The sequence below is a fragment of the Streptomyces sp. NBC_00637 genome, from assembly GCF_045161545.1.
GTDB lineage: Bacteria > Actinomycetota > Actinomycetes > Streptomycetales > Streptomycetaceae > Streptomyces.
The window spans coordinates 3,617,237-3,845,939 of sequence record NZ_CP109046.1 but is presented as its reverse complement, the minus strand read 5'-3'; the positions used below and the strand labels follow the sequence as shown (position 1 = coordinate 3,845,939).

Annotated in this window: 200 protein-coding genes, 2 tRNA genes, 3 rRNA genes and 6 pseudogenes (2 of these 211 cut by a window edge); 123 read left to right on the top strand and 88 right to left on the bottom strand. The window is 70.9% G+C overall.

Annotated elements, in window-relative coordinates; translation table 11 throughout:
- From OG440_RS16730 to OG440_RS16710, 5 genes are all read left to right on the top strand, one after another.
- Positions 1-64: the end of a hypothetical protein gene (locus tag OG440_RS16730; RefSeq protein WP_406007617.1), read on the top strand. Its footprint begins 299 nt before the window's first position; the window shows 64 of its 363 coding nt (coding positions 300-363); the start codon falls outside the window, past its left edge; the stop codon is at positions 62-64.
- Between the two features lie 88 nt (positions 65-152).
- Complete coding sequence (locus OG440_RS16725) at positions 153-881, top strand: DNA methylase (protein WP_406007616.1); 729 nt, start codon at positions 153-155, stop codon at positions 879-881.
- On the top strand, positions 878-1,795 hold the full coding sequence (locus tag OG440_RS16720; protein ID WP_406007615.1) for a bifunctional DNA primase/polymerase: 918 nt from the start codon (positions 878-880) through the stop codon (positions 1,793-1,795). Before OG440_RS16725 ends, OG440_RS16720 begins: the two co-directional genes overlap by 4 nt.
- Before the next feature lie 424 nt (positions 1,796-2,219).
- Positions 2,220-3,467 (top strand): DUF3631 domain-containing protein, encoded by a 1,248-nt coding sequence (locus tag OG440_RS16715; protein ID WP_406007614.1) that lies wholly within the window; start codon positions 2,220-2,222, stop codon positions 3,465-3,467.
- Positions 3,468-4,041: 574 nt separating this feature from the next.
- Positions 4,042-5,547: a tyrosine-type recombinase/integrase gene (locus OG440_RS16710; RefSeq protein WP_406007613.1), complete on the top strand. Its 1,506-nt coding sequence runs from the start codon at positions 4,042-4,044 to the stop codon at positions 5,545-5,547.
- A 122-nt stretch (positions 5,548-5,669) separates the two neighbouring features.
- Here the strand turns inward: OG440_RS16710 and OG440_RS16705 are convergent.
- The 3 genes from OG440_RS16705 to OG440_RS16695 all read right to left on the bottom strand — a co-directional run bounded on the left by OG440_RS16705 (position 5,670) and on the right by OG440_RS16695 (position 7,766).
- Positions 5,670-5,743 (bottom strand) — tRNA-Pro (locus tag OG440_RS16705).
- Between the two features lie 42 nt (positions 5,744-5,785).
- Positions 5,786-6,571, bottom strand: coding sequence for a Pr6Pr family membrane protein (locus tag OG440_RS16700; protein WP_406007612.1), 786 nt, complete (start codon positions 6,569-6,571; stop codon positions 5,786-5,788).
- Positions 6,572-6,839: 268 nt separating this feature from the next.
- Positions 6,840-7,766, bottom strand: coding sequence for a metallophosphoesterase (locus tag OG440_RS16695; RefSeq protein WP_406007611.1), 927 nt, complete (start codon positions 7,764-7,766; stop codon positions 6,840-6,842).
- Between the two features lie 94 nt (positions 7,767-7,860).
- Between OG440_RS16695 and OG440_RS16690 the strand changes: the two genes are divergently transcribed.
- Positions 7,861-8,325: a GatB/YqeY domain-containing protein gene (locus OG440_RS16690; RefSeq protein WP_406007610.1), complete on the top strand. Its 465-nt coding sequence runs from the start codon at positions 7,861-7,863 to the stop codon at positions 8,323-8,325.
- Positions 8,326-8,511: 186 nt separating this feature from the next.
- Here OG440_RS16690 and OG440_RS16685 read toward each other — a convergent pair whose 3' ends face one another.
- Complete coding sequence (locus tag OG440_RS16685) at positions 8,512-10,788, bottom strand: transglycosylase domain-containing protein (RefSeq protein WP_406007609.1); 2,277 nt, start codon at positions 10,786-10,788, stop codon at positions 8,512-8,514.
- A 405-nt stretch (positions 10,789-11,193) separates the two neighbouring features.
- Between OG440_RS16685 and wblA the strand changes: the two genes are divergently transcribed.
- A complete protein-coding gene (gene wblA / locus OG440_RS16680; RefSeq protein WP_406011376.1) occupies positions 11,194-11,532 on the top strand; it encodes a transcriptional regulator WblA in 339 nt (112 codons plus the stop codon).
- A 14-nt stretch (positions 11,533-11,546) separates the two neighbouring features.
- On the opposite strand, the gene OG440_RS16675 is transcribed toward wblA, so the two are convergent.
- Together OG440_RS16675 and OG440_RS16670 are read right to left on the bottom strand one after the other, a co-directional pair.
- The gene (locus OG440_RS16675) at positions 11,547-12,971 is read right to left on the bottom strand and encodes an ArsA family ATPase (protein WP_406007608.1); all 1,425 of its coding nucleotides are present in this window, start codon (positions 12,969-12,971) and stop codon (positions 11,547-11,549) included.
- Positions 12,968-13,945, bottom strand: a complete 978-nt coding sequence (locus OG440_RS16670; RefSeq protein ID WP_406007607.1) for an ArsA-related P-loop ATPase — start codon at positions 13,943-13,945, stop codon at positions 12,968-12,970. The genes OG440_RS16675 and OG440_RS16670 overlap by 4 nt, the downstream gene beginning before the upstream one ends.
- 120 nt (positions 13,946-14,065) lie before the next feature.
- Here OG440_RS16670 and OG440_RS16665 point away from each other — a divergent pair, with 120 nt between their 5' ends.
- The 4 genes from OG440_RS16665 (at position 14,066) to OG440_RS16650 (ending at position 16,774) form a co-directional block, all read left to right on the top strand.
- Positions 14,066-14,224 carry a DUF4177 domain-containing protein gene (locus OG440_RS16665; protein ID WP_020129281.1) on the top strand — a complete coding sequence of 53 codons (159 nt, stop codon included), beginning with the start codon at positions 14,066-14,068 and terminating at the stop codon, positions 14,222-14,224.
- Entirely contained in the window at positions 14,221-14,685 is a 465-nt protein-coding gene (locus OG440_RS16660; protein WP_406007606.1) for a RidA family protein, read from the top strand. Before OG440_RS16665 ends, OG440_RS16660 begins: the two co-directional genes overlap by 4 nt.
- A 183-nt stretch (positions 14,686-14,868) precedes the next feature.
- The gene (locus OG440_RS16655) at positions 14,869-15,765 is read left to right on the top strand and encodes an NUDIX hydrolase (protein ID WP_406007605.1); all 897 of its coding nucleotides are present in this window, start codon (positions 14,869-14,871) and stop codon (positions 15,763-15,765) included.
- A gap of 166 nt (positions 15,766-15,931) precedes the next feature.
- On the top strand, positions 15,932-16,774 hold the full coding sequence (locus OG440_RS16650) for an MBL fold metallo-hydrolase (protein WP_406007604.1): 843 nt from the start codon (positions 15,932-15,934) through the stop codon (positions 16,772-16,774).
- 65 nt (positions 16,775-16,839) lie between these two features.
- Here the strand turns inward: OG440_RS16650 and OG440_RS16645 are convergent, their stop codons facing one another.
- Both OG440_RS16645 and OG440_RS16640 read right to left on the bottom strand, forming a co-directional pair.
- Positions 16,840-17,670, bottom strand: a complete 831-nt coding sequence (locus OG440_RS16645) for a nucleotidyltransferase domain-containing protein (protein ID WP_406007603.1) — start codon at positions 17,668-17,670, stop codon at positions 16,840-16,842.
- 230 nt (positions 17,671-17,900) lie between these two features.
- Positions 17,901-18,575, bottom strand: a complete 675-nt coding sequence (locus OG440_RS16640) for a Crp/Fnr family transcriptional regulator (protein WP_020129286.1) — start codon at positions 18,573-18,575, stop codon at positions 17,901-17,903.
- 329 nt (positions 18,576-18,904) lie between these two features.
- Here OG440_RS16640 and nth point away from each other — a divergent pair, with 329 nt between their 5' ends.
- The 3 genes from nth (at position 18,905) to OG440_RS16625 (ending at position 22,049) form a co-directional block, all read left to right on the top strand.
- Positions 18,905-19,831 carry an endonuclease III gene (gene nth / locus OG440_RS16635; RefSeq protein ID WP_406007602.1) on the top strand — a complete coding sequence of 309 codons (927 nt, stop codon included), beginning with the start codon at positions 18,905-18,907 and terminating at the stop codon, positions 19,829-19,831.
- A gap of 202 nt (positions 19,832-20,033) precedes the next feature.
- On the top strand, positions 20,034-20,729 hold the full coding sequence (locus tag OG440_RS16630; RefSeq protein WP_406007601.1) for an NUDIX hydrolase: 696 nt from the start codon (positions 20,034-20,036) through the stop codon (positions 20,727-20,729).
- Between the two features lie 120 nt (positions 20,730-20,849).
- Positions 20,850-22,049 (top strand): MarP family serine protease, encoded by a 1,200-nt coding sequence (locus OG440_RS16625; RefSeq protein WP_406007600.1) that lies wholly within the window; start codon positions 20,850-20,852, stop codon positions 22,047-22,049.
- Between the two features lie 61 nt (positions 22,050-22,110).
- Here OG440_RS16625 and OG440_RS16620 read toward each other — a convergent pair whose 3' ends face one another.
- The 6 genes from OG440_RS16620 to OG440_RS16595 all read right to left on the bottom strand — a co-directional run bounded on the left by OG440_RS16620 (position 22,111) and on the right by OG440_RS16595 (position 30,595).
- The gene (locus tag OG440_RS16620) at positions 22,111-22,293 is read right to left on the bottom strand and encodes a hypothetical protein (RefSeq protein WP_406007599.1); all 183 of its coding nucleotides are present in this window, start codon (positions 22,291-22,293) and stop codon (positions 22,111-22,113) included.
- A gap of 127 nt (positions 22,294-22,420) precedes the next feature.
- Entirely contained in the window at positions 22,421-23,371 is a 951-nt protein-coding gene (locus tag OG440_RS16615) for an alpha/beta fold hydrolase (protein WP_406007598.1), read from the bottom strand.
- Positions 23,368-23,856: a phage holin family protein gene (locus OG440_RS16610; RefSeq protein WP_406007597.1), complete on the bottom strand. Its 489-nt coding sequence runs from the start codon at positions 23,854-23,856 to the stop codon at positions 23,368-23,370. The genes OG440_RS16615 and OG440_RS16610 overlap by 4 nt, the downstream gene beginning before the upstream one ends.
- Before the next feature lie 98 nt (positions 23,857-23,954).
- Positions 23,955-25,424, bottom strand: a complete 1,470-nt coding sequence (nhaA, locus tag OG440_RS16605; protein ID WP_406007596.1) for a Na+/H+ antiporter NhaA — start codon at positions 25,422-25,424, stop codon at positions 23,955-23,957.
- A 171-nt stretch (positions 25,425-25,595) separates the two neighbouring features.
- Entirely contained in the window at positions 25,596-27,554 is a 1,959-nt protein-coding gene (acs, locus tag OG440_RS16600) for an acetate--CoA ligase (protein ID WP_406007595.1), read from the bottom strand.
- A 275-nt stretch (positions 27,555-27,829) separates the two neighbouring features.
- Positions 27,830-30,595, bottom strand: coding sequence for a SulP family inorganic anion transporter (locus OG440_RS16595; protein ID WP_406007594.1), 2,766 nt, complete (start codon positions 30,593-30,595; stop codon positions 27,830-27,832).
- A gap of 336 nt (positions 30,596-30,931) precedes the next feature.
- Here OG440_RS16595 and OG440_RS16590 point away from each other — a divergent pair, with 336 nt between their 5' ends.
- On the top strand, positions 30,932-32,212 hold the full coding sequence (locus OG440_RS16590; RefSeq protein WP_406007593.1) for a hypothetical protein: 1,281 nt from the start codon (positions 30,932-30,934) through the stop codon (positions 32,210-32,212).
- A 21-nt stretch (positions 32,213-32,233) separates the two neighbouring features.
- Here the strand turns inward: OG440_RS16590 and OG440_RS16585 are convergent, their stop codons facing one another.
- Positions 32,234-33,214 (bottom strand): ATP-binding protein, encoded by a 981-nt coding sequence (locus tag OG440_RS16585; protein ID WP_406007592.1) that lies wholly within the window; start codon positions 33,212-33,214, stop codon positions 32,234-32,236.
- A gap of 101 nt (positions 33,215-33,315) precedes the next feature.
- Between OG440_RS16585 and OG440_RS16580 the strand changes: the two genes are divergently transcribed.
- Positions 33,316-34,140: an oxidoreductase gene (locus tag OG440_RS16580; RefSeq protein WP_406007591.1), complete on the top strand. Its 825-nt coding sequence runs from the start codon at positions 33,316-33,318 to the stop codon at positions 34,138-34,140.
- 489 nt (positions 34,141-34,629) lie between these two features.
- Here OG440_RS16580 and OG440_RS16575 read toward each other — a convergent pair whose 3' ends face one another.
- Positions 34,630-35,463, bottom strand: a complete 834-nt coding sequence (locus OG440_RS16575) for an HAD family hydrolase (RefSeq protein ID WP_406007590.1) — start codon at positions 35,461-35,463, stop codon at positions 34,630-34,632.
- Positions 35,464-36,038: 575 nt separating this feature from the next.
- Between OG440_RS16575 and ssd the strand changes: the two genes are divergently transcribed.
- The 7 genes and pseudogenes from ssd to OG440_RS16540 all read left to right on the top strand — a co-directional run.
- Positions 36,039-37,151: a septum site-determining protein Ssd gene (ssd, locus tag OG440_RS16570; protein ID WP_406007589.1), complete on the top strand. Its 1,113-nt coding sequence runs from the start codon at positions 36,039-36,041 to the stop codon at positions 37,149-37,151.
- Entirely contained in the window at positions 37,148-38,356 is a 1,209-nt protein-coding gene (locus OG440_RS16565; RefSeq protein ID WP_406007588.1) for a TadA family conjugal transfer-associated ATPase, read from the top strand. Before ssd ends, OG440_RS16565 begins: the two co-directional genes overlap by 4 nt.
- Positions 38,349-39,209, top strand: a complete 861-nt coding sequence (locus OG440_RS16560; protein WP_406007587.1) for a type II secretion system F family protein — start codon at positions 38,349-38,351, stop codon at positions 39,207-39,209. Before OG440_RS16565 ends, OG440_RS16560 begins: the two co-directional genes overlap by 8 nt.
- A gap of 39 nt (positions 39,210-39,248) precedes the next feature.
- Positions 39,249-40,034: a type II secretion system F family protein gene (locus tag OG440_RS16555; protein WP_406007586.1), complete on the top strand. Its 786-nt coding sequence runs from the start codon at positions 39,249-39,251 to the stop codon at positions 40,032-40,034.
- A gap of 193 nt (positions 40,035-40,227) precedes the next feature.
- Positions 40,228-40,437, top strand: coding sequence for a DUF4244 domain-containing protein (locus OG440_RS16550; protein ID WP_406007585.1), 210 nt, complete (start codon positions 40,228-40,230; stop codon positions 40,435-40,437).
- Between the two features lie 34 nt (positions 40,438-40,471).
- Positions 40,472-40,804: pseudogene (locus OG440_RS16545) on the top strand (TadE family type IV pilus minor pilin); the annotation flags it as partial.
- A gap of 263 nt (positions 40,805-41,067) precedes the next feature.
- Positions 41,068-41,436: pseudogene (locus OG440_RS16540) on the top strand (Rv3654c family TadE-like protein); the annotation flags it as partial.
- Positions 41,437-41,456: 20 nt separating this feature from the next.
- Here OG440_RS16540 and OG440_RS16535 read toward each other — a convergent pair.
- The gene (locus OG440_RS16535) at positions 41,457-44,234 is read right to left on the bottom strand and encodes a DEAD/DEAH box helicase (protein ID WP_406007584.1); all 2,778 of its coding nucleotides are present in this window, start codon (positions 44,232-44,234) and stop codon (positions 41,457-41,459) included.
- 81 nt (positions 44,235-44,315) lie between these two features.
- Between OG440_RS16535 and bldG the strand changes: the two genes are divergently transcribed.
- From bldG to OG440_RS16480, 11 genes are all read left to right on the top strand, one after another.
- Positions 44,316-44,657 (top strand): anti-sigma factor antagonist BldG, encoded by a 342-nt coding sequence (bldG, locus tag OG440_RS16530; RefSeq protein ID WP_009189842.1) that lies wholly within the window; start codon positions 44,316-44,318, stop codon positions 44,655-44,657.
- A 110-nt stretch (positions 44,658-44,767) separates the two neighbouring features.
- On the top strand, positions 44,768-45,196 hold the full coding sequence (locus OG440_RS16525) for an ATP-binding protein (protein ID WP_406007583.1): 429 nt from the start codon (positions 44,768-44,770) through the stop codon (positions 45,194-45,196).
- Positions 45,197-45,516: 320 nt separating this feature from the next.
- Positions 45,517-47,922, top strand: coding sequence for a sodium-translocating pyrophosphatase (locus OG440_RS16520; RefSeq protein WP_406007582.1), 2,406 nt, complete (start codon positions 45,517-45,519; stop codon positions 47,920-47,922).
- A 194-nt stretch (positions 47,923-48,116) separates the two neighbouring features.
- Positions 48,117-48,719, top strand: a complete 603-nt coding sequence (locus OG440_RS16515) for a small secreted protein (RefSeq protein ID WP_406007581.1) — start codon at positions 48,117-48,119, stop codon at positions 48,717-48,719.
- A gap of 56 nt (positions 48,720-48,775) precedes the next feature.
- Complete coding sequence (locus OG440_RS16510; protein ID WP_406007580.1) at positions 48,776-50,317, top strand: methyltransferase; 1,542 nt, start codon at positions 48,776-48,778, stop codon at positions 50,315-50,317.
- Between the two features lie 372 nt (positions 50,318-50,689).
- Positions 50,690-50,887, top strand: a complete 198-nt coding sequence (locus OG440_RS16505; RefSeq protein WP_406007579.1) for a hypothetical protein — start codon at positions 50,690-50,692, stop codon at positions 50,885-50,887.
- A gap of 329 nt (positions 50,888-51,216) precedes the next feature.
- Positions 51,217-54,048, top strand: coding sequence for a type I DNA topoisomerase (gene topA / locus OG440_RS16500; RefSeq protein WP_406007578.1), 2,832 nt, complete (start codon positions 51,217-51,219; stop codon positions 54,046-54,048).
- Positions 54,049-54,285: 237 nt separating this feature from the next.
- On the top strand, positions 54,286-57,534 hold the full coding sequence (tmk, locus tag OG440_RS16495; RefSeq protein WP_406007577.1) for a dTMP kinase: 3,249 nt from the start codon (positions 54,286-54,288) through the stop codon (positions 57,532-57,534).
- 132 nt (positions 57,535-57,666) lie between these two features.
- Entirely contained in the window at positions 57,667-58,872 is a 1,206-nt protein-coding gene (locus OG440_RS16490; protein ID WP_406007576.1) for a DNA polymerase III subunit delta', read from the top strand.
- A gap of 153 nt (positions 58,873-59,025) precedes the next feature.
- Entirely contained in the window at positions 59,026-60,603 is a 1,578-nt protein-coding gene (locus OG440_RS16485; RefSeq protein ID WP_406007575.1) for an alpha/beta hydrolase, read from the top strand.
- A 106-nt stretch (positions 60,604-60,709) separates the two neighbouring features.
- Positions 60,710-60,783, top strand: a tRNA-Thr gene (locus tag OG440_RS16480).
- 47 nt (positions 60,784-60,830) lie between these two features.
- Here the strand turns inward: OG440_RS16480 and OG440_RS16475 are convergent.
- From OG440_RS16475 to OG440_RS16420, 12 genes and pseudogenes are all read right to left on the bottom strand, one after another.
- Positions 60,831-62,215, bottom strand: a pseudogene (locus OG440_RS16475) (tyrosine-type recombinase/integrase).
- Positions 62,216-62,277: 62 nt separating this feature from the next.
- The gene (locus OG440_RS16470; RefSeq protein WP_328538074.1) at positions 62,278-62,481 is read right to left on the bottom strand and encodes a helix-turn-helix domain-containing protein; all 204 of its coding nucleotides are present in this window, start codon (positions 62,479-62,481) and stop codon (positions 62,278-62,280) included.
- A 468-nt stretch (positions 62,482-62,949) separates the two neighbouring features.
- Entirely contained in the window at positions 62,950-64,431 is a 1,482-nt protein-coding gene (locus OG440_RS16465; protein WP_406007574.1) for an ATP-binding protein, read from the bottom strand.
- Positions 64,424-65,281 carry a bifunctional DNA primase/polymerase gene (locus OG440_RS16460; protein WP_406007573.1) on the bottom strand — a complete coding sequence of 286 codons (858 nt, stop codon included), beginning with the start codon at positions 65,279-65,281 and terminating at the stop codon, positions 64,424-64,426. Before OG440_RS16460 ends, OG440_RS16465 begins: the two co-directional genes overlap by 8 nt.
- Positions 65,278-66,024 (bottom strand): DNA methylase, encoded by a 747-nt coding sequence (locus tag OG440_RS16455; RefSeq protein WP_406007572.1) that lies wholly within the window; start codon positions 66,022-66,024, stop codon positions 65,278-65,280. The genes OG440_RS16460 and OG440_RS16455 overlap by 4 nt, the downstream gene beginning before the upstream one ends.
- An 89-nt stretch (positions 66,025-66,113) precedes the next feature.
- Positions 66,114-66,578 (bottom strand): hypothetical protein, encoded by a 465-nt coding sequence (locus OG440_RS16450; RefSeq protein WP_406007571.1) that lies wholly within the window; start codon positions 66,576-66,578, stop codon positions 66,114-66,116.
- 204 nt (positions 66,579-66,782) lie between these two features.
- Positions 66,783-68,879, bottom strand: coding sequence for an FtsK/SpoIIIE domain-containing protein (locus tag OG440_RS16445; protein ID WP_406007570.1), 2,097 nt, complete (start codon positions 68,877-68,879; stop codon positions 66,783-66,785).
- A gap of 86 nt (positions 68,880-68,965) precedes the next feature.
- Positions 68,966-69,151 (bottom strand): hypothetical protein, encoded by a 186-nt coding sequence (locus tag OG440_RS16440; RefSeq protein WP_354728812.1) that lies wholly within the window; start codon positions 69,149-69,151, stop codon positions 68,966-68,968.
- A gap of 2 nt (positions 69,152-69,153) precedes the next feature.
- Positions 69,154-69,471: a hypothetical protein gene (locus tag OG440_RS16435; RefSeq protein WP_354728811.1), complete on the bottom strand. Its 318-nt coding sequence runs from the start codon at positions 69,469-69,471 to the stop codon at positions 69,154-69,156.
- A gap of 1 nt (position 69,472) precedes the next feature.
- Positions 69,473-69,865: an RRQRL motif-containing zinc-binding protein gene (locus OG440_RS16430; RefSeq protein ID WP_406007569.1), complete on the bottom strand. Its 393-nt coding sequence runs from the start codon at positions 69,863-69,865 to the stop codon at positions 69,473-69,475.
- Positions 69,865-70,755, bottom strand: coding sequence for a DUF2637 domain-containing protein (locus OG440_RS16425; protein ID WP_406007568.1), 891 nt, complete (start codon positions 70,753-70,755; stop codon positions 69,865-69,867). Before OG440_RS16425 ends, OG440_RS16430 begins: the two co-directional genes overlap by 1 nt.
- Positions 70,752-71,021: a DUF6284 family protein gene (locus tag OG440_RS16420; RefSeq protein ID WP_406007567.1), complete on the bottom strand. Its 270-nt coding sequence runs from the start codon at positions 71,019-71,021 to the stop codon at positions 70,752-70,754. Before OG440_RS16420 ends, OG440_RS16425 begins: the two co-directional genes overlap by 4 nt.
- Before the next feature lie 357 nt (positions 71,022-71,378).
- Here OG440_RS16420 and OG440_RS16415 point away from each other — a divergent pair, with 357 nt between their 5' ends.
- The 3 genes from OG440_RS16415 (at position 71,379) to OG440_RS16405 (ending at position 73,695) form a co-directional block, all read left to right on the top strand.
- Positions 71,379-72,137, top strand: a complete 759-nt coding sequence (locus tag OG440_RS16415) for a GntR family transcriptional regulator (RefSeq protein WP_406007566.1) — start codon at positions 71,379-71,381, stop codon at positions 72,135-72,137.
- Between the two features lie 5 nt (positions 72,138-72,142).
- Positions 72,143-72,805 (top strand): AAA family ATPase, encoded by a 663-nt coding sequence (locus tag OG440_RS16410; protein WP_406007565.1) that lies wholly within the window; start codon positions 72,143-72,145, stop codon positions 72,803-72,805.
- Positions 72,806-73,116: 311 nt separating this feature from the next.
- Positions 73,117-73,695 (top strand): hypothetical protein, encoded by a 579-nt coding sequence (locus OG440_RS16405; protein ID WP_406007564.1) that lies wholly within the window; start codon positions 73,117-73,119, stop codon positions 73,693-73,695.
- Positions 73,696-73,778: 83 nt separating this feature from the next.
- Here the strand turns inward: OG440_RS16405 and OG440_RS16400 are convergent, their stop codons facing one another.
- On the bottom strand, positions 73,779-74,132 hold the full coding sequence (locus OG440_RS16400; protein ID WP_406007563.1) for a hypothetical protein: 354 nt from the start codon (positions 74,130-74,132) through the stop codon (positions 73,779-73,781).
- 265 nt (positions 74,133-74,397) lie between these two features.
- The gene (locus tag OG440_RS16395; protein WP_406007562.1) at positions 74,398-74,958 is read right to left on the bottom strand and encodes a hypothetical protein; all 561 of its coding nucleotides are present in this window, start codon (positions 74,956-74,958) and stop codon (positions 74,398-74,400) included.
- Positions 74,959-75,461: 503 nt separating this feature from the next.
- Here OG440_RS16395 and OG440_RS16390 point away from each other — a divergent pair.
- Entirely contained in the window at positions 75,462-76,367 is a 906-nt protein-coding gene (locus tag OG440_RS16390; protein ID WP_406007561.1) for a transaldolase family protein, read from the top strand.
- 22 nt (positions 76,368-76,389) lie between these two features.
- Here the strand turns inward: OG440_RS16390 and pabB are convergent, their stop codons facing one another.
- Positions 76,390-78,762 carry an aminodeoxychorismate synthase component I gene (gene pabB, locus OG440_RS16385; protein WP_406007560.1) on the bottom strand — a complete coding sequence of 791 codons (2,373 nt, stop codon included), beginning with the start codon at positions 78,760-78,762 and terminating at the stop codon, positions 76,390-76,392.
- A gap of 34 nt (positions 78,763-78,796) precedes the next feature.
- On the bottom strand, positions 78,797-79,597 hold the full coding sequence (locus OG440_RS16380; RefSeq protein WP_406007559.1) for a methyltransferase domain-containing protein: 801 nt from the start codon (positions 79,595-79,597) through the stop codon (positions 78,797-78,799).
- 187 nt (positions 79,598-79,784) lie between these two features.
- Between OG440_RS16380 and OG440_RS16375 the strand changes: the two genes are divergently transcribed.
- Positions 79,785-81,788, top strand: a complete 2,004-nt coding sequence (locus OG440_RS16375; protein ID WP_406007558.1) for a helix-turn-helix domain-containing protein — start codon at positions 79,785-79,787, stop codon at positions 81,786-81,788.
- Here the strand turns inward: OG440_RS16375 and OG440_RS16370 are convergent.
- Positions 81,749-82,960, bottom strand: coding sequence for an IS701 family transposase (locus OG440_RS16370; protein ID WP_406007557.1), 1,212 nt, complete (start codon positions 82,958-82,960; stop codon positions 81,749-81,751). The genes OG440_RS16375 and OG440_RS16370 overlap by 40 nt on opposite strands.
- 381 nt (positions 82,961-83,341) lie before the next feature.
- On the opposite strand from OG440_RS16370, the gene OG440_RS16365 reads away from it, so the two are divergent.
- From OG440_RS16365 to OG440_RS16325, 9 genes are all read left to right on the top strand, one after another.
- A complete protein-coding gene (locus OG440_RS16365) occupies positions 83,342-84,817 on the top strand; it encodes an AMP-binding protein (RefSeq protein ID WP_406007556.1) in 1,476 nt (491 codons plus the stop codon).
- Positions 84,814-85,080 carry an acyl carrier protein gene (locus tag OG440_RS16360; protein WP_406007555.1) on the top strand — a complete coding sequence of 89 codons (267 nt, stop codon included), beginning with the start codon at positions 84,814-84,816 and terminating at the stop codon, positions 85,078-85,080. Before OG440_RS16365 ends, OG440_RS16360 begins: the two co-directional genes overlap by 4 nt.
- 93 nt (positions 85,081-85,173) lie before the next feature.
- The gene (locus tag OG440_RS16355) at positions 85,174-85,548 is read left to right on the top strand and encodes an ectoine synthase (protein ID WP_406007554.1); all 375 of its coding nucleotides are present in this window, start codon (positions 85,174-85,176) and stop codon (positions 85,546-85,548) included.
- 86 nt (positions 85,549-85,634) lie between these two features.
- Complete coding sequence (locus tag OG440_RS16350; protein WP_406011375.1) at positions 85,635-86,729, top strand: acyl-CoA dehydrogenase family protein; 1,095 nt, start codon at positions 85,635-85,637, stop codon at positions 86,727-86,729.
- A 15-nt stretch (positions 86,730-86,744) separates the two neighbouring features.
- Complete coding sequence (locus OG440_RS16345; protein ID WP_406007553.1) at positions 86,745-87,428, top strand: transglutaminase family protein; 684 nt, start codon at positions 86,745-86,747, stop codon at positions 87,426-87,428.
- 10 nt (positions 87,429-87,438) lie between these two features.
- Positions 87,439-88,407, top strand: a complete 969-nt coding sequence (locus OG440_RS16340; RefSeq protein ID WP_406007552.1) for a pseudouridine-5'-phosphate glycosidase — start codon at positions 87,439-87,441, stop codon at positions 88,405-88,407.
- The gene (locus OG440_RS16335; RefSeq protein ID WP_406007551.1) at positions 88,404-89,135 is read left to right on the top strand and encodes an HAD family hydrolase; all 732 of its coding nucleotides are present in this window, start codon (positions 88,404-88,406) and stop codon (positions 89,133-89,135) included. Before OG440_RS16340 ends, OG440_RS16335 begins: the two co-directional genes overlap by 4 nt.
- Positions 89,136-89,250: 115 nt before the next feature.
- Complete coding sequence (locus OG440_RS16330) at positions 89,251-90,741, top strand: MFS transporter (RefSeq protein WP_406007550.1); 1,491 nt, start codon at positions 89,251-89,253, stop codon at positions 90,739-90,741.
- On the top strand, positions 90,738-91,547 hold the full coding sequence (locus OG440_RS16325) for a hypothetical protein (RefSeq protein ID WP_406007549.1): 810 nt from the start codon (positions 90,738-90,740) through the stop codon (positions 91,545-91,547). The genes OG440_RS16330 and OG440_RS16325 overlap by 4 nt, the downstream gene beginning before the upstream one ends.
- 165 nt (positions 91,548-91,712) lie before the next feature.
- Here the strand turns inward: OG440_RS16325 and OG440_RS16320 are convergent, their stop codons facing one another.
- Positions 91,713-91,922 (bottom strand): DUF397 domain-containing protein, encoded by a 210-nt coding sequence (locus tag OG440_RS16320; RefSeq protein WP_406007548.1) that lies wholly within the window; start codon positions 91,920-91,922, stop codon positions 91,713-91,715.
- Positions 91,922-92,773, bottom strand: coding sequence for a helix-turn-helix domain-containing protein (locus OG440_RS16315; protein WP_406007547.1), 852 nt, complete (start codon positions 92,771-92,773; stop codon positions 91,922-91,924). Before OG440_RS16315 ends, OG440_RS16320 begins: the two co-directional genes overlap by 1 nt.
- Positions 92,774-92,978: 205 nt before the next feature.
- On the opposite strand from OG440_RS16315, the gene OG440_RS16310 reads away from it, so the two are divergent.
- On the top strand, positions 92,979-93,398 hold the full coding sequence (locus OG440_RS16310; protein ID WP_406007546.1) for an ATP-binding protein: 420 nt from the start codon (positions 92,979-92,981) through the stop codon (positions 93,396-93,398).
- Between the two features lie 8 nt (positions 93,399-93,406).
- On the opposite strand, the gene OG440_RS16305 is transcribed toward OG440_RS16310, so the two are convergent.
- Positions 93,407-94,366: a D-2-hydroxyacid dehydrogenase family protein gene (locus tag OG440_RS16305; protein WP_406007545.1), complete on the bottom strand. Its 960-nt coding sequence runs from the start codon at positions 94,364-94,366 to the stop codon at positions 93,407-93,409.
- Positions 94,367-94,717: 351 nt separating this feature from the next.
- On the opposite strand from OG440_RS16305, the gene OG440_RS16300 reads away from it, so the two are divergent.
- Both OG440_RS16300 and OG440_RS16295 read left to right on the top strand, forming a co-directional pair.
- On the top strand, positions 94,718-95,611 hold the full coding sequence (locus tag OG440_RS16300; protein ID WP_406011374.1) for a glycosyltransferase family 2 protein: 894 nt from the start codon (positions 94,718-94,720) through the stop codon (positions 95,609-95,611).
- 538 nt (positions 95,612-96,149) lie between these two features.
- A complete protein-coding gene (locus tag OG440_RS16295; RefSeq protein ID WP_406011373.1) occupies positions 96,150-98,042 on the top strand; it encodes a BTAD domain-containing putative transcriptional regulator in 1,893 nt (630 codons plus the stop codon).
- On the opposite strand, the gene OG440_RS16290 is transcribed toward OG440_RS16295, so the two are convergent.
- Positions 98,024-99,817 (bottom strand): bifunctional 3'-5' exonuclease/DNA polymerase, encoded by a 1,794-nt coding sequence (locus tag OG440_RS16290; protein ID WP_406007544.1) that lies wholly within the window; start codon positions 99,815-99,817, stop codon positions 98,024-98,026. The genes OG440_RS16295 and OG440_RS16290 overlap by 19 nt on opposite strands.
- 55 nt (positions 99,818-99,872) lie before the next feature.
- Complete coding sequence (locus OG440_RS16285) at positions 99,873-100,622, bottom strand: Clp protease N-terminal domain-containing protein (RefSeq protein ID WP_406007543.1); 750 nt, start codon at positions 100,620-100,622, stop codon at positions 99,873-99,875.
- 91 nt (positions 100,623-100,713) lie between these two features.
- On the opposite strand from OG440_RS16285, the gene OG440_RS16280 reads away from it, so the two are divergent.
- Complete coding sequence (locus tag OG440_RS16280) at positions 100,714-101,964, top strand: DUF2786 domain-containing protein (RefSeq protein WP_406007542.1); 1,251 nt, start codon at positions 100,714-100,716, stop codon at positions 101,962-101,964.
- A gap of 120 nt (positions 101,965-102,084) precedes the next feature.
- On the opposite strand, the gene OG440_RS16275 is transcribed toward OG440_RS16280, so the two are convergent.
- The 4 genes from OG440_RS16275 to rpmB form a co-directional block, all read right to left on the bottom strand.
- Complete coding sequence (locus OG440_RS16275; protein ID WP_406007541.1) at positions 102,085-102,630, bottom strand: DUF4232 domain-containing protein; 546 nt, start codon at positions 102,628-102,630, stop codon at positions 102,085-102,087.
- A 155-nt stretch (positions 102,631-102,785) separates the two neighbouring features.
- The gene (locus OG440_RS16270) at positions 102,786-103,313 is read right to left on the bottom strand and encodes a hypothetical protein (protein ID WP_406007540.1); all 528 of its coding nucleotides are present in this window, start codon (positions 103,311-103,313) and stop codon (positions 102,786-102,788) included.
- 174 nt (positions 103,314-103,487) lie between these two features.
- Positions 103,488-103,793 (bottom strand): 30S ribosomal protein S14, encoded by a 306-nt coding sequence (gene rpsN / locus OG440_RS16265; RefSeq protein ID WP_406007539.1) that lies wholly within the window; start codon positions 103,791-103,793, stop codon positions 103,488-103,490.
- Positions 103,793-104,029, bottom strand: a complete 237-nt coding sequence (gene rpmB, locus OG440_RS16260) for a 50S ribosomal protein L28 (protein WP_142265528.1) — start codon at positions 104,027-104,029, stop codon at positions 103,793-103,795. The genes rpsN and rpmB overlap by 1 nt, the downstream gene beginning before the upstream one ends.
- A gap of 74 nt (positions 104,030-104,103) precedes the next feature.
- On the opposite strand from rpmB, the gene rpmG reads away from it, so the two are divergent.
- From rpmG to OG440_RS16235, 5 genes and pseudogenes are all read left to right on the top strand, one after another.
- Positions 104,104-104,268 carry a 50S ribosomal protein L33 gene (rpmG, locus tag OG440_RS16255; protein ID WP_062651223.1) on the top strand — a complete coding sequence of 55 codons (165 nt, stop codon included), beginning with the start codon at positions 104,104-104,106 and terminating at the stop codon, positions 104,266-104,268.
- Between the two features lie 9 nt (positions 104,269-104,277).
- Positions 104,278-104,541 carry a type B 50S ribosomal protein L31 gene (locus OG440_RS16250; protein ID WP_406007538.1) on the top strand — a complete coding sequence of 88 codons (264 nt, stop codon included), beginning with the start codon at positions 104,278-104,280 and terminating at the stop codon, positions 104,539-104,541.
- Entirely contained in the window at positions 104,538-105,686 is a 1,149-nt protein-coding gene (locus OG440_RS16245; protein WP_406007537.1) for a CobW family GTP-binding protein, read from the top strand. Before OG440_RS16250 ends, OG440_RS16245 begins: the two co-directional genes overlap by 4 nt.
- A gap of 3 nt (positions 105,687-105,689) precedes the next feature.
- Positions 105,690-105,925, top strand: a pseudogene (gene rpsR / locus OG440_RS16240) (30S ribosomal protein S18).
- 969 nt (positions 105,926-106,894) lie between these two features.
- A complete protein-coding gene (locus OG440_RS16235; RefSeq protein ID WP_052183895.1) occupies positions 106,895-107,113 on the top strand; it encodes a DUF397 domain-containing protein in 219 nt (72 codons plus the stop codon).
- 174 nt (positions 107,114-107,287) lie between these two features.
- On the opposite strand, the gene OG440_RS16230 is transcribed toward OG440_RS16235, so the two are convergent.
- Positions 107,288-107,773, bottom strand: a complete 486-nt coding sequence (locus OG440_RS16230) for an ATP-binding protein (RefSeq protein ID WP_406007536.1) — start codon at positions 107,771-107,773, stop codon at positions 107,288-107,290.
- A gap of 374 nt (positions 107,774-108,147) precedes the next feature.
- Here OG440_RS16230 and OG440_RS16225 point away from each other — a divergent pair, with 374 nt between their 5' ends.
- The 5 genes from OG440_RS16225 (at position 108,148) to OG440_RS16205 (ending at position 113,133) form a co-directional block, all read left to right on the top strand.
- Positions 108,148-108,972: a helix-turn-helix domain-containing protein gene (locus tag OG440_RS16225; protein ID WP_406011372.1), complete on the top strand. Its 825-nt coding sequence runs from the start codon at positions 108,148-108,150 to the stop codon at positions 108,970-108,972.
- A 134-nt stretch (positions 108,973-109,106) separates the two neighbouring features.
- Entirely contained in the window at positions 109,107-110,567 is a 1,461-nt protein-coding gene (locus OG440_RS16220; protein ID WP_406007535.1) for an aldehyde dehydrogenase family protein, read from the top strand.
- Positions 110,568-110,665: 98 nt separating this feature from the next.
- Entirely contained in the window at positions 110,666-111,307 is a 642-nt protein-coding gene (locus OG440_RS16215; RefSeq protein WP_406007534.1) for a PadR family transcriptional regulator, read from the top strand.
- Positions 111,308-111,403: 96 nt separating this feature from the next.
- The gene (locus OG440_RS16210; RefSeq protein ID WP_406007533.1) at positions 111,404-112,375 is read left to right on the top strand and encodes an ATP-binding cassette domain-containing protein; all 972 of its coding nucleotides are present in this window, start codon (positions 111,404-111,406) and stop codon (positions 112,373-112,375) included.
- Positions 112,372-113,133 (top strand): ABC transporter permease, encoded by a 762-nt coding sequence (locus OG440_RS16205; RefSeq protein WP_406007532.1) that lies wholly within the window; start codon positions 112,372-112,374, stop codon positions 113,131-113,133. The genes OG440_RS16210 and OG440_RS16205 overlap by 4 nt, the downstream gene beginning before the upstream one ends.
- Before the next feature lie 75 nt (positions 113,134-113,208).
- Here the strand turns inward: OG440_RS16205 and OG440_RS16200 are convergent, their stop codons facing one another.
- Entirely contained in the window at positions 113,209-114,615 is a 1,407-nt protein-coding gene (locus tag OG440_RS16200; RefSeq protein WP_406007531.1) for a glutamate decarboxylase, read from the bottom strand.
- A gap of 29 nt (positions 114,616-114,644) precedes the next feature.
- The gene (locus OG440_RS16195) at positions 114,645-115,928 is read right to left on the bottom strand and encodes an ion channel protein (protein WP_406007530.1); all 1,284 of its coding nucleotides are present in this window, start codon (positions 115,926-115,928) and stop codon (positions 114,645-114,647) included.
- A gap of 126 nt (positions 115,929-116,054) precedes the next feature.
- Between OG440_RS16195 and OG440_RS16190 the strand changes: the two genes are divergently transcribed.
- On the top strand, positions 116,055-116,816 hold the full coding sequence (locus OG440_RS16190; protein WP_406007529.1) for a MerR family transcriptional regulator: 762 nt from the start codon (positions 116,055-116,057) through the stop codon (positions 116,814-116,816).
- A gap of 26 nt (positions 116,817-116,842) precedes the next feature.
- Here OG440_RS16190 and OG440_RS16185 read toward each other — a convergent pair whose 3' ends face one another.
- Entirely contained in the window at positions 116,843-117,208 is a 366-nt protein-coding gene (locus OG440_RS16185) for a YbjQ family protein (RefSeq protein ID WP_406007528.1), read from the bottom strand.
- Between the two features lie 141 nt (positions 117,209-117,349).
- On the opposite strand from OG440_RS16185, the gene OG440_RS16180 reads away from it, so the two are divergent.
- Positions 117,350-118,378: a DedA family protein gene (locus OG440_RS16180; RefSeq protein ID WP_406007527.1), complete on the top strand. Its 1,029-nt coding sequence runs from the start codon at positions 117,350-117,352 to the stop codon at positions 118,376-118,378.
- 19 nt (positions 118,379-118,397) lie between these two features.
- Here OG440_RS16180 and OG440_RS16175 read toward each other — a convergent pair whose 3' ends face one another.
- A complete protein-coding gene (locus OG440_RS16175) occupies positions 118,398-120,059 on the bottom strand; it encodes a threonine/serine exporter ThrE family protein (RefSeq protein WP_406007526.1) in 1,662 nt (553 codons plus the stop codon).
- Between the two features lie 114 nt (positions 120,060-120,173).
- Complete coding sequence (locus OG440_RS16170) at positions 120,174-120,665, bottom strand: inorganic diphosphatase (protein WP_398328463.1); 492 nt, start codon at positions 120,663-120,665, stop codon at positions 120,174-120,176.
- Between the two features lie 223 nt (positions 120,666-120,888).
- Here OG440_RS16170 and dacB point away from each other — a divergent pair, with 223 nt between their 5' ends.
- The 6 genes from dacB (at position 120,889) to folE (ending at position 128,490) form a co-directional block, all read left to right on the top strand.
- On the top strand, positions 120,889-122,406 hold the full coding sequence (gene dacB / locus OG440_RS16165; protein ID WP_406007525.1) for a D-alanyl-D-alanine carboxypeptidase/D-alanyl-D-alanine-endopeptidase: 1,518 nt from the start codon (positions 120,889-120,891) through the stop codon (positions 122,404-122,406).
- A 110-nt stretch (positions 122,407-122,516) separates the two neighbouring features.
- On the top strand, positions 122,517-123,650 hold the full coding sequence (locus OG440_RS16160) for a zinc-dependent metalloprotease (RefSeq protein WP_406007524.1): 1,134 nt from the start codon (positions 122,517-122,519) through the stop codon (positions 123,648-123,650).
- A 194-nt stretch (positions 123,651-123,844) separates the two neighbouring features.
- The gene (gene tilS / locus OG440_RS16155) at positions 123,845-124,876 is read left to right on the top strand and encodes a tRNA lysidine(34) synthetase TilS (RefSeq protein WP_406007523.1); all 1,032 of its coding nucleotides are present in this window, start codon (positions 123,845-123,847) and stop codon (positions 124,874-124,876) included.
- A gap of 73 nt (positions 124,877-124,949) precedes the next feature.
- Positions 124,950-125,510 carry a hypoxanthine phosphoribosyltransferase gene (gene hpt / locus OG440_RS16150; protein ID WP_057601282.1) on the top strand — a complete coding sequence of 187 codons (561 nt, stop codon included), beginning with the start codon at positions 124,950-124,952 and terminating at the stop codon, positions 125,508-125,510.
- A gap of 186 nt (positions 125,511-125,696) precedes the next feature.
- On the top strand, positions 125,697-127,736 hold the full coding sequence (gene ftsH / locus OG440_RS16145; protein WP_362275838.1) for an ATP-dependent zinc metalloprotease FtsH: 2,040 nt from the start codon (positions 125,697-125,699) through the stop codon (positions 127,734-127,736).
- 148 nt (positions 127,737-127,884) lie between these two features.
- Complete coding sequence (folE, locus tag OG440_RS16140) at positions 127,885-128,490, top strand: GTP cyclohydrolase I FolE (RefSeq protein ID WP_406007522.1); 606 nt, start codon at positions 127,885-127,887, stop codon at positions 128,488-128,490.
- Between the two features lie 35 nt (positions 128,491-128,525).
- Here folE and OG440_RS16135 read toward each other — a convergent pair whose 3' ends face one another.
- From OG440_RS16135 to OG440_RS16110, 6 genes are all read right to left on the bottom strand, one after another.
- Positions 128,526-129,011, bottom strand: a complete 486-nt coding sequence (locus OG440_RS16135; protein WP_406007521.1) for a DUF3180 domain-containing protein — start codon at positions 129,009-129,011, stop codon at positions 128,526-128,528.
- Positions 129,012-129,083: 72 nt separating this feature from the next.
- On the bottom strand, positions 129,084-129,695 hold the full coding sequence (folK, locus tag OG440_RS16130) for a 2-amino-4-hydroxy-6-hydroxymethyldihydropteridine diphosphokinase (RefSeq protein WP_406007520.1): 612 nt from the start codon (positions 129,693-129,695) through the stop codon (positions 129,084-129,086).
- Positions 129,692-130,051 carry a dihydroneopterin aldolase gene (gene folB / locus OG440_RS16125; protein WP_406007519.1) on the bottom strand — a complete coding sequence of 120 codons (360 nt, stop codon included), beginning with the start codon at positions 130,049-130,051 and terminating at the stop codon, positions 129,692-129,694. The genes folK and folB overlap by 4 nt, the downstream gene beginning before the upstream one ends.
- Before the next feature lie 280 nt (positions 130,052-130,331).
- A complete protein-coding gene (locus OG440_RS16120; protein WP_406007518.1) occupies positions 130,332-130,853 on the bottom strand; it encodes a nuclear transport factor 2 family protein in 522 nt (173 codons plus the stop codon).
- Positions 130,850-131,830, bottom strand: a complete 981-nt coding sequence (gene folP, locus OG440_RS16115) for a dihydropteroate synthase (protein ID WP_406007517.1) — start codon at positions 131,828-131,830, stop codon at positions 130,850-130,852. Before folP ends, OG440_RS16120 begins: the two co-directional genes overlap by 4 nt.
- A gap of 141 nt (positions 131,831-131,971) precedes the next feature.
- Positions 131,972-133,783 (bottom strand): phosphatidylglycerol lysyltransferase domain-containing protein, encoded by a 1,812-nt coding sequence (locus tag OG440_RS16110; RefSeq protein ID WP_406007516.1) that lies wholly within the window; start codon positions 133,781-133,783, stop codon positions 131,972-131,974.
- 235 nt (positions 133,784-134,018) lie between these two features.
- Here OG440_RS16110 and OG440_RS16105 point away from each other — a divergent pair, with 235 nt between their 5' ends.
- Both OG440_RS16105 and OG440_RS16100 read left to right on the top strand, forming a co-directional pair.
- Positions 134,019-135,146 (top strand): alpha/beta hydrolase, encoded by a 1,128-nt coding sequence (locus OG440_RS16105; protein ID WP_406007515.1) that lies wholly within the window; start codon positions 134,019-134,021, stop codon positions 135,144-135,146.
- A 295-nt stretch (positions 135,147-135,441) separates the two neighbouring features.
- Positions 135,442-137,121 carry a hypothetical protein gene (locus OG440_RS16100; RefSeq protein ID WP_406007514.1) on the top strand — a complete coding sequence of 560 codons (1,680 nt, stop codon included), beginning with the start codon at positions 135,442-135,444 and terminating at the stop codon, positions 137,119-137,121.
- A 29-nt stretch (positions 137,122-137,150) separates the two neighbouring features.
- Here the strand turns inward: OG440_RS16100 and OG440_RS16095 are convergent, their stop codons facing one another.
- Both OG440_RS16095 and OG440_RS16090 read right to left on the bottom strand, forming a co-directional pair.
- Positions 137,151-138,440, bottom strand: a complete 1,290-nt coding sequence (locus OG440_RS16095; protein ID WP_406011371.1) for a PH domain-containing protein — start codon at positions 138,438-138,440, stop codon at positions 137,151-137,153.
- 116 nt (positions 138,441-138,556) lie between these two features.
- On the bottom strand, positions 138,557-139,060 hold the full coding sequence (locus tag OG440_RS16090; RefSeq protein ID WP_406007513.1) for a PH domain-containing protein: 504 nt from the start codon (positions 139,058-139,060) through the stop codon (positions 138,557-138,559).
- A gap of 43 nt (positions 139,061-139,103) precedes the next feature.
- Between OG440_RS16090 and OG440_RS16085 the strand changes: the two genes are divergently transcribed.
- The gene (locus tag OG440_RS16085) at positions 139,104-140,255 is read left to right on the top strand and encodes an NADH-quinone oxidoreductase subunit D (protein WP_406007512.1); all 1,152 of its coding nucleotides are present in this window, start codon (positions 139,104-139,106) and stop codon (positions 140,253-140,255) included.
- Between the two features lie 84 nt (positions 140,256-140,339).
- On the opposite strand, the gene OG440_RS16080 is transcribed toward OG440_RS16085, so the two are convergent.
- Positions 140,340-141,407, bottom strand: a complete 1,068-nt coding sequence (locus tag OG440_RS16080) for an SAM-dependent methyltransferase (RefSeq protein ID WP_406007511.1) — start codon at positions 141,405-141,407, stop codon at positions 140,340-140,342.
- 118 nt (positions 141,408-141,525) lie between these two features.
- Here OG440_RS16080 and OG440_RS16075 point away from each other — a divergent pair, with 118 nt between their 5' ends.
- Together OG440_RS16075 and OG440_RS16070 are read left to right on the top strand one after the other, a co-directional pair.
- The gene (locus OG440_RS16075) at positions 141,526-142,728 is read left to right on the top strand and encodes a sensor histidine kinase (RefSeq protein WP_406007510.1); all 1,203 of its coding nucleotides are present in this window, start codon (positions 141,526-141,528) and stop codon (positions 142,726-142,728) included.
- 156 nt (positions 142,729-142,884) lie between these two features.
- Positions 142,885-143,556, top strand: a complete 672-nt coding sequence (locus OG440_RS16070; RefSeq protein ID WP_406007509.1) for a response regulator — start codon at positions 142,885-142,887, stop codon at positions 143,554-143,556.
- A 49-nt stretch (positions 143,557-143,605) separates the two neighbouring features.
- On the opposite strand, the gene OG440_RS16065 is transcribed toward OG440_RS16070, so the two are convergent.
- Both OG440_RS16065 and OG440_RS16060 read right to left on the bottom strand, forming a co-directional pair.
- Entirely contained in the window at positions 143,606-144,712 is a 1,107-nt protein-coding gene (locus tag OG440_RS16065) for a DUF5937 family protein (RefSeq protein WP_406007508.1), read from the bottom strand.
- Between the two features lie 141 nt (positions 144,713-144,853).
- Complete coding sequence (locus OG440_RS16060; RefSeq protein WP_406007507.1) at positions 144,854-146,032, bottom strand: threonine aldolase family protein; 1,179 nt, start codon at positions 146,030-146,032, stop codon at positions 144,854-144,856.
- A 198-nt stretch (positions 146,033-146,230) separates the two neighbouring features.
- On the opposite strand from OG440_RS16060, the gene OG440_RS16055 reads away from it, so the two are divergent.
- The 10 genes from OG440_RS16055 to OG440_RS16010 all read left to right on the top strand — a co-directional run bounded on the left by OG440_RS16055 (position 146,231) and on the right by OG440_RS16010 (position 154,613).
- On the top strand, positions 146,231-147,196 hold the full coding sequence (locus OG440_RS16055) for a Rossmann-like and DUF2520 domain-containing protein (RefSeq protein WP_406007506.1): 966 nt from the start codon (positions 146,231-146,233) through the stop codon (positions 147,194-147,196).
- Positions 147,193-148,194: a pantoate--beta-alanine ligase gene (panC, locus tag OG440_RS16050; protein ID WP_406007505.1), complete on the top strand. Its 1,002-nt coding sequence runs from the start codon at positions 147,193-147,195 to the stop codon at positions 148,192-148,194. Before OG440_RS16055 ends, panC begins: the two co-directional genes overlap by 4 nt.
- Positions 148,191-149,906 carry an L-aspartate oxidase gene (locus OG440_RS16045; RefSeq protein ID WP_406007504.1) on the top strand — a complete coding sequence of 572 codons (1,716 nt, stop codon included), beginning with the start codon at positions 148,191-148,193 and terminating at the stop codon, positions 149,904-149,906. The genes panC and OG440_RS16045 overlap by 4 nt, the downstream gene beginning before the upstream one ends.
- Positions 149,907-149,911: 5 nt before the next feature.
- Positions 149,912-150,913: a carboxylating nicotinate-nucleotide diphosphorylase gene (nadC, locus tag OG440_RS16040; protein WP_406007503.1), complete on the top strand. Its 1,002-nt coding sequence runs from the start codon at positions 149,912-149,914 to the stop codon at positions 150,911-150,913.
- 16 nt (positions 150,914-150,929) lie between these two features.
- On the top strand, positions 150,930-151,727 hold the full coding sequence (locus OG440_RS16035; RefSeq protein ID WP_406007502.1) for a type III pantothenate kinase: 798 nt from the start codon (positions 150,930-150,932) through the stop codon (positions 151,725-151,727).
- A 267-nt stretch (positions 151,728-151,994) separates the two neighbouring features.
- On the top strand, positions 151,995-152,684 hold the full coding sequence (locus tag OG440_RS16030; RefSeq protein WP_406011370.1) for a hypothetical protein: 690 nt from the start codon (positions 151,995-151,997) through the stop codon (positions 152,682-152,684).
- Positions 152,685-152,735: 51 nt separating this feature from the next.
- Positions 152,736-152,906, top strand: a complete 171-nt coding sequence (locus tag OG440_RS16025; RefSeq protein WP_406007501.1) for a hypothetical protein — start codon at positions 152,736-152,738, stop codon at positions 152,904-152,906.
- Between the two features lie 145 nt (positions 152,907-153,051).
- Positions 153,052-153,492 (top strand): BlaI/MecI/CopY family transcriptional regulator, encoded by a 441-nt coding sequence (locus OG440_RS16020; protein ID WP_406007500.1) that lies wholly within the window; start codon positions 153,052-153,054, stop codon positions 153,490-153,492.
- Between the two features lie 9 nt (positions 153,493-153,501).
- Positions 153,502-154,050: an amino-acid N-acetyltransferase gene (locus OG440_RS16015; protein WP_406007499.1), complete on the top strand. Its 549-nt coding sequence runs from the start codon at positions 153,502-153,504 to the stop codon at positions 154,048-154,050.
- 227 nt (positions 154,051-154,277) lie between these two features.
- Entirely contained in the window at positions 154,278-154,613 is a 336-nt protein-coding gene (locus OG440_RS16010; RefSeq protein ID WP_351764850.1) for an Lsr2 family protein, read from the top strand.
- On the opposite strand, the gene OG440_RS16005 is transcribed toward OG440_RS16010, so the two are convergent.
- A complete protein-coding gene (locus OG440_RS16005) occupies positions 154,592-155,278 on the bottom strand; it encodes an SCO3374 family protein (RefSeq protein WP_406007498.1) in 687 nt (228 codons plus the stop codon). The genes OG440_RS16010 and OG440_RS16005 overlap by 22 nt on opposite strands.
- Before the next feature lie 430 nt (positions 155,279-155,708).
- Here OG440_RS16005 and OG440_RS16000 point away from each other — a divergent pair, with 430 nt between their 5' ends.
- On the top strand, positions 155,709-158,237 hold the full coding sequence (locus OG440_RS16000) for an ATP-dependent Clp protease ATP-binding subunit (RefSeq protein WP_406007497.1): 2,529 nt from the start codon (positions 155,709-155,711) through the stop codon (positions 158,235-158,237).
- A gap of 115 nt (positions 158,238-158,352) precedes the next feature.
- On the opposite strand, the gene OG440_RS15995 is transcribed toward OG440_RS16000, so the two are convergent.
- Entirely contained in the window at positions 158,353-158,988 is a 636-nt protein-coding gene (locus OG440_RS15995; protein ID WP_406007496.1) for an HAD family acid phosphatase, read from the bottom strand.
- Positions 158,989-159,504: 516 nt separating this feature from the next.
- Between OG440_RS15995 and OG440_RS15990 the strand changes: the two genes are divergently transcribed.
- A complete protein-coding gene (locus tag OG440_RS15990; RefSeq protein WP_406007495.1) occupies positions 159,505-160,089 on the top strand; it encodes a M23 family metallopeptidase in 585 nt (194 codons plus the stop codon).
- A 10-nt stretch (positions 160,090-160,099) separates the two neighbouring features.
- On the opposite strand, the gene OG440_RS15985 is transcribed toward OG440_RS15990, so the two are convergent.
- Positions 160,100-160,687, bottom strand: a complete 588-nt coding sequence (locus OG440_RS15985; RefSeq protein ID WP_406007494.1) for a TetR/AcrR family transcriptional regulator — start codon at positions 160,685-160,687, stop codon at positions 160,100-160,102.
- A gap of 166 nt (positions 160,688-160,853) precedes the next feature.
- Here OG440_RS15985 and OG440_RS15980 point away from each other — a divergent pair, with 166 nt between their 5' ends.
- Positions 160,854-162,437, top strand: coding sequence for an MDR family MFS transporter (locus OG440_RS15980; protein WP_406007493.1), 1,584 nt, complete (start codon positions 160,854-160,856; stop codon positions 162,435-162,437).
- A gap of 406 nt (positions 162,438-162,843) precedes the next feature.
- On the opposite strand, the gene cseC is transcribed toward OG440_RS15980, so the two are convergent.
- The 5 genes from cseC to OG440_RS15955 form a co-directional block, all read right to left on the bottom strand.
- Entirely contained in the window at positions 162,844-164,187 is a 1,344-nt protein-coding gene (gene cseC / locus OG440_RS15975; protein WP_406007492.1) for a two-component system sensor histidine kinase CseC, read from the bottom strand.
- A 25-nt stretch (positions 164,188-164,212) separates the two neighbouring features.
- The gene (cseB, locus tag OG440_RS15970; RefSeq protein WP_406007491.1) at positions 164,213-164,914 is read right to left on the bottom strand and encodes a two-component system response regulator CseB; all 702 of its coding nucleotides are present in this window, start codon (positions 164,912-164,914) and stop codon (positions 164,213-164,215) included.
- Positions 164,915-165,238: 324 nt separating this feature from the next.
- Positions 165,239-165,898: a hypothetical protein gene (locus tag OG440_RS15965; RefSeq protein WP_406007490.1), complete on the bottom strand. Its 660-nt coding sequence runs from the start codon at positions 165,896-165,898 to the stop codon at positions 165,239-165,241.
- Positions 165,883-166,425, bottom strand: coding sequence for a SigE family RNA polymerase sigma factor (locus tag OG440_RS15960; protein WP_020132466.1), 543 nt, complete (start codon positions 166,423-166,425; stop codon positions 165,883-165,885). Before OG440_RS15960 ends, OG440_RS15965 begins: the two co-directional genes overlap by 16 nt.
- Positions 166,426-166,725: 300 nt before the next feature.
- Positions 166,726-167,670 carry an A/G-specific adenine glycosylase gene (locus OG440_RS15955; protein WP_406007489.1) on the bottom strand — a complete coding sequence of 315 codons (945 nt, stop codon included), beginning with the start codon at positions 167,668-167,670 and terminating at the stop codon, positions 166,726-166,728.
- A 261-nt stretch (positions 167,671-167,931) separates the two neighbouring features.
- Between OG440_RS15955 and OG440_RS15950 the strand changes: the two genes are divergently transcribed.
- Positions 167,932-168,783 carry a hypothetical protein gene (locus OG440_RS15950; RefSeq protein WP_406007488.1) on the top strand — a complete coding sequence of 284 codons (852 nt, stop codon included), beginning with the start codon at positions 167,932-167,934 and terminating at the stop codon, positions 168,781-168,783.
- 67 nt (positions 168,784-168,850) lie between these two features.
- Here the strand turns inward: OG440_RS15950 and disA are convergent, their stop codons facing one another.
- Both disA and radA read right to left on the bottom strand, forming a co-directional pair.
- Positions 168,851-169,975, bottom strand: a complete 1,125-nt coding sequence (disA, locus tag OG440_RS15945) for a DNA integrity scanning diadenylate cyclase DisA (RefSeq protein WP_054241725.1) — start codon at positions 169,973-169,975, stop codon at positions 168,851-168,853.
- Between the two features lie 80 nt (positions 169,976-170,055).
- Positions 170,056-171,465: a DNA repair protein RadA gene (gene radA, locus OG440_RS15940; protein WP_406007487.1), complete on the bottom strand. Its 1,410-nt coding sequence runs from the start codon at positions 171,463-171,465 to the stop codon at positions 170,056-170,058.
- A 287-nt stretch (positions 171,466-171,752) separates the two neighbouring features.
- Between radA and OG440_RS15935 the strand changes: the two genes are divergently transcribed.
- Positions 171,753-173,564: a BACON domain-containing protein gene (locus OG440_RS15935; RefSeq protein ID WP_406007486.1), complete on the top strand. Its 1,812-nt coding sequence runs from the start codon at positions 171,753-171,755 to the stop codon at positions 173,562-173,564.
- Positions 173,565-173,664: 100 nt separating this feature from the next.
- On the opposite strand, the gene OG440_RS15930 is transcribed toward OG440_RS15935, so the two are convergent.
- Positions 173,665-174,588 carry a hypothetical protein gene (locus OG440_RS15930; protein WP_406007485.1) on the bottom strand — a complete coding sequence of 308 codons (924 nt, stop codon included), beginning with the start codon at positions 174,586-174,588 and terminating at the stop codon, positions 173,665-173,667.
- A 143-nt stretch (positions 174,589-174,731) separates the two neighbouring features.
- Here OG440_RS15930 and OG440_RS15925 point away from each other — a divergent pair, with 143 nt between their 5' ends.
- The 4 genes from OG440_RS15925 (at position 174,732) to ilvD (ending at position 179,236) form a co-directional block, all read left to right on the top strand.
- The gene (locus tag OG440_RS15925; RefSeq protein ID WP_406007484.1) at positions 174,732-175,664 is read left to right on the top strand and encodes a Ppx/GppA family phosphatase; all 933 of its coding nucleotides are present in this window, start codon (positions 174,732-174,734) and stop codon (positions 175,662-175,664) included.
- A gap of 148 nt (positions 175,665-175,812) precedes the next feature.
- Positions 175,813-176,670, top strand: coding sequence for a sugar phosphate isomerase/epimerase family protein (locus OG440_RS15920; protein ID WP_406007483.1), 858 nt, complete (start codon positions 175,813-175,815; stop codon positions 176,668-176,670).
- Positions 176,667-177,272, top strand: coding sequence for a TetR family transcriptional regulator (locus OG440_RS15915; protein ID WP_406007482.1), 606 nt, complete (start codon positions 176,667-176,669; stop codon positions 177,270-177,272). Before OG440_RS15920 ends, OG440_RS15915 begins: the two co-directional genes overlap by 4 nt.
- 110 nt (positions 177,273-177,382) lie before the next feature.
- A complete protein-coding gene (gene ilvD, locus OG440_RS15910) occupies positions 177,383-179,236 on the top strand; it encodes a dihydroxy-acid dehydratase (RefSeq protein ID WP_406007481.1) in 1,854 nt (617 codons plus the stop codon).
- A 295-nt stretch (positions 179,237-179,531) separates the two neighbouring features.
- On the opposite strand, the gene OG440_RS15905 is transcribed toward ilvD, so the two are convergent.
- A complete protein-coding gene (locus OG440_RS15905; protein ID WP_406007480.1) occupies positions 179,532-181,751 on the bottom strand; it encodes a serine/threonine-protein kinase in 2,220 nt (739 codons plus the stop codon).
- A gap of 181 nt (positions 181,752-181,932) precedes the next feature.
- Between OG440_RS15905 and OG440_RS15900 the strand changes: the two genes are divergently transcribed.
- From OG440_RS15900 to proC, 6 genes are all read left to right on the top strand, one after another.
- Positions 181,933-182,256 carry an SH3 domain-containing protein gene (locus OG440_RS15900; protein ID WP_406007479.1) on the top strand — a complete coding sequence of 108 codons (324 nt, stop codon included), beginning with the start codon at positions 181,933-181,935 and terminating at the stop codon, positions 182,254-182,256.
- A 285-nt stretch (positions 182,257-182,541) separates the two neighbouring features.
- Positions 182,542-183,138 carry an EamA/RhaT family transporter gene (locus tag OG440_RS15895; RefSeq protein ID WP_406007478.1) on the top strand — a complete coding sequence of 199 codons (597 nt, stop codon included), beginning with the start codon at positions 182,542-182,544 and terminating at the stop codon, positions 183,136-183,138.
- A gap of 131 nt (positions 183,139-183,269) precedes the next feature.
- Complete coding sequence (locus OG440_RS15890) at positions 183,270-184,046, top strand: class I SAM-dependent methyltransferase (RefSeq protein ID WP_406007477.1); 777 nt, start codon at positions 183,270-183,272, stop codon at positions 184,044-184,046.
- A gap of 552 nt (positions 184,047-184,598) precedes the next feature.
- Positions 184,599-185,465: an ABC transporter ATP-binding protein gene (locus tag OG440_RS15885; RefSeq protein ID WP_406007476.1), complete on the top strand. Its 867-nt coding sequence runs from the start codon at positions 184,599-184,601 to the stop codon at positions 185,463-185,465.
- On the top strand, positions 185,462-186,283 hold the full coding sequence (locus OG440_RS15880) for an ABC transporter permease (RefSeq protein ID WP_406007475.1): 822 nt from the start codon (positions 185,462-185,464) through the stop codon (positions 186,281-186,283). The genes OG440_RS15885 and OG440_RS15880 overlap by 4 nt, the downstream gene beginning before the upstream one ends.
- Before the next feature lie 217 nt (positions 186,284-186,500).
- Positions 186,501-187,313 (top strand): pyrroline-5-carboxylate reductase, encoded by an 813-nt coding sequence (gene proC, locus OG440_RS15875; protein ID WP_406007474.1) that lies wholly within the window; start codon positions 186,501-186,503, stop codon positions 187,311-187,313.
- 29 nt (positions 187,314-187,342) lie between these two features.
- On the opposite strand, the gene OG440_RS15870 is transcribed toward proC, so the two are convergent.
- The gene (locus OG440_RS15870) at positions 187,343-187,930 is read right to left on the bottom strand and encodes a cysteine hydrolase family protein (protein ID WP_406007473.1); all 588 of its coding nucleotides are present in this window, start codon (positions 187,928-187,930) and stop codon (positions 187,343-187,345) included.
- Between the two features lie 74 nt (positions 187,931-188,004).
- Here OG440_RS15870 and OG440_RS15865 point away from each other — a divergent pair, with 74 nt between their 5' ends.
- Positions 188,005-189,012, top strand: coding sequence for a GlxA family transcriptional regulator (locus OG440_RS15865; protein WP_406007472.1), 1,008 nt, complete (start codon positions 188,005-188,007; stop codon positions 189,010-189,012).
- Here OG440_RS15865 and trpS read toward each other — a convergent pair.
- Entirely contained in the window at positions 188,940-189,977 is a 1,038-nt protein-coding gene (gene trpS / locus OG440_RS15860; protein ID WP_406007471.1) for a tryptophan--tRNA ligase, read from the bottom strand. The two genes, OG440_RS15865 and trpS, sit on opposite strands and share 73 nt — an antisense overlap.
- A gap of 853 nt (positions 189,978-190,830) precedes the next feature.
- Between trpS and OG440_RS15855 the strand changes: the two genes are divergently transcribed.
- The 12 genes from OG440_RS15855 to OG440_RS15800 all read left to right on the top strand — a co-directional run bounded on the left by OG440_RS15855 (position 190,831) and on the right by OG440_RS15800 (position 204,241).
- Positions 190,831-192,356 (top strand): 16S ribosomal RNA (locus OG440_RS15855).
- A 315-nt stretch (positions 192,357-192,671) separates the two neighbouring features.
- Positions 192,672-195,794 (top strand): 23S ribosomal RNA (locus OG440_RS15850).
- 91 nt (positions 195,795-195,885) lie between these two features.
- A 5S ribosomal RNA gene (gene rrf, locus OG440_RS15845) occupies positions 195,886-196,002 on the top strand.
- The 16S, 23S and 5S rRNA genes sit together here, the layout of an rRNA operon.
- 72 nt (positions 196,003-196,074) lie before the next feature.
- Positions 196,075-196,719: an HAD family hydrolase gene (locus OG440_RS15840; RefSeq protein ID WP_406007470.1), complete on the top strand. Its 645-nt coding sequence runs from the start codon at positions 196,075-196,077 to the stop codon at positions 196,717-196,719.
- Between the two features lie 92 nt (positions 196,720-196,811).
- The gene (locus OG440_RS15835) at positions 196,812-197,522 is read left to right on the top strand and encodes a VC0807 family protein (protein ID WP_406007469.1); all 711 of its coding nucleotides are present in this window, start codon (positions 196,812-196,814) and stop codon (positions 197,520-197,522) included.
- A 76-nt stretch (positions 197,523-197,598) separates the two neighbouring features.
- Entirely contained in the window at positions 197,599-198,852 is a 1,254-nt protein-coding gene (locus OG440_RS15830; RefSeq protein WP_406007468.1) for an MFS transporter, read from the top strand.
- A complete protein-coding gene (locus OG440_RS15825) occupies positions 198,803-199,975 on the top strand; it encodes an acetoin utilization protein AcuC (RefSeq protein WP_406007467.1) in 1,173 nt (390 codons plus the stop codon). Before OG440_RS15830 ends, OG440_RS15825 begins: the two co-directional genes overlap by 50 nt.
- A 366-nt stretch (positions 199,976-200,341) precedes the next feature.
- Positions 200,342-201,157 (top strand): phosphatase, encoded by an 816-nt coding sequence (locus OG440_RS15820; protein ID WP_406011369.1) that lies wholly within the window; start codon positions 200,342-200,344, stop codon positions 201,155-201,157.
- Between the two features lie 134 nt (positions 201,158-201,291).
- On the top strand, positions 201,292-201,504 hold the full coding sequence (locus tag OG440_RS15815) for a helix-turn-helix domain-containing protein (RefSeq protein WP_406007466.1): 213 nt from the start codon (positions 201,292-201,294) through the stop codon (positions 201,502-201,504).
- 177 nt (positions 201,505-201,681) lie between these two features.
- Positions 201,682-201,780 (top strand): 30S ribosomal protein bS22, encoded by a 99-nt coding sequence (locus tag OG440_RS15810; RefSeq protein ID WP_003948845.1) that lies wholly within the window; start codon positions 201,682-201,684, stop codon positions 201,778-201,780.
- 302 nt (positions 201,781-202,082) lie between these two features.
- On the top strand, positions 202,083-203,156 hold the full coding sequence (locus OG440_RS15805) for an NAD-dependent epimerase/dehydratase family protein (RefSeq protein WP_406007465.1): 1,074 nt from the start codon (positions 202,083-202,085) through the stop codon (positions 203,154-203,156).
- 14 nt (positions 203,157-203,170) lie between these two features.
- Entirely contained in the window at positions 203,171-204,241 is a 1,071-nt protein-coding gene (locus tag OG440_RS15800; RefSeq protein WP_406007464.1) for a lysophospholipid acyltransferase family protein, read from the top strand.
- 161 nt (positions 204,242-204,402) lie between these two features.
- Here the strand turns inward: OG440_RS15800 and OG440_RS15795 are convergent, their stop codons facing one another.
- From OG440_RS15795 to OG440_RS15785, 3 genes are all read right to left on the bottom strand, one after another.
- On the bottom strand, positions 204,403-205,647 hold the full coding sequence (locus OG440_RS15795; RefSeq protein WP_406007463.1) for a DUF5667 domain-containing protein: 1,245 nt from the start codon (positions 205,645-205,647) through the stop codon (positions 204,403-204,405).
- Between the two features lie 255 nt (positions 205,648-205,902).
- The gene (locus tag OG440_RS15790) at positions 205,903-206,682 is read right to left on the bottom strand and encodes an ECF subfamily RNA polymerase sigma factor, BldN family (protein ID WP_406007462.1); all 780 of its coding nucleotides are present in this window, start codon (positions 206,680-206,682) and stop codon (positions 205,903-205,905) included.
- Between the two features lie 441 nt (positions 206,683-207,123).
- On the bottom strand, positions 207,124-208,071 hold the full coding sequence (locus tag OG440_RS15785; RefSeq protein ID WP_406007461.1) for an HAD family hydrolase: 948 nt from the start codon (positions 208,069-208,071) through the stop codon (positions 207,124-207,126).
- A gap of 102 nt (positions 208,072-208,173) precedes the next feature.
- On the opposite strand from OG440_RS15785, the gene OG440_RS15780 reads away from it, so the two are divergent.
- The 5 genes from OG440_RS15780 (at position 208,174) to OG440_RS15760 (ending at position 213,845) form a co-directional block, all read left to right on the top strand.
- Entirely contained in the window at positions 208,174-208,446 is a 273-nt protein-coding gene (locus tag OG440_RS15780; RefSeq protein WP_406007460.1) for a glutaredoxin family protein, read from the top strand.
- A gap of 251 nt (positions 208,447-208,697) precedes the next feature.
- Entirely contained in the window at positions 208,698-209,462 is a 765-nt protein-coding gene (locus tag OG440_RS15775) for a redox-sensing transcriptional repressor Rex (protein ID WP_406007459.1), read from the top strand.
- Positions 209,459-211,177: a glutamyl-tRNA reductase gene (locus OG440_RS15770; protein ID WP_406007458.1), complete on the top strand. Its 1,719-nt coding sequence runs from the start codon at positions 209,459-209,461 to the stop codon at positions 211,175-211,177. The genes OG440_RS15775 and OG440_RS15770 overlap by 4 nt, the downstream gene beginning before the upstream one ends.
- A 5-nt stretch (positions 211,178-211,182) precedes the next feature.
- Entirely contained in the window at positions 211,183-212,142 is a 960-nt protein-coding gene (gene hemC / locus OG440_RS15765) for a hydroxymethylbilane synthase (RefSeq protein ID WP_406007457.1), read from the top strand.
- Positions 212,139-213,845 carry a uroporphyrinogen-III synthase gene (locus OG440_RS15760; protein ID WP_406007456.1) on the top strand — a complete coding sequence of 569 codons (1,707 nt, stop codon included), beginning with the start codon at positions 212,139-212,141 and terminating at the stop codon, positions 213,843-213,845. The genes hemC and OG440_RS15760 overlap by 4 nt, the downstream gene beginning before the upstream one ends.
- Before the next feature lie 76 nt (positions 213,846-213,921).
- On the opposite strand, the pseudogene OG440_RS15755 reads toward OG440_RS15760, so the two are convergent.
- The 3 genes and pseudogenes from OG440_RS15755 to OG440_RS15745 all read right to left on the bottom strand — a co-directional run.
- Positions 213,922-214,026 (bottom strand): annotated as a pseudogene (locus tag OG440_RS15755) (BBE domain-containing protein); the annotation flags it as partial.
- A gap of 83 nt (positions 214,027-214,109) precedes the next feature.
- Complete coding sequence (locus OG440_RS15750) at positions 214,110-214,553, bottom strand: hypothetical protein (RefSeq protein ID WP_406011573.1); 444 nt, start codon at positions 214,551-214,553, stop codon at positions 214,110-214,112.
- Positions 214,554-214,599: 46 nt separating this feature from the next.
- Positions 214,600-214,827 (bottom strand): annotated as a pseudogene (locus OG440_RS15745) (FAD-binding protein); the annotation flags it as partial.
- Between the two features lie 188 nt (positions 214,828-215,015).
- Between OG440_RS15745 and hemB the strand changes: the two are divergent.
- Positions 215,016-216,008, top strand: coding sequence for a porphobilinogen synthase (hemB, locus tag OG440_RS15740; RefSeq protein WP_406007455.1), 993 nt, complete (start codon positions 215,016-215,018; stop codon positions 216,006-216,008).
- Positions 216,009-216,031: 23 nt separating this feature from the next.
- Here the strand turns inward: hemB and OG440_RS15735 are convergent, their stop codons facing one another.
- The gene (locus OG440_RS15735; protein ID WP_406007454.1) at positions 216,032-216,772 is read right to left on the bottom strand and encodes a DUF4232 domain-containing protein; all 741 of its coding nucleotides are present in this window, start codon (positions 216,770-216,772) and stop codon (positions 216,032-216,034) included.
- A 188-nt stretch (positions 216,773-216,960) separates the two neighbouring features.
- Here OG440_RS15735 and OG440_RS15730 point away from each other — a divergent pair, with 188 nt between their 5' ends.
- The gene (locus OG440_RS15730) at positions 216,961-218,274 is read left to right on the top strand and encodes a helix-turn-helix domain-containing protein (protein WP_406007453.1); all 1,314 of its coding nucleotides are present in this window, start codon (positions 216,961-216,963) and stop codon (positions 218,272-218,274) included.
- On the opposite strand, the gene OG440_RS15725 is transcribed toward OG440_RS15730, so the two are convergent.
- Positions 218,214-218,480, bottom strand: a complete 267-nt coding sequence (locus OG440_RS15725) for a hypothetical protein (protein WP_406007452.1) — start codon at positions 218,478-218,480, stop codon at positions 218,214-218,216. The genes OG440_RS15730 and OG440_RS15725 overlap by 61 nt on opposite strands.
- A 307-nt stretch (positions 218,481-218,787) precedes the next feature.
- Here OG440_RS15725 and OG440_RS15720 point away from each other — a divergent pair, with 307 nt between their 5' ends.
- On the top strand, positions 218,788-220,077 hold the full coding sequence (locus OG440_RS15720; RefSeq protein ID WP_406007451.1) for a PLP-dependent aminotransferase family protein: 1,290 nt from the start codon (positions 218,788-218,790) through the stop codon (positions 220,075-220,077).
- Positions 220,078-220,083: 6 nt separating this feature from the next.
- Here OG440_RS15720 and OG440_RS15715 read toward each other — a convergent pair whose 3' ends face one another.
- The 4 genes from OG440_RS15715 to OG440_RS15700 all read right to left on the bottom strand — a co-directional run bounded on the left by OG440_RS15715 (position 220,084) and on the right by OG440_RS15700 (position 222,957).
- Positions 220,084-220,869, bottom strand: a complete 786-nt coding sequence (locus OG440_RS15715; RefSeq protein ID WP_406007450.1) for a DUF4253 domain-containing protein — start codon at positions 220,867-220,869, stop codon at positions 220,084-220,086.
- A gap of 70 nt (positions 220,870-220,939) precedes the next feature.
- Positions 220,940-221,104, bottom strand: coding sequence for a hypothetical protein (locus tag OG440_RS15710; protein ID WP_406007449.1), 165 nt, complete (start codon positions 221,102-221,104; stop codon positions 220,940-220,942).
- Positions 221,105-221,200: 96 nt separating this feature from the next.
- Positions 221,201-222,067: a helix-turn-helix domain-containing protein gene (locus tag OG440_RS15705; protein WP_406007448.1), complete on the bottom strand. Its 867-nt coding sequence runs from the start codon at positions 222,065-222,067 to the stop codon at positions 221,201-221,203.
- Positions 222,064-222,957, bottom strand: coding sequence for a peptidoglycan-binding protein (locus tag OG440_RS15700; protein ID WP_406007447.1), 894 nt, complete (start codon positions 222,955-222,957; stop codon positions 222,064-222,066). The genes OG440_RS15705 and OG440_RS15700 overlap by 4 nt, the downstream gene beginning before the upstream one ends.
- A 235-nt stretch (positions 222,958-223,192) precedes the next feature.
- Here OG440_RS15700 and OG440_RS15695 point away from each other — a divergent pair, with 235 nt between their 5' ends.
- The gene (locus tag OG440_RS15695) at positions 223,193-223,636 is read left to right on the top strand and encodes a peptidoglycan-binding protein (RefSeq protein ID WP_406007446.1); all 444 of its coding nucleotides are present in this window, start codon (positions 223,193-223,195) and stop codon (positions 223,634-223,636) included.
- A gap of 93 nt (positions 223,637-223,729) precedes the next feature.
- Here the strand turns inward: OG440_RS15695 and argS are convergent, their stop codons facing one another.
- Positions 223,730-225,499 carry an arginine--tRNA ligase gene (gene argS, locus OG440_RS15690; protein WP_406007445.1) on the bottom strand — a complete coding sequence of 590 codons (1,770 nt, stop codon included), beginning with the start codon at positions 225,497-225,499 and terminating at the stop codon, positions 223,730-223,732.
- A 140-nt stretch (positions 225,500-225,639) separates the two neighbouring features.
- Here argS and lysS point away from each other — a divergent pair, with 140 nt between their 5' ends.
- A complete protein-coding gene (lysS, locus tag OG440_RS15685) occupies positions 225,640-227,382 on the top strand; it encodes a lysine--tRNA ligase (protein ID WP_406007444.1) in 1,743 nt (580 codons plus the stop codon).
- Positions 227,383-227,466: 84 nt separating this feature from the next.
- Here lysS and OG440_RS15680 read toward each other — a convergent pair whose 3' ends face one another.
- A protein-coding gene (locus tag OG440_RS15680) for a DUF2637 domain-containing protein (protein WP_406007443.1) crosses the window boundary here: on the bottom strand, positions 227,467-228,703 show its 3' portion. 59 nt of this gene lie beyond the right edge of the window; the window shows 1,237 of its 1,296 coding nt (coding positions 60-1,296); its start codon lies beyond the right edge, outside the window — the gene reads right to left on this strand; the stop codon is at positions 227,467-227,469.

Below are 228,703 nucleotides of genomic sequence, written 5' to 3'. Positions count from 1 at the left end.
CAGCGACGCCGACCCGCGCGGCTACGTCCGCCGCGAGTACGCCCGCTGGACCACGCACCACTAGCTGCGCCAAGGGCGGCCCCCGTCTCGGCAAAAGTCCGGGGCCGCCCTTGCCAACCAGCATCCATCTACGGAACTGGAGACAACCCAGCATGACGCAACCGACCGACATCCGGCGAGAGCGCGGCTTACGGCCGCTGGCTCTGGATCTGTTCTCGTGCGCTGGCGGCGCCGGGAAGGGTCTCGAAGACGCGGGGTTCGACGTGGACGGCTGTGACACGGCCGACCGCCCGAACTACCCGTTCCCGTACTACCGTGGCGACGCGCTCGAATACCTCGCCCACCTCATCGACGCAGGCGAGATCCGCCGGTACTCCTACGCGCACGCCTCCCCGCCCTGCCAGGACAAGTGCACGCTGACCGTTGGCACCAACCGCTCCCAAGGGTGGGGCGGAACCCACGTCGACCTGGTGGCCCCGACCCGGGCCCTGCTCGAACAGGCAGGGCTGCCGTACTCGATCGAGCAGCCCAACGGGCGCGCGGAGATCCGCAAAGACCTCTCCCTGTGCGGGGAGATGTTCGGGCTCGGAGTGATCCGGCACCGCAACTTCGAGTTGGGCGGCTGGCGCATCGAGCAGCCGGCGCACGTCCCGCACCGGGGACGGGTCCGCGGCTGGCGCCACGGCGCGTACTTCGACGGCCCCTATGTAGCCGCGTACGGCAACGGCGGGGGTAAGCCGTCCATCCCGGAGCTGCAAGCCGCGATGGGGATCACGTGGACGGACGTCCGCGAGGAACTGACCGAAGCCATCCCGCCCGCCTACACCGAGTTCATCGGCCGCGCCTTCCTCGCACAGGCCGTGCTGGGGGTGGCAGCGTGAACGGCACCCCCGGCACGGACCGCACGCGGCTCGCTCTGCTCGCCTGCGCCAGGCAGGCTGCACAGCGCGACTGGCACGTCATCCCGCTCCGCCCCGGTGACAAGCGCCCGGCCGGTCACGCGGAGCAGTACTGCCCCGCCACCGGCCGGTGCGCCAACGGGCACAAGACACCCGAGCAGCGCGCGACCACCGACGTCGAACTGCTCGTCGCCGCGTGGGCACGGGCGCCGTACAACGTCGGTGTGGCCACCGGCCCTTCCGGGCTGCTGGTCATCGACCTGGACATGCTCAAGCCCACAGACCCGAAAGGAACGCCTGACGGCGCGACTTCTTTTGCAGCGCTCTGCGAGCGCGCCGGGCAGTCCGCACCCGGCACCTACCGGGTGCGGACCGCCCGCGGTGGAGAGCACCTGTACTTCACCCAACCCCCGGGAATCCGGCTGCACTCCACCGCCGGACGACTCGCGAAAAAGATCGACACCCGGGGGTGGGGCGGGTACGTCGTCGCCCCCGGCAGCACCACCTCGGACGGCACCTACGTGGTGTTGGACGACCGTGAGCCTGTCCCGCTGCCGGAATGGCTGCGCAAGACCCTGACAGCTGCTCCCGCGGCTGTGGCGGGCCCTCTGAGGTTGCCGGTGGTGACGGGCAGTCTCGCAGCGCAGGCTGCCCTGGAAGCCGAGTGCGCCGCGGTGGCCGGGGCTGCGGACGGCACCCGGAACACCGTGCTCAACCGCAGCGCCTTCAAGGTGGGGCGGTTCGTCGCGTGGGGCGACCTTCCGCGGCACGTGGTGGAGGAGGCCTTCCAGGCGGCGGGGGAGTCGGCCGGCCTCGCCGCTGCCGAGTGCCGCACCACGATCCGCAGCGCCCTGGACGGCTCCATCCGCACCGCCCGCCCGCGGGAAGCCGCATGACCGCGGCCAACTCCCCCCACCTGGAAGGCCTACCCCGACCAGCAGACGGCCCGCACCCCGCCCGACCGGCCGGACCCCGGGCGCCCGTAGGCGAACCGAGGATCGTCGCCCGTCAGGGCGTCCCTTCAGCCCTTCGCTCTGAGAAGTTCCGCAGCGATCAGGCCCGCCACAGCACGCCCGCCCCGACCCCCGAGCAGCCCGGCATCCGCATCTACGCCCCACCGGTCTACCGGGATCACTGGGACGGGGCCCGCTGGTCCAAGCGCCCCGGCGACACCCCGAACGCCGCCTACGCCTGCGCCTGCGGGCAGACCAGCACCGCCACCGGCGCGCCGAAGGTGGCCGCGCTCGCGGCCGACTATGCAGCTCACAAGTCCGTCTGCGCGGGAGTTCCCGCGACTGTGCCTGAAAGGAGGGCCGCCGCATGACTGAGATCATCGACGGGGCCGCGCTGCTGGACGAGGTGGAAGCCTTCCACCGTCGTTTCAACGTCTTCCCCACCGAGCACGCCTACGTCGCCGTAGCGCTGTGGGACGCCCACGCGCACCTGATGGACGCCCTCGACGGCACCGCCCGCATCGCGTTCCTCAGCCCCGAACCGGGCTCCGGGAAGTCGCGTGCGTTGGAGATCATCGAGACGCTCACGCCGCGCGCGGCGACGACCGTCAACGCCTCCGCGAACGCGCTGTTCCGGCTGGTCTCCGCAGATGAGGGCACGCCCACGCTCCTTTTCGACGAGATCGACACCGTCTTCGGGCCCAAGGCGGGCGGGAACGAGGAAGTGCGTGGGTTCCTCAACTCCGGTTACCGGCGGGGTGCGAAGTCCCTGCGCTGCGTCGGGGACGGATCCGACCAGAAGGCAGGCTTCTTCCCCTCATTCTGTGCGGTCGCCATGGCCGGACTCGGCACGCTGCCGGACACGATCCTGACCAGGTCGGTCATCATCCGCATGAGGAAGAAGGCACCGAACGAGAAGTGCGAGCCCTACCGGCGGCGCGTCCACGAGAAGCAGGGGCACGTGCTGCGGGACCGGCTCGCGGACTGGACCGCCACCCTGCACGACCAGGTCGCGGAGGCGTGGCCCGAGATGCCCGAGGGCGTCACGGACCGGCCGGCGGACGTGTGGGAACCGCTGCTCGCGGTCGCGGACGCGGCTGGCGGGCACTGGCCGGCGCGGGCCCGCGCGGCGTGCATCGAACTCATCAAGTCAGCGAGCAGCAACGACGAAGCCTCGCTCGGCGTGCGGTTGTTGACCGATCTGCGCGACAAGGTGTTCTGCGGCGTGGACAAGATGCCCACCGCGGCCATCCTCGAAGTCCTCCTCTCCCTCGACGACGCCCCGTGGGCCGATATGAGCGAGGACGGGCAGGCCGTCAAGCCGCTCACCGCCCGGCGGCTGTCCAAGCTCCTGAGCCAGTATGTGCGCCCCGACAACACCCCGATCAAGCCCAAGGGGATCCGGGTCGGCAGCACCACCCCCAAGGGCTACTACGCCGAAGACCTCTCCGACGCGTGGAACCGCTACTGCCGCTCCGACCCCCAGAAATCCGCAACATCCGCAACAGCCGCAACACCGCAGGTCAACAGGGGTGAATCTGTGGCGGCAGACCCTTCCGAGACCCGCCACATGTTCGCGGAATCCGACACACGCGCCCTGCGCAGCGTCGGCTGACGCCGCCCGACCGATAGGTCCCGCCGCACCCTCGTGCGGCGGGACCTATCCGCAACAGAAACGGCATCCGCCACAGATTCAAGCCGCTGACCAGCAATGTTGCGGCGTGGCGGATGTTGCGGATCCCCCAGACGGGTCTCAAGCCACCGCCTGCCGAGGAGGCATAGCCCACATGAGCACTGCTCCGCGACTGGAACCCCCGGCCCTTCCCGCTGTCTACCTGCCGAGCGACATCGCCAAGGCCCTTCACTGCTCCGAGTGGTGGGTGAAGGAGCAAGCTCGCAAAGGACGCATCCCCTTCACCAAGCCCGCAGGGAGCTACCGGTTCACAGCCGAGCACTTCGCCGAGATCATGCGCATCTTTGAGAGCCGCCCCGCCGAATGGCATGACGCTCCCGCGCCTACAAAACGAGCACCACGGCGCACGGCGACCACAACGGCGGCGCCCGTCACCTCCCTGAAGGCAAGGACGCCACGCAGGGCGCAACGCAGCCAACCACAGTCCAGCGCAGCCTGATTCCGTGTGCCGCTCGGTTTTCCAGCCGGGCGGCACGCCCGTTCATAGGAGAACAAGGTGGGTTATGCCGAGAGTCTCGGCAGCTACTGGCGCGGCCGGTACAAGCTCGCGCCGGGCAAGTACGCCACTGTCCGCGATGCCGACGGCGATGCCATCCGCTTCCGGACCAAGGCTGCGGCAAAGAAGGCGGCTGACGCCGAAGAAGCGAAACTGCTGGCCGGAACGAAGAAGGCACCTCGCGAGCGGATCACCTTCGGTGCCTACGTCAACCGCTGGTATGCCGCACAGGACTTGGCGGCATCCACCATGCAGAACTACCGGCGGCACATCGAAGAGCATCTGCTCCCCGCATTCGAGGATTTCGCCGTTGCCGACATCCTGAGCACTGACATTGCCGCTTGGGAGAAGCACGAACGCGCGGTGCCTTATGCGGCATCCAGCGTCAAGACGTGGCGGGCGACACTGCACCTGATCCTTGCCGACGCCGTTGACGAGGGGCTGCGCGACTCCAACCCGGCAACCAAGCGCCGCGGACGAGGAAAGCGTGCTGGCCGCTCACGTAACCGTGGCCCGGAGAAGGCAGTCACGACCGCACTCGGCATCCTGCTGCTCGCCGAGAGAATGGCGCTGCTGTCCGGCCGCGACGACGAGTTTGTTGCCGGCATCGTCAAGGGCTACACCGGCATGCGCTGGGGCGAGATCGTTGGCCTCGAGCCCGAGTTCGTCCGACCGAAGAGCATCCGAGTGGAGTGGCAGCTCTACGAACTCGACACGGGCGAACTGCACCGCTGTCCGCCCAAGGACGACTCCTACCGCGACATCGACACTCCGGACTTCCTCGCCTCACTGCTGGCCGGACACGTCGCTCGGACGAGACCGAAGCCGTGCGAGTGCCACGGACTGGCCTACGTCTTCCGCGGCCATGGAACCGCCAACGGGTCCGTAAGCCGCCCCGGGGCGAAGCTAGTCGACGTGGCGCGCCGCTCTGGCGTATCGACCGGCACCGTCTCCAACGTCCTCAACCGCCCGGATGCTGTGGCGGAGCCGACCCGCCTGAAGGTGCTGGAAGCCATCAGTGATCTCGGGTACATCCGCAACGCTGCGTCGGGGGAGCTGGCTGCTCACTGGCGGCGCTCCGGTTTCGCCACGTGGCTCTTTCGACCGGCCGCGACAGGTCGGTATCCCGGGCGAGGCAGTCAGGAAGAGCGGCCAGTACCTGTCCTTGCTGAGCCGTGGCCCGGCATCCCCGCACGCGGGCGAGGAGCCTCCAAGCGCGCTGAGACGTGCTGGGTGCCGATCGCCCCGGGGCTCACTCCGCACGGCTTGCGCCACACCCACAAGACCCTGATGAGGGAAGTGGGGACCCCGCCAAAGCTCATGGACGAACGCATGGGCCACGAGGACGGCTCCGTCCAGTCGCGCTATGACCACATCACGCCAGGGATGCGGCAGGCGCTCATGACTGCGCTCACCGCGATGTGGGAGGAAGCGTTGGACGCACGCCGAATGATGAGCCCCAGCTCGCCCGTGTCCGCTCTGGATGCGCTGCTGAAAGCTCGCTAGCAGCGCGCTGATCTGGAGGCAGATTCCAAGATCTTCTCCAGGATTTCTCCAGAGAGCTCCTGGAGAACGAGGCAGGCCCGGTGCTGATTTCTCAGCACCGGGCCTGACCTGGTGTTTCACTGTCGGGGTGGCGGGATTTGAACCCACGACCTCTTCGTCCCGAACGAAGCGCGCTGCCAAGCTGCGCTACACCCCGATGTCGCTGCTTGTCCTGCTTGTCGCGGCGACGTCGTTTACTTTAGCCCACCGGTGGCCCGAGACGAAATCCGGTTTTGCCGCGGTGGCTGATCGGGTTCGGGCGGGCGTGGTCGAGGGCCACGAGGAGGACCGCGAGGGCGTAGAAGGAGAGGCCGAGGAGGAGGGCGTTGGCGAGGGAGTGTCGGTAGCCGTGGGCCTCGACGTCGAAGAAGGGGTAGAGGTAGCGGCCCGGCGTGCCGGCGGGGATCAGCTGGGCGCGGGTCAGGGAGAAGGCCAGGTAGGCCACGGGGTAGATCATCCAGGTGGCGGCCCGGCGCAGGCGCAGCCGGCCCGGGGGTGTCAGCAGGAGCCAGTCCAGGACGGCCGCCGTCGGAGTCACCGTGTGGACGAGAAGCGCGGCGACCAGGTGCCGGCCCGTGGGGTCGGCCTTCGTGCCGGTCACCGAGAAGGGGACGGCCGCGTCCGCCAGGAGCAGGTGGTAGACCAGGCCGGTGATCGTGATGTAGAGCAGCGCCGCGCCCGTCAAAGCGGCGGGGAGGGGGCGGCGGGCCGTCCACGCGCGGCGGGCGGACAGCAGCGTGACCAGGGCCAGCAGGATGTTGCTCTGGATCGCGAAGTGGCTCAGGACCCGCATGGGGCTGCCGAGCAGGAGGGCGAGCGTCACGCCCGCGGCCGCCGTACCGGCCAGCAGCAGGCGCAGGACGGCGGCCAGTGGGCGGCGTACGGGGGCCACCACCGCCGAGGCGGGGACGGAGGAGAGCAGTAGCGCGTGGGTCCGCGGGATCGCGGGCAGATCCGGGATGTCCCTGGGTATCGGCGCGGTCATACCCTCAAGTTAGGCAAACATGACAAAAGGGGCGATACGGGTGGGCCGTTCGGGGGAATCTCCGTCGTCGCCCCGTCGCCCCGTCGCCCCGCCCGCAGGTGGTCCTCCGACAGGCCGCCCTCGCCGGTGGCCGTTCCCCGTTCCCTTGCCCTACCGTTCCTTTGCCCGCCGCCGCCCGCCTGCGCCTCGACCCGTGCCGCCGACCCGCCCGCCGCGCCTCGGCCCCGTGCCGCCCCGCTCGCCAGCGCCCGCCGGCGCCTCCCGCGACCTACTCCTTCTCGACCAGCGTCAGCAGCGTCACCTCGGGCGGGCACGCGAATCGCACCGGCGTGTAGCGGTTCGTTCCGCATCCCGCCGAGACGTGCAGGTAGGACGTACGCCCCTCCGCCGTGTGCGTCGACAGGCCCTTCACGCGTTCCGTGTCCAGGTCGCAGTTGGTGACGAGGGCGCCGTAGAAGGGGATGCAGAGCTGGCCGCCGTGGGTGTGGCCGGCCAGGATCAGGGGGTAGTCGTCCGCCGTGTAGGAGTCCAGGACCCGCAGGTACGGCGCGTGCACCACGCCCATCGAGAAGTCGGCCGAAGCCGAGGGGCCGCCGGCCACCCGGGCGTAGCGGTCGCGCTTGATGTGCGGGTCGTCGAGCCCCGTGAGCTCGATCGCCACGCCCTCGACCTTCAGCACGCCGCGGGTGTTGGTCAGGTTCAGCCAGCCCGCCGCGTCGAAACCGTCGCGCAGGTCCTCCCACGGGTTGTGGACGACGTCGACGGCGGGGGCGTTGCCGTTCAGGCCGTGGCGTCCCTGGGTCTTCTCGAAGAGATAGCGCGCGGGATTGCGCAGCTTCGGGCCGTAGTAGTCGTTCGAGCCGAAGACGTACGCGCCCGGGAACTCCATCAGCGGGCCGAGGGAGTCCAGGACCTCGGGCACACCCTCCGGGTCGGACAGGTTGTCACCGGTGTTGATCACGAAGTCGGGGCGCAGGCCGGCCAGGGAACGCAGCCAGCGCTGCTTCTTGCGCTGGCCGCCGACCATGTGGATGTCGGAGACCTGCAACACGCGCAGGGGGCGCATTCCGGCGGGGAGGACGGGGACCGTCACCCGTCGCAGGCGGAAGGAGCGGGCTTCGAAGCCCGCCGCGTACACCAGGCCGGCGGCGCCGGCCGCCGCAAGGGACAGAGGTACTCCGTATCGCGCGCGCATACCTCCATCGTGTCAGACGCCGTCAACGGCCCTTGCCCTGCCGCCCCTTAAATCGGCGGGCGGGCGGCCACCGACACCTGCGACAATCAAACCCATGACCACGCTCAAGTCGAAGCTGCACGAAGACCTCAACGCCGCGATCAAGGCGCGCGACGAGCTCCGCTCCTCGACGCTCCGGCTCACGCTCACCGCGATCACCAAGGAGGAGGTCGCGGGCAAGGAGAAGCGCGAGCTCTCCGACGACGAGGTCCTCAAGGTGATCACCAAGGAGGCGAAGAAGCGCCGCGAGGCCGCCGACGCCTTCGCCCAGGGTGGCCGGGTCGAGTCGGCCGAGCGGGAGAAGGCGGAGGGCGAACTGCTCGCCACCTACCTGCCCAGGCAGCTCGGCGACGAGGAGCTGAACGACATCGTCGCCCAGGCCGTCGCGGAGGCGAAGGCCGCCGGTGCCGAGGGGCCGCGGGCGATGGGCGCCGTCATGAAGATCGTGAACCCGAAGGTGGCCGGCCTGGCCGAGGGCGGCCGCGTCGCCGCGGTCGTCAAGAAGCTGCTCGCGGGCTGACCCCGGCCACGCGACGGCCGCCGCCGACCGGCGCCGGCCCCGGACGACCACCGGCCCCGCACGACGAACGGCCCGGCACGACGAACGGCCCCTGCCTCTCCCTAAGAGATGTATTCCCTTAGGAGAAGCAGGGGCCGTTCGTCGTGTCCCCGGGCCTGCCGTCAGCCGATCGGCGTCGGGCCGGTCTCAGCCGCGTCCGCCGCCGTTGCCGTTCCCGTTGCTCTGGCCCTGGAAGAACGTGCCGCCGTCGTTGCCGTTCGTCGAGGTGCCGCCGTTCGTCGTGCCATTGGTGAGCAGACCGGTGAGGAAACCGTCGTCGTCACCTCCGGTGTCGCCGTTGTCGTCACCGTTGTCGTTGTCGTCGTTGTCGTTGCCGCCGTCCTTGGAGGGCGGGTTCGGGATGTTGACGAGGTTGAAGGACGGGGCTTCCTTGTCCTTGAGCGCGCCGGTCATGGCGTCGCGCCAGATCGGGCCCGGGGTGTCGCCGCCGTAGACCTGGGAGTGGTAGACGCCGCCGATGGTGATGTTGGTCATCTCGACCTTCTGGGTGGCGCTGCCGACCCAGACGGCACCAGCGAGGTTCGGGGTGTAGCCGACGAACCAGGCGTTCTTGCGGGAGTCCGTCGTACCCGTCTTACCGGCGTTGGCGCGGCCGGACAGACCGGCCTGCTGACCGGTACCGGAGTCGGTCACGCCGCTCAGCAGTGTGTTGACGGTGTCCGCGGTCTTCTCGCTCATGGCACGCGAGCAGGTCGACTTCGGCACCTCCAGGGACTTCTTCGCGCCGCCCACGGTCTGGGTGATCGACTCGATCGCGACCGGGGTGCAGTACATGCCCCGGCTGGCGAAGGCCGCGTAGGCGGTCGCCATCGTCAGGGGGGAGAGGCCGGTGGAGCCGAGGGTCATCGACGAGGGCACCTCGGGGACCTTGTCGCCGTTGCCCTGGACCACGCCCAGCTTGTCGGTCATCTTCACCACGGGGCACATGCCGATGTCGGCGAGCATCTGCACGAAGTAGGTGTTGACCGACAGCTCCATGGCCTTCTTCAGCTGGTACGGGCCCTTCTCGGACTCGCTCTCGTTCTCCAGCTTGTCGTTGCCCTCGTTGGTCCACGGCTTGCTGCTGCACGTCTGGACCGTCGAGGGGTACGGCATCTCGTACGGCGCCGGGTAGCTCTGGTTCGCCGGCCGGCCCTCCTCCAGCGCGGCGGCGGCCACGAACGGCTTGAAGGTCGAGCCGGTCGGGAAGCCGTAGTTCGAGCCGCCCATGGAGGCGTTGACGGAGTAGTTGTACTCGGTCTCGTTCTTGCCGTAGCCGTACGGCTTCGACTGGCCCATGCCGAGGATCTTGCCGGTGCCGGGCTCGACGAGCGTGGCGGCCGCGGCGACCTTGTCCGACTTATAGACGTGGTCCTTGAGCGACTTCTGGACGGACTTCTGGGACTGCGGTTCGAGCGTCGTGCGGATCGTCAGGCCGCCCTGGTTCCAGACCTTCGCCCGCTCCTCCTTGGTCTTGCCGAAGACCGGGTCGCTGAGGAAGACGCGCTCCACGTACTTGCAGAAGAAGCTGGCGCCCTGGACGGCGGTGATGCAGCCGTTCTTCGGCTGCTTGACCTTCAGGCCCAGCGGGGCCTTCTGCGCCGCGGCGGCCTCGGCTTCGGAGATGTCGCCCACCTCGGCCATGCGCTTCAGCACGACGTTGCGGCGGTTGGTGGCCGTGACGTCGTCCTTGACCGGGTCGTAGTAGGTCGGGGACTGGACGATGCCGGCGAGCAGCGCCGCCTGGGGAAGGGTGAGGTCCTTGGCGTGCGTGGAGAAGTAGCGCTGGGAGGCCGCTTCGACGCCGTAGGCCTGCTGGCCGAAGAACGTGATGTTCAGGTAGTTCTCGAGGATCTTCTTCTTGCCGAGCTCCTCCTCCACCTGGATCGCGTACTTCAGCTCCTTGATCTTGCGGCCGATGGTCTGCTGGGTGGCCTGGGCGACCTTCGTCGGGTCGTCGCCGGCCTCCTCGACGAAGACGTTCTTCACGTACTGCTGGGTGAGCGTCGAGCCGCCCTGGGCGACCCCGCTGTTCTGCACGTTCTGGTTGAGCGCGCGCAGCATGCCCTTGAGGTCGACCGCGCCGTGCTCGTAGAAGCGCGAGTCCTCGATGGCGATGAGCGCCTTCTGCATGTACGGCGAGATGTTCTTGAGGTCGACCACCGTGCGGTCACGGGAGTAGACCGTGGCGATCTGGCCGCCTTCGGCGTCGAGGATCGTGGTGCGCTGGCTCAGCGGCGGCGTCTTGAGATTGGCCGGGAGTTCGTCGAACGACTCCACCGACCCCTTGGCGGCGAGGCCCAGCGCGCCGAACGCGGGCAGGGCGATACCGGCCAGCACGGCTCCCGAGAGCACACTGACACCGAGGAACTTGGCGGCCTGCTGCGTTGGCGACAGACCACCGCCCGAGCGCTTCTTTGGCATGGGGGCAGCCTACGTTCTCATTCGCCGGACACGCGTCAATGCCTTGGCCTAAGCTGCTCTCAACTGTCACAGCAGCACGGCTACGTATCAATACGTCCGGCGACCCCGAATCGTTCCGGAGGTTCCCCAGTTTCTGGTGGGGGCGTGTCCGAATCCGCCTTGTGTGTCACCCGGCGTCCGTTGTGACTCAACTGAACTGTCCCGGTTGCCGGGAAAGTCGCATATGTCGCGGGCTCACTCCCCCGGGTGATCTGCCGCTTACGCATAGTCCGTTCGGGCCATTCAAGATTGGGCCCGAAGGGGGTGTTGCGCTGTGCCCACCTTCCGTAACGTCCTCAACTGGCGGCGGTGAATATGCCGCTGCCGCCGTGGGGGAGCCTCGATTCGGGAGAGGACGGCGCCGGTATGGGCTGGGTAACCGACTGGAGTGCGCAGGCCGCCTGCCGCACTACCGATCCGGATGAACTGTTTGTTCAGGGAGCAGCGCAGAACAGGGCCAAGGCGGTGTGCACCGGATGTCCGGTACGCACCGAATGCCTGGCCGACGCGCTCGACAACCGCGTCGAGTTCGGTGTGTGGGGAGGCATGACCGAGCGCGAGCGCCGCGCACTGCTGCGCAGGCGTCCGACTGTGACCTCCTGGCGCCGCCTCCTGGAGACGGCGCGTTCGGAGTACGAGCGTGGGGCCGGCATCCTGCCGCTCGACGACGACGAGATGTACGAGAACTACGCGGCGGTGGGCTGAGGCGAACCCTCGGCTCAGGCGTCGGCAGCCTCGGGCTCGGGCAGCTCCGGCCGGTTGGCCGCGAGTCGGTTCCCGATGTCCCGGAGTCCCGTGAGGTCATGCACATCGCCGGGCAGCGCTGCCACTTCGGACACCGCCACCTCGGGGTGCAGCGCGGTGAAGCGGTCACGCGTGCGCTGCTCGCGGGAGAGCAGGTGCATGCGTTCCGCGTGCAGCCTCAGCAGGCCTGCGGTGAGGTTGTCCACGGTCCGGTCCGCGTCGGCGCCGCTGTTCGCGTCGGCGCTCGCCGTCCGGTCCGTGTCGGTGGCCGTGGGCCGGTTCGCGCCGGTGGGGGCGTCGCGCTCCGGATCGGTTGCGGGAGATTCTGAACTGCCGTACGTGTCGGGAGAGTTACGAAGACCAGCTTTCCCGCCGTCCTGATCCACAATGCGGGTCTCTTCAAGATTTTCCGCCGCGCGGGTGTGGACGAGGTCGAGGTTCTCCGCAGCGGCGAGCGCCCGCTCGGCGGACAGCTGGGCGGCGCCGCTGCCGTGCACGCGGTTCAGGACCAGGCCGGCCAGCGGCATGTCCTCGGCGGCCAGGCGCTCCACGAAGTACGCGGCCTCCCGCAGCGCGTCCCGCTCGGGAGCCGCCACCACCAGGAACGCCGTGCCGGGCGCCTGGAGCAGCTTGTACGTGGCGTCCGCGCGCGTGCGAAAGCCGCCGAACATCGAGTCCATCGCCGCGACGAACGTCTGTACGTCCTTCAGCAGCTGCCCGCCGAGCAGCTTGCCGAGCGCGCCGGTCATCATCGACATCCCGACGTTCAGGAACTTCATCCCCGCGCGGCCGCCGACCTTGGCCGGTGCGAGCAGGACGCGGATCAGCTTGCCGTCCAGGAACGACCCGAGCCGCTTCGGCGCGTCCAGGAAATCCAGCGCCGAACGGGACGGCGGTGTGTCGACCACGATCAGGTCCCACTCGTCCCGCGCGCGCAGCTGCCCCAGCTTCTCCATCGCCATGTACTCCTGCGTGCCCGCGAAGCCCGCCGAGAGCGACTGGTAGAACGGGTTGCCCAGGATCGCGGCGGCCCGGTCGCCGTCCGCGTGCGCCTCGACGATCTCGTCGAAGGTGCGCTTCATGTCGAGCATCATGGCGTGCAGTTCGCCGTCCCCCTCGACGCCCTTGACGCGTCGCGGGGTGTTGTCCAGCGAGTCGATCCCCATGGACTGGGCGAGCCGGCGGGCCGGGTCGATGGTGAGGACCACCACCTTGCGGCCCCGCTCGGCCGCCCTCAGCCCCAGCGCCGCCGCCGTGGTCGTCTTCCCGACGCCGCCCGAGCCGCAGCACACCACGATGCGGGTCGCCGGGTCGTCCAGCAGCGGATCGAGGTCCAGCACGGGCGCGGGGGAGAGACGACGCCGGGTGCTTCCCTGGTCGTGAGTCTGGTCCGGACTCATGCGATCCCCTGCTTCCGCAGTTCGTTGGCGAGCTGGTACAGGCCCGCGAGGTCCATGCCCTCGGCGAGCAACGGCAGTTCGTGCAGCGGCAGATCGAGCTCGCCGAGGACCGCGCGCTGCTCGTGCTCCAGCGCGTACCGCTCGGCGTACTCCTCGGCCTGCAGCAGGAGCGGATCCACCAGCCGCTCGGCGTGCCCCCCGCGCCGCGCCCCGCCGAGTCCCGCGGCGGACAACGACCGGGCAACAGAAGAACGCGTCACGGTCCGGACGAGTTCCAGTCCGTCCTCGTCCAGTACCTCGGGCCGCACCATGTTGACGATGACCCGTCCCACCGGCAGCTTCGCCGCCCGCAGCTCGGCGATACCGTCGGCGGTCTCCTGGACGGGCATCTCCTCGAGCAGCGTCACCAGGTGCACGGCCGTCTCCGACGACTTCAGCACCCGCATCACGGCCTGCGCCTGATTGTGTATCGGGCCGATCCTGGCCAGCCCGGCGACCTCGTCGTTGACGTTCAGGAAGCGGGTGACGCGTCCCGTGGGCGGGGCGTCCATGACGACGTAGTCGTACACGAACCGCCCGCTCTTGTCCTTGCGCCGCACGGCCTCGCACGCCTTGCCGGTGAGGAGGACGTCCCTCAGGCCCGGCGCGATGGTGGTGGCGAAGTCGATGGCGCCGAGCTTCTTCAGGGCCCGTCCGGCGCCTCCGAGTTTGTAGAACATCTGGAGGTAGTCCAGAAGGGCCAGTTCGGGATCGATGGCCAATGCGTACACCTCACCGCCCCCCGAGGCGACGGCGATCTTGCGTTCCTCATAGGGCAACGCCTGTGTCTCGAAGAGCTGTGCGATGCCCTGCCGGCCCTCCACCTCGACGAGAAGCGTCCGCTTCCCTGCCGTGGCGAGGGCCAGCGCGAGGGCCGCGGCGACCGTCGTCTTGCCGGTCCCGCCCTTACCGCTGACGACCTGGAGCCTGCTCACGTCTTCGAGCGTAACCATTCGGCGCCCGAGGCAATCGGCAGGCTGTGGACAAGAGGGGTCGATATCGGCCACATGGCCTGTGGAACGGGCCCTCGGGCGACAGCGGATACAGTCGCCCCCATGACCAAGTGGGAATACGCAACCGTGCCGCTGCTCGTCCACGCGACGAAGCAGATTCTGGACACCTGGGGCGAGGACGGCTGGGAGCTCGTCCAGGTCGTGCCCGGGCCGAACAACCCGGAGCAGCTCGTCGCCTACCTGAAGCGGGCCAAGGCGTGAGTGCGGTCGAGGCCAGGCTCGCCGAGCTGGGGCTGACCCTGCCTGCGGTCGTGCCGCCTCTCGCGGCCTACCAGCCGGCCGTGCAGTCCGGCCCGTACGTGTACACGGCCGGCCAGCTGCCCATGGTGGACGGCAAGCTGCCGATCACCGGCAAGGTCGGCGGCGAGGTCACCCCCGAGGAGGCCAAGGAGCTGGCCCGCACCTGTGCGCTGAACGCCCTGGCCGCCGTCAAGTCGGTCGCTGGCGACCTGGACCGCATCGCGCGCGTGGTGAAGGTCGTCGGCTTCGTGGCGTCCGCCTCGGACTTCACCGGCCAGCCCGCCGTCCTCAACGGCGCGAGCGAGCTGCTGGGCGAGGTCCTCGGCGACAAGGGTGTGCACGCCCGCAGTGCGGTGGGCGTCGCGGTGCTGCCGCTGGACGCGCCCGTGGAGGTCGAGATCCAGGTGGAGCTCGTCCCGTAGCCGCTTCCGTCCCGTAGGCGCCCTCGGCCCCGTGGGCGCCTTCCGGACGCCTCTCCCGGGTGCCCGCAGGCCTCCCCGAGGCGTCCCCGCGGGCTCCCCGAGGTGGCCTCGCAGGGAGCGTGGACGCGCTCTGACCTCGGGTGCCCCTCGAACATTCGCGCACCACGGGATAGCCTCGCGCCCATGGCGAATGGGCAGTGGTTTCCCCAGGACTGGCCGGAACGCATCCGCGCGCTCGCGGACGGCACGCTCGTCCCGGTCGTCCCGAAGCGCGCGGCCACCGTCATGCTCCTGAAGGACACCGACGGCGGCCCTGTCGTCCACATGCTGCGCAGACGCGCCTCCATGGCCTTCGCCGCAGGCGCGTACGCCTATCCCGGCGGTGGCGTCGACCCGCGCGACGACGACCTTCACGTCCGCTGGGCGGGCCCCACACGCGCGTGGTGGGCCGAGCGGCTCGGCGTCGACGAGACGGCGGCCCAGGCGATCGTCTGCGCGGCCGTACGCGAGACCTACGAGGAGGCCGGCGTGCTCCTCGCGGGGCCGACGTCCGACTCCGTCGTCGGGGACACCACCGGAGCCGACTGGGAGGCCGACCGGGCGGCGGTGGCCGCCCGCGAACTGTCCTTCGCCGAGTTCCTCGACCGCCGCGGCCTGGTCCTGCGCTCCGACCTCCTCGGAGCCTGGACGCGCTGGATCACGCCGGAGTTCGAGTCCCGGCGCTACGACACCTGGTTCTTCGTGGCCGCCCTCCCCGAGGGCCAGCGCACCCGCAACGCCTCCACCGAGGCCGACCGCACGGTGTGGATCCGTCCGGCGGACGCGGCGGCCTCGTACGACAAGGGCGAGCTGCTGATGATGCCGCCCACCATCGCGACCCTGCGCAGGCTCGTTCCGTACGCGACGGCCGCCGAGGCGCTGGCCGCGGCCCCCGACCGCGACCTGACGCCCGTCCTGGCGCAGGCCCGTCTGGAGGACGGCGAGGTCGTGCTGTCGTGGCCGGGGCACGACGAGTTCACCAAACACATCCCGACCGAGGCGGCCGGCGCGACCGAGGCGACGCGCGGGGGCCCCGCATGACGGACGTCCGTGGGCGAGCGGACGCCGACGGCCTTCGAGGCCGCCCGGCCGGCGGAGGGCGGGCCCCTGGGGGAGCTCTCGCGCCGCCTGGAGCCCCTCGACGCGCCGCGCCGGCCGTCGGCCGCCGAAGTGACGTTCCGCCCAGCCCTATGGAAGGCCCCTTCGCATGACCGACGCAGCCGCACTCCCCGGCCAGCCGCGAGGCGGAGTCCTCTCCGGCCCGGCCACCCCGCGCGCGGTCAACGTCCTCGCGCCGAACGCGTCCGCGATGACCCTGGACGGCACGAACACCTGGATCGTCTCCGAGCCCGACTCCGACCTTGCGGTCGTGATCGACCCGGGCCCGCTGGACGACGGCCATCTGCGCGCGGTCGTCGACACCGCCGAGCGGGCGGGCAAGCGCGTCGCCCTGACCCTGCTGACGCACGGCCACCCCGACCACGCGGAGGGCGCCGTCCGTTTCGCCGGACTGACCGGCACGAAGGTGCGGGCTCTGGACCCGGCGCTAAGGCTCGGCGAGGAGGGCCTGGCCGCCGGGAACGTGATCACGGTGGGCGGCCTGGAGCTGCGGGTCGTCCCGACGCCCGGCCACACCGCCGACTCTCTCTGCTTCCACCTCCCGGCCGACCGGGCCGTGCTGACCGGCGACACGATCCTCGGCCGCGGCACGACCGTCGTCGCGCATCCCGACGGCCGCCTGGGCGACTACCTGGACTCCCTGCGCCGGCTCAGGTCCCTCACGGTCGACGACGGCGTCCACACCGTCCTGCCGGGCCACGGGCCGGTCCTGGAGGACGCACAGGGCGTCGTGGAGTTCTACCTCGCCCACCGCGCCCACCGCCTCGCCCAGGTCGAGACGGCCGTCGAGAACGGCTACCGCAGCCCTGCCGAGGTCGTCGCCCATGTGTACGCCGACGTCGACCGCTCCCTGTGGCCGGCGGCGGAGCTGTCCGTGCGGGCCCAGCTGGAGTACCTCAGGGAGCACGGACTCATCCCCGGCCCGGCCTAGACCAAGAGCGCGAAGTGCCCACCCGGGCTCCTGACGCCCGGCAGGCGCTCCTTGCGGGGAACGACCTAGTGCTCCTCCGGCCTGTCGGCCTTCACGCCGTGCACGCGCGCGTACTCCTCGGCGAGCCAGGGGCCGAGGTCGTCGACGTAGGACGCGAGGACGGCGCGGTCACCGCTCGGCTCGTACCCGAGGACGGCCGCCCTCCGTAGCTGCTCCGCGCGCTGCGGGTAGTAGGCCCCGAAGGCCTCCGCCATCTCGTGCAGGTCGCTCGTCCAGCCGTTCCAGCGGGGCATGACGAGCGTGAACGCGGTGCGCACCAGGTGGCGGGACATGAACCGGACGAGAGGGCGCCTGGCCTCCGCGGAGTCGTCCGCCGAGGCGATGCGATCGCGCCAGCGCTGCAGGAACAGAGCGAGGTCGCCGTTGGTCTCACGCGCGAGCAGGGAGTCCGGGCGGTAGCGCGGAAGGTACGCGGCGAGGTCCTCGCCGAGCAGCGGCGTGCACAGACACGCCAGGAACCACCCCAGGTCGTGCCTCTCCAGGTCGCTCAGCACGCGCGCGTGGCCGACGAGCAGGGTCCCGCCGCCGTCGATCTGCGGGAACTCCTTGTCGAGGGCTTCGTCGAGCGCGCGGCCGTCGGCCCGGTCCGCGGCGGTGGGCTCCTCGCGCAGGACCACCAGAAGGTCCAGATCGCTGCGGCCCTCACGCGCGGTCCCGCGCGGAATCGACCCGTAGAGGTACGCACTGTGCAGCCGGGTCCCGAAGGTGTCCGGGATCCGGTCCCGCGCCGCGACGACGACCGGCCGGAAAACGTCCGCCACGCGCGCGAGGGAGGAGCCTTCGCGGGCGATGTGTCCTCGGGAGTCGAGACCTCGGGAGTGAAGCGTCTGTGCCATGGGACCACTGTGCTGCCCCGAGAGCGGCCTGGCAGCCCGTTTTCGGGTGTGTGGGCGGCCGTCGGGTGACGGGGGACGCGGGCCGGCCAAGACCGGCAGCGAAGAGCCAGGGGCGGCTGGGAGCGCCTTGGAGCTGCTGGGGGCTGGGCGCCCCCAGCGACGGTCACATCGTGAGCAGAGACCGCTGACGAACGCTCATACGGTCACTCCCGCCGGGCCGGGGTCGGCGGCTAGCGCGACCGCTTGGCCAGTCGCTCCACGTCCAGCAGGATGACGGCCCGCGCCTCCAGGCGCAGCCACCCGCGCTGGGCGAAGTCCGCCAGCGCCTTGTTCACGGTCTCGCGCGACGCGCCGACGAGCTGGGCCAGCTCCTCCTGCGTCAGGTCGTGGACGACGTGGATGCCCTCCTCGGACTGCACGCCGAAGCGGCGCGAGAGGTCCAGCAGGGCGCGGGCCACGCGGCCGGGGACGTCCGAGAAGACCAGGTCGGACATGGCGTCGTTGGTCTTGCGCAGGCGCCGGGCGACGGCGCGCAGCAGGGCGGTGGCCACCTCGGGCCGGGCGTTCAGCCAGGGCTGGAGGTCACCGTGGCCGAGGCCGAGAAGCTTGACCTCGGTGAGGGCGGTGGCGGTCGCCGTGCGCGGACCCGGGTCGAAGAGCGACAGCTCGCCGATGAGCTCGCTGGGGCCCACGACGGCGAGCATGTTCTCCCGGCCGTCCGGGGAGGTGCGGTGGAGCTTGACCTTGCCCTCGGTGACGACATAGAGCCGGTCGCCCGGGTCGCCCTCGTGGAAGAGGGAGTCGCCACGGGCCAGGGTCACCTCGCTCATGGAGGCGCGCAGTTCCGCGGCCTGCTCGTCGTCGAGTGCCGCGAAGAGCGGGTTGCGCCGCAGAACGTCGTCCACGAGTTCTCTCCTATTCGACCTGCTCAGGGGATCTTGCTCCCCCGCTTACCAGGGGACCGTGTTCCCCGTTTTGCTGGACGGTCCAAACAGTGTGATCTGTCACAAGGATGCCGCACACGTGTCCCGAGGTAAGCGGCAGGGGTCCAATTGGGGGCCGATCTTCAGGGTCCGGGGCGGATGTCGGTGCCGGGCTTTAGGCTGGCCGAGTGTCCAAATCGCCGGTGAGAGCACAGGCCAAGGGGGCTGGGCGGGTGGTTGTACGTCGAGTTTCCGCTGTGGGCGAACAGGGCCCCGGCGGTGGTAGGAAGACGGCAAAGGTGACGAACGAGATGCCTGCGAAGAATGCGCCCGACAGCGGGAAAGCGGCCGCCGGGAAGGTCGCGGCCGGACGCGGTGCGGGCAAGGCCCCCGCGGACAAGGACGCCGTCGGCAAGAGCGCGGTCGGAAAGAGTGCCGTCGGCAAGGGTGCCCGTGTCAGGAAGCCCGAGTCCCCGACCGCTCTCGTCCGCCGTGCCCGCCGCATCAACCGCGAGCTCGCCGAGGTCTACCCCTACGCCCACCCCGAGTTGGACTTCGAGAACCCCTTCCAGCTGGTGGTCGCCACGGTTCTGTCCGCCCAGACCACCGACCTCCGGGTGAACCAGACGACCCCCGCCCTCTTCGCCAAGTACCCCACCCCCGAGGATCTGGCCGCCGCCGATCCGGAGGAGGTCGAGGAGATCCTCCGCCCCACCGGCTTCTTCCGGGCCAAGACCAAGTCCGTGATGGGCCTGTCCAAGGCCCTGGTGGAGGAGTTCGACGGGGAGGTGCCCGGCCGGCTGGAGGATCTGGTGAAGCTGCCCGGCGTCGGCCGCAAGACCGCCTTCGTGGTGCTGGGGAACGCGTTCGGCCGGCCCGGGATCACCGTGGACACGCACTTCCAGCGGCTCGTACGGCGCTGGCAATGGACCGAGGCGACCGAGCCCGACAAGATCGAGGCGGCCGTCGGCGCGCTCTTCCCCAAGAGCGACTGGACGATGCTCTCGCACCATGTGATCTTCCACGGCCGCCGTATCTGCCACGCCCGCAAGCCGGCCTGCGGCGCCTGCCCCATCGCCCCGCTCTGCCCGGCGTACGGCGAGGGGGAGACGGACCCGGAGAAGGCCAAGAAGCTCCTGAAGTACGAGAAGGGCGGCTTCCCCGGCCAGCGGCTGAACCCGCCCCAGTCCTACCTGGACGCGGGTGGCCGGCCGGCCCCGCCGCTGGGGGCCGGATGACGGCAGGGCTGACCGCGACCCGACCCGAACGGGCTGCCCGGGCTGAACGGGCTGAACGGGCTCCGGCGGTAAGAACGTGGACGGCACGCACGACATGCACGGCGCGTACGGCACGCACGACACACTCGATCGGGGGACGGCGCGCGGAACGATCTGTCGGCTCCCGGGCGTTGGACAGGGCAGAACGGGGGGTGGTGTGGCGATGGCACGCGCGAGCGACACGCAGGGTGGTGCGGTGACGCTGAGCAAGGAGGGCCTGCCCGCCTGGCTGGATCCGGTGGCGCATGCCGTGGAGACGGTCCAGCCGCTCCAGCTCAGCCGCTTCCTGCCGCCGGAGAACGGCGCGGGGCGCCAGTCGGCCGTCCTGATCCTGTTCGGCGAGGGCGAGCGCGGACCCGAGCTGCTCCTCATGGAGCGCGCCAGCTCCCTGCGCTCCCACGCGGGTCAGCCCTCCTTCCCGGGCGGCGCCCTCGACCCGGAGGACGGCGACCCGCACGGGGAGGGGCCGCTGCGGGCCGCTCTGCGCGAGGCCGAGGAGGAGACCGGGCTCGATCCGGCCGGCGTCCAGCTCTTCGGTGTGCTGCCCAAGCTGTACATCCCGGTCAGCGGCTTCGTCGTCACCCCCGTCCTGGGCTGGTGGCGCGAGCCGAGCCCGGTCGGTGTCGTCGACCCCGCGGAGACGGCCCGTGTCTTCACCGTCCCCGTGGCGGATCTCACGGACGCGGAGAACCGCGCCGTGGCCGTGCATCCCAGCGGTCACCGAGGCCCGGCATTTCTGGTCGAATCCGCTCTTGTGTGGGGTTTCACGGCCGGTGTGATCGACCGGTTGCTGCACTTCGCGGGCTGGGAGCGCCCCTGGGACCGCGAGAAGCAGGTCCCGCTCGACTGGCGGTCATGACAGGGTGTCCACCGTGCTGTGTCTGTCCGGGGGAAGCTGTGCCCCATCGCCGCTTCGCGGCGGGTCGGACCCCCGGCCGACCTGTGGTGACCGCGAATTGACGAGGCGAGGCGCGAAGCGGTGAACGTGCTGGACATCCTGTTGTTGGTCGCGGCCCTGTGGTTCGCGGTCGTCGGCTACCGCCAGGGCTTCGTCGTCGGCATCCTGTCGGTGATCGGTTTCCTCGGCGGCGGCCTCGTCGCCGTCTACCTGTTGCCCGTGATCTGGGACGCGTTGACCGACAACTCCGAGGTGAGCACCACGGCCGCCGTGGTCGCGGTCATCGTCGTGATCGTCTGCGCCTCGATCGGCCAGGCTCTCACCACGCACCTCGGCAACAAGCTTCGCCGGTACATCACCTGGTCCCCGGCCCGCGCGCTGGACGCGACGGGCGGCGCGCTCGTCAACGTCGTGGCGATGCTGCTGGTGGCGTGGCTGATCGGATCCGCCCTGGCCGGCACCACGCTGCCCACGCTGGGCAAGGAGGTCCGCAGCTCCAAGGTGCTGCACGGGGTGTCCGACGCGCTGCCCGACCAGGCCGACACCTGGTTCGCGGACTTCTCCTCCGTCCTCGCGCAGAACGGCTTCCCGCAGGTCTTCAGCCCGTTCTCCAACGAGCCGATCACCGACGTGCAGCCGCCGGACCCGGCCCTGGCCAACAGCGCCGTGGCCAAGCGCGCTCAGCGTTCCATCGTCAAGGTCATGGGTACGGCGGAGAGTTGCGGCAAGGTGCTGGAAGGCACCGGCTTCGTCTTCGGTGAACGTCGCGTCATGACCAACGCGCACGTCGTGGGCGGCGTCGACGAACCCACCGTCCAGATAGGCGGCGAGGGCCGCAAGTACGACGCCACGGTCGTCCTGTACGACTGGAAGCGCGACATCGCCGTCCTGGACGTACCGGATCTCGACGCGCCCGCCCTGGAGTTCACCACGAAGGACGCGGTGAGCAGCGACGACGCGATCGTCGCCGGCTTCCCCGAGAACGGGTCGTACGACGTCCGCGCCGCGCGGGTGCGTGGCCGTATCACGGCCAACGGCCCGGACATCTACCACCGCACCACCGTGCGCCGTGACGTGTACTCACTGTTCACGACCGTCCGTCAGGGCAACTCCGGAGGCCCGCTGCTCACCACCGACGGCAAGGTGTACGGCGTGGTCTTCGCGAAGTCCCTCGACGACGCCGACACCGGCTACGCCCTCACCGCGGACGAGATCCAGCAGGACATCACGCAGGGGCGCACCGCGGGCCAGCAGGTGGACAGCGACAGCTGCGCCCTGTGAGAAGTCCTGAGGGGTCCTGCGGAGGGGCCCCGTACAGGGCCCCTCTGGATCCTTCGCCGGGTCAGCCTCGAGGGTGACGCAGGCGGACCGAGACCCAGCGGGCCCGGCGGCGCAGGATGCGGGGAATGCCCACGCGGAGGTCGGTACCCGGCAGTTGCGGGTCGGCACCTCGTCGGTGGGGGCTCAGGCCACTGGCCGAGCGGCGGTTGCGTGCTGCATCACTGTAGTCGTGCGTCCAGCCCATACACCGACGTCTGCCCCTGCCCCAAGGTCGATAACCGCGCTCGGAGCGGCCAATTGGCCTATGCGCCGGGCATTTGGCTGTTCGTCGTACAGACGTTCAGAACCGGGTACCGGACGCGAGGGCGCGGTCACCGATCGGGCTCGGGATCCTTCAGCCAATTGACCAGTTCGGTGGAGAAAGCGACCGGGTCCTCCTCGTGCGGGAAGTGGCCGAGACCGTCGAACAGCCGCCAGCGGTACGGCGCTTCGACGTACTCACCGGAACCGGCCGCGCTGCGCGTGCGCATCACCGGATCGAGAGACCCGTGCAGATGCAGGGTGGGCACGCGCACGGGACGCTTCATACGCCGGTAGAACTGGACGCCGTCCGGCCGGGCCATCGAGCGCACCAGCCACCGGTACGGCTCGACGGCGCAGTGCGCGGTGGACGGGATGCACATGGCGCGCCGGTAGGTCTCCACCGCGTCGTCCTCCGGCAGCCGCGGCCCGGACCAGTCCCGGATCAGCCGGCCCACCAGTTCGCCGTCGTCGGCGGTGAGCTGACGTTCGGGGATCCACGGCCGCTGGAATCCCCAGATGTGGGAGCTGGCACTCGTCTGCCGGACGTCGGCGAGCATCGCCGAACGCCAGCGCCGGGGGTGCGGCATCGAGGAGACGGCGAGCCTCCGCACGAGCTTGGGGCGCATCACGGCCGCCGTCCACGCCAGGTAGCCGCCCAGGTCGTGGCCGACCAGGGCGGCGTCCGGCTCGCCCAGGGAGCGGATCACGCCGGTGATGTCGAGGGCGAGGTTGGCCGGGTCGTAGCCGCGCGGCGTACGGTCGCTGCCGCCCACGCCCCGCAGGTCCATCGCGACGGCCCGGAAGCCCGCGTCCGCCAGCGCGACCAGCTGGTGCCGCCACGTCCACCAGAACTGCGGGAAGCCGTGGACGAGCATGACCAGCGGACCGTCGCCGAGCTCGGCGATGTGGAAGCGGGCACCGTTCGCGGCGACCTCGCGGTGGGTGACCTTGACGCCGCAGACGGCGTCCGGCCGTACGACCGAAGCGGGCTGGGCCGGAGGGGTGGCGGGGTCCGTCATGACGACGAGCGTGCCACAGCCTCGATGGCCTCCGGGACCCGGTCCTGCGGCAGCTCGGGCCGCGGGTGCGGCTTGGCGTTCTGCAGGACGCCCGCCGACGCCTTCATCGACGCGGCGACCTTCTGCGGGCCCTTGCTCTTCTGCGCCTTCTTCGCGAAGACGACGCCGATCAGGACTAGGACGAGCGCGACGAGCACGTTCGCCGCGAAGGAGAGCAGGAAGCAGATCGCGAGATTCCAGTCGCTCCAGGTCCGAATGCCGTACGCCAGGGCGAAGTTGAGCATCGGAAGGGAGAACAGCAGGACCGCGCCGGCCACCGAGAACGCCCCACCGCTCGTCGCTCCCCGTTTGACGTCCTGCTTCAGCTGCGCCTTCGCCAGCGCGATCTCGTCGTGCACCAGCGCCGACATTTCGGTCGTCGCCGAGGCGAACAGCTGGCCGATGCTGCGTTCGGCACCGACCGGGCTGCCGTCGGGTGCGCTCATCGCGTTCTCCCTCTCCTGCTGCTGTGCTGCTTCTGGCTTCTTTTGTACCGTCCCGTCAGATCATGCCGGACGGCCGCCCTTCTCGCCTGCCCCGCCCGTCACTTCGGCAGGCCCGTGGCGCGTGTCGGACCCTCCCCGGCCTCTCCCCGGGCTTCCTCCCGAGCGTCGTCCCGTGCCTCCGCGCGGCCGCTCTCGCGGGCGATCTGCTCGGCTCGGCGGCGGTGTTCGGCGGCCTTTCCGTCGTAGATATCCGCCATCCGCAGGTGGTAGGCCGGGTCGTCCTCCTCGTACACGTCCGGGATGCCGTCGAGGTCCTCGTCGCGCTCTTCGGCCTCGCACATCCGGCGGTACTCGGCGTTGCGCAGCTTCAGCAGCACCGTCGCGAGGGTGGCCGCGATCAGCGAGCCCACCAGGACGGCGGCCTTGACCTCGTCGGTCAGGAGCGCGTCGCCCTCGAAGGCGAGCTCTCCGATCAGCAGCGACACGGTGAAGCCGATACCGGCGAGGGACGCGACGGCGAAGACGTCCGCCCAGGCGAGGTCCTCGCTCAGCGAGGCTCGGGTGAAGCGGGCGGTCAGCCAGGTCCCGCCGAAGATGCCGATGGCCTTGCCGACGACGAGACCGAGGACGACGCCCAGGGTCTCCGGCTTGCCGAACACATCCCCGAGCGCGTTGCCCGAGATCGCCACACCGGCGCTGAACAGGGCGAACAGCGGCACTGCCAGGCCTGCGGACAGGGGCCGGACGCGGTGCTCGATCCGCTCGCCGGGCGAGTGCTTTTCGCCCTCGCGGGTCGTGCAGCGCAGCATCAGGCCCATCGCGACCCCGGCGATCGTCGCGTGTACGCCGCTGTTGTACATCAGCGCCCAGATGACGAGGGCGAGGGGGATGTAGATGTACCAGCCCGCCACGCCCTTACGCAGCAGCAGCCAGAACACGAGGAGGCCGACGGCCGCGCCGCCCAGCGCGACGAAGTCGATGGTGCTCGTGAAGAAGACCGCGATGATCAGGATCGCGAACAGGTCGTCGACGACCGCGAGGGTGAGCAGGAAGGCGCGCAGCGCGCTCGGCAGCGAGGTGCCGATGACGGCGAGCACGGCCAGAGCGAACGCGATGTCGGTGGCCGTGGGCACCGCCCAGCCGCCCAGCGAGCCACCGCCGGCGAGGGCGGTGAGGGTGTAGACGAGCGCGGGCACGGCCATCCCGCACAGCGCTGCCGCCACGGGGAGCGCGGCGGCCCGGGGGTCCTTGAGGTCGCCCGCGACGAGTTCTCGCTTGAGTTCGATTCCGGCGACGAAGAAGAAGATCGCGAGCAGGCCGTCGGCCGCCCAGTGCTCGACGGAGAGGTTCAGTCCGAGGGCTTCGGGGCCGAGGTGGTAGTGGCTGACGCTCTCGTAGCTGTGGTGCAGCCCGGGTACGTTCGCCCAGACCAGCGCGGCGACGGCCGCGACGAGCAGCAGTACACCGCCGACGGTCTCGGTGCGCAGCGCCTCCGCGACGAAGTTTCGCTCGGGCAGGGACAGACGTCCGAAGACCTTGCGGGGGGCGGTGTTGCGGGGCGCGGACACGGTGAGGGCCTCCGGTCGGTGGGCAGCACTGAACACATGCCGACCAGACTTCCCGGCGCACCTTTTTGTTTACCCTACCTAAAGTCCGCAAGGAGAAATCCGGCGATCCCCACGTTAGGTGCGAAAAGGGCACCCGGCGCGGCTGGCGCCGAGTGCCCCTGTCTGGCCTGCTCAGTCCTCGCTGGGCGCGGTCGGGAGCTTCGCCTGGATGAGGTCCATGACCGAGGAGTCGGTCAGGGTGGTGACGTCTCCGAGTTCACGCTTCTCGGCGATGTCCCGCAGCAGACGGCGCATGATCTTGCCGGAGCGGGTCTTGGGCAGCTCCGTGACCGGGTGGATCTCCTTGGGCTTGGCGATCGGGCCGAGCGTGGTGCCGACGTGGTTGCGCAGGTCGGCGACGAGGTGCTCGTCCTCGGCGTTCGCCGTGCCGCGCAGGATGACGAAGGCGACGATGGCCTGCCCGGTGGTCTCGTCCGCCGCGCCGACGACGGCCGCTTCGGCGACGGCCGGGTGGGACACGAGCGCCGACTCGACCTCGGTGGTGGAGATGTTGTGGCCGGAGACGAGCATCACGTCGTCCACGCGGCCGAGCAGCCAGATGTCGCCGTCGTCGTCCTTCTTCGCCCCGTCGCCGGCGAAGTAACGGCCCTCGAAGCGCGACCAGTAGGTGTCGAGGAAGCGCTGGTCGTCGCCCCAGATGGTGCGCAGCATCGACGGCCACGGCTCGGTCAGTACCAGGTAGCCGCCGCCGCCGTCGGGCACCTCGTTGGCCTCGTCGTCGACGACGGTGGCGGAGATGCCGGGCAGCGGGGTCTGCGCGGAGCCGGGCTTGGTCTGGGTGACGCCCGGCAGCGGCGAGATCATCATCGCGCCGGTCTCGGTCTGCCACCAGGTGTCGACGATGGGCGTCCGGTCGGCGCCGATGTGCTTGCGGTACCAGATCCAGGCCTCGGGGTTGATCGGCTCGCCGACCGAGCCCAGGACCCGCAGGGACGACAGGTCGAACTTCGCGGGGATGTCGTCGCCCCACTTCATGAACGTACGGATCGCCGTCGGTGCCGTGTAGAGGATCGTCACCCCGTACTTCTGCACGATCTCCCAGAACCGGCCCTGGTGCGGGGTGTCCGGCGTGCCCTCGTACATGACCTGCGTCGCGCCGTTCGCCAGCGGCCCGTAGACGATGTAGGAGTGCCCGGTGACCCAGCCGACGTCGGCCGTGCACCAGTAGACGTCCGTTTCCGGCTTGAGGTCGAAGACCGCGTGGTGCGTGTACGCGGTCTGCGTGAGGTAGCCGCCCGACGTGTGCAGGATGCCCTTGGGCTTACCCGTGGTGCCGGAGGTGTAGAGGATGAACAGCGGCTGCTCGGCCCCGAACGCCTCGGGCGTGTGCTCGGCCGACTGGCGCTCGACGATCTCGTGCCACCACACGTCCCGCTCGCCGTTCCAGGCGACGTCCTGGCCCGTCCGCCGCACGACGAGCACATGCTCGACGTTGCCGGCGCGGTCGGCCGCGTCGTCGACGGCCGGCTTCAGCGCGGAGGGCTTGCCGCGCCGGTATCCGCCGTCGGACGTGATGACGACCTTGGCGTCGGCGTCCTGGATGCGGGTGGCCAGCGCGTCCGCCGAGAAGCCGCCGAAGACGACGGAGTGCGCGGCGCCGATCCGGGCGCAGGCCAGCATCGCGATCGCCGTCTCGGGGATCATCGGCATGTAGACGGCGACCCGGTCGCCCTTCTCGACGCCCAGTTCCAGCAGGGCGTTGGCGGCTTTCGACACCTCGTCCTTGAGCTCGGCGTAGGTGATGGCGCGGCTGTCGCCGGGCTCGCCCTCGAAGTGGATGGCGACGCGGTCGCCGTGTCCCGCCTCGACGTGCCGGTCGACGCAGTTGTAGGCGACGTTGAGTTCGCCGTCCTTGAACCACTTGGCGAACGGCGGGTTCGACCAGTCCAGCGTCTCGGTCGGCTCCTTGGCCCAGGTCAGCCGTCGGGCCTGCTCGGCCCAGAAGCCGAGCCTGTCAGCCTTGGCCTGTTCGTACGCCTCCGCCGTGACGTTGGCGTGCGCGGCCAGGTCGGCGGGGGGCGCGAACCTGCGCTCCTCGCGCAACAGGTTGGCCAAGGATTCGTTGCTCACGACATCTCCCTTTCGAAGGGTGTCCGTGTCCGTTGTGTCCCAGGCCACAGCTCATCAGACCCAGGGGTCCGGTGACAAGGCCCGACCGAAAATTGGTTTAGACCTGTAGGTCGCCACTTCTCGACCCTGTTTCCGGTGGCCAGGGGGTCTTCCCCGGACCGACCCAGGGGTCATCCGTACCCACGGACACGGAGCGGACGGAGTTCAGCCGGTGTAACGCCTTTCACATCTCCGTGCCGCTCCGCGCCGCCGGACATCGGGAGCCGCAGTGCCGGTCAGGCCGACATGTCCACCTCTCCCACGTGACCGAACAGCTCGCCGTCGTCCGTGGCCGCCTCGGACAGCAGGTACGTCTGCGCCTCACCCACGTGGAAGTACAGCCCGTGCAGCTCCAGCGCTCCGTCCCGCAAGGCCCGTGTCACGGACTCGTGGGCCCGAAGATGCTCCAACTGCTGGACCACGTTGGTCAGGCAGAGCTGCTCGACCGCGTCCACCGGCGCGCGACCGGCCAGTCGAGCGTGCGGGCGGCCGTCGTCGGCCATCCGCTTCAAGCTCGGCACACCGTGCCGCAGCCACCGCTGCAACGGGGTCCGCGCGGCGCCCGGCTCGGAGTGGAGCAGGGCCTGCATGGCCCCGCACCCGGAGTGCCCGCACACCGTGATGGACCGCACCTTCAGCACGTCCACCGCGTACTCGATCGCGGCCGCCACCGAGTCGTCCCCGCTCTCCTCGCCGGGCGACGGTACGAGGTTGCCGACGTTGCGCACCACGAACAGGTCGCCCGGACCACTGGAGGTGATCATGGAGGTGACCAGCCGGGAGTCGGCGCAGGTGAGGAAGAGCTGGGTGGGCCGCTGTCCTTCCCGGGCCAGCCGCGCCAGCTCGCCCCGCACCAGCGGTGCGGTGTTGCGCTGGAACGCGCTGATACCGCGCACCAGTCGCCGCCCACTCGGCTCGACGGACGGTCCCGGCTGTTCCGGCTCCGACTGCCGCTCCGGTCCCGGCCGAGTCGGTCGCTCCGGCCGTCTGGACTTCGACTGCGTGGCCGACTCCGTGGCCGACCTCGGGGACTCTGTCGTCTCCCTCCTCCGGGCCGTCTCGGGCGACCCTGCCGCTTGTGCTGTGTCTGCTGCGGTGGGTGCTTCTGCCGGCTGTGCTGTCAGTGCTGTCAGCGCTGTCGGTGCCGGTGTCTCTGCCGGGGTCGTTGTCTGGGGTGTGTGTGCTGGCTGCGACACCTGCGACGCCTCTGGTGTCTCTGGTGTTTCCCGGGGGACTTCGCACTGGTGGTTGCGCCACGGCGTCCAGGGGCGGCAGCGGCAGTCGGCGATCGGGACCTCGCCGGCGCGAGCGGGGTCGAGAGCCGGGGGAGTGGCCGAGGCGCCTTCTCCGACGTCGATGCCGAAGTGGAAGCCCGTACCGGCGCTCGTGCGGGAGCCGACGCCTGCCTCGGTGTCCGCCTCGAGGTCGGTTCCGGTGTTGAGCCCCGTCCCGGCGGAGCGGCGGCCGGTCAGCTCGACGGAGCCACCTCGGGCGGTGTGGGTCTTCTGCCAGTCCTGCAAGGCCTCGTACGCCGCGTGGTCCATGAAGGAGCCGTCCAACTCGACGACGACGTGGGTGGCTTGGGGGACGAGATGCAGGATGCGGCTGAGCCGCGGCACTGCGAGAAACGTCAACTGGCCTCGTACGTGTACGTGATGGACTCCTTCCTTCTCGTGGTGCGTGATGCGGGTGCGGGCGAGCCGGTGCAGGGCGACGGCCACGGCCACGGCGATGCCGAGCGTCACGCCTTCCAGGACCCCGAGGATCACCACGCCGAGGGTCGTGACGGCGTACACCAGCACCTCACGGTGGCGGGTCACCGTGCGAATGTGGTGCAGGGACACCATCTGGATGCCGACGGCCATCACCAGGGCGGCGAGTGAGGCGAGCGGGATCAGATCCAGGATCGGGACCATCAGCAGCGCGGCGACTACTACGAGAACGCCGTGCAGCATCGTGGAGTTCCGGCTCACCGCACCGGCGTGGACATTCGCCGAACTGCGCACGGCCACGCCCGCCACCGGAAGCCCGCCGAGGGCTCCGGAGACGATGTTGGCCGCGCCTTGGCCCAGCAGCTCACGGTCCAGATCGGAGCGGCCGACACGGGCTGAGCGGGCGCTGAGCAGGTCCGGCCGCGAAGAGATCAGTTTGTCCACGGCGACCGCGCCGAGCAGCGACTGCACGCTGCACACCAAAGTCGTGGTGAGGACGGCGGCCACGAGCCCGAGCACCGGCCCCTCGGGCAGCCCGGCCAGCGCGTGACTGCTCCACGACGGCAGGTCCACCTTGGGCAGGGTGAGCCCCGCGAGCGAGGCGGTGGCGGTGGCGCCGGTGACGGCGACGAGCGCGGCGGGCACTTTCCGTGCCAGGCGGCCGACGCGGCCGGGGATGCGCGGCCAGAGCAGCAGCAGGGTCAGGGTCAGCGCGCTCACGGCCAAGGCCGCGGGTTGCAGTCCGGCCAACTGGGCGGGCAGGGCGCGGAGATTGTCGAGGACCGAACTCTGCGGGGTGCCGCCGAGCACGACGTGCAGTTGGGCGACGGCGATGGTGACGCCGATGCCGGCGAGCATGCCGTGCACGATGGCGGGACTGACGGCGAGTGCGGTGCGCGCCACACGCAGGCAGCCGAGGCCCAGCTGGGTGAGTCCGGCGAGGACGGTGATGGCGCAGGTCGTCCGCCAGCCGTAGCGCTGGATGAGGTCGGCGGTGACCACGGTCAGGCCGGCTGCGGGGCCGCTGACCTGGAGGGGCGCGCCGGCGATCCATCCGGCGACGATTCCGCCCACGGCGGCGGCGACGAGGCCTGCCTGGAGGGGCGCGCCGGTGGCGAGGGCGATGCCGAGGGACAGGGGCAGGGCGATCAGGAAGACCGCGATCGAGGCGGACACGTCGGCGCCCGCGATGCGGAAGCGGCGGTGCGGGGCCGGTGGGGGGCTGTGGGCCGGGTGGTTGCGCTCGGGGCGCGTCGAGTGGGTGGTGCGGGTGGGGGCGCAGGCGGACATGGTTCCCGTCTCCTCCGGGGCAGCGCGGTCGCGGAACAGGTGGTCCCCCGGTTGGGGCGGGGGTGGTCGCGGCCGTGGGTCACGGCGTGCAGCGGCGGGATGAAAATCAACGCTCGGTAAACAGATCGTAATGCAGAGTAAAGCTCAAGTCTGGATATTTGGGGCAAATGGTGCAGGTATTCACTCCCTGGAGTGAAGTGAGCTTTTTATCGGCTTGTCGTATTAATTCCTTCTCGACTCCATGCGACCTTGACGGCGCTGCCGGCTCGTCCCGGCACGTCACCAGAGAACGCCCTCGTCGGCGTTGGCCGAGAGAAGGAAGAAGGTGGGCGGAAGATGGCCGCCACCCAGAGGATCGCCGCGGGCGCAGTGGTCGCCGCTGCTGTCGCCGCATCGCTCGCCGGTTGCGCAACGGGAACCGGCGGTTCCCACGGCTCCGGGGAGGGAGTGCCGGGCCCGCTGAAAGCCAAGCCGGTTCCGGCCCCCAAGAGTGTCGTCCGCCTGATCGGCGACGGCTCCACCGCGTACACCGGAGCGCAGCCCCACCTCCCCCGCCCCGAACGGCTGAAGCCGGGCCAGAAGCCGCCGCAGTTCGTGGTCTTCTCCTGGGACGGCGCCGGCGAGGACAGCCAGAGGCTGTTCTCCCACTTCCGTCAGGTGTCCAAGGCCAACCACGCGACGATGACGTACTTCCTCAGCGGCGTGTACATGCTGCCGGAGGAGAAGGCCGACCAGTACCGGCCGCCGCAGCACTCGCCGGGCCGTTCCGACATCGGCTTCAACGACGAGCAGGGCATCGCCGACACCGTGAAGCAGCTGCGCCTGGCGTGGCTGGAGGGCAACGAGATCGGCACCCACTTCAACGGTCACTTCTGTGGCAAGAACGGCGGCGTCGGCGAGTGGTCCGTCGAGGAGTGGAAGGACGAGATCGGCCAGGCCAAGCAGTTCGTGAGGACCTGGAAGACCAACACCGGCATGAAGAACGCGGCCCCGCTGCCGTTCGACTACGACAAGGAACTCATCGGCGCCCGCACCCCCTGCCTCGAGGGGCAGAAGAACTTCATGAAGGCCGCCCGCGAGCTGGGCTTCCGCTATGACACCAGCGGGGTCAACAACCAGGTGTGGCCCGGCAAGAAGCAGGGCCTGTGGGACCTGTCGATGCAGCTCGTGCCCTTTCCCGGTCACTCCTACGAGCAGCTCACCATGGACTACAACTTCATGGTCAACCAGTCCGGGACCGCCACACAGGGCGACCCCGACAAGCGCGCGTTCTGGGGCCACCAAATGCGTGACGGTCTGCTCAAGGGTTTCGGCCGGGCCTACTACGGCAACCGCGCCCCGCTGATCATCGGCAACCACTTCGAGTCCTGGAACGGCGGCACGTACATGCGCGCCGTCGAGGAGGTCGTCGAGAACGTCTGCAACAAGCCGGACGTGCGCTGCGTGTCCTTCCGGCAGCTCGCCGACTGGCTGGACGCCCAGGACCCGCAGACCCTGGCCAAGCTGCGCACGCTGGACGTCGGCGAGTCCCCGAAGCGCGGCTGGGAGTCCTTCCTGTCCGGCAGCCCCGCCCCGGCGCCCAAGGGCGTGCCCGGGGCTCCGGCGGTCAGGCAGTAGGCCCCAGGCCGACAGGAACCGTCACACGGAGGCTGTGAGGCTTTCGCCGAGGACGAATCCGGGGTCGACCTGTGCCGCCAGGTCGACTCCGGTGCGTTCATTGCCCCAGGACTCGGCGTTCTTCAGGTGGAAGTGCACCATCTGCCGTGTGTAGCGCTCCCAGTCGCGCCGTTCGTACGCCGAGTCGACGGTTGTCCGCAACAGCCGCAGGGCCTGCCGGTTGGTGTCCTCCAGGAGGTGGAACCGGGGCGGCCGGCCCTTCTCCATCGAGCGCACCCAGTCCGAATGGCCGACCGTCACGAGCAGGTCGTCCCCGACCTCGGCGCGCAGGAAGTCGATGTCGTCCTGCCCCTGCACCTTGTTGCCGACGACCTTCAGCGCGACGCCGTAGTCGCGGGCGTACTCCTTGTACTGGCGGTAGACGGAGACCCCCTTACGGGTCGGCTCGGCGACGAGGAACGTGAGGTCGAAGCGGGTGAACATGCCGGAGGCGAAGGAGTCCGAGCCCGCGGTCATGTCGACCACGACATACTCGTCACGGCCGTCGGCCAGGTGGTTCAGGCACAGTTCCACCGCTCCGGTCTTGGAGTGGTAGCAGGAGACCCCCAGGTCGGCGTCCGTGAAAGGACCCGTGACCATCAAACGGACGGCGCCGCCGTCGAGTTCCACCGGCCGGGCGCAGGCGTCGTACACGGGATTGTTCTCGCGCACCCGCAGCAGCCGGGAGCCCTCGCCGGGCGGAGTCGTCTTGATCATCGTTTCGGTGGAGGCGACGCGGGGGTTGGAGCCCCGCAGGTAGTCCTTGATCAGCGGCAGCCGGTCGCCCATCGCGGGCAGTCCGGCGGCCTCCGCCTCGTCGAGGCCGAGAGCGGGCCCGAGGTGCTGGTTGATGTCCGCGTCGACCGCGATCACGGGCGCGCCGTCGGCGACGAGGTGGCGGATGAACAGGGAGGACAGGGTGGTCTTGCCGCTGCCACCCTTCCCGACGAAAGCAATTTTCATGTTCACAAAGAGTAGTGCGGTGATAGCTGTACGTGGCAGGCGTGCGTGAAGAAGACCACTCCTTCGTGGGGTGCCGGTGCCGGTTGCGTAGTGTCGTACTCATGAGTACGACAGGCGCGTCCGCCGATCCGCTCGCGGCCCTGGGCTCCCTGCCCGGTGTGGCCGAGTCCGTGGAGTCCATGCGCAAGGCCGTGGACCGGGTCTACGGGCACCGTGTCATGCGCCGCCGCAGCACCGAGATCACCTCGGAGGCCGCTCTGCGCGGCGCCCGTGGCTCGGCGGCCCTGTCCGGGGCGGACTGGGCCCTGGAAGAGGTGCGGCGGCGCACCGACTTCGGCACCGATGACGAGGCTCGTGTGATGGGAGCGGCTCTGCGGCTGTCCGCCGAGGCCGGCCAGCTGCTGTCCATCTGGAGGCAGTCGCCGCTGCGGGTGCTGGCTCGGCTGCATCTGGTGGCCGCGGCGACCAGTGACGACGAGGTCGGACGTCCCCGACAGGCAGGTGAGGCGGTCGACGAGCCGCTGATCGAGCTGCCGCTGCCGAGCGCCGCCGAGGTGGCCGGCCGTCTCGAGGGACTGTCCGAGCTGATCATCGCGGGAGGCTCCGCGCCCGCCCTGGTGACGGCCTCCGTCGTCCATGGCGAGCTGCTCGCCCTGCGCCCGTTCACTTCCCACAACGGTCTGGTCGCGCGGGCCGCCGAGCGCATCGTCCTGATCGGCAGCGGCCTCGACCCCAAGTCGGTCTGCCCGGCCGAGGTGGGGCACGCCGAGATCGGCCGGGCGGCCTATCTGGCGGCCCTGGACGGCTACGCCTCCGGTACCCCGGACGGGATGGCCGCCTGGATCGCGCACTGCGGCCGGGCGGTCGAGCTGGGCGCCCGTGAGTCGACGGCCGTGTGCGAGGCGCTCCAGCGCGGGGCGGCGTGAGCCACACGCGCGCGTGAAGCCCGGGTGCGGGGTGCCGGGTGCGGGGTGCGGGGACGGCCGTACGGGCACCGGGCGCGCGGACTGGGCGGGATACGGAAAAGGCCCCCTCGCGGGGGCCTGACAAAGGGTTGCGGCGGTACGAGTCCTCGTACCGCCGCTGGCATGCTCACCCGGTTACCAAGCGTCCTCGATATATTGCCCATCAGGCCGGGAACTTCGCCCGTGACCTGGTGCGGCTGGCCCGTAATCGACGGGTCGACGTCGCGTGGGTGCCCAGTGGTCATGCGCGGTCCGTGGGGCCAAATGCGTTATTAAGGTGATCCTCGCGGATGTCCTTGGTCTCGCGGGCCGTTAAGTCCTTTGTACTCCTGGACCCCGGTAAGCGGAAGTGCTGGCACCAGTTCTTTGCTTTTGCTCCCAAAGGGGTTTTAAACGGGCGTATCTGTGCGCGCCTGGGGAGTGACACCCGCCCCGCGCGTGGGTGCGGCTTCAGGCGGTCGCCGCCCGGCGACGGTTCGCGTACCAGACGAGGCCCGCGGTGGCCGCCGCCGCTCCTATGGCCGCAGCCGCGACGAGCGCGGGACGGGGCGGTACGGAGAACGACGGAATCCGCTGCTTGAGGCGTACCGGCCGGTGGAAGTCGAGGATCGGCCACCCGCGCGTGACGGCCTCGCGGCGCAGGGCCCGGTCGGGGTTCACGGCGTGCGGGTGCCCCACCGACTTCAGCATCGGCAGGTCGGTCGCCGAGTCGCTGTAGGCGTAACAGCGCGAGAGGTCGTACCCCTCGGACCGCGCCAGCTCCTTGATCGCCTCCGCCTTCGTCGGGCCGTAGGCGTAGTACTCCACCTCGCCGGTGAAGCAGCCGTCCTCGCCCACGACCATGCGGGTGGCGACCACGCGGTCCGCGCCGAGCAGCTCGCCGATCGGCTCGACCACCTCGGCGCCGGAGGTGGACACGATCACGACGTCACGGCCGGCCGTGTGGTGCTCCTCGATCAGCGAGGCCGCCTCGTCGTAGATCAGCGGGTCGATCAGGTCGTGAAGGGTCTCGGCCACGATCTCCTTCACCTGTTGGACGTTCCAGCCGCGCACGAGGGCGGACAGGTACTCGCGGGTCCGCTCCATCTGGTCGTGGTCCATACCGCCCACGAGGAACACGAACTGGGCGTATGCGGTCCGCAGGGCAGCCCTGCGGTTGATCAGGCCGCCTTGGTAGAAGGACTTGCTGAAGGTGAGCGTGCTCGACTTCGCAATGACCGTCTTGTCCAGGTCAAAGAAGGCCGCTGTGCGGGGCAAGGAGTGGTTTTCCACATCCAAGAGCATAGGGGCAGCTCATTCGGCGTAAGGTGGGCGCGTGGGTTTGCCTGAGAAGGCTCTCGGGTACACCATGGAAGTCACGGATCGTTCGCGACCGTGCTAACGCGGTCCGGCTCCTCCCCCCCCCGAGTCGGCCGTGAAGGCGACCCCCGCTCTCCCCCCCGGCGGGGGTCGTCGCATGTCCGGGCGGGTTTTCCAGTTCTGTACGCGGCCCCGGCGCCGCATCGAGGCGGCTGTGGTCGCCTCTTTTTCTTGGCCACCGACCGTCACGGTGCGTAGCCGTCGGACTCCTCTGCGGAAGTCGCACAGCAGACGGTACGGGGCTCACCGGTATGGGTGACGGCGATATTCACAGCCACCCGCTCGTCCACAGTTTTCCACCAAGATCCACACGATTTCCGGGTTCGCCGCACCGTGATTCCCACGCGTCCGCTCCGGGCCGGCTTCACACGGCCGGTTCCGTTTGCCGGGGGCCGTTCGGCCGAAATCCGTCGGCCGTTCATATGGAGACCGGCTGCCGGTTCTTCACACGTTCGGGAATCGCGGGACCGCAGCGACTGCGCGCCCCGCAGTGAAGGGGGATGGAAATCGTGACAGGAGCCGTCACACACGACCCGCCGCCCACCGCCGGAGGCGGACCGGGCAAGCCGCTGATCGTCACGGAGGACGTGGAACTCCTCGACGATCTGCTGCGCCTGTGCGCCGCCGCCGGCGCCACACCGGAGGTGCACCACTCGGTGCCGGAACGCCGGGGCAGCTGGGAATCGGCGCCGCTCGTCCTGGTCGGCGACGACGCGGCACGCCGTGTCCGCGGGGCCGCCCGCAGGCGCGGAGTGGTTCTCGTCGGCCGGGACCAGGACGACTCGGGGGTGTGGCAGCGCGCCGTGGAGATCGGCGCGGACCACGTCCTGATGCTGCCCGACGGGGAACAGTGGCTGGTCGACCGCATCGCCGACGTCGCCGAGGGCGTCGGACGGCCCGCTCTCACCGTCGGCGTCATCGGCGGACGGGGCGGCGCCGGAGCGTCGACGCTCGCGTGCGCCCTCGCCGTCACCTCCGCGCGAGAAGGGCTGCGCACCCTGCTGGTCGACGCCGATCCCCTGGGCGGCGGACTCGACATCCTCCTCGGCGGTGAGAGCACGGCAGGCCTGCGCTGGCCCGCCTTCGCCGCCTCGCGCGGAAGGGTCGGCGGCAGCGCCCTGGAGGAGTCGCTGCCCAAAATCCACTCGCTGCGGGTGCTCAGCTGGGACCGGGGTGACTGCGTGTCCATCGCCCCGCAGGCCGTACGCGCGGTGCTGGCGGCGGCCCGGCGCCGCGGCGGCACCGTCGTCGTCGACCTCCCGCGCCGCATCGACGACGGCGTGGCCGAGATCCTCGCCCAGCTTGACCTCGGACTCCTCGTGGTCCCCGCCGAACTGCGCGCCGTCGCCGCGGGCAAGCGCGTGTCCTCGGCCGTCGCCATGGTGCTGCGGGACCTGCGGGTGGCGGTGCGCGGCCCCTACGCGCCCGGGCTCGACGACAGCGAGGTGGCCCGACTGCTGGGCCTGCCGTTGGCCGGTGAGGTGCCCGTCGAGTCGGGGCTGCTGCGTCCGGACGGCGGCGACGCGCCGCCGGGCTCGACCGCTCGCGGGCCGCTCGCCCGCTTCTGCAAGGAGTTCTGGGAGCGGGCCCTGACCGAGGCCGGTGGCTCATGAGTACGCCGGCGGGACTCGAACAGGTGAAAGCGGCCGGCACGTTGCTCGACGGCGTGCGCCAGTGGCTCGCCGACAGCGGGGCCGAACCGACACCCGCGCGCGTGGCGCAGGCGCTGCGCGAACAGGGTCGGGTCCTCGGGGACGCGGAGTTCCTCGGCGCTGCCGAGCACCTGCGGTCCGAGCTGATCGGCAGCGGGCCACTGGAACCCCTGCTCACCGACCCTTTGGTGACCGACGTACTGGTGTCCGCTCCGGACCGGGTCTGGGTCGACCGGGGTGGCGGTCTGGAACTGACCGGTGTCTCCTTCCCGGACGTGGCGGCCGTACGGCGCCTCGCGCAACGGCTGGCCGCCGTGGCGGGGCGGCGCCTGGACGACGCACGGCCCTGGGTCGACGCCCGGTTGCCCGACGGGACGCGACTGCACGCGGTGCTGCCCCCGGTCGCCGTCGGCTGCACCTGTCTGTCGCTGCGCGTCGCCCGGCCACGGGCGTTCACGCTCGGCGAACTGGTCGCCGCGGGCACCGTGCCGCCGGGCGGGGACCGCGTCCTGCGGGACCTGGTCAGGGCGCGGCTGTCCTTCCTCGTCAGCGGTGGCACCGGCAGCGGCAAGACGACCCTGCTGAGCGCGCTGCTGGGCCAGGTGGGGCCAGGGGAGCGGATCGTGCTCGCCGAGGACTCCGCGGAGCTGCGACCGGATCACCCGCACGTCGTCCGCCTGGAGACCAGACCCGCCAACCAGGAGGGGGCGGGGCTCGTCTCGCTCCAGGACCTGGTGCGGCAGGCCCTGCGGATGCGGCCCGACCGGCTGGTCGTGGGCGAGGTGCGCGGGCCGGAGGTCGTCCATCTGCTGGCCGCGCTCAATACCGGCCACGAGGGGGGCTGCGGGACCGTCCACGCCAACGCCGCCGCGGACGTCCCCGCCCGGCTCGAGGCGCTCGGCACGGCGGCCGGCCTCGATCGGACCGCGCTGCACAGCCAGTTGGCGGCGGCCCTGTCGGTGGTCCTGCACCTCGTACGCGACCCGGCCGGGCGACGGCGGATCGCCGAGGTACATGTGCTGGAGCGGGACCCGTCCGGGCTGGTGCGGACCGTACCGGCGCTGCGGTGGCGGGCGGACGCCTTCGTCCACGAGCGGGGATGGGAGCGGCTGCGGGAGCTGCTGCGGGGCGAGGAGACCGAAGGGACGGGCGGGCGTGATGAGTGAGATGCCGATGGCCGCGGCGGCGGCCTGTGCGGGCGCGGCGGCGTGGCTGATGGGTGGACCGTACTCAGGGGCCAAACGGGCGCAGTTGCTCCTGGCCGGAGGCGGCGTGGTCGGCAGCGGGCCCCCGCCGTGGCGGCAGCTCATCGGCGAACTCCGCAGGCTCCGGGGACGCTGGCGGCCCGAATGGTGGGCACCGGTCGCCGGACTGCTCATGGCGCTGCTGGGCGGTTCGGTGCTGCCGGTCGTCGCGGGGGCGGCCGGAGTGCCCCTGCTGCGCCGGGCGCGGCGGATCGCGGAGACCCGGCGGGCGGGCGAGCGCCGAGGGGACGCGGTCATCGCGTTGTGCGCGGCCCTGGCCGGGGAGGTCCTCGCCGGCCGGCAGCCGGGGGAGGCGCTGCGGCGGGCCGCGCAGGATTCCGGGGGACTGGGCGACGCGCAGCCGGCGGTGTTGGCGGCGGCACGGTTCGGCGGGGACGTGCCCGAGGCTCTCGCGGTCGCCGCCCGGCAACCGGGTGCCGACGGCCTGCTGGGACTCGCCGCGTGCTGGCGGGTGGCCGTGGACCAGGGCGCAGGTCTCGCTGCCGGACTCGACCGGCTGGAGGCGGCGCTGCGGGCGGAACGCGACCAACGCGCCGACCTAAGAGCCCAGTTGGCCGGACCGCGCGCCACGGTGGTGATGCTCGCCGGCCTGCCGGTCCTGGGCCTCCTGCTGGGCGCCGCGCTCGGAGCGGACCCGCTGCACGTCTTGCTGCACACGGGTCCGGGACTGGGCTGCCTGCTCGTCGGGGGTGTCCTGGAGGGCGTCGGGATGTGGTGGGCGCTGCGGATCGTCCGCCACGCGGAGGCCAAGTGAGATCACGAGCAGGAGATGGCCGATGGGGAGGGAGGAGGAGTGAGCGTGGAAGTTGTCCACAGGCTGGGGGTGGCCATGGGGATCGTGGCGGTTCTCTGGTGGCTGATGCGGTGGTGGCGGACCGTGCGACGCCGACGCGGGGCACGGCGGCGCCTGGCCGGACTGCTCGCCTCGAAGCCGGCGGCGACCGGCCGAGGAGCCGGGCTGCGGAACGCCGTACGGCGGTGGCTTCCCGACGTGGTGGTGGTCGGTGCCGGATGGGTGGTCGTCGGCGGCGTCGCCGGCCTCGTGCTGGGACTGATCGGTGCGGTGGGGCTGGGACGGTGGCGCCGTCGGCAGCAGGCGGCTGGTGCGGTGAGCGAGGCCGACACCCGGCTCGCCGCCCGCCAACTCCCGCTCGCCGCGGACCTGCTGTCCGCCTGCATCGCAGCTGGTGCGGGGCCGGTGATCGCGGCGCAGGCCGTGGGTGAGGCCCTCGGCGGACCGGTGGGGGAAGGGCTGGCGCGTGGTGCCGCCGAAGTGCGGCTGGGCGGCGAACCCGCCACCGCCTGGCGGAGGTTGGCCTCCCTGCCGGGAGCCGCCGCGCTGGCCCGCCTGCTGGAGCGGGCCGACGTCTCGGGACTGCCCGCGGCCGGACCGGTCGCCCGGCTCGCCGCCGACACCCGCGCCGAGTGGACGCGCGCCGCGACGGCCCGGGCCCGGCGAGCGGCCGTCATGGTCACCGTGCCGGTGGGGCTGTGCTTCCTGCCCGCCTTCATCGCGGTCGGCGTGCTGCCCATCGTCATCGGGCTCGCGGGCGGGGTGCTGGGAGGAGGCGGCCGATGACGGCACGGGCGACGTGAACGCCGGTCGGCGACGGCGTGGGTGGCTCAAGAGCCGCGCGCCGGCCAGCGGACGGCCGAACGACGAACGACCGCAAGCGAAGCAACCGAACCGAAGTAGCAGAACCGAAGCAACCGAACCGAAGCAACCGAACCGAAGACAGAGATCAACACAACGGAACCTCACGGGGGTTGAGATGTACAAGGCGGTATGGGCGCGGCTGAGCGCCCTGGTGTGCAGGGTGCGTGCGGCGCGCGGTGACGCGGGGATGGTGACGTCCGAGTACGCGATGGGGATCGTGGCGGCCGTGGGATTCGCGGTGCTCCTCTATCAGGTGGTGACGAGCGACGTCGTCGCCGCTCAGCTGCAAGCGATCGTGAAGCGGGCGCTCAGTGCGGGGGCGTGACCGCGGACGCGGACCTCGGCGCGCGTCGGGGAGGATGTGCGCCGGGGACCGGGGGTTCGTGACGGCGGAGTCGGCCGTGGTGCTGCCGGTGCTGGTGGTGTTCGCGACGGCGCTGGTGTGGGGGCTGTTGGTCATGGCGGCCCAGATCCAGTGCGTGGACGCGGCCAGGACCGGCGCCCGCGCGGCGGCCCGGCAGGATCCGGCCGCCGCGGTCCTCGAAGTGACCCGCGCGACGGCTCCTCGCGGGGCGGCGGTGACGATCAGCAGAGAGGGCGATCAGGTCCGCGTCGTGGTCGTCGCCAAGCCACCGGCGCTGCGCGGCCTGCCCTTCGAGATTCGCGAGGAAGCCGTAGCGGCGGCGGAGGAGGCGAGGCCGGCGGAGGAGGCAGCAAGGCCTGCGGAAGAGACCGTAGGGCCGACGCAGGGTGCCGCGGGGGAAGCCGCGGGGGCTCGGGGCACGCGAGGTGACGTCCGGGGCGCGGCGGATGCCGCCGGCGCCCCGGATGGCGCCCGAGGTGCGGCGGCGGGCGCCCGTGCGCGAGGAGACTCCCGGGGTACGGATACGTCAGGACACGTCCAGGAGCCGCCGGGAGACGTGCCGTGAGCGGCGTGGGGCGTGGTGCTGGGGTCGTGTGGGCCCGCGTCCTCAACGGACGTCACGGGAACGGGGACCGGGGCTCCGCCACCGTCTGGAGCGTGGGTGCGATCGCCGTGTTGTGCGTGGTGTTCGGGATCGTGCTGGCCCTCGGTCAGGCCGTGGCGACCCGGCACCGCGCCGCGGGCGGCGCCGACCTCGCGGCACTCGCGGCCGCCGACCACTGGGCGGACGGCGCCGAGCAGGCCTGCGAGCGGGCGGACCGGGTGGCCCGGGCGCAGGGCGCGCGCCTGGTCCGGTGCGTGGTCCTCGGCGCGATCTCGGACGTGACGGCGGCATCGGGACGGGGGCTGTTCGCGGCCGAGGTCAGGGCGCGGGCGGGCCCTGCGGGTGGGGTGCCGGCTGTGTGGCGGCCCCCGCAGCCTCACTCGCCGTCGACCCCGTTGCCGGACCCGGCCCCAGTCCCGGACCCGGCCCCAGTCCCGGACCCGGCCCCAGTCCCGGACCCAGTCCCGGACGCCGTCCCGGTCCCGGCTCCCGTCCCGTCCCCCTCTCGGGCGCTGCCGGAGGCATCCCCCTCCCGAGCGCTCTCCTCCCCCTGAGCGCTCTCCTCCCTCAAAGCCTTCTCGTCCTCTGGAGACTCCTCTCGGTCCGGAGCCTTCTCCTCGCGAAGGTTCTCCTCCCGAACCTGCTGATCCCGGGCATGCTCCACCTGTACCTGCTCCTCCCGGCCCTGCTCCTCCCGGGTCTTCTCCTCGGGAGCCTCGCGCAGCAGTTCCGTGAGCAGCCGTACGGCTCCCCTCTTGTGCAGCGGGTCGTTGCCGTTGCCGCACTTGGGGGATTGGATGCAGGACGGGCAGCCGGCGTCGCACTCGCAGGAGGCGATGGCTTGCCGGGTGGCCGTCAGCCAGGAGCGGGCCGTGTGGAAGGCCCGCTCCGCGAAGCCCGCGCCGCCGGGATGGCCGTCGTAGACGAAGACCGTCGGCAACAGGGTGTCGGGGTGGAGGGGGACCGAGACGCCGCCGATGTCCCAGCGGTCGCAGGTCGCGAAGAGGGGCAGCATGCCGATCGAGGCGTGTTCGGCGGCGTGCAGGGCCCCGCCGAGGATCTCGGGGTTGATCCGGGCCGCGTCGAGCTGGTCCTCGGTCACCGTCCACCACACGGCACGCGTGCGCAGCGTACGAGGAGGGAGGTCGAGCTTCGACTCGCCCAGGACTTCACCGGTGATGACGCGTCGACGCAGGAAGGAGACGACCTGGTTGGTGACTTCGACGGAGCCGTAACACAACCGGCCCTGTCCCCAGGGGATTTCGACGTCCGTCTCCAGGACGGAGATCGACGTCGTGTCGCGGGCGACCGTCGAGTACGGCGGACTGGCCTCCGTGACCAGGGCGACGGAGTCCTCCAGGTCCAGGGAACGCACGAGGTACGTGCGGCCCTGGTGGAGGTGGACCGCGCCCTCGTGGACGGTGGTGTGGGACGAGCCCGCGTCGACCGTGCCGAGCAGTCGGCCGGTGCCGTCCTCGACGACCTGGACGGGTCGGCCGCCCTCGCCGCGGATGTCCGTGAGGTCGGCGGCGCGTTCCCGGCGGGTCCAGTGCCAGGCCTTGGTCCGGCGCCGCAGCAGCTTCGCGGCCTCCAGCTGTGGCAGCAGGTTCTCGGTCTCGGGGCCGAACAGGGGCAGGTCCTCGTCGGTCAGCGGGAGTTCCGCTGCCGCCGCGCACAGGTGAGGGGCCAGGACGTAGGGGTTGTCGGGGTCGAGGACGGTGGACTCCACCGGGCGGTCGAACAGTGCTTCCGGGTGGTGGACGAGGAAGGTGTCCAGCGGGTCGTCCCGGGCGATCAGGACCGCCAGCGCGCCCTGCCCGGACCGGCCCGCGCGGCCGGCCTGCTGCCACAGGGACGCGCGGGTGCCCGGGTAGCCGGCGATCAGGACGGCGTCGAGTCCGGAGACGTCGATGCCGAGCTCCAGGGCGGTGGTCGCGGCGAGGCCGAGGAGTTCGCCCGAGTGCAGGGCCTGCTCCAGGGCGCGTCTCTCCTCGGGGAGGTAACCGCCTCGGTAGGCCGCGACACGCCGGGCCAGGGAGCGGTCGACCTCGGCGAGGCGTTCCTGGGCGATCACCGAGATCAGCTCCGCGCCCCGCCGGGACCGGACGAAGGCGACCGTGCGGACGCCCTGGACGGCGAGGTCGGTCAGCAGGTCGGCGGTCTCGGCGGTGGCGGTACGCCGGACGGGTGCGCCCTTCTCGCCGACCATCTCGGTGAGCGGGGGCTCCCACAGGGCGAACACCAGTTCACCGCGGGGTGAGGCGTCGTCGGCGACCTCGACCACCGGGAGGCCGGTGAGGCGTCCGGCGGCGACCGCGGGCTCGGCGGCCGTCGCGGAGGCCAGCAGGAAGACCGGGGAGGCGCCGTAGCGGGCACACAGGCGGCGCAGGCGGCGCAGCACGTGGGCGACATGGGAGCCGAACACGCCGCGGTAGGTGTGGCACTCGTCGATGACGACGTACTTCAGGGACTTCAGGAAGGAGGACCAGCGGGGGTGGGACGGGAGGATGCCCCGGTGCAGCATGTCCGGGTTGGTGAGGACGTAGTTGGCGTACTGCCGGATCCACTCCCGTTCCTCGAACGGGGTGTCGCCGTCGTACACGGCGGGCCGGACGGCGTTGCCGAGGGGCTGTGAAAGTTTTTTCACGGAACGGCACTGGTCCGCTGCCAGGGCCTTGGTCGGGGCCAGGTAGAGCGTGGTGGCCCCGCGGCCGTTGGGGGCCTCGGAGCCGTCCAGGAGGGCCGAGAGAACCGGTACGAGGTACGCCAGGGACTTGCCGGACGCGGTGCCCGTGGCGACGACCACCGACTCGCCGTCCAGGGCGTGCTCGGCGACCCGGGCCTGGTGGGCCCAGGGGTGTTCGATGCCGCAGGCCTGCACGGCCGCGATGACCTCCGGGCGAATCCGGTCCGGCCAGACGGCATGGCGACCCTCACGCGGGGGCAAGTGCTCCGTATGAGTGATGCGCGACGACCGGCTCGGTCCCGGGGCGAGCCGGGCCAGGACCGTGGCCGGGGACAGGCGGGGCACGGCCTCGGGCGAGGGTCGATCGGATCGGTGATTCTTGGCCATCGGCACCGAGTGTGTCACCGGCGTGACGGACAATGGGGCCAAGGCGTCGTGCACGCCTGCCGGTAAGTGATTGAATGCCATGGCGGCTGGCGTACCGTCCCGGGGACTCCTGCCCAGGTGTTCCGAGGGGCGACCGCTCGATAGCAAGGTGCTGGAGGATCCGTGGACCTGTCTCTGTCGACCCGTACCGTCGGCGATCGTACGGTCGTCGAGGTCGGTGGCGAAATCGACGTATATACCGCGCCCAAGTTGCGCGAGCAGCTGGTCGAGCTGGTGAACGACGGGAATTTCCACCTCGTCGTCGACATGGAGGGCGTGGACTTCCTCGACTCCACCGGGCTCGGCGTGCTGGTCGGTGGACTGAAGCGGGTGCGTGCCCATGAGGGCTCGCTCCGTCTGGTCTGCAACCAGGAGCGTATTTTGAAGATCTTCCGCATTACCGGTCTGACCAAGGTGTTCCCGATCCACACCTCGGTCGACGAAGCGGTCGCTGCCACCGACTGACCACCCCGTCCCGGGCCCGCGCGGCCCGGCACGGCTGGTTGAACGAAGAGGGGGTCCGGGCTTGGCGGCCCGGCCCCCCGACAGCACGCCCGTAGTTCCGAGGGGGACGTATGGCCACCGTTGAACTCCGCTTCAGCGCGCTGCCCGAGCACGTCAGGACCGCCCGACTGGTGGCGGCAGCGGTGGCGCGCAGGGCCGGAGTGGACGAGGCCGTCCTCGACGAGGTCAGGCTCGCCGTAGGCGAGGCCTGTACCCGTGCCGTCGGACTGCACCAGGCCGGCGGCATCACCGCGCCGGTGATGGTGTCGCTGATCGAGGAGGAGAAGCAGTTCTCCATCGAGGTCGGCGACGAGGCGCCGCATTCGGTGCCCGGTGACCGGGCATCCGGTTCGGACGCGGACGTGGAGGCCGAGGAGGACGAGATGGGCCTGGCGGTCATCAGCGGTCTCGTCGACGACGTCGAGGTCTCCGCGGGTGAGCACGGCGGGCTGATTCGCATGACCTGGCCGACCACGCCGGTGACCGCGACGCTGTCCTGACCCGAACCTCGCGATTCTTTCACCCGAAGGGCCCTACCTCGTAGGGCCCTTCGGCATGTGCGGACTTCGGCGACCGCGCTTACAGTGGTTCCGTGAAATGAATCTTGGAATCTCGGTGAAGTGAATCTTGGTGAAGTGAATCTTGCCGCGAATATCGTGAACCAATTCACGAGCCTCAATGCCTTGAAGGCATTACCGGCGAGATCGTGCGGATTTTGCGTGCGAAGGCGAATTCCGCTTGCCGCACCCTGTTTTGATCAGCTTCCGGTACCTACAATCCGTCCACATCTTGAGCTCAGCCCAAGCGTCAAGGAGGACGAATGGCGGGGCTTTCTACCCCTCATCGGTTGGACCATCCCACAACCTTCGCAGCCGCAGTGCTGACCGACGGCAACCGCCTGCTCGTGGTGGTCATCGCGGTCGTGGCACTGGCCGCGCTCGTGGTTGCGGGCGTGCTACTGCGCCAGGTGCTCGCGGCCGGCGAGGGCACCGACAGCATGAAGAAGATCGCGGCAGCGGTCCAGGAAGGCGCCAACGCGTATCTGTCCCGACAGTTGCGCACGCTCGGCGTATTCGCCGTCGTCGTGTTCTTCCTGCTCCTGTTGCTGCCTGCCGACGACTGGAAACAGCGTGCCGGGCGGTCGATCTTCTTCTTGATCGGCGCCGGGTTCTCCGCGGCCACCGGTTATATCGGCATGTGGCTGGCCGTGCGCAGTAATGTGCGCGTCGCCGCGGCGGCCCGGGAAGCGACTCCGGCGGAAGGCGAACCGGAAAAGGATCTCACCGCCGTCTCGCACAAGGCAATGAAGATCGCATTTCGCACGGGTGGCGTAGTCGGCATGTTCACGGTGGGGCTCGGTCTGCTCGGGGCCGCCTGCGTGGTGCTGGTGTACGCGGCCGACGCGCCGAAGGTGCTGGAGGGATTCGGACTCGGCGCGGCCCTCATCGCCATGTTCATGAGGGTGGGCGGCGGCATCTTCACCAAGGCCGCCGACGTCGGCGCCGACCTGGTCGGCAAGGTCGAGCAGGGCATTCCGGAGGACGACCCGCGCAATGCGGCCACCATCGCCGACAACGTGGGCGACAACGTCGGCGACTGCGCCGGGATGGCGGCCGACCTGTTCGAGTCGTACGCCGTGACCCTGGTCGCCGCGCTGATCCTCGGCAAGGCGGCCTTCGGTGACGCCGGGCTCGCCTTCCCGCTGCTCGTTCCCGCCATCGGTGTCCTCACGGCCATGGTCGGCATCTTCGCGGTCGCCCCGCGGCGCACCGACCGAAGTGGCATGACCGCGATCAACCGGGGATTCTTCATCTCCGCCGCGATCTCGCTCGCGCTGGTCGCGGTGGCCGTGTTCCTCTATCTCCCCGGCAAGTACGCCGACCTCGACGGCGTCACCGACGTGGCGATCCAGGGCAAGAACGGCGACCCGCGCGTTCTCGCGCTCGTCGCGGTGGCGATCGGCATCCTCCTGGCGGCGGTCATCCAGCAGTTGACGGGCTACTTCACCGAGACCAGCCGCCGACCCGTGCGCGACATCGGCAAGTCGTCGCTGACGGGCCCCGCCACCGTCGTCCTGGCCGGTATCTCAGTCGGCCTCGAATCGGCCGTCTACACCGCCCTGTTGATCGGACTGGGCGTGTACGGGGCGTTCCTGCTCGGCGGTACGTCGATCATGCTGGCGCTGTTCGCGGTGGCGCTGGCCGGCACCGGTCTGCTCACCACGGTCGGCGTGATCGTCGCCATGGACACCTTCGGGCCGGTCTCGGACAACGCGCAGGGCATCGCCGAGATGTCCGGTGACGTCCAGGGGGCGGGCGCGCAGGTGCTCACCAACCTCGACGCCGTCGGCAACACGACCAAGGCCATCACCAAGGGCATCGCCATCGCCACCGCCGTCCTGGCGGCGTCGGCGCTCTTCGGGTCGTACCGGGACGCCATCACGACGGGTGCGCAGGACGTCGGGGAGAAGCTCTCCGGGGCGGGCGCGCCGATGAGCCTGATGATGGACATCTCGCAGCCGAACAACCTCGTCGGGCTCATCGCGGGCGCGGCGGTCGTCTTCCTCTTCTCGGGGCTGGCGATCAACGCGGTGTCGCGGTCGGCGGGTTCCGTGGTGTTCGAGGTGCGGCGGCAGTTCCGCGAGCACCCCGGGATCATGGACTACAGCGAGGAGCCGGAGTACGGCAAGGTCGTCGACATCTGCACCCGGGACGCCCTGCGCGAGCTGGCCACCCCGGGACTGCTCGCCGTGCTGGCGCCCATCTTCATCGGGTTCACCCTCGGCGTCGGGGCGCTCGGCGCGTTCCTGGCGGGGGCGATCGGCTCCGGCACGCTGATGGCCGTCTTCCTCGCCAACTCCGGCGGCGCGTGGGACAACGCCAAGAAACTCGTCGAGGACGGTCACCACGGCGGCAAGGGCAGCGAGGCCCATGCGGCCACGGTGATCGGGGACACGGTCGGCGACCCGTTCAAGGACACCGCCGGTCCCGCGATCAACCCGCTGCTGAAGGTCATGAACCTCGTGGCGCTGCTCATCGCCCCGGCCGTGATCAAGTTCAGCTACGGCGAGGACAAGAGCATCGGCGTCCGGATCCTGGTCGCGGTGCTGGCGCTCGCGGTGATCGTGGTCGCGGTGTACGTCTCCAAGCGGCGCGGGATCGCCGTGGGTGACGAGGACAACGCCGATTCCCCGGCCAAGTCCGCCGATCCGGCGGTGATTTCGTAGCCCGGCCCACCGGTGCCCAGCTCAAGGGGCGGGCGGGCGGCGCGCGTTGTCGCGCCGCCCGCCCGTTGTGTCGAGCATGTGTCGGAGCCGTGAGCCTTCTCTCTCCTGGTGCAAATGGATGTAATAACCTGCATAGCGGACATTCGTTCTGGGGTTCTCGCCCGGTTGCCGTGTATGTTCCGGGGCCGAGAGCCATGGAAGGGACCAACCCGGTGAACAAGAAGCTCGCGGCCGTGGTGTCCGGCGGTGCGGTACTGGTACTGGCGCTGTCCGGATGCAGCAGCGACGACGACGGCAACAAGGAACTCGACGCCTGGGCCAAGCAGGTGTGCGACGCGCTGCCCGCCCAGGACGCGAAGGTCGACGCGGCCAACGCAGCCATCAAGCAGGCCGCCACCGACAACAACGCTCCGGCGAACGTCCAGAAGACCGACTCGCAGGCCTTCCAGGACATGTCCGACGCCTACGGAGCGCTCGCCCAGGCGGTCCAGAAGGCCGGGACGCCGCCCGGTGTCGACGACGGCGAGAAGAAGCAGAAGGACGCCGTCTCGGCGCTCACCACTCTCTCGACCTCCTACGCGGGCCTGAAGAAGCAGGTCGACGCGCTGGACACCAAGGACCAGGCGAAGTTCGCCGACGGTCTGCAGGACATCGCCACCGACCTCGGCGAGCTCAGCAAGAGCGGCAACACCGCGCTGAAGAACCTCGAGCAGGGTGACGTCAAGAACGCCATGGCCAACCAGGCCAGCTGCAAGAAGGTGGCCTCCTCCGCCTCCGCCCGCGCGACGACCAGCTGAGACCGCGCGGCGGAAAACGATCCGGGGGAACGCGCCCCGAGAGGTGACGGGAGACAATGGGGGGCGTGAGTAACGCCACCCTCTCCCCCCTGCCCACCGCCGACCGCCCCGACGTGGCCGCCCGGCTGCGCGAGGCGCTGCTCGCGGCCTCCTTCACCGCGGACGGTCTCCTCGACCTGCTCGGCGCGCCCGCCTACGCGGCCTTGGCCCGCAGCGAGACCGTCCCCGCGCTGCGCGCGACCCGCGGGGACACGCCGCTGGAGACACTCGTCCGCCTCTTCCTGCTCCAGCAGCCCGTGCCGCACGCGCGCGTGGAGGAGTTCCTGCCCGTACACGCGTGCGTGGAGAGCGGCTGGCTGGTCCCCACGGGGGAGGACGAGGTCGCCGCGACGGTGGACGTACGGCCGTACGGCGGACCGGACGGCGAGGACTGGTTCATCGTTTCCGACCTCGGATGCGCGGTCGGTGGCGCGGGCGGCAGCGCGAGCGAGGGCCGCCAGGCGGACATGGCGGTCGTGCTCGGTGTCGGCGGCGCGTCGACGACCCTCGCCGGCATCACCGTGCGCACGCCCGTCGCCGCCGCCCTCGACCTCGGCACCGGCTCCGGCATCCAGGCCCTGCACGCCGCCCGGCACGCCACGCGCGTGACGGCGACCGACCTCAACCCGCGCGCACTGCACATCACCGCGCTCACGCTCGCGCTGTCCGGGGCTCCGGCGGCGGACCTGCGCGAGGGCTCGCTGTTCGAGCCGGTCCGGGACGACGAGACGTACGACCTGATCGTGTCCAATCCGCCGTTCGTGATCTCGCCGGGGGCCCGGCTGACCTATCGGGACGGCGGGATGGGCGGGGACGATCTGTGCCGCTCGCTCGTTCAAGGGGCGGGGGAACGGCTGAGCGAGGGCGGGTTCGCGCAGTTCCTCGCCAACTGGCAGCACGTGGAGGGGGAGAACTGGCAGGACCGGCTCAGGTCGTGGGTGCCGCGCGGGTGCGACGCGTGGATCGTGCAACGCGAGGTGCAGGACGTCACGCAGTACGCGGAGCTCTGGCTGAGGGACGCCGGTGATCACCGGGGCGACCAGGCCGAGTACCAGGCGCACTACGACATGTGGCTCGACGAGTTCGAGGCCCGCAAGGTGAAGGCTGTCGGCTTCGGCTGGATCACGCTGCGCAGGACGACGGCCGCGGAGCCCGTGATCACGGTGGAGGAGTGGCCGCACTCGGTGGAACAGCCGCTGGGCGACGCGGTCCTGACGCACTTCGACCGGCTGGACTACCTGCGGGCCCACGACGACGCGGCCCTGCTCGCCGGGCGCTTCCGGCTGGCCACGGAGGTCGTCCAGGAGCAGGTCGGGCTGCCCGGCGCCGAGGACCCGGAACACGTCGTGCTGCGCCAGCACCGCGGCATGCGCCGGGCCACCAAGGTGGACACGGTCGGCGCGGGCTTCGCGGGCGTGTGCGACGGCTCGCTGAGCGCGGGCCGCATTCTCGACGCCATCGCCCAACTGGTCGGCGAGGATCCCGTGTTGCTGCGGGACCGTACTCCGGCCCAGATCCGCCTTCTGGTGGAGCAGGGTTTCCTCGAACCGGCGGAGTGAACCGGCCGGGCCCCGATGGACCGGACCGGGTCCGTTCTTCCCGCTCCGCACGCCTTCATCGCTCTCGGCGTCGGTTCGCCGAGAGCGTGGGCGGTGTGAGCCGATCGACAGCGCGGCGACGCGACCACATGAAGACGGCCGGAAAGGCCCGCCCCCGGTCCGGTGCGTGCCACCGCACTCCGGGACGTCTGCGGGCCTTGCGCCGACGGCTCGCGGGACGCGCTGCGACGCCGCCGGCCGGCCGCTCGCCGAGTCCTGCGCCCCCACTCGTCGCCCCGGCGTTCACCTCGGGTTCGCCGGAGCGCCGCCCGCGCGTGACAGCCTCCCGTGACCGGGGCGGGCGCGGGCCGAGCGAAAGAGGCGGGGACGATCATGGAGAGTGGGCCGACGATCTTCGCGGGAGCGGTGTTCGCCCTGTTCGGAGGCGCACTGCTGATGTGGACCGCGGCCCGGGTGCGGCATCGCGAACCCGTGGCCCAGGATGTGAGCCCCGTCGCATCGGCGACCCTGGCGACCCTGGCCTCCGTCGCCGCGCTGGCCGTCGGCGTGTGGTGCTTCACCCGGCTCTGAAGCCGTCTGCCCGGCCACCCGCGGGACCCTCCAGGAGGCCGACGCCGAGGCCGCCTTCGCGTATCTCGCCGGACCCCCGTTCGAACGGCGTGGAGGCGGCCGTGCCGGTAAAGGGGACGACGGGTTCCGGTCGTACGGAAAAGGGCCGGTCGGTACTCCGGGCGGCAGGAATGGCGGTAGTCGGGTTACCGTTCGAGTGGCCGTTGCGGGCTTTTCCCGTTTGACACGGGGGCGGGATGTACCGTCACACTCCGCAGCGTCACCATGACCCGACCCCGGGAGCAAGGCCTGGGTGAGGCCCCCAGCGTCGACCGGAGAGAAGAGCGAAGTTGTCCCCGACCAGCGAGACCGCGAAGGGCGGCCGCCGACTCGTGATCGTCGAGTCGCCTGCCAAGGCGAAGACGATCAAGGGTTACCTCGGCCCCGGCTACATCGTCGAGGCCAGCGTCGGGCACATCCGTGACCTTCCCAACGGTGCCGCGGAGGTGCCGGACCAGTACACGGGCGAGGTCCGCCGCCTCGGTGTGGACGTCGAACACGACTTCCAGCCGATCTATGTGGTGAACGCCGACAAGCGGGCGCAGGTCAAGAAGCTGAAGGACCTCCTGAAGGAATCCGACGAGCTCTTCCTCGCCACCGATGAGGACCGCGAGGGCGAAGCGATCGCCTGGCACCTCCAGGAAGTCCTCAAGCCGAAGATCCCGGTCAAGCGGATGGTCTTCCACGAGATCACCAAGGACGCGATCCGGGCCGCCGTCGCCAACCCGCGCCAGCTCAACCAGAAGCTCGTCGACGCCCAGGAGACCCGCCGCATCCTCGACCGTCTCTACGGCTACGAGGTCTCGCCGGTCCTGTGGAAGAAGGTCATGCCGCGCTTGTCGGCCGGCCGTGTCCAGTCCGTCGCGACCCGTCTCGTCGTGGAGCGGGAACGCGAGCGCATCGCGTTTCGTTCCGCCGAGTACTGGGACCTGACGGGCACCTTCTCGACCGGCCGAGCCGGTGACTCGTCGGACCCGTCGTCGCTGGTCGCCCGCCTCCAGACCGTCGACGGCAGGCGGGTCGCGCAGGGTCGCGACTTCGACTCCCTGGGGCAACTCAAGAGCGCGAACATCCTCCACCTCGACGAGACGAACGCCCGCGCCCTGGCCGCCGCCGTGGAGAAGACGCGGTTCGCCGTCCGGTCCGTCGAGTCGAAGCCCTACCGCCGCTCGCCGTACGCCCCGTTCCGTACGACGACGCTTCAGCAGGAGGCGAGCCGCAAGCTCGGTTTCGGCGCGAAGGCCACCATGCAGGTCGCGCAGAAGCTGTACGAGAACGGCTACATCACGTACATGCGTACGGACTCCACGACGCTGAGCGAGACGGCCATCACCGCCGCCCGTGCCCAGGTCACGCAGCTGTACGGCGCCGACTACCTGCCGCCCCAGCCGCGCACGTACGCCGGCAAGGTCAAGAACGCGCAGGAGGCGCACGAGGCGATCCGCCCCTCGGGTGATCGTTTCCGCACGCCCGCCGAGACCGGCCTGACCGGCGACCAGTTCCGGCTCTACGAGCTGATCTGGAAGCGGACGGTCGCCTCCCAGATGAAGGACGCGACCGGCAACAGCGTCACCGTGAAGATCGGTGGCACCGCGGCCGACGGCCGGGACGTCGAGTTCAGCGCCTCCGGCAAGACGATCACCTTCCACGGCTTCCTGAAGGCGTACGTCGAAGGCGCCGACGACCCGAACGCCGAGCTGGACGACCGCGAGCGCCGGCTGCCCCAGGTCGCCGAGGGCGACGCGCTGTCCGCCGAGGAGATCACGGTCGACGGGCACGCCACCAAGCCCCCGGCCCGCTACACCGAGGCCAGCCTGGTCAAGGAGCTCGAAGAGCGCGAGATCGGCCGCCCGTCGACGTACGCGTCGATCATCGGCACGATCCTCGACCGCGGCTATGTCTTCAAGAAAGGCACGGCACTCGTGCCGTCCTTCCTGTCCTTCGCCGTGGTCAACCTCCTGGAGAAGCACTTCGGCCGGCTGGTCGACTACGACTTCACCGCCAGGATGGAGGACGACCTCGACCGCATCGCCCGCGGCGAGGCCCAGGCCGTGCCGTGGCTGAAGCGGTTCTACTTCGGCGAGGGCACCGGCCACGGCGGTGCGGCCGACGCCGGCAACGGCGACGGGGACCACCTCGGCGGCCTCAAGGAGCTCGTGACCGACCTGGGCGCGATCGACGCGCGCGAGGTGTCGTCGTTCCCGGTGGGCAGCGACATCGTGCTGCGGGTCGGGCGCTACGGCCCCTACATCGAGCGCGGCGAGAAGGACTCCGAGGGTCACCAGCGGGCGGACGTGCCCGAGGACCTGGCCCCGGACGAGCTGACCGTCGAGCTCGCGGAGGAGCTGCTCGCCAAGCCGAGCGGCGACTTCGAACTGGGCGCCGACCCGGAGAGCGGCCACCAGATCATCGCCCGGGACGGCCGCTACGGACCGTACGTCACCGAGGTGCTCCCCGAGGGCACCCCGAAGACCGGCAAGAACGCCGTGAAGCCGCGTACGGCCTCGCTGTTCAAGTCGATGTCGCTGGACACGGTGACGCTGGCGGACGCTCTCAAGCTGATGTCGCTGCCGCGTGTCGTCGGCGCCGACGCGGAGGGCGTGGAGATCACCGCGCAGAACGGCCGCTACGGCCCGTACCTGAAGAAGGGCACGGACTCGCGGTCGCTCCAGACCGAGGACCAGCTCTTCACGATCACTCTCGAAGAGGCGCTGGAGATCTACTCCCAGCCCAAGCAGCGTGGCCGGGCCGCAGCCAAGCCGCCGCTGAAGGAGCTGGGCGCGGACCCGGTCAGCGGCAAGCCGGTCGTCGTCAAGGACGGTCGCTTCGGCGCGTACGTCACCGACGGGGAGACCAACGCGACCCTGCGCTCCGACGACAGCGTCGAGGAGATCACCCCGGAGCGCGGCTTCGAGCTGCTCGCCGAGAAGCGCGCCAAGGCGCCCGCCAAGAAGACGGCGAAGAAGGCGACCGCGAAGAAGGCGACGGCGAAGAAGGCGGCCCCGGCGAAGAAGACGGCTGCCAAGAAGACCGCCGCGAAGACGACGACGGCCAAGAAGACGACGGCGAAGAAGACGGTCGCGAAGAAGGCGACGGCCTCCCCGTCCTCGTCCGAGGACTGATCCACCACCTGCCGTCCCGCCCGTCGGCCGACCGGCGACCCGACTGATCGGGTGCCGATCGGTACGAGGGGTGGGGCCGGTGGGACCGGTGGGACGCCCGATCTGACCGCGGAGCGCGGTCGACGTTCCCTCGAGGTCGTTCGCGAAACCAACGCCCCGGCATCACTTTGGTGTCGGGGCGGTCGCACGCGTGGACGGGGGCGACAGGGTGTCAGTCGCGGCCGATAGGCTGAAAGCATGACGCGAGCCGAGCAGCCAACGGCCCACCACCCGGCACCGGACGACGCCTTGGTGGCGGACTCCCGCGAGCGCGCCGTGCGCGCCCTGTTGCGCGAGCCGCAGCTCAAGCGGCTCTGGAGCGCACAGCTGGTGAGCGGGGTGGGAGACGCCCTCGCACTCCTGGTGTTCGTCCTCCTCGTCCTCCAGGCGGCCATCGTGGAGGGCTCCTTCGGGGGCGGGTACCGCGGCGTCGCCTTCGCGGTGGCGACCGTCTTCGCGGTGCGCATTCTGGCCACCCTCCTCTTCGGCGCCGTCCTCCTCGGCCCGCTGACCTCACTGACCTCGCCGGACGGCCCGCTCGACCGCCGCTGGACCATGGTCGGCGCGGACGGTGTGCGCGCCGCGCTGCTGATCGTCGCGCCGCTGTGGATCGACTGGACACCGGACGACGCCCTGGCGCTGCTGCTGGTCACGGTGTTCGTGACCGGGGTGGCCGAGCGGTTCTGGACGGTCGCCCGCGAGAGCGCGTCGCCGGCCCTGCTGCCCGCCCCGCCCCTGGAGGGCGCGACCGTACGGCCGTTGCCGGACCACATGGACGCCCTGCGCCGCCTGTCGCTGCGCACGGGCTTCGTGACGATCCCGCTGGGCGCGGCCACCCTGGTCGTCGCGGCACTGTTCAACAATCTTCTGGGCGCCGGGATCGAGTGGTTCGGCCAGCACCAGGCTGCCCTCGCCTCCTATGTCGCCGGAGGACTCTTCGCCGGGTCGCTGTCCATCGTGACCTTCCTGGAGCTGCCCGCGGTGCGCACCCCGCGCGCGCGGTCGCCGCTCGAGGGGCTGCGCCGTCCCAGGAACGCCACCGGCGTCGACGCGGGCCGCACCGGCGCGATCCCGCTGCTGATCCTCGCCTGCGCCGCCGTCGCCGGGGCGATCGCCGCCGCCGTCGCCGTGGCCGTGCTGCACGCCAAGGACCTGGGCGGCGGCCCGGTCCTCTACGGGCTGTTCGTGCTCGCGCTGACCGGCGGGGTCGTCGTCGGCGTCCGTACGGCGCCGAAGGTGCTGGCGGCGCTGTCGCGACGCCGGCTGCTCGCGCTGGCCATCGCCTTCACCGGCGTGGCGCTGCTGGCCGCCGGGCTGGTCCCGGACGTCACCAGCGTGCTGCTGATCCTGGCCCTGGCCGGCGTCGGCGCGGGCGTCGCCGCCAACACCGGGCACGCCCTGCTCGACCAGGAGACCGAGGAACACCGCCGGGCGCGGACGACGGAGCACCTGCACGCCGTCGTACGGGTCGTGGTGGCACTGGGCGTGGTGATCGCCCCGCTGGTGGCGGCGCTCATCGGCCCGCACCGGCTCGAGACCGGCAGGTTCGTGTTCGCGCACGGCGGTGCGGCGTTCACGCTGATGCTGGTCGGCGCGCTGCTGCTGCCGGTGGCCGCGCTGGTGCTGGCCAAGGTCGACGACCGTTCCGGCGTACCCCTGCGGCAGGACCTGCGGGACGCGCTGCTGGGTGGCGACGACCCGGTGCCCACGTCGGCCGGGACCGGCTTCTTCATCGCCCTGGAGGGCGGCGACGGCGCCGGCAAGTCCACGCAGGCCGAGGCACTCGCCGAGTGGATCAGGGCCAAGGGCCACGAGGTCGTCCTCACGCGTGAGCCGGGGGCCACGCCGGTGGGCAAGCGGCTGCGTTCGATCCTGCTGGACGTCTCCAGCGCCGGGCTCTCGCACCGCGCGGAGGCGCTGCTGTACGCGGCGGACCGCGCGGAGCACGTCGACACGGTCGTCCGGCCCGCCCTGGAGCGCGGCGCCGTGGTCATCACCGACCGGTACATCGACTCGTCCGTGGCCTACCAGGGCGCGGGCCGCGACCTGTCCCCGACCGAGATCGCGCGGATCTCGCGCTGGGCGACCAACGGCCTGGTCCCGCATCTGACCGTCCTGCTGGACGTGTCGCCGGAGGCCGCCCGCGAGCGCTTCACGGAGGCGCCGGACCGCCTGGAGTCGGAGCCGGCCGAGTTCCACGCGCGGGTGCGCTCCGGTTTCCTCACGCTGGCCGCCGCCGACCCGGGCCGCTACCTGGTGGTCGACGCGGCCCAGGAGCCGGAGGCGGTCACCACCGTCGTCCGGCACCGGCTCGACCAGCTGCTGCCCCTGTCCGAGGCCGAGATCAAGGCCCAGGAGGAGGCGCGTAGGAAGGCCGAGGAGGAGGCCCGCCGCAAGGCCGAGGAAGAGGCCGCCCGCAAGGCCGAGGAGGAGCGCCTGGAGCGTGAGCGCCAGGAGCAGCTCGCCAAGCTGCGTGCCGAGGAGGAGGAGCGCAAGCGGCGCGAGCTGGAGGAGGCGCAGCGGCGCGAGGCGGAACGCCAGGCCGAGGAGGCGCGGCTGCGCGCCGAGGAGGCACGCAGGCGTGCCGAGGAGGAGCGGGTGCGGCTCCTCGCCGAGGAGAAGGCCCGCGCCGAGGAGGAGGCCCGCCGCAAGGCGGAGGAGGAGCGGCGCCGCCGGCAGGCCGAGGAGGAGGCGCGGCTGCGTGCCGAGGCCGAGGCCCGGCGCCTGGAGAAGCAGCGCAAGGCCGAGGAGGCGCTGGTGCGGGCCGAGCAGGCCCGGCGCGCGGCGGAGCAGGCCGCCGCGGCGGCGCAGGTGGGACCGAAGCCGGCGCGCCCCTCGGGGGCGGCTGCTCCGGCGGTCCCGCCGGAGGCGGTGACCGTGCCGACGCCGGTGGTGACTCCGACGAACGCGTCGGGCGGGCCGGTGGACGAGACGGCGGTGCTGCCGCCGATCCGGATGGACAAGGAGCCCGCGGAGCCTTCCCGGCCGTCCGCGAAGGCGTCGGGCAGCGGGTCCGGATCCGCGAAGCCGTCCGGCTCCGCGGGCGGGGCCGACGCCGAGGTGACGGCCGAGCTGCCGCAGCCGTCGATCCCGCCGGGGGCCGCGGACGAGACGGCGGTACTGCCTCCGGTGCGCGGCGAGAGCGCCGAGGACGAGACGGCCGTGCTGCCTCCCGTGCGGGACCGGGACCCTTCGGACCGGGTGCCGCCGGGGTACTTCCGCGACGAGCGGGGCGAGCGGGACGGAGCGCGGCCCGACGGGGCCGACGACCGTACGCGCGAGCTGCCGCAGCTCGACGAGGAGGGCGCGCCCCGTCAGCGACCCCGTCCGGACTGGGCCGAGGAGACTCCGCTGGACGATCTGCCGACGCTGGCGGACGAACTGCTGGGCCCGCGCCGGGACGAGGAAGGCAACGACGAGGGTCGCGGGCGGGGCCGACGCCGCTGAGCGTCACGGCCGCCGCCGGCCGTCCCGCCGGCCGCGGCACCGACCGGCGACCTCACCCGTGGCTCGATTGTCAGTGGCACCCCGCACAATGGAAGCCGCACCGCGAAACGTGACGAAAGGGCGGCGTGACGCATGACCGTGTGGGACGACCTCGTCGGGCAGGAGAAGGTCAGCGAGCAGCTCGTCGCCGCCGCCCGGGACGCCGACGCGTTCGTCACCGCGGCCAGTGCCGCCGCCCCGCCGCCGGAGACGTCGAAGATGACGCACGCCTGGCTGATCACCGGCCCGCCCGGCGCCGGTCGCATCCAGGTGGCGCGGGCGTTCGCGGCCGCCCTCCAGTGCGTGAGCCCGGACCGGGCGCTCGGCGGCGTCCCGGGCTGCGGGTTCTGCGACGGCTGTCATACGGCCCTCGTCGGTACCCACGCCGACGTCAACACCGTCGTGGCCGTCGGTTCGCAGATCCTCGCCGAGGACATGCGCGACACGGTCCGCAAGTCGTACACCTCGCCCGCCACGGGCCGCTGGCAGATCATCCTCGTCGAGGACGCGGAGCGCCTGAACGAGAAGTCCGCCAACGCCGTCCTGAAGGCCGTCGAGGAGCCCGCTCCACGGACGGTCTGGCTGCTCTGCGCACCCTCCCTGGAGGACGTGCTGCCGACCATCCGTTCGCGTTGCCGGCACCTGAACCTGCGCACGCCCTCCGTCGACGCCGTCGCCGACATGCTCGTCCGGCGCGAGGGCATCGAACCGGCCGTCGCCGCGGCCGCCGCCCGGGCCACACAGGGGCACGTCGACCGGGCCCGGCGGCTGGCCACCGACCCCGCCGCCCGCGCGCGCCGTGCGTCCGTGCTGAAGCTGCCCCTGCGCGTGGACGACGTCGGCGGCTGTCTGCGCGCGGCCCAGGAGCTGGTCGACGCGGCGAGCGAGGACGCCAAGCAGCTCGCCGAGGAGATGGACGGCAAGGAGACCGAGGAGCTGAAGGCGGCGCTGGGCGCGGTCGGAGGCGGTCGGATGCCCCGCGGCACGGCGGGTGTGATGAAGGACCTGGAGGACAAGCAGAAGCGCCGCAGGACGCGTACGCAGCGCGACAGCCTCGATGTCGCGCTCACCGACCTGACCGCCTTCTACCGTGACGTTCTCGCCCTCCAGCTCGGCTCCCGCGTCGCGATCGCCAACGTGGACGCCGAGGACGCCCTGGAGCGGCTCGCCCGGGGCAGCAGCCCGGAGTCCACCCTGCGGCGCATCGAGGCCATTGCCGGGTGCAGACAGGCCCTCGACCGCAACGTGGCTCCGCTGCTGGCGGTGGAGGCGATGACGATGGCGCTGAGAGCGGGCTGACCCGCCGCGTCCATGCCCGGCGTCGGGCAGCGGGCGCCGGGCACGGCATCGGCATCGGCGCTCGCGTCCATCCCGGGTTGACCGGCGTCACTCGTCCGTGTTCGTTCGTGTACGTACGGCGTTCGCGTCATAGCGCAGAGTTACGCTCGCTGGATGTACCTCAGGCGCTCTTTCCGCAGGTCCCGCACCGGCGTCACCCTCCTCTCGCTCGCCGCGCTGCTCGTCTCCGGCTGTTCCGCCGCGGAGTCGACCAGCTCCGCCGGTTCGACGGCGGTGGCGGCGCTCGTCGCGCTGCCGCGGGCCACGCCGGCGGCACTGGCGCCGTACTACGGACAGAAGCTGAGCTGGCGCGGCTGCGGTGTGCCCGGCTTCGAGTGCGCCACCCTGAAGGCGCCGCTCGACTACGCCGACCCGGGCGCGGGCGACGTCCGGCTCGCGGTCGCCCGGAAGAAGGCGACGGGCCCGGGAAAGCGGCTCGGCTCGCTGCTGGTGAACCCGGGCGGACCGGGCGGCTCGGCGGTCGGCTACCTCCAGCAGTACGCCGGCATCGGCTACCCCGCCGGGGTCCGCGCCCGCTACGACATGGTCGCCGTCGACCCGCGGGGCGTGGCCCGCAGCGAGCCCGTGGAGTGCCTCGGCGGGTCCGCGATGGACACGTACACACAGACGGACACCACCCCCGACGACCAAGGGGAGACCGACGAACTCGTCGACGCGTACAAGAAGTTCGCGGAGGGCTGCGGCGCGCACTCGCCACGGCTGCTGCGGCACGTCTCCACCGTGGAGGCGGCCCGTGACATGGACATCCTGCGCGCGGTCCTGGGCGACGGGAAGCTGACGTACGTGGGGGCGTCATACGGGACGTTCCTCGGCGCGACGTACGCGGGGCTCTTCCCGAACCGAGTGGGCCGGCTCGTCCTGGACGGCGCGATGGACCCGTCGCTGCCCGCCCGCCGGCTGAACCTGGACCAGACGGCGGGGTTCGAGACGGCGTTCCAGTCGTTCGCGAAGGACTGCGTCACGCGGGCGGACTGCCCGCTCGGCAAGAAGGGCACGGCTCCCGCCAAGGTCGGCGAGAAGCTCAAGGCCTTCTTCCGCACACTCGACGCGCACCCGATCCCCACCGGCGACCCCGACGGCCGCAAGCTCGGCGAGTCCCTCGCCACCACCGGGGTGATCGCGGCGATGTACGACGAGAGCACCTGGGAGCAGCTGCGCGAGGCGCTGACCTCGGCGATCAAGGACAAGGACGGCGCGGGCCTGCTCGCCCTGTCCGACAGCTACTACGAGCGGGACGCCGACGGCCGCTACGCCAATCTGATGGCCGCCAACGCGGCGGTGAACTGCCTCGACCTCCCCTCGGCCTTCACCACCCCCGACCAGGTCGAGAAGGCGCTCCCGTCCTTCGAGAAGGCCTCCCCGGTCTTCGGCGAGGGCCTCGCCTGGGCCTCCTTGAACTGCGCCTACTGGCCGGTCGGGCCCACGGGTGAGCCGCACCGTATCGAGGCGAAGGGCGCCGCCCCGATCGTCGTCGTCGGCACCACCCGGGACCCGGCGACCCCGTACGGCTGGGCCCGGTCCCTCGCCCACCAGCTCGCCTCGGGGCGCCTCCTCACCTACGAGGGCGACGGCCACACCGCCTACGGCCGCGGCAGCACGTGCATCGACTCCGCGATCGACACCTACCTCCTCCACGGGACCCCTCCGGCGGACGGCAAGCGCTGCAAGTAGCCGCCGGCGCGGCCCCGGGAGGGCGCTCCCGGGGCCCGTTCGGAGCACCCCTGGAAACTGTGTAGACTTACCGACGTTGCTGATCGCACCATGGTGTGGACAGCGCGCCGCCTTAGCTCAGATGGCCAGAGCAACGCACTCGTAATGCGTAGGTCTCGGGTTCGAATCCCGAAGGCGGCTCTGCCGAAGCCTCAGGACTCACTCGCCGTGACCTGGGGCTTTTGCTTTTACCGGATGCGGCGACGGCGCTGAGCGCGGGCCGCGCGGCTGTCCCTAGTCTCAGTTGTGGGCTTAGGAGCCGGTTCCGGGGCGGGCAGGAAGGTGTCTCCCATGCGACGCATGGCGTCCTTCGAAAGATGTGAGCGGCCCTTGACGTAGCGGCGCGTCTGGCTGATCTGGGTGTGCCGCAGAATCTCCATGATCGTAGGCATGTCCACCCCCAGCTCATTCAGGATCGTTCCCGCCGTGTGGCGGCTCCCGTCGTAGAGGCGACGGTCCCCGATGCCTGCCTCCGCCAATAGCTCCTTGAACTCTCCCCAGTCGTCGCGGGGGTCGATGGGACGTCCGTCGGCCCGGGTGAACACGGCCTGGTGCTCCTGCCAGAGTTCGCCGGCCGCCTCCCGAAGTTCGTCCTGCTGCGCCTTGTGCGCGAGCAGGTAGGGGATGAACGCCGGCGGGATCGGTACCGGGTTCGTGCTCTTCCTGGTCTTGGGGCGGGTGAAGGCCAGACCTCCACCCTTGCGGTCCGGGCAGGTACTCGCGTGCTTGACGCACGTCTTGGCGCACGGCTTTGGGCACCCGCGCTTGTAGCCCTTGTGGATGGCGCAGTTCGGCGGGCAGGGCTCGAAGCGGTGCAGGCGCATCCCGCAGGCGTGCGCGTTACCGCAGCCGTGCCGCCAGGTGAGCCGCTGGAGTTGCCACCGGGGGTGAAACAGTTCGGCCTGTAGGTCGACGTACGGCCACCGCAGTCCCAGGGTTTCGCCCTGCCGGAACCCCATGCCGACGCCGACGATCCACCGCATGGAGGTGGGCCGCTTGGCCGCCGCTTCCAGGAACGCCTTGGCCTCTTCCTGGGTGAACGGGTTTGCCTCGGTCTCCTCGATGCTGGGCGGGTCGACCAGCATGGCGACGTTCTCGCCGATCATCCGGCGGCGGTGGGCAATCTTCAGGGCCCGCGACAGGATGCGGTGCACCTTGACCACGTGGGACGGGGCGCGCCCGGCGTCGAGCATCGCCCGGTACATCTGCTCAAGGTGCTCGGGGGCGAGCTTGTCGATGCGGTGCTTCCCGACTCCGGGAATGATGTCGTTGCGGGTTTTGGACCAGTAGTCGTCGAGCGAGCGGGGTTTGAGCTTCAGCTCGCGATGTCGGTCAGGTAAGTCTCCATCCACTGTCCGACCGTGGGCTTCCTCCCCGCCTTGGTGGCGCGCCCCTCGTCGCGGAGCTTCTCCAGCTCCCGGACCTTGCGCCGCACGGCGGGCTCGGTGCGGGCCATGCGGTGCCGGCGGTCGGGGCTCCCGTCGGGCAGCACGCCCATGGTGACGCGGCCGTGCCACCAGCCGTCATCGCCGAAGTAGATGGTGGATTCCAGGTTCGACTTGCGGGGGCTCATCTGATCCTCCATGCGAGAGGCGCCCCGAGCAGTGCTCAGGGCGCCTCTGGTGCGGGCTCTGGTCAGTTGGGCAGTGTGGCGAGGCTCTCGACGTACGCCTCGATGTCCGCACGTCGGATACGGCGTGTGCGGCCCAGCTTGATGTACTTCAGGGAGCCTTCGGCCATCAGCTCGTAGACGGTGGAACGGCCGATGGCGAGGGCCTCGGCCGCCTCCTCGGGCTTGTACAGGAGCCGATCGATGGGGGCGGCAATCGCGGTGCTCATCCGGGGTGCCTCCAGGGCAGTTCGGCATTGCCAAGGGGAGTTGTACGCGGGTCCCAGACCGGAGTCTGTCCGAGGTTCGGATTTCTGCGTCACCGCGTCACCTGCGTCATTCAGGCTTCTGACCTGCGGGTTTGGGTGACGCTGCGGATCGGGGCTGCGTCACCGGTGCGTCACCGGCTGCGTCACCGGGTGACGCAGGTGACGCAGGATGACGCAGAGCGAGCCGTCTGCGTCATCGCTGTTGTCGCAGATCAGCGGCTGTTTTCCGGCTCGGGTGACGCAGGTGACGCAGCGTCTTCCTACTTAGGACAAAGAAGGGGCCGCTGTTGTAGTTGGGGTGCGCCTTACAGATCGAAGAAGGAGCCGCTGCGCGGCGCGACCTTGGGGCGGCGTTCGCCGAACAGCAAGAGGAGCACGCGCCACCGGACTGGTGCTCTTCTTGCTTGTCCCTGGCGTTCGGATCGCGGGTCAGTGCAGCCGCTGCTGCTCGTGTGGAGGCAGGGTCGGGGCGGCCGTGCGGGTCATTTCGAGGTAGCGGCCCGCCTTGGTCCGGCCCGAGTCGATGAGGACGCCCCGGGCGGCCAGCGTCGGTTGGAGGCGCTTGAGCCGGTCGGAGAGGACTTTCCCGGTGGTCGGCCAGCCCTTGGGCAGGGCACGGCATTCGTCGCCGCTGTAGAGAAGGCTGAGGCAGTGCAGCCACTCGGTGGACGTCATCTGCTGCGCGGCGCCCGGCTCGATGGTCTCGGCGTGGCGGAGGACGGTCTGTGCGAGTAGGTCGCCTTCGATCACGTCGTCGTTGAGGTCGTCGAGGCTGGCCCGGTACGCGGGCAGGGCCCCGAGCCCGGTGGCTGCGTCGAACTGCGCGCACAGGTGCGCGAAGTCCGCCATGCGCAGATCGGTGGGCGTCTCCGCCTCCACGGCTCGGACCTTGACGGTGAGGTCCAGGAGCGAGCCGAGGACGACGGGCAGGACTTCCGCGTAGTCCGCCCACAGTTCCGCCTCCGTGCGGCGGACGCGGGGCCGTTCCAGGCGCAGGGGCAGGAGCCGTTCGGCGAGGTCGGGCCGGATGACGCCGACGTCGATTCCGGTCAGCAGGAGCGGCCGGCGGTAGCCGACGCGGAAGACGTCCCCGTCGGTGAACAGGGCGCGTTTGACGCTCTCGGCTCCGGTGACGATGCAGCACATGGCGTCGGAGAGGTCCGGCGTCATGTGGGAGAGGTTGTCCAGCGCGGTGATCCATCCCGCTGCGACCGCCGCGATCAGGTTCTCTTCGTCTTTCGGTGCCCGGCGCAGGTCGCCGCTCATGCCCTCGATGATCCTGGTGAGCATCCGGCCGCCGGTGGACTTGCCTGCTCCCTGGGGTCCGGTGAGGAACGGCGCGGGGACCGGTACGGAGGGTCCGAGGCAGCCGATCAGCCAAGCGATGGCCAGGCATTCGGTTTCGGCGTTGGCGAAGTTGCACAGCCGCATCAGCAGGTCGATCCCCTTGCCGTCGGTGTCCTTGACCGGCACCGGGAGTTCCCCGGTGAGCTGTGTCCGCCGCCAGCACACTTCATGGGGGTCGGGGGTGAGGATGTCCCAGCCGGTGGGGTGGATGCGGACGGACTGTCCGTCGTCGCGGCCCAGGTCCAGCCATGTCGCTCCGTCGAACCCGGGGGCAACGCGGATGTGCACGGCGTGCGTGTCCGACTCCAGCGCGAGCGCTTCGATCAAGTCCAACGCCTCCTTCATCGCTGATCCGTTGAACACGCCGCGACCGTCCTTGAACAGGCCGACCATGAGTTCCTGCCGGTGGCTGCCCGTGGTGCCCTGCGAGCGCATCGGGCGGGCCACGGGGTGGCCGTTCTTCTGCGCGTACACGGTCCCGTCGGCGGTGCGGAAGTAGCGGAAGTGGGACTGCGCGTAATCCGCGATGATCTGGCGGGCGGGGTTCTTCTCGTCCTCAGACATGGCTCAGTCCAAGCGTGGTCAGGGCGTTGGTCCACGCGTCGGTGCAGTGCCGGGGCGATTCGCCCCTGGCCTGCGCGGCGGTGAACAGCCGTGTGGTGTGAGCGTCGGTGAGGCAGCCGCACCGGCCATGCGTGGACAGCACGGCGAGGAACGTCCGGTAGACGGTGGCATGCACCGCCTCGCGGGCCTCGGTGATGCGTTGCACCGCCATGGCGATCCCACGGTCCAGATAGGTCGACGTACGGTGCGGGCACGCTCCCCGCTGGCCACTGAGGGGCACTGAGAGCGTCTGTGGCGACCTGCGGGCCGTGGACGGTTCCTTGACGGTCAGCGCGCGGACAGAGTCCGGGAGAGCGGCCATGGCGCCGGTACCGGGTCGGAGCCAACGGGCGTATGCCATAAGGGACTTGATGTCGACGCCGGGACGTACGGCGTTGGCTCCCTGCATGGCGCCCCGGTAGATCCAGTGCTCACCCCGGGTCGTGGGCACGGTGAGCGTCGCGGGCAGGCTCGTACGGGCCCACGCGATGGCTTCCGCGTTGTCGAGATCCACGACCGTGAGGCCGGCGCCGCCGGGGTGATAGGCCAATCCCGCCGCTTCCCGCCACGCCCGCGCCCATGTCGGCGAGTTGATGACGTTCGGGTCGGTGGTGGCGGCGGCCCAGCCGTGGCACGGGCGCGGGCAGGTGCAGGGGCCGGGGGTTTTCATGTTCGGCCGGCCACCGCAGGCGTTCTTCGCGCAGTCCGGGCAGTTCCCGAACGGCACCTTCCCTGCCCGCAGCGGCAGGGGCGGGATGCCGTGTCCGGCCAGCATGAGCGCAGTGTCGAGCAGGGGCGCGGCGGTGGTCATGCGGCCACCTCCAGCGCGGGAGCGTGGGCGGCGAGGAACGCGCGCCCGATCCATTCGGTGTAGGCGGGCGGGAGCGCCTCGCGCAGCCTGAGGTGATCCGTCGACCAGTCGATCCGCTTGGCGTCGCGGATCTCGGCGACGGTGGCCTTGCCACCGCCCTTGCCGTAGGCGGCGACGTAGGGGCCGTCCCGCCACTCGCCGTGTCGGTAGCCGCGCACGTAGCCCCGGTGTTCGGGGTGGGCTGGCTGCGCGGTGGTCCAGCCGCCCAACTCGAAGTAGCGGTGCATGAGCACGGCCAGCCCGAACTGTTCCCCGCACAGGCGGACGTCCTTACGCACCTCGGAACCGGGCACGTTCTCGATGACGTACGGCCGGCCCGTAACCTCCAGCGCGTCCCGGGTGGGGACGATGAGCCGAGGGTAGGTGCGGCCGATCGCCTTGTTGCGGGCGGCGTTCGTGCCCTTGGTCGGGGCTCCCTCGCCCTGGCACGGCGGGGACGCGTGGATGAAGTCGAACTCGTGCCCGTGGGCGCGGATGTACTCGACCGCGTCGCCCTGGTGGAAGGCGTCGCCCCGGTAGTCCGGCTGCGCCTGGATGTCGACGCCGGTGATGTGGCAGTTCCCGAACGCGCGCCGGTAGCCCTCGGTGCCGCCGCCGATGCAGGAGTAGGCGTCCAGCACCCGAAGGGGCTCGATCCGGGAGAGTAAGGCGAGCACTCGCCCGATGGTGGTGGGTTGCTGCATGCTGGGTGACCTCCAACAGGTCTGTAGTGGGCTGGTTGGGCAAGGGCGGCCCCGGACTTTGGCGAGAACGGGGGCCGCCCTTGGCGTAGCTACTGGTAGAAGCGGTTGCGCTTGATCACGGCCTTGCGGATGTTGACCGTGGTCCCGGAGCCGTGGCGGTTGCTGCTGAAGATCTGCACGGCGATCCACCCGCCGAAGATGACGGCGGCCAGCGTGATGAGCTGGGTGACCAGTGCGGCCAGCGCGGTGATGAACGTGGTGAGCATCAGCAGCCCCCCACAGACGGCGAGGAACCCGACGCCTCCGAGGGCGACGTTCACCGCCGTCTGGGACACGGCCGGCTTGGTGGCGACCGGTTCGGTCTGCATGGGGGTGACGGCGTATCCGGTGACGACACGGCCGTCCGGCAGGACCACGCTCGCGACCGTCGGGACGCTGCCCGGCTGGACGGGAACGAGGGGTGCCGCGTACGGCGTGGCCGGGGTGACGGGGGTGGGGTGGTGGACTTCCACGGACCGCAGCGCGGGCGTGTTGTGGGCGTGCTCGGGGTACATGCGGAATCCCTTCTGGCGGTGAGTCAGGGAGGCGGAGGCACACCCTGCTAGGTGGGCTGTGGAGGGGGTTTCAGGGGTGCTGACCTGCGCGCCTCCCTGCCTCCCTGATGGATCATTCGTGCAGGTCAGGACCAGGGATGCGGGTCAGGGAGGGGTTCAGGGAGTTCTCCCTGCCTCCCTGACCCGGGGAGGGTGTGCCTCCCTCTACTCGGAGGCGGAAGCGGAACCGTCTCCGTCGCGGTTGACGAGGGCGCGGGCGAGGCGGTCGCGGCCGATGACCTTGACTCCGTCGGACTTGTAGGGCTCGGCTCCGGTGCCGTCCAGGACGCGGGTGAGGTCGGTGAATGACCACCCGCCGTAAGCGTCCTCGTTCAGCAGCGCGAGCCCCTTGATGACGTCCTGGGTGCGCACCCGCGCCGCGTTGCCGACCACGGATGCGATGTCGGCGAGCGGGTCGCGCTCCTCGCCCCGCTCGATGGCGTGCAGGGTGGTGACGCCGTCGCGCAGGGCTTTGGCGCGGGCGGCGACCTCGGCGGCCGGGTCGTCGTCGATGAAGTGGGTGCGCACGGTGATGGACGTCTGGCCCTTGGGGATCTCGATGCCGTCGGAGGCGACCACGAGGGTTCCCTTGTCCAGGCCCTGGCGCAGCAGGTGCGGGGCTGCGCCGCCGTTGATGGCCTTGTCCCCCAGCGCCATCCGCGCCTGGGATTCGGTGCCCAGCACGAGGGAGGCGCGGGTGTGAGCGCCTTCGCGGACCAGTTTGGGAAGGTTCTGGTCGGTGGGGTCCTGGGTGCCCTCCCACAGCAGCACGTCGACCGCGCGCCCCTGGTTGTGGATCTTGCGGACGGCCATGAAGTAGCGGGAGGTGGAGGAGGAGCCGCCGTAGGGGCGCTTTTCGTCGTCCTTGACCGGGCACATGAACGCGACCTGCGCTTCGTCCACGATCACGATGAGCGGCGGGAATACCGTTCCGGACGGCGCCAGGAGACGGCGGTTCATCTCCGCCACGGCGTTCTCGACCATCTCCGTGACCTGGATGACGTGATCGTCGGTCGGCCCCTCGATGAGGACGTCGGCGATGCCGTTGAACATCTTCCAGTCGCCGATGCCCTTGAGGTCACCGATCCAGAACTGCACCGACTTGTCCAGCGCCAGCCACAGCGCGAGCGACCGGAGCGCGGCGGTCTTGCCCTGGTTGGACAGACCGGTGATGAGCAGGTGCCGCTGGTAGAGGCTGAGAGCGGCGGCATCCCCGCGCAGGTCCTGACCCCACGGGGCCTTACCGGTCTTGTAGTTCGCGGTCATGGTCTCGTCGGTGACCAGCGGGGACGGGCCGATCGGCTCGTCCAGCGCACCCGAGTCGGCGATCCACAGCCGCACCGTGCGCGCTGCCTCCGCGATCATGATGAACACCTCGTGCTCGTGCCGGGTGAGGTTCTCGGCGAGCTTGCGCCGCTTGGCCTGCACCTCGTTCGTCGACACCCCAGAGGGAAGGGTGACGTCGACCTCGACACCGCATCCGGCGATCCGGATGGGTCCGAGCATGGAGGCGCCGGCGTCGCCCATCTCCTTGATGGCCTTGGCCAGGTCGGGCACTCGCAGGTCGCGCAGAGCCTTGACCACGATCGAGGGGGTGATCGGCTCACCCACACTGTTGCGGACGTTGGCGGGCAGAGCCCACGCGGGTGCGGCCTGCTGTTTGCTGCCGACCGCCCACAGCGCGAGGAGAGCGAGGAACGGGCCCAGGGTGACTAGCGGACCCCAGACCACCTGAACGATGGTGATCAGAAGGTTGATGAAGTCGACGGCCGCCATGAGCGGGGTGACGACGTCGGACAGGTCCTTGGTGGCGATGGCCATGACGATGCCGAGGGCGACCAGGCCGCCTATGCCCATCCCGGTGCCGACCAGCGCGCTTTTGCCCGCGTCCAGGGGGGAGTGGAGCAGGTCCATGCGGCGGCGGTGGCGGGCGTCGCGGTAGCGCTGTCCGCGCTCCTCCCACTCGGCGGCCAGCTCCATGTTCCCCGCGGCTTCCGCCGTGCGCATGTAGCGCTCGTAGCGGGCGGCGGTCCGGCCGTCCCACGTGCGACGGCCCACGATCCGCGCGCCACCGACCACGTAGAGGCTGTGGCGGGCGATGGTACGGGCGGCGGTCTTGGTGTGCTCGTGCGTGACGGCGTGCTTGACGGCGCGGCCGGACCGCACCCACAGCGGGGTCGGTGCCGGTTCGGGGACCACGGTCAGCGTGGTCACGGCCGGCGGGTCGGTGTTCTTGTGCAGGCGAATGACGTTGTCACCCATGACGGAAAGGCTCCTGACTGCGGCGAACGGGGCGAGAAGAGGAAGGGCGGGCGCCGGCCCGGTGGCGGCCGGCGCCCGCGCGGGGGTTAGCGGCGGTGGCTGGTCTTGTGGTGGGTGCGCAGTACTGCCTTGCAGGCCGGGCACCTGCGCTCGGGGCCGTCACCGACGACCGGAGCGGGGATCACCTGGCCGCAGATGGCCCGGGTCACGCCGAACACCAGCGGCCCGCAGTCCGGGCAGTGAAAGTGCGAGATCAGGACGGGGCGCGGCATGCTCACCACCACCCCGACGACTTCTTCGCGGCCTTGGCGGCGGCGTGCTCGTTCACGACGCGCTGCCGCTCGGTCGTGAGCGCGGCGATCTCCGCGACCAGCCGGGTCTCCGCAGAACTCCATGCGGTCTCCAGCCTGCGTTCCGCGCGGGTGGGGGCCTCGCCCCGCAGGACGCGGTACGAGCCGCCGGCAAGACCGGCCAGGACCGCGCGCCGCTCGCGGCCGTCCAGCGGCCACATCTCGCGGTTGCGGACCGCTTCGAGCTTGCGGGTGGTCTGTTGAATTGCCTTGTCCAGGCGGCGGGTGTCGGGCTTGCCCATGTCAGGCACTCCTCAAAGATTCGGCGGGCTCGGGGAAGGCGCACAGCGGGCACATGCCGAGAGAGCGGGGCATGCAGTAGTCGTAGATCACGCGGCACTTCGGGCAGGTGCGGCGGGCGAGCATCGCCAGCGCGAGCGCGCCCCACTTGCGGGACGTCATCGGCCGGACCGGCTTGGCCAGCTCGACGCGGTAGAGGTAGGCGACCCGCATGCCGCCGGTGCGGCGCAGTTGGCGCATGGCCTGTGCCGCTATCGGCTGACCGCCCGGACGCAGTCCCTGCGCCCGCAGTTGCCGGCGTGTGGCCAGCCCGTCCGGGGCGAGCCGCCACGGGTAGGTGGGCACCCCGTACAAGGCGCCGGTCGGGTCGAAGCACTTGCCCCACGCGCCGGACATCAGGGCGCCGCCGGGCCCGTCTGCCGGCCGCGTTCGGCGAGCAGGGTGTCACGCAGCATCCGCGCGTTGACGGGCGAGGTGTGCACCTCTCGGCGGATTCCCTCCGCCGTGATCTGCGCCTCCGTCCAGCCGGCCGTGACCGACCGCGCTTCGGCGAGCAACTGATCCGGCGTGCGCTTCGGTCGTGCCGATCGGGCGGCCGGCGGAACCTTGCCCGTCACCGCGCGCGGCCGGGTCGATCCCGCCGGAACCGTCCGGGCGATCGGGGCGGGGATGGCCCGTACGGGCTTGAGGGGGAGAGTCGACTTGCCCAGGTCGATCGCGACTGGATCCGGCACCCTCAGCCGGGTCAGCGTGACCATGGGGGCCGGGGTCGATTCGAGTAGGTCAGCCGTAGACCGTTTCCTCTCGATCTCGGTAGATTCCTCCGTATTCGTGTCTGCGGCGGGAATCGGGGCGGGGCGGTGGTGCAGCACCTTCGCGACCAGATCGGATCCGAAGTAGATCGACCCGACCGGAAGCGACGTCGCCAGCAGCACCAGCGCCCAGTTCGCCGCCTCCCACTCCGCGACCCCGCCCAACTCGACCGCCCGGCCGTGCAACTCCGGGACCAGGCCGTGGACGTAGTTCAGGACGAGTGAGGCGATCGTGTAGGTGCCCAGCACCCGCAGCGCGAACTTGCGGTCGTCGTCGACCAGAACGAGCGTGGCGACCAGCGCCAGCGCCATCAGCCCGTCGACCACGAACGGGTAGAGGACGGCGGCGGTATCGTCCGCGCCGATCGCGCCGGCGATGTCTCGCAGCGCGTTCCACGAGACGCGGAACGCCATGCCGACCACACCGACCAGCGCCAGCACCAGCGCGGCACGGCCCTTGCGGCGAAGGTTCATGCCGCGCCGCCCGCCGTGCTCGCGCCGGCCGCACGGTTGGCCACGTCCCGCCGCGCCGCCAGGACCCGGATACAGGCCCGGCGGATCCGGCGGGCGTCGACCTCGTTCGCGGGGCGGTCGAGGGCCTTGATCTGCGCGTCGAGCAGGTCGACCTCCGCCAGGATCAGCGGAGACTCCAGCTCGATCGCGTCCAGCTCCGCGAGCGTCGGCTCGATCCAATCGGCGAACGCGGTAACAGCGTCCTGAACAGTGACGATGTTCTTCATTGGGTCGTGTTCTCCCTAGTCGGTGGAACGGCCCGAACGCGGCTCCCGGGAGGCACCCCGGGAGCCGCTCGCCGTTGTTGTTGGTCTGCTCGGCCGAGCAGCCACGGCCCATGACGCCCCGTAGAGAGGCGTCAAGGACCGTGAGCACTCGGGCTCACTTCGCGACCCATCGACCGCCCGTGTGCAGGCGGCTGGATCGGCTCTCTGTTGAGTTCTCAATCAATGCGTGCTCACTTCGTACTCACCCCCCTGCAGGGGCTTTCCTCCGGGCACATCCCTAGGGTTCCCTAGGGTTCCCTGCGGTGTCAAGCGGTAAGCTAGGGAACCTCAGGGAAGCGACGACAGGGAGAAGGCGACATGGCAGGCCAGGCCGACAATCGGGCGCCGTACGCGAAGATTGCCGCCCACTACACGGAGCTGATTACGTCCGGTCAGCTACAGCCGGGATCCCTCCTGCCGAGCATCAAGAACCTCGCGGAAGAGTGGAAAGTGAGTACCGCGACGGCTGAGAAGGCCCTGCGCAAGCTGCGCAACGAGGGTCTGGTGCGAGGGATCCACGGCATCGGGACGGAGGTTCTAGACCAGCCGGCTCCGATGTCTTCGGGAGCCCAGCGCCAGGACCGGGGGCGTCGCACCGGGTCTAGTTGGGGGGCCGGTGAAAGGTCCGACTCGCATCAGGCCGGCGTGGTGTCCGCACCCGCCGAAGTGGCCCAGGCGCTGGACATCAAGCCTGGTTCCGATGTGATCCGCCGAAGCCGGGTCTATCGAGACAGGCACGGCATCGTGGCCCACAGCACGTCATGGATTCCTGCTCGGTACGGGAAACTGATTCCGCAACTGGCGGCGAGTGAGCGCCTCACGGGGGGAACATCGCTCCAGCTCATTGCCCAGGTGACCGGCCATCCCATCAGGCATCGCATCGACAGCGCCTCTGCCCGTCTACTCACCCCGGAGTACGCGCGGCTCTTGGAGTTGGATTCTGAAAACCCGCCGACGGAGCCGGTGGTTGTGATGACAGCGAAGTTCGTGGACAGCGAAGGCAACATCGTGGAATACGGCGTTGACCTCGGGAGCCCTGGCCGTACATGGCGTACAGAGTCGGAGGTCTCTCCCTGATGGTCATGGATGACACGCTCGCGAACCTGCTCGAAGAGCGCCTGGGGTCGCTGCTCGTGGCCCGCCGGACTGGCACAATCACGGCCGAAGGCGAAGCGGAGATGGCCGCCATCTCCCAGACCATGACGAGACCGATGCCACCACGCCCACCGTTCTGTGTCCTGATGGCCGGACTCCCCGGATCCGGCAAGACCACCCTTTCCCGCGCCCTCACGGATCGTGGATTCGTACGGCTGTGTCCGGACGAAGAGATGTACCGCCGGCACGGCGTGTATGGGGTGGACTTTCCCCGAGGTACTTTTCCCACCCTTGAGCGGCCAGTCCTCGACGACGTGGCCGACGAACTCAGAGGGCAGCTCAAGGCGGGGCACGATGTCGTGGTCGACCACGGCTTTTGGACGCCTGAGGATCGGGCTAGGTGGCGGGCAATCGCCACCGATGTTGGAGCCGTCCCCGTCCTCGTCTATCTCGTAGCAAGTCATGACGAGCTTTGGGCGAGGATCAGCAAGCGCAACCAGTTCCATGCGGACGACCCCAATTCGATCTACTTCTCCGAAAGTGATCTTCGTCGTTATCGCACTCGATTCGAACCTCCCGAAGCAAGTGAATCGCACGTCACGTATGAGGGTGACCTTGCGATGGTATTCTTGGCGCTAGGAATTTCCTAGGTCGTATGGGATTATTCAGTATGAGTGCAAACCAAGATTCAATCTCCCAGCACCCCCGGCATGCTTCTTTGCAACACGACTATCAGGGAAACTGCTGGTGGTGTGGCAGCCCGGCGGATTCTCGGGAACATCGACACAAGAAGTCTGACGTGGTGCGATCCTTCGGGTCAGCCCCGTGGACCGGCGGAGTTGTGCGAGTTCGCTCAGGAAGCGATCGCGAGGAACGCATCCAGGGGCCCAACTCGGACAAGCTGAAGTTCGCCAGAGTGCTGTGTGCAACGTGCAATAACGCCAGGAGTCAGCCTTTCGACTTGGCGTATGAAGACTTCGCCACCTTCGCTCACCGGAACACCGAGGCCATAGTGAAGGTTGGATCGTTCCGGCTTTTTCAGGTTTACGGCCGCGACTGGAGGAACAGGCGTAGGGATCTCGGCCGGTACTTCGTCAAAAGTATCTGCTGTCGCCTCGCCGAGGACAAGGTGCTGGTCCCTCAAGCCTTGAAGGACTACATGGACGGGACACTTAAAGTGCTTCCGAACTTGGATATGCAGATGAACATCAACATGGCGAAGTACGAGCTCGGGAAGCACATGACGGAGACTCACGGAGAATCTGGCGGAAGTCTGTGGCTAGGGGACCACGGTTACATGTACGGCGCCCATGGTCAGGTGGAGGGAACCTATAGCCACCTGGGGTTCGACTGGTTCAACCTTGACTATCAGTTCCATTTCTCCGGTAAAAAAGGGCGAACGAATTTCTTCGCTGGAGACACAGTGAGGCTTGAGCGCTTCTGGCCGGAAGGCATGGCCAGCGGCGACGTTGCCCGCGTATGCCAGGACTGCAACAAAGCAGACGGTGAGCGACCGGTGGGCGGCTCCGAGCACGGGTGAACCTGGCAATGGGTGGTACTCAGGGTGGGGCGCGCGGCGTCGTGTGGCGGAGGGCCGAGCGCTCAGACCGAGCGATCAGGCGATCAAGAGGCCTCAGTCGCTGCGCGCGCTCGCTCGACGAATCGCGCCTGGCATTGCCGGTAGGCGGCCTCTGCAACGTCAAAGCGATCGCGCGCGTCTGCGTCTCCGCGGGTGATGTGCCACAGGCATTGGTTCACTTTCAGCGCAGCGTCTTGAACGGCCTGAGCTGCATCGGCAGTGGCGGCCGGCCCCTCTAGGGCGACGACCCGGACGCTTTGCATGAGTGGTGCGTAGGCTTCGCGCAGTTCAACGCGCAGCTCCTCCAGTCGCGCCAACTGCTGCTGGGGGTCGGGTGTCTGGAGGAAGGCGTCCGAGACCTTCCAGTACAGCTCCGCCGTGTCATGGGAGCGTTGCATCAGCTCAAGGTAGGCCGCGCGTCGTAGTTCCCGAACTCGCCCTCGATGCTGAGCCTGTATCGATGCCTCGGTTTGGACCCGGGCAGCCCTTACGTTCCCGAGGTTGGTCACCCAGCTGGCTAAGACGGCCGTACCGCCGGTGAAAGCTGCGACCCACATCGCACTGTCCCCCATGGCAATCAGTCTCGGTGAGGCGCAGTGCACTGTCGAGGGCGCCTTGGGAGCCGCTCCGTGGACCTGGCTGCCAGTCTGATTAATAGCAGTCCTACTGGGATTCCTCGGAACCGTCCTCGCTCGCTCCAGCGATCTTGCCGCCGACGAATACCACGCCCAGCCCGACGACGGCTGCACCAGCGACTGCCGCCACCCTCATCCCCGCCATCAAAAACTGCTTGCTCTCGCTGTCCTTCTCGGATACCCGCCCCACGTTTCGTTCGAAGCGGTCGTGCAGGGACTCCCGCTGTGCCTCGCTCAGGTCGTCCCGACCGAGGTCGGCCTGCAGGGCGTCCCGCTGGTCCTGCGCAGCCTTGTAGAAGTGGTCCTGACTGTTCTCGTTGGCTGCAAGAGTGGACTTGTGGGCCTCGGCGACCGCATCGATGTTGGCCTTGCCCAGGTCCTTGAAGGAGGGGAACTGCTCGATGAGCTTGAGCCGCACCTCAGTGGCCATCTCGGGCATTGCTGCCGCGAACTTGAGCACCTTGTCCTTGGACAGGTTCCGCCAGTTCGGGATACCCAACTTCCGCTTGACTGCTGATTCGTTCACGTCGCCCATCCTCTGACTCCGCTCGTCGTCCCGTGAGGCATCCCGGATGGTAGCGGTGCTCACCGACAAGCCCCCCTGCTTCTGCACTTCTGGCCCGAGGCGTTGCTGTCCGACTGGGGCCAGTCTCAGTTCTAGTCTCGATTGCTGCTCAATCCGGCACGGTACGCGCTCGTCCGTGGCTGTCCGGCACGTGGCCTGACCTGCAACGCGACCCCACTGGCGGACGTCCATGGACCAGTTTGGAACAAGCCCGGACAGCTCGTAATGCGTAGGTCTCGGGTTCGAATCCCGAAGGCGGCTCTGCCGAAGCCTCAGGACTCACTCGCCGTGACCTGGGGCTTTTGCTTTTGGCGGGTGGAGCGACGGCGTCGGGAACGCGGGTCGCGTGGTGGTCGCCGGTCTCCATGGTGGTCTCAGCCGTGGGTTCGGGGCCGGGCTCGTTCGCGGGCACGCGGCGCCGTCCGGTACGGCTCCCGTGTACGCACCTGACAGAGTCCGTGGTGACTTGACAGCCTCTGGGCCTCGCGGTCGACGGCCCGGCCTCTCCGGCTTAGCGTCGAGGGGTGATGACGGCTGAAGCTAGGAAGCTCCTGAAGGAGCTTGCCGCCGAGGGGGTCTCGCCCTGGTGGGCGGCGTCCCAGGGGGAGCAGCCATCGGTCCTCGACGCCGTGTCGTGCGGGTTCCGTGGCATCCGCATGCCGGTCGGAGTGCCGGACGGCGCGGTCCGGGCGGTGTGTGACCTCCTGCGGGCACGGGGTGGCTTCGTGGCCGTCGCCGCGGCGGCCTTTGACGGGTTGTCGGATCCGGCGGCCTGGCTGGCGGCGGCGCGCGTGCTGTGCAGCGGGGTGGACCGACCGAACCTGCTGGTCGGTGTTCCGGCGAACCGGGCCGGCATCGACGCGGTGACGGGGTGTCTCGCCGAGGGCATCGGCATCGAGTCCACGGTGGTGGTCTCGGTGCGGCAGTACCGTGCCGTACTGGATGCTCAGCGCGCCGGCCTGGAGCGGGCCCGGGCGCGCGGTGTGGACCTGCGGGCCCTGGGCGTTGCCACCTCCTGCGACCTGGGGGTGCTCGACGCGGAGGTGAACGCCCGCCTCGACCGGCTTCCGGACGGTGTGGCGAGCGGGTTGCGCGACACGGCCGGACTGGCCACCGCCCGGCTGCTGTACCGGACGCGGGAGCTGGCGCTGGCGTGCGAGCCCTGGCAGAGCCTGCGCGAAGCCGGCGCCCGTCCGCCGATGTTGCTGTGGTCGCAGACGCGGCCCGAGCAGGTGCGCTCGCTGGTCAGTTGGAACACCGCTCACGTGCTGACGGTGGAGACGGTGGAGGCGGCGGCCCGCGGGGCCGGGCTCGAAGGCGACACGCTGATGGGGCGGCACGAGCAGTCCACGCGGGCACTGCGCCTGCTCGCGGAGCGGGACGTGGATGTCGAGGTCATCGGCGAGGAGCTGCTGCGGGCCCGGTTCGGTTGACAGGGCCGGGCCCGCGGCGGCGTCAGCGGGTGGACGCAGGCACCGGGTCCGGCAGGGCGGCGGGGAGGCCGGTACCGGTCAGGGCGAGCAGCGGGGCCGCCTTGACCACGGTCTCCTCGAACTCCGCCGCCGGTTCGGACAGCGCCACGATCGCGCCGCCCACCCCGTAGCGCAGCCGGCCGGGGGTGACGACGGCGGTGCGGATGACGACGCTGAACTCGGCGGCGCCGGAGAGGGACAGATATCCGATGGCGCCGGAGTACACCCCGCGCGGGCCGTTCTCCAGACGGTCGATGATCTCCAGGGTCCGCAGTTTGGGCGCGCCGGTCATCGACCCCGGGGGGAAGGCCGCGCGCAGACAGCGCACCGGGCTGCTGTCGCGGCGCAGCCGCGCGGTCACCGTGCTGACGAGCTGGTGCACGGTGGCGTAGCTCTCGACGGCGAAGACCGGGTCGGCGCGCACGGTGCCGGGTTCGGCGCACCGGCCGAGGTCGTTGCGGACCAGGTCGACGATCATCAGGTTCTCGGCGCGGTCCTTCTCGTGGGTGCGCAGATCGGCGGCGAGCGCGGCGTCCTCCGCCGGGGTGGAGCCGCGCGGGCGGGTGCCCTTGATGGGCTTGGACTCGACGACCCCGTCGGACGAGATCCGCAGGAACCGCTCGGGGGAGGTGGAGAGCACGGACAGTTCGCCGAACCGGAGCAGCGCGCCGAACGGGGCGGGGCTGGTGCGGCGCAGGAAGCGGTACCCCTGCCAGGGGTCCAAGTCGCCTTGGACCTCGGCCATGTTGGTGAGGCAGATCTCGTAGCTCTCCCCGGCGGCGATCTCCTCCTGGCACTCGTCGACGAGGCGGAGGTAGGCCGTGCGGTCGTGGCGCAGCCGCACCTCACCGAGGTCCACGGGCGGTTCGGGCGGCCGGACGGCAGGGGCCCCTGTCAGTTTGGCGAGCCTTCGGGCGGTGTCGTCGAGCCAGTCGCGGGCGGCGCGTGTCGCGTCGGTCTCGGTGAGGGCCAGCAGATGGGTGGTGCCCGTCTCGTGGTCGAGGACGAGGGCCCGGTCCGCGAAGACCATCACGGCGTCGGGCTCCTCGGCGCGATGGCCGGCCCGGCTGCCGCACTCGGCCTTGAGCCCGTACCCCAGGTAGCCGGTCCAGCCGAGGGCGAAGCCGCAGGGGAGCGGGGGTACGTCGACGTCGAGGGTCGCGAGGTCGTGGTCGAGCCACTGGAGGAACGGCCCTTCGACGGTCTCCTCGGACGTCGCCGACCGTACGGTGACGGTGCGGGTGGCGACCTCGGCCGTCGCCACCCGGGCCAGCGGCCCGCGGGCGTCGCCCATGACCGAGAACCGTCCCTGCTCGTCGCGTCGGCTGCTGTCCAGCCAGAACGCGTGGTCGGCACCGGAGAAGAGCCGCTCGAAGAGGGTCTCGTCGTCGCAGGGGGTGGGAACTTGAGCGGTGAGCACCCGCAGGGGGCGGCGCGTCGGGGCCGGGGTGGCCGGCGGGATGCTGCTTGGGGCTGCCGGTGCGGCCGGGGCGGCTGTGGCGGTCGGAACGGCCGGCGCCGCCGGGGTCGCGTGGACGGCCGGGGTGCGGCCAGAAGCGCCAGGGGTGCCCTGGACGGCCGGGGTGGCCGGGGTGGCCGGTGTGGTTGAGGCGGTTGGAACGGCTGCGGCCGCAGGGGCCGCCGGGGCGGCGCGGACGGCCGGGGTGCTTGCGGTGCCCGCGCTCCCCGGGGTGAGTGTGGTGGCCGGGCGCGGGTGGAGGGTCTCGGCGGTGAGGCCGGCTCCGGAGCGGGCCGGTTCGTGCCGTCGAGAGCGAGGGCGCGCCGAGCGGGCCAGTTCGCAGAAGTTGGCCAGTAGTTCGTCGCCGTACTCGGAGCAGATCGACTCCGGGTGGAACTGCACGCCCCAGAGCGGTCGGGTCCGGTGCCGCAGGCCCATGACCACCCCGTCCGGCGTCCAGGCGGTGACCTCCAGGTGCTCCGGGAGGCCGGTCACGGCGAGCGAGTGGTAGCGCACCGCCTCGAACGGGGACGGCAGCCCCGCGAAGAGTCCGTCGCCCTCGTGCAGCACCGGAGAGGTCTGTCCGTGCCGGGGCTTCGGGGCGCGGCCGACGCTCGCGCCGTGCACCAGCCCGATGCCCTGGTGGCCGAGGCAGATGCCGAGCAGCGGCAGCGCGGCGCGCTCGACGATCTCCCGGCAGATGCCGAAGTCCGCGGCGCGTGCCGGGGTTCCCGGTCCCGGTGAGACGACGACGCTGTCGAAGTCCGCCAGCAGCGCGGGGTGCCAGTGCGGGTCGTCGTTGCGGACGACCGTCGGCTCCCGGCCTGTCACGCGCGTGATCTGGTGGACGAGGTTGTAGGTGAACGAGTCGTGGTTGTCGACGAGCAGTGTGCGCATGGACGTCTGGTCTCTCCTCGTCCGGGCGGGCCGGTCAGCCGGTGGTCAGGATCTGGAGGAGCAGGTGCTCGACGAGGTCGTCGCCGTACTCCCCTTCCCGGACCTGGCAACTGCCCAGCAGGCGCAGCTCGCGGCCGGCCTCGGCGGCTATGCGGGTCAGGTACGGGTAGTCGCCCCGGCTGCTGAAGTGCAGCAGGGCCTGCCCGCCCGCCGTCGTCCGGTGCGGTGCCTGCTCCAGGTAGCGGCGGTGCGACCGGTAGCCGGCGTCGACGTAGGCGCGTTCGTGGTGCGACTCGTACTGGTAGTGGTCGGGGCCCAGCACGTAGTTCGAGCTCCAGAAGACGGTGTCGAAGCGCTCGTCGTCGCCGAGCCCGGCGAACAGGTCGCCCTGCACGGTTCTGACCCGGTCCGTCACGGCGTGGCGGCGGGCGTTGACGGCCGCGTTCCGCACCGCGCGGGGGTTGATGTCCGAGGCGACGACCGGCCCGTGGCCGGCCAGCGCGGCGGTCACCGCGATGACACCCGTGCCGCAGCCGATCTCCAGGAACGAGCCCCGGTGGACCCGGCCGTCACCGGGTTCGGTGAGCCCGAGGAAGTCCAGGGCGACGCCCGTCGACGGCGAGTACACCGGCGCGAACACCTCGTCGAGCAGGTCCCATTGCCGTCCGGCCAGCGGGAAGACGGCGGGGCGGTCCGCACGCCCGAGGGACTGGCGGCTGCGTTCCAGCGAGCGCCGGTAGTCCTGTACCTGCGGGGTGTACGGCATGAGTTCCTCACCTGTTCCGATCGGCTCGGCGGCGTCGCACTGTGCGCTGCCCGTCGTACCGAGCGTCATGGACGGTGCGGGTGGGGCGGAAGGTGCTCCGGCGACAGCACTTGGTCGCCGGGGAGGTGATCGCGCCACAGTCAAGGGGGGTGAACTGGCCTTATATCCCGGCGCGGCCGGGAACTTGTTGACCGGTGAGAAACTTGTGACTTAGCTTTCCATCGATCTTGCACATTTGCTCGGGGGGAGCCGCAGGATGCCGACCGGTGCAGGACCACTCGACGGGTACGCGCTTGCCATGCTCGAACTGCTGGCAAGGGAGGCGCCCGTCGAGCAGTTCGAGGAGCTGGTCCGGCGGGCGGCCGAGGAGGGCGCCTCCGAGGCCGAGCTGGCCGGGGTCGTCGCGGCCAAGAACCGCTCCCTGGAGGTCAGGCAGCTGTTCGCCCGCCGTCAGCAGCGCGAGGCCGGGCTGTCCGCGCTGGTCGACACCGCCCGCGACCTGACCCACCCGTACAACCTGGACAGCCTGCTGGCCGTCATCACCCGCAGGGCCCGGCTGCTGATGGGCCTGGACATGTCGTGGGTGAGTCTGCCCGGCGACGACGGGGCGTCCTGCGTCCGGGCCGCGGACGGACACGCCTCGGCGATCACCGTGGGCTTCAGGGTGCCGAGCGGTGGCGGGGTCGGCGGGCACGCGCAGCAGCGGTCCGCTCCCTTCTGGACACCCGACTACATGGGGGACGAGAGTTTCGTCCACAACGAGGCCATCGACCATGTGGTGCGCTCCGAGGGGCTGCGGGCGATCATGGCCGTCCCGCTGCGCCACGAGCACTCGACGCTGGGCGTGCTCTACGTCGCGGACCGCAACATCCGTCACTTCCTGCCCAACGAGATCGCGTTGATGACCTCGCTGGCCGACCTCGCGGCCGTCGCCATCGAACGGACCCGGCTGCTGGAGCGGACCCGGACCGAGGTCGCGGAGCTGACGGGCGACGTCTCGCAGGCCGTGGACTCCCTCGCCACCGCGCGCGGGCTGCACGGTGTCCACCGGAGCCTCGTCGACCTGGCGCTCGGCAGCGGGGAGCCGGCCGCCCTGGTGGAGCGGGCGGCCGCCGAACTGGGCGGAGCCCTGCTGGTACGCGACATCGTCAGCAAGGATCTCGCGCAGACGGAGGGCTTCCCGGTTTTTTCGGGCCGTGGGTCAACCCGCGTAGACAACGCGCTGATCGACCGGGTCTGCCTGGACGCGCAGGCCGTCGGCGGACTCGTCCGGTGCGACGACGGGGTGGGCGGCGTGCTGTCCGCGTGCCCGGTCACCGGGGGTACGGAGAGCCTCGGCACCCTGGTGTGGTGCAGTGCGCGACCCCCGTCCGAGGAGCAGGAGCAGCTGCTGGGCATGGCCGCGCAGGCCGTCGCCGTCCAACTGCTGATGCAGCGCAGTACGGCGGTGGCCGAGGGCCAGGTCAGGGACGAGCTGTTGCACGATCTGCTCCACGTCTCCCAGCTGCCGCCGGGGCAGCTCGCGGCCCGGGGCCGCCGGCTCGCCGTCGACCTGCGGGAGCCGCACGTCGTCGTCGTGGTCCGACCCGAAGGCGGTTCGCAGAGCCGGGCCAACGCCTGGGCGGCGTCGTACGCGCACTGGCTCTCGGGGCTCAAGTACGTCGACGGCGGCCATATCGTGCTCCTGCTGCCGGGTGACGATCCGGCGGGCGCCGCCCGGGCGGCGCAGCGGGAGCTGTCCGCCGTGCTCGGGCATCCGGTGACCGGGGGCGCGGCCGGGCCGACCGACGCGCCGGACGACGTCCGGCATGTCTACCGGGAGGCCCAGCGGTGCCTGGACGCGCTGACCGTGCTGGACGGGACGGGCGGTACGGCGTCGCCGAAGGAACTGGGCTTCCTGGGGCTGCTGTTGTCCGAGAAGCAGGACGTCACGCGGTTCGTCGGCTCGGCGATCGGACCGGTGCTGGACTACGACCACCAGCAGTCGACGGAGCTGCTGCGGACACTGGAGTCGTACTTCGCCTCCGGCAGCAGTCCCACTCGGGCGGCGGAGCTGCTGCACGTCCACCCGAACACCGTCTCGCGGCGGCTCGAGCGGATCACCGACCTGCTCGGTCAGCACTGGCAGGAGCCCGCTCAGGCGCTGGAGGTGCAGCTGGCGTTGCGGTTGCACCGCACCCGGCACCTGCTGGCGGACGGCGACGGCGTACGGCCGCCCGGTCAGGCGCTGCGTGCCTCCTGGGCGTCGGACACGCCGTAGTCCGCGGGGGCGAGTGTCCGCGCGGCGTAGGCGACGGAGGCCAGCGTGGTGTGCCGGTGCCAGCCCTTGAACGAGCGGCCCACGAAGTCGCGCAGCCCGACCTCCTCCCCGGCCGTGGCGCAGTCCCGGGCCACCCGCCGGGCCAGCTTGGCCAGCCTCAGCAGGACCGGCACCGGCGTGTCGTCCAGGTCGGTCAGCCAGAACTCCGTCGGCGGCCGGCGTGGATCGCTCCACTCGCCGATCAGCAGCCCCGGCCGCCTGTCGCCCGCACCGGTCCGGGGCAGGTCCACCGGAACGCCCACCACCAGCGAACTGCGCACGGCCGCCGGACCGCCCAGCGGATCGGTCCACGGTACGGGCCGGCGCAGAGCTCTGACCGAGTCGGTGATGCGGCCCGCGCTCAGCGGCCCCGCGCCGAAGCCGGGCAGCGACGGCTCGCGGACGGTCAGGGTGGTGGCGCCGGAGACCCGCACCAGCAGCGGCACCCCGGCGTCCTGGTACCGCCGTGTCGTCGCGCCCAGGTCCGGGCCCGCCGCGCCCAGCACCACCGGCCGGCGTGGCACCCGCCACCCGAGTGTGGACCGCACCACGGCCGCCGCGCACTCCTCCAGCGTCTCCTCGCCCACGCCGTCGGGGATCTCGGCCCGCCGCCGCCGCTCCTGGTCCCGGATCCAGCCGCCCGGCAGGTGCAGCCGCCAGTTGACCGGGGCGCTCGACCGCTCGGAGGCGAACCAGAGACCGAACGCCTGCTGCCCGTTGTCCGGTCGGCCGGGGCGCGGCACGAGGTGCCGGCCGACGCCCACCGAGTGCTCGCCGACCTTGGGGATGGCCATCGGCTGGACCACCCAGGCCGACGGGGTCATGGCGTCCTGGAGGTGGCGGGCCAGTTCCTCCCGCATCGGGGACCAGGACCAGGTGGAGGCGGCGATCAGGTGGTGCAGGCTCTGCTCGGCCGCCCCGCCGCCGACGGCGGAGGCGATCCGGCGCACCGACTTGCGGCCGTCGGCGGCGAGCAGCCCGCGCACGTACTGCTCGGCCCACCAGCGCTGGTCCTTCCGGCGCAGCGCCCGGGGGAACAGGGCGGCGGACAGCTCCGCGACGATGTCCGCCGGCTCGTGGACCGCCGCCCACGACGGGTCAGCCCAGGGTCCGCTGAAGACGGCTCTGCTCATGGTCACGCCTGCCTCTCGCCCGCTGACTCCCGACCCGTCCCACACTGCCGAACCGGCTGCCGCGCGGACGAGGTGTCGCGGGAACCCTGTCGGGACGCCGGGGTGGTGGCCGGACCACCACCACCGGCTGTGGCACACCGGGCGTAAGGGCCCGACCGGGCCCGCGGGAGGTGGGCGGGCCACCATCGCGGGCCGCTGTCCTCCTTTGTTCAAGAGGCAACCTGACGGACTTTCCCGGACCTGATGAGGATCCGGGACGGCGCTTGTGACACCCCCGGTCCGCTCCACACAGTGAGGGCCGTGATCAGCGCTCGGCACAGGGCCCCGGCAGCGGGGCGGCCGCATCGAGCGGAGTCCTCGTCGCACCGTCAGGGGTAGTCCATGCCGTTACCGCAACTCGCCGACGCCGTCGGCGCGCACCGCGAGAAACACGCCGACCGGGTCGCGCTGTCCTGCTGCCACCGGAGCATCACCTATCGGCAACTGGACGACCTCACACGGGCGTTCACCGAGCAGCTGGAGCGGCTGGGCATCTCCCCGGGTGCCACCGTCTGCGTGCCGGCCCACAAGTCGCCGGAGACCGTCGCCCTGCTCCTGGCCGTGTTCCGCGAGGGGCTGGTCGCACTGGTCCCCTCGCCCGATCTGGGTGCCGAGGCACGAGCCCGGCTGAGCCGGCAGGCCCGGGCCTCCCACCTGCTCGGCGCCGACGAGCGGGGTGTCCTGACGGCCGAGCCGATCGCGCCGGACGAGTCCGAGGCGGCGGAGTTCACGGTCCCGGACCCGGCCCGCACCCGGCTGCTGCTCACCACGTCCGGCTCGACCGGCACCCCGAAGATCGTGCCCATACCCGTCGACGGCTTCACCGCGTTCGCCGACTGGGCCACCCAGGCGTTCCACCTCACCGGCGACGACGTCGCCCTCTCCTACGCCCCCCTCAACTTCGACCTGGCGCTCCTCGACGTATGGACGTTCCTGCGGATCGGCGCGCACGTCGTCCTGGTCGGCAAGGAACAGGCCGCGGACGCCCGCCACCTGCGGGATCTGGTGACCGGACGGGGCGTCACCTTCGTGCAGGGCGTCCCCATGCTCCACCGGCTGCTCGCCCGGGACGCCGACGGCGTGTATCCCACGGTCCGTCAGGTCGTCCTCACCGGCGAGGCGATGCCCGCCGACCTGCTCCCCGCGGTGTTCGCCGCGTTCCCCGAGGCGCGGCTGCACAACGTGTTCGGCTGTACCGAGACCAACGACTCGTTCGTCCACGAGGTCTCCCGCACCCGGGTCCCGGAACGGATGCCGATCGGCCGCCCCCTGCCCGGGGTGCGCGCACTGGTCGCCGGCGCCGAGGGAACCCCGCTGGACGGCGCGGGCGGCGGCGAACTGCTGGTGTCGACGCCGTTCCAGACCGACGGCTATCTGCGGCGGTCCCTGAACGACGCGGCGTTCACCGAGATCGACGGCTGTTCCTACTACCGGACCGGCGACCTCGTCACCCGGTCCGCGGACGGCCTGGTCCACCTCGAAGGGCGCGCCGACTGGCAGGTCAAGGTGCGCGGCATCCGCACCAATCTCCAGGAGGTGGAGGCCGTCATCGCGACCCACCCCGACGTGGCGGAGGCGGTCGTCGTGGCGCTGCCCGACGACGAGGCGGGGGTCCGGCTGCACGCCACGGTGACCCGGCGCCCCGCCGCCGCGCTGACCGGACTCGGTCTGCGCAGCCACGCCGGCGCCCGGCTGCCCCGGCACGCCATCCCCTCCTCCGTCCACATCACCGACCGGCCGCTGCCCCGCACGTCCACGGGCAAGCCCGACCGCAACCGGATACGCACCGACCGTATGAAGGAGATCCCCACCGCATGACCACCCAAGAGACAGCGAACGAGATCCGCGCCTTCATCGCCGCCGAGTTCCTGGCGGGTGAGGACGCCTCGGACCTCACCGACGACTACGACATCGTCGCCTCCGGGGTGATCGACAGCCTCGGCCTGGTCCGGCTGGTCTCGCACATCGCGACCGCCTACCAGGTGCCGATGGACGGCATAGCGATCAGCCCGGACACCTTCCGCACCATCGCCGCGATCACCGAACTGATCGGCGCCCACTCCCGGTCCGTGGCGGCCTGAGCCTCCGGCCCCGCGCGCACGCGCATCCGCACGGCACCGCACCAGCACCCGCATCCGGCCCTCTCACCCCTTCCACCATTGAGGAGTACTCCTGTGTTCACCCGCAGCGTTGACGACGTCGTCCCCGTCGAGTGGGGCAACGGCACCAGCCACCGGCTCCTGGTCGAGGCCGACCGGATGGGCTTCGCCTTCGCCGTGACCCTGGTACGCCAGGGCACCACGAGCGCACTGCAGTACCGCGAGCACCTGGAGGCCTGCTTCTGCGTCGAGGGCTCCGGCGAGGTCGTCGAGAAGGACGGCACCCGGCACAAGATCCTCCCCGGCACGATCTACGTCCTCGACGAGCACGACCCGCACTACCTCATCGCCTCCGACTACGAGGACCTCCACCTGGTGTCGGTCTTCAACCCGCCGATCGTCGGCAACGAGCGGCACACCCTGTCCGAGGACGGGTTCTCCCAGTACTGACCTGGTGTCCGGCAGCCGGCTTCGGCCCCGCTTCGAGGAGTACAGCGTTGTCCGATCATCCATCGCAGCACGCTCTTTCACAGCTGATGGCCCCCTGGGCCGACAGGCTCAACGCAGATCTCGACGAGCTGGACCGCGGGGCCGAGTTCCCCTGGGACAAGTGGTCGGCTGTCCAGGAGTCCGGGATTCTGCGCATCCCCTTCGACGCCGCCTACGGCGGGCATGGCCGGTCGCTGACCGACACCATGCTGGCCCTGGAAGGACTGGGCCGCGTGTCGCGCGACTCCGGCCTGTCCTTCTCGGCCTCCACCCAGATCGTGTCCGTGGGCGTGCCGCTCCAGCGGTTCGGCGACGACGATCTGAAGGAGCGTTACCTACCGAAGGTCCTCTCCGGTGACCTGATCACCGCGCACGCCATCACCGAGGCGTCCGGCGGCTCCGACGCCATGAACATCTCCACCACCGCCGTACGCGAAGGCGACCACTACGTCGTCGACGGCGGCAAGATGTTCATCACCAACGCCCCGGTCGCCGACCTCTTCCTGCTCTACGTCCGCACCGGTTCCCCCGGCCCGTTCGGTCTCACCTGCCTGCTGGTCGAGGCCGGGACGCCCGGCCTGGTGGTCGGGCCCGCCATGGACAAGATCGGGCTGCGTACCAGCCCGGTCGGCACCCTCGCCTTCGAGGAGCTGAGGGTGCCCGTCTCCCACCGGGTCGGCGGGGACGGGGCCGGGTTCCTCGTCCTCGACCACGTCATGAAGCGCGAGGTGCTCTTCTCCTTCTCCATCACGCTCGGCGAGATGACCCGCCGGCTGGCGGAGACCATCCGCTTCGCCAAGGACCGGACGCAGTTCGGTCAGCCGATCGGCAAGTACCAGGCGATCTCCCACAAGATCGCCGACATGAAGATCCGCACCGAGACCGCCCGGAAGTGGCTGCACGACACCGGGACGAAGGTGGAGTCCGACCAGGACGCCGCCGTCGATCTCGCCGCCACCAAGACCGTCGTGTCGGAGGCGAACGTCCAGAACGCCCTCGACGCGGTCCGCATCCACGGCGGACGCGGAGTGCTCACCGCACACGGCGTCGAGCGCGCACTGCGCGACTCCGTCGCCGGAACCATCTACTCCGGGACCAGCGAGATCCAGCGCACCCGGATCGCCAGCCTCCTCGGCCTCTGACCAGGGAACGAGTTCATGACCGACGTGCCCAGCAGTCTCACAGCCCCGACCGAGTTCCTCGACTACGAGTCCGAGGCGGTGCAGACCTTCATCGACGAGGTCGTCGACGACCGCCTCGCCGACCGCCGCGCCAACGCCGTCAAGCTGTACTACGCGGTCCGCGACACCGTGCACTACGAGGTGTACGGCGCCGACCTGTCCCGCGACGGCCTGAAGGCGTCCCGCACCGCCACCGCGAGATCCGGCTTCTGCCTGCACAAGTCGGCCCTGTTCGCCGCCGCCGTACGCGCCCTGGGCATCCCGTCCCGACTGGTGTACGGCGATGTCCGCAACCACCTCGCCTCACCCCGCCTGATCGAGCACATCGGCGGCGACGTCTTCTTCCACGGCCTCACCCAGATCCATCTGGACGGTCGCTGGGTGAAGGCCACCCCCGTCTTCAACAAGCTGCTCTGCCGGCTGTACGGCATGCAGCCCCTGGAGTTCGACGGGCGTACCGACAGCCTCTACCACCCGCACGGCAGCGGCGCCGCCATGGAGTTCCTCAAGGACCACGGCGCCTTCGACGACCTGCCCTACGCGTTCGTCATGGAGTCGATGCGCGCGTCCCACCCGCGGTTCCTGGAAGGAACCGGCACCGTCTCCGGCGGTTCGCTCGCATCCGAAGCCGGCCCGTCGTCCCCCGTATCGACTCGCTGAGGAGCCCCCCATGAACGCCACCACCGCGGCGCTCGCCGCCGACACCGCCCTGCTGGACATCGACGAGGAGGTACGCGAGGCCCTGCACGAGGGCCGTCCGGTCGTCGCCCTGGAATCCTCGGCCATCCCGCACGGGCTGCCGTACCCGGCCAACCTCGACCTGGCGCTGGACATCGACGCGGAGGTCCGCCTGGCCGGCGCGATCCCCGCCCGCATCGCGCTTCTGGACGGCCGGATCCGGGTGGGCATGACCAAGGAACAGCTCGAACGGTTCGCCTCCGATCCGGACATACCCAAGGTCAGCACCCGGGACATGGCCATCACCCTGGCGCGCGGCGGCGCCGGCGCCACCACCGTGTCCTCCTCCCTGGTGGCCGCCCAGCTGGCCGGCATCCGGGTGTTCGCGGTCGCCGGCATCGGCGGCGTGCACCGCGACGCCCCGCACACCTTCGACATCTCCGCCGACCTGGTGCAGTTCACCCGCAGCCCGGTCGCCGTGGTGTGCGCCGGCGCCAAGTCGATGCTGCACCCGGCGTGGACCCTGGAGTGGCTGGAGACGGCCGGCATCCCCGTGATCGGCTACCGCTGCGACGACTTCCCCGCCTACCTGAGCGTCAGCAGCGGCGTGCCCAACCCGCACCGCCTGGACGACCTGCGCGAGGTCGCCGCCGTCACCCTGGCCCACTGGCGGGCCGGGAACGCCACCGCGGCACTGGTCACCCACCCGATCCGGGACGAGGACGGCATCCCGTCCGCCGACATCGAGGCCGCGCTCGCCGAGGCCACCGTCCAGGCGCGGGCCGCCGGCGTCACCGGCCCCGCGATCACGCCGTACCTCCTGAAGGCGCTGTCCCAGGCGACCCGGGGACGCACCTCGGCCGCCAACCGGTCCGTGCTGCTGTCCACCGCGGCTCTCGCCGGGGAGTTCGCCGCACAGTTCGCCCTCGAACTCGCCGACCACGCCGGAGCGCGCTCGTGACGACGCCCGGCCGGCCCGGCGCCGTCCTCTTCGATCTCGACGGCACCCTGCTGGACACCCCGGGCGCCATCGCCGGCGTGCTGCACCGGGTGCTGGAGTGGTCCGGCCGCCCGGACGTCCCGGCGGACCGGGTACGCGCCACCGTCGGCAAGCCGCTGGGGATCGTCTTCGCCGAGCTCATGGGGCTCCCCGAGGAGCATCCCGAGGTGACCGACGCGGTCGCCCGGTTCCGGGAGCAGTTCCGCAGGGAGGTCGTCCCCGAGGCCGCCCGCCTGGTCTTTCCCGGGGTGCCGGAGCTCCTGAGCCGGCTGCGGGACGAGGGCCTGAGAATCGCGATCTGCACCAGCAAGATCAGGGCCAGCGCCCTGGAACTCCTCGAACCCGCCGGTCTCGTCGACGCGTTCGACGCCGTCGTCTGCCACGGCATGGCCCCGCGCGGCAAGCCCCACCCCGACCTGGCGCTGCTCGCGGCCCGGTCGGTCGGCATCGCACCGCGGCGGTGCGTGGTCGTCGGCGACGCCGTGGACGACATGCGGATGGCGACGGCGGCCGGCATGCCCGCCGTCGGAGTCTCCTACGGGGTCGCCACGTCACGGCAGTTGGCCGGGGCGGGCGCCGCGCTGGTGGCGGACACCATCGACACGCTGGAAGAGGCCCTCGCCCGCATCCCGGCCCACCCACACCCCGGCCACGGCCCCACCGCCCAGCTGACGGGCTCGGCCGGCTGACCCGCTCGGTCGGTCGACCGGCCCGCTCGCCCGAGACCGAGACCCAGCAGACCTAGCAGACCCAGCAGACCCACCCCCACCCGGGACGACTAAAGAACCAGGCGGTCACCACACCATGCCTCTTCCGACTCCCTCCTCCGCGCCGACGGCGTCCCGCAGTCCCGGCGGCGGTCTCATCACCCTCTCCGCGGCCCAGTTCCTCATCGCGCTCGACTTCTCCGTCATCTTCGTGGCCCTGCCCGACATCGGCTCCGACCTGACGCTGTCCGCCAGTGCCATGCAGTGGGTCGTCAGCGCGTACTCCGTGTTCTTCGCGGGCTTCCTGATCGTCGGCGGCCGGGTGGGCGACCGGCTCGGCGCCCGCAAACTGTTCATGGCCGCGCTGGTGATCTTCGGCGTCGCCTCGCTGCTGGGCGGCCTCGCGGCGAACGCCGCGCTGCTGCTGATCGCCCGCGGCGCCCAGGGCGTCGCCGCGGCCTGCCTCCAGCCGTCGATCCTCGCCCTGGTGAACACCACGTTCCCGGCGGGACGGGAGCGCACCCGGGCACTCGCGGTCTGGGGCACGGTCGGCGCAAGCGGCCTCGCCGCGGGTGTGGTCATCGGCGGACTGCTGACCACCCTCTCCTGGCGCTGGACGTTCTTCGTGAACCTGCCGTTCGCCGTGCTGTGCGCGCTGGCCGCCCCCCGGTTCCTGCCCGGGAAGACGGAACGGAGCCGCACCGCCGCCCTCAACGTGCTCAACGCCGTACTGTGCACCTCCCTGGTCCTCGTCTCCGTCCTCGGCCTCACCCTGGCCGCCGACATCGGCTGGACCGACCCGTTGACGCTGGCCAGCTTCCTCGCCGGGGCCGTCCTGCTGGTGCTGTTCACGCTGCGGGAGCGGGGCAGCGGGCAGCCGCTGGTCGATCCGGTGCTGCGGCGCACCCGCAGCCTCGTCATGGGCTGCTGCTCCTCCGCGCTGTACATGGCGAGCGTGGCGGGCGTCGAGTTCTACCTGGTGACGCTGCTCCTCCAGGACGGCCGCGGCTACGAGCCGCTCGCCGCCGGGATCGCGTTCCTTCCGCTCGCCGCGTGCATCACCTTCGGAAACATGATCGCCGGGAAGCTGGTCGGAGCCCTCGGCGTACGCCGCTGCCTGACGCTGGCGTTCCTGGTCGGCGCGGCCGGACTCGTGCTGCTGGGTCTCTCCGCCCGCCACCACGGCTATCTCGTGGCGTTGCTGCCCGGTCTGATCGTCAGCGGACTCGGGCACGGCATGATCTACACCTCGATGTTCGTCGGCGGCACCCGCGACGTGGACGACCGCAACCAGGGCGTGGCCGGGGCGCTGATGACCACCACCCAGTACGCCGGAGGCGCCCTCGGCGTGGCGGCCCTCATCCTCGTCCTGGGCACGGACCCGGGCGACGGTGCGTTCCGTACCGGCTTCCTGCTGGCCGGCGGGATCGCGGTGGCCGGCGCGGTGCTCGCGTGGTTCGGGCTCGGAGCGGGTACCGAGGCCGCGGCGGAACAGGGAGTCGCGTCGGAGCAGGAAGTCGCGGCGCAACAGGGAAGCGTGTCGGTGGACGGCGTCCCGGCTCCGACCGCGGCGGGTGAACGCCGATGACCGCGGCCGCCGCCCGGCTGGGCATCCTCGTCATCCACAACGACCCCGTCCCCGAGAGCGAGATCTGGCGCATGGCCCCCGAGGGCGTCTCGGTGCACACCGCGCGCTTCGAGTGCCCCCGGCCCGCCGACACCGAGTACGTAGGCAGCCCCGCCGACGCCCTCGCGAACGCGCCCGACGTCGTCCGCGGGCTGGATCAGCTGGGCCGGCTGGGCGTTGACAGCATCGCGCTCTGCTTCGGATCGAGCAGCTTCTTCGGCGGACCCGCCTTCGACACCGGGTTCGTCGCGGCGGCCGGCGCGCACGCCCACGGCGTACCCGTGTACACGGCGGCGACGGCCATCACGGCGGCCCTGCGGGCGTCCGGCGTGCGACGGCCGCTGCTGGTCATGCCGCCCTGGTTCACCGAGCCGACGTTCCGGGCCACGGAGGAGTACCTGGGCGAGGTCGGCGTCGAGCGGACCCGGCTGGTCCAGTTCGCGCTGGGCCCGGAGTGGGACGGCATCGCCCGGTACAACGCCTTCGACGAGGGCGCCCACTGGACGATCGACCCCGCCGAGGTCCACCAGCAGGTCGTCAAGGCGTTCCAAGACCCCGACTTCGCGCGCCCGGACGGGATCCTGGTACCGGGCAGCGGCTTCCCCTCCGGGTCCGCGGTCGTCTCCCTGGAACAGGAACTGGGCGTTCCGGTCATCTCCTCGAACCAGGCCGTCCTCTGGTACGGCCTACGCCACGCCGCGCCCGGGACCCCACCGAACACCGGTCCGACCGCCCACGGAAGCCTTTTCGCCCGACGGCTTCCGTGAGGAAAACGGTGTGCTGCGGACGGCGACCGGCAGTTTCGCCCCCACATCGCCCCTTCACGAGTCTTCCCTGAGGCGCGATCCTTCGGGACCACCTGACAGCGCGGATGCCCCGCCCCGGAATCGACCGGCGGGGCATCGCCATGCCGCCTGGATGCCTGACCTCGATCACGTCCGGCGGGTGAAGGCTTCGGCGCGTATGCCGGCCAGGAGGTGGGCGAGGGTGACCGGGGTCGTGGTGAGGGCCTTGGTGGGGGTGTCGCTTTCGCGGAGGTGCAGGGTGGTGGCGGTGGTGCCCAACTCAAGGCAGTTGTTGCCGTCGCCGAAGCCTGAGAAGGACGACTTCTGCCATGTACCGGGGGTCGTCGAAGCACGCATCACAGTTCCTTCGTCAGCCTGTGGATGAAGTCACGCGAACGTTCGGGGCTCAGTGACACCGCTTCCACCTTACGGAAAAGCGTTCGAAGCGCCCCCAGTTGAGCCTCCGAATCGATGTACGCCGTGCCATGGGGCGTGTCACGCAACGCTGTATCCAGCTTGGCCACGATCCCTCCGGCGTAAGCCATTGCGCTTCCGGCCCCGGCGAAGCCGTCCAGGTCGAAGGGAATGACGCGCACGGTGGCCCAGTCGGCTTCGGAGAGTTTCAGGACGTGGGCGAGCTGGGCACGTGCAGCGAGCCGGTCGCCGACTCTGATGCGAAGTGCCGACTCGTGGATCACCGCTTCATAGGGGATCGGAGTGGGGCCCTCCAGGACGCGCTTCCGGTCCATTCGGTGGTGTACGCGCAACTCGAGTTCGCCGTGCGGCAGTTCCGGGACCCTGTACGAGTAGATGCCTCGTGCGTAGTCCTCCGTCTGGAGCAGGCCGGGGATGTACAGAAACTCCACGTCATATCGGTAGGTGGCGTGGTGCTCCAACTCGGCGAGGTCCAGGAAGGGCATGGGCAGCAGCCCCCTGTACTTCTCCCACCACCCCTCTGTTCTTTCGGATGCCATCGCGACCAGCGCCTCGATGAACGCCTCGTCCATACAGGCGTAGTGGGATGCCAGGCTCCGCAGCCGGTCCTCGCTCACCCCGGCGACTCCGGATTCCATCTGACTCATCTGTGCGGAGTCGGACCCGATGAGTGCGGCGGCTTCACGTGCCTTGAGGCCGGCGGCTTCACGCAGTTTGCGCAGCTCGGCACCTAGGCGTTCCTGGCGTGCGGTGGGCTGCCGTCTGCGCGGCATGACTTCCTCCTAGCCCCAACTGCCTTGGGGGCGGTGACTCGTTCGAGCGGCAGATTACGGCAACGACTTGCAGCGTCCCAAATTTTACCCGTACCGTCGGTGACGCACCGATCACGCTGCGGAAGTGCACCGCTCCGTCCTGCCGGGACGGCTGCGGCATGCCACCGCACGCGCACCTCACCCCCTGCACCCGTGGAGCTGACCCATGCCCGAAGCCGGTCCCGTAGCCGACTCCTGGGAGTACTCCCTCTACATCCCCGGTGACCCCCGCGCCGTCACCGTCTGCCGCCGCACCCTGCGTCTGATCCTCACCCTGCACGGCCTGATCCACCTCGTGGACACCGCCGAGCTGCTCGCCTCGGAGCTGATGTCCAACGCCGTACTGCACACCAAGGGCCCTGCGTGCCTGCGCCTGCGCTTCCGGGACGGCGTTCTCCAGATCGGCGCCTGGGACGCGGACCCTCAGCCACCCGAGCCGCCCGGTCGCCCGGAGGCGATGACCGGCGCCGAGAACGGCCGGGGCATGGCCCTGGTCCGGGCCTGCTCCGACCTGTGGCACTGGCAGCCACTGTCCCGGATGGGCCACCGGGGCAAGCTCGTGTGGTGCGAACTGAACGCGGCGTAGCTCGTTGATCAGCCCAGCACCCGCACCGGCGTCCCCGCCAGATACGCCCGGATGCCGTCCACCGCCTGCCCGTAGTACCGCTCGTAGTTCGCGCGGGACACGTATCCGAGGTGGGGAGTGGCCAGGAGGCGGGGCGCCGTTCGCATCGGGTGGTCGGCGGGGAGGGGTTCCACGTCGAAGACGTCGATTCCCGCGCCCGCGATACGGCCCTCCCGCAGCGCCGCCAGCAGCGCGTCCTGGTCGACGATCGCCGCCCGCGAGGTGTTCACCAGGTACGCCGTCGGCTTGAGGAGGGCCAGTTCGGCCGGGCCGAGCAGCCCCCGGGTGCGGTCGCCCAGGGCGAGGTGGGCCGACACGAAGTCGCTTTCGGAGAGCAACTCCTCCTTGGAAGCCGCCCACCGCACACCCACCTCCGCCGCCCGCCCCGCCGTCAGGTTCTGGCTCCACGCGCTCACCTCCATGCCGAAGGCGAGCCCCACCCGGGCGACCAGTGCGCCGATCTTCCCCAGGCCCAGCAGTCCGAGCCGCCGCCCGTACAGGTCCGCGCCGACGGTCGACTGCCACGGCCCGCCCTCACGCAGAGCGGTGTTCTCCCGCACCAGCCCGCGCGCAAGTCCCAGCAGCAACGCCCACGTCAGCTCGACCGGCGGAGTCGACGAGCTCTCCGTACCGCACACCGTCACGCCGTTCGCCTTCGCCGCCGCGTAGTCGATCGCCGAGTTGCGCATGCCCGAGGCGATGAGCAGGCGCAGCCGGGGGAGACGGTCCAGCAGTGACGCCGGGAAGGAGACGCGCTCCCGCAGGGTGACCACACAGTCGAAGTCGGTGAGCGCGGCGGCGAGTTCGTCCTCGTCGCCGAAGTGCTCGGTGAAGGAGACGACGTCGAGCCGCTCGCCCGGCACCGACCAGTCGGCGACGGTCGTCGCGACGTTCTGGAAGTCGTCGAGTACGGCACAGCGGAAGGGCACGGGTAGCCTCCAGGTGAGGTGATTCCGACCGGGGAACAGGTCCGGTCCGAGGCTACGGTGAGACCGTGGGCGACTCGGACGTGCAGGTAGCGGCCTCGGACTGGGGGAGTACGGGTCAGGGCTCGACTTCGTCCGGCCCGGGGAGCACCGCGCCACGCGCGCCCGCCTCGGCGGAACCGGCACAAAAGGGAAGCAAAATGTTGCGGCGTCGGGGCAACGCCCGCACCTGAGGCAACATCTAGGTGAACGACGGGCCGGCGCGTGGACGGTACGCGGCCGCGTCGAGGGCCGGATCGAGTGAGGGACGTGGTGGGCGTGGGGGACAGCGGGGGTATCGGGGACATCGGGGGAGTGGCGGAGCCGAGGATCGCCGTGGCCGTCGTGACCATGGGCAACCGGCCCGTCGAGGTCGACGCGCTGCTGGAGTCGGTGGCCAAGCAGGACCTGGCACCCGCCCGCATCGTGATCGTCGGCAACGGCTGTGAACTCCCCGACTTCGCCGGCCGCCTCTTCCTGCCCGGCGAGGTCACCGCGATCGACGTCGAGGAGAACCTCGGCTGTCCCGGCGGCCGCAATGTCGCCCTGGCCCGGTTGAGGCAGTACGGCGACGTGGACGTCGTGGTCGAACTGGACGACGACGGGCTGCTCGTCGACGCCGGCGTGCTGAGCCGCGTCCGCGACCTGTACGCCGCCGACCCGCGCCTCGGCATCGTCGGCTTCCGTATCGCCGACGAGCACGGCGAGACCCAGCGTCGGCACGTGCCGCGCGTCGGCGCCTCGGACCCGATGCAGGGCGGGTACGTCACCGGCTTCCTCGGCGGCGGCCACGCGCTGAGCATGGCCATGCTGGCGGAGACCGGGGACTGGCCCGCCGAGTTCTTCTTCGCGCACGAGGAGACCGACCTGGCCTGGCGGGCCACCGACGCCGGCTGGAAGATCCTCTACGCACCCGAGCTGCTCCTCCAGCACCCCAAGACCTCGCCGGCCCGGCACGCGATATACCACCGGGTCACGGCCCGGAACCGGGTCTGGCTGGTCCGGCGCAACCTTCCGCTGCCGCTCATCCCCGTCCACCTGGGCGTCTGGATCGCGGTCACCCTCCTGCGCACCCGCTCGCTCGGCGGCCTCAAGGCCTGGTTCGGCGGGTTCGCGGAGGGCGTGCGCAAGCCGGCCGGGCATCGGCGGCCCATGAAGTGGCGGACGGTGTGGCGGCTGACCCGACTGGGCAGGCCACCGATCATCTGAGGGGCCGTAAGGGCCGTAAGGGCCGTAAGGGCCGTAAGGGCAGTAAGGGTCGTAGGGGTCGTAGGGGCCGTACGGGTCATCGGGGTCGGCACGTTCCTGCCCGTGCGTGCCCGGTGCGTGACCGGCGACGGAACGGGGCGCAGGGCCCGGTCGGTCACCTCCGCCGACCGGGGCCCGCGCGCCCCCGGATCCGGCCGCGGCGGCGACACTCCCCCGAGTTGCGCGTCGATACGCGCGCACCGTCGGGCCGGTCCGATGATGTGATCACATCAGATCGCGCCAACGAATAGCTAACATATGGTCAACGGATCTTCGTGTTGTCGCTGGTCACCGTCACCGATCGCCGTCGTCGGGCACTGTTACCGGCCACTGTCGCCGGGCATGTCACTGGCCCTTGGTGCCCCCGTCGCCTGACGGGGTACGCGCCACCGAGCGCAGGCGTCGAGTCCGCAGAGCGACGCGGCGACGCGAATCGGTGGGGCAACTCGGGTACATACCCCCGGTACGGACCGGGCGTGGAAGGGCGACGGGCGGCGTGATGCGGCGGGACGGGCTGCGGTTCGGACTGCTGGGCCCGCCGGTCCTGTACCCGGCCCACGCCTCCGACGCCGAGTGCGAGGCAGGCGTCCCTTCCCACGACACCGTCCGCAGCCCGAAGGTACGTGCTCTGCTGGCATCCCTGCTGCTCGACGCGGGCCGGATCGTTCCCGTCGATTCGCTCAGGGAGGCGCTGTGGGGCGGCGCGCCGCCGGCGTCCGCGCAGGCCTCGCTGCACAACCATGTGACCCGGCTGCGTCGGCTGCTCGACGACCCGGAGCGACTGCGTGCGGTGCCGCCCGGCTACCGGCTCCGGGTCGAGCACGGTGAACTCGACGTCCACGTCTTCGAGCGGCACGTCGCCGCGGCACGCGGAGCGCACGCCGCCCGGAACTGGGAACGCGTCGCGCGCGAATGCGCGGCGGCTCTCGTGCTGTGGCGAGGTACCCCACTGAGCGGACTCCCGGCCGACCTGGGCGGCTACGCGTTCGTGCGACGTCTGCGGGAGGCCCGGCTGCTCCTGCTGGAGTGGCGCTACGACGCCGAACTCGCCCTCGAAGCAACGCGGTTCGATCAGCTCGTCCCGGAGCTGACGGCCCTGGCCGCCGAACATCCCCTGCGCGAGGCCTACCACCGCCAGCTGATGCTCGCCCTGCACCGCACCGGCCGCCAGGCCGAAGCACTCGCCGTCCATCGCGACCTGCGCGCCCGCCTCGTCGGTGAACTCGGCATCGAGCCGGGCCCGGCGATACGCGACGCCCACGTGGAGGTACTGACCCCGACGACCGGCCATCGCCCGACTTCGACTTCGACTTCGACCGCCGCGCCCAAGCCCGCGCCCGCCCCCGCCCAACCCCGCATCCGGCCCGCACAACTCCCCCCACCCCCGGCCCACTTCACCGGTCGCGTCGAGACCCTGCGCCGCCTCCATCGCAGCCTTGCGGGTGCCGGCCCGGTCGTCGTGCTCAGCGGTATGGCCGGCGTAGGCAAGAGCGCGCTCGCGCTGCACGTCGCGCACGCGGTGAAGGAACGTTTCTCCAGTGGGCAGATCCACCTTCACCTGCACAGCTCCACCCCCGGCACGGCCCCGCTCACCGCACCCGAGGCGCTGACCGCCCTGCTGCGCGACCTGGGTGCCGACCCCCGGCACATCCCCGAACACCCGGACGCGGCGTCCGCGTTGCTGAGGACCCTGCTCGCTCCGACCCGCACTCTCGTGGTGCTGGACGACGTCGCTACGGCCTCGCAGGTCCGCCCACTGCTGCCGGCCGGACCCGGCTGCGCGGTGATCGTCACCAGCCGTTCCCCGCTGACCGCGCTCGACGGCGCGCACCGCTTTCCGCTCCGACCGCTGTCGGACGAGGACAGCGCGGCCCTGCTGCGCGCGGCCTCCGGTACCGGCGAGGGGCGTGCCGGTCTCGACGCGGCCCACCCCCTCGTCGGCCTCACGGGCCGTCTCCCGCTGGCGCTGCGCGTGGTCGCCGCCCGACTCGCCGCGCGCGGCGCGCTCACCCCGGACGGGCTGGCCGGCCAACTGGCGGATGCCGAAAGCAGGTTGCCCCATCTGGAGTACGACGATCTCAGCGTCCGCCGCTCCCTCGCCGTCGCCCACGACGCACTCGGCGCCTCCGCCCGCCAGGCCGACCGGGACGCGGCCCTCGCCCTGTGCCGCATCGGCGCGCTGGACCTGCCCGCGTACAGCGCTCCCCTCGTGGCCCGACTCACCGGCATCGGCGAACCCCGTGCCGAGGCAGCCCTGGCCCGACTCGTCGACGTGGCGCTCCTCGATGAGCACACCTACGGCCACTACACCCCGCACGACCTGGTCCGGGACTTCGCCCGTGAGCTCGCGCAGGCCGAGCGGGCCGGACCTGATCACTTCGCGTCGGCATAGCACTCCACCACCGCCGTGGTGAACGGGAACCGCACCGGTGTCTCCCCGAACGTCAGCCGCCCGGCCAGGTCGGACGCCTCCCGGATCGCGGCGACGACGGTCTCGGCCTCCTCCTGCGGACAGTGCACGATCACCTCGTCGTGCTGGAAGAAGACCAGCTCGGCCGCCATCCCCGCGCAGCTGCGCCGGAGCGCGGCGAGCAGGAGCAGCGCCCAGTCGGCGGCGCTGCCCTGGACGACGAAGTTGCGGGCGAACCGGCCACGCGCGCGTGCGTTGGTCGAGGCGTACCCCGGCACCCACTGCCGGTCACCGGAGGTGTCGTCCCCTCCACCGGGACCGCCGAGACCACCGGGACCACCGGCTCTGTCGAGGCCACCGAGGCCACCCGTACCGCCCAGACCGGCCGTACCGCCCAGGCCGCCGGAGTCCATGGGGATGCCGGCCTCCTCCGTACCCTCGTCGCCCGCCCCCGTTGCCGGAGGGCAGGTCCGGCCGAGCCAGGTCCGCACGAGCCGGCCCTCCTCGCCGGCCCGGGCCGCCTCGTCGACGTACGCCACCGCGCGCGGGAAGCGGCGGCGCAGGGCGGCGAGGTTCTTCAGGCCGTCACCGGAGGTCTGGCCGTAGACCGCGCCGAGAACGGCGAGTTTCGCCTGGTCGCGGTCGCCGGAGAAGGCGCGGTCGGAGACGGACTGGTAGAGGTCGGTCTCCCGGCCGGCGACCTCCATCAGCCCGGGATCACGGGAGATCGCCGCCAGCACGCGCGGCTCCATCTGGTCGGCGTCGGCGACGACGAGCCGCCAGCCGGGGTCGGCGACCACGGCCCGCCGGATGACCTTGGGGATCTGGAGGGCGCCCCCGCCGTTGGTCACCCAGCGTCCGGTGACCGTGCCGTGCGCGAGGAACTCCGGCCGGAACCGCCCGTCCCGCACCCAGTCCTGGAGCCAGGACCACCCGTGGGCCACCCAGACGCGGTACAGCTTCTTGTACTCGATCAGCGGCTTCACGGCAGGGTGGTCGAGGGACTCGATCTCCCAGCGCCGGGTGGACTTGATCCGGATGCCGGCCTGCGCGAAGGCCTTGACCACGTCGGCGGGCAGGTCGGGGCGGACCCGGCGTCCGAAGGCCGCCGACACCTCGTCGGCCAGCTCGGCCAGCCGGCGGGGCTCGCCTCCGCCCGCGTACCGCTCGCCGAGCAGGTCGTGCAGGACCGCGCGGTGGACCTCCGCGCTCCACGGCAGCCCGGCCCGGTTCATCTCGGCGGCCACCAGCATTCCCGCCGACTCGGCCGCCGTCAGCAGCCGCATCCGCGCCGGGTGCTCGGCCCGCTCGTGCCGCCGCTGCTGCTCGGCGTAGACGGCGAGGAGGTCTTCGAGCGGCAGCCGGACGGCGGTGTCCTGCGCCTCGAACAGCGAGGACTGCGCGCCGGGCGCGGCGGAGCGCTGCGGCGGATCGGGCGGTACGGGGCCGCCCCGCAGCCGCGCCAGCGCGGCGGCCGCCGCGCGGGGTTCTCCGGAGCGCCCCTCGTGACCCAGGAGGAGGGTCTCGGCGTCCTCGACGTCGTAGCACCGCTCTACTCGCACCCCCGTGGCGAGCAGACGCGGATACACCTCGGCCGTGGAACGCCAGACCCACCGGGTGACGTCGGGCCGCTCGCGCACGGCCCGCGCCAGGTCCGGCTCCCGCAGCACCGGACCGGTGGGCAGCCCGCCGGGACCGAGGGGGGCGATTTCCACGCCACCGTCCTCGGCCGGAGCGAGCGCCCACCGGTCGGCCATGCTGCGAGTGTGGCAGGGGGGTCTGACAACGGCCCGACGGCTGTTCCCGGTCCCGCTACTCGCGGTCCGGCTGCTCCTGGTCCGGCTTCATCGAGATCGTGGCCAGGGCCTTCGCGACGTACCGTTCGGTGCCGGTCTTGTCGATGCCGAGGCCGGTGAGGACGCCCTCGCCGTTCTCGAACTCCAGCAGCGCCAGCAGGATGTGCTCGGTGCCGATGTAGTTGTGGCCGAGGCGGAGCGCCTCGCGGAAGGTGAGTTCCAGGACCTTCTTGGCGTCCGGGCCGTAGGGAACCAGCTCGGGCGGCTCCTCCACGGCCGGCGGGAGCGCGGCGGTCGCGGCGTCGCGGAGCGTGTCCGAGGAGACGCCCTGTTCGCCGATCGCCTTCACCGCGAGGCTGTCCGGCTCGGCCAGCAGGCCCAGGACGAGATGCGCGGGCAGCCCCTCGGCGTTGCCTGCGGTCTTGGAGGCGCCGTGGGCGGCCATGACCACGTTCCGCGCGCGGGGGGTGTAGCGGGCGAAGCCCTGGCTCGCGTCGAGGTCGGCCGACTCCTTGGGCACGAACCGCTTCTGGGCGGCCTGCCGGGTGACGCCCATGCTGCGGCCGATGTCGGTCCAGGAGGCGCCCGAGCGGCGGGCCTGGTCCACGAAGTGGCCGATGAGGTGGTCCGCCACGTCGCCCAGGTGGTCGGCGGCGATGACGGCGTCCTGGAGCTGGTCGAGCGGCTCGTTGTGGACCTTCTTGATGGCGTCGATGAGGTCGTCGAGACGGACGGACGACGTGGGGTCGGGTTGTGGAGACGTCATGTGTCAACCGTAGGTTGACAGTACGGGAGTGTCAACCCAAGGTTGTCACTCCTGTGGGTTTCGACGCCGCTCCCCGTGACACGATCGACCGGTGAGCAGCACCGACCACAGCAACCCGAACGGCGACGCGTCCGGTGGCCCGTCCGGCAACCCGAACGACGGTCCATCCGGCGACACGACCGGCGACACGTCCGGGAAATCGTCCGGCAGCGCGTCCGGCGAAGCGTCCGGCACCGTCGAACGGGCCTTCCGGGCCGCGCTCTACGACACCGCCGACGACGCCCTCGACACCGGCGCCTCGCTCCTCGCGGCCGACCCCGCCGCCGACGCCGAACTGGCCCGGCGCGGCGTGGAGTTCGCGGCCGGGGCCTGGCGGCGGGGCTGGCAGCCCGCCGACCTCGTACGCCTCGTACGGCGCGAGCTGGACGACGTTCACGTGGGCCTGGTGACCGAGCTGATCCGCACCCAGGCGCGGGACGACCGCGCGCGAGGGCGGCGCTGGGCGGCCCAGCTGGCGGAGCTGGCCGCCGACACCGCGCCCGCGCCCGCCACCGACCGTTTCTCGCGCGCCGGCACGGTCCTGGAGCTCTACCGCCTGCTGCTGCGCCTGCCCACCCTCGAACCCCTCCAGGAACCCGCACCGCACCGGCAGTCCGTGCCGGGCTCCTCCCGCATGCTCACCCGCATCCGCGCGCTGCTCGCCAAGGCGGAGGCGACCGGGTTTCCGCAGGAGGCGGAGGCGCTCACGGCGAAGGCACAGGAGCTGATGGCCCGGCACAGCGTCGACGAGGCGCTGCTCGACGCCCACGCGCCGGCCCCGGACGCGCCGGGCGCCTGCCGGATCGGCGTCGAGCCGCCGTACGAGCAGGCGAAGGCGGTGCTGCTGGACGCGGTCGCCGGCGCCAACCACTGCCGGGCGGTGTGGAACGAACCGTTCGCCTTCTCCACGGTCGTCGGCTTCGAGGCCGATCTGGAGGCGGTGGAGATGCTGTACACCTCGCTGCTGGTGCAGGCGCAGGCCGCGATGGCGAAGGCGGAGGCGGCCCAGCGGGCCGGCGGCCGCAAACGGACCAAGACCTTCCGGCAGTCCTTCCTCGCCGCCTACGCGCACCGCATAGGCACCCGCCTGGGCGAGGTCACCGCCGCCGCCGAGACCCAGGTGAGCGCGGAACTGCTGCCGGTGCTCGCCTCCCGCGAGGTCGCGGTCACCGCCGCGACGGACCGGATGTTCCCGCAGACGGTCTCCACCCGCCTGCGCGGGGTCACCGACGCGGCGGGCTGGACCGAGGGCGCCGAAGCGGCGGACCGGGCCCGGATGCGGTCCCGGCCCCGGCTGCCGTGACGTCCTCGGGAGCCGTGACGTCCTCGGCGACCGGGGCGTCCTCGGCCCCGGTGACGTCGCCGATCGCCGTGAGGTCCCCGGCCGCCGTGACACCCGCGGCGGCGGCCGGTTCCCGGTGGATCAGTCGCCCGCCTGCTGGAAGGCGCTCACCGTCGCGTCCGGCGTCTTTCCGTCCTTGAGGGCGACATCGCCGTACGACCAGGGGAAGCTCTGGTCGGCCGAGCCGCCCGGCAGGCCGTACTTCACCGTCTTGACGGCGAGGCTGCCGTCGCCGCCGTCCTCGCCGCGCACATAGGTGATCGTGAAGGTGGCGGTGCCCTGCGCCGGAAGGGTCAGCGCCTGTGCCTCCGCGGCGTCGTCCTCGGGTACGGACGCGGAGCCGCTGTCGGCGGTGAGATCGACGGCGGGGAAGCCGTCCAGGGTGCACTCGGCGCCCTTGTTGGTGAGCGTGACGGTGACGTTGCCGCTGTCACCGGCGGCGGGAGCGGCGTTGACGGGGCCGACGTCCTGGCCGAGGTCCTTGGCGGCGCAGGCGCTGCCGGCGGGACCGGTCGATTCGGCGGCCTTGCTCTCGTCGGTGCCGGAGCCGCTGTCGTCCCCGCCGCCGCAGGCGGTGAGGAGCAGGGCCGCGGCGAGAGCGGTGACGGTGAGGGGAACAGCGCGCATGAGTGATCCCTAGGGTGTTGTGATGGTGCTCGAAGGATCATCACGCACGCGTGCGTGCACGTGTCGCGCGCCCCCGCTCTCGACTCGCGAACTCTCCGAGCGGACCGCCGTGACCGGCCGCGACCACCCGAGCGGACCGCCGTGACCGGTCGCGACTACCCGAGGCCGGGCGTCGGCAGCCCCGACGGCCACTGGCCGCCCTCCGCCTTGGTGAACGTCTCCTTGCCGACCGCTCCCGACCAGGTGACCTTCAGGGACTTCGAGTCCGTGGAGTCGACCATGCCGGTCGTCCGGTCGGCCTTACCGCTGGTGCACTTGAGGTGGATCATCTGCATGCCCGCCTCCTCGCCGGCGGTGCCGCTGCACACGGTTCCGCCGGTCACGAAGAGGGCGGCCTGCTTCCCGGTGATGATCAGGGCGACGGCCTTGCCGTCCGTCGTGGCGAGCCAGCTGCCCTCCAGCTCGCCGGAGGCGGAGACGGAGGTCGAGGCGGACGCGGAGCCCGCACCGCTGGTGCCCCCGGCCGTCGCCGTCGTGGGCGTCGCCGAGGAGCCGTCGTCGGACCCCCCGTCGTCACTGCACCCGGTCAGTACGAGTACGCCCGCCAGCGAGGCGGCCACGGCAAGGGCCGTGGCCCGCACCGGCCGACGGGACGGGTCCCGCGAGATGATCGCCGAAGTCACTGCAAGCTCCCAAGCTGTAGCCGGGCCGGCCCGGTCGACCGCGCGAACCCGAGGCCGTACGGACCGAGCGTCTGGACGGGCCGTGCGTCCGCACAGCCATGAGGCCGTACGGGCCGGTAAGGACCGCAGCAAGCTACCAGCAAGCCCCGGCAGAACCATGGGGGTGGCCTGTGACTACCAGGACGACTTGCGGACCCCGGGCAGATGCCCCGCGTGGGCCTGTTCCCGCAGACCCACCCGTGACAGCCCGAACGTCCGGAAGTAGCCGCGCGGGCGCCCGTCCACCTGGTCCCGGTTGCGCACGCGCGTGGGGCTCGCGTCCCGCGGCTGGGCGCGCAACTCCCGCTGCGCCGCATCCCGTTCGGTCCCGGTCGACGACGGCCGCCGGATGGTCTCCTTCAGCTCGGCCCGCCGGGCCGCGTACCGCGCGACGACCGCCTGCCGCCTGCGGTTCTTCGCGATCTTGCTCTTCTTCGCCATCAGATCCGCACCCCCCGCGCGCGGATGCGCGCCACGGCCGCCTCCACGCCGATGGTGTCGACGGTCTTGATGCCCTTCGTGCTGAGCCGCAGCCGCACGTGGCGGCTCTCGCTCGGCAGCCAGTAGCGCCTGGACTGGATGTTCGGGTCGAAGCGGCGCGAAGTGCGCCGGTGGGAGTGGGAGATGCGGTTGCCGAAGCCCGGCTGGGCGCCGGTCAGCATGCAGTGCGCGGACACGGGTGACGTACCTCTCCTCGGTCGATCTCGGGGGTGATAGTGCTAATGGAATTCATTTTCAGTAAGATAGCAGCATGGCACGCAACGAACTCCGCCCGGTCATCAAGCTCCGGTCCACGGTGGGAACGGGCTACACCTACGTGACCCGGAAGAACCGCCGCAACGACCCCGACCGCATGACCCTGCGCAAGTACGACCCCGTCGTCGGCCGTCACGTCGACTTCCGAGAGGAGCGCTGAACACCCGCCATGCGCAAGGGAATCCACCCGGCCTACGGTCCTGTCGTCTTCCGTGACCGCGCCGCGAACCACGCCTTCCTCACCCGCTCGACGCTGACCGCCACGACCGGCGGGAAGACCGTCGAGTGGGAGGACGGCAACACCTACCCCGTCGTCGACGTCGAGACCTCGAACGTCAGCCACCCCTTCTACACAGGCACCGCCCGCGTCCTGGACACGGCCGGCCGGGTCGAGCGCTTCGAGCGCCGCTACGGGAAGCGGGGCGGGGAGTGAGCCTGTCGGTCGTGATCGTCGGCGGGCTGCACGCCGACGCCCGCCGGACCACGGTCGCGCGCCTGCTCGCCGACGTCCCGGGCAGCGTCGCCCTCCACCACGACCTCGCGACGGCCGCTTCGGGCACGGTCGTACGGACCGTCAGCGACGCCCGCGGCATCCTCTCCGCCGGCGAGACGCCCCTGGTCGACGACTGCGCCTGCTGCGCCCTGCGCGAGGACCTCGTCCCCGAGCTGCGCCGCATCGCCGACGACGGCACCACGCGTCTCGCGGTCGTCGAGCTGTGGGACTCCGTCGAGCCCAAGGCCATGGCCGAGGTGGTCGTGGCGGGCGGACTCACCGTCACCGGCGTGGTCACCGCCGTCGACCCGGCGCTGCTCCTGCCCTGCCTCGGCAACGGCGACGACCTCGCCGAGTGCGGCCTCGCCGCGGCCGCCACCGACCGGCGCACGGTCGCCGACACCTTCGCGCGCCAGCTGGAGTACGCCCCGGTACTGGCCGTCGTCGACTCGGAGGAGGCCGACGACGAGGACCGCGAGCTGCTGGCGCAACTGCACCCGACGGCCCGGCAGGTCCGGATCGGGCCCGCCGATCGCGCGGACGCACGGTCGGCGCTCGTCAGGGCGGTGCTGGCCGGCTTCGACGTCGAGTCGGCCGCCGCCGCCCAGCACCCGGCCTGCGCCCTGCTGCCCGCCGAGGCCGACGCGCACGGGGTGACCACCTTCGTCTGGCACCGGCGCCGCCCGTTCCACCCGGAACGCCTGTACGCGGCCCTGGAGGACCTCACCTGCGCCGCCGCCCGCAGTCGCGGCCGGTTCTGGCTCGCCGACAAGCCCGACGTCCTGCTCCACTGGGACGCGGCCGGCGGAGCGCTGTGCGTGGAGTCGGCCGGGCCGTGGCTGGCGTCCCTCCCCGACGCGGCCTGGGACCTGGTCCCGCCGGTGCGCCGTGCCGCCGCCGCGCTGGACTGGCACCCCGAGCACGGCGACTGCTGCCAGCACCTGGTCTTCACGTCCCCCGGCCTCGACCGTGACGGCCTCGCGCGCCTGCTGGAGTCCTGCCTGCTCACCGACGGCGAGTACGCCGCCGGCCGGGCCGCCTGGAAGCGGTTGCCGCCCGCCTTCGACACCCTTCTGGAGGTCTGACCCATGCCCCGCAGGACCGAGCACCGGCCCGTGAAGTCCCGCCCCAACCCACTCGACCAGGCCAAGGTCACGTAATCGACTACAAGGACACCGACCTCCTGCGGAAGTTCCTCTCCGACCGAGGCAGGATCCGCAGCCGACGCGTCACCCGCGTCTCCGCCCGGCAGCAACGCCAGTTGGCCCGAGCCGTCAAGAACGCCCGGGAGATGGCCCTGCTCCCCGGCACCACCACCCGCTGACCCGCTGACCCACGACCACCGTCACCCGCGCCGCCACCATCACCGGCGCGACCCGCATCACCCGCGCCGACGGCCGTCGTCCGCGCCGACCGTCGCCGCCCTTCCCGCATCTGTCCTGTACGCGTCGCCCCGTCCACTCGCTCCGCGGCCCGAAGCGGCTCCGGCCGTACGCGGTGGGCCCGTCATCGTCGTATCACCGGACCCCCATCCGTATGAGCGGATTCACCTCAGGCGTCTACTGGGCCTGGCCGTCCTGAGCGGCCCCAGGCCCGACAGCCGGCCGAGTCGTCGCTATTGCTTCGGGCCGCCCTCAACCCGCCCCCGCGACCGATCTCGCCGTCCTGCGCGGGGGCGGCGGCTCGTCTCCTTCGGGCGTCGTAGCCGGGCGGTCCCGGTCCGGGCCGAGGGGGAGGGGCCGCTCGCGCCGGGCCCGGACGGACAGGTGCCGGGGGGTTTCGGCGGCGGGCGGAAGCGGGCGGTGTCGCCCGGCCCGCCTCGCCGTCCGCCACGCTGCGCCACGGGCGCACGCCGGGTGAGGTCACATCCGGAGGGTCCTCCTCCCGTGCCGAGCGGATGCCGGGCATCCGCCGGAACCGCTTCCTTCGGGACGGCCGCGCCGCCACGGGCCGGGCCCCCGACATCCGATCCGTTCCCGTGCCGACGGAACAGGACGGCCCTGCCGCGCGTCTGTTCCTATGCGCAAGTGGTTCGATCCGGACGACTTTGCCGCAGGCCCGACCGTTGCCGCAGACCCTGACGTGCGGGGCGGGGCGTCGGGTAAAGCGGGCGTCAAAGCTGTAACCGCGCAGGCACCCCGCGTGCACGTGCATCTGCTCATGCGGCTGCATATGAACGGGGCTATGATCCGGAACAGTTGACCACGGCACCAATGGCCACACGAGCCAGTGCACCACCAGGGAGCGACCTGTGGACCACCACGTTGACGGGGGGCACGACGTGCACAACGGCATGACGGCCACACAGCTGTACGGGGTTGCCTGGCAGAAGAGCCGGCACAGCAACTCGCAGGGTTCCTGCGTCGAGTTCGCGCGACTGCCGGGCGGTGACGTGGCCGTGCGCAACTCGCGTTTCCCCGACGGTCCCGCACTCGTCTACACCCGCGCGGAGATCGAGGCGATGTTGCTCGGCATCAAGGACGGCGAGTTCGACCACCTGATCGCGAGCTGACGTCTCGCGACCTCGTTGCCCTGCTCGGCCTGTCCGGCCTGCTCGCCCTCGTCCCGGTTCTCCGGGTTTCCTGTTCCCGTCGGATTCCCTCAGCGCGCCCGCATTTCGGAACTATCGGGTGGAAACGGTGGGCAACGCGCGTAGAACCGCGGCGTCAGAGCGCGCCGCGGTGCGTCATTCGGCAGGCGTGTGCAGCCGGAAGAGACCCCAGACGACCTTGCCGCCCAGGCTGCCGGAGAGCGGGTGCCAGCCCCAGCCGTCGGCGAAGGAGTCGACCAGGAACAGGCCCCGGCCGGACTCCGCCGAGAAGTCCTCGCTCTCGCGGGGCAGCGGACTCTCCCGGCTGGGGTCGCGCACCGCGCACACGAGCCGCTCGGTCCAGCGCATCAGGTGCAGCCGCACGGGCGGATGCCGGTGGTCCGGCAGAGGCGGGACGTCGTCGGAGGACACCCCGTGTCTCAGTGCGTTGGTCACCAGCTCCGAGACGACCAGACAGATGTCGTCGAAACGGTCGCCGACGTCCCACTGGCCGAGGGTCCTCCTGGTGAACTGCCTTGCCTCGCGCACCGCTTCGAAGCGGGCGGGCAGAGCGCACGAGGCGGCGTTGGACACGGCCGCGGGATCAAGCGGCGGAAGGCCCTGCCGTAACGGCTCGAGCATGGTCGATCCATTCGTCCCCATGCGAGGCACTCCCGGGATTCGCGGTCGTTGCGATGCAGCGGTGGCGCGAGACCATGGTTTCCGATGCGCACTGCGGATGCAAGGGCAGATGCACGTGCACGTGACCGAAATGGACCCGCCCGTACCGCTTCTTGGCCATTTTTTCCGCCAACTTCTCGCCCATCAGGGTCACTTCTCTTGCTTTCCCCTCACTGTTCCCTCGCACCGCGCTGTACGTATCCTTTGTCTTCTTTCCATCTCTGTAATCGGACGAGTACTGCTCGAAGTGTTTTAGTGGCAGACTGCGGCCCCTAAGACGGTTGGGGAGGCTGGCGAACGTGAGCGCGGGAGAGCCCGGATCGGTGGTGCGGCGGATGCTGCTCGGTTCGCAACTACGTCGACTGCGTGAGGCACGCGGCATCACACGCGAGGCGGCGGGATACTCGATCAGGGCCTCGGAGTCGAAGATCAGCCGGATGGAGCTGGGCCGGGTGAGCTTCAAGACCCGGGACGTGGAAGACCTGCTGACGCTGTACGGCATCACGGACGACACCGAGCGCCAGGCGCTCGTCGGACTCGCCCGAGAGGCCAACGTCGCGGGATGGTGGCACAGTTACTCGGACGTCCTGCCCAACTGGTTCCCCACCTACGTCGGTCTGGAGGGCGCGGCCGCGCTGATCCGGGCGTACGAGGTCCAGTTCGTGCACGGCCTGCTCCAGACCGAGGCCTACGCCCACGCGGTCGTCAGCCGGGGCATGAAGGGCGCCGGCGCGGCCGACATCGACCGGCGGGTGGCGCTGCGGCTCGAGCGGCAGAAGTACCTCGTCGCCGAGAACGCCCCCGACTTCCACATCGTCCTCGACGAGGCGGCGCTGCGCCGGCCGTACGGCGACCGCGAGGTGATGCGCGGGCAGCTCCAGCACCTGATCGAGATCTCCGAGCGCCCCAACGTGCGTCTCCAGGTGATGCCGTTCAGCTTCGGCGGGCACTCCGGCGAGTCCGGTGCCTTCACCCTGCTGAGCTTCCCGGAGTCCGACCTCCAGGACGTCGTCTATCTGGAGCAGCTCACCAGCGCCCTGTACCTGGACAAACGGGAGGACGTCGCGCAGTACGAGCAGGCGCTGAAGGAGCTCCAGCAGGACAGCCCCGGACCGGACGAGAGCCGGGACATCCTGCGCGGGCTGATGCAGCTGTCCTAGCGGGCCGTCCCGGGATTCCCTCGGAGCCCTCTGGTAACGCCCCCAACTCCCTTGAAACACCCGTACGATGACGTGTGATCAGATCGTGATACCGATTGATCGCAGCCGATCGCAGCAGGGGATTGAGGGATCACATGTCGTCCTACTTCACCGACCTGGCCCAGCAGTACATCGACGGTAAGTGGCGTCCGGGGACCGGGTCCTGGGACATCATCGACTTCAATCCCTACGACGGCGAGAAGCTGGCCTCGATCACCATAGCCACCGTCGAAGAGGTCGACGACGCCTACCGCGCGGCCGCCCGCGTGCAGAAGCAGTGGGCCGCGACCAACGCCTACGCCCGCCGCTCGGTCTTCGAGAAGGTGCTGCGGCTGGTCGAGGAGCGCGAGGCGGAGATCAGCGAGATCCTCGTGGCCGAGGCCGGCGGCACCTTCGGCAAGGCCGCCTTCGAGCTGCACCTCGCCAAGGAGTTCCTGCGCGAGTCGATCCACCTGGCGCTGCGTCCCGAGGGCCGCATCCTGCCCTCGCCGATCGACGGCAAGGAGAACCGCGTCTACCGGGAGCCGGTCGGCGTCGTGGGCGTGATCAGCCCGTTCAACGTGCCCTTCCTGCTGTCGCTGAAGTCGGTCGCCCCCGCGCTGGCCCTCGGCAACGGCGTGGTGCTCAAGCCGCACCAGAACACCCCGATCGCCGGCGGCACCGTGATCGCCAAGCTCTTCGAGGACGCCGGCCTGCCCCCGGGGCTGCTGAACGTCGTCGTGACCGACATCGCCGAGATCGGTGACGCCTTCCTGGAGCACCCGATCCCGCGGGTCATCTCCTTCACCGGTTCCGACAAGGTGGGCCGTCACGTCGCCACCGTCGCCGCCTCGCACTTCAAGCGGTCCATCATCGAACTCGGCGGCAACAGCGCCTTCGTCGTCCTCGACGACGCCGACGTCGACTACGCGGTGGACGCGGCCGTCTTCAGCCGCTTCGTCCACCAGGGCCAGGTCTGCATGGCCGCCAACCGCATCCTGGTCGACCGTTCGCTCGCGGACGAGTTCACCGAGAAGTTCGTCGCCAAGGTGAAGACCCTCAAGGCCGGCGACCCGCGCGACCCGCAGACCGCCATCGGTCCGGTGATCAACTCCCAGCAGGCGGAGGCCGTGACCGGCGCCGTCGAGCAGGCGATCGCCGAGGGCGCGACCGCCCTGCTGCACGGCGCGACCACCGACAACCTCGTCGAGCCGTCCGTGCTGGCCGACCTCCCCGCCGGCTCCGCCCTGCTCCAGCAGGAGGTCTTCGGCCCGGTCGTCTTCATCAACACCTTCGACGGCGAGGAGGAGGCGCTCCGCATCGCCAACGACACGCCGTACGGCCTCAGCGGCGCCGTCCACACCGCGAACATCGAGCGGGGCGTCGCCTTCGCCAAGCAGATCGTCACCGGGATGTTCCACGTCAACGACGCCACCGTCCACGACGAGCCGATCGTCCCCTTCGGCGGCGAGAAGAACTCCGGCGTCGGCCGCCTCAACGGCGAGACGACCCTGGAGGCCTTCACCACCACGAAGTGGATCTCGGTCCAGCACGGCCGCAGCGGCTTCCCCTTCTGAGCCGGCCGGCGCCCTGAGGGGTGTCCCTTCCGCGTCACCGGCGGACATGTGCCCGGGCACCCGGCGGGCGCCTGTCCGCCACGCCATAACCTGGGCCCATGTCAGCGATCCGTCTTCTCGTGCTGGGCGCCGTGCGTCAGCACGGGCGGGCCCACGGCTACCAGGTGCGCGGCGACCTGGAGTACTGGGGCGCCCACGAGTGGTCCAACGCCAAGCCGGGCTCGATCTACCACGCCCTGAAGCAGATGGCGAAGCAGGGGCTGCTGCGCGAGCACGAGACGGCCCCCTCCACCGCGGGCGGTCCGCCGCGCACCGAGTACGAGATCACCGAGGCCGGTACCGAGGAGTACTTCAGGCTGCTGCGCGAGGCGCTGACCTCCTACGACCAGAAGACGGACGTGAAGTCGGCGGCCATCGGCTTCGTCGTCGACCTCCCGCGCGCGGAGGCCGTGGCGCTCCTCAGGGAGCGCGTCCACGGCATCGAGAAGTGGCGCTCCGCCGTCACCGAGCACTACGTCCCCGAGGACGGGCCGGAGCAGCTGGGCCACATCGGGGAGATCATGAACCTCTGGATCCACACGGCAGACGCCGAGGCCGGGTGGACGCGGGGCCTGATCGCGCGGATCGAGTCCGGCGCCTACACCTTCGCGGGGGAGGGCGAGCCGTTCGTCGGCGTCCTCGGGGAGGGCGAGGAGAACCCGTACGCGACGGACGAGCGCCATCCCGGGGATCGCCGCTAATCAAGTTTGACGAGTGAGGTCCGTGGAGATACTTTGCCTCGGTAGTCAAGTTTGACTAACAGGGGCCTACGGGATGGACAGGGGATGGGGAGTCGTATGACCGGCACGGCGATCACCGTCGAAGGCGTACGCAAGAGGTACGGCGACACACAGGCACTGGACGGGCTCGACCTCACGGTGGCCCGAGGCACCGTGCACGGGGTGCTCGGACCGAACGGCGCGGGCAAGACGACCCTGGTCAGGATCCTGTCCACGCTGCTGCGGCCGGATTCCGGACGCGTCGAGGTGGCCGGCCACGACGTCGTGCGCCGGGCCGGGGAGGTCCGCCTGCGCATCGGCCTGCTCGGCCAGCACGCCGCCCTCGACGAGGAACTGGGCGGCCGTCAGAACCTGGAGATGTTCGGGCGCCTCCACCACCTCGGCGCCCGCCACGCGCGCGTGCGCGCCGACGAGCTCCTGGAGCGCTTCGACCTCACCGCCACCGGCCGCAAGCCGGTCCGCGCCTACAGCGGAGGCATGCGCCGCCGGCTGGACCTGGCCGCCTCCCTCATCGGCAACCGGCACGGCACCGACCCGGAGGTGCTCTTCCTGGACGAGCCGACCACCGGCCTCGACCCACGCGGGCGCGCCGAGGTGTGGTCCGCGGTCCGCTCGCTGGTCGGCGGCGGGACGACGGTCGTGCTCACCACCCAGTACCTCGAGGAGGCCGACCAGCTCGCCGACCGGATCTCCGTCGTCGACCGGGGCCGGGTGATCGCCGACGGCACGGCGGACGAGCTGAAGGCGCTGACGGGCGGCGACCGCATCGACGTCGTCCTGCGCGACGCCGGCCACCTGGGCGCGGCCGTCGCACTGCTGCCCCTGCCCAAGGAGGACGTCACCGTCGACCCCGACCGCCGTCTGCTCAGCGCTCCGGTCACCGACCGCATGGCCGCCCTCTCCGCCGTCGTCCGCGCCCTGGAGGAGGCCGGCGTCGAGGCGGAGGACGTGGCGCTGCGCCGCCCCACCCTGGACGAGGTGTTCCTGCACCTGACCGGTCACGAGGATTGTACGAAGGAGACCGTGTGAACACGTACGCGCTGGCCGATTCCTGGACCATGACCCGCCGCGAACTCGCCCACTGGGCACGGCAGCCGGGCCGGCTCGTCGTCGGGCTGGTCTTCCCCGTGATGCTGCTGCTGATGTTCGGCTACCTGGTCGGCGGCGGTCGCGGGGTGAGCGGCGACTACCTCGACTACCTGATGCCCGGCATGCTCGCGCTCACCATGGCCTTCGGCCTGGAGGGCACGATGCTCGCCGTCACCCAGGACCTCGGCAAGGGCGTCATCGACCGGTTCCGCGCCATGCCGATGGCCGACGGCGCGGTCCTGGTGGGCCGTTCGGCGGCCGACATGCTCCAGTCGGCCGTGGGCCTGGCCGTGCTGATCGTCGTCGGCCTGGCGCTCGGCTGGCGCCCCCAGGGCGGGCCGGGAGCCTTCCTGGCCGCGGTGGGACTGCTCCTCCTCTTCCGCTTCGCGATGCTGTGGATCGGCATCCACCTGGCGCTGGTGGCCGGCCGACCCGAGATGGTGCAGGCCGTGCAGATCCTGGTCTGGCCGGTCGGCTTCCTCTCCAACGCCCTCGCCACCCCCGCCTCCATGCCCGGCTGGCTGGGCACGGCCGTCGAGTGGAACCCGATGTCCCGGACGGCGACCGCGGTACGCGACCTGTTCGGCGGCCTGGGCGCCGACCCGGCCCACACGTGGGCGGCGATCGCCTGGCCCCTGGCCCTGCTGGCGGTCTTCTTCCCCCTGGCGGTCCGGAAGTTCGCCCGCATGAGCCACTGACCCGCCGACCCGCCGACCCGAGGGCCTGCCGAGCCGAGGGCCGGACGAACAGCCGGGCGACCGACAGCCGGGCGACTAGTGGTGGAACCCGGTCGCCGCGCTCTTGTCCCGCGTCCGCGGTCCCGGCTGCCGACGAAGTTCCGGCAGCAGCCGGGACAGGTCCTCCACGAACAGGTCGGCGAGGTCCTCCGAGAAGCCGTTTCTGCACACGACCCGCAGGACGGACAGGTCCTCCCGGTTCGGCGGGAACGTGTACGCGGGCACCAGCCAGCCGCTCTCGCGCAGCCGCCGCGAGACGTCGAAGACGTCGTACGAGTCCACGCCCGGGGCGGTCGTGAAGGCGAACACCGGCAGCTCGTCGCCCCGGGTGAGGAGCCGGAAGTCGCCGAGCGCCTCCACCCGTTCGGCGATGCTCCGGGCCACGTCCCGCGTGGTCTGCTGCACCGCCCGGTAGCCCGCGCGGCCCAGTCGCAGCAGCGTGTAGTACTGCGCGACGACCTGGGCGCCCGGCCGGGAGAAGTTGAGGGCGAACGTCGGCATGTCGCCGCCCAGGTAGTTCACCCGGAAGACGAGCTCCTCCGGCAGGGCCTCCTTGTCGCGCCACAGCGCCCAGCCGACGCCCGGGTACACCAGCCCGTACTTGTGCCCGGAGGTGTTGATGGACGTCACGCGCGGGAGGCGGAAGTCCCACACCAGGTCCTCGTCGAGGAAGGGCGCGATCATGGCGCCGGACGCGCCGTCGACGTGCACCGGGATGTCGAGGCCGGTCCGCTCCTGAAGGGCGTCGAGGGCCGCGCACAGGTCGGCGATCGGCTCGTAGGACCCGTCGAAGGTGGAGCCGAGGATGCCGACGACCCCGATGGTGTTCTCGTCGCAGAGCTCGGCCGCGGCCTGCGGGTCGAGGTGGAAGCGGTCCCCCTCCATGGGGACCAGCCGGGCCTCCACCTCCCAGAAGTTGCAGAACTTGTCCCAGCAGACCTGGACGTTGACCCCCATCACCAGGTTCGGCCGGGCCCCCGGATAGCGGTCGCCGGCCCGCTGCGCCCAACGCCTTTTCAGCGCCATCCCGGCGAGCATGCACGCCTCGCTCGACCCGGTCGTCGAACAGCCCACGGCCTGCGACGGGTCCGGCGCGTTCCACAGGTCGGCGAGCATCGCCACGCAGCGCCGCTCCAGCTCGGCGGTGCGCGGGTACTCGTCCTTGTCGATCATGTTCTTGTCCCGGCACTCCGCCATCAGGACGCCGGCCTGCGGCTCCATCCAGGTGGTGACGAAGGTGGCCAGGTTGAGCCGGGAGTTGCCGTCCAGCATCAGCTCGTCGTGCACCAGCTGGTACGCCGCCGACGGTGGCGTCGGGCCGTCCGGCAGCCGGTGCTTGGGCGGCGCCTCGATCATGCCGCCGACCGGATTCGCCTCACCGTAGAAGGGGTTCACGGACAGGGGACGCCCGTCGGGGTTCTCGGGACCTTTGTGCAGCGGCATGGAGTGCCTCCTGAAGGATCGAACGGGTGTCAGCGGACCGCAGTTCCGTCCGCGTTCAACTGCATCTGCGGCCGCCCCGTCACCAGCAGCCAGGCCGGCAGCGAGGCGACGCAGAGCAGCGCGATGATCGAGGCCGACGCGACGAGGACGGCGGCGACGAAGAGACTCACCCAGCCCTGCCGGGTGATGGCGAGGAGTACGCCCAGCACCCCGGCCGCCACGCCCACCGACGGATGGACGCCCGGCACGAGCGCGTGCGCGGTGAGACCGAGGGCGGAGCCCACGAACACGGCGGGGAAGATCCGCCCGCCCCGGAAACCGCAGGACGCGGCGACGAGCAGCGCGCTCAGCTTCACCACCGTCATCGTGGCGAACTGCCCGGCCGACCAGCCGTCGGGATCGGCCGCGAGCTCCCCGACCTCGTCCAGCCCCTTGAAGAGCGTCAGATGCCCGCCCAGGGCCCCCAGCAGGCCCAGGACGAGGCCGCCGGCCGGCAGCGTCAGCATCGGGTGCCGCAGCCGCCCGAACGCGCCGTGGACGTAGGGGAAGGCGTAGACGGCGCACATGGCGAGCAGCGCGCCCACCACGGCGACCACGACAGCCGCCAGCAGATCGGCCCACCCGGGCGTCCCGAGCACCGGCAGATCGAGGTCGAAGGTCGGATGGGCCACCAGGGTGGTCGTCATCGCACCGGCCGAGGCGGCGACCAGCGGCGCGAAGACGTTGTCCCACAGCGGCCCCTCGGTGTGCCGCCCCGCCAGCGCCTCGGAGATCAGCAGCGCCGCCGCCACCGGCGTGCCGAACAGCGCGCCGATGGTCGCCGCCTCCGCGAGCACCACCCACGCCGCGCCCGGCGCCCGTGGCCGGATCCGGCGGCCCAGCCAGACGGCGAGCCCGACGTTCACGGCGATGATCGGGTTCTCCGGTCCCAGGCTCGGCCCGCCCGCCAGCATCAGCGCGGTCGCCACCAGCAGCCCCGGAAGGACCCCCGGCGGCAGCACGCTCGCGTCCAGCCCCATCGTCGCCGGGTCGGGACCGGCGTGCCCCGGCGCCTTCCACACCACCAGCCCCACCAGCACCCCGGTCGAGGTCAGCACGACGAGCATCCACAGCACCGAGTAGCGGCCCACGTCCAGGGCGTCCGGCAGGTCCCGCCACAGCACGTGTTCGAGCTGCTCGGACACCCCCTCCACCAGCAGGAGCAGCAGGCTCGCCAGCACGCCGACGGCGAGGGCGGGCAGGATCGACGGCAGCAGGGCGCGTGCCGGGGTCGCCGGAGCGTGGGGCGGCTGCTGCGCGGTGTCCTGGGCCACGGGCTCACGATAAGCGGGCAAAACGGACATGACATCCGGACGCGACCGTGCACGGGGGGATCGGCCTTGCACCTCACGTGACGTGAGGACGCACCGTGGAGCCGTACCGAGAAGGGAGCGGACGAAGTGAGCTACTCCGTAGGACAGGTCGCCGGATTCGCCGGTGTCACGGTGCGCACGCTGCACCACTACGACGACATCGGCCTGCTCGTCCCCGGCGGGCGCAGCCACGCGGGCCACCGGCGCTACGACGACGCCGACCTCGACCGGCTCCAGCAGATCCTGTTCTACCGCGAGCTCGGCTTCCCGCTCGAGGACGTCGCGGCCCTGCTCGACGATCCGGCGGCCGACCCGCGCGCGCACCTGCGCCGGCAGCACGAACTGCTGACCGCCCGGATCGAACGCCTGCAGAAGATGGCCGCGGCCGTGGAACACGCGATGGAGGCACGCGAGATGGGCATCAACCTCACGCCCGAGGAACGCTTCGAGGTCTTCGGCGACAAGGACCCGGAGCAGTACGCCGAAGAGGCGGAACAGCGCTGGGGCGGCACCGAGACGTACGCGGAGTCACAGCGCCGCGCCGCCCGCTACACCAAGGACGACTGGAAGCGCATGCGGGACGAGGTCGCCGACTGGGGCGCGCGCTACGACGGCCTCATGGCCGCCGGCGAGCCGCCCACCGGGGAGGCGGCGATGGACATGGCCGAGGAACACCGGCAGCACATCGGCCGGTGGTTCTACGACTGTTCGTACGACATGCACCGCGGTCTGGGGGAGATGTACGTCTCGGACGAGCGCTTCAAGGCGTTCTACGACGCGATGCGCCCGGGCCTCGCCGAGCACCTCAGGGAGGCGATCACGGCGAACGCGGCCCGGGGGACGGCGTAGGTCGGGGGAGGACGGCGGAGGGGCTACTACTCCCGGACGAGGACCACCGCGGTCCCGTACGCGCACACCTCGGTGCCCACCTCCGCCGCCTCCGACACGTCGAAGCGGAACATCAGCACGCCGTTGGCTCCACGCGCGCGTGCCTGATCGACGAGGCGTTCCATGGCCTGGTTGCGCGTCTCGACGAGGGTCTTCGTCAAGCCCTTGAGCTCACCGCCGATCATCGACTTGAGCCCCGCGCCGATCTGGCTGCCCAGGTGCCGTGAGCGCACGGTCAGCCCGAAGACCTCGCCGATGACCCGCTCCACACGGAACCCGGGGACGTCGTTCGTGGTGACGACCATGACGTCCGGCTCGGGGCCCTGCCCGCCGCCGTACTCTTCGATGCCCATGGCTCACAGCTTCGGCCCAGCGGGCCCACAGCGCATCCCGGAGGCGTCCTTGGAACCTGGGGCGGACACATTGCGTTGATAGCTTTGTGCGGCCGCACCATGGACGCCGTACCTTCCCCCACCCATCAGGAGCCCGGAACCGTGACGACGATCGCCCTCGGACCGAGCTGGCTGGACCCCAATTACCTGCTCGACAACTTCGGTCTCTGGGGCCTGTTGCTCATCGTCTTCGCGGAGTCCGGCCTGCTGATCGGGTTCTTCCTGCCCGGCGACTCCCTGCTGTTCACCGCCGGTCTGCTGATCACGTCGAACCAGCTGGACTTCCCGCTGTGGGGCGCGGTCGCGCTGATCTGCGCCGCCGCGATCCTGGGCGACCAGGCGGGGTACATGTTCGGCAACAAGGTCGGGCCGTCGCTCTTCAACCGACCGGACTCCCGGCTCTTCAAGCAGGAGAACGTCACCAAGGCGCACGAGTTCTTCGAGAAGTACGGCCCGAAGTCCCTGGTCCTGGCCCGCTTCGTGCCGATCGTGCGCACCTTCACGCCGATCATCGCCGGCGTCAGCGGCATGCGGTACCGCTCCTTCCTGGTCTTCAACGTCATCGGCGGCGTCCTGTGGGGCGCGGGTGTCACCCTGCTCGGCTCCTGGCTGGGCAACATCGACTTCGTCAAGAAGAACATCGAAGCGATCCTCATCCTGATCGTCCTCGTCTCGGTGGTCCCGATCGCCATCGAGTTCCTGCGGGCTCGCTCGAAGGCCAGGAAGAACCCGCAGCAGACCCCGTCGCAGGCCCCCGGGCAGCAGCACCAGCACCACCAGCAGCCCCCGGTCATGGACGACGCGACGACCCAGCTCCGCCGGATCGACCAGCACGACCAGCAGTACCCGTACGGCCAGGGCCGGCAGGGCCGGCACCAGGGCCAGGGCCAGCAGGGTCACGGTCGGCAGGGCCAGCCCCAGGGCCTGAACCAGGGTCAGGGCGAAGGCCAGGGCCAGGGTGAACAGCACGACTACTACGGTCAGCAGCCGTACCCCCAGCAGCAGCCGTACCCGCAGCAGCAGCAGTACCCCCAGGACTGGCAGCAGCCGCAGCCGCAGCAGCAGCCGCAGCAGCAGCCGTACGGCGCTCAGCAGAACGACCAGTACCCCTACGACAATCAGGGTTACTAGCAGCTCCCAGGCCCCCGCGTCAGAAGCCCCGGGTCCGCTTGGCGGCCCGGCGCTTCTCGGCGGAGCCGATCCGCAGGAACAGCCGTGAGACCTCGGACCCGAGGTTCACGCCGATCGCGATGGCCATCGCCAGCGCGGCGGCCTTGGTGATCGACACCAGTCCCGCGTCCACCTCGTTCTGCGCGATGGCCAGCAGCCCGAAGTAGGTCGCCGATCCCGGCAGCAGGGGCCCGATCGCGGCCGTCGTGTACGGCAGGGCGGAGGCGAACCGGTAGCGCGAGAGCAGCTGCCCGAACAGCCCCACCACGCCCGCCGCGACGGCCGTCGAGGCGACCGGCGAGATTTCCCCGGCGTAGTGCATCGCGCCGTACACCGACCACGCCACCCCGCCGTTCAGGGTGACGGCCAGGACGGTGGATCGTTCCTGCTGGAGCAGCACCGCGAACGTCAACGACAACAGCATCGACGCGCCGATCTGCCACAGCGGCCGCTTGGTGACGCCCAGCGCCGCGTCGGGATTGAGATGCGCGCCGAGCTGCACACCGACGTAGAGCATCACCAGCACACCCGCCACGATGCCCACGAAGAAGTACATGACCTCCAGCAGACGCGCGGCCGCGGTGATGTAGAAGCCGGTCAGACCGTCCTGGACGCCCGCCACCAGCGCCCGTCCGGGCAGCAGCGCGAACAGCCCACCGGTGATGACCGCGGACGCCTTCACGTCGACGTCCGCCAGCGTCAGCGCGATGCCTATCGCGGCCGGGGGCATCGCGGCGACCAGGAACTGGTAGAACTCCGGCAGCCCGCGCCCCGCGCAGAGCCACGCCAGCCGGTCGCCGAGCATCGCGCCGAGCGCCGCCGCGACGAACACGACGAGGTCACCGCCGACCAGCACCGAGGCCGCGCCCGCGAGCAGCCCGCTCGCCGAGGTCAGCACCCAGGTCGGATACGGATGCCGGTTGCGGCGCATCTCGGCGAGCCGCCGGTAGGCATCTTCCAGGGAGAGATGGCTCTCCGGATCGCTCAGGTCGTCCACGAGCCGGAAGACGGCGGCCAGGCGCGTGTAGTCGGTGCCCCGGCGGCGGACCGTCCGGGACGCCGTCACCGGATCCTCGACCAGGGACGGCTGGTACGAGATCGACAGCAGCGTGAAGGTGACGTTCGGTTCGCAGCGGTCGAGCCCGTAGGAGCGGCACACCGCGAACATCGCGGCCTCCACGTCCTCGGCGCCCTCCCCGCCCGCGAGCAGCAACTCGCCGATACGCAGCGTCAGGTCGAGGACGCGCGGGACGGCGGGGCCGCCCTCCTCCGCCTTCGGCCCCGGCTCCGGCGCGGGCCGGTCGGCCACCGGCATCCGCAGCATCGTGCGCATCCGGTCCTGCCACGGCAGGTCCTTGATCAGACTCACCACCGGCACGCCGTCGGCCGGTGTGAAGGCCGACGGGGCCTGCCGGGCGCTGTACGTGCTCGGCAGGCTGAAAGCCGATCCCTCGCCCTCCCCGGCGCCGGACTGGCCCACGTCCAGCCCGCTCGGGACGGCGAACTCCGACGTGGTCTCCGGCTCACCGCCGGTTCTGTGCACGGCCAGCCCCGCCGGGATCGCGAACTCGGACGTGATCTCGGGGTCGAAGCCACTCCTCGCCTCGTCCGACTGCGGTTTGCGGTCCTCCGCCTCCGACACTCAGCAACGCTCCCTGAACGACACCTTCCGTATGCCTCAGTATGCGCACAGACGCACGGGAGGGCCGCACGCGCCCGCGTGCGGCCCTCCCGGTGGCATCAGGCGACAAAGGCCTCAGTGGCCGCCCTCGTCCTTGAATCGCTTGTAGGACCGCTCGATCTCGGCCTCGGCCTCGGTACGACCCACCCAGTCGGCGCCCTCGACGGACTTGCCGGGCTCCAGGTCCTTGTAGACCTCGAAGAAGTGCTGGATCTCCAGGCGGTCGAACTCCGACACGTGGTGGATGTCCCGCAGGTGCTCCACGCGCGGGTCCGTCGACGGGACGCACAGCAGCTTGTCGTCGCCGCCGGCCTCGTCGGTCATCCGGAACATGCCGATCGCGCGGCAGCGGATCAGACAGCCCGGGAACGTCGGCTCGTCCAGGATGACCAGCGCGTCCAGCGGGTCACCGTCCTCGCCGAGGGTGTTCTCGACGAATCCGTAGTCGGTCGGGTAGGCGGTCGAGGTGAAGAGTCGACGGTCCAAGCGGATCCGACCGGTCTCGTGGTCCACCTCGTACTTGTTCCGCGAACCCTTCGGGATCTCGATCGTGACGTCGAACTCCACCGGTGGCTCCTCCATGATCAGCACATAGTTCTGGTGGTTAAGTGTCCCTCACGCTGGTGTGTGATCGCGAAAGGGGCTGGTGTTCGTGCCAGAGCTGAGGCCTTGGCGGGCCGCGAGACCGCACGTGGTGCGGGTCACGGACGCCGTACGACCGCGTCTGGCACGGGCCGCAGGGATCGTACGACCTCGTCTCGCACGGGTGACGGCGGCCGCGAAGCCGCAGATGGCACGGCTCACACAGGCGGCGAGGCCGCAGCTCGAGCGGATCACGAAGGCCGGTCCGAACGCCAGGTCGTGGCAGTACACCGCGGGTGCGGCGACCGCCGGGCTGGCGCTGGCCGCCGGTGTGGTGACCGCCGCCGGCCCCTGGGACTCCACCGGTCAGCGTACGGCGGAGCGGGACCGGGCCACCGCCCTGGAACGGGTGGGTGGCACAGATCACGGCCGCACGGACGATTCGTCCGATACCTCCGACACGGCGGCCGGAGCGCCGCGGCCCGCGCCGAGCGCCGCCTCCGTCCTCACGGGCCTCGGTGGCACCGCCAACGCCGTCAAGTCGGCCCCGGACGCCCTTCCGACCGGCACGGGCCTCGCGGGCGTCCTGGACCCCCTCCTGGGCGATCCGGCCCTCGGCGCCCGGCGGACGGCCGTGGTCGTCGACGTGGCCACCGGCAAGCGGCTGTACGGCTCCGGAGCCGACGAGGCGCTGACCCCGGCGTCCACCACGAAGATCGCCACCGCCGTCGCCGCGCTCTCCGCCATGGGCGGCGAGCACCGCCTGACCACCCGCGCCGCGCTGGAACCCGACACCAAGGAAGTCGTCCTCGTCGGCGGCGGCGACCCCACCCTCACGGCCCGCGCGGACGCCGACGGCTGGGCCGACCTGCGCACCCTCGCCGGATCCACGGCGGCCGCCCTGAAAAAGCGCGGCCTCACCCGGGTGACGCTCTCGTACGACACGACGCTCTTCGCCGGAACGCAGGTTCACCCCATCGGGGTCAACCCCAACCTCGCCCCGGTCACCGCCCTGTCCGCCGACGAGGGCCGTACCGACGACTCCACCAGTGGCCCGACGACCCGGGTGGGCGACCCGGCTGCCGACGCGACCGGCAAGTTCGCCGAGTTCCTGAAGGCCGCCGGCATCAAGGTCTCCGCCCCCGGGCCCTCCAAGGCCACCACGCGCGCGCAGACCCTCGCCACGGTCTCCTCGCCCCCGCTGTCCGTACTGGTCGAACGGATGCTGACCAACAGCGACAACGACATCGCCGAGGCGCTCGCCCGCCAGACCGCCGTCGCGACCGGTGTCCGCGCCGACTTCGCCGGCGCCGGCAAGGCCGTCCAGGCACAACTGAGGAAGCTCGGACTTCCGTTGACCGGGGTGCGGATCAAGGACGGCAGCGGTCTCGACCGCGAGGACCGGCTCACGGCGAACCTCCTGACCGCCCTCCTGGTCAAGGCCGGCGACGCCACCCGCCCCGGCCTGCGCCCCGTCCTCACCGGCCTCCCCGTCGCCGGCTTCACCGGCACCCTCACCAGCCGTTACGCCGACGGCGCGGCCGGCGTGGTCCGCGCCAAGACCGGCACCCTCACCGGCGTGAACACCCTCGCCGGCACGGTCGTCGACCAGGACGGCCGTTTGCTGGCGTTCGCTCTCCTGGCCGCCGGCACGACCGACCCGGCGGCGGCACAGGCGGCGCTGGACCGGGCGGCCACGGCGCTGGCGGGGTGCGGCTGTCACTGAGGGGCGCGGCCCCCGGCACCCCCGAGCCGCCCCCGCCTCCGACCCTGACATCTCCCTGACCGCTCTTCCGCGGCCTGCCCGCAACGGCGGCGCTCACGTACGGTTGACGCATGACGAGCATCGGTGGCGCTGCTTCTTCGGGGATGGTCGACTGGAATCTCGCGGTGGCGACCGCGACCCGGCTCGTACGGCCGGGACCCGAGGTCAGCCGTGACGAGGCGCGTGCCGTCGTCGCGGAACTGCGCCGGCACGCCAAGGCCTCGGAGGCACACGTCCGGGGCTTCACCCGTATGGCGACCGAGGACATCCACGACACCCCGGTCCTCGTCGTCGACCGCCCGGGCTGGGTGGCGGCGAACGTGGCGGGATTCCGCGAAATCCTCAAACCCCTCCTCGACAAGATGCAGGAACGGCGCGGCAACAGCCCGGGCGGCGCGGTCATGGGGGCCGTCGGCGGCAAGGTCACCGGCGTCGAACTCGGCATGCTGCTGTCCTTCCTGTCCTCCCGCGTCCTCGGCCAGTACGAGACCTTCGCCCCCTCCACCCGCGAGCTCCCCGCCGGGGCCAACGGCGGCGGCCGTCTGCTGCTCGTCGCGCCGAACATCGTCCACGTGGAACGCGAACTCGACGTGGATCCCCACGACTTCCGGCTGTGGGTGTGCCTCCACGAGGAGACGCACCGCACCCAGTTCTCGGCCGTCCCCTGGCTGCGGGACCACCTGGAGGGCGAGATCCAGTCGTTCCTGGGCGAGACCGACGTCGACCCCATGACGTTCCTGGAGCGGGTCAGGGAGGCGGCCCAGTCCCTCTCCGGCGGCCGGCCCGAGGGCGAGGAGGACGACGGCGGCCGTTCCCTCGTCGAACTCGTGCAGACGCCCGCCCAGCGCGAGATCCTCGCCCGCCTCACCGCCGTGATGTCGCTCCTGGAGGGACACGCCGACTTCGTCATGGACGGAGTGGGCCCGGAAGTCGTGGCGTCCGTCGCCGAGATCCGGGAGAAGTTCCAGCAGCGCCGCGCCAAGGGCGCCTCCCGACTGGACATCGCCCTGCGCAAGTTGCTGGGCCTGGACGCCAAGCTCAAGCAGTACCGCGACGGTGAGCGCTTCGTGCGAGCCGTCGTCGACCAGGTCGGCATGGACGGCTTCAACCGCGTCTGGACCTCCCCGAACACACTTCCGACCAAGGCCGAGATCGCCAAGCCGGCGGAATGGGTCACGCGAGTGCACCGCAAGGCGGAGTCGTGAAACCCGCCGGAACGGCGGAGAACCGAATCCGGCCGACGGCAGGCGAACGCCTCTTCAATCACCCGTCCGAGGGACCGTGAGCCCTCCGTAGGCGTGCAATGCTCGGGGAACGCCCCGGTTCTGTCACCATCTACACACTCTGCGTGACCGAACCTCGGGTTCACCCCCGAAAACTTCATGAAGGGAACCGGACAGTGGGTCCCCATCCTGCGGTCGCGGCGATACGCCTGGCGGTCCGCCGCGTTCTCCACGACATCCTCAACGACCAGCCCACCCCCGAGACGGGCTCCCACGAGCGACCGGCACCGCCGCTCGTGCTCGTGGCGTGCTCGGGCGGCGCCGACTCCATGGCGCTCGCCTCCGCCCTCGCCTTCGAGGCGCCCCGGCTCGGCATCCGCGCCGGCGGTGTCACCGTCGACCACGGCCTCCAGCCCGGCTCCGAGCTACGCGCCGAGGAGGTCGTTCTGCGCCTGCGCGAACTCGGCCTCGATCCCGTGGAGGCCACGGCCGTGACCGTCGGCCGCGAAGGCGGCCCCGAGGCCGCCGCCCGCGACGCGCGCTACGCCGCCCTCGACGCCTCCGCCGTCCGCCACGGCGCCGCCGCGATCCTGCTCGGCCACACGCGCGACGACCAGGCCGAAACCGTCCTGCTCGGCCTCGCCCGCGGTTCCGGCATCCGCTCCCTGTCGGGGATGGCCGCCGTCTCCGGTGGTCCGGGGGCCGCCCGCCGCTATCGCCGCCCCTTCCTCCAGCTCGACCGGCAGACCGCCCGCAAGGCCTGCATGGTCCAGTCCCTGCCCGTCTGGGACGACCCGCACAACGCCGACCCGGCCTACACCCGCTCCCGGCTGCGCCACGAGGGGCTGCCCGCCCTGGAGAAGGCGCTCGGCAAAGGAGTCGTCGAGGCACTCGCCCGTACGGCCCAGCTCTCCCGTGACGACGCCGACGCCCTCGACGCCTGGGCGGGCCAGGCCGAGTCCTCCGTGCGGGACGCCGCCGGTCTTCTGGAGTGCGCCAAGCTCTACGCCCTGCCGCCTGCCGTGCGCCGTCGGATCCTGCGCCGTGCCGCCATCGAGGCGGGCGCTCCGGCCGGTTCCCTCTTCGCCCGGCACATCGAGGAGATCGACCGGCTGATCACCGGTTGGCGCGGCCAGGGGGTCATCAATCTCCCCGGCAAAGTCGTCGCCCAGCGCCAGGGTGGCAGACTGGTGATTCGGCAAGGCTGAATCCGGGGCCCTCCGGCAGGACCGCTTACGTGGTCGTGGGCGGTTCCGGTGGCCGCTGGGACAACCGAAAGTGATGCGGGTGGACGCGAAAGACATGGGCACCGACCTCAAAGAGGTGCTCATCACCAAGGAAGAGATCGACGCGAAGCTGGTCGAGCTGGCCGCGAAGATCGATGCGGAGTACGCGGGCAAGGACCTGCTCATCGTCGGTGTCCTCAAGGGCGCCGTGATGGTCATGGCCGACCTCGCCCGATCCCTGTCCACCCCCGTCACCATGGACTGGATGGCCGTGTCGTCCTACGGCGCGGGCACCCAGTCCTCCGGTGTCGTGCGGATCCTCAAGGACCTGGACACCGACATCAAGGGCCGTCATGTGCTGATCGTCGAGGACATCATCGACTCCGGTCTGACGCTGTCCTGGCTGATCTCCAACCTCGGCTCGCGCGAGCCCGCCACCCTCAAGGTGTGCACGCTGCTGCGCAAGCCCGAGGCCGCCAAGGTCGCCATCGACGTCGAGTGGGTCGGGTTCGACATTCCCAACGAGTTCGTCGTCGGGTATGGCCTCGATTACGCCGAGAAGTACCGCAATCTCCCGTTCGTCGGTACGCTCGCGCCCCACGTCTACGGCGGCTGAGACCCGAAGGGCCCAAGCCCCGTACGAAGATCGGGAACCTCGGCGGGCCTTTCGCCGTTGGAGCATGCAGACGGGTGCGCCAGCCGTCCCGTGCGGCTTTGCGCGACAAAGCTGGGGTACCGTCAGAAGAACTGTCTTATCAAACTCACTATGGCAGGAGGGACGGGGCGACACCGCTCCGTATGGATGGACGTGAAGCGATACTTCCGTGGGCCGGTCATGTGGATCGTGCTGGCCGTCCTTGCCGTGGTCGTGTTGATGCAGGTCGTCGGCTCGTCCGGCGGCTACAAGACGGTGGACACCGGCCAGGTCATTGCAGCGATCAACGACAACAAGGTCGAGTCGGCCAAGCTCACCACCGGTGACGAGCAGACCATCAAGGTCACGCTCAAGGACGGCGAAAAGGTCAAGGACAGCTCGAAGATCCAGGCGAGCTATATCGGCGACCAGGGCGTGACGATTGCCAACACGCTGCAGACCAAGTACCAGGACAAGCAGATCCCGGACGGATACACAGTCTCGCCGACGAAGCAGAACGCCTTCGTCGGGATCCTGCTGTCCCTGCTCCCCTTCGTCCTCATCGTGGTCGTCTTCCTGTTCCTGATGAACCAGATGCAGGGCGGCGGCTCCCGAGTCATGAACTTCGGGAAGTCCAAGGCCAAGCTCATCACCAAGGACACCCCGAAGACGACCTTCGCCGACGTCGCGGGCTCGGACGAGGCCGTCGAGGAACTCCACGAGATCAAGGAGTTCCTCCAGGAACCGGCGAAGTTCCAGGCCGTCGGCGCCAAGATTCCCAAGGGCGTACTCCTGTACGGCCCGCCCGGTACCGGCAAGACGCTCCTCGCGCGCGCCGTCGCCGGCGAGGCGGGCGTTCCCTTCTACTCGATCTCGGGTTCCGACTTCGTCGAGATGTTCGTCGGTGTCGGTGCCTCCCGGGTCCGTGACCTCTTCGAGCAGGCCAAGGCGAACGCCCCGGCGATCGTCTTCGTCGACGAGATCGACGCGGTCGGCCGCCATCGCGGCGCCGGCCTCGGCGGCGGTCACGACGAGCGCGAGCAGACGCTGAACCAGCTGCTCGTCGAGATGGACGGCTTCGACGTGAAGGGCGGCGTGATCCTCATCGCCGCCACGAACCGCCCCGACATCCTCGACCCCGCGCTGCTGCGCCCCGGCCGTTTCGACCGCCAGATCGCGGTCGACCGTCCGGACATGCAGGGCCGTCTGGAGATCCTCAAGGTTCACCAGAAGGGCAAGCCGGTCGCCCCGGACGTCGACCTGTCGGCCGTCGCCCGCCGTACCCCGGGCTTCACCGGCGCGGACCTGTCGAACGTGCTGAACGAAGCGGCGCTCCTGACGGCGCGCAGCGACAAGAAGCTGATCGACAACCACTCGCTGGACGAGGCCATCGACCGCGTCGTGGCGGGCCCGCAGAAGCGGACCCGGATCATGTCGGACAAGGAAAAGAAGATCACCGCGTACCACGAGGGCGGACACGCCCTGGTCGCGGCGGCCTCCCCGAACTCCGACCCGGTCCACAAGATCACGATCCTGTCGCGCGGCCGGGCCCTCGGTTACACGATGGTCCTGCCGGACGAGGACAAGTACTCGACCACGCGCAACGAGATGCTCGACCAGCTGGCCTACATGCTGGGCGGTCGCGCTGCCGAGGAACTGGTCTTCCACGACCCGACCACCGGCGCCGCGAACGACATCGAGAAGGCCACCGCCACGGCCCGCGCGATGGTCACCCAGTACGGCATGACCGAGCGTCTGGGCGCGATCAAGTTCGGCGGCGACAACACCGAGCCGTTCCTCGGCCGTGAGATGGCGCACCAGCGCGACTACTCGGAAGAGGTCGCCGCGCTGGTGGACGAGGAAGTCAAGAAGCTCATCGAGACCGCGCACAACGAGGCCTGGGAGATCCTGGTCGAGAACCGCGACGTGCTCGACAACCTGGTGCTTCAGCTGCTCGAGAAGGAGACGCTGAACAAGGAGCAGATCGCCGAGGTCTTCTCCGCCATCGTCAAGCGCCCCGCCCGGCCCGCCTGGACCGGTTCCTCGCGGCGCACGCCGTCCACCCGTCCGCCGGTGCTCTCCCCCAGGGAGCTCGCACTGACGAACGGCGCCAACGGCGCGACGCCGGCGATCTCCACGGCGAAGTCCACCGTGGTGGAGCCCACCCCGGTGACCGAGCCGGCCCCGGAGGACCGCCCCGAGAGCTGATCCGGCTCCCGGAGCCCCACCAGGCCCGGAATGGATGCCGCGCCCCCCAGGTTCTAGCCTGGGGGGCGCGGCATTTTCGTCTGTCCATCCATGCCGCGACGAGGGCGCGTGACCCACACGCGCGACCCGCACAGGAACGAGGCACCACATGACCGACCCCGTGACGCTGGACGTCGAGGGCGCCATCGGCGAGTTCGACGAGAAGCGCGCCGAGAACGCCGTACGCGAGCTGCTGATCGCGGTGGGCGAGGACCCCGACCGCGAGGGCCTCCGGGAGACGCCGGGGCGGGTGGCACGGGCGTACAAGGAGATATTCGCGGGGCTGTGGCAGCAGCCCGAGGACGTGCTGACGACCACCTTCGACCTGGGGCACGACGAGATGGTGCTCGTGAAGGACATCGAGGTGTTCAGCACGTGTGAACACCATCTGGTGCCGTTCCGCGGCGTGGCCCATGTCGGCTACATCCCGTCCACCTCGGGGAAGATCACCGGCCTGTCCAAGCTGGCCCGCCTCGTGGACGTGTACGCGCGCCGGCCTCAGGTGCAGGAACGTCTCACCACGCAGATCGCCGACTCCCTGATGAACATCCTGGAGCCGCGCGGGGTGATCGTCGTCATCGAGTGCGAGCACATGTGCATGTCCATGCGCGGCATCCGCAAGCCCGGCGCCAAGACCATCACCTCGGCGGTGCGCGGACAGCTGCGGGACGCGGCGACGCGCAACGAGGCGATGAGTCTGATCATGGCCCGCTGATCCGGGCCGGGACCCACCCGGGGCGCGTCACGCGGTCACGCCGGTGACGCCGCCCCCTTGTCCTGGTCGTCGTCCTCGGGCAGCTTGCAGACGCGCTCCAGGAAGATGGCCGCCGCTATGACCGCGATGCCCGCCAGGACCGAGAAACCGGCGTAGATGGCCTGGTCGCGGCGGGCGGGGATGTCGAGGGACTCCAGCAGGAAGACGCCCGTACCGCCGTACATGCCGGAGACAAGGGCGGCCACCAGGGCGCTGGACTGGCCGAACACGACCGCGCGGGCCGCCATCAGCGGGTCGACGCCCTTGGCCTCGGGACGGCGCTCGCGCTGGGCCTTGAGCCGGGCGCGCAGTGACAGCGCGGTGGCCGTGAGCACCACGGCGATCAGGGCCAGCACGATGGGCGCGGCCAGCGGGACGCTGGGCAGGGTCCCCACGGAGTTCCACAGACGGGCACCGGCCCAGGACAGGATCGCGGCCACGCCGAACACGCCGGCCAGCACCCTGATGCGCAGCTCTCTCACGGTGTCCCTTCAACTCCCCCGAGCCCGCGGGCATGGACATCCCGCGGGCAGTGGTCCTGTCGACCTTAACGACTACTCGGGCAGGTGGAGTTCCAGGTCCTTGCGTGCCGCGACACCCTCGCGGGTCACGGTGTCGAGCAGAGCGGCGACCGTGCCTCGGCCGGGCAGCTGGGCCTCGGGCTCCACGTCGTGCCAGGGGGCGAGGACGAAGGCGCGTTCGTGGGCGCGGGGGTGGGGGAGCGTGAGGTGCGGGTCGTCGTCGACGACGTCGGCGTACGCGACGATGTCGACGTCGAGCGTGCGCGCGCCCCAGCGCTCGTCACGCACCCGGTGGAAGGCCTCCTCGACCGCGTGCGCCCGCTCCAGCAGGGAGGACGGCGGGAGCGTCGTCTTCAGCACGACCACCGCGTTGAAGTAGGCGGGCTGGCTGCCGGGCTCGACGCCCCACGGCTCTGTCTCGTACACCGGGGAGACGGCCTTGATACGTACGCCGGGGGTGTCCTCGAGGGCGTCGATGGCGCCCTGGAGGGTCTCCAGGCGGTTGCCGAGGTTGGAGCCGAGGGCGATCACGGCGCGTTGGGGGTTGTGCAGGGTGGTGTCGGCGGCGTCGACCTTCTCGACGACGGAGGCGGGTACCGGCTGTACGGTCGGGTCGCTCTGACCCTCGGTGAAGAACGCGGTCATACTCGGCTCCGGATGATGGTGACGGTCACGTCGTCGAAGGGGACCGTGATCGGCGCGTCCGGTTTGTGGACGCAGACCTCGACCTCCTGGACCTCTTCGTGCTTCAGACAGGTCTGGGCGATGCGCTCGGCGAGCGTCTCGACGAGGTCGACGGGCTCGCCCTGGACGACGGCCACGACCTCCTCCGCCACGATGCCGTAGTGGACGGTCTTCGCCAGGTCGTCGTCGGCCGCGGCCGGTCGGGTGTCCAGGCCCAGGACGATGTCCACGATGAAGGTCTGGCCTTCCTCGCGTTCCTTGGGGAACACGCCGTGGTACCCGCGGGCCTTCAGGCCGCGCAGCGCGACACGATCCACGCGAATCACTCCTGCAGTCGTCGGTTTCGGCCGGTGCGTCCGGGTGCGGGCGGCACCCCGGCCTCGAACGAATCTACCCGCGAGCACTGACAGATCCGGGCTCCGACCGCGGTGGCCCGGGCCGGGGCGAGGACTTTTCACCGGGTGTTTCCCTTGGGGAACCCGGCTGCTCACGGGCTGGTAGCCGCCCCTACCCACGGGTTCGTGATTCCAACCACTTCTTGGTCCCTGTGGGTCATCCCGGGGCCGCCCGCCCCCTTCCTGTGGTCCGCCTACCCGCTCAGGAGGGGTTTGCGTCGCTCTCGGGATCCTCGGCACCGTCGGCCTCGTCGTTCTCCGTCAGCACCGGGGAGGCGTGGTGCGACCAGAGCTTCCAGCCGTCGGAGGTGCGACGGAACACGTTCGTGGCCACCACCAGCTGGCCGACGAGCGGCCCGAGCTCCTCGCCGTCCTCCGGCGCGGGGCCGCCACTGAGGATGTTCTCGGTGCAGTTCACCAGCGCGGTGTCGCCGGTGACGGAGACGTGCACGTCGGTGAGGAAGAACTGGATGTAGTCGGTGTTCGCCATGATCAGCGCGTACGACCGCAGCACCTCGCCCCGGCCGGTGAGCACCGGCCAGCCGGGGTGCACGCAGGAGATCACGCCGACGTCCGCCGGATCGTGGTACGTCTCGTCCACGCCCAGGTCGGCCGGGGTGAGCCAGAGCGCGGACACCCCGTCGAAGTCGCCGTGCTCCAGTGCCTCGTAGAAGGCGGTGTTGGCGGCCTCGACCTGCTCGACGTCGGTGTGGGGGGCGCTCACCGGGCTCCTTCTGCGCCGCTCGGGCCGTGTCCGCCGCGATGTGCGTCCGGGGCGGCGGGGTCGCCCGGGGCGGGACGCGCGGGGCGTGGTGCGTCCGCGCCGGGCGCGATCGCTTCCTCGCGCGCCCCCTCGACGGCACGGGCGACCCGCACCGCGTCCGCCGTCGCGCGCACCTCGTGCACGCGGACCGCCCAGGCGCCGGCCTCCGCCGCGAGGGCCGAGACGGCTGCGGTGGCGGCGTCGCGCTCGCGCGCGGGTGGTGGCGCGCCCTCCGGGCCGGCCAGGACACGGCCGAGGAACCGCTTGCGGGAAGCCGCGACGAGCAGCGGATGACCGAGGGCGTGCAGCCGGTCGAGGTGGGCCAGCAGCGAGAGGTCGTGATCCGCCTCCTTGCTGAAGCCGAGCCCCGGGTCGACGACGACGCGGTCGGGGGAGATGCCGCCCGCCAGAACGGCCTCCACGCGCGCGTGGAGCTCGTCCACGACCTCGGCGACGACATCGGCGTAGACGCCCCGGACGTTGCCGCCCTCGAGGAAGCCCCGCCAGTGCATGACGACGAAGGGGGCGCCCGCGTCCGCGACGGCCGGGATCATCCCCGGGTCGGCGAGGCCGCCGCTGACGTCGTTGACGAGGGCGGCGCCGGCCGCGAGGGCCTGGGCGGCGACGTGGGCGCGCATCGTGTCGACGGAGACCACGACACCCTCGGAGGCGAGACCGCGGACCACGGGGACGACCCGGCGGAGCTCCTCGTCCTCGTCGACCCGGCTGGCGCCCGGGCGGGTGGACTCGCCGCCGACGTCCACGAGGTCCGCGCCCTCGGCGACGAGCTGGAGGCCGTGCTTGACGGCGGCCGTCGTGTCGAACCAGCGGCCGCCGTCGGAGAAGGAGTCGGGGGTCACGTTGACGACTCCCATGACCGCGCAGCGGTCCCATTCCGGAAGGCCGACGACGCGCCCGCGTCCGCTCTGCTTGCTCATGCGTTCAGCGTAGGCCCAGGAGAGGGCCGCGCCGCGGTGCGGCCCGGGTGGATGCCCCAGGGCTGGGAGGGGGGCGGGGCCGCCACCCGGGCCGGTCTCGGTGCCGCGGGCCCGACGTGGGCCGGGCCGGCGGCGCCGAGGCTATGCCGCGCGTACGTCCCGCTCCGCCACCGTGTGCGCACACGCGCGTGCCGCCGTGGAGCGGCGGCGCAGGAAGCGCGGCAGCGGGAGGGCGAGATTGACGAAGCCCTCGGCCTGCATCGCGGCGAAGCCGATGCGGGGGAGATCGCCGGACGCCCGGTAGACGACGAAGCGGGGCTCCCAGCGCGGCTGGAACTTGGCGTTGAACTTGTACAGCGACTCGATCTGGAACCAGCGGGACAGGAAGACCAGCAGCCCGCGCCAGGCCCGCAGCACCGGGCCCGCGCCGATCTTCTCGCCGCGGGCCAGCGCCGCGCGGAACATGGCGAAGTTCAGCGACACGCGCGCGATGCCGAACTTCGGGGCGGCCTGGAGAGCGGCGACGATCAGCAGTTCGTTCATGCCCGGGTCGGCCGAGCGGTCGCGGCGCATCAGGTCCAGGGAGGCGCCGTCCGGGCCCCAGGGCACGAAGTGCAGGATCGCCTTCAGATCGCCGTACTCGCCGGGGACCTCGTCGGCCTTGTGCGCGGTGGCGATGAGGCAGTCCCCGTCGGCGGCGTCCCCGACGCGCCCCAGGGCCATCGAGAAGCCGCGCTCGGTGTCGGTGCCGCGCCAGTCCTCGGAGGCCCGCCGGATGCGCTCCAGTTCGGCCTCACCGAGGTCACGGACGCGCCGTACCCGGGTCTCGTAACCGGCGCGTTCGATGCGCTTGACCATTTGGCGCACGTTGCGCATCGCGCGTCCGGCCAGGGAGAAATCCCCTACGTCCACCACCGCCTCGTCACCCAGCTCGAGCGCGTCGAGGCCGGTCTCGCGGGTCCAGACCTCGCCGCCGGTCTCCGAGCAGCCCATGACGGCGGGCGTCCAGGAGTGGGCCTTGGCCTCGTCCATGAAACGTTCGATGGCGCCGGGCCAGGCCTCGACGTCGCCGATGGGGTCGCCGCTGGCGAGCATCACGCCGGAGACGACGCGGTAGGTCACCGCCGCCTTGCCGCTGGGGGAGAAGACCACGGCCTTGTCGCGGCGCAGCGCGAAGTGGCCCAGGGAGTCGCGGCGGCCGTGCTTGTCCAGCAGGGCGCGCAGGTGCACCTCGTCCTCCTCCGTGAGGCGGGCGGCCGGGTGCTCGGGGCGGAAGGCGAGGTAGATCGTGGTGACCGCGGTGATCCAGCCGAGGGCGCCGAGGGAGAAGGCCACGGTCCAGGAGGTGTTGCCCTGGTAGTCGACCGGGCCCTCGAAGCCGAAGAGGCCGTACAGGACGTGCGTAATGCGATCGGCCAGGCTCGGGTCGCCGATCATGCGCCGCGGGTGGACGCTGACGATGATCAGACCGAGACCGAGGGAACCGGCGCCCATGAGGACGAAGTTGGCGAGCGCGCGCCAGCGGCTGCGCGGGTCGGGCAGTGCCGCGAACTGGTCGCGGTGCACCAGCAGCGGAACCAGGAGCGCGACCGAGATGAGCGCGCCCACGATCGAGTGCCGGTACACGAACTGGGCCACCGCGCCCGCCGGGAGCAGCACCACGGCCGCGCGCCACGCGCGCCGCTTGCCGCGCCGGAGGCCGTGGGCGAGCAGCAGCAGCAGGACGCCGGCGCTCAGCGACAGTGCCGCCACGAACGGCCCGAACGAGCCGGGCAGCACCTCGGCGAAGGTGTGCATACGGCTGTGCCGGAACCGCGGGAAGACACCGCCGGCGACATCCAGCAGGCCCACGAGGGCACAGGCTCTGGCGACGAGGGCGGGCACGGACTCGGGGCGCGGACCTCGCACTATCTGCCGCACCCGGCTTGATCGGTGCGGAACCCCGCCCGACATTTCCCCATCTTGAGTGACAGACATCGCATCCCGTAGTTCCGCGAGAGACCTTGGACCCGGGCCCGATTCGGGCATCCGGCGACATTGCGCCCTCTAGGACGGTGTCTTGAGGAGCTAGGTTCACTCGTCTCCTCAAAGCCAGTGAAAAGGCCAAGGAAAGTCCGGGACAAGCCCTCGCGAAGGAGTCGGGGGGACGGGCGGGATCCCGGACGGAGAGCAGGCAGGAAACCACCGTATGGGGCTCACGAGCGACAAAACGCTGCTGCTGTCCGTGCTGTTCGCCTTACTGCTGTTCGTCGGCACGGTGTGGCTGTGGCCACGGCTGGCCCGAACCGGCTGGCGGTCCGTCAGCGGGCGGGTCGGGCTGCTGCTCGCCACCCAGTTGGCGCTGTTCGTGTCGGTCGGGCTCACCGCCAACCAGGCGTTCGGCTTCTACGCCAGCTGGGCGGACCTGTTCGGCCGGGAGACGGACCAGGGCGTGGTCGTCGACCACGCGGCGGGTGGCGCCCCGGCGGGGCCGCTGCGGGTGCTCGACACCCGGCGGGTGGACAGCGGCGGCAGCGGGGGTCCGCAGTTCGGCGGACAGATCCAGAAGGTCGCCGTCGACGGACGTACGACACACATAGCCACGCCGGCGTACGTGTACCTGCCGCCGGAGTACTTCGATCCGCAGTACCGCACGCGTACGTTCCCCGCGGCCGTGGTCCTCACGGGCTACCCCGGAACGGCGGAGGCGCTCGTGGACAAGCTGCACTACCCGCGCACCGCGCGGCAGCTCGCCAGGGACGGGCACATGCAGCCGATGATCCTGGTGATGCTGCGGCCGACCGTGGCGCCGCCGCGGGACACCGAGTGCGTGGACATCCCGGGCGGCCCGCAGACCGAGTCGTTCTTCGCGAAGGACCTGCCGGACGCCGTGACGTCCCACTACCGGGTCGTCCGCAAGCCCGGCAGCTGGGGCATCGTCGGGGACTCCACGGGCGGCTACTGCGCGCTGAAGCTGGCGATGCACCACCCGGAGGTCTACGCGGCGGGAGCGGGTTTGTCGGCCTACTACAAGGCGCCGTCCGATCCGACCACCGGCGACCTCTTCCACGGGAACGCGACCCTGCGCAACGAGGCGGATCTGCACTGGTTTCTGAAGAATCGTTCCGCTCCCGACACCTCGCTGCTCGTCACCAGCAGCAAGGTCGGAGAATCCAACTTCAAGGCCACGCAGAAGTTCATAGACCTGGCGAAGGCCACGGACAGCACCAGGATCTCGTCCATCATCCTGGAAAGCGGCGGGCACAACTTCAACACCTGGCGGCGGGAGATCCCGCCCACGCTCGAGTGGATCAGCGGGCGGCTGAGCGATCGGTGAGGTGACTGCCCAGGTGGCTGCTCAGGTGACCGGTGAGGTGGCCGGTGAGCGGCGGGCCTTCGACGGCGGGAGCCCGGGCGGCGGGTGGCCCGGCGGGGGTCGGGGGCGGGGCGTGGCGGGTGGCCCGGCGAGGGCTCGTGAGGGCCGGGTCCGGGCGCCCCGACGGGAAATGATCTTGTCGTTTGTCGAATTCCGTGACCGCGTTGTTTCCTGATGCCCTGTGAAGGCTTCGGTATGGCCGCGTTTTTGCGGGGCGGGGCGCCAACATTCGCCTACGCGCGGTAAGTTTCTGGCCATGCCACGTGGACGTCACCGCCATTCCCCGCCTTTGCACAGGCTGCTGCCTCCCTCGGCAATCGCAGGCGTCTCCCTCGTCTGCGCCCTCGGCCCCTGGGTGTTCACGGAGCCGATGGTGCTCCGTGGTCTGGCCGCGGCCGCCGCGGCGACGGCGATCCTCGGCGCGTACGTGATGCGCCGCTGGGACATGCAGGCCGGCAGACAGGTCGCCGACGCGGCACGCGCGCGTGCCAGTGATGAGTGGCGCTACGAGGAACGGGTCGCCGAGCTGGAGAGCGACCTCGACGAATCACGTGAGCTGCGCGTCAAGCTGGAGCAGCGCCTGCGCTCCAAGCGCACCGAACTGGCGGGCCTGCGCAACGAGCACGCCGCCCTGCTGCGCCGCTACGCCACGGCCGAGACCGAGCGGGCGAGTGCCCTGGAGGGCCGGCGACTGCTCGAGATAGAGGCGGCTCCCACGCCCGCGCTGCCCGCCGCGCGCGCGGCCCAGGACGCGGAGCCGACCGGCGCGGTCACCGCGCGGGAGGCCGAGAGCATCGACGACGTGGACGACGTGGACGACGTCGAAGGCAACAACGGCGTTGACGGCGTCGACGGCGGCGAAGACACGGATGCCGTCGAGGCGGCGGCCGAAGTCCGGGAGACGGTCGAGGAGGCCGACTCCGACGACGCTGCCGGGTCCGCCGGGTCCGCCGAGCCTGTCGCGGAGACCGAGGGGACCGTGGAGGCCGAGGAGGAGACGACGGCTTCGGAGGTCTTCTCCCCCGAGGGGTCCAAGCTGTTCCTGCGGGCGCAGGCGGCCCTGGACCGGTTCGACACCGACGGGGTCAAGGGCTGGAAGATCGAGGACCACGCCGAGGAGGAGCCCACGCGGGCGACTTCCGCGGACGTCGGCGCCACGGCCGCCGACGGCGACGCGGAGGCCGCACAGGAGGACGAGGCGCAGGGGAAGCCCGAGGCGGTCGACGAGCACACGCGCGCGACCGCCCTCCCCACGGCTGCCGGGACCGACGCGGTCGCGGAGGACCGGACCCCCGAGAACCCCTCCGGGAAGCAGACCTCCGGGAAGCAGAGCCCGGACGACGAGAGCCCCGACGGGCAGAGCCCGGAAGACCAGGGCCCGGAAGACCAGGGCCCCCAGGGCCGGACCTCTGAGGGCCACGCACCGGACGACCTGACTCCCGCCCTCGCGGACGCGCACGATACGCGCGACGCGGGCGCGCGCGACGCGGAGCCCGTGCGGCCCGCCCCGCCCGTGTACTCCGCCTCCGCCCCCGCCCCTGCCGACGTCCCCGCCCCGGAGGCCGCCGGGACCGGCGAGCTCGTCCCCCGGCCCGCCGGCACCGTGCAGCGTCGCCCTTCCGGCCACTTCGCCGTGCCGACCGCGGTCGCCGTCGTACCGGCCGCGCAGCCTCTGCGGCGTCCGACGGCCGAGGGCGGCTTCGACTTCTTCGGGACGAAGGGCGAGTCGGCGCCGCATGCCCTGGAGGCGGTCCAGAACGAGGATCTGGCCGATGTCGTCGGCCAGGAGGCTCTCGCCCTGCACAAGGCCGAGTCCGAGGCGGAGTTCAAGCCGCTGGACGAGGCGGCGCGCGGTGTCGGTCAGGTGATCGACCTGACCGCCCACGACGAGACGGAGCACATCGACCTCAAGGGACTGCGCAGCGCCGTCTCCTGATGGCCGATGTGCCGATGTGCCGATGTGCCCTAGGCCATCCATCGGTCGGGCCGGGCGTCCAGGCGCCCGGTCCGTGACCGTTCGGCCTGATCCCGGAGCAACTCCGCGGCCTCCTGTGCGTCCCGCAGCCGGGCTGTGACGCTCTTGTCGGCCCCCGTGTCCACATGGACGTCCGCGAGTCGCCAGAGGCGCTGCCAGGGCCCTTGCGTCAGCCGCACGCTCTGCACCTTGGCGTGCGGGACGAGTGCCAGGCTGCGGCGGAGCAGTCCGTGCCGGGTGGCGAACACGGCGTCCGTGACGGCGATCCCGTAGCCCCGCCACCACAGCGGCACACACCGTCCGGCCCGCCGCGGCGGCCGCGACAGCGAAGTCCCGGCCGGGACGCTCACCCCGGGCAGCACGCGCGCGACGACGGCCTCGGCGGCCTCCCGCGGTGCCACCGGCACGAGTACGGAATTGGCCGAGCCGGCCACGTCGAGCTCGACCCGGACCCACCCGCGCCGGCGCCACAGCAGCGGCTGCACGATCCGCACGGTCTGCACCCGCCCGGGCGGCACCGTCTCGTGCGTACGGTCCAGCAGCCCATGGTCGATCCGCAGGCCGTCGGGTGACTCGCCGACCGTCCAGTCGTACTCGCCGACGAACCGTCCCACGCTGCTCGCGCCCGCCGCGCCGAGGAGCGGCACGCCGGTCGCCAGCACCGTCCACACGCTGTGGGTGGCCAGCCACAGCACGGGCGGCACGACGAGCGCGGCGACCAGCGCGCCCCAGGTCGCGCCCGTCAGCGCCAGCGCGATCACGAGTTCGCGCGCCGGTACGCGCAGCAGCTCGCGCGCGGGTGCCTCGCCCACCTCGTGCGCCGTCTCCGGCGCGAAGCCCGCCGCCCGCGCGAGCAGCTCCGCCCGCAGGACCCGGGCCTCCTCGTCGCCCAGGAAGGCCAGTTCGTCCTTCTTCTCGGCGCCGACCACGTCGAGCCGGAGCTTCGCGACGCCCGCGATCCGCGCCAGCAGCGGCCGGCTGACGTCGATCGCCTGGATGCGTTCCAACCGGATGTGCGCGGCGCGCCGGAACAACAGGCCGGTCCGGATGCGCAGTTCGCTGTCGGTCACCGAGAAGTGGGTGAACCACCAGGTCAGAAAGCCGTAGAGGGAGGCTGCGGGGACCAGCACGGCGAGCGCGATCAGCAAGGTCGTGGTGGTCAGCCGGGTCAGCTGCTCCTGCGCCTGGTCGGGATCGTGCACGGCCCACCCGACGAGGACCGCGATCGGCGCCCACGCCCGGCGGAACGGGGTGACGGGATGCAGCCGGCGCTCGGTCACGGGCCGTTCCGGGTGGGTGCGGGTCGCGTCGTCCGTGACGTCCGCCGTGGGGGGTACGCCGGGTACGTCGTGATCATCGGGTACGTCGTCGACGCCGTCCTCGACGCCGGGGGTCGTCACAGCCCCGCCGATCGGGCCTCGCCGAGCCGGGTGAGCCGGTCGCGCAGCCGTTCCGCCTCGGCCGGGTCCAGGCCGGGGATGGTCGCGTCGGTCGCGGCGGCAGCGGTGTGCAGCTGGACGCTGGCCAGCCCGAAGTGGCGTTCGAGGGGTCCCGAGGTGACCTCGACGAGCTGCATGCGCCCGTACGGCACGACGGTCTCCTCGCGCCACAGCACGCCCCGGCTGATCAGCAGGTCGTCGGCCCGTTCGGCGTACCGCCAGGAGCGCCAGTTGCGGCCGAGCAGTACCCAGCCCCATCCGATGCCGGCCAGGGGCAGCAGGGCGAACGCGGCCCACGCGGGGCCGACGAGCAGCCCGAGCAGCAGCCCGGCGCCGACGGCCGCCAGCCCCAGCCACACCACCAGCAGCAGCCGGCGCATCCGCAGCAGTCCCGGCGGCAGCCCGGTCCACACCGGTCCGGCCGCCGTCGTCCCCACGCCACCCTGGCTCCCCGTTTCCATACCGTCAGCGTACGTAGGGGGGCACGTGAGGGAGACTGTGCCCATGACTCCCCAGACGGAGACCACGGTCGGGATCGGCGGTGCCGCGGAGAGCACCGACATGGTGCTCAACATCGGACCCCAGCATCCCTCCACGCACGGAGTGCTGCGGCTGCGGCTCGTCCTGGACGGCGAGCGCATCCGGCACGCGGAGCCGGTGATCGGCTATATGCACCGCGGCGCGGAGAAACTGTTCGAGGCACGCGACTACCGCCAGATCGTCATGCTGGCCAACCGCCACGACTGGCTGTCGGCGTTCTCGAACGAGCTCGGCGTGGTACTCGCGGTGGAGCGGATGCTCGGCATGGAGGTTCCCCCGCGCGCGGTATGGACCCGCACCCTGCTCGCCGAGCTGAACCGGGTGCTGAACCACTTGATGTTCCTGGGGTCCTACCCCCTGGAGCTGGGCGGCATCACCCCGGTCTTCTATGCCTTCCGTGAGCGCGAAGTGCTCCAGAACGTCATGGAGGAGGTCTCCGGCGGGCGCATGCACTACATGTTCAACCGCGTCGGCGGCCTCAAGGAGGACCTGCCGGCGGGATGGGCCGCACGCGCGCGTGACGCCGTCGCCGCCGTGCGCTCGCGTATGGACGTCTTCGACGACCTGGTGCTCGGCAACGAGATCTTCCGGGGACGCACCCGGGACGTCGGAAGGCTCGCGCCGGAGCACGTGCACGCGTACGGCGTGAGCGGGCCGATCGCGCGCGCCTCGGGTGTCGACTTCGACCTGCGCCGGGACGAGCCCTATCTCGCGTACGGGGAGCTGCGGGACACCCTCAAGGTGGTGACCCGGACCGAGGGCGACTGCCTCGCGCGCTTCGAGTGCCTCCTGGAGCAGACGCACAACGCGCTCGACCTCGCGGACGGCTGCCTGGACCGTCTCGCGGACCTGCCGCCCGGACCGATCAACCAGCGGCTCCCGAAAGTCCTCAAGGCGCCCGAGGGGCACACGTACGCATGGACCGAGAACCCCCTCGGCATCAACGGCTACTACCTCGTCAGCAAGGGCGAGAAGACCCCGTACCGGCTGAAGCTCCGCTCGGCCTCGTACAACAACATCCAGGCGCTCACCGAACTGCTGCCCGGCACGCTGGTCTCGGACATGGTGGCGATCCTGGGGTCGATGTTCTTCGTGGTGGGGGACGTCGACAAGTAGGCCGGGGCGGACGGCCGGACCAGCGGACCGCGGACCGGGGAACGGCCGGACGGGGTGGACCGGACGGACGGGAGTACGGCGGCGTCAGTCCGCGCGGGGTCGGGGTTCCGGGGCCAGTGGGTCGGGAATTCCGACCGGCTGGAGCAGCCAGCCGAAGTCGCCCAGCCCGCCCGGCGCGGTGAGCTCGGCGGCCTCTCCGGCGCCCGCGAGGGCGCGCACGTACGCCGTGGGGTTCGTGGATGCCAGGGCCAGCGGGGGGCGTGCGCCGGTGAGGCCCAGGGCGCGCAGTGCGGCGCGTTGTGTGAGCAGGCGCGCGTCGACGAGTGCCCGCGCCGCGTCCTTGGCTGCCGCCATCCCCGCCTCGGCGCACGCGTCCAGTGCGACGTGGGCCGTGATGTCGCAGGAGCCGTCCGGCACGGGCGCCGTCTCGCGCCCCTCCAGGAAGCCGGTGAGCGTCCCGAACGGGGGGCGCGCGTCGGCCGTGTGCGCGTAGTCCACCGCCACCGCGAGCCCGCCCTCGACGCAGGAGACCGCGGACGCCCACGCGGTGTCCCGGGGCAGCCCGATCTCCGCCCGCAGTCCCTCCTCCTCCGCCATCGGCCACCAGCGCGCGAGCCACTCCGTCTCCGCGCCGGACACCCGCTCCCCGAGCCGCTCGGCCCCGGTGTCCCGGACGAGCACCAGTCGCGCCACGCCCGCGGAGTCGACCTCCGCGACCTCGACGGGCACGTTGTCCAGCCACTCGTTGGCGAACAACAGCCCGGTGACCTGCCGCGGGGGCTCGGGCAGCCACTCGATCCGGCGAGCGAGGCCCGCGGGCCGGTCGGCGATGTCGACGGCGCACGCGCGTGTGCGTGACGCGACCTCGGCGGGGAGCGCGGCCAGTACTCCGGTGACCAGTTCGCCCCGCCCGGCGGCCATGTCGACGAAGTCGAGCGAGGAGGGCCGGCCGAGGGCCTCGTCGACCCGGCACAGCAGCCGGGCCACGGCCTCGGCGAACAGCGGCGACGCGTGCACGGACGTACGGAAGTGCCCGGCGGGACCCTCGGAACGCCGGTAGAAGCCGCCCGCCCCGTCCACGCCGTACAGCGCCGCCTGCGTCGCCGCCCGCCAGCCGCGCCACTCGCCCGGGCCCGTCACGTTGTCCACCACCCGGTCAGACTAGGCGTACAGGTGATCACGGCATCCACCTTGCGGAGTACGCGCGCCCGGACCGGATCGGCCCTCCGGTTGACCCCTGCACGCATCGGCCTTCCCTACGCTGGGTTACGTGCAGCGCCTCTATGACTTCCTCCGCAGACACCCGACAGGGGTGGACGGCTTCTGGGCCCTCGTCCTGTTCGGGATCTCCGCGGCCGCAGGAACCGCCGGCCAGGACCGCGGTGGTACCGACTCCATGGCGCTGCTGGTGCCGGTGGTGTTCCTGTTGTGCCTGGTCATCGCGTTGCGGCGGCGTCTGCCCGAGCAGATGCTCGTGCTCGCCGCCGCGCTCGGGCTGGCTCAGCTGGTGCTGAACGTCGGGGTCACGGCGGCCGACTTCGCCCTGCTGGTGATCGTCTACACGGTCGCCGCGACCGGCGCCCGCTGGGCCTCACGGCTCGCCCTGGTCATGGCGCTGAGCGCGGCCACCCTGGCGCAGCTGCGCTGGCCGCACGAGAACGCGAGCGTGCCGGGCCAGGTCGCGGTCATCATCTTCCAGACGGTGCCGTTCGCCCTCGCCTGGGTGCTCGGCGACTCCATCCGCACCCGTCGCGCGTACTTCGCGCAGCTGGAGGAGCGCGCGGCCCGCCTGGAGAAGGAGCGCGAGGCGCAGGCGAAGGTCGCGGTCGCCGCCGAGCGCGCCCGTATCGCGAGGGAGCTGCACGACGTCGTCGCGCACAACGTGTCGGTGATGGTGGTGCAGGCCGACGGTGCCGCCTACGTCCTCGACGCCGCGCCCGACCAGGCGAAGAAGGCCCTGGAGACGATCTCCTCCACGGGCCGCCAGGCACTCGCCGAGATGCGCCGCCTGCTGGGCGTGCTGCGCACCGGCGAGCACCAGGAGGGCGGCGAGTACGTGCCGCAGCCGGACGTCGAGCAGATCGAGGACCTCGTCGAGCAGTGCCGTGGCTCGGGCCTGCCGGTGGACTTCAAGGTCGAGGGCACGCCGCGGCCGCTGCCCAGCGGCGTCGAGCTGACGGCGTACCGCATCGTGCAGGAGGCGCTGACGAACACCCGCAAGCACGGGGGGCCCAACACGGGCGCCAGCGTGCGCCTGGTCTACTTCGACGACGGCCTCGGCCTGCTCGTCGAGGACGACGGCAAGGGCGCCCCGCACGAGCTGTACGAGGAGGGCGGAGCCGACGGCGCGGGTCACGGCCTGATCGGCATGCGCGAGCGGATCGGCATGGTGGGCGGCACCCTGGACGCGGGCCCGCGGCCCGGCGGAGGATTCCGCATCAGCGCGCTGCTCCCGCTCAAACCGGCGCACTGACGTCGACGCGCGCCCCGGTGACACCTGTCACGCCCCCGACGCCACCCGCACGCCGGCGCCGGCCGACGGAACCAGAAGCACGGAAGCACCGAAGCACCACAAGCACCGAAGCACCAGAAGAAAACAGAAGTCCAGTCAGAGACGGAAGAGGACTCGATGACGATCCGCGTGATGCTCGTCGACGACCAGGTGCTGCTGCGCACCGGGTTCCGGATGGTGCTCGCCGCCCAGCCGGACATGGAGGTCGTGGCGGAGGCGGGCGACGGCGTCGAGGCCCTCCAGGTGGTGCGTTCCACGGCGGTCGACGTCGTGCTCATGGACGTCCGCATGCCGAAGCTGGACGGCGTGGAGGCCACCCGGCGCATCTGTGCCGAGCCCGAGCCGCCGAAGGTGCTGATCCTGACCACCTTCGATCTGGACGAGTACGCGTTCTCCGGGCTGAAGGCGGGGGCCTCCGGGTTCATGCTCAAGGACGTGCCGCCGGGTGAGCTCCTCGCCGCGATCCGCTCCGTGCACAGCGGGGACGCGGTGGTCGCCCCGTCCACCACCCGCCGTCTCCTCGACCGGTTCGCGCCGATGCTGCCCACCACCGGCAAGGAGCCCCGCCACAAGGAGCTGGAGCGGCTCACGGAGCGGGAGCGGGAGGTCATGGTGCTCGTGGCCCAGGGGCTGTCCAACGGGGAGATCGCGGCCCGGCTGGTGCTGTCCGAGGCGACCGTCAAGACCCATGTGGGCCGCATCCTGACCAAGCTGGGGCTGCGCGACCGGGTCCAGGTGGTGGTCCTCGCATACGAGACGGGGATCGTCCGCGCCGGCGGCCACGCCTGAACCGCACGGACCCGCACGGCCCTTCGCGGCCACCGCGGGGTGCCGACGGCTAGCGGAGCATCCCTTCCAGGAAGTCGCTGCCCAGCCGGGCCACCACCGTCACGTCGAGCTGATGCAGGACGTAGCGGCCGCGCCGACGCGTGGTGAGCAGGCCCGCCTTCTTCAGGACGGCGAGATGCCGGGATATCTCGGGGGCCGTCACGCCGTGCACCTGGGCCAGCTCGGTCGTGGTGTAGGCGCTGCGGGCCAGCAGACGGCAGATCCGCATCCGGACGGGGTGGGACAGCGCCGTCATCCGCAGGGTCAGCTGCTCCACCGAGGGCGGCGACGCCAGTTCCGGCGAGCCGACCGGGTAGTGCAGCACCGGCTGCCAGCCGTACCGGTGCAGCACCATCAGGTGCGGCCAGCCCAGGCTCGTCGGCACCATCAGGAGGCCGCCGTCCCCGGTGGCGGTGCGGCCCTGGACCAGCTTGTCTACGGTGATCCGCGCGGCCTCCTCGTCGAGTGTCACCGCCGAGGACACCGAGGTGAGGGCCTCCGCCAGACCCTTGCGGCGCAGAAGATCCGTCTTGTAGCGGGCGTCCGTGGCGAGCGGGAGACGCACCCGGGCCCAGACGTCGGCGAAGAACGCCTCGTCACAGTCCCGCAGGAACTGCCTCAGCCAGGCACGCACGCGGGGCGGGTCGTCGAGCAGCCGTCGGGTGAACCGCACCTGCCGCGGCCCACGCGTGGCGGCCAGTTCGAAGGCGCGCCGGCGCAGCTTCGGGTCGGCGAGCACGCTGGGGCCCGGCACGTCGTACCCGGGCGCGCAGGTGAATTCCAGAGCGGAGTCCACGAACTGCTCGTCCGTCAGCTTGTCCAGGAGGTCGAGCTCCTCGGCGAGCGTGGCCCCGGGGAGCGTGTTTCCGCCCGGGATGCCCGCGTACGGCAGGAAGATGTCCGAGAACGTCGTCCGCCACAGGAAGTCGGCCTCGCACATCCGGTCCGCCAGGTGCGAGTCGAGCCGGGCGGTCACACCGGTGACCCACCCCTGGAGGCCGGGATGGTGCCCCGGCTCGGACAGCGCGTGCAGCGCCATGCCGAGCTCGGCCAGGGGCGAGGGCACGACCGCGACCCTCTCCGGCCGCAGCCCCGCGATGTCGATGCTCAGGCTCATGCCCTCATGGTGCACCCCGCCACTGACAGCACGGTCTTCGATTGACGGCCGCCGTCAATCGACGCGCCACCGGGCACCTGGGGTTCGACCCGCCGATCACCCGTTGATCACCTGCTGATCAGCGGGCCGACCACCCGCCGATCACTCGCCGATCACCTCGTTCACCCGGCCCACGAAGTCCACGACCGCCGCCGTCACGTCGTCCGCCGTCCAGGCCAGGCCCGCGGCGCTGACGGTCACCTCGGTGTACGACAGCCCCGGTCCGCCGCGGCTCCAGGCGCCCGCGAAGAGCATCGACTTCGTCTGCTCGGCCTGCCGCGCCGCCGCTTCGGCCGGAACATCGGCCTCGTACGGCAGCCAGACCTGGAACTCGTGCGTGTGCGGCACCTCGGGGTGCACGCGCGCCCACGGCACGCCCGCCTCGGCGAACCCCTCGCGCAGCGCGGCCGCCACCACGCGCGCGTGGACCACGTACTCCGGCAGCCGGGGCAGTTCACGGTCCAGGCCGACGAGTGCGGCCAGGGCGGTGGGGAACTGCTGGAAGACCATCCCGCCGTAGCGGTGCCGCCACGTCCTGGCCTCCTCCACCAGCGTCTTCGGGCCGGCGAGCGCGGCGCCGCCGAAGCCGTCGAGCGACTTGTAGAACGACACGTAGACGCTGTCGGCCAGGTCCGCTATCTCGCGCAGAGGGCGGCCGAAGTGATGGGTCGTCTCCCACAGGCGCGCGCCGTCGAAGTGCACCACGGCGTCACGCTCGCGGGCCGCCTCCACGACCTCGGTCAGCTCCTCCCAGGAGGGCAGCACATAACCGGCGTCCCGCAGAGGCAGCTCCAGCATCAGCGCCCCGAAGGGCTCCTCGAAGGCGCGCACCTCCTCGGCCGTGGGCAGCCGGGGCTCACGCGTCAGCCGCACCGTGCGCAGATCGCTGACGGCGGTGAAGGCGCCCCGCTCCCACATCTCGGGATGGCTCAGCGCGTGCAGGGCGACCGTGGGGTTGCCGGTGCGTCCCGCCCAGCAGCGCAGGGCGACCTGCTGGGCCATCGTGCCGGTCGGGAAGAACACCGCGGCCTCGGTGCCCAGCAGCCCGGCGACCCGCTCCTCCAGCGCCCCCACGACCCCGTCGCCGTAGAGGTCCGCGGGCTCGTCCAGGTCGTGGACCTGCGGCGCGGCCTCGTGCAGCAGCGCGAGCCGCTCCCGCAGTGTGCCCCGGGCGCCGTCGCGCGACAGGACGCGTTCCGCGTCGCGGTAGGCGGCCGCCCGCCGCTCCCGCAGGCGCTCCCGCGCCGACTTCTCCTCGCCGTGTTCCGCCGTGTTCGTCATGCCCCGGATGATGCCGTGCGACGGCTCGCGGGGCCACGGGCGTGTCCGGCCCCGGCCGGTCCCTCCGGACGGCAGGTCGGAAACGGGTGGGATAACCCACAGCCTGTGGACAACCGGACGCGCCCCGGACGGATAGCGTTAACATGACGAGAAATCGTCCGGTACCCGGAGCGGACTGGAACGGAAGGCCTCCGTCGCGTGAGTACAGCCCAACAGCCAGACCCCAGGGACCGCCCCGCGCGGCTCGCCGTCGGCGTCGTCGGCGCCGGCCGGGTGGGCCCCGCCCTCGCCGCGTCCCTCCAGCTCGCCGGGCACCGTCCGGTCGCCGTATCCGGCGTCTCCGACGCCTCCAGGCGGCGAGCCGCGCTGCTGCTGCCCGACGTGCCCCTCCTTCCGCCCGCCGAGGTCCTCCAGCGCTCCGACCTGGTGCTGCTGACCGTCCCCGACGACACCCTGCCCGGACTCGTGGAGGGCCTCGCCGAGACCGGCGCCGTCCGGCCCGGCCAGCTGATCGTGCACACCTCGGGGCGGTACGGCGCGAAGGTCCTCGACCCGGCCCTGCGCGCGGGCGGGCTGCCGCTCGCCCTGCACCCGGCGATGACCTTCACGGGCAGTCCCGTCGACGTCCAGCGCCTGGCGGGCTGCTCCTTCGGCGTCACCGCGCCCGACGAGTTGCGGCTGGCCGCCGAGGCGTTGGTGATCGAGATGGGCGGCGAGCCGGAGTGGATCGCCGAGGAGAGCCGGCCGCTCTACCACGCGGCCCTCGCCCTGGGCGCGAACCACCTGGTCACGCTGGTCGCGCAGTCCATGGAACTGCTGCGGGCGGCCGGCGTCGAGGCCCCCGACCGGATGCTCGGCCCGCTGCTCGGCGCCGCCCTCGACAACGCGCTGCGCTCCGGCGACGGCGCGCTCACCGGCCCCGTCGCGCGCGGGGACGCGGGCACGGTCGCCGCGCATGTCGCCGAGCTGCGCGAGCACGCCCCGCAGACCGTCTCCGGTTATCTGGCGATGGCCCGCGCGACCGCCGACCGCGCGCTCGCCCACGGGCTCCTCAAGCCCGAGCTCGCCGAGGACCTGCTCGGGGTACTCGCCGACGAAGCCCACGGCACCCCCGGAGACCCCGGTGCCTCCGGCCCGCACGGCACCGAAGGAGATGCCGGATGACCACCACCCTGCTGCGCACCGCCGCCGAACTGCACGCACGCCCGCGTGGCGGCCGCCGGGCCGTCGTGATGACCATGGGCGCCCTGCACGAGGGCCACGCCACCCTCGTCCGCACCGCCCGGGAACTCGCCGGGCCGCACGGCGAGGTCGTCGTCACGGTTTTCGTCAACCCGCTGCAGTTCGGCCAGGGCGAGGACCTCGACCGCTACCCGCGCACCCTGGACGCCGACCTCAAGCTCGCCGAGCAGGCCGGCGCGGACGTCGTGTTCGCCCCGTCCGTGGACGAGGTCTACCCGGGCGGAGAACCCCAGGTCCGTATCACCGCAGGCCCGATGGGGGAACGACTGGAGGGCAGCTCCCGCCCCGGACACTTCGACGGGATGCTCACCGTCGTCGCCAAGCTGCTGCACCTCACCCGGCCCGACACCGCCCTCTTCGGACAGAAGGACGCCCAGCAGCTCGCCCTGATCCGCCGCATGACGCGGGACCTGAACTTCGGTGTGGAGATCGTCGGGGTGCCCACCGTGCGCGAGGAGGACGGGCTGGCCCTGTCCAGCCGCAACCGCTATCTGTCCGCCGCGGACCGGCGCACCGCGCTCGCGCTCTCCCAGGCCCTGTTCGCGGGCCGGGACCGGCATGCCGCGCAGGAGGCGCTGCGGGCACGCGCACGCCAGGTGCCCGCCACCCGCGCGCGTGCCGAGGCGCTCAGCGCCATAGGGGAGTCCCGCGCGGCGGCGGACGCGCACGCCGTCGCCAAGGCCGCCCCCGGCAACCCCGCGGCCGTCCGCGCGGCGGCCCGCCTGGTCCTCGACGAGGCCGCCCGGCTGGACCCGCCGCTGGAACTGGACTACCTCGCGCTGGTCGACCCGTCGGACTTCACGGAGATCACCGGGCTCGAGGACGACTACACCGGCGAGGCCGTCCTCGCCGTCGCCGCCAGGGTCGGGACGACCCGGCTGATCGACAACCTCCCCCTCACCTTCGGAGCCGCCTCGTGACCAGCACAGGCATACGACTGCACGCGCCCGCGCCCGGGTGGAACATCGCCGCGGACGTGGTGGTCGTGGGCTCCGGCGTCGCCGGCCTGACCGCGGCCCTGCGCTGCGAGGCCGCCGGCCTGACGACGGTCGTCGTCACCAAGGCCCGGCTCGACGACGGCTCCACGCGCTGGGCGCAGGGCGGCATAGCCGCGGCTCTGGGCGACGGCGACACACCCGAACAGCACCTGGACGACACGCTGGTGGCGGGCGTGGGCCTGTGCGACGAGGACGCCGTGCGGATCCTCGTCACCGAGGGTCCCGACGCCGTTCGCCGGCTGATCGAGACCGGCGCCCACTTCGACGAGTCCGAGGAAGGCGGCCTGGAGCTCACCCGCGAGGGCGGACACCACCGGCGCCGTATCGCGCACGCGGGCGGCGACGCGACGGGTGCGGAGATCTCCCGGGCGCTCGTCGAGGCGGTACGCGCGCGTGGGCTGCGCACGATCGAGAACGCGCTCGTGCTGGACCTGCTCACGGACGCCGCCGGCCGCACCGCCGGCGTCACCCTGCACGTCATGGGCGAGGGCCAGCACGACGGCGTCGGCGCGGTGCACGCCCCCGCGGTCGTCCTCGCGACCGGCGGCATGGGCCAGGTGTTCTCCGCGACCACCAACCCGTCGGTGTCCACCGGCGACGGCGTGGCGCTCGCCCTGCGCGCGGGCGCCGAGGTCTCCGACCTGGAGTTCGTCCAGTTCCACCCGACCGTGCTGTTCCTCGGCTCGGACGCCGAGGGCCAGCAGCCCCTCGTCTCCGAGGCGGTGCGGGGCGAGGGCGCCCACCTGGTCGACGCGGACGGCGTGCGCTTCATGGTCGGGCAGCACGAGCTGGCCGAGCTGGCGCCCCGGGACATCGTCGCCAAGGGCATCATGCGCCGCATGCAGGAGCGAGACGCCGAGCACATGTTCCTCGACGCCCGCCACTTCGGCGCCGACATGTGGGAACACCGCTTCCCCACGATCCTGGCCGCCTGCCGCGCCCACGGCATCGACCCGGTCACCGAGCCCGTCCCGGTCGCCCCGGCGGCCCACTACGCCTCCGGCGGCGTGCGCACCGACTCCCACGGCCGGACGACCGTGCCGGGCCTGTACGCGTGCGGCGAGGTCGCCTGCACCGGCGTGCACGGCGCGAACCGGCTCGCGTCGAACTCGCTCCTCGAAGGCCTCGTCTACGCCGAGCGCATCGTCACCGACATCGTGGAGAGCCGGACGGACGACGGCCTGCACGCGCGTGTGCCCGCGCCGGTCGAGCACCCGGACAAGCCGGCGCACCCGCTCCTCGCCCCCGAGGCCCGGTTCGCCATCCAGCGGACCATGACCGACGGCGCGGGCGTCCTGCGCTCCGCCGCATCCCTGGAGAAGGCGGCCGGCCAGCTGGTACGGCTGCACGCCGAGGCCCGCGACGCCCTCGACGAGAACGGCAAGACGGCCGAGCCCGGCGTCGACACCTGGGAGGCCACCAACCTCCTGTGCGTGGCGCGGGTCCTGGTCGCCGCCGCCCGGCAGCGCGAGGAGACCCGCGGCTGCCACTGGCGCGAGGACCACGCCGACCGCGACGACGCGAACTGGCGCCGTCACATCGTCGTACGGCTGAATCCGGACCGGACGCTCGCCGTACACACCACCGATACCGCAGACTTCCCCCCGACCCGGCAGCACCTCCAGGAGCAGTGACAGACGTGAGCACCCCCGACCTTCCCCTCGCCCGGAGCGGCGGCTGCGGCGACGCCTGTGCCTGCGGCACCGACGCGGACACCGACTTCGCCGGCGAGGGATACGCCGAATACGCCGAGTGCGGGCTCGACCCCGCGCTCGCCCAGCTGCTGTCCGACGCCGGACTCGACCCCGTGGAGGTCGAGGACATCGCCAACGTCGCCATCCAGGAGGACCTGGCCCACGGCGTCGACGTGACCACCGTCGCGACCATTCCCGAGGAGGCGGTCGCCACCGCCGACTTCACCGCGCGCGAGGCGGGCGTGGTGGCGGGCCTCAGGATCGCCGAGGCGGTCGTCTCGGTCGTCTGCACGGACGAGTTCGAGGTCGAGCGGCACGTGGAGGACGGCGACCGCGTGGAGGCCGGCCAGACGCTGCTGTCCGTCACCACGCGCACGCGTGACCTGCTCACCGCCGAGCGCAGCGCGCTCAACCTGCTGTGCCGGCTGTCCGGCATCGCCACCGCCACGCGCGCGTGGGCGGACGCCCTGGAGGGCACCAAGGCACGCGTGCGGGACACCCGTAAGACGACACCGGGTCTGCGCTCCATGGAGAAGTTCGCCGTCCGCTGCGGCGGAGGCGTCAACCACCGCATGTCGCTGTCCGACGCGGCGCTGGTCAAGGACAACCACGTGGTCGCCGCGGGCGGCGTCGCCCAGGCCTTCGAGGCCGTACGGGAGACGTTCCCGGACGTCCCGATCGAGGTCGAGGTCGACACCCTGCACCAGCTGCGGGAGGTGGTCGACGCCGGCGCCGACCTGATCCTGCTGGACAACTTCACGCCCGGGGAGTGCGCGGAGGCCGTCGGCGTCGTCGGCGGGCGCGCGCTGCTGGAGGCGTCCGGCCGGCTGACCCTCGACAACGCCAAGGCGTATGCCGACACCGGCGTCGACTTCCTCGCCGTCGGCGCCCTGACGCACTCCTCGCCGATCCTGGACATCGGTCTGGATCTGCGGGCGGCGGAGTAGGGAACGGGGACCGGCCATGCTGCTGACGATCGACGTGGGCAACACGCACACCGTGCTCGGCCTGTTCGACGGTGAGGACATCGTCGAGCACTGGCGGATCTCCACCGATTCCCGCCGCACCGCGGACGAACTGGCCGTGCTCCTGCAAGGGCTGATGGGGATGCACCCGCTCCTCGGCGACGAACTGGGCGACGGCATCGACGGGATCGCGATCTGCGCGACCGTGCCCTCCGTGCTGCACGAACTGCGCGAGGTGACCCGGCGCTACTACGGCGACGTGCCCGCCGTGCTGGTCGAACCCGGCGTGAAGACGGGTGTGCCGATCCTCTTCGACAACCCCAAGGAGGTCGGCGCCGACCGCATCATCAACGCGGTCGCGGCGAACGAGCTCTACGGCGGCCCGGCGATCGTCGTCGACTTCGGTACGGCGACGACGTTCGACGCGGTCAGCGCGCGCGGGGAGTACGTCGGCGGCGTCATCGCCCCTGGCATCGAGATCTCCGTCGAGGCACTGGGCGTCAAGGCCGCGCAGCTGCGCAAGATCGAGGTGGCCCGGCCGCGGAGCGTGATCGGCAAGAACACGGTCGAGGCGATGCAGTCCGGGATCGTCTACGGGTTCGCCGGCCAGGTCGACGGCGTGGTGACCCGGATGGCCCGCGAGCTGGCGGACGACCCGGACGAGGTCACGGTGATCGCGACGGGCGGGCTGGCACCGACGGTGCTCGGCGAGTCCTCCGTGATCGACGAGCACGAGCCGTGGCTGACGCTGATCGGACTGCGCCTGGTGTACGAGCGGAACGTCTCGCGCATGTGAGCGGCATGCGCCTCCGCGGACGAGCGGAGGCGCACAAGGGCGTCCGAGGGCGGGCGGGAGCGGCCCGAGGCGGGAGAAGGCGGGCGGGTCGGGGCGCGCTGGGGCGGGTGATCCCGGAGGCAGGGCCACCAGGGCGGGGGGCGGTGATCCCGGAGGCAGGGCCACCAGGGCGGATTGTGGACGCGCCACGCCCGTCCCCTATGTCGAATTTGTCTGATTAGCGCGTATGGTCACGGCATGCCCACGCCCTACGGATCCCGCGGCGGCATGGCGTTCGGTACGGAGGAGCTGCGTGTGCTCCGTCGCTCCCTCGCCCTAGCCCTCCACCCCGGTCCCGTCTCTGCCGAGGACATCCAGGACTGTCATCGCCTCGCCGAGTCCCTCGACGAGGCGATGCGCGAGGCCGCCCGCCTGCGGGCCTTCCTGGTGGCCGACCTCGCCCGGTACCGCGCCGCCCTCCCCGGCACGGCCGCCGGGTACCTCGCGCTCCTCGAGGAGGTGCTGCCGACCGGCTACCGGCCCGAGCCCGACGACCTCGCCGCCCTCCGCGCCCTGCGCGGCAACCCCACGGCCGCCGCGCTCCTGGGCCGCTGTCAGGCGCTCGCCGAACGGGACGTACGTGCCCGTCTGGCCCGCCGGGCGGCACGCCGGGACTCGGAGGCCGCCCCCACCGTCCCGGCGTCCCGTACCCGGCTTCTGGCCCTTCCCGGGGGCCTCTGCGGCGACGGTCGCGCCCGCTCGGCCGTCGCCGCGGACGATCCCGGCGCCCGCCCGGGCGAGGAGCCGCGCAGGAAACCCGCCGGGAAGCCCGCCACGCCCGCCCCCGGCCCGGTTCCCGTCGAGCCGGCCCCGGAGCCCGCCCGGCGGCCCGTCCCCACTCCGGGCGAGGTCTTCCCGCGCCGCAGGCCCACCCCGCCGCCCGCCCATCCGGAGCGGCAGCGGCTGGCGGCGGGCTGACACGGGCGACCCCGCACCGATTCCCCGTTCCGTCGTGGCTACCCTGGATCCATGGACTACGTCTCCGCGCTCGTGCCTCCCGTCGTCATGGCCGTGTTCTTCATCGGTGTGATCAGGGTGATCGTGAAGACCCAGGGCGGCGCCAACAAGGCCAAGGAGGACGCGGCCGTCGACGCCGTCCTCGCGCGCGCGGACGGCGCCCGTCAGGCCTCCGACGCCTGACCCGCCCGCCACCCTTCCGCACCGCCGGGCGTGCGGCTCCTTTCGGGGCCGCACGCCCTTTTTGTTCCCGTTTGCCGATGAAAGCGCACGTCCGGCACGCGATTGGCGAGATCTCCCACTATTGTTCTGAGCTGTGCCTCGCCCATTGGGAGAACTCGAAGACGCGGTCATGACGCGGGTGTGGAAGTGGAACCGCCCGGTGACCGTTCGAGAAGTCCTGGAAGACCTTCAGCAGGAACGGTCCATCGCGTACACCACGGTGATGACCGTTTTGGACAATCTCCATCAGAAGGGCTGGGTGCGCCGTGAAGCAGAAGGCCGGGCCTATCGATATGAGGCGGTCTCGACCCGGGCCGCCTACGCGGCCGCCCTCATGAACGACGCCTGGGCCCAGAGCGACAACCCCGCCGCCGCTCTCGTCGCCTTCTTCGGGATGATGAGCGAGGAACAGCGGTACTCCCTGCGCGACGCCGTACGCATGGTCCAGGGTCCGGAAACTACCGAACCCGCGACGGGGGGCAGTCCGGAGAGTACGCGGAGTACCGGTGAGAACCCCGGCTCGGCGACGGAGGACGACGGGCGATAGCGTCCGCACATGTCAGCAGAGAGTCCCTCGGCCGAGAACCCCGGAGTCACCGCTAAAGCCATCACCGTCCGCCGGGCCCGGACCGGCGATGTCGCCGCCGTGCGCCGTCTCCTTGACGCCCACGTCCGCGGCGGCATCCTGCTCGACAAAGCGACGGTGACGCTTTACGAGGACATCCAGGAGTTCTGGGTCGCCGAACGCGACGACAACGCCGAGGTGGTCGGCTGCGGCGCCCTGCACGTGATGTGGGAAGACCTGGCGGAAGTCCGCACTCTCGCGGTGAAGCCCGGGCTGAAGGGCGCGGGCATCGGGCACCAGTTGTTGGAGAAGTTGCTCCACACCGCGCGCTGGCTCGGGGTTCGACGCGTTTTCTGCCTGACCTTCGAAGTCGACTTCTTCGGCAAGCACGGCTTCGTGGAGATCGGTGAGACGCCGGTCGACACCGATGTCTACGCGGAGCTGCTGCGTTCCTATGACGAGGGCGTCGCGGAGTTCCTCGGACTCGAACGAGTGAAACCGAACACCTTGGGCAACAGTCGGATGCTTCTGCATCTGTGATCGTCGCCGTCCATTCACACAGACCCGCCTTGCCCGCGGTCCCTATGTCCGAAACGCGCACGTTTCCGGGCGAGGAGCGGGCTGCGGGCCTCCGCCGGGGGTTTGTGTTTTCCCAGCAAAAGCGGTTTGCTTTCCGACGTACTGCTGTACTGCATATAACAGGGCGCGGCTAAACGGCGGACGCCGCGGACCCCCCGGCCCTCACGTTTTCGATGAAAGGAAATCCGGTGGCACAGAAGGTTCAGGTCCTTCTTGTCGACGACCTCGACGGCGGCGAGGCGGACGAGACCGTTACGTTCGCGCTGGACGGCAAGACGTACGAGATCGATCTCACGACTACCAATGCGGACAAGCTCCGTGGACTTCTCGAGCCCTACGTGAAGGGCGGCCGTCGTACCGGTGGCCGTGCTGCGGGTGGGCGTGGAAAGGCGCGCGCCGCCACCGGTGGCAGCCAGGACACCGCCCAGATCCGTGCGTGGGCCAAGGAGAACGGCCACGAGGTCAATGACCGCGGCCGCGTTCCCGCGTCCATTCGCGAGGCTTACGAGAAGGCCAACGGCTGAGCGCTCGCGCGCCGCAGCCGGACACGGTGACAGTGCGTCGCCAGCGTGTCCACCAGCCGTACGAGATCGGGGGCGCCTCCAACGCCCCCAAGCGCCGACATCGTCGGCAGCGAGGCCTCGGCCTCGCGACCTGCCACGGGGGGCCGCAGCCAGACAGCGGCCCCCTGCACCGGCCCGGGACGGTGCGGGCCCGCACCGCGGCCCTGCCCCCGGCAGGGGCCCTCGCCGGCGTCTTCGCCGGGGCTTTCGCCGGAGGGCGGCAGCGGTGCCTCGACGAGTTCGCCCGCGCCGATAGCCGTCAGATCCAGTGGCAGCGCGCCCCACTCCAGCCACCGCAGGATCCCCGGCACCTCCTCCGCGCCGCCCGCCGCCACCAGCAGCCGCATCCGGTCGCCCCACAGGGCCACGGGCGAGTCCGGCGCGAGTCGCCGCAACGCCGCGAGGCCCGCCTCGGCGGGCACGTCCAGCACGTCGAAGCGTTCGCCCACCAAAAGTCGTACCGGCTCCCCGGGCACCGTCGGCCAGCCCAGTTCGTTCTCGTACCAGCCGCGGATCAGGTCGGCCGGAGCGTCCGGACCGTCCGGATCGAGCGGCCGTCGGGGGAGGGGGACCGTGAGGATCGCAGCGGCGGCCGGGCAGACAGCCGGCGGGACGGAGCCAACCATGCCAAGTGCAACCGTCGAAAAGGCCCGCGGGTTACGCTGGGTGTTTGAACGGATGCGCGCTGTGTCGACAAACGGGGCGTGTGGGGGTGTCGGGAGGCGCAAGGTTGTTCGCCCGTAGCGGAGGGGACCGGTGCGCACGGCATGGACTGTCGGTTGCAGCGGGTAAGACATCCCTAGTGGGAGGGGGCGACACGCAGGAAAGGCCGTCTCACGTTCGCCATCGGCGTACTGGCGACTGGGGTAACTGCCTGGCCTGCGGGAACATCGTCTCGCACCATCGGGTTGGAGCAGATGTCGGCGTTCGGGGTCAGGAGGCCATCGACGGTGTCGGCAGTTGGAATGAGCGGTCCCCGCTTGCGGGACTAAGCTGCGGAAGGACAGAGAGGGGAAGTTCCCCCCACTGCCTGACCGCTCTGAGGAGCGATTAACGATGTTCGAGAGGTTCACCGACCGCGCGCGGCGGGTTGTCGTCCTGGCTCAGGAAGAAGCCCGGATGCTCAACCACAACTACATCGGCACCGAGCACATCCTCCTGGGCCTGATCCACGAGGGTGAGGGTGTCGCCGCCAAGGCCCTTGAGAGCCTCGGGATTTCGCTCGAGGCGGTCCGCCAGCAGGTGGAGGAGATCATCGGCCAGGGCCAGCAGGCCCCGTCCGGGCACATCCCCTTCACCCCCCGTGCCAAGAAGGTCCTGGAGCTGTCGCTCCGCGAGGCCCTTCAGCTGGGACACAACTACATCGGCACGGAGCACATCCTGCTCGGCCTGATCCGCGAGGGCGAGGGCGTCGCCGCCCAGGTCCTCGTCAAGCTGGGCGCAGATCTGAACCGGGTGCGGCAGCAGGTCATCCAGCTGCTCTCCGGTTACCAGGGCAAGGAGACCGCCGGCGCCAGTGGCGGCCCTGCCGAGGGCACGCCCTCGACGTCCCTGGTCCTCGACCAGTTCGGCCGGAACCTCACCCAGGCCGCTCGTGAGTCCAAGCTCGACCCGGTCATCGGGCGCGAGAAGGAGATCGAGCGGGTCATGCAGGTGCTCTCCCGCCGCACCAAGAACAACCCGGTCCTGATCGGTGAGCCCGGCGTCGGCAAGACCGCCGTCGTCGAAGGCCTCGCCCAGGCCATCGTCAAGGGCGAGGTGCCCGAGACCCTCAAGGACAAGCACCTCTACACCCTGGACCTCGGCGCCCTGGTCGCCGGCTCCCGCTACCGCGGTGACTTCGAGGAGCGCCTGAAGAAGGTCCTCAAGGAGATCCGCACCCGCGGCGACATCATCCTGTTCATCGACGAGCTGCACACGCTGGTCGGTGCGGGTGCCGCCGAGGGCGCCATCGACGCCGCTTCGATCCTGAAGCCAATGCTGGCCCGCGGTGAGCTCCAGACCATCGGTGCGACCACGCTGGACGAGTACCGCAAGCACCTGGAGAAGGACGCGGCCCTCGAGCGCCGCTTCCAGCCCATCCAGGTCGCGGAGCCGTCCCTGCCGCACACGATCGAGATCCTCAAGGGTCTGCGTGACCGGTACGAGGCGCACCACCGGGTCTCGATCACCGACGAGGCGCTGGTCCAGGCCGCCACCCTGGCCGACCGGTACATCTCGGACCGCTTCCTGCCGGACAAGGCGATCGACCTGATCGACGAGGCCGGTTCCCGGATGCGCATCCGCCGGATGACCGCGCCGCCGGACCTGCGCGAGTTCGACGAGAAGATCGCCGGCGTCCGCCGCGACAAGGAGTCCGCGATCGACTCGCAGGACTTCGAGAAGGCCGCCTCCCTCCGCGACAAGGAGAAGCAGCTCCTGGCCGCCAAGGCCAAGCGGGAGAAGGAGTGGAAGGCCGGCGACATGGACGTCGTCGCCGAGGTCGACGGCGAGCTGATCGCCGAGGTCCTCGCGACCGCCACCGGCATCCCGGTCTTCAAGCTGACCGAGGAGGAGTCGAGCCGCCTGCTGCGCATGGAGGACGAGCTCCACAAGCGGGTCATCGGCCAGGTCGACGCCGTCAAGGCGCTGTCGAAGGCGATCCGTCGTACACGTGCGGGCCTCAAGGACCCGAAGCGTCCCGGTGGTTCGTTCATCTTCGCCGGCCCGTCCGGTGTCGGTAAGACCGAGCTGTCCAAGGCGCTCGCCGAGTTCCTCTTCGGTGACGAGGACGCGCTGATCTCCCTCGACATGTCGGAGTTCAGCGAGAAGCACACGGTGTCGCGGCTCTTCGGTTCGCCCCCCGGATACGTGGGTTACGAGGAGGGCGGCCAGCTGACCGAGAAGGTCCGCCGCAAGCCGTTCTCCGTCGTCCTCTTCGACGAGGTCGAGAAGGCCCACCCGGACATCTTCAACTCGCTGCTCCAGATCCTGGAGGACGGTCGTCTGACCGACTCCCAGGGCCGGGTCGTGGACTTCAAGAACACGGTCATCATCATGACGACCAACCTCGGCACCCGGGACATCTCCAAGGGCTTCAACCTGGGCTTCGCGGCCTCGGGCGACAAGAAGTCGAACTACGAGCGCATGAAGAACAAGGTCTCGGACGAGCTCAAGCAGCACTTCCGGCCCGAGTTCCTCAACCGCGTCGACGACGTGGTCGTCTTCCCGCAGCTGACGCAGGAGGACATCCTCAAGATCGTCGACCTGATGGTCGGCAAGGTCGACGAGCGCCTCAAGGACCGGGACATGGGCATCGAGCTCTCCCAGGCCGCCAAGGAGCTGCTGTCCAAGAAGGGTTACGACCCCGTCCTGGGCGCGCGGCCGCTGCGTCGAACGATCCAGCGCGAGATCGAGGACACGCTCTCGGAGAAGATCCTCTTCGGCGAGCTGCGCCCCGGTCACATCGTGGTCGTCGGCACGGAGGGCGAGGGCGAGACCCAGACCTTCACCTTCCGCGGCGAGGAGAAGTCGGCACTGCCCGACGTCCCTCCGATCGAGCAGGCGGCCGGCGGCGCCGGACCGAACCTGAGCAAGGAAGCCTGACCCCTCGGGGTTGAGCGCAGAAAGGGGCCGGTGCTTCACAGCACCGGCCCCTTTCGCATGCGCGGTGCGGGTACCGCACGGGCGTCACGCGGGTACCGCACGGCCCTGCCGGGACTTACGACAGCTGGCCGTCGTAGTCCGGAAGCTTGTACGTCGTCTCGGCGTGGCCGCCCGAGAGGTCGGTGGTGCTGTTGCCGATGTTCGCGATGATCGTGTAGCCCTTGGACTCGATGGCGACGCGCTGGGCGGTCTTGTAGGCGGCGACGTCCTTGAAGAGGTCGATGAAGCCGCGCACGTAGAGGCCGGAGACCTGGTAGCCGACGTGCTTGAGGTTGTAGTCGGTCACCCCGGAGATGATGCCCGGGCGGGCGGTGACGAAGAACAGGGAGACGCCGTGCTCCTGGGCGTACCTGGCCACGTCGAGAACCGGCTTGTTGGCCGGCTGGGGGTAGCTGAAGCCGAAGTCGGTCTCCAGGGTGGTGTTGTCGATGTCGAAGACGATCGCCTGCTTCTCACCCGGCTTGGTGGCGGCGATGCGCTGCTTCAGCGTCGGCAGGGCCTGGTTCATCACGGCCTGGCAGTCCTGCTGCCAGGTGGCGTAGTCGACGTCCTCGGCGGCGGCCGCGGCGGCGACGGCGGAGGTGCCGGTGGCCGTCGCGGCCTGGGCGCCGACCGGTACGGCCATCGCCGTGACGGCTGCCGTCGCCACGGCGGTCATGGCGATACGGCGGGTCCAGCTGCCTCTGGTCATGTAGGGGTCCTCTCGCGTCCTTGCGCTGCCGGGTCGTGAGCATGCTGATCGCTGGGGGTGGACTGGGGGGAACCAGCGGGTTACTGGACGGTAGAGGCCGATGAGAGCCTGATCACAGACCCCTGCATGCGAACGTGAGCGGGGTCACAAGTGCCTTGCGAGGCAAGGGAGTAGTCGCCGTCACATTCCGAAGTCCCTTGCAGGGGACGGCCGGTGACATGGCGCACAGGCGTTCCGGCCCCTACTAGGTCGATTAGTCGTAACCCAAATCGGACTAAAAGGGACGAATGAGCTCGGAGGCTCGATCCCCGTTCAGGCCCGTGGAGTGGGCGAGTGTCGGCTCTGTCCGGAAAGAGGGTTCTGTCAAGAAGTGGGAAGTTTTGGGGTGAAGTACTAGGTTCCGTCGTAGATCACACGTTTGGGCCTATGTGGGCCCCGGGGTTACCAAGGGATGGCCACTTCGGCGGAGGTTCACGCCGGGTGGTTTCTCCTGTCCCCGTCCCCATGAGGTCTTCGATGTTCCAGCGCGTCACGTTCCGTTCTTCCCGTACGTCCCAGCTCCGCACTCGCGTGGCCGTCGGCGCCGTCGCCCTGGGCGCCTCGGTCGTGCTGGGGACCGGAGTGGCGTCCGCCGCTGCGCCCGCCGCCGCGCCTGCCGCCGCCAAGACGGCCGCCTCGGCCACTTCCTGGATCGACCCGGTGAAGAAGTACACGCTGTCCGCGGGCTACGCCCAGGCCGGCGCGATGTGGCAGTCCACCCACAGCGGTCAGGACTTCGCCGTGCCGAGCGGCACCAAGGTCATGGCCGCGCACGGCGGCACCGTGGTCAAGGCCGGTGGCAACGGCGCCGGCGACGGCCCCGCCTACGGCAACGCCATCGTGATCAAGCACGCCAACGGCGTCTACTCGCAGTACGCCCACCTCTCGCGCATCAACGTGAAGGTCGGCCAGATAGTCAAGACGGGTCAGAAGATCGCCCTGTCCGGCAACACCGGCAACTCCAGCGGTCCCCACCTGCACTTCGAGATCCGCAAGACCGCGAACTACGGTTCGGCGATCAACCCGGTCACCTTCCTGCGCGCCAAGGGCGTGAAGGTCTGACGTGAGGTGATCAGGCGCCCTGGTGCGCCTGCGTCACCAGATCGACGGCGACCTCGAGGACGGCTGCACGCTTGTCCTCGGGGTCGCCTTCGAGGTCGTGGAGGAAGAACATGCCGGCGTGCAGCGTGAAGATGGCGCTCACGCAGCGGACCTGGTCGGCGAGGGGGGCCTCCGGGTCGATGATGATGTCGCGCAGGCCTCGCATGCGGTCCTTGAACGAGTCGCCGATCTGCAGTTCCCGCACCGTCGCCTGGTTCTCCTGCATGAAGCGGAAGAGCGGGGTCGCCTCCGACAGGGCCCGGCTGTAGCGCCGTACGAGTTCCTGCTTGGTGTCCAGGGTGTGCGGCTGGCTCCTGCCCCACTCGATCAGGTCCTCGATCGGCTTCGTCAGATCCGTGAAGATGCCGACGATGATCTCTTCCTTGGTCTTGAAGTGGTAGTACAGGGCCGCCTTGGTGACGTCCAGACGCTCCGCGATCTCGCGGAGAGAGGTCTTCTCGTAGCCCTGCTCGGCGAAGAGTTCGAGCGCGACGTCCTGGATGCGCTGGCGGGTGTCGCCGCGCCGCCGCTGCTTCGTGCCGTCCATGGTGACGTCCATTCTCGTGGTCCCTCGCGCTCCCGCGAAACGAACTTGCCGTCCGGCTAGTTCGATACGGAAACTTACTTGACGCCCGGCTAGTTGCAGGTCTACCTTCCCAGTGTACTGAACTAGCCGGGCGGCAAGTAAGTGGCCGCTCGGGGGGAAGCCCAGGGGAGTGGCAGGCATGGCGGACACGAAGACAGTCGAGACCGAACCGGAGAAACAGCCCAGGAGCGTGCGGGTCGTCCTGCTCGCGCTCATGATCACGATGATGCTCGCGATGCTCGACAACATGATCGTGGGCACGGCGATGCCGACGATCGTCGGGGAACTCGGCGGGCTCGAACACCTGGCATGGGTCGTGACCGCGTACACCCTCGCGACCGCGGCCTCCACCCCGATCTGGGGCAAGGTCGGCGACATGTACGGGCGCAAGGGCGCCTTCATGACCTCGATCGTGATCTTCCTGGTCGGCTCCGCGCTGAGCGGCATGGCCCAGAACATGGGCGAGCTGATCGGCTTCCGCGCGATCCAGGGCCTCGGCGCCGGTGGTCTGATGGTCGGCGTCATGGCGATCATCGGCGACCTCATCCCGCCGCGGGAGCGCGGCAAGTACCAGGGCATGATGGCCGGCGTCATGGCGCTCGCGATGATCGGCGGCCCGCTGGTCGGCGGCACCATCACCGACAACTGGGGCTGGCGCTGGTCCTTCTACATCAACCTGCCGCTCGGCGTGGTGTCGCTGGCTCTCATCAGCGCCGTGCTGCACCTGCCGAAGAAGCGCTCGCAGTCGCGGATCGACTACCTGGGCGCCACCCTGCTGACCGTCGGCATCACCTCCATCGTCCTCGTCACCACCTGGGGCGGCTCGGAGTACGCCTGGTCGTCCGCGCGGATCATGGAGCTCATCGCGATCGGCGTCGCCTCGCTGATCGGGTTCGTCTTCTGGCAGACCAGGGCCGCCGAGCCGATCGTGCCGCTGCACATCTTCCGCAGCCGCAACTTCACCCTGATGTCGATCATCGGCTTCGTCACCGGCTTCGTGATGTTCGGCGCCACCCTCTTCCTCCCGCTCTACCAGCAGTCGGTGCAGGGCGCCTCCGCGACCAACTCCGGTCTGCTGCTCCTGCCGATGCTCGGCGCCATGCTGGTCACCTCGATGGTGGCGGGCCGGGTGACCACCAACAGCGGCAAGTACAAGATCTTCCCGCTGGTCGGCAGCGTCGCGATGGTGATCGGCCTGTACCTGCTGTCCACCATGGACACCGGGACCAGCCGTCTCACCTCCGGTGTGTTCATGGCCGTCGTCGGTCTCGGCATGGGCTGCCTCATGCAGATCACGATGCTGGTCGCGCAGAACAGCGTCGAGATGAAGGACATGGGCGTCGCCTCCTCGTCCACCACCCTCTTCCGTACGCTCGGTTCCTCCTTCGGCGTCGCGATCATGGGCGCGCTGTTCAACAACCGCGTCCAGGACGTCATGTCCGAGCGGGCCGGCGAGCTGGGTTCGAAGCTCACCGAGCACTCCGCGCAGCTTGACGCGGCCAGCCTGGCCAAGCTGCCCGCCGAAGCGCGGGAGGCCTACCAGTACGCGGTGTCCTCCGGCACCCACTCGGCCTTCCTGCTCGGAGCCGTGGTGGCAGTGATCGCGCTGGTGGCGGCGGTGTTCGTCAAGGAGGTCCCGCTCAAGGGAGCGGGTCCGCAGAAGGACGGCGAGGAGTCGGCCGACGGTGCGGTCGGCCAGCCGCCCCTGGTCGACGCCGTTTGACCACCACCCAGCTGTGCACGCAGGCCCTCCGGCGGTGTCCGCCCCGGGGGGCCTGCGGGTTTGTGTGCCGCCCGGGCCGACGCGCCGCCGCCCCGGTGGCGAGGGGAGTGCCGGTCGCCCTGCCGGTAGCCCGTCCACGGTCGGTTCCGTGGACGGGCGACGGCAGTTGGGGCCGCGCCGAGGGGGCCATGGCCCGAGACCGGCCGGTCCGGAAGTCGACCTGGACGCGTCCCGCCGTGCCGCGAGCCGGTGTGGTGTCGGCCGCCGGGAGCCGGCGCGGTCCTGCCGTGCGGGGAGCACTCGCGGTGTCCGCCGTGCGGTGCGCCCGCGCGGTCCGGTCGTGCCACGAGGCGCGGTCCGGTCGCGCCACGAGCCGGCGCGATCTCCCCGTGCCGGGAGGCTGCCGTCACGGCATCAGCGGGTAGCTTCCCGTGTTCGTCGGCGCGTGCTCGGGCAGCCACAGGACCGCGACGGCGCCCTCGGCGGGTATGTGCTCAGGGGCTCCCGCGGGCCGTACGTTGCGGAAGGTCAGCCGGGCTCCGAGCACCCGGGCCTGGCCCGCCGCGATGGTGAGTCCGAGCCCGTGGCCGTGCCCGGCCCGGTCGGCGCTGCCCGTGCGGAAGCGGCTGGGGCCTTCGGCGAGCAGGTCCTCGGGGAAACCGGGGCCGTGGTCACGAACCCGGATGACCCGGCCCTCGACGGTGACCTGGATCGGTGGCTTGCCGTGCCGGGCGGCGTTGGCCAGCAGGTTGAACAGCACACGCTCCAGGCGCCGCGGGTCGGTCGTGACCATCGACTCGTGCACCACCCGCACCTCGACGTCCGGGTCCTTGGCCGCGACCCGTCGGGCCACGAACTCGCCCAGCACGATGTCCTGTAGTTCGGCCCGCTCCGAGGCGCCGTCGAGACGGGCCACCTCCAGCACGTCCTCGACCAGGGTGCGCATGGCCTTCGCCCGGTCCAGGACCAGCTCGGTCGGCCGGCCGGGCGGCAGCAGTTCGGCGGCCGTCAGCAGCCCCGTCACCGGGGTGCGCAGTTCGTGCGCGATGTCGGCGGTGACCCGGCGCTCGGCCTCCAGCCTCTCCTGGAGCGTGTCCGCCATGGCGTCCACCGCGCTCGCCAGATCGTCGGTCTCGTCCCGCACGACGCCGCTGATGGCGTCCCGCACCCGTACGTTCGACTCGCCTCCGGCCACCTGGTTCGCCGCGGCCGCCGCCTTGCGCAGCCGGCGCGAGAGCTGTCCGCCGATGAGCACGCCGAGCGCGCTGCCGCCGAGTACGACCGCGATGGAACCGATCACCAAGGCCTGGTCGAGATCGTTGAGGATGTCCGTGCTGCGGTCGGTGAAACCGGTGTGCAGGGACAGCACATGCCCGCCCTTGACCGGCACGGCCGCCCAGATGTCGGGTACGCCGCCCGTGCGGTCGGAGACGAAGGTGGCCCGGCGGCCCTCCCGGACCTTCTCCTGCAACGACGGCGGCAGTCGCGAGTCGTCGATCTTGGCGTTGGGGAAGTTCGGCCGCCCCGACTGCTCGTAGTTGCGCTGCGCGATCTGGACGCGCTCGTCGGCCAGATCACGCGCGTTGTCCAGCATGGACACCCGTGCGGCGTTGTGCACGACGAGACTGAGCGCGATCGCGACCAACGCGCCGACCAGCGCGATCGCCGCGCTCAGTTTCCACCGCAACCCGGTACGGATACCCACGCGTTCCCTGTGAGCCGGAACCAGCTGCCGGATCATCCCCCGCATCCTCCTGCCCCTGCCCCTGCCCCGCTCAGGCCTTCAACTTGTAACCGAAGCCGCGGACCGTCTCGATACGGTCCTGGCCGATCTTCGTCCGCAGCCGCTGCACATGGACGTCCACGACCCGGGTGTCGCCGCCCCAGCCGTAGTCCCACACCCGCTCCAGCAGTTTGTCGCGTGAGAGGACCGTGCCGGGGGCGGAGGAGAACTCCAGCAGCAGGCGCATCTCGGTCGGGGTGAGCGCGACCGGCTGCCCGGCCCTGCGCACCTCCATGCCCTCCGTGTCGATCTCCAGATCGCCGAACGACAGCACACCACCGGCCGTGGACGCCTCGGGCTCGGTGCGGTCGCCGCCCCCCGCGTGACCGAAGCGGCGCAGCACGGCGCGGATCCGGGCGACGAGCACGGCGCCGTCGAAGGGCTTGGTCACGTAGTCGTCGGCGCCGGCCTCCAGGCCGAGGACGACGTCGATGGAGTCGGCGCGCGCCGACAGCATGATCACCGGCACGGTGGACTCGTCCCGGATGCGCCGGCACAGGCTCACGCCGTCCAGGCCGGGCACCATGACGTCGAGCAGCGCGATGTCGGGGCGGTCGGCACGGAACGCCTCCAGGCCCGACAGGCCGTCGGGCATCGCGGTGACCACGAAGCCGTCCCGCTCGAGGGCGAGCTGGGTGGCCTCGCGGATGACGTCGTCGTCCTCGACGAACAGGACGTGGGTCTGGTCTGCCATCCCGGTGCTCTCAGTTCTCGTATGCGGTCTCGTGTGCGTGCGGGTCGTCAGTCTGCCGGGCTTGCGCCCGCGTCCCGTCACTCACCTGTCGGTGGACTGTCGGGTGTGCCCCTTGCTTGGACGCGCAGAGCGCGAGGAGCGTTCACTTCGCGCGCGATCCGCGTCCGTTCTTCCCGCGGTCCTCCGTGAGGTACTCCGCGCGGCCCGCCCTTCCCGGCCTTTCCGTCTGTGCCCGTCCCCGCCCGTCCACCCATTGATCGGAACGAGCGGCCCGATCGGTTCACGCCGCCGGAGAAATTCTTCGGCCGGCCGCGTCCGGGCAGGTCAGCCGGTTTCCGGCGCCATCGTCGGTTCGTCGCCGACGACGCTGCTGTAGTCGTTGTGCCAGCTGTACTCCTTCACGAAGCGGCCCGAGGCCCAGCGGTACGTGATCACGTTCTCACCGGACGGCTCGGAGACCGGGTCGCCCTTCTCGTACACCTGCTTGGTCACCACCAGGTCACCCCTGTCCATCTCCGCGTAGACGGGAGGCTCCTCGGCCTGGAACACGTTCCGGTAGCCGCCGTCGTCCTTGCGGTACACATACGAGCCGATGCCGACGACGTCACCGCAGGTGAGCACGTTGACGATGATGTCGTCGCCGCTGCCGCCGGTGAGGTCGCCGTACGACACGTCGACCGGGTACTCGTCGCCTACACAGGGCTGCAACTCACGCTTGACCTCCGCCGAGACCTCGGGGTCGTCCTTGATCAGCCGGACCGCCTCCGTCCGGTCGGGGGGGCCGGTGGAGACGGACGACGGGGAGGTGGTGGCGCCGACCACGGCGTCGGAGTGGGCCGGACCCTCGTCACGGGCGCCGGTGCCGCCGGTGGCGCAGGCGGAGACGAAAAGGGCGAGGGCGGCGAGCACGGTCATCGCCGTGATCGCCGCCTGGATGGTGCTTCGGGCCGGTGGGGGCCCGGCCTCGGTCAGGCCGCCGCGCAACGCTCCCGCTCCTCACGCTCCAGCGCGCGTGCGTCCAGATCGCGGGCTTCCAGCTCCTCGCGGAGCCGGGCGAGCGCCCGGTGCAGCGTGCTCTTGACCGTTCCGGCCGACATGCCGAGGGCGGCGGCCGTCTCCTCCGTGGACATCTGTTCCCAGTGTCGCAGCACCACGACACTGCGCTGCTTCGGAGCGAGCACCTTCATCGCGTCCATCAGCAGGGCGCGGTCGGCGTGCTGCTCGGTGGAGTCGTCCACGCGGGCGTCCGGGAGCTGCTCGGTCGGCACCTCTTCGAGCTTGCGGGCCCGCCACCACTCGGTACGCGTGTTGATCATGACCCGGCGCAGGTACGCGTCCGCGAGCCGCTTGTCCGCGATGCCGTCCCAGCGGCCGTACGTCCGGGCCAGCGCGGTCTGCAGGAGGTCCTGCGCGTCGACCGGGTCCGGGACCAGGCGACGGGCGCTGCGCAGCAGCGCGTCCTGCCGCGTGCGGACGTATTCCTCGAACTCGAGCACCTCACCCTGTGCCATGGTCAACCGCCTCCGATTCCCCGTACCGGCGGACTGGCGCCGCCGGTTCACTGCTTGTGGTCTGTAGCCCCGGTGGTCCTGCCGGGTACGCAATGGAAGCTACGGAGGTGTTGTCACGGCGTTGTCCGAGGCAGCCTGCGGCCAGCGCTCAGCTGTCCGTCGGTTGTGTAACGGACAGAGGTTTGGGGTAGAGACACAGGCCGAATGGCTCGGCTATGAGGTGATTCGTCCGGCCGTCGGGTGTGACAAAGGCCCGGAGACGGCCGTGATGAAGCCACCCACCTGTGAACTGACCATGCGTCAGGTCAACGGCAGACGGTACAAACCGCCCGGGAGCGGCTCCACGAGTCCGTCCGCGACGAGGCCGTCCAGCGCACGCGCGCGCTGCACCGGCTCGTGCCACACCCGGTCCAGGGCGGCCTGCGGCACGGGGGTGTGCGCGTCCCGCAGGACGGCGAGCAGCTTGCCCCTGACCTGACGGTCGGTGCCCGCGTACGTCTGGCCCCGGCGCGGCGGTCCGTCGTGCTCCGGCTTGCCCGCGAGCCGCCACGCACACCGCGCCGCGATCGGGCAGCGCGGGCACGTCTCGTTCTTCGCCGTGCAGACGAGCGCGCCGAGTTCCATGGACGCGGCGGCCCAGCGGGCGGCGGTCGGCTCGTCGTCGGGCAGCAGGGCGCGGGCCAGCTTGCGCTCGGCGGCCGTGGTGGCGTTCGGCGGGTACCGCACACCCGTGACGGCGCGCGCGAACACGCGGCGGACGTTGGTGTCCAGGACGGCGTGCCGCTGCCCGTAGGCGAAGGAGGCGACGGCCGCGGCCGTGTACTCACCGATGCCGGGCAGCGCCAGGAGCTGCGCGTGGCCCGACGGTACGTCGCCGCCGTGCCGTTCCGTTATCGCCACCGCCGCGCCGTGCAGCCGCAGGGCGCGGCGCGGGTAGCCGAGCCGCCCCCACGCGCGTACGGCCTCGCCGGGGGCCTCCGCCGCCAGGTCGGCGGGGCGCGGCCAGCGGGCGAGCCACTGCTCGTAGACCGGCAGGACACGGCTGACCGGTGTCTGCTGGAGCATGAACTCGCTGACCATCACACCCCATGCACCGGCCTCGGGGCGCCGCCAGGGCAGGTCACGGGCGTTCTCGTCGAACCAGTCGATCACCGGGGCGTGCAGATCCGTCGCGGTGGCGTCGACGCCCTCGCCGGCTTCGGGGCGGGCGGGGGAGCGGTGTGGGGGCTTCGTGGGCGCAGTCATGGCCCTTCCGATCCTGCCATGCGAACCGGGGCACGCGCGCGTACCGCCACTCGGCCGGGCGGGGGGCCCGGGGGCACGTCCTGGGCGGGTGACCGGGGCCGTGGCCAGAGGTGCAACGGGTGCGATCGGCAAGCAGGGGCTGCCGTGCGGACCGAAGTCGGGTACGGGGGAAACGGTTTCCGGAATGATGATCCGGAAAAGTTGCGCTCCAGGCGGCGGGTGAGGCGGGCGAAGCCGTCGATCTCTCGTACAGTTTGCGCCGTGGGATCACTGCGCAATCCGGTCGGGCCGCTTCCCTCCTCCATCTACTGGCGTCGGAGGGTCGTACTGCTGTCCGTGTTCGCCCTGTTGGCTCTGCTGACCCTGTGGGTGGTGACCTCGGGCGGGGGCGGCGGCAAGAACGGTGCCGACGGTGGCGGCGGCAAGAATCCCGCCTCCTCGATCACGCCGGGGCCGTCCGGATCGGGACCCGCGATCAGCCAAAACCCGGGTGGCCGCGACGAGTCGAGCGCCGGTACCTCCAGCGGCTCCGGGACCGGGTCCGGCTCGGGGTCGGGATCGGGCTCGGGCGGAGGCACCGGGTCCGGCGGCTCGGACGGTGACGCGGCGGGTGCCGGGGACACCGACGACGGCGCCAACGGCAGTGACAGCGGCGTGGGCGCCAGCGGCGGCAGCGGTACGGGGACGACGCTGCCGGCCGGGACGACCCTGCCCAACTGCACCCCCGGCGCGGTCACGTTGACCTTGCGCAGCGTCCGGAACTCCTACTCGCCCGACCAGACGCCCACGTTCCAACTGATCGCGAAGAACGCCTCGGGGAGCGACTGCAAGGTCGATCTCGGCCCGAAGGCCGCGGTGTTGACGATCACCAAGACGGGCGGCGACGACGCGTACTGGTCGTCCGCCGACTGCCCGAAGACTCCCGGGAGCCTGCTGTACCGGGTGGCGGCCGGGAACAGCTTCACCTACACCGTGAAGTGGGACCGCAAGCCGAGCGCCCCCGAGTGCGCGACGCCTCCGGCGGGAGTGGCCGGAGCGGGTACCTATCTGGTGGAGGCGAAGGCGCCGGGGTTTGCCAAGGCACAGACGTCGTTCGTGCTGAACGCCGACTAGACCGCCCGGGCCGCCGACGACCGACCGGATCTACGCGGACCGGTCCAGACGTACCGGGACCGGCGGTCTAGACGTACCGCTCCAGGATCGACGACTCCGCCAGCCGGGACAGTCCCTCGCGGACGCTGCGGGCCCGTGCCTCGCCCACGCCGTCCACCGTCTGGAGGTCGTCGACGCTCGCGGCGAGGAGCTTCTGGAGGCCGCCGAAGTGCTCGACGAGACGGTCGATGATGGCGCCGGGCAGCCGCGGCACCTTCGCCAGCAGACGGAAGCCGCGGGGCGAGACCGCCGAGTCGAGGGCCTCGGGAGAGCCGGTGTAGCCCAACGCGCGTGCCACCGTGGACAGTTCGAGGAGTTCGGCGTGGCTCAGCGCGTTCAGCTCGTACAGTGCCTCGTCGACCGTGCGGGAGCGCTTGGCCGTGGGCTCGGGCACGTAGTCCCGGACCACCAGCTCGCGCTCCGGCTCCACGCCCGCGATCAACTCGTCGAGCTGGAGGGCGAGCAGTCGCCCGTCCGTGCCCAGTTCGACCACGTATTCGGCGATTTCGGTGGCGATGCGACGCACCATCTCCAGACGCTGGGCCACCGCGGAGACGTCCCGGACCGTCACCAGGTCCTCGATCTCCAGCGCTGACAACGTTCCCGCGACCTCGTCCAGGCGGAGCTTGTAGCGCTCCAGGGTCGCCAGCGCCTGGTTCGCGCGGGACAGGATCGCCGCGGAGTCCTCCAGGACGCGTCGCTGTCCGTCGACGTACAGGGCGATCAGCCGCATGGACTGGGAGACCGAGACGATCGGGAAGCCGACCTGCTTGCTGACCCGGTCCGCCGTACGGTGCCGGGTGCCCGTCTCCTCCGTGGGGATCGTGGGGTCCGGCACCAGCTGGACGCCGGCCCGGAGGATCTTCGACAGGTCGGAGGAGACCACGATGCCGCCGTCGAGCTTGCACAGCTCACGCAGACGCGTGGCCGCGAACTCCACGTCCAGGACGAATCCGCCCGTGCACATGGACTCGACCGTCTTGTCGGAGCCCAGCACGATGAGTCCGCCGGTGTTGCCGCGAAGGATCCGCTCCAGGCCGTCGCGCAGTGCCGTGCCGGGAGCCACCGCGCTCAGCGCGGCCCGCATCAGGCCGTCGGCACCGGAACTCCCACCGGACTTTCCGGGAGCTGCCGCCCGGTCGTTGGCTGCCACTGCACTCCTCCGGTCACAGGTCTGGGACGTTCCCGTTTCGCGCACTCGTTTCGTACGGACGGGCGAGACCAGGGCAAAGTCTACCGGCGCTCCTCCGCCTCCCGTGGGGCGTCTCGCCGACGGGAGCGCGGCAGGACCCGCAGGGCGTCCCCTATGTCCGCGACTTCCAGGACCTTCATGCCCGCGGGGATCTTGCCGGGATCGCCCGGCACGAGCGCGTGCGTGAAGCCCAGACGGTGTGCCTCCGAGAGTCTGCGCTGAACGCCCGTGACCCGTCTGACCTCGCCCGCGAGGCCGACTTCGCCGATCGCGACCAGGTTCTTGGGCAGCGGGGTGTCGCTCGCGGCGGAGGCCAGGGCGAGGGCGATCGCCAGGTCCGCGGCGGGCTCCGAGAGCTTGACACCGCCGACCGTCGCCGAGTAGATGTCCCGCTTGCCCAGGGCGCTGATCCTGCCGCGCTGCTCCAGGACGGCCAGCATCATCGAGACCCGGGAGGTCTCCAGGCCGGACGTCGTGCGGCGGGGTGAGGGGATCTGCGAGTCGACGGTGAGGGCCTGCACTTCGGCGACGAGGGGGCGGCGGCCCTCCAGGGTGACCGTCAGACAGGTGCCCGGTACCGGTTCGTCACGACGGGTCAGGAAAAGTCCGCTTGGGTCGGTAAGGCCCGTAATGCCCTCGTCGTGCAGTTCGAAGCAGCCGACCTCGTCGGTGGCGCCGTAGCGGTTCTTGACGCCGCGCACCAGGCGCAAGCGCGCGTGGCGGTCTCCCTCGAAGCTCAGCACGACGTCCACGAGGTGTTCGAGGAGCCGGGGGCCGGCGATCGCGCCGTCCTTGGTGACATGGCCCACCAGGAGCGTGGACATGCCGCGTTCCTTGGAGGCGCGGATCAGGGCGCCGGCCACCTCGCGGACCTGGGCCATGCCGCCGGGCGCTCCGTCGATCTCCGGGGAGGCCACGGTCTGTACGGAGTCCACGATCAGCAGAGACGGTTTCACCGCGTCCAAGTGACCCAGGACCGCCGCCAGATCGGTCTCGGCGGCCAGGTACAGATGGTCGTCGATGGCGCCGATGCGGTCGGCGCGCAGGCGGACCTGGGAGGCCGATTCCTCACCCGTCACGTACAGCGTGCGGTGTTCGTCGCTCGCCGACTTGGCCGCCACGTCCAGCAGGAGGGTCGACTTGCCCACGCCCGGCTCGCCGGCCAGCAGGACGACCGCGCCCGGCACGAGTCCGCCGCCGAGGACCCGGTCCAGCTCGGGCACGCCGGTGGGGCGGGCGGTGGCCTGACGCCCGTCGACCTGGCCGATGGGCAGGGCGGACGTGGTGACGCGCCCCGGTGCCGTCGTACGGACCGCGGGCGTGCCGTACTCCTCGACCGTCCCCCAGGCCTGGCACTCGGGGCAGCGGCCGAGCCACTTGGCCGTCTGCCAGCCGCACTCGGTGCAGCGGTAGGACGGACGGTCCTTGGTGGTCTTCGTACGGGCAGCCATGGGGAAACCGTAACCGCCGCCACCGACAGCGGGACGTGCCTGTGGACGACGGGCCTCGCCGGGGACCCGTCCCGAACCTCTCCGCCGCGCCCCGGCGGCGTCCCGCACGCCCCCGCGCACTCCGGGAGGAACCGGGCACCCCTTGTGTTCTGGCCACGCCCCGTCACGAACGAGCCATGGGACCCCCCTTGCCTGTCCCCTTATGAGGGATCGTTTCACCCGTACGGATTAAAAGGACTCAAGGGACAAGTAGACCTAGTTCCGCGCCGCCTACGGTCGCACGGGTGATGAGCAGCAGCCCGGAAATCTCGACCCGCACGACCGGCGCACACCGGGCGCACCGGGAGGTGCGCGACGGCGCTGCGGCGCGCACGCTCGCGCAGCGTCCCCCCGCTCGCTACGAGCCCTACCTGGACGGCCTGTTCACCTACTGCCTGTCCGTCCTGTGCGACCACGAAGCGGCCACCGCCGCCCTGGGCGACGTCCTCGCGTTCGCCGAGCGGCGCGGCCAGCGTGGCCCCGAGACGGTCGGCGACCGCCGGGCCTGGCTGTACGCGCTGGCCCGCTGGGCGTGCCTGCGCAAGCTCACCGAGGCCAAGCAGAAACGTCAGAGCGCGCAGAAACGTCAGGGCGGCCACGCGGCGGCCCGCAACGGCGCCCGCCGGCAGCCGGGCGGAAAACCCATGACGCCCACGAGCACCACGAGCGCCCTGGGCGCCCTGGGCGCCACGGGCGCGCCGACGTCGGAGGAGCCGCCCGCCTCCGACGAGGCCAGGGAGCGGCGACGGCGTGAACTGACCCAGCTCGCCTGGCCGGAGGCCGCCGGCACCACGCCGGAGCAGCGCGAGGCGCTCGAACTGGCCGTACGCCACCACCTCGCCCCGCACGAGGTCGCCGCCGTCCTCGGCAAGGACCTCGCGGCCGCCCGCGAACTGCTCGCCTCCGCCGCCTGCGAGGTCGAGCGCACCCGCGCGGCGCTCGCCGTCGTCGAGACCGGCGGCTGTCCCGGTGTGGCCCGTCTCACCGGCGAGCACCAGCTCGTGCTCAGCGCCACCCTGCGCCGCGAACTCGTCCGGCACGTCGACGACTGCCCACGCTGCCGCCGAGCCGCCGAGCGCGCCGTCCCGGGCCGCTGGCCCGGCGCCGGCGTCACCCCCGCCGAGCTGCCCGTCCTGTCGGCGCCCCGCGCGGAGCTGCGCATGGCCATGACCCACCTCCCGCGCGCGCGGGGGGCCGCCGCACCGCGCTACGACCGGCGCGGCTTCCCGATGGACCCCAAGGACCGGGCCGCCCGCCGGGAGCGGCTCCGCGCGCGTGCCGTCACCACGACCGTCGTCGCCACCGTCGTCGCCGCACCCGTGCTCGCCCTGTGGGCGGCCTACCGGGGCACCCCGACGGGGGAGGGGGCCGAGGGCCGCTCGGCCAGCGCCAGCGAGGCGCACAACCCCGACAGCCTCGACGCCGGGACGGTCGGCGGCTACGAGAACGCGGGGAACGCCAGCACCCGCCCCGGCACCGGCCTCCCCAAGGGCGACGGACCGGACGTCTCCGTGGAGGTCGTCAGCGTCACGGGACTCGGCAACAGCGCCGCCGGCAAACTCTCCGTGACGGCCGCCAACAGCGGCGACACCACCCTGATCACCCTCACCGCGGCCGCCGACGGCGACGCACCGGTCCGCTGGTCGGCCACCACGGTGGCGTCCTGGCTCTATCTGAGCCGCTCCACGGGCACCCTGAAGCCTGGGGAGTCGGTGACGGTCAAGGTGTACGTCGATCATCTCCGCGAGCCCTCCGGGCACTGGCACGCGCGCGTGGCCGTCGCCCCGGCGGGTGCCGTGGTCTCCATCGACGGCTACGGCACCGCACCGAAACCCTCGGACCCGGGCAACGGTCCCGGCCCGGGCGGCCCCGGGGGGCCGCCTCCGTCGTCCGACCCGGATCCCACGCCCACGGCGCCGTCCTCCCCGGATCCCACGCCGATCGATCCGCCGTCATCCTCCGACCCGGAGCCCACACCCGACGACCCGTCCCCGACCGACCCGGAGGACCCGACCCCGCCGTCCGACGACAGCGACCCGCCGAGCTCGGAGACGTCGTAGAGGCCGTCCGAAGGCGCCACGGGCCACCCGGGCCGCGACGCCCACGGCCGGCGCCGGGGCGGGCAAGGGCCGAGGCGCCGAGGGGCCCGGCCCGAGGGGCCTACGAGCCCGGCGGGACGGCCGGGGCCGACGGGGCAGCCGGGCCCGTCGGGTCCGCCGGGTGCGGGGCCACCAGCGGGAGCTGCGAGGCGAGGCGCTGTTCGCACAGCTCGACCAGGCGGTCGTAGCCGGCCTTGCCCATCAGCTCGGTCAGCTCCGGGCGGTAGGAGACGTACACCGGGTCGCCCGCGCCGTGTGCCGAGGTCGCGGACGTGCACCACCAGTGCAGGTCGTGGCCGCCCGGCCCCCAGCCGCGGCGGTCGTACTCGCCGATCGACACCTGGAGCACGCGCGTGTCGTCCGGGCGGTCGATCCAGTCGTACGTCCGGCGTACCGGCAGCTGCCAGCAGACGTCCGGCTTGGTCTCCAGCGGCTCGCGGCCCTCCTTGAGCGCCAGGATGTGCAGCGAGCAGCCCGCGCCGCCGGCGAATCCGGGGCGGTTCTGGAAGATGCACGAGCCGTTGAACGGGCGGGTCTGGCGGGAGCCCTCGTCGTCCTCCGAGACCCAGCCGTCCCGTACACCCTCGTCGTGGTGCTGCCAGATGTCCGGCGTGAGCCGCGCCACATGCCCCGCGACGCGCTTCTCGTCGTCCTCGTCGGAGAAGTGGGCGCCCAGGGTGCAGCAGCCGTCGGCCGCGCGGCCCGGCTGGATGCCCTGGCAGCCGCTGCCGAAGATGCAGTTCCAGCGAGAGGTCAGCCAGGTCAGATCACAGCGGAAGACCTGTTCGTCGTCCGCCGGGTCGGGGAACTCCACCCACGCGCGCGCGAAGTCGAGGCCCTTCTCGTCCGCGGCCAGAGCCTTCGCCGCCAACGCCTTCACGGTGGCCGCCCGGGCCTTGTCCGACTTCTTCGGTGGCTTCACCGGCTTCGCCCGCGAAGAACCTTCGGCCGCTTTGTCCGTCTTCGCCTTGTTCGTCTTTGGCACTCGTCCAGGGTAAGTCGCCAGGAGCCGCTTCGGGGACGTCCGCCCGTCACCCGGACCACCACGCCCCGACGGGCCGGCACGCCCCGACGAGGGGTTTCGCCCCGCACAACCTGGATCGCGCCGTGGGCAGTAGCGTGCCCTCCATGAGACTCGGTGTCCTCGACGTGGGATCGAACACGGTGCATCTGCTGGTGGTGGACGCCCACCCCGGCGCGTGCCCCCTGCCCGCACACTCGCACAAGGTGGAGTTGCGCCTCGCCCAACTCATCGACGAGGACGGGGCGATCGGCCCCGAGGGTGTCGACAAACTGATCGCCGTGGTCAAGGAGGCCGTCCAGGCCGCCGAGGACAAGGGCGTCGAGGACCTGCTGCCGTTCGCGACCTCCGCCGTACGCGAGGCAAGCAACGCCGACGACGTCCTCGCGCGCGTGCAGGCCGAGACCGGCGTCGAGCTCCAGGTCCTGACCGGCGCCGAGGAGGCCCGGCTCACCTTCCTCGCCGCCCGCCGCTGGTTCGGCTGGTCGGCGGGAAAGCTGCTGGTCCTGGACATCGGCGGTGGCTCCCTGGAGATCGCCTACGGCATCGACGAGCAGCCCGACGCGGCCGTCTCGCTGCCGCTCGGCGCGGGCCGGCTCACCGCCGGCTGGCTGCCCGGCGACCCGCCCGACCCCGAGGACATACGAGCCCTGCGCCGCCACGCCCGCGCGCAGATCGCCCGCACGGTCGGGGAGTTCAAGCGCTTCGGAGCCCCCGACCACGTCGTCGCCACCTCGAAGACCTTCAAGCAGCTCGCCCGCATCGCCGGCGCCGCGCGTTCCACCGACGGCCCGTACGCCCCGCGGCAGCTCAAGCGCGAGTCGCTCGAAGCCTGGGTGCCCCGGCTGGCCGCCATGACGACCGCCCAGCGGGCGGAACTCCCGGGCGTCTCCGAGGGGCGCGCCAACCAGCTGGTCGCGGGCGCGCTGGTGGCGGAGGGGGCCATGGACCTCTTCGGCGTGGAGAGCCTGGAGATCTGCCCCTGGGCGCTCAGGGAAGGCGTCATCCTGCGCAAACTCGATCACATGGCGTCGGAGTGACGGGCCCGCGGGCAGGCGGCCGGGATCTGGGCGGCCCCCGCCGCGCGGGCGCGAGCGACCAGGCGTACGCCCACCCGTCCGTGGCGAACACCACAACGGCGGCCGGGGGCCCGGCACCCGGGTGACCGCACCCCGTAACCTGTCCCCCATGGCAGAGCCAGTCGTGCGGATCCCGGATGCGAAGGTCGCCCTGTCGACGGCCTCGGTCTACCCGGAGTCGACGGCGACGGCCTTCGAGATCGCCGCGCGCCTCGGATACGACGGCGTCGAGGTCATGGTCTGGAACGACCCCGTCAGCCAGGACATCGACGCGCTGCGCAGACTCAGCGACTATCACCGGATCCCGATCCTCGCCGTCCACGCTCCCTGCCTGCTCATCACGCAGCGGGTGTGGTCGACAGACCCTTGGACCAAGCTCCAGCGGGCCCGCGCGGCGGCGGAGAAGCTCGGCGCGAGCGCGGTCGTCGTCCACCCGCCGTTCCGCTGGCAGCGCCAGTACGCGAGGGACTTCGTCACGGGCATCTGGCGCATGGCCGACGAGACGGACGTGCGGTTCGCCGTCGAGAACATGTACCCCTGGCGCTACCGCGACCGCGAGATGCTCGCCTACGCGCCGGACTGGGACGTCACGAAGGACGACTACCGGCACTTCACGATCGACCTGAGCCACGCCTCCACGGCCCGCGCGGACGCGATGCAGATGATCGACCGCATGGGCGACCGCCTCGGCCACGTCCACCTGGCCGACGGAAACGGTTCGGCGAAGGACGAGCACCTGGTTCCCGGCCGCGGCGCCCAGCCCTGCGCCGAGCTGCTGGAACGGCTCGCGCTGACCGGCTTCGACGGGCACGTCGTCATCGAGGTCAACACGCGGCGCGCGATGTCCGGCGCCGAACGTGAGGCCGATCTCGCGGAAGCCCTGGCCTTCACGCGCCTGCACCTGGCCTCCGCCTCGCCGACCGCCGCACCGGGCGCGTCCCCCGGGGCGAAGGTGCCCCGCCGATGACCGGCGTCACCGCCCGCAAGCGCGGCCGCCCCCCTCGTACGGAGTCGGCGGACACCCGCGACCGCATCCTGGCGGCCGCCCGCGAGGAGTTCTCCGAGCGGGGCTACGACAAGACGTCGGTACGCGGTATCGGAAAGGCCGCCGGCGTGGACCCGGCGCTGGTGCACCACTACTTCGGCACCAAGGAGCAGATCTTCGCGGCGGCCGTCGAGGTGGCCTTCGCGCCCGCGCTCAGCGCCCCGGAAGCGGTCGTCGACGGCCCGCCGGACCAGGTCGGCGAGCGGCTCGCCCGCTTCGTCTTCGGCGTCTGGGAGAACCCCACGACCCGTAAGCCCCTGCTGGCGATCCTGCGCTCCGCCGTGAACAACGACACCGCGGCCGCCGTCTTCCGTCGCCTGGTCGCGTCCCAGTTGCTGCGCCGGGTCGCCGCACAGGTCGATCTGCCGGACGCCGAACTGCGCGCCGAACTGGCGGCCGCGCAGCTGGTGGGCTGCGCGATGCTGCGGTACGTGATCAAGGTGGAGCCGCTGGCCTCGGCGGACCTGGAGCTGATCATCGCGCGCGTGGCGCCGGTCGTGCAGGGACACCTGACCGGGCCGTGACGGCTGGATCCCCGAGACATTCATCCCGTATTCCGGACACCTCGTCCCGCCCCCTGGATGACCGGCGTACGCTCGACAACAGCCCTATCTGTCTGAAGGAGCGAACGACGATGCCCCAGCTGAGGTCCCGCACAGTCACCCACGGCCGCAACATGGCGGGCGCCCGCGCCCTTATGCGCGCCTCCGGTGTACCCGGTGCGGACATCGGCCGGAAGCCGATCATCGCGGTGGCGAACAGCTTCACCGAGTTCGTGCCCGGACACACCCACCTCCAGCCGGTCGGCCGGATCGTCAGCGAGGCGATCACCGCGGCCGGCGGCATCCCCCGCGAGTTCAACACGATCGCCGTCGACGACGGCATCGCGATGGGCCACGGCGGCATGCTCTACAGCCTGCCCTCCCGCGACCTGATCGCGGACAGCGTGGAGTACATGGTCGAGGCGCACTGCGCCGACGCCCTGATCTGCATCTCCAACTGCGACAAGATCACCCCGGGCATGCTGAACGCGGCCCTGCGCCTGAACATCCCCACGGTCTTCGTCTCCGGCGGCCCGATGGAGTCCGGCCGCGCCACCCTCGTCGACGGCACGGTCCGCACGCTCGACCTGGTCGACGCGATGTCCGAGGCCGTGAACGAGAAGATCTCGGACGAGGACATCCTCCGGATCGAGGAGAACGCCTGCCCGACCTGCGGCAGCTGTTCGGGCATGTTCACCGCCAACTCGATGAACTGCCTGACCGAGGCCATCGGCCTCTCCCTCCCCGGCAACGGCTCGGTCCTGGCCACCCACACGGCCCGCAAGGCGCTGTACGAGGACGCCGGCCGCACGGTGATGGACATCACCCGCCGCTACTACGAGCAGGACGACGAGACGGTCCTGCCCCGCAACATCGCCACCACCGCGGCCTTCGAGAACGCGATGGCCCTCGACATCGCGATGGGCGGCTCGACCAACACGATCCTCCACCTCCTCGCCGCCGCCCAGGAGGCGGGCGTCCCGTTCGGCCTGGAGGAGATCAACGAGGTCTCGCGCCGCGTGCCCTGCCTGGCGAAGGTCGCGCCGAACGTCGCGAAGGACCGCACGTACTACATGGAGGACGTGCACCGCGCCGGCGGCATCCCCGCCCTGCTCGGCGAACTGCACCGCGCCGGTCTGCTCAACGAGGACGTGTACTCGGTCCACAGCCCGTCCCTGGCGGACTGGCTGAAGACCTGGGACGTCCGCGGCGGATCCCCCTCGCCCGAGGCGCTCGAACTGTGGCACGCGGCCCCCGGCTGTGTCCGCTCCTCCGAGGCCTTCTCCCAGTCCGAGCGCTGGGAGGCGCTGGACGTGGACGCCGAGGGCGGCTGCATCCGCTCCGCCGAGCACGCCTACAGCAAGGACGGCGGTCTCGCGGTCCTGCGCGGCAACCTCGCCGTCGACGGCTGCGTGGTCAAGACGGCCGGCGTCGATGAGTCGATCTGGACCTTCGAGGGCCCGGCCGTCGTCTGCGAGTCGCAGGAGGAGGCCGTCGAGAAGATCCTCAACAAGCAGGTGACGCACGGCGACGTCGTCGTCATCCGCTACGAGGGTCCCAAGGGCGGCCCGGGCATGCAGGAGATGCTCTACCCGACGTCCTTCCTCAAGGGCCGCGGCCTCGGCAAGACCTGCGCCCTGATCACCGACGGCCGCTTCTCCGGCGGCACCTCGGGCCTGTCGATCGGCCACGCCTCACCCGAGGCGGCGTCCGGCGGCACCATCGCCCTCGTCGAGGACGGCGACCGCATCCGCGTCGACATCCCGAACCGCACGATCGAGCTCCTCGTCGACGACGCCGAACTGGCCCGGCGCGAGGCGGCCCTCGGCGGTGTCTACGCCCCGAAGAACCGCGAGCGCAAGGTGTCCGCCGCCCTGCGGGCCTACGCCGCGATGGCGACGAGCGCCGACAAGGGCGCGGTGCGGGACGTGTCGAAGCTGGGCTGACGCCCCCGGGCGGTCACCCCCGGCCCGGACGCCACCGCGTCACCACCGGGCAGTCAAGACATGCGCTGATGTGAGGGCCGTCTCCGCCGTACGGAGGCGGCCCTCGGCGCGTCACACCGCCCGGCCGTGCCCTCCCGCGGCCCTCGGCGCGGCGCACGAGCCTGCCCGCGCCCTCCCGCATCCGCCCGTTCGCAGCGGCCGCCCGTGGTCACAGCCCCGCAGCCGTCGGGGAGCCGGCACGCCGGGCCCGTAGTCGCCCTTTCGCAGCCACCGGCCCGCACGCACCTGGCCGCGCTCACCAGTCCGCCGGGTCCCGTCCGTCCACCGCGAAGACGGTTCCGTCGGGGGCGCCGGCGTAGACGTGGCCGTCGACCGCCCAGGGCGCGGGCAGGGTGGCCACCACCTCGTCCGAGTTGGCGCCGAGCCGCAGCCCGGTCTGCCCGACGAGCCCGCCCTTCTCGGCGTCCACGGCGAGGAGCCGTCCGTCGGCCGCGCTGAAGTACACGTAATCGCCGTCGGCGGCCGGCACCGAACCCCGGCTCACCGACGTCTGGAGGGACCACACCTGCTTGCCCAGGACGGTGTCGACGGCCACGAGCGACCCGTCGAAGGCGAGGAGGTAGACCCGGTCGCCCTGCACGGCGGCCTGCGCCTCTTGGAGCGCCACGCCCAACTTCACCCGCAGCGACACCTTGTCCTGCGGGTAGTAGCGGACCACGGCGTCGACCGTGCCGTAGCCGCCGCCCTCGGACAGCAGGACGAAGCTGCCGTCCGCGGTGCCCACGAGACGCAGCGTTCCGTCCAGCCGCTCGTCCCGGCGCACCTTCCCGGTCGCGGGATCCACGGCAGTGATCCGGGTGTGTCCGTCCTCCGACGTGCTCGACACATAGGCCAGCGGATCCTTCGGGAACGTCATGAAGTACGGCTCGTCCACCTCCGGGATCCGCCGGCTCCACAACGGCTTCCCCGTAGCGGCGTCCAACCCGGTCACCGTGTCGTCGGCGGCGGTCAGCAACACGGTGCCGCCCACCGTCCGGACACCCGGGTAGTCCGCCAGGTCGCGCTGCCAGCGCGTCGCGCCCGACGCCGGGTCGAGCGCCTCCAGCCGTTTGCCCGAGTGTGTGATCACCTGGGCCAGCCCGCCCGCGAGCACCGGGGCCTGGCTCGGCCCGTCGCCGTCGGTGAGAACGTGCCGCCACAGCACCCGGCCGTCGGACGCGTCCAGCGCCGATACCAGCCCCGACTGGACGCAGAGCAGTCGCTTCGCGTCGAACGTGCACTGGGGCATGCCGCCCGTGCCCGTACCGGTGCCCGCGCCGGTGCTGCCCTTCGCCGGCCGCGTGCTCCAGGGGGTGAAGGCCGGTGACGCGGACTGCGAGCCGTCCGCGTCGGTCCGCGCGTCCCCGCTCGGCTCGTCCTGGCCCGGCATCTGCGTGACGAGGCCGGCGCCGCCCGCGAGGACGACGACCAGCGCGCCCACCGCGAGGGCCACCCGCCGACGCCGACTGCGCGGCCGCCCCTGCGCCCGGCCCGACGCCCGCGCCGGCTCATCGGACCCCTCCGACTTCTCTGCTCCCTCCGCCCCCTTCGAGCCCTTCCGCCCCTCCGACCGCTTCGATCCTTCCGGCGCGGGCTCGGCCTCCTCCAGCACCCGCTGCGACGGTACGAACACCTGGGTGTCGTACGAGGCCGCGACCGACCGCAGTTCCCGCATCAACTCGTCCGGCGTGGGGCGGTCCTCGGGCTCCTTCGCCAGACAACGCACCACCAGCGGCGCGAGGTTCCCCGGCACGCCGGTCAGATCCGGCTCGTCGTGCACGACCTGGTAGGCGACGACGTACGGGCTGTCGGAGTCGAACGGTCCGCGTCCCGTCGCCGCGTGCACCATCACCGACCCGAGCGCGAAGATGTCGGCGGCCGGCCCGACCTCCCGCGGCCGCCGGAACTGCTCCGGTGCCATGAACGGCGGCGTGCCGATCAACTTGCCCGTCTCGGTGCGCAGTTCGCTGTCCTTCGGGCGGGAGATGCCGAAGTCGATGACCTTCGGCCCGTCCTCGGCCAGCAGGACGTTGCTCGGTTTCAGATCCCGGTGCACGACCCCGACCCGGTGGATGTCGCGCAGCGCCTCCGCGAGTCCGGCCATCAGCCGCCGCAACTCGCCCGAACTCATGGGCCCGTTCCGCTTCACCTCTTCGGCGATCGTCGGGCCGGGAATGAACAGGGTGGCCATCCAGGGCCGTTCGGCCTCCGGATCGGCGTCGACGACGGGTGCGGTGAACGCCCCGCTCACCCGTCGAGCCGCGGCCACCTCCTGCCGGAAACGGCCTCTGAACTCGGGATCCCGGGCGAACTGGGCATGGACGACCTTCACCGCGACCTTCATCCCGGAGGTGCTCCTGGCCAGGTGCACCACGCCCATGCCACCGGAGCCCAGACGCTCCTCCAGGCGGTAGTGGCCGGCGTACTCCGGAAGTTCCGCTTCCGCGCCCGCCCCGGTGTTGCGCTGTGGCGCCATGGACCACCCCCGTGCTGTTCAACCGCGCGCGCGACGCACGGAGCCTAGTCGATGACTCGTACGGGACAGAGGCGGCTTGCTAGCCTCCGTGTGCGAATCCTGTACATGTGTTTCATTGCGTGTTTGAGGGGAATCAACGTGACCCCATGGCAGTCATGGGGTTCGACGGGGGAGGTTTTTCATGTCTGTTGACCGCGTGGAAGAGGTCGCGAGCGGCGAGTCGGCGGAGGCCGTGGCCCTGGCCGCGGCGGCGTCACTCACCTACTACCCGGTCGCCCCGGGCGTCCGGCTGAACGTCCGCAGCGGCCCCGGTACGAGCTACCCGGTCGTCAAGGTCCTGGCCGAGGGCACCAGGGTCCCGATCTTCTGCCAGACCCCGGGCACCTCGGTGACCGGCCCGTACGGCACGACGAACATCTGGGACAACATCGCCGACGGCCAGTACGTCTCGGACGCGTACGTGCGGACGGGCAGCGACGGCTACGTCGCCGCCCACTGCGCCTGACCCGACACGCCGACACACCGGCACCCGCCCGGATCCGGACCTGGACCCGACCCGGTGTCCGGGCCCCGGCTGCCGACCCGGACCGGAAACCGGCGTCACCCCGAGGCACACCCTCGGACGACCCGGATCCGACCCCTGACCGAGACGCACCCCGGGCCCGGCCCCCGGTCGGCCCCGGGCCCGGCCCCGAGGGCGGCCTTCGACCGGTCTCGGACCGGCCCGGAACGAACCACCAAGGGGCAACCCGCCCGGGAGCCCGCCTCCACCCGGAGCCATAATCGTCCCGTGAGCGACGAAAACGGCACCCCGGACACTTCGGCCGGCTCCCGGGACACCTCGACCGGCGCGGCGGACGCCCTCACCGGCACTCCCGCCGGCACCTCCGCCGGTCGGCCGGGAAGCCCCGCCGGCGCCGGTCCCCGCCCGGAGCCCCTCCGCTTCTTCGGCACCACCTGGGTGGACCACGACCCCGGCCGCCAGGGCTACGCGGCCCGCCGCGTCGCCGCGGCCGTCGGTTCCCTGGCCGCGGTCACCGTCTCCTGCCTCGTCCTCCGCTTCGCCTACGAGGGGATCGCGATCGCCGACCTGGGCGGATTCGTGACGCTCCTGATCGTCGTCATGTTCGCGGTCTGCACCGCACTCGCCTTCCGTCACACCTGGGAAGGCTTCACCAAGCGCCCCGACCCCGACCGCCAGGCATCCCTGCGCGGTCTGCTGGCCGTCGGCTTCGTGGGCTCGCTGCTCGCCTATTTCTTCCGCACCTTCACCGAGGCACCCGGCGAGAGGCTCCACCGCCAGGAGTACGACACGGCTCGCGACCGGTACGCCCGCCGCTCCACCCGCCGTACGGGCAACCCGTCGAAGAAGCGCCGCCGCGGCTGACCTGCCTTCCCGGACCTGGTGTGGCCAGGGGGAGCCGGCGTGACGCGGACCCGTGTCATCGCCGCGACAGAACCGGCCAGGCGCCCCCAGAACCCGTTCCCCTTCTCGCCCCCTCCGGCCACCATGGCCCCATGACGGCCTCCTCCCACACCCCCTCCCACACGACCCGAGCCCACTCCTTCAACTCCGCCGCGGCCCAGTACGCCGCCGCCCGCCCCTCCTACCCGACCGCCCTCCTCGACACGATCGAGGAGCTCGCAGGGCGTCCCCTCGCCGGCGCACGGGTCGCCGACGTCGGGGCCGGCACCGGTATGGCGACCGCCCTCCTGGACGCCCGCGGCACCGACGTCGTCGCCGTCGAACCCGGTGACGGCATGGCCGCACAGTTCCGCCGCGCCCTCCCCGGCGTGCCGATCGTCCGGGGCGACGGCAACCACCTCCCGCTGGCCACCGCCTCCCTCGACTTCCTCACCTACGCCCAGTCCTGGCACTGGACCGACCCGGCCCGCTCGGTCCCGGAGGCCCTGCGCGTCCTGCGTCCGGGCGGCGCGCTGGCGCTGTGGTGGAACACCGACGCCCTCGACGTGCCCTGGCTCGCGGACGCGGCCCGCCGCATCGACCGGTCCTTCGGGGAGAGCATCCCCGCGAACATCAAGAACGTGAACGCCCGCGTCGCCGATCCCACCGGCCGCCTCGGACTGACCCGGCGAGTGGTCCGCTGGAGCCGCCGCGTGCCCGTCGACACGCACCTGGCCAACATCGGCAGCCATTCGCTGTTCCTGGTCCACGGAGAGGAGGCGAGCACCGCGTTCCTGGCCGAGGAGCGCGACCACCTGATGCGGGCCTTCCCCGAGGGACTCGTCGAAGAGGTCTACGACGTCATCCTGCTGCTCGCGACCAGAACCTGACCGCAAGCGGCGGCCCACCCCTCCGGGCCCCCGCCCAGACGCGATCCACCTGCCACACCTTGCCCGACGTCGGCCGCCCCGCGCCGTCCGCACCCCGACGCCGGCTGCACCGCGACCCGACGCGTGCCGCCCCACGCGGGCCGCCCCGCGCCCCACGCCGGCCGCCCCGCGCCGGCCGCCCCGCGCCGGCCGCCCCGCCCGACGCCGGCCCACCCCGCGGCCGTGCGCCGGCGCGCATCGCGCCAACCGCGCGCCCAGCAGTTCGGGCAACCGCAGTACGTCGCACATGCCGTGCCACCCGTGCTCCTAGTGCCACTCGTCGCCGAGCCCGGCCCCTCCGTGGCGGTCCGGCCCCCCATCTCTTCAACGCCCATGGCTGATCTGCCACACCCGCCACCGACGCCACGCACGCCATGCCATTCCGCCCGCTACCGACGCCACGCCACGCCATTCCGCCCGCCACCCACGTCACCTCCACGCACCGACACGCCCTCCCTTCAACGCGCCGACGCCACTTGACGCCCCGACGCACCCGGGAGCATTATTCATCGCATGATGAATTTTAGGCCGGAGTCCGACCCACCCGGCGAGGGCACGACCCCGCCGGCGCCCGCCGAGGCCTTCGAGCCCGCCGTACGGGCCGAGAACCTGACCGTCGTCCGAGGCCCCCGCACCGTCCTGCGCACCCTCGACTTCACCGTCCCGCGCGGCCAGATCACCGGCCTGCTGGGCCCCTCCGGCTGCGGCAAATCGACCCTCATGCGCTCGATCGTCGGCACGCAGGACAAGGTCACCGGCACCCTCGACGTCCTCGGCCGGCCCGCGGGCCACCCCGCCCTCCGCACCCGCATCGGCTACGTCACCCAGGCCCCCTCCGTCTACGACGACCTGACGATCCGGCAGAACCTCGACTACTTCGCCGCGATCCTCGACCCAGGCCGATCGGCAGCGGACCGTCGGCACGAGAACGTCACCCGGGCCATCGCCGACGTGGACCTCACCAGCCACGCGGACGCCCTCGCCGGCAACCTCTCCGGGGGCCAGCGCAACCGCGTCTCGCTGGCCGTGGCCCTGCTGGGCACCCCGGAACTCCTGGTCCTCGACGAACCGACCGTCGGCCTGGACCCCGTCCTGCGCCGCGACCTGTGGAACCTCTTCCACGACATCGCCGCCGGCCGGGGGGCGACCCTGCTCATCTCCTCCCACGTCATGGACGAGGCCGAGCGCTGTCACCGCCTCCTCCTCATGCGCGAGGGCGAGATCCTCGCCGACGCCACCCCCGAGGCCCTGCGCACCCGCACCGGCGCCGACACGGTCGAGTCGGCCTTCCTGCACCTGGTGGACGCGGCGACAGAGGCGGCCGCGGGCACGAACGGGTCCCGCACGAAGGAGACCCGCACGAAGGAGACAACCCGATGACCTCGTCCTCGACCTCGACCCCGACGACGCCCGAGCCGACCACCACCCCGGCGTCGCCCCCCGGTGCCACCACCAGCGCCCTGAGCCTCTCCCGCACCACCGCCACCGCGGCCAGGGTCCTGCGCCAGCTGCGCCACGACCCCCGCACCATCGCGCTGCTGATCCTCATCCCCTGCGTGATGCTGTTCCTGCTCCGCTACGTCTTCGACGGCAGCCCGCGCACGTTCGACAACATCGGCGCGTCCCTCCTGGGCATCTTCCCGCTGATCACGATGTTCCTGGTCACCTCCATCGCGACCCTGCGCGAACGCACCTCGGGCACCCTCGAACGTCTCCTCGCCATGCCCCTCGGCAAAGGCGACCTGATCGCCGGCTACGCCCTCGCCTTCGGCATCCTCGCGATCATCCAGTCGGCCCTCGCCACCGGCCTGGCGGTGTGGTTCCTGGACCTGGACGTCACGGGCAGCCCCTGGCTCCTCCTCCTGGTGGCTCTCCTCGACGCGCTTCTCGGCACGGCCCTCGGCCTCTTCGTCTCCGCCTTCGCGGCCTCGGAGTTCCAGGCGGTCCAGTTCATGCCGGCGGTGATCTTCCCCCAGCTCCTCCTCTGCGGCCTCTTCGCCCCCCGCGACACCATGCACCCCGCCATGGAAGCCGTCTCCGACGTCCTCCCCATGTCCTACGCGGTCGACGGCATGAACGAGGTCCTCACCCACACCGACATGACGGCCACCTTCGTACGGGACGTCCTCATCGTCGGCGGCTGCGCCCTCCTGGTCCTCTGCCTGGGCGCGGCCACCCTCCGCCGCCGCACACCCTGACCCTCCAGCCCGTCCGACGCTCGAGACGAGGCGGTCCAGGCCGAAAGGGGGATCGGCAGCGCAGTCCCCGGGAACGGGACGGGAAGGGGGGCGGCGGGGGCGGCGGGGGCGAGAAATCCAGTCCGCCCACCGGACACCCGGCCCGACCCCCCACCCCCGGTGCGAGGATGACCCCGGACGACGGACGACGCACCACACCTCCGGAGGACCCCGCACCATGCCCCAGAAAGTCGCAGTCCTCGGCACCGGCAAGATCGGTGAAGCCCTCCTCAGCGGCATGATCCGAGGCGGCTGGCCGACCGCCGACCTCCTCGTCACCGCCCGCCGCCCGGAACGAGCCGAAGAACTCCGCACCCGCCACGGAGTCACCCCGGTCACCAACGCCGAGGCCGCCAAGACCGCGGACACCCTGATCCTCACGGTCAAACCGCAGGACATGGGCACCCTCCTCGACGAGCTGGCCCCGCACGTCCCCGCCGACCGTCTGATCATCAGCGGAGCCGCCGGCATCACCACCGCCTCCATCGAGGAGCGCCTCGCCGCCGGCACTCCGGTCGTCCGCGTCATGACGAACACCCCCGCCCTCGTCGACGAGGCCATGTCCGTCATCTCCGCCGGCACCCACGCCACCGCCGACCACCTCGCCCACACCGAGGAGATCTTCGGCGCCGTCGGCAAGACCCTCCGCGTCCCCGAGTCCCAGCAGGACGCCTGCACCGCCCTCTCCGGCTCCGGCCCGGCGTACTTCTTCTACCTGGTCGAAGCCATGACGGACGCCGGCATCCTGCTCGGCCTGCCCCGCGACAAGGCCCACGACCTCATCGTCCAGTCCGCGATCGGCGCCGCGACGATGCTCCGCGACAGCGGCGAACACCCGGTCAAGCTCCGCGAGAACGTCACGTCCCCCGCCGGCACGACCATCAACGCCATCCGCGAACTCGAGAATCACGGCGTACGGGCCGCCCTCATCGCCGCGCTCGAGGCCGCCCGCGACCGCAGCCGCGAACTGGCCACGGGCAAGAAGGACTGACACTCGCCACGGGAGAGCGGTGGGGACGGTCACCGGCCGGCCGCCCCCACGATCTCCTTGGTGGTCACCACCCGCGCGAACCCGCCCCCGTGCAGGGACACCGCCGACGCCTGCGCGATCTCGTCCGCACTCCGCCGCCAGCCGAACGGCCCCTCCAGGTCGAACGTGTACGTCGCGTCGTAGGCGAACAGCACGTCGTACCCGAGATTGCCGCCCATGCGCGCCGTCGTCTCGGCGCACATGTTGGTCTGGATCCCGGCCACCACGATCTGTGGGATCCCCGCCGCGGTCAGCCAGGCGCCCAGATCCGGCGTCCCGAGGAACGCCGAGTTCACCGTCTTGGTGAGGAACAGCTCGGCCCCGGCGCCCTTCCCCCGCCGCTCCTCCACGTACTCCTTGAAGCCGTTCCCCTCGTACCCCGGCCGCAACGGCGACCCCGGCTTCACCGAGTCGTGCCGCACGAACACGACCGGCCGCCCCGTCTCCTGCCATACGTCGATGAGCGCGGCGATGTTGTCGTCCGCCCCGGGATTGTTCCGCGCCCCCCAGAAGTCCAGCTCCTCGAAGCCCTTCTGCACATCGACGACCACCAGCGCTGCGTTCTCCGCGATATCCATGCCCCGATCCTCCCGCCGGAGCCGCCCGCGCCCCAGTCGGTCAGAAGACAGCGATCGATGGTTTACTGCCAGACGTGGACCCTGCGTACCGCGTCGCCCTCGTCGCCTTCCCCGGCATCCGCGCCTTCGACGTCTCCGTCATCACCGAGGTCTGGGGCACCGATCGAACCGACCGCGGCGCCCCCGCCTTCGACCTGCGCCGCGTCGCCACCGACGGCGCGTCCGTCCCGATGCGCGGCGGCCTGGCCCTGGCCCCCGACCGCACCCTCGCCTGGCTCTCCCGAGCCGACCTGATCCTGGTCCCCGGCCTGGACGACCACCTCACCCCCGCACCCGCGCCCGTCCTGGACGCCCTGCGTCGCGCCCACGCCCGCGGCAGCACCCTCGCGGCCCTCTGCGGCGGCGCCTTCACCCTCGCCCAGGCGGGGCTCCTCGACGGCCGCCGGGCGATCACCCACTGGAACCTCATCGACCTCCTGCGCACCCACCACCCCCGCGTCACCGTCGTCCCCGACGCCCTCTTCATCGAGGACGACAACATCTGGACCGCCGCCGGCACGGCAGCCGGCATCGACCTCTGCCTTCACCTGGTCCGCCGCTCCCACGGCGCCGAAGCGGCCGCCACCATCGCCCGCTCGATGGTCACCGCCCCCTTCCGCACCGGCACCCAGGCCCAGTTCATCGAACACCCCACCCCTCACACCCACCGGGACGCCGACACCCTGGCCGCCGTACGCGAACACGCCCTGCGCCACCTGCACGAACCACTCTCCGTCGCCGCCCTGGCGGCACGGGCCGGCATGTCCCCCCGCAGCTTCGCCCGCCACTTCGCCGCCGAGACCGGCGCCACCCCCCTGCGCTGGCTCCTCGACCAGCGCATCGCCGCGGCCCAGAAACTCCTCGAGCGCACCGACCTCCCCATGCCGGAGGTGGCCCGGCGCGCCGGCTTCGGCAGCGAGGTCACGATGCGCCAGCACTTCGCAGCGCGCCTCGCCACCAGCCCACGCGCCTACCGCGCCGCGTTCAGCACCCGGTCGGCGACCGGCTCCGCCGCGGGCGGAAGCAATCCGATCGCGCGATAGGCGCCGTCCACGACCGGCCGTGCCCTCGCCCGAGCCCTGGCCGCCCCGTTCCGCAGCACCTCCTCCACCTGGACGGGATCCGCGCACAGTTCCCGGTGCCTTGCCCGCAACGGCCGCAGGACCTCGACCACCGCGTCGGCCGTGTCCTTCTTCAACGCCCCGTACGACGCGTAGGCGCCGGCCAAGGCCTGCGGCTCCCCGCCCGTACACGCGGCGAGGATCTCCAGCAGATTGGCGAGCCCCGGCCGCTCCTCCCGGTCGTACACGACCTCCCGCCCACTGTCGGTGACAGCCCGCATGACCTTCTTGCGCACCACCTCGGGCTCGTCCAGCAGATGGACGATGCCCGGCCCGAAGTCGTCGCTCTTGCCCATCTTCGACGTCGGTTCCTGGAGGTTCATCACCCGCGCGGCCACCGCGGGATGCGTAGCCCTCGGCACGACGAACGTGTGCCCGTAGCGCTGGTTGAACCGCACCGCCAGATCGCGCGTCAGCTCGACATGCTGAGCCTGGTCGTCACCCACCGGCACTTCGTCGGCCCCGTAGGCGAGGATGTCCGCCGCCATGAGCACGGGATAGGTGAGCAACGACAGCCGCACCCCGCCCCCGCGCTCCCGCTCACGCCCGGACTTCTCCTTGTACTGGACCATCCGCCGCATCTCGCCGTCCGTGGCCACGCACTCCAGCAGATACGACAACCGCGCGTGCTCGTCCACATGACTCTGTACGAACACGGTGCACAGCTGTGGATCCAGTCCCGCCGCGAGCAGCAGAGTCGCCGTCTGCCGACTCAGCCGGCGCACCCGCGCCGGATCGTGGTCCACGGTCAGCGCGTGCAGATCGACGACACAGAACAGCGAGTCCGCCCGGTGCTGGTCGACCTCGGCCCACCGCCGCAGAGCTCCCAGGTAGTTCCCCAGCGTCAGATGCCCGGTCGGCTTGACCCCGCTGAAGACCCGCTTCATCTCTCCACCTCCTGGTCGAGACCGCCGCCCCGGCCGGCCGGCCCTGTGACCCTGGAGGGAGAAACGAGAACGGCCGCCGAAGCGGCGGCCGTTGAGTGCATACGTCAGCACGGCCGCCGTCAGGCGGCCCACCACAGCTGGGTGCTGCACGTACGCGTAGTCATGGCCGTCAGGCTACGCCTCCGGGGCGCCTGCCGGGCATGAGTTGACACACCCCGACCCCATACGTAATGTTCTCCGAGTTGTTCGACGTGAGCGCCGACCCCGGTCGGTCCCCGAACAGCCATTCCGCAGGTACCAACCACTTCTCGACCGCAGTCGATTCGTCTGCCGTCTTGTCGTCGGCATGTGTATTCGCGAAATGAGGAATCCGCGTTCGAAAGGGCGCAGGGCCCCGATTGGCTTCGGGGGCCGGGAATCCGCTAATGTCTCACTCGTCGGAACGGCCCAACAGCCGGGAAGACAAACCCCCTCTGACTGGGAATCAGGCCCGAAAAGATCTGATAGAGTCGGAACCGCCGGAAAGGGAAACGCGAAAGCGGGAACCTGGAAAGCACCGAGGAAATCGGGTCGAGAAAAGATCTGATAGAGTCGGAAACGCAAGACCGAAGGGAAGCGCCCGGAGGAAAGCCTGAGAGAGTATCTCGGGTGAGTACAAAGGAAGCGTCCGTTCCTTGAGAACTCAACAGCGTGCCAAAAATCAACGCCAGATATGTTGATACCCCGTCCCCGGCAGTGATAGCCGAGGATGAGGTTCCTTTGAAACAAAACACAGCGAGGACGCTGTGAACGGCCGGGCTTATTCCGCCTGGCTGTTCCGCTCTCGTGGTGTCGTCCCGATTACGGGAAAACATTCACGGAGAGTTTGATCCTGGCTCAGGACGAACGCTGGCGGCGTGCTTAACACATGCAAGTCGAACGATGAACCATTTCGGTGGGGATTAGTGGCGAACGGGTGAGTAACACGTGGGCAATCTGCCCTTCACTCTGGGACAAGCCCTGGAAACGGGGTCTAATACCGGATAACACTTCCACTCGCATGGGTGGAGGTTAAAAGCTCCGGCGGTGAAGGATGAGCCCGCGGCCTATCAGCTTGTTGGTGAGGTAATGGCTCACCAAGGCGACGACGGGTAGCCGGCCTGAGAGGGCGACCGGCCACACTGGGACTGAGACACGGCCCAGACTCCTACGGGAGGCAGCAGTGGGGAATATTGCACAATGGGCGAAAGCCTGATGCAGCGACGCCGCGTGAGGGATGACGGCCTTCGGGTTGTAAACCTCTTTCAGCAGGGAAGAAGCGAAAGTGACGGTACCTGCAGAAGAAGCGCCGGCTAACTACGTGCCAGCAGCCGCGGTAATACGTAGGGCGCAAGCGTTGTCCGGAATTATTGGGCGTAAAGAGCTCGTAGGCGGTCTGTCACGTCGGATGTGAAAGCCCGGGGCTTAACCCCGGGTCTGCATTCGATACGGGCAGACTAGAGTGTGGTAGGGGAGATCGGAATTCCTGGTGTAGCGGTGAAATGCGCAGATATCAGGAGGAACACCGGTGGCGAAGGCGGATCTCTGGGCCATTACTGACGCTGAGGAGCGAAAGCGTGGGGAGCGAACAGGATTAGATACCCTGGTAGTCCACGCCGTAAACGGTGGGAACTAGGTGTTGGCGACATTCCACGTCGTCGGTGCCGCAGCTAACGCATTAAGTTCCCCGCCTGGGGAGTACGGCCGCAAGGCTAAAACTCAAAGGAATTGACGGGGGCCCGCACAAGCAGCGGAGCATGTGGCTTAATTCGACGCAACGCGAAGAACCTTACCAAGGCTTGACATACACCGGAAACGGCCAGAGATGGTCGCCCCCTTGTGGTCGGTGTACAGGTGGTGCATGGCTGTCGTCAGCTCGTGTCGTGAGATGTTGGGTTAAGTCCCGCAACGAGCGCAACCCTTGTTCTGTGTTGCCAGCATGCCCTTCGGGGTGATGGGGACTCACAGGAGACTGCCGGGGTCAACTCGGAGGAAGGTGGGGACGACGTCAAGTCATCATGCCCCTTATGTCTTGGGCTGCACACGTGCTACAATGGCCGGTACAAAGAGCTGCGAAACCGTGAGGTGGAGCGAATCTCAAAAAGCCGGTCTCAGTTCGGATTGGGGTCTGCAACTCGACCCCATGAAGTCGGAGTTGCTAGTAATCGCAGATCAGCATTGCTGCGGTGAATACGTTCCCGGGCCTTGTACACACCGCCCGTCACGTCACGAAAGTCGGTAACACCCGAAGCCGGTGGCCCAACCCCTTGTGGGAGGGAGCTGTCGAAGGTGGGACTGGCGATTGGGACGAAGTCGTAACAAGGTAGCCGTACCGGAAGGTGCGGCTGGATCACCTCCTTTCTAAGGAGCACTTCTCACCGATCCCTTCGGGGTGAGGTCAGAGGCCAGTACATCGGCGTACGTCCGATGCTGGTTGCTCATGGGTGGAACGTTGATTATTCGGCCGGATTCTGGGTCGGAGGCTTGCAAGTACAGCTCGTGAGAGCGTGGAAAGCATGATCTTCGGGCGGGAGCCGGCCGGGCACGCTGTTGGGTATCTGAGGGTATGGCCGTATGGCTGCCTTCAGTGCCGGCCCCAGTGAACTCGCCGAGTGTGGCGGGGTGATGGGTGGCTGGTCGTTGTTTGAGAACTGCACAGTGGACGCGAGCATCTGTGGCCAAGTTTTTAAGGGCGCACGGTGGATGCCTTGGCACCAGGAACCGATGAAGGACGTGGGAGGCCACGATAGTCCCCGGGGAGTCGTCAACCAGGCTTTGATCCGGGGGTTTCCGAATGGGGAAACCCGGCAGTCGTCATGGGCTGTCACCCGCTGCTGAACACATAGGCAGTGTGGAGGGAACGCGGGGAAGTGAAACATCTCAGTACCCGCAGGAAGAGAAAACAACCGTGATTCCGGGAGTAGTGGCGAGCGAAACCGGATGAGGCCAAACCGTATACGTGTGAGACCCGGCAGGGGTTGCGTGTGCGGGGTTGTGGGATCTCTCTTTCACAGTCTGCCGGCTGTGAGACGAGTCAGAAACCGTTGATGTAGGCGAAGGACATGCGAAAGGTCCGGCGTAGAGGGTAAGACCCCCGTAGTCGAAACATCAACGGCTCGTTTGAGAGACACCCAAGTAGCACGGGGCCCGAGAAATCCCGTGTGAATCTGGCGGGACCACCCGCTAAGCCTAAATATTCCCTGGTGACCGATAGCGGATAGTACCGTGAGGGAATGGTGAAAAGTACCGCGGGAGCGGAGTGAAATAGTACCTGAAACCGTGTGCCTACAAGCCGTGGGAGCGTCGGACGGAGAGCTTGCTCTTCGTCTCGTGACTGCGTGCCTTTTGAAGAATGAGCCTGCGAGTTTGCGGTGTGTTGCGAGGTTAACCCGAGTGGGGCAGCCGTAGCGAAAGCGAGTCCGAATAGGGCGTTTCAGTAGCACGCTCAAGACCCGAAGCGGAGTGATCTAGCCATGGGCAGGTTGAAGCGGAGGTAAGACTTCGTGGAGGACCGAACCCACCAGGGTTGAAAACCTGGGGGATGACCTGTGGTTAGGGGTGAAAGGCCAATCAAACTCCGTGATAGCTGGTTCTCCCCGAAATGCATTTAGGTGCAGCGTCGTGTGTTTCTTGCCGGAGGTAGAGCACTGGATAGGCGATGGGCCCTACCGGGTTACTGACCTTAGCCAAACTCCGAATGCCGGTAAGTGAGAGCGCGGCAGTGAGACTGTGGGGGATAAGCTCCATGGTCGAGAGGGAAACAGCCCAGAGCATCGACTAAGGCCCCTAAGCGTACGCTAAGTGGGAAAGGATGTGGAGTCGCACAGACAACCAGGAGGTTGGCTTAGAAGCAGCCACCCTTGAAAGAGTGCGTAATAGCTCACTGGTCTAGTGATTCCGCGCCGACAATGTAGCGGGGCTCAAGCGTACCGCCGAAGTCGTGTCATTCATACAATAGGGCCAACGCCTGTATGGATGGGTAGGGGAGCGTCGTGTGCCGGGTGAAGCAGCCGCGGAAGCGAGTTGTGGACGGTTCACGAGTGAGAATGCAGGCATGAGTAGCGATACACACGTGAGAAACGTGTGCGCCGATTGACTAAGGGTTCCTGGGTCAAGCTGATCTGCCCAGGGTAAGTCGGGACCTAAGGCGAGGCCGACAGGCGTAGTCGATGGATAACCGGTTGATATTCCGGTACCCGCTGTGAAGCGTCAAACATCGAACCAGGCGATGCTAAGTCCGTGAAGCCGTTCCGGACCCTTCGGGGAAAGGAAAGTGGTGGAGCCGACGAACCAGACTTGCAGTAGGTGAGTGATGGGGTGACGCAGGAAGGTAGTCCATCCCGGGCGGTGGTTGTCCCGGGGTAAGGGTGTAGGACGAACGGTAGGCAAATCCGCCGTTCACATAGTCTGAGACCTGATGCCGAGCCGATTGTGGCGAAGTGGATGATCCTATGCTGTCGAGAAAAGCCTCTAGCGAGTTTCATGGCGGCCCGTACCCTAAACCGACTCAGGTGGTCAGGTAGAGAATACCGAGGCGTTCGGGTGAACTATGGTTAAGGAACTCGGCAAAATGCCCCCGTAACTTCGGGAGAAGGGGGGCCATCACTGGTGAGAGGACTTGCTCCTCGAGCTGGGGGTGGCCGCAGAGACCAGCGAGAAGCGACTGTTTACTAAAAACACAGGTCCGTGCGAAGCCGTAAGGCGATGTATACGGACTGACGCCTGCCCGGTGCTGGAACGTTAAGGGGACCGGTTAGTCTAGTTTCGACTAGGCGAAGCTGAGAACTTAAGCGCCAGTAAACGGCGGTGGTAACTATAACCATCCTAAGGTAGCGAAATTCCTTGTCGGGTAAGTTCCGACCTGCACGAATGGCGTAACGACTTCTCGACTGTCTCAACCATAGGCCCGGTGAAATTGCACTACGAGTAAAGATGCTCGTTTCGCGCAGCAGGACGGAAAGACCCCGGGACCTTTACTACAGTTTGATATTGGTGTTCGGTTCGGCTTGTGTAGGATAGGTGGGAGACTTTGAAGCGGCCACGCCAGTGGTTGTGGAGTCGTCGTTGAAATACCACTCTGGTCGTGCTGGATGTCTAACCTGGGTCCGTGATCCGGATCAGGGACAGTGTCTGATGGGTAGTTTAACTGGGGCGGTTGCCTCCTAAAGAGTAACGGAGGCGCCCAAAGGTTCCCTCAGCCTGGTTGGCAATCAGGTGTTGAGTGTAAGTGCACAAGGGAGCTTGACTGTGAGACCGACGGGTCGAGCAGGGACGAAAGTCGGGACTAGTGATCCGGCGGTGGCTTGTGGAAGCGCCGTCGCTCAACGGATAAAAGGTACCCCGGGGATAACAGGCTGATCTTCCCCAAGAGTCCATATCGACGGGATGGTTTGGCACCTCGATGTCGGCTCGTCGCATCCTGGGGCTGGAGTCGGTCCCAAGGGTTGGGCTGTTCGCCCATTAAAGCGGTACGCGAGCTGGGTTTAGAACGTCGTGAGACAGTTCGGTCCCTATCCGCTGCGCGCGCAGGAATATTGAGAAGGGCTGTCCCTAGTACGAGAGGACCGGGACGGACGAACCTCTGGTGTGCCAGTTGTTCTGCCAAGGGCATGGCTGGTTGGCTACGTTCGGGAGGGATAACCGCTGAAAGCATCTAAGCGGGAAGCCTGCTTCGAGATGAGTATTCCCACCCCCTTGAGGGGTTAAGGCTCCCAGTAGACGACTGGGTTGATAGGCCGGATGTGGAAGCCCAGTAATGGGTGAAGCTGACTGGTACTAATAGGCCGAGGGCTTGTCCTCAGTTGCTCGCGTCCACTGTGTTGGTTCTGAAACCACGAACAGCCCCATGCCATGGTCACGGTGTGGTGCGGCTGCATGTGTTTCACAGTGTTTCGGTGGTCATAGCGTGAGGGAAACGCCCGGTTACATTCCGAACCCGGAAGCTAAGCCTTACAGCGCCGATGGTACTGCAGGGGGGACCCTGTGGGAGAGTAGGACACCGCCGAACAAATATTACGGGAGACCCCCGCACCTCACGGTGCGGGGGTTTTCTGCGTTGTGGCTCGTTTAGGGTCTGGTCATGCGCTACGACCTGGTTATTTTCGACAACGACGGTGTTCTCGTGGACAGTGAGCCGATTTCCAATCGGCTGCTGGCCGCCTATCTGACCGAGCTCGGGCATCCCACCTCGTACGAGGACTCCATCCGTGACTACATGGGGTCCGCGATGCACCGCATCCACGACCTGGTCCAGGAGCGCACCGGGCAGCGGCTGCCGGCCGATTTCGACGACACGTTCCACCGTCGGGTGTTCGCGGCCTTCGAGCGGGAGCTGGAGCCGGTGGCCGGCGCCGTGGACGTCCTGGAGAAGCTGGCCGCGGACGGGGTGCCGTACTGCGTGGCGTCGTCCGGAAGCCATGAGCGGATCCGGGTGGGGCATCGGAAGACCGGGCTGGACCGGTGGTTCGAGGATGCGCGGATCTTCAGCTCGCAGGATGTCGGCAAGGGGAAGCCGGCGCCGGATCTCTTCCTCCACGCGGCTCGGCGGATGGGGGTGGCGCCGGAGCGGTGTGTCGTCGTCGAGGACAGTCCGCTGGGGGTGCGGGCGGCCGTGGCGGCCGGGATGGAGGTGTACGGGTTCACCGCGATGACGCCGGCCGCGAAGCTCGCGGGGGCCACTCGACTCTTCTCCGATCTGGGGCAGTTGCCTGACCTGCTGATCTGACGGACGAGCCGGTGTCGGGCTGACATTTGTCATGCGTAGCTCCGGACGATCGTTTCTACTGGGGGACCCCTCCCGGCGGCGAAGCTATGGGCATGACGACGAACCAGCACAAGAAGCAGAACGCCTTCCTCCCGCTCCTCGTGGACGTGGCGGTGCCGCTCGGGTCGTACTACCTCTTCAAGAGCGCGTTCGGGATGAGCACCTTCGCCGCGCTCGCCTGGAGCAGCGTGGTCCCGGCCGTGCGGACCATGTGGAGCGCGGTCAGCAGGCGGACGGTCAACGGGCTGGCGGGGCTCATCCTCGTCGTCAACGTCGTCGGACTGGTGCTCAGCCTGGTCTCCGGTGACCCTCGGCTGATGCTGGCCAAGGACAGCGGGGTCAGCAGCACCATCGGGATCGGGATCCTGGTCTCCGTGGCGCTGGGGAGGCCGATGATGACCGCCGCGGTCAAGCCGTTCCTGGTGAAGGGCGACGCGGTCAAGGAGGCGGCCTGGGCGCGGCTGGAGAGCGGCGTGTCGGTGGCGTCGGCGGACTTCCGCAAGCGGGAGCGGGCCTTCTCGATCGTCTGGGGCGTGGTGCTGCTGGTCGAGTGCGTCGTGCGGGTCGTGGGGGCGTACACCGTGCCGGTGGACACCATGGTGTGGCTCGGTTCCGTGGTCATGGTCGTGGCGATGGCGATCGGATTCGTGCTCGGTGGGGCGCTCGGTGCCGGGCCGATGGCGGCGATGGTCGCCTTCGAGAAGCGGGCCGCGGAGACCGTCGAGGACGAGGCCGAGATGCCCGAGGTCGTCCTCGCCCGGTGAAGTCCGGCAAAGCTGAGGAGAACTCATCTTTGGCTGGATCTACCCACGAGTACGCAGGGGCCCTACGCTCGCCGCCATGACAGATGTGCTGCGGCGCGGTAGGGCCTCTCTGGCGTTCAGCTTTTTCGCGCAGGGCGCGGCCTTCGCTCTGCTGGTGACCCGGATCCCGGCCATCCAGAACAGGTACGAGGTCTCGGACGCGCTGTTGCCCGTCTTCCTGGCGGCAGTGCCCATCCTGGCCGGGGTCGGCAGTGTGTCGACCGAGCAACTGGTGAAGCGGATACCGCCCAGCCGGGTGCTGCGGTGGTCCCAGCCGGTGGTGCTGCTGGCGCTGCTCGGGGTCGGAGCGGGACGGGGGATGGCCGAACTGGGCGTCGCCCTGGGCGTCTTCGGTCTCGCCGTGGGCGCTCTGGACGCCTCGATGAACATGCTCGGGGTGAGCCTTCAGCGGACGTACGGGCGCAGCATCATGCTCAGTTTCCATGCCGTGTACAGCTTGGGCGGGATCGTCGGGGCCTCGCTGGCCTGGGTGGGCGCGCACTGGCATCTCGCGTTGTGGGTGTCCTACCTGCCGGTGGTGGCCGTGCTGTTGCCGGCCGTCCTGGTGGGGAGCCGCTGGTATGTGGACGGGGACGCGCCGGCCGGGGCCGCGGAGGACGGCAAGGCGGAGGCCGGCAAGGCGGGGGAGGCCGGGTCGGGGGGCGGCGGTACGGGTGTCGTCTTCAAGGTGTTGCTGCCGTTGTGTCTGGTGATGTCCTTCGCCTACATCGGGGACTCGACGGTCTCCAACTGGAGCGCGAAGTATCTCCAGGACGTGCTGGGCAGCAGTGAGCAGCTGGCCACCGTTCCGTACAACGTCTACATGGTGACCACGCTGCTCGGGCGGGCCATCGGGGACTTCGGGGTGCGGCGGTTCGGGGCCGCGGCGGTGGTGCGCCTGGGGGCGCTGGTGGCGGCGGCGGGGTTCGCGGTGGTGGCCGTCGCACCGGGGGCGTGGGTCGGGATGTTCGGGTTCACGCTCGTGGGGCTGGGGTTGTGCGTGCTGGTGCCGCAGACCTTCGCGGCGGCGGGACGGCTGTTCCCGGGGGCTTCGGACGCGGCGATCGCCCGTCTCAACATCTTCAATTACGTCGGGTTCCTGATCGGTTCGCCGTTGGTGGGGGCGCTGGGGGACACCTGGAGCTATCGCGGCGCGATGGTGGTGCCGATGGTGTTGGTGCTGGTGACGTTGGTGTACGCCCGGTCGTTCGCCGCTCAACCGGACCGATACGGTGGCGGGCATGAGCGGCCGCGCACAGCTGATGTGGGACGAGGCAGTAACGGGCTATGACTTCGGGCCCGAGCATCCGATGGATCCGGTCCGGCTGGATCTGACCCGGCGGCTGGTCGGCGCCCTGGGACTCGACCGCGAGATCGACGTCGTCGCGGCGAAGCCGGCCGGGGAGTCGACCCTGCGCCTCGTGCACCGGGAGGACTACGTCCAGGCTGTCAAGGCGGCGTCGGCGGAGCCGGGGTCGGCGGACCAGTCGTACGGGCTGGGGACGATGGACGATCCGGCCTTCGCGGGGATGCACGAGGTGTCCGCCCTCATCGCCGGACTGTCCGTCGGGGCCGCGGAGGCCGTCTGGCGGGGGGAGGCGCTGCACGCGGTGAACTTCGCGGGTGGGCTGCACCATGCGATGCCGGGTGGCGCGTCGGGGTTCTGCATCTACAACGACGCTTCGCTGGCGATCGCCCGGCTGCTGGAGCTCGGGGCCGAGCGGGTCGCGTACGTGGATGTGGATGTGCATCACGGAGACGGGGTGCAGGCGGCGTTCTGGGACGACCCAAGGGTGCTGACGATCTCCCTGCACGAGCATCCTCGTACGTTGTTCCCGCAGACCGGGTGGCCGGAGGAGACCGGTGGGGAGCGGGCGGAGGGCTCGGCGGTGAACGTCGCCCTGCCGGCCGGGACCGGGGACGCGGGGTGGTTGCGGGCGTTCCACTCGGTGGTGCCGGAGCTGATCGCCGATTTCCGGCCGGATGTGCTGGTGAGCCAGCACGGGGCCGACACGCACTTCGAGGACCCGTTGGCTCATCTCGCGGTGTCTCTCGACGCGCAGCGGGCTGTGCAGGTGGCATGTCACGAGTTGGCGCACGAGTACGCCGGGGGGAAGTGGGTCGCGCTCGGTGGCGGCGGGTACGCGGTGGTGGACGTGGTGCCGCGGTCCTGGACGCATCTGGTGGGCGTGGCGGCGGGGGTGCCGGTGGCGCCGGAGACGGTGATCCCCGAGGGGTGGCGGCAGGAGGTCTTCGCCCGGACCCGGCAGTTGGGGCCGGTGCGGATGACCGACGGGCGGTGGCCGGTGGGCTGGGCCGAGTGGGAGTCGGGGTACGACCCCGCCGATCGGTTGGACCAGGCGGTGTTGGCCACGCGGCGGGCGGTGTTCCCGTTGCGGGGGTTGTTGGCGTAGGTGGTGTGGGGGGCGTGCCTGGGGTTGCGTAGTGAGTTTCGCCCCCGCCGCCCCTACCCGTTCCCGTCCTCGTCAGGGGCGCTGCCCCCGCGGCCCCGCCAGGGGGCTCCGCCCCCTGGACCCCCGTATCGGCCTGGACCCCCGTATCGGCCTGGACGGCCTCGTCCTCGATCGCCGGACGGGCTGGTGGTGCGGCCGGGATGGTGGTGCGGGGCCGGGATGGTGGTGCGGCCGAGGCGGTAGTGAGGTCGGGACGGAAGGGTCGGACGGTGGGGGAGGGGCCGACGGGTCTCCTTCTTACGCCAACTGTGGGGTGCTGGGGCTGTTTTCGCCCCGGGGGTGGGTTCGTCCGTCAGCATCGGTTCTGTGTTGAGTGCCGGGGAGCTTCGGGCGCATCTGCTGGCTGCGCGGCTGGCCGGGGCGGTGGCCACGTCCCGGGAGGAGAGTCTGCGGAGCTATCGGCTCTTCGCCGCTCGTGATCCCCGGGTGCTGATCGGGCTTGATCCCGAACGGAGTTGGGGGCAGCGGGATCTGATCGCGTTGATGGCCGACAAGTGTGGAGTTTCGGCCGATCCCGGCTGCGTTTCCGGGCATGATGTGATCGATCCTGAGCGCACGCTGGTCGCGCTGGACGCCTTCGCGGAGCGGCTCGCCTCGGTCGCCCAGCGTGGCGCGCCCGTGCTGCTGGGCACCGGGCACCCGCATCGGCTGCTGGAGTTCTACGCCACCGTCGCGGACGCTTTGTCGGCGGCGGGATGTGAAGTTCTCACCCCGGCGCAGGGTCACTGTGTCGACATAACGACCCGGTTCGGCCTACGCACACACCACCTCGGCTACGTACGGGGCGTCGCGGTCGTCCGGGAGGCGACGGCCGAACGCGCCGGTTGTGCGACCGGTGCGCACAGCCATTCACCGCTCCCGGTTCGGGTCGCGCTGGCGGCGGCGGCCGAGGGCGGGGGGCCGCTGCCCGAGTTGGTCATCGGAGACCACGGATGGGTCTGCGGGGCAGGTCAGCTGGGGTTCGAGGCCATCGGGCTGGCGGACACCGACGACCCCGCGCTGTTCGTGGGGGAGGCCGAGGGAGTCGTCTCCGTCGTCGTTCCACTTGATGACGCCGTGCGGTCCGCTTACTACAGGCCGCTGACCCGCTACGTACTCAATCGAGCGTGTCTGTCACAGTAGGCCGCTGATGGGTGCACCTCTTCCCCACTCGCATCACCCGCCCCTACATTGGGGAGTGAGCACGCAACGACGAAGAGTCACCGGAAGGGGAAGCCGGTGGCCGTCGAGTCGAGTGCGGAAGGTTCAGGTGTGTCATGGGTGCATCCGGCGAGAGGCCTCTGAACGAGGTTCAGTTCCTTACCGTGGCGGAAGTCGCCTCGGTGATGCGAGTGTCGAAGATGACCGTGTACCGCTTGGTGCACAGTGGTCATCTGCCCGCGATCCGGGTGGGGCGGTCCTTCCGCGTCCCCGAGCAAGCGGTGCACGAGTACCTCCGCGAGAGCTACGTGGGGGTGGAAACCGCCTGACGGTCGGGGCCTGTCCGGCAGGACAGGCCCGGGGTGGGGCCCGGCCTCAGGACCGACTCGGGTCCCTCCCGCCCCTCGATTACGACCTCAGCGCTCGGGCGGGTAGGCTAGCCCCTTGTAGGTCGTATGGGCCCATGGCGCCCAGCACCGAGTGATGAGAAGTGAGCGAGGGTAGTCGTGGGCTCTGTTATCAAGAAGCGGCGCAAGCGGATGGCCAAGAAGAAGCACCGCAAGCTGCTCAAGCGCACGCGCGTTCAGCGTCGCAACAAGAAGTAGGCGCGAGCAGAAGTAGGCGCACGCACTTACTTCGCGCGACGCGAGCCGCGTAGGCGTGGTGTGGCCCCCCACCGTGTTATCGGTGGGGGGCCACACGCATATCCCCGTGTCGTACGGTCGGCTGAACGCCGTGCGGATGCCTGGACGTGCACCATGGCTGAACTGGTCGTATGACCGAAGGGTTCTCGTCACTTCGTGCATCGGGCGGTCATCACAGCGCAACAACGACACGCTAGGTTGGCCCGCAGACGGGAACCCGGCAGGGCAGCCGGCGGATCCAGGACGGAAGGAAGGCGCTGATCTTGGGAAAGGTCGTGCTCGTTACCGGAGTGGCCCGTCAGCTGGGGGGCCGGTTCGTACGACGGATCCAGCGTGACCCACAGGTCGACCGGGTGATCGCCGTGGACGCGGTGCGCCCGGAACACCATCTCGGGGGCGCCGACTTCATCGAGGCCGACATCCGGCAGCCCACCATCGCGCGGGTACTCGCCGAGACCGGTGCCGACACCGTCGTCCACCTGGACGTGACGGCGACCGCGCTGGGCCGCGGGAGCCGGACCACGGTCAAGGAGACCAACGTCATCGGCACCATGCAGCTGCTCGGCGCCTGCCAGAAGTCGCCGAACGTGAAGCGGCTGGTGGTCAAGTCCTCCACCAACGTCTACGGATCCGCGCCGCGTGATCCCGCCGTGTTCACCGAGACGACGCCGGCCAAGTCGCTGCCCAGCGGCGGCTTCGCCAAGGACGCCGTCGAGGTCGAGGGGTATGTGCGCGGGTTCGCCCGGCGGCGGCCCGATGTCGCCGTGTGCGTGCTGCGGTTCGCCAACATCCTGGGCCCGACCGCCGAGACGCCGCTCGCCTCGTACTTCTCGCTGCCCGTGCTGCCCACCGTGCTCGGCTACGACCCCCGGCTGCAGTTCGTGCACGAGGACGACGTGATCGAGGTGCTGCGGATCGCCTCGCACGAACCGCGGCGCGGCACCCTCAACAGCGGCACCTTCAACATCGCCGGGGACGGGGCGCTGTTGCTGTCGCAGTGTTCGCGACGGCTCGGACGGCCCACCGTGCCCCTGCTGCTGCCTGCCGTCACCTGGGCGGGGTCGCTGGTGCGTACGCTGGGCATGACGGACTTCTCGCCCGAGCAGATCCGGTTGCTCACCCACGGCCGGGTCGTGTCCACGGACCAGATGCGCGAGACGCTGGGGTTCCTGCCGCGGTACACCACGGCGGAGACCTTCGCGGACTTCGCGCGCAGCCACGGACCCGGACTCCTGCCGCCCGAGGCCGTTGCCGGGGCCGTCGACCGGATCGCCGCGCTGTCCCGGCCGGGCGGCGACCACCCCCCGGTCAACCTCCCGACGCAGAGCGCCAACTGAGGAGCGCATCAACGATGGCGGATGCCAAGGTCATTCCGTTCGACGACGACCGGTCCAGGGGGAGTGCCGTAGCGCGGCCGCCCCGACGCCGGGGTGCGGTGAGCCGGCGTCGGAACGGCGAGCCCGCGCCGGTCCGGGAGATCGGCGAGGTCGGTGAGGTCGGTGAGGTCCAGCCCCTGCCCACCAGGGCGGCTGAGCAGGATGATGTTCCTGTGACGGGTGAGGAACGGCTGGACAAGGACGCGAGCGGTCTGGAACGGCGGATCGCGGGCGGGCTGTCCTTCCTGCGCCGGCGCCTCACGGGCGACTACGAGGTCGACGACTTCGGCTACGACGAGGAACTGACCGACCAGGTCCTGATGTCCCTGCTGCGGCCGCTGTACGAGAAGTACTTCCGGGTCGAGGTGAAGGGTGTCGAGAACATCCCCGCCGAGGGGGGCGCGCTCATCGTCGCCAACCACTCCGGGACGCTGCCGTTGGACGGCCTGATGATGCAGGTCGCCGTCCACGACCACCACCCGGCGGGCCGGCACCTGCGGCTGCTGGCCGCCGACCTCGTCTTCGTGCTGCCGGTCGTCAACGAGCTGGCCCGCAAGCTCGGACACACCCTCGCCTGCGCGGAGGACGCCGAACGGCTGCTCGGCCAGGGCGAGCTGGTCGGTGTCATGCCGGAGGGCTTCAAGGGCATCGGGAAGCCCTTCAGCGAGCGCTACAAGCTCCAGCGGTTCGGCCGGGGCGGCTTCGTCTCCACGGCACTGCGCCAGGGCGCCCCGATCATCCCCTGCTCGATCGTCGGGGCCGAGGAGATCTACCCGATGATCGGCAACGCGAAGACGTTGGCGCGGGTGCTCGGCTTCCCGTACTTCCCGCTGACGCCGACCTTCCCGTGGCTGGGACCGCTGGGCGGGATCCCCCTGCCGACGAAGTGGACGATCCAGTTCGGCGAGCCGATCCCGACGAGCGGCTACCCGCCGGAGGCGGCGGAGGACCCCATGCTGATGTTCAACCTGACGGACCAGGTGCGCGAGCAGATCCAGCACACGCTGTACAAGCTGCTGGTGCAGCGGCGGTCGGTGTTCTTCTAGCCGAGTGGCTGAGTAGCCGTGCGCCAAGTGGTGGTGGGCCGCGGGTCGGGGCTCCGCTCGTGTGGGGGGCGGCGGTCTGATTTTGACGGTGTTGTTTTTGGTACGGCTGTGGGGGCGCCCCTCTTTTTGAGAGGGGCGCCCCCACAGCCGTGCAGGTGGGGCTACTCCGCGTCCTCGCTGTCGATGCCCAGGCCCGGGAGCAGGCCGGGGAGGAGGGGTGGGAGGGTGACGTCCGGCTGGGTGCTGGGGACGATGGTGGTCGGGGCGGTGCCGCCGGTTTCCTTCGGGGGATCCAGAAGGCCGCCGGTGTTGCCGCCGAGCAGGCCGTCGTCGGTGGTGCCCGAGGTGGACGACTTGCTCGGGCTTCCGGTGTCGGCGCCGGGCCCGTCGGTCGGGTCGTGGCCGGTGCCCGGGGTGGTCGCGTGGCGGCCGGTGTCCGAGGAGCCGGTGGACGCCGGGCCGGACCCCTCACGGGTGCCGCCGCCGCCCGGGGCGGGCGACCGCGGGAGGAGGGACTGGAGCGGGGCGACCTCTTCGTCTATGGCCTCGAAGACCGACGAGACCTGCTGACTGACGTCGCCGAGCTGGACCGGCAGGCGGTCGCGCAGGGCGCCCCAGACCTCGCGGTGCGAGCGGGAGAACGCGTCGAGGGCCTGGATGGGGCCCAGGGAGTTCGGGTCGCGTTCGTACGCCTCGTGGAGGAGCCGGTGGCCTTCCGACGCGTCGTGCTGCATGCCGTTCAGGGCGCGTCGGATCTCACCGAGGGACTCGTGGTCGAGATCGCCGCTGCGACCCCGTTCCATGAGCCGACGGGCCTCGCTGAGCCGGGTGGAAGCCTGGTCGAGATAGGTCCGACCGCGTTCGTCGTCGCCGTCGGCCAGGTAGTTGAGCTTGAAGTCCTCGATGCCGCGTTTCAGTCCGTAGAGCCCGTCACCCGGGAGGGCGTCGGAACTCGCGGCCGCTACTCCGCCGAAGGCGCCCGCCGCGACGCCGACGCTGAGGCCGCCCGCGGTGAGGCCCTTGGCGAGGCGGGAACGCGGTCGGAACTTGCCCAGGGGACTGGCCCGGTGAGTGCCCCTGGCCCGGTGGGAGCGTTGCTCCGGCACCGAAGGGTCCGCCGTTTCGCCTCCCGCGGTGCCCGCTTGCAGCATGGCCTCCATAGCGGCGACCAACTGGGCCCGCTGGACGACCTTGACCTCGGGATCGAGCTCCGGTTTGGGCAGCTCGGCGAGACTCGTGGCGAGGGCCAGAAGACGGCCCTGCCCAGTCTGGTCCGCAGCGGCCGGCGCCGGCGGTGATCCTTCGGTCTGCTCGGCCGCCGTGCCCTGGGAGGAACAGTCCGACTGCTCCTCCAGGGCCTGGGCGAAGGCGCTCACCCGCCGGTGCGCCGATACGTTCGCGATCACTGGCGGCACCTCCTCTCGTCATGACGGTCGACTCCCCTGGGGTCCTGACGGTTGCACGCCCTGAACCGGATCCACACGATCGAGTGATCGGGGTCGGCCAGGACGTGACCACAGGGAGCCTGTATCCCGCACAACGACTGGCGCGGCACTTGGGTTACGGACTGCGGATGATCGGATCGGGAAGGCAACGTACTTTCACTGAAGGTGAGTTGGCGTCACGGAGTGTGTGGCGTCGGTCGTGGACGGGGGAGGGGTTCAGCGGGCGTCTTCCGGCAGCAGACGGGCGAGGGTGCGGACGGCCCGGTACTGGAGCGTCTTGATGGCACCCTCGTTCTTGCCCATCACGCGTGCCGTCTCGGCGACGGAGAGACCCTGCAGGAACCGGAGCGTCACGCACTCCTGTTGCTGTGGGTTCAGCCGGCGCACGGCGTCCAGGAGTGCGGCGTTGGAGAGGGACTCCAGGACGGAGTCCTCGGGTGAGCGCTCGACCTCGTTGGCGTCGAGCATCTCGCCGGTCGTGACCTCGAGCCGGAAACGGCTCGACTTGAAGTGGTCGGCGACCAGGTTGCGGGCGATGGTGACGAGCCAGGCGCCGAAGTCGCGGCCCTGCCAGGTGAACGTCCCGATGCGGCGCAGAGCGCGCAGGAACGTCTCGCTGGTGAGGTCCTCGGCGGTCGCCTTGCCGCCCACCCGGTAGTAGATGTAGCGGTAGACCGTGTCGCTGTACTGGTCGTACAGGCGCCCGAACGCGTCGGCTTCGCCGGCTTGGGCGCGCTCGACGAGGTCCATCATGCGGGCGCTGTCACTGTCGGCGGCCGGCCGACGGGCGGTGGCCGCGCCGGCCGAGCGTCCTCGTCTGCCCACCGCGGCGCTCCCGTCGGCCAGTGCGTAGCACGGGCCGATCGGAGCGGTGGTGGCGAAGGCGGGGACGGCGTACGCGGTGGGGACGACGCCGCGCAAGAGGTCATGGACCGTAGCGACCGTTGCGCGCAGCGTAGCCAGGCCCGAGGTGTCAACCCCGACGTGTGGGTACACGGGACTCCCAGAGGCAGAGCTTGCATCACGTGCAGTACGGAACCATTCACCCGTCGTAGCGACGGAAGGGGTACCGGATTGCGTCTGAGGAGAATAACGCTTCGTGCAGGCCCTGCTACACCGAGTTGCTCAAATCATCGATTACGTCGCTTCTGTGGCCTATTGGCGCTCGATCGGCACGCCTGGAGTGATCGATTGGTGATCGAAATGGTTCGAGTTTCGGCTCGGTCCAGGGCGTGTTGTGGCTGTGCGCGGACAACAGGACTGGACGCAGGGTTACGGGGGTACGACCGTCGGATTGGTCGGGTTCGGTGCCCGGTGTGGGGTGTTGTCCGGTAACGCGACAGAGCGGCCGGGCGGTTACGCCTCGGCCGCTCTGTCGGGACGGCTACGCGGCAGTCGTAGTCGTGGTCGTGGTGGTCTTGCCGGTCGCGGTCGCCGTCATCGCCGGCGTCGGTGCAGCGCGATCGCGGCCGCCGTGCCGCCCGCCACCGCACCCACGCCCGCCGCGGCCGGGATGCCGACCTTCGCGGCCTTGCGGCCGGTGCGGTAGTCGCGCAACCGCCAGTCGAGGGTGTGCGCGTGCTTGCGCAGCTTGGCGTCGGGATTGATGGCGTAGGGGTGGCCGACGAGGGAGAGCATCGGGATGTCGTTGTGCGAGTCGCTGTAGGCGGCGCAGCGGGACAGGTCCAGGTTCTCCGCCGCCGCCAGCGCGCGTACCGCCTCCGCCTTCGCCGGGCCGTGCAGCGGCTCGCCCACCAGCTTGCCGGTGTAGACGCCGTCGACGGACTCCGCGACCGTGCCCAGCGCGCCGGTCAGGCCGAGGCGGCGGGCGATCACCTGGGCGATCTCCACGGGGGCCGCCGTGACCAGCCACACCTTCTGGCCCGCGTCCAGGTGCGCCTGGGCGAGGGCCCGGGTGCCCGGCCAGATGCGCTCGGCCATGTACTCGTCGTAGATCTCCTCGCCGATCGACATCAGCTCGGCGACCCGGTGGCCCTGCACGATGGAGAGCGCCGAGTCGCGGGCCTCCTGCATGTGCTCGGGGTCCTCGACGCCGGCCAGCCGGAACCACGCCTGCTGCCAGGCGAAGCGGGCCAGGTCGCGGGTCTCGAAGAACTTGCGTTTGTACAGGCCGCGGCCGAAGTGGAAGAGCGCGGCGCCCTGCATCACGGTGTTGTCGAGGTCGAAGAAGGCGGCGGCCATCGCGTCGCCGTGCACCGGGAACTGCGGTTCCCGGTCGGGGGTGTCCAGCGGTGTCAGGGTCCCCTGGGAGTCCAGGTTCTCCTGGGTGGACTTGCGGGCTGCCTCCGCCGAGGCCTCGCCTGCCAACACGCTCCGCGCCGTGGCGGAGCGCCTACGGGGAGTGAGCCATCCTAGAGCGGCCATGGCGTGAGCATAGCCAGTCGGTTAGGTGGTTCCGGAGCCGAGAGGTTCGGAGGGTGTGAACTCTCCGCGACCACGTCGTTAAAGAAGCGGGAGAATGGCGGTATGACTCCCCTCTTTCGACGTAAGGCCGCTTCGGGCGAGCGATCGGTCACCCTCATCCGTAAGTCCGGTTGTCATCTGTGCGACGACGCCGAGCGCGTGATCGAGAAGGTCTGCGGGGAACTCGGCGTGTCCTGGGAGCAGAAGGACATCGCCGACGACCGTGAGCTGTACGACCAGTACTGGGAGCAGATCCCCGTCGTGCTGGTCGACGGCAGGCAGCACACCTTCTGGCGGGTGGACGAGAGTCGCCTGCGCAAAGAACTGGCCGGGTGAGGAACTGACCGATCAGTACAAGGCTGTACCGAACGTCGCTTAGGATCGATGGCGGTTTTGTCTCGGGGGCGGGATTCACGAGGAGAGTGGCGGTTTTGCCCCCTGGAATGACGCGCGTGACCCCGGTCACGTTGGCCGGGCAAATCGGACACCATCTTTGTGCACGCGTTCACAAAGACATAGCCTGCTGTCGACGGGGCGGTCTGGGTACATGTGACCGCCTACAGCCCCGCTCTACCCGCAGGAGCACCGTGGCAACTGGCCGAACTCACCGACCGGCGACCCGTAGCCGAGGGATTCCCGAGGCCACCGTCGCCCGCCTTCCGCTGTACCTCCGCGCGCTGACCGCACTGTCGGAGCGCTCGGTCCCCACGGTCTCCTCCGAGGAGCTCGCCGCCGCGGCGGGGGTCAACTCCGCCAAGCTGCGCAAGGACTTCTCCTACCTGGGTTCCTACGGGACGCGGGGTGTCGGCTACGACGTCGAGTACCTCGTCTACCAGATCTCCCGTGAGCTCGGTCTCACCCAGGACTGGCCCGTCGTGATCGTCGGCATCGGTAACCTCGGCGCGGCCCTGGCCAACTACGGCGGGTTCGCCTCGCGCGGATTCCGGGTGGCGGCGCTCATCGACGCCGATCCCGCGATGGCCGGGAAGCAGGTCGCCGGGATCTCCGTCCAGCACAGCGACGGCCTGGAGAAGATCATCTCCGACAACGGCGTCTCCATCGGTGTCATCACCACTCCGCCGGGCGTCGCCCAGCAGGTCTGTGACCGGCTCGTGGCCGCCGGCGTCACGTCCATCCTGAACTTCGCGCCGACCGTGCTGACGGTTCCGGACGGCGTCGACGTGCGCAAGGTCGATCTCTCCATCGAGCTCCAGATCCTCGCCTTCCACGAGCAGCGCAAGGCCGGCGAGGAGGCCGCGGCGAACGAGAGCGCCGCAGCGGCCCACGCCGGGCGCGCCGCCTCCACCGACCAGGGACCGGACGGGGACGTACCCGCCGTGATGCCGGCATGAGTCTCCTCGTCGTCGGGCTGAGTCACCGCAGCGCCCCGGTCAGCGTGCTGGAGCGGGCCTCGCTGTCCACGGACGCCCAGTTCAAGCTGCTCCAGGACACGGTCGCCGCCGAACCGGCCGCCGAGGCCGCGGTCCTCGCCACCTGCAACCGGATCGAGCTGTACGCCGACGTGGACAAGTTCCACGCCGGTGTCGCCGAGCTGTCCACGCTGCTCGCCCAGCACAGCGGGGTCGGGCTCGAGGAGCTCACCCCCTACCTGTACGTGCACTACGAGGACCGCGCCGTCCACCACTTCTTCTCGGTGGCCTGCGGTCTGGACTCCATGGTCGTCGGCGAGGGCCAGATCCTCGGCCAGCTCAAGGACGCCCTGGCCCGGGCCCAGGAGCTGCACACCGCCGGCCGGCTGCTGAACGACCTGTTCCAGCAGGCCCTGCGGGTCGGCAAACGCGCCCACTCCGAGACCGGCATCGACCGCGCCGGGCAGTCCCTGGTCACCTTCGGCCTGGAGCAGCTGGCCGCGGGCGGGGACGTGGCCACCTGGGCGCGGGGCAAGAAGGCGCTGGTCATCGGCGCCGGGTCGATGTCGTCGCTGGCCGCCGCCACACTCGCGCGTGCCGGGGTCGCCGAGATCGTCGTGGCGAACCGCACCCCCGACCGGGCCGAGCGGCTCGCCCAGATACTGACCGAGGCCGAGGACACGGACGTGTCGGCCCGCGCGGTCCCGATGGCATCGGTGCCGGCCGAGCTGACACGTGCCGACGTGGCCGTCTCCTGTACCGGGGCGACGGGCCTGGTCCTGACGGCGGAAGCGGTCGCGGCGGCGGTCGAGGACCGCACCGGGGCGCCCGTCGCCTTCGGCGAGGAGGCCGCGCCGACCGACGTACGGCCGCTGCCGCCCACCTCGGTGGGCGCCGACGAGAACTGCCCCCTCGACCTGGCCGCCGTGCAGCAGGCCCCCGTGCAGCAGTCCGGGTTCTCCGTGCTGGGCGAGGCCGCCGTCGCCGGCATGGACGCGGCGACCCTGGAGCAGCACGCCGCCTGGGTCGACAACGCGACCGTGGACCGCCGGCCGGGCGCCCGCCGCAGCCCCGAGGCCGACGCCGAGCTGATCACCGCGCTCGCCGCGACCGCCGCCGCCCTCGGCCGGATCCCCGAGCGCCGCCGGCCGGAGCCGGTCGCCACGTTCGTCCGGCCGGAGCCGGTGCTCTTCCTGCTCGACCTGGCGATGCCGCGGGACGTCGACGCGGCCGCGCACCGGCTGGCCGGCGTGCGGCTGGTGGACATCGAGTCGCTCGCCGAGGCGTCGGCCGACGCGCCGATGGCCGCCGATGTCGACCAGGTGCGGCGGATCGTCGCCGACGAGGTCGCCGCCTTCGGCGCCGCGCAGCGGGCCGCGCACATCACGCCGACCGTGGTCGCCCTGCGCACCATGGCCGCCGACGTCGTCGCCACGGAGATCGCCCGGCTCGACGGGCGGCTCCCCGGCCTGGACGACAAGCACCGCGCCGAGATCACCCAGACCGTGAAGCGGGTCGTCGACAAGCTGCTGCACGCGCCGACCGTACGGGTCAAGCAGCTCGCCGCCGAGCCCGGCGGCGCCGGGTACGCGGACGCGCTGAGGACCCTGTTCGACCTCGATCCGGAGGCGGTGGCCGCCGTGTCCCGGGCCGAGGAAAGCACCGAGAAGAACGCAGAGAGCCGAGGGCCGGCATGAGCGGCATGAGTACGAAGGCACTGAGACTGGGGACGAGGCGAAGCAGACTCGCCATGGCCCAGTCCGGGCAGGTCGCGGACGCCGTGCGCCAGGTGACCGGACGGCCGGTGGAGCTCGTCGAGATCACCACCTACGGCGATGTGTCCCGCGAGCACCTCGCGCAGATCGGCGGCACGGGAGTCTTCGTGACCGCGTTGCGCGACGCGCTGGCCAAGGGCGAGGTCGACTTCGCGGTTCACTCGCTGAAGGACCTGCCGACCACGCAGCCCGAGGACCTCGTCCTGGCCGCCGTCCCGGTGCGCGAGGACCCCCGCGACGTGATCGTCGCCCGGGACGCGCTGAAGTTCACCGACCTGCCGCGCGGGGCGCGCATCGGTACGGGTTCGCCGCGCCGCATGGCGCAGCTGAACGCGTACGCGCGCGGCCACGGGCTGGACATAGTGACCGTGCCCATCCGCGGGAACGTCGACACGCGGATCGGGTACGTGCACGACGGCGAGCTGGACGCGGTGGTGCTGGCCGCGGCCGGCCTCAGCCGCATCGGCCGCATCGACGAGGTCACCGACTTCCTGTCGATAGACACGGTTCTGCCCGCTCCCGGCCAGGGAGCACTGGCGATCGAGTGTGCCGCGGACAACGCGTCACTGATCGCCGCACTCGGTGAGCTCGACGATTCGTTCACCCGGATCGCCGTGACCGCCGAAAGGTCCCTGCTCGCCGCCCTGGAGGCCGGCTGCTCCGCCCCTGTGGGCGCGCTGGCCGACCTCCTGGCCGACGGGCAGATTGTCAACGAAATGCGCCTGCGTGGCGTCGTCGGCACCACCGACGGCACGCGCATGGTGCAGCTGTCCACCACCGGTCCCGTGCCCGAGACGCACGACGGGGCAATGGCGCTCGGTCGCGAACTCGCAGCCGAGATGCTCGCCCAGGGCGCGGCCGGTCTGATGGGGGAGCGAGCACTGTGAGCCCCACCGCCCTGCCAGCCGCCGGTCCTGAACACGGGCACGTCACCTTCCTGGGTGCCGGACCCGGGGATCCGGGACTACTGACTCTGCGCGCCGTCGAGGCGCTTGCGCACGCGGACGTCCTCGTCGCCGAGCACGAGGTGCTCGACGTCGTACGGACGCACGCGAGGCCGGGCGTCGCCGTCGTGAACGCGGAAGCGGGTCCTTCGTCGGACCCTCTTCCGGGCACGGGCGCGCCCCTCCCGACGATCGTTGACGGCACGTCAACAACCGCTGAGGTACCCGCTGTGCGCGATGCCGCACATCTTGTCATGGAGGCCGCGCGGGGCGGCAGGCGGGTCGTCCGTGCGGTGACCGGGGACCCGGGACTTGATACGTACGCGGCGGCGGAAATGCTCGCGTGCGCGGCGGCCGGTGTTCCCTTCGAGGTCGTACCCGGTGTCGCGGCCGCCGTCGGCGTGCCCGCGTACGCCGGTGTGCCGCTGCGGGACGCGCAGGGCGCCGACGTCCGGTTCGTCGACGCGCGCACGGCTTCGGACCGGTGCTGGACCGAGGTCGGGGCGTCCGACGGCACGGTCGTCGTGTCGACCACCCTGGACTCGGTGGCCTCGGCCGCGGGCGAGCTGGTGTCGGCGGGGCGCAAGCCCGATACGCCGATGACGGTCACGGTGGCCGGTACGACGACACGGCAGCGGACGTGGACGGCGACCCTGGGCACGATCGCGCAGACGCTGAAGCAGGCCAAGGTGCTGCCCTCGCCCGAGGGCGGCCGGCCGGTCATAGTCGTGGTCGGTGAGCGTTCCGCCCCCGCCCAGCGCGACCAGCTGTCGTGGTTCGAGTCCAAGCCGCTGTTCGGCTGGAAGGTGCTCGTGCCGCGGACGAAGGAACAGGCGGTGTCGCTCTCCGACCGGCTGCGGTCGTACGGGGCCGTGCCGCACGAGGTGCCGACGATCGCCGTCGAGCCGCCGCGCACCCCCCAGCAGATGGAGCGGGCGGTCAAGGGCCTGGTGACGGGCCGCTACGAGTGGATCGCCTTCACCTCGGTGAACGCCGTCAAGGCGGTACGCGAGAAGTTCGAGGAGTACGGGCTCGACGCGCGTGCCTTCGCGGGCATCAAGGTCGCGGCCGTGGGCGAGCAGACGGCGAAGGCGCTGGTCGCCTTCGGCGTCAAGCCGGATCTCGTACCGAGCGGCGAGCAGTCGGCCGCCGGGCTCCTCGAGGACTGGCCGCCCTACGACCCGGTCTTCGACCCGATCGACCGGGTGTTCCTGCCGCGTGCCGACATCGCCACCGAGACCCTGGTCGCCGGGCTCATCGAGCTGGGCTGGGAGGTCGACGACGTCACCGCCTACCGGACCGTGCGGGCCTCGCCGCCGCCGGCGGAGACGCGGGAGGCCATCAAGGGCGGCGGGTTCGACGCCGTGCTCTTCACCTCGTCGTCCACCGTGCGGAACCTGGTGGGCATCGCGGGCAAGCCGCACAACGTGACGGTCATCGCCTGCATCGGTCCCGCCACGGCCAAGACGGCCGAGGAACACGGGCTCCGGGTCGACGTCATGGCGCCCGAGCCGTCGGCGCTCAAGCTGGCCGAGGCACTGGCCGACTTCGGACTGCGCCGGCGGGCCGCGGCCCAGGAGGCCGGCGACCCGGTCAGCCGGCCGAGCGAGCGGCGCCCGGGCGCGCGGCGGCGACGGGCCACCTGAGCGGCGAGACGTGGGTGTCCCTGGGGGCCGTACCGCCCCCAGGGCCTCGTTTCCCTCCGGAAGAGGGGCCTCGTCCTCACCCGCCGGACAGGCCGGTGGGGGCGGTCACCGGGTGGCCGTGACGCAGCAGGTTCCGGGGGTCGTAACCCGACTTCAGGGCACGTAGACGGTCGTGGACCTCCGGGGTCCACGCGCGGGCGCGGTCGGCCTAGTCGCCCGGGGTGCCGTGCAGGTTGACCATCGTGCGGCCCGTGCCGTACCGAGTCATCCGGTGTACAGGGCGGCCGTGGCCGCCTCCACCGCGGCGGCGGCCTCCGGGCCGGCCAGGACGCCGACCGACTCCAGCAGGAACGCCGCGTCGCGGGCGCAGACCGCGTCCTCGACGGCGGCCGGTTCGGCCGGCGCGCCGCCCATGTGCCGCGGCTCGACCATCAGGAGCGGGTGGTCGCGGCCGGCGTCCGGGCCCGCCTGCCGGAGCAGGGTGTCCACGGCCGCGGGGGTCGGCTCGCGCAGCAGGGCGCAGCTCTCGCGTGCGGGGATGGGGTCCTGCGGGTCCTGGTAGATCTCGTCGACCCCGCGGTAGTCCAGTTCGGCCACCGTGTCGAACTCGACCGGCGCGGCCGCGCGCAGCGGCGCAAGCAGGGGTTCCGCCTCGGCCGGGTCGCCGGTCCAGGCGACCGCGACGCGGGCGAGGAAACGGCCGCGCATCGGCTCCGGGATGATCGGCGGAGCCGTTGAGCGCGGCGAGGCCGTGCGGGACCGAGGCCTCCAGCGGCAGCCGCCACTTCACACCGGCGCCGACGGTCGCGGTGCGTGCCCCGACGTCGATCGACACGTCGGTCATCCGGGCGGTGTTGATCAACAGGCCGCCGTCCACCGGGAAGTCGGCGCCGTGTCCGGTGGCCTGGACGGCGGCGGGAGTGCCGGTGGCGGCGGCCCCGCGCATGGCCGTCCCGACGTCGTCGGCGTCGATCGCGCCCACGACGATGTCGGGGGTGTGCCGGGCCGCGAGGCTGAACGCGGCGACCTCGGCGTCGTACCCGTCGTCGCCGGGGCGCAGCACCGGGCCGCGCACGCCGGAGAGGGCGAACAAGTCGGGGGGGGGGTGGCTCCCGCGGGCCGACGGGGCGTCGGCAAAGGTGCCCCCGGGCCGGGCGTAGCGTAGAAGCCATGACGAAGTACGGATCCTTCCCCGGTACGCGTCCCCGGCGGCTGCGCACCACCCCGGTCATGCGGCGCATGGTCGCGGAGACCCGGCTGCACCCGGCCGACCTCATCCTGCCCGCGTTCGTGCGGGAGGGCGTGAGCGAGCCGGTGCCGATCCAGGCCATGCCCGGGGTCGTGCAGCACACGCGCGACAGCCTGAAGAAGGCAGCGCTGGAGGCCGTCGAGGCGGGGGTCTCCGGGATCATGCTCTTCGGGGTGCCGGAGGAGTCCAAGAAGGACGCGCTCGGCACGCCCGGGACCGACCCGGACGGGATCCTCCAGGTCGCCCTCCGGGACGTGCGGGCCGAGGTCGGGGACGACCTGCTCGTCATGTCCGACGTGTGCCTGGACGAGACGATCGATCACGGGCACTGCGGGGTCCTGGACGAGCAGGGGCGCGTCGACAACGACGCCACCCTGGAGCGGTACGCCGAGATGGCGCAGGTCCAGGCCGACGCGGGCGCCCACGTCGTCGGGCCCAGCGGGATGATGGACGGCCAGATCGGCGTCATCCGCGACGCCCTCGACCAGATCGGCCGGGAGGACGTGGCGATCCTCGCGTACACCGCCAAGTACGCCTCCGCCTTCTACGGGCCCTTCCGGGAGGCCGTGGGCTCGTCCCTGAAGGGCGACCGCAAGACCTACCAGCAGGATCCGGCGAACCTCCGCGAGTCGATGCGCGAGCTGGCGCTGGACCTGGAGGAGGGCGCCGACATGGTCATGGTGAAGCCGGCCGGCCCCTACCTCGACGTCCTGGCCCGGGTCGCCGACGCCGTGGACGTGCCGGTCGTCGCCTACCAGATCTCCGGCGAGTACTCGATGGTCGAGGCCGCAGCCGAGAAGGGCTGGATCGACCGTGACCGGGCCATCCTCGAGACGCTGACCGGTGTCAAGCGCGCCGGAGCGCGGAACATCCTCACCTACTGGGCCACCGAAGTGGCCCAGAAGCTCCGGTAGTTCGTCCGCCTGTTCCTCCGCTTTCACCAGGACAGAGCGTCGTCCATGTCCTGCTGCCAGAAGGTCACCGCGAGGGAGCTGTCGTAGTAGACGCCCTTGGCGGGCAGCGGCGGCGTCGCGGAGGCGCCGCCTTCGCTGTTCGGGGTGTAGCCCTGGAAGGCGATCGTCAGCTTCTCGGCGGTCTGTCCGCCGTCTCCGCTGCCGTCGGCGGCGGACAGCAGGACGCCCGCGTAGCCGGACTCGCCGGGCGCGAGGGTCGTCACCGCCTGCGGCTGCGTCTCCTTGGCGGCCTGCGGCACCCACTGCATCTCGTCGAAGCGCACGACCGGGTAGTAGGTCAGATCGCAGATCTTGCCGCCGGTGTTGGTCACCGTGATCAGCATGTGGTTGAGCGGGCGGGCCACCGGCTGTGCGGTGACCTCGGTGTTCGAGCCGTTGCAGAGGACGCGGGCGTCGGAGGCGGTGTCGTCGGCCTTGCCGCCCGTCGTCCCGCCGCCCGTGGTGCCGGCCGTCTTGCCGCCCGAGGTGCTGCCCGTGTCGCCGGACGAGCCGGTCGAGCCCGTCGTGTCCTTCGCCGGGGCGGTGCCGGTGCCGGTTCCCGTGCTCTCGTCCGTGCCGGGGGTGGGCTGTGCCGCCGTGGCCGTCGACGACGCCGGGTGCGACGCGCCCTCGTCCTTCACGCCCGTCCCGTTCTCGCAGGCCGTGAGCGCGAGGGCGGTCAGGGCGGTGAGGGCGAGCAGGTGGCTGGTGCGGCGGATACGCATCGTGAAGTCCTCTTCCGGAATGCCGTGTTGAAGCGGCGTGCTTGGATGGCCAAAGCTTGTGGGGGGATCCGTCCCGGCCGCCACGTCCGGCGGGCCATCAGGGACGCTGGAACGCCGGCAATGGGTCTGACCTGGGGAAACGGACCGTCCCTGGAACGCGGGGATGGGACATGGGGAGTGGAGGAACGGTGTCTGCGACCGAGTTCGCCGAGCTGCTGCGGGAGTTGAAGGAGCGCTCCGGGCTGAGCTACGGAATGCTCGCGAAACGGCTCCACATGAGTACGTCGACGCTGCACCGCTACTGCAACGGGGACGCCGTCCCCACCGACTACGCGCCCGTGGAGCGGCTGGCGCGGCTCTGCAAGGCGTCGCCCCAGGAGCTCGTCGAGCTGCACCGGCGATGGGTGCTGGCGGACGCGGTGCGGGGGAGGAAGGCGAGTACGGCCGAGGCGGACGCCGTCGCGGGGGCGGCGGTCGGGGTCACCGGGGTCGCGGACCCCGGGGTCGCGGACGCCGAGGTCGCGGACGCCGGGGTCGGCGAAGCGGTCGTCGAGGTCGTGGGGGACGAGCGGACCCGTCCCACCCGCCGTTCCCTGGCCCTCGCCGGGGCCGGGGCGGTGGCGGCCCTCGGTTCGGTGGCCCTGGCGCTCGCCCTGACCCTGCCGTCCGGCGGATCCGGGGGATCCGGCGAGGGGGACGGTGTCGGTGCGGCGGGGGCCGCGCCGTCCGTGCAGGGGCGGGGCACGGGGAGGACATCGTCGCCGTCCGCCTCGCCGTCCGGTTCCGGGTCGTCGTCCGCCTCGGCCCCGGTCTCGGGATCCGCCTCCCCGTCGGGCTCCGCCACCGCCGGTTCCTCGACGGCGCCGGGTGCGGGAGCCGACGACACCGTCCCGCTGACGGTGACCACCCGGCCGTACGCCTGGGAAAGCCCCTGCAGCCAGCGCTATCTGATCGAGCAGGGGCCGGGCCGGGTCGCGCCGCCGCCCGTCGAGGAGGACGCGCCCGCGTGGGTGGCCCGGCACCATGCCGTGTCGGCGGGCGAGCAGTTTCTGGAGCTCACCGTGCAGGGGACCGGCGAGGAGACCGTCGTCGTGGACGGCCTGACGGTGCGGACCGTCGCCAAGGGCGCGCCGCTCGCCTGGAACGACTACGCCATGGGCTACCCGGGCGTCGGCTGCGGCGGGGGTGTGCCGACGCGCGCGTTCTCCGTCGCCCTCGACGCGGAGCGTCCGGCCCTGGTGCCCGAGGCGGGACATCGCGACTTCCCGTTCAAGGTGAGCGAGTCCGACCCGGAGGTCTACTACGTCACCGCCGACGCCTCGGCGTACGACGTGCGCTGGTACCTGGAGCTGTCCTGGTCCAGCGGTTCACGACACGGCACGCTGACGATCGACGACGAGGGCAGGCCGTTCCGCACGAGCGGTGAGAACGGGCGGCCCGACTACGAGTTCCCGCTCGGCGGTTCCGCGTGGGGGCGGGCGGGAGCCTCGCCGACGCCGTAGGCGCGGGGTCCCGTCGGGGTGCCGGCTCCGGTCTCGGTCCCGGTCCGGGTGCCGGTCCCCGTCGGGGTGCCGGCGCCCGACGGGCCCTCGTCGCGCAGGCCCTGACCGTCGTGGCACGCGGTGAGGGCGAGCGCCGCGGCGGCGGTCAGTCCGACGGCGAGCAGTCGGACGCGGCGTCGGGTGGGGGGAGTGGGGCGTGTGGGCATGGGGCAAGCCTGAGTCGTACGGCCTCCGACCTTCCACATCCGTCGCGCAAGTCGGGACGCCGGTCCGGTCCCATGCCGTCCGACCTGCGATGACGGTGTCCCGACGGGACGGGATCCGGGACGCCCGACTGCCCAGGGAGGGCGCCTCGTCCGCAGAGTCCGCGGGGATCGGCTCCACCCGGGCACACCCCGCCCGTGTCTACGACGTGTTCCTCGGCGGCGGGACGACCACCCGGCGGACCGCGCGCCGCCGTCCACATGGCAGAAACCCGTGTGTAGGCAGCATGCATCTCTCTAGGGTGCGGGCATGACTGTCGCAGCCGAGTCGCCCGAAGCCCCCGCCCCCGACTCCCTTCACGCCTCCGTCCCCCTCCCCGCGCACGCCGCCGCTCATGTCCCGGTTGCCGCCCCCGTTCCCGCATCCGTGCCCTCGTTGGCCGCCCGGGTCCGGTCGGTCGGTGGTTCGCCCGTGCGGGACATCCTCGCCGTCACCGCCCGCCCCGAAGTGATCAACTTCGCGGGCGGTCTGCCCGCGCCCGAGTTGTTCGACCGCGAGGGTGTGGCCGCCGCGTTCCGGTACGCGCTGGAGGAGGCCCCGGCCCGGGCACTGCAGTACGCCACGACCGAGGGTGAGCCGGTCCTGCGTGAGCGGCTGGCGGCCCGGACGGCGGCACGCGGGCTGCCCACGACCGCCGAGGACCTCCTCGTCACCACGGGTTCCCAGCAGGCCCTTTCCCTGCTGGCGACCGCTCTCCTCGACCCCGGTGACACGGTGCTCGTCGAGGCACCCTGCTACCTGGCCGCCCTTCAGGTCTTCGGCCTGGCGGGCGCGAGGATCGTCGCGGTGCCCGGCGACGCGGACGGCCCGGACCCCGAGGCGCTCGCCGACCTGGTGGTCCGTGAACGGCCCAAGCTCCTCTACACCGTCCCCACCTTCCAGAACCCCACCGGCCGCACGCTGCCCGCCGAGCGCCGTGCCGCGGTCGCCGCCGTCGCCGCCCGGCACGGTCTGTGGATCGTCGAGGACGACCCCTACGGCGAACTCCGCTACGACGGCGAGCGCGTCCCCTGGATCGCCGCCCACCCCGACGCCCGCGACCGTACGGTCCTCCTCGGGTCCTTCTCCAAGGTCATGGCACCCGGCATCCGGCTGGGCTGGCTGCGCGCGCCGGCCGACCTGCGCCGGGCCTGCGCCGTCGCCAAGCAGGCCGCCGACCTGCACACCCCGACCGTCAACCAGCTCGCCGCGGCACGGTATCTGACCGCTTTCGATCTGGACGCGCACGTGGCCCGGGTCGCCGCCGTGTACCGGGAGCGCCGGGACGCCATGCTCGCGGGCCTCGCGGACGCGCTGCCGGCGGGGTCGGTGTGGACCCGTCCCGAGGGCGGCATGTTCCTCTGGGTCCGCCTTCCCGAGCGCTACGACACCACGGCCCTCCTCCCGCAGGTCGTCGCCCAGGACGTGGCGTACGTCCCCGGCGCTCCCTTCTACGCCGGTGAACCCGACCACTCGACCCTGCGCCTGTGCTTCGTGACGCAGACTCCCGAGGAGATCGGGGAGGGGCTGCGCCGGCTGGGGCGGGGGCTCACGGGGTAGCGCGGATCAGTCCCACCAGAAGGTCCAGGTGGGCTCGCCGACGAGCTGCCGGGCGTAGGCCTCCAGGGTGCCCGGGCCCTGGAGGACGTTGTCCGGGCAGAACGCGAAGTGCTCGGCGGCGATCCGCTCCGCCTCCGCCAGGGTGCCGGGCGGGGCCGCGACGGACACGGCCAGGATGTCGAAACCGAGGCCGACGACCCGTATGCCGAAGCGGTCCTCCCAGGAGCGCAGGACGGCGCACAGCCGCGCGGTGTCGTTCTCGTGGTTGACCGGGCCCGACCAGCCGACGGCCGCCGGGACGTCCGCGCTGCGGCGGGCGGGCACCAGCGCGACATGCGGCGACCCGAACCAGGAAGCCCCCTGCTCCGCGAGGATGTCGGCGATCTGCGCGGCGCGTGCGTCCGGATCCGCCGTCAGGGTGCCGGGCGCGGCGAGACCCGGCCACTCCTCGCCGTCCGCCGCGCACTCCTCCCAGTACTCCGCGAGGACCTCCTCCGCGTCGTGATCCCCGGGATACGACACCTCGGCGGGCATCAACTCCCATCCCGACGGGCCGCCTCGGGACCCGCCGAGGTCGACCAGGACGGGAACCAGCCCGGCCCGTCCCGCCGTCGCGCCCAGAGCCGTCCAGTTGCCGGAGGAGGCGGACTGTTCCGCGTGCCACAGCAACGGCTCGTGCCACACGCCCTCGTCGGTCGTGTCGATCAGCCGGCCCGGCGGGAGCTGGAGGCCGAGGGAGCGGCCGCTGGGATCGGAGGCCAGCTTGGGGAGCGGATTGGGAAGAGTCGCCATGCCGGTGACTGTAAAGGCAGGCACTGACAGTGGCCCGGGGCGGTGCGACCCGTCCGGTCCACGACGGCCGTCAGGCGGAGTGTCTCGCGCGTCGGCGGCGCCAGAGGTGCGTCAGCCAGATGCCCAGGCCGACGAGCGGGAGGACGACGACGGCCGGGATGACCACTCCGGCGCCTCCGATCAGCAGGAAGCCGATCAGGGCGTCGCCGATCGAGGGGTCGTCCGCGCCGCCCAACCGCTGCTCCTCGCCCGTGTGTTCGCCCTTGCGCTATCAGGTCGTCGAGGGGTGGGACGCGTGGGTGCGAGGAGTCGGTTCCGGCCGGGCCGCCGGTCAGTCCACCCGGGCCTCGAAGCACTCCTGGCCGCCGCCGGCCTGCGCGGGCAGGAAGCAGGCCCGGACGACGGTTCCCGGACGGGTCGCCGTCATCGGGGTGTGGATGTAGGTGTCCGCCTCGGCACGGTTCCTCACTCGGACGACGCGGCCCCGCAGTTCGACCCCGTCGCCGATCCGCGCGCCCCACATGCGTACCCAGCTGGTTCCGCACACCCTGCTGTACCGCAGTTGGATCGAGGCACCCGTGGAACTGAGGTGCTCCGACAGGGTTGCGGGCTCGGCGCCGCATTTCGTGACCGCCGGGTCCTTGCCCTCGCAGGCGGTGTCCCGGCAGGTCGGGCCGGTGGCGGACGCGGGCGCCGACGCCGACGGCCGTGCCCCCTCGTCCGGGTGGGGGAGGAGGAGAAGGGTGAGGACGACCGCCCCGAACACCAGGGCGGACACCGTGGCGAGGACCGCCACGGCCGTCACCCCCCGATGGCCGGACGGGGGGAACGCCTCAGGGGCGGGCTCCGACGGGGGCGCGGGCGCGAGGGCGGGGCCAGGCGCAGGCGAGGGTTCGGGAACCAGGGGTGGCGGGGCGGTGCGGTGGGGCCGTGCCGGCTCCTTCGGCCCGCTGTTCTCCGACTTCGCGATCTCCCACAGCGCCAGACACCGTCCGTCCGGTTCCCCGGCGAGGCGGCACAGCTCCTCCACCGCCGGGCGGGGCGGCAGCGTCCTGCCGTTGAGATAGCGCTCCCAGGACGACTTGCTGTACGCGGTCTTGGCCGCGAGGGCCGCCAGGCTGAGGCCGGTGCGTCGCCTCGACTCCCTCAGCGCCGCCGCCAGCCGCTCGCCGCCGGGTGACGGCGCCGGCTGCCTCATCCTCGCAGGGCCTTCCAGGTGAGCGGTCCGACCATGCCGTCCGGGACCAGGCCGGACCGCTTCTGCAGGGCCTTGACCGCACGTTGCGTCAGGGGACCGAACATCCCGTCGATGCCACCCGGCGAGATGCCCGCCCGGCGCAGCAGGCACTGCGCCTCGGCCACGCCGGGGCCGGTGCTGCCGTAGGCGACTTCGGCGTCCGGGGTGCGGCTGATGCCCGCGTACCAGAGGCCGTCGACCCGCTGGATCCTGCACGTGTACACGGGAGCCGGTGCGGAGGTCGTGACGGCGGCCGGGACGGGGGAGGCCACCGCCGGTCCGTCCTCGTGGGCGTCGAGACGCAGGGCCAGCAGGACGGTCGAGGAGACGGCCAGCACCAGGGCGACCGCTCCCGCCCCGAGCGCGATGCGCAGCGAACGCCCGGCGGCCGGCCCGATTCCGGCTCCCGCCGCCGAGGTTCCCGACGCCACCAGTACGTCGGACTCGGCCGACTCCGGCGACGCGGCCGACTCCGGCGACGCGGCCGACTCCGGCGACGCGGCCGACTCCGGCGCCTCGGCGGGCGACGGCGAAGGTGCGGGTGCGGGTGTGGAGGTGCGGCTGTTGTTCCAGGTGCCGGCGGCGACTTCGTGCAGCGCGAGCAGCCGGACCGGATCGGCGCCGCGGATCCGGGCCAGCGCCGCCACGGCCGCCCGGGGCGGCAGCGAACTGCCGCCCAGATAGCGCTCCCACGACTTCTGGCTGTACCCCGTCCTCGCGGCCAGCTGCCGCATGCTCAGCTCGCCGTGGTCCTTCAGCGCGCGTAACTGCTCCGCCAACTGCTGTGCGTGCGGGTTCGGTTCGGCGGGCAGAGCTTCGCGGCGCGGCATGTTCCCCCCAGGTGCGGTCATGATCAGCGACCCCCCGCTGCGTCGCATTCTGCATGAGCATGCCGACGTCTGCCACAGCCGTCCCACCGGGCCGTCCCGGGGGATGGTGTCCGCGCAGGTCAGCGCGTAACGCGTCCCGGATGGCCGTCAGTTGGGCAGAGACCGTGGCGGCCGCCGGTGGCCGCCCAGCACTCTCGAGTCGTCACCTGCTCCTCCGCCGGGCCAGGTGTCCACCCACGATCCGAAAGAGGACCACATGCGATCGCATGCCCTGGCCAGGACCATCGTCAGCCTCACCGCCGTCGCCGGCATCGCCGCCGGGAGCCTGGCTGCCGCGGGCACCGGCTACGCGGCGCCCGCGACGGCCGCCCGGACGGCAGTGGGCGCCCCCACCGCCGTACTCGCGACGGAGAACTTCGGCCTGACCACCGCCGAGGCCAAGAACGTCCAGGAGTTCCTGGCGGACTACTGGGGCTACACCGACTCGATCGACGGGCAGCTGGGCACCAACAGCTGGAAGGCGTTCCAGCGCTGCCTCAAGACGTACTGGGGCTACACCGGCGCCATCGACGGCGACCCCGGCACCAACACGATCAAGGCGCTCCAGCGGCTCCTGAAGGACGACTACGGCTACACCGGCGCGATCGACGGCATCGCCGGAGCCGGGACCCGCGCGGCGTTCAAGCGGTTCGCCGCCTGACGCACCCCGAAACGGCCGCGACCCGTCCTCCCCGACAACGGGGGGTGGAGGACGGGTCGTGGTGCGTGGTTCGCTCTGGTCGGCGCCGGTCGGTCAGAGCTTGTCCGGCGTCCGGATGCCCAGCAGGGCCATGCCCAGGTGGAGGGTGCGGGCCGTGAGGTCCACCAGGAACAGGCGGTTCTCGACGACCTCCGGCGAGTTGTCGGGGGACAGCACATGGCACTGGTCGTAGAACGTCGTCAGGTGCGAGGCCAGCTGGTACAGGTACGCGGCCAGCTTGTGCGGCTCGTACGCCGCCGCCACCTCGTGCACCGTCTCGCCGAACTGGTCCAGGTGCAGGCCCAACGCCCGCTCCGCCGGGGCCAGTCCCAGCTCCGGGTGAGCGACCGGGCGGGCCTCGCCGGCCTTGCGCAGGATCGACTGGACACGGGCGTACGCGTACTGGAGGTAGACGGACGTGTCGCCGTTCAGCGAGACCATCTGGTCCAGGTCGAACTTGTAGTCCCGCACGGCGGACGTCGACAGGTCGGCGTACTTCACCGCGCCGACGCCCACGTACCGGCCGTTCTCCACGATCTCCGGCTCGGTCAGGCCGACCTTCACGGCCTTCTCCCGGACCACCGTCGTGGCCCGCTCGACCGCCTCGTCGAGCAGGTCGACCAGCTTGACCGTCTCGCCCTCACGGGTCTTGAACGGCTTGCCGTCCTTGCCGAGGACCGTGCCGAACGCCAACTGGTGCGCCTTGACGTCCTCGTTCAGCCAGCCCGCCCTGCGTGCCGTCTCGAAGACCATCTTGAAGTGCAGCGACTGACGGGCGTCCACCACGTACAGCAGCGTGTCCGCCTTGAGCTGGAAGACACGGTCGCGGATGGCCGACAGGTCGGTCGCCGCGTAGCCGTAGCCGCCGTCCGACTTCTGCACGATCAGCGGGACCGGGTTGCCGTCCGGCCCCTTGACGTCCTCGAAGAAGACGCAGAGGGCGCCCTCGGAGCGGACCGCGACCCCGGACTCCTCCAGCAGACGGCAGGTCTCCGCCAGCATGTCGTTGTAGCCCGACTCGCCGACGATGTCCTCGTCCCGGACCTCCATGTCCAGCTTCTCGAAGACCGAGAAGAAGTAGATCTTCGACTCGTCGACGAACTTCTGCCAGGTCGCGAGCGTGTGCGGGTCGCCCGCCTGGAGGTCCACCACCCGGCGCCTGGCCCGGGTCTTGAACTCCTCGTCCGCGTCGAACAGCCTGCGCGCGGCCTTGTAGAGGCGGTCGAGGTTCGACATCGCCTCCTCGCCGCTCACCTGGGACTCCTTGTGGTCCAGCTCGTGCGGGTGCTCGTCCAGGTACTGGATGAGCATGCCGAACTGGGTGCCCCAGTCGCCGATGTGGTGCCGGCGGACCACGCTCTCGCCGGTGAACTCCAGGATCTGCACGGTCGCGTCGCCGATGACCGCCGACCGCAGATGACCGACGTGCATCTCCTTCGCCACGTTCGGCTGGGCGTAGTCGATGACCGTCGTGCCCGGCGCGGCGGCGTGCGGCACGCCCAGGCGGTCCGCGTCCGCGTACCGCGCCGCGAGGTTCCGCGTGATCGCGCCGTCGGTGATCGTCACGTTCAGGAAGCCGGGGCCCGAGACCTCGATCTCCTCGATCAGGTCACCCGTGACCACGTGCGACACGACCTGCGTCGCCAGCTCCCGCGGGTTCGCCTTCGCCTTCTTGGCCAGCGCCAGGATGCCGTTGGCCTGGAAGTCGGCCCGGTCGCTTCGTCGCAGCAGCGGGTCCGCGCCGGCGGCCTCCGGCAGCGTGGCCGAGAGAGCGGACGAGAGGTGCTGTTCGACGGAGTGACTGAGGGACGTGACCGGGGCCATAGGAGTGGGTGCCGTTCTCCTCGTGGGGATGGATGGGCACCGTCAGTATCCCATGGGGGGTAAAGGGGTTTTCCCGGGCGCGGGGCTGTCTGGGACAATGGAACGCACTTCAAACCTGGAAGCCTTCAGAACAAGAGGACGTGCCGATCGTGGCTCCGAGCACCGAGACCACCGACTGGGTCTCCCGTTTCGCGGATGAGGTCATCGAGGAGTCGGAGCGTCGAGCCCCTGGCAAACCCGTGGTCGTCGCGTCCGGACTCTCCCCTTCCGGTCCCATCCACCTCGGCAACCTCCGCGAGGTCATGACCCCACACCTGGTCGCCGACGAGGTCCGCCGCCGCGGACACCGGGTACGCCACCTGATCTCCTGGGACGACTACGACCGCTTCCGCAAGGTGCCGCAGGGCGTCGCGGGGGTCGACGACTCCTGGGCCGAGCACATCGGCAAGCCGCTGACCTCCGTCCCGGCCCCTCAGGGCTCGACGTACCCGAACTGGGCCGAGCACTTCAAGGCCGCGATGGTCGAGTCGCTGGCCGACCTCGGCGTGGAGTTCGACGGGATCAGCCAGACCGCGCAGTACACCTCCGGTGTCTACCGCGAGCAGATCCTGCACGCGATCAGGCACCGCGGTGACATCGACGCGATCCTCGACCAGTACCGCACCAAGAAGGCCCCGCCGAAGAAGCAGCAGCAGAAGCCGCTCGACGAGGCCGAGCTCGAGGCGGCGGAGGGGTCGGGCGCGGCCGACGAGGACGACGGCTCGTCCGGTTCGGCGGGCTACTTCCCGTACAAGCCCTACTGCGGCAACTGCGAGAAGGACCTCACCACGGTCACCTCGTACGTCGACGACACCACCGAGCTGTCCTACACCTGCACCGCCTGCGGATTCGCCGAGACCGTGCGGCTGAACGAGTTCAACCGCGGCAAGCTGGTCTGGAAGGTCGACTGGCCGATGCGCTGGGCGTACGAGGGCGTCGTCTTCGAGCCGAGCGGCGTCGACCACTCGTCCCCCGGGTCCAGCTTCCAGGTGGGCGGCCAGATCGTCGGCATCTTCGGCGGCAAGCAGCCCATCGGGCCCATGTACGCCTTCGTCGGCATCAGCGGCATGGCGAAGATGTCGTCCTCCAAGGGCGGTGTCCCCACCGCCGCGGACGCCCTGAAGATCATGGAGCCGCAGCTCCTGCGCTGGCTCTACGCCCGCCGCCGCCCCAACCAGTCCTTCAAGATCGCCTTCGACCAGGAGATCCAGCGGCTCTACGACGAGTGGGACAAGCTGGACGCCAAGGTCGCCGACGGATCGGCGCTCCCGGCCGACCTCGCCGCGCACACCCGCGCCGTGGGCACCGCCGCCGGGGAGCTGCCGCGCACCGTCCGGCCGCTGCCCTACCGCACCCTGGCCTCCGTCGCCGACATCACCGCCGGACACCAGGACCAGGCGCTGCGGATCCTCTCCGACCTCGACCCGGAGAACCCGCTCGGCTCCCTCGACGAGGCGCGGCCCCGGTACGACAAGGCCGAGGCGTGGATCAACACCCACGTCCCCGCCGACCAGCGCACCATCGTGCGCGCCGAGGCCGACGCCGAGCTGCTGAAGTCCCTCGACGAGGCCTCACGGGAGTCCCTGCGGCTCCTGCTCGACGGGCTCGCCGACCACTGGTCGCTCGACGGTCTCTCGCACCTCGTCTACGGCGTGCCCAAGGTCCAGGCCGGGTTCTCCGCCGACGCCACGCCCAAGGAACTCCCGCCGGAGATCAAGACCGCCCAGCGGACGTTCTTCGCGCTGCTCTACCACCTGCTGGTGGGGCGTGACACCGGGCCGCGGCTGCCCACCCTGCTGCTGGCCGTCGGCCAGGAGCGGGTGCGGACCCTGCTCGGGGAGTAGACCGCGTCGTACGAGGAGGGGGCGCCCGGTGCAACACCGGGCGCCCCCTCCTCGTACGCGCGGGTCACGCGTCGTCCGCGCGGATCACGCGATGTGGTCCTCCTCCAGCTCCGTGTTGAAACGGTGCTGGAAGCGTTCCGTGAGGGTTTTCAGAGCGCTGGGGCTCATGGTCGTGCCGTAGGTCGCCTGGATGTTGTCGCCGAGGACGCCGGGCGTGGGGAAGCTGCCGTCTATCGACTGACGGAACACCTGGTAGTACGCCTCCTCGTCCGGCTCGACCACCGGGGTGCCGCCGCCCTCACCGAGCTCGCGGCTGCGGCCCGGACCCACCGGGATGGGGAACGAACCCGTCTCCTCCGGCGAGGGCTCCTGCGCCGGAGGCTCCTCCTGGTACTGGTCCTGGTACTGCTCGGCCTGCTGCTGCTCCTCGTACCACTGCGCGTACTGCTCCGAGGGGTCGTAGGTGGGGTCGTAGCCGCCCTGGTAGGCGACCTCGTGCGGCGCCTGGAACCACGGGCTCTGCTCCTCCTCCGTGGGCGCGGGCGCCTGACCGGGCGGCCGGGCCTGCGGTGCCTGCCGGGGCACGGAAGCCGCCTCGACGGCCCGGACACCGGCGTCGAGCGGGGCGGCCGCCGTCAGCTCCTGCGGAGGCGCGGCCGCGGCCAGCGGCGCCGGAGGGAGCACGGCCGGCTCTATGCCCGCCGCGGCCAGTCCCGCCGGGGCGGTCTCCGCCAGCGGGACGCCGTAACGGGCCAGCCGCAGTGGCATCAGCGACTCCACCGGCGCCTTGCGGCGCCAGGCACGGCCGAAGCGGGAACGCAGCCTCGCCTGGTAGACGAGACGTTCCTGCTCCAGCTTGATCACCTGCTCGTAGGAGCGCAGCTCCCACAGCTTCATACGGCGCCAGAGCAGGAACGTGGGCAGCGGGGAGAGCATCCAGCGCGTGAGGCGCACGCCCTCCATGTGCTTGTCCGCCGTGATGTCCGCGATCCGGCCGATCGCGTGCCGGGCCGCCTCGACGGACACCACGAACAGGATCGGGATCACCGCGTGCATCCCCGTGCCCAGCGGGTCCGGCCAGGCCGCCGCGCCGTTGAAGGCGATCGTCGCCGCTGTCAGCAGCCACGCCGTCTGCCGCAGCAGCGGGAACGGGATGCGGATCCAGGTCAGCAGCAGATCCAGGGCCAGCAGGACGCAGATACCCGCGTCGATACCGATCGGGAACACATACGAGAAGTTGCCGAAGCCCTTCTCGAGGGCCAGTTCCCGGACGGCCGCGTACGAACCGGCGAAGCCGATGCCGGCGATGACCACGGCGCCG

Bases quoted from the DNA above. Each gene is read 5' to 3' on its own strand.
- OG440_RS16215 (WP_406007534.1), top strand. From the start codon at position 110,666: ATGTCAGCGATCCGTCTTCTCGTGCTGGGCGCCGTGCGTCAGCACGGG.
- OG440_RS16365 (WP_406007556.1), top strand. From the start codon at position 83,342: ATGCCGTTACCGCAACTCGCCGACGCCGTCGGCGCGCACCGCGAGAAA.
- OG440_RS16430 (WP_406007569.1), bottom strand. From the start codon at position 69,865: ATGTCCGGCGCGTGGGGCAAGTGCTTCGACCCGACCGGCGCCTTGTAC.
- OG440_RS16340 (WP_406007552.1), top strand. From the start codon at position 87,439: ATGAACGCCACCACCGCGGCGCTCGCCGCCGACACCGCCCTGCTGGAC.
- OG440_RS16105 (WP_406007515.1), top strand. From the start codon at position 134,019: ATGGGGCTCACGAGCGACAAAACGCTGCTGCTGTCCGTGCTGTTCGCC.
- OG440_RS16425 (WP_406007568.1), bottom strand. From the start codon at position 70,755: ATGAACCTTCGCCGCAAGGGCCGTGCCGCGCTGGTGCTGGCGCTGGTC.
- OG440_RS16030 (WP_406011370.1), top strand. From the start codon at position 151,995: ATGGCGTTCGGTACGGAGGAGCTGCGTGTGCTCCGTCGCTCCCTCGCC.
- OG440_RS16550 (WP_406007585.1), top strand. From the start codon at position 40,228: ATGTACAAGGCGGTATGGGCGCGGCTGAGCGCCCTGGTGTGCAGGGTG.
- OG440_RS15925 (WP_406007484.1), top strand. From the start codon at position 174,732: ATGAGACTCGGTGTCCTCGACGTGGGATCGAACACGGTGCATCTGCTG.
- hemC (WP_406007457.1), top strand. From the start codon at position 211,183: ATGAGTACGAAGGCACTGAGACTGGGGACGAGGCGAAGCAGACTCGCC.
- OG440_RS15900 (WP_406007479.1), top strand. From the start codon at position 181,933: ATGTCTGTTGACCGCGTGGAAGAGGTCGCGAGCGGCGAGTCGGCGGAG.
- trpS (WP_406007471.1), bottom strand. From the start codon at position 189,977: ATGAAGCGGGTCTTCAGCGGGGTCAAGCCGACCGGGCATCTGACGCTG.
- OG440_RS15915 (WP_406007482.1), top strand. From the start codon at position 176,667: ATGACCGGCGTCACCGCCCGCAAGCGCGGCCGCCCCCCTCGTACGGAG.
- OG440_RS15750 (WP_406011573.1), bottom strand. From the start codon at position 214,553: ATGCGCGGCCGTTTCCTCGCCCGCGTCGCGGTCGCCTGGACCGGCGAC.
- OG440_RS15705 (WP_406007448.1), bottom strand. From the start codon at position 222,067: ATGAGGCAGCCGGCGCCGTCACCCGGCGGCGAGCGGCTGGCGGCGGCG.
- OG440_RS16460 (WP_406007573.1), bottom strand. From the start codon at position 65,281: ATGACCACCGCCGCGCCCCTGCTCGACACTGCGCTCATGCTGGCCGGA.
- OG440_RS16685 (WP_406007609.1), bottom strand. From the start codon at position 10,788: ATGCCAAAGAAGCGCTCGGGCGGTGGTCTGTCGCCAACGCAGCAGGCC.
- OG440_RS16230 (WP_406007536.1), bottom strand. From the start codon at position 107,773: ATGCTCGAGCCGTTACGGCAGGGCCTTCCGCCGCTTGATCCCGCGGCC.
- OG440_RS16690 (WP_406007610.1), top strand. From the start codon at position 7,861: ATGACCACGCTCAAGTCGAAGCTGCACGAAGACCTCAACGCCGCGATC.
- OG440_RS15935 (WP_406007486.1), top strand. From the start codon at position 171,753: ATGAGCAGCAGCCCGGAAATCTCGACCCGCACGACCGGCGCACACCGG.
- OG440_RS15995 (WP_406007496.1), bottom strand. From the start codon at position 158,988: ATGACCAGAGGCAGCTGGACCCGCCGTATCGCCATGACCGCCGTGGCG.
- cseC (WP_406007492.1), bottom strand. From the start codon at position 164,187: ATGCGGGGGATGATCCGGCAGCTGGTTCCGGCTCACAGGGAACGCGTG.
- OG440_RS16295 (WP_406011373.1), top strand. From the start codon at position 96,150: ATGCGGCGGGACGGGCTGCGGTTCGGACTGCTGGGCCCGCCGGTCCTG.
- OG440_RS16420 (WP_406007567.1), bottom strand. From the start codon at position 71,021: ATGAAGAACATCGTCACTGTTCAGGACGCTGTTACCGCGTTCGCCGAT.
- OG440_RS16185 (WP_406007528.1), bottom strand. From the start codon at position 117,208: ATGGGCATCGAAGAGTACGGCGGCGGGCAGGGCCCCGAGCCGGACGTC.
- OG440_RS15815 (WP_406007466.1), top strand. From the start codon at position 201,292: ATGGGTGCATCCGGCGAGAGGCCTCTGAACGAGGTTCAGTTCCTTACC.
- OG440_RS16505 (WP_406007579.1), top strand. From the start codon at position 50,690: ATGGAGAGTGGGCCGACGATCTTCGCGGGAGCGGTGTTCGCCCTGTTC.
- OG440_RS16485 (WP_406007575.1), top strand. From the start codon at position 59,026: ATGTACCTCAGGCGCTCTTTCCGCAGGTCCCGCACCGGCGTCACCCTC.
- folK (WP_406007520.1), bottom strand. From the start codon at position 129,695: ATGACCGCGTTCTTCACCGAGGGTCAGAGCGACCCGACCGTACAGCCG.
- rpsN (WP_406007539.1), bottom strand. From the start codon at position 103,793: ATGGCGAAGAAGAGCAAGATCGCGAAGAACCGCAGGCGGCAGGCGGTC.
- OG440_RS16235 (WP_052183895.1), top strand. From the start codon at position 106,895: ATGACGGCCACACAGCTGTACGGGGTTGCCTGGCAGAAGAGCCGGCAC.
- OG440_RS15695 (WP_406007446.1), top strand. From the start codon at position 223,193: ATGCGATCGCATGCCCTGGCCAGGACCATCGTCAGCCTCACCGCCGTC.
- OG440_RS16490 (WP_406007576.1), top strand. From the start codon at position 57,667: ATGACCGTGTGGGACGACCTCGTCGGGCAGGAGAAGGTCAGCGAGCAG.
- proC (WP_406007474.1), top strand. From the start codon at position 186,501: ATGCCCCAGAAAGTCGCAGTCCTCGGCACCGGCAAGATCGGTGAAGCC.
- OG440_RS16595 (WP_406007594.1), bottom strand. From the start codon at position 30,595: ATGTCCGCCTGCGCCCCCACCCGCACCACCCACTCGACGCGCCCCGAG.
- OG440_RS16575 (WP_406007590.1), bottom strand. From the start codon at position 35,463: ATGCTCTTGGATGTGGAAAACCACTCCTTGCCCCGCACAGCGGCCTTC.
- OG440_RS16320 (WP_406007548.1), bottom strand. From the start codon at position 91,922: ATGCGTGCTTCGACGACCCCCGGTACATGGCAGAAGTCGTCCTTCTCA.
- radA (WP_406007487.1), bottom strand. From the start codon at position 171,465: ATGGCTGCCCGTACGAAGACCACCAAGGACCGTCCGTCCTACCGCTGC.
- ssd (WP_406007589.1), top strand. From the start codon at position 36,039: ATGGAAATCGTGACAGGAGCCGTCACACACGACCCGCCGCCCACCGCC.
- OG440_RS16615 (WP_406007598.1), bottom strand. From the start codon at position 23,371: ATGACGGACCCCGCCACCCCTCCGGCCCAGCCCGCTTCGGTCGTACGG.
- OG440_RS16310 (WP_406007546.1), top strand. From the start codon at position 92,979: ATGCCCGAAGCCGGTCCCGTAGCCGACTCCTGGGAGTACTCCCTCTAC.
- OG440_RS15770 (WP_406007458.1), top strand. From the start codon at position 209,459: ATGAGTCTCCTCGTCGTCGGGCTGAGTCACCGCAGCGCCCCGGTCAGC.
- OG440_RS16510 (WP_406007580.1), top strand. From the start codon at position 48,776: ATGGGGGGCGTGAGTAACGCCACCCTCTCCCCCCTGCCCACCGCCGAC.
- OG440_RS15785 (WP_406007461.1), bottom strand. From the start codon at position 208,071: ATGGCCGCTCTAGGATGGCTCACTCCCCGTAGGCGCTCCGCCACGGCG.
- OG440_RS16380 (WP_406007559.1), bottom strand. From the start codon at position 79,597: ATGACGCTCGGTACGACGGGCAGCGCACAGTGCGACGCCGCCGAGCCG.
- OG440_RS16370 (WP_406007557.1), bottom strand. From the start codon at position 82,960: ATGAGCAGAGCCGTCTTCAGCGGACCCTGGGCTGACCCGTCGTGGGCG.
- OG440_RS16675 (WP_406007608.1), bottom strand. From the start codon at position 12,971: ATGAGTCCGGACCAGACTCACGACCAGGGAAGCACCCGGCGTCGTCTC.
- OG440_RS16275 (WP_406007541.1), bottom strand. From the start codon at position 102,630: ATGCGCGCTGTTCCCCTCACCGTCACCGCTCTCGCCGCGGCCCTGCTC.
- OG440_RS16065 (WP_406007508.1), bottom strand. From the start codon at position 144,712: ATGAGCCTGAGCATCGACATCGCGGGGCTGCGGCCGGAGAGGGTCGCG.
- OG440_RS15960 (WP_020132466.1), bottom strand. From the start codon at position 166,425: ATGGCACAGGGTGAGGTGCTCGAGTTCGAGGAATACGTCCGCACGCGG.
- wblA (WP_406011376.1), top strand. From the start codon at position 11,194: ATGGGCTGGGTAACCGACTGGAGTGCGCAGGCCGCCTGCCGCACTACC.
- OG440_RS16620 (WP_406007599.1), bottom strand. From the start codon at position 22,293: ATGGGCTGGACGCACGACTACAGTGATGCAGCACGCAACCGCCGCTCG.
- OG440_RS16350 (WP_406011375.1), top strand. From the start codon at position 85,635: ATGGCCCCCTGGGCCGACAGGCTCAACGCAGATCTCGACGAGCTGGAC.
- OG440_RS15830 (WP_406007468.1), top strand. From the start codon at position 197,599: ATGACAGATGTGCTGCGGCGCGGTAGGGCCTCTCTGGCGTTCAGCTTT.
- hpt (WP_057601282.1), top strand. From the start codon at position 124,950: ATGCGGGTGGACGCGAAAGACATGGGCACCGACCTCAAAGAGGTGCTC.
- OG440_RS15955 (WP_406007489.1), bottom strand. From the start codon at position 167,670: ATGACTGCGCCCACGAAGCCCCCACACCGCTCCCCCGCCCGCCCCGAA.
- OG440_RS16005 (WP_406007498.1), bottom strand. From the start codon at position 155,278: ATGGTTGGCTCCGTCCCGCCGGCTGTCTGCCCGGCCGCCGCTGCGATC.
- OG440_RS16285 (WP_406007543.1), bottom strand. From the start codon at position 100,622: ATGACGTCTCCACAACCCGACCCCACGTCGTCCGTCCGTCTCGACGAC.
- OG440_RS15715 (WP_406007450.1), bottom strand. From the start codon at position 220,869: ATGGCGACTCTTCCCAATCCGCTCCCCAAGCTGGCCTCCGATCCCAGC.
- ftsH (WP_362275838.1), top strand. From the start codon at position 125,697: ATGGACGTGAAGCGATACTTCCGTGGGCCGGTCATGTGGATCGTGCTG.
- OG440_RS15870 (WP_406007473.1), bottom strand. From the start codon at position 187,930: ATGGATATCGCGGAGAACGCAGCGCTGGTGGTCGTCGATGTGCAGAAG.
- OG440_RS16630 (WP_406007601.1), top strand. From the start codon at position 20,034: ATGGCACGCGCGAGCGACACGCAGGGTGGTGCGGTGACGCTGAGCAAG.
- OG440_RS16435 (WP_354728811.1), bottom strand. From the start codon at position 69,471: ATGGGCAAGCCCGACACCCGCCGCCTGGACAAGGCAATTCAACAGACC.
- nth (WP_406007602.1), top strand. From the start codon at position 18,905: ATGCCTGCGAAGAATGCGCCCGACAGCGGGAAAGCGGCCGCCGGGAAG.
- folP (WP_406007517.1), bottom strand. From the start codon at position 131,830: ATGAGCAAGCAGAGCGGACGCGGGCGCGTCGTCGGCCTTCCGGAATGG.
- argS (WP_406007445.1), bottom strand. From the start codon at position 225,499: ATGGCCCCGGTCACGTCCCTCAGTCACTCCGTCGAACAGCACCTCTCG.
- dacB (WP_406007525.1), top strand. From the start codon at position 120,889: ATGGCACGGCTCACACAGGCGGCGAGGCCGCAGCTCGAGCGGATCACG.
- OG440_RS16610 (WP_406007597.1), bottom strand. From the start codon at position 23,856: ATGAGCGCACCCGACGGCAGCCCGGTCGGTGCCGAACGCAGCATCGGC.
- OG440_RS16410 (WP_406007565.1), top strand. From the start codon at position 72,143: ATGGATGACACGCTCGCGAACCTGCTCGAAGAGCGCCTGGGGTCGCTG.
- rpmG (WP_062651223.1), top strand. From the start codon at position 104,104: ATGGCACGCAACGAACTCCGCCCGGTCATCAAGCTCCGGTCCACGGTG.
- OG440_RS16455 (WP_406007572.1), bottom strand. From the start codon at position 66,024: ATGCAGCAACCCACCACCATCGGGCGAGTGCTCGCCTTACTCTCCCGG.
- OG440_RS16100 (WP_406007514.1), top strand. From the start codon at position 135,442: ATGCCACGTGGACGTCACCGCCATTCCCCGCCTTTGCACAGGCTGCTG.
- OG440_RS16520 (WP_406007582.1), top strand. From the start codon at position 45,517: ATGGCGGGGCTTTCTACCCCTCATCGGTTGGACCATCCCACAACCTTC.
- OG440_RS16330 (WP_406007550.1), top strand. From the start codon at position 89,251: ATGCCTCTTCCGACTCCCTCCTCCGCGCCGACGGCGTCCCGCAGTCCC.
- OG440_RS16655 (WP_406007605.1), top strand. From the start codon at position 14,869: ATGGCGAATGGGCAGTGGTTTCCCCAGGACTGGCCGGAACGCATCCGC.
- OG440_RS16515 (WP_406007581.1), top strand. From the start codon at position 48,117: ATGGAAGGGACCAACCCGGTGAACAAGAAGCTCGCGGCCGTGGTGTCC.
- OG440_RS16090 (WP_406007513.1), bottom strand. From the start codon at position 139,060: ATGGAAACGGGGAGCCAGGGTGGCGTGGGGACGACGGCGGCCGGACCG.
- OG440_RS16465 (WP_406007574.1), bottom strand. From the start codon at position 64,431: ATGTCTGAGGACGAGAAGAACCCCGCCCGCCAGATCATCGCGGATTAC.
- OG440_RS16470 (WP_328538074.1), bottom strand. From the start codon at position 62,481: ATGAGCACCGCGATTGCCGCCCCCATCGATCGGCTCCTGTACAAGCCC.
- OG440_RS16415 (WP_406007566.1), top strand. From the start codon at position 71,379: ATGGCAGGCCAGGCCGACAATCGGGCGCCGTACGCGAAGATTGCCGCC.
- OG440_RS16565 (WP_406007588.1), top strand. From the start codon at position 37,148: ATGAGTACGCCGGCGGGACTCGAACAGGTGAAAGCGGCCGGCACGTTG.
- OG440_RS16085 (WP_406007512.1), top strand. From the start codon at position 139,104: ATGACTCCCCAGACGGAGACCACGGTCGGGATCGGCGGTGCCGCGGAG.
- OG440_RS16070 (WP_406007509.1), top strand. From the start codon at position 142,885: ATGACGATCCGCGTGATGCTCGTCGACGACCAGGTGCTGCTGCGCACC.
- OG440_RS15835 (WP_406007469.1), top strand. From the start codon at position 196,812: ATGACGACGAACCAGCACAAGAAGCAGAACGCCTTCCTCCCGCTCCTC.
- OG440_RS16015 (WP_406007499.1), top strand. From the start codon at position 153,502: ATGTCAGCAGAGAGTCCCTCGGCCGAGAACCCCGGAGTCACCGCTAAA.
- OG440_RS16650 (WP_406007604.1), top strand. From the start codon at position 15,932: ATGACCGACGCAGCCGCACTCCCCGGCCAGCCGCGAGGCGGAGTCCTC.
- OG440_RS15880 (WP_406007475.1), top strand. From the start codon at position 185,462: ATGACCTCGTCCTCGACCTCGACCCCGACGACGCCCGAGCCGACCACC.
- folE (WP_406007522.1), top strand. From the start codon at position 127,885: ATGACCGACCCCGTGACGCTGGACGTCGAGGGCGCCATCGGCGAGTTC.
- OG440_RS16585 (WP_406007592.1), bottom strand. From the start codon at position 33,214: ATGAAAATTGCTTTCGTCGGGAAGGGTGGCAGCGGCAAGACCACCCTG.
- OG440_RS16035 (WP_406007502.1), top strand. From the start codon at position 150,930: ATGCTGCTGACGATCGACGTGGGCAACACGCACACCGTGCTCGGCCTG.
- OG440_RS16700 (WP_406007612.1), bottom strand. From the start codon at position 6,571: ATGACCGCGCCGATACCCAGGGACATCCCGGATCTGCCCGCGATCCCG.
- OG440_RS15840 (WP_406007470.1), top strand. From the start codon at position 196,075: ATGCGCTACGACCTGGTTATTTTCGACAACGACGGTGTTCTCGTGGAC.
- OG440_RS16160 (WP_406007524.1), top strand. From the start codon at position 122,517: ATGACGAGCATCGGTGGCGCTGCTTCTTCGGGGATGGTCGACTGGAAT.
- OG440_RS16715 (WP_406007614.1), top strand. From the start codon at position 2,220: ATGACTGAGATCATCGACGGGGCCGCGCTGCTGGACGAGGTGGAAGCC.
- OG440_RS15990 (WP_406007495.1), top strand. From the start codon at position 159,505: ATGTTCCAGCGCGTCACGTTCCGTTCTTCCCGTACGTCCCAGCTCCGC.
- OG440_RS15885 (WP_406007476.1), top strand. From the start codon at position 184,599: ATGATGAATTTTAGGCCGGAGTCCGACCCACCCGGCGAGGGCACGACC.
- OG440_RS16025 (WP_406007501.1), top strand. From the start codon at position 152,736: ATGGACTACGTCTCCGCGCTCGTGCCTCCCGTCGTCATGGCCGTGTTC.
- OG440_RS16445 (WP_406007570.1), bottom strand. From the start codon at position 68,879: ATGGGTGACAACGTCATTCGCCTGCACAAGAACACCGACCCGCCGGCC.
- OG440_RS16525 (WP_406007583.1), top strand. From the start codon at position 44,768: ATGGCCACCGTTGAACTCCGCTTCAGCGCGCTGCCCGAGCACGTCAGG.
- OG440_RS15890 (WP_406007477.1), top strand. From the start codon at position 183,270: ATGACGGCCTCCTCCCACACCCCCTCCCACACGACCCGAGCCCACTCC.
- OG440_RS16225 (WP_406011372.1), top strand. From the start codon at position 108,148: ATGCTGCTCGGTTCGCAACTACGTCGACTGCGTGAGGCACGCGGCATC.
- OG440_RS16250 (WP_406007538.1), top strand. From the start codon at position 104,278: ATGCGCAAGGGAATCCACCCGGCCTACGGTCCTGTCGTCTTCCGTGAC.
- OG440_RS16210 (WP_406007533.1), top strand. From the start codon at position 111,404: ATGACCGGCACGGCGATCACCGTCGAAGGCGTACGCAAGAGGTACGGC.
- hemB (WP_406007455.1), top strand. From the start codon at position 215,016: ATGACGAAGTACGGATCCTTCCCCGGTACGCGTCCCCGGCGGCTGCGC.
- OG440_RS16315 (WP_406007547.1), bottom strand. From the start codon at position 92,773: ATGCCGCGCAGACGGCAGCCCACCGCACGCCAGGAACGCCTAGGTGCC.
- OG440_RS16645 (WP_406007603.1), bottom strand. From the start codon at position 17,670: ATGGCACAGACGCTTCACTCCCGAGGTCTCGACTCCCGAGGACACATC.
- OG440_RS16590 (WP_406007593.1), top strand. From the start codon at position 30,932: ATGGCCGCCACCCAGAGGATCGCCGCGGGCGCAGTGGTCGCCGCTGCT.
- OG440_RS16560 (WP_406007587.1), top strand. From the start codon at position 38,349: ATGAGTGAGATGCCGATGGCCGCGGCGGCGGCCTGTGCGGGCGCGGCG.
- OG440_RS16345 (WP_406007553.1), top strand. From the start codon at position 86,745: ATGACCGACGTGCCCAGCAGTCTCACAGCCCCGACCGAGTTCCTCGAC.
- OG440_RS15980 (WP_406007493.1), top strand. From the start codon at position 160,854: ATGGCGGACACGAAGACAGTCGAGACCGAACCGGAGAAACAGCCCAGG.
- OG440_RS15905 (WP_406007480.1), bottom strand. From the start codon at position 181,751: ATGGCGCCACAGCGCAACACCGGGGCGGGCGCGGAAGCGGAACTTCCG.
- tmk (WP_406007577.1), top strand. From the start codon at position 54,286: ATGACGCGAGCCGAGCAGCCAACGGCCCACCACCCGGCACCGGACGAC.
- OG440_RS15735 (WP_406007454.1), bottom strand. From the start codon at position 216,772: ATGCGTATCCGCCGCACCAGCCACCTGCTCGCCCTCACCGCCCTGACC.
- OG440_RS16110 (WP_406007516.1), bottom strand. From the start codon at position 133,783: ATGTCGGGCGGGGTTCCGCACCGATCAAGCCGGGTGCGGCAGATAGTG.
- OG440_RS15725 (WP_406007452.1), bottom strand. From the start codon at position 218,480: ATGCCCACACGCCCCACTCCCCCCACCCGACGCCGCGTCCGACTGCTC.
- OG440_RS16325 (WP_406007549.1), top strand. From the start codon at position 90,738: ATGACCGCGGCCGCCGCCCGGCTGGGCATCCTCGTCATCCACAACGAC.
- OG440_RS16400 (WP_406007563.1), bottom strand. From the start codon at position 74,132: ATGCAACGCTCCCATGACACGGCGGAGCTGTACTGGAAGGTCTCGGAC.
- OG440_RS16665 (WP_020129281.1), top strand. From the start codon at position 14,066: ATGACCAAGTGGGAATACGCAACCGTGCCGCTGCTCGTCCACGCGACG.
- OG440_RS15985 (WP_406007494.1), bottom strand. From the start codon at position 160,687: ATGGACGTCACCATGGACGGCACGAAGCAGCGGCGGCGCGGCGACACC.
- OG440_RS16440 (WP_354728812.1), bottom strand. From the start codon at position 69,151: ATGCCGCGCCCCGTCCTGATCTCGCACTTTCACTGCCCGGACTGCGGG.
- OG440_RS15920 (WP_406007483.1), top strand. From the start codon at position 175,813: ATGGCAGAGCCAGTCGTGCGGATCCCGGATGCGAAGGTCGCCCTGTCG.
- OG440_RS15825 (WP_406007467.1), top strand. From the start codon at position 198,803: ATGAGCGGCCGCGCACAGCTGATGTGGGACGAGGCAGTAACGGGCTAT.
- cseB (WP_406007491.1), bottom strand. From the start codon at position 164,914: ATGGCAGACCAGACCCACGTCCTGTTCGTCGAGGACGACGACGTCATC.
- OG440_RS16535 (WP_406007584.1), bottom strand. From the start codon at position 44,234: ATGGCATTCAATCACTTACCGGCAGGCGTGCACGACGCCTTGGCCCCA.
- OG440_RS15720 (WP_406007451.1), top strand. From the start codon at position 218,788: ATGACTGTCGCAGCCGAGTCGCCCGAAGCCCCCGCCCCCGACTCCCTT.
- OG440_RS15700 (WP_406007447.1), bottom strand. From the start codon at position 222,957: ATGACCGCACCTGGGGGGAACATGCCGCGCCGCGAAGCTCTGCCCGCC.
- OG440_RS16220 (WP_406007535.1), top strand. From the start codon at position 109,107: ATGTCGTCCTACTTCACCGACCTGGCCCAGCAGTACATCGACGGTAAG.
- OG440_RS16695 (WP_406007611.1), bottom strand. From the start codon at position 7,766: ATGCGCGCGCGATACGGAGTACCTCTGTCCCTTGCGGCGGCCGGCGCC.
- OG440_RS15800 (WP_406007464.1), top strand. From the start codon at position 203,171: ATGGCGGATGCCAAGGTCATTCCGTTCGACGACGACCGGTCCAGGGGG.
- pabB (WP_406007560.1), bottom strand. From the start codon at position 78,762: ATGCGCACACTGCTCGTCGACAACCACGACTCGTTCACCTACAACCTC.
- OG440_RS16200 (WP_406007531.1), bottom strand. From the start codon at position 114,615: ATGCCGCTGCACAAAGGTCCCGAGAACCCCGACGGGCGTCCCCTGTCC.
- OG440_RS16060 (WP_406007507.1), bottom strand. From the start codon at position 146,032: ATGACGAACACGGCGGAACACGGCGAGGAGAAGTCGGCGCGGGAGCGC.
- OG440_RS16000 (WP_406007497.1), top strand. From the start codon at position 155,709: ATGTTCGAGAGGTTCACCGACCGCGCGCGGCGGGTTGTCGTCCTGGCT.
- OG440_RS16290 (WP_406007544.1), bottom strand. From the start codon at position 99,817: ATGGCCGACCGGTGGGCGCTCGCTCCGGCCGAGGACGGTGGCGTGGAA.
- OG440_RS16375 (WP_406007558.1), top strand. From the start codon at position 79,785: ATGCCGACCGGTGCAGGACCACTCGACGGGTACGCGCTTGCCATGCTC.
- OG440_RS16390 (WP_406007561.1), top strand. From the start codon at position 75,462: ATGACGGCTGAAGCTAGGAAGCTCCTGAAGGAGCTTGCCGCCGAGGGG.
- panC (WP_406007505.1), top strand. From the start codon at position 147,193: ATGACCACCACCCTGCTGCGCACCGCCGCCGAACTGCACGCACGCCCG.
- ilvD (WP_406007481.1), top strand. From the start codon at position 177,383: ATGCCCCAGCTGAGGTCCCGCACAGTCACCCACGGCCGCAACATGGCG.
- OG440_RS16725 (WP_406007616.1), top strand. From the start codon at position 153: ATGACGCAACCGACCGACATCCGGCGAGAGCGCGGCTTACGGCCGCTG.
- OG440_RS15780 (WP_406007460.1), top strand. From the start codon at position 208,174: ATGACTCCCCTCTTTCGACGTAAGGCCGCTTCGGGCGAGCGATCGGTC.
- OG440_RS16580 (WP_406007591.1), top strand. From the start codon at position 33,316: ATGAGTACGACAGGCGCGTCCGCCGATCCGCTCGCGGCCCTGGGCTCC.
- OG440_RS16450 (WP_406007571.1), bottom strand. From the start codon at position 66,578: ATGTACCCCGAGCACGCCCACAACACGCCCGCGCTGCGGTCCGTGGAA.
- OG440_RS16360 (WP_406007555.1), top strand. From the start codon at position 84,814: ATGACCACCCAAGAGACAGCGAACGAGATCCGCGCCTTCATCGCCGCC.